224 protein-coding genes and 6 tRNA genes (1 of these 230 only partly in view) are annotated in these 225,663 nt (G+C 71.3%); 137 read left to right on the top strand and 93 right to left on the bottom strand.

The genetic code is table 11. The features are described from left to right. From FB382_RS17515 to FB382_RS17505, 3 genes are all read left to right on the top strand, one after another. On the top strand, positions 1-605 hold the 3' portion of the coding sequence (locus tag FB382_RS17515) for an alpha/beta fold hydrolase (protein WP_182540976.1). Its footprint begins 802 nt before the window's first position; 605 of the gene's 1,407 nt are visible here — the last part of the coding sequence; the start codon falls outside the window, past its left edge; its stop codon occupies positions 603-605. A 179-nt stretch (positions 606-784) separates the two neighbouring features. Further along, entirely contained in the window at positions 785-3,367 is a 2,583-nt protein-coding gene (locus tag FB382_RS17510) for an ATP-dependent Clp protease ATP-binding subunit (RefSeq protein ID WP_182540975.1), read from the top strand. 239 nt (positions 3,368-3,606) lie between these two features. After that, positions 3,607-4,653, top strand: a complete 1,047-nt coding sequence (locus tag FB382_RS17505; protein WP_182540974.1) for a glycosyltransferase family 2 protein — start codon at positions 3,607-3,609, stop codon at positions 4,651-4,653. Here FB382_RS17505 and FB382_RS17500 read toward each other — a convergent pair. Beyond that, on the bottom strand, positions 4,619-5,485 hold the full coding sequence (locus FB382_RS17500) for an HhH-GPD family protein (protein WP_182540973.1): 867 nt from the start codon (positions 5,483-5,485) through the stop codon (positions 4,619-4,621). The two genes, FB382_RS17505 and FB382_RS17500, sit on opposite strands and share 35 nt — an antisense overlap. A 111-nt stretch (positions 5,486-5,596) precedes the next feature. On the opposite strand from FB382_RS17500, the gene FB382_RS17495 reads away from it, so the two are divergent. Then, complete coding sequence (locus FB382_RS17495; RefSeq protein ID WP_182540972.1) at positions 5,597-6,343, top strand: hypothetical protein; 747 nt, start codon at positions 5,597-5,599, stop codon at positions 6,341-6,343. Positions 6,344-6,401: 58 nt separating this feature from the next. On the opposite strand, the gene disA is transcribed toward FB382_RS17495, so the two are convergent. Together disA and radA are read right to left on the bottom strand one after the other, a co-directional pair. Further along, positions 6,402-7,484, bottom strand: coding sequence for a DNA integrity scanning diadenylate cyclase DisA (gene disA / locus FB382_RS17490; protein ID WP_125036643.1), 1,083 nt, complete (start codon positions 7,482-7,484; stop codon positions 6,402-6,404). A 46-nt stretch (positions 7,485-7,530) separates the two neighbouring features. Next, entirely contained in the window at positions 7,531-8,940 is a 1,410-nt protein-coding gene (gene radA / locus FB382_RS17485) for a DNA repair protein RadA (protein WP_182540971.1), read from the bottom strand. 143 nt (positions 8,941-9,083) lie between these two features. On the opposite strand from radA, the gene FB382_RS17480 reads away from it, so the two are divergent. Next, positions 9,084-10,115 carry a substrate-binding domain-containing protein gene (locus FB382_RS17480; RefSeq protein ID WP_182540970.1) on the top strand — a complete coding sequence of 344 codons (1,032 nt, stop codon included), beginning with the start codon at positions 9,084-9,086 and terminating at the stop codon, positions 10,113-10,115. A 7-nt stretch (positions 10,116-10,122) separates the two neighbouring features. On the opposite strand, the gene FB382_RS17475 is transcribed toward FB382_RS17480, so the two are convergent. The 3 genes from FB382_RS17475 to FB382_RS17465 all read right to left on the bottom strand — a co-directional run bounded on the left by FB382_RS17475 (position 10,123) and on the right by FB382_RS17465 (position 12,288). Beyond that, on the bottom strand, positions 10,123-10,710 hold the full coding sequence (locus FB382_RS17475; protein WP_246377237.1) for a class I SAM-dependent methyltransferase: 588 nt from the start codon (positions 10,708-10,710) through the stop codon (positions 10,123-10,125). A 104-nt stretch (positions 10,711-10,814) separates the two neighbouring features. After that, positions 10,815-11,453, bottom strand: a complete 639-nt coding sequence (locus FB382_RS17470) for a VOC family protein (protein ID WP_182540969.1) — start codon at positions 11,451-11,453, stop codon at positions 10,815-10,817. A 70-nt stretch (positions 11,454-11,523) separates the two neighbouring features. Next, positions 11,524-12,288, bottom strand: coding sequence for a DUF3109 family protein (locus FB382_RS17465; RefSeq protein ID WP_182540968.1), 765 nt, complete (start codon positions 12,286-12,288; stop codon positions 11,524-11,526). Between the two features lie 33 nt (positions 12,289-12,321). Here FB382_RS17465 and FB382_RS17460 point away from each other — a divergent pair, with 33 nt between their 5' ends. The 7 genes from FB382_RS17460 (at position 12,322) to FB382_RS17430 (ending at position 18,191) form a co-directional block, all read left to right on the top strand. Further along, complete coding sequence (locus tag FB382_RS17460; protein WP_125036638.1) at positions 12,322-13,257, top strand: Ppx/GppA family phosphatase; 936 nt, start codon at positions 12,322-12,324, stop codon at positions 13,255-13,257. Between the two features lie 5 nt (positions 13,258-13,262). Next, positions 13,263-14,066, top strand: coding sequence for a sugar phosphate isomerase/epimerase family protein (locus FB382_RS17455; RefSeq protein ID WP_125036637.1), 804 nt, complete (start codon positions 13,263-13,265; stop codon positions 14,064-14,066). 56 nt (positions 14,067-14,122) lie between these two features. Then, positions 14,123-14,836, top strand: coding sequence for an ABC transporter ATP-binding protein (locus tag FB382_RS17450; RefSeq protein ID WP_182540967.1), 714 nt, complete (start codon positions 14,123-14,125; stop codon positions 14,834-14,836). Then, on the top strand, positions 14,833-15,570 hold the full coding sequence (locus FB382_RS17445) for an ABC transporter permease (protein WP_182540966.1): 738 nt from the start codon (positions 14,833-14,835) through the stop codon (positions 15,568-15,570). The genes FB382_RS17450 and FB382_RS17445 overlap by 4 nt, the downstream gene beginning before the upstream one ends. Before the next feature lie 62 nt (positions 15,571-15,632). Continuing rightward, on the top strand, positions 15,633-16,568 hold the full coding sequence (locus tag FB382_RS17440) for a proline dehydrogenase family protein (protein ID WP_220481406.1): 936 nt from the start codon (positions 15,633-15,635) through the stop codon (positions 16,566-16,568). 19 nt (positions 16,569-16,587) lie between these two features. Beyond that, positions 16,588-17,394 carry a pyrroline-5-carboxylate reductase gene (gene proC, locus FB382_RS17435; protein ID WP_182540965.1) on the top strand — a complete coding sequence of 269 codons (807 nt, stop codon included), beginning with the start codon at positions 16,588-16,590 and terminating at the stop codon, positions 17,392-17,394. 50 nt (positions 17,395-17,444) lie between these two features. Next, a complete protein-coding gene (locus FB382_RS17430) occupies positions 17,445-18,191 on the top strand; it encodes an alpha/beta fold hydrolase (protein WP_182540964.1) in 747 nt (248 codons plus the stop codon). A 4-nt stretch (positions 18,192-18,195) separates the two neighbouring features. Here FB382_RS17430 and trpS read toward each other — a convergent pair whose 3' ends face one another. After that, positions 18,196-19,149, bottom strand: a complete 954-nt coding sequence (gene trpS / locus FB382_RS17425; RefSeq protein WP_182540963.1) for a tryptophan--tRNA ligase — start codon at positions 19,147-19,149, stop codon at positions 18,196-18,198. A gap of 180 nt (positions 19,150-19,329) precedes the next feature. On the opposite strand from trpS, the gene FB382_RS17420 reads away from it, so the two are divergent. The 5 genes from FB382_RS17420 to FB382_RS17400 all read left to right on the top strand — a co-directional run bounded on the left by FB382_RS17420 (position 19,330) and on the right by FB382_RS17400 (position 23,476). Next, entirely contained in the window at positions 19,330-20,517 is a 1,188-nt protein-coding gene (locus tag FB382_RS17420) for an acetoin utilization protein AcuC (protein WP_182540962.1), read from the top strand. A gap of 285 nt (positions 20,518-20,802) precedes the next feature. Then, on the top strand, positions 20,803-21,009 hold the full coding sequence (locus tag FB382_RS17415) for a helix-turn-helix domain-containing protein (RefSeq protein ID WP_125036630.1): 207 nt from the start codon (positions 20,803-20,805) through the stop codon (positions 21,007-21,009). 138 nt (positions 21,010-21,147) lie between these two features. After that, positions 21,148-21,249: a 30S ribosomal protein bS22 gene (locus FB382_RS17410; RefSeq protein WP_008356322.1), complete on the top strand. Its 102-nt coding sequence runs from the start codon at positions 21,148-21,150 to the stop codon at positions 21,247-21,249. A gap of 18 nt (positions 21,250-21,267) precedes the next feature. Next, positions 21,268-22,341 (top strand): NAD-dependent epimerase/dehydratase family protein, encoded by a 1,074-nt coding sequence (locus FB382_RS17405; RefSeq protein WP_182540961.1) that lies wholly within the window; start codon positions 21,268-21,270, stop codon positions 22,339-22,341. After that, positions 22,334-23,476 (top strand): lysophospholipid acyltransferase family protein, encoded by a 1,143-nt coding sequence (locus FB382_RS17400; RefSeq protein WP_182540960.1) that lies wholly within the window; start codon positions 22,334-22,336, stop codon positions 23,474-23,476. The genes FB382_RS17405 and FB382_RS17400 overlap by 8 nt, the downstream gene beginning before the upstream one ends. Positions 23,477-23,488: 12 nt before the next feature. Here the strand turns inward: FB382_RS17400 and FB382_RS17395 are convergent, their stop codons facing one another. The 3 genes from FB382_RS17395 to FB382_RS17385 form a co-directional block, all read right to left on the bottom strand. After that, entirely contained in the window at positions 23,489-24,643 is a 1,155-nt protein-coding gene (locus FB382_RS17395) for a DUF5667 domain-containing protein (RefSeq protein ID WP_182540959.1), read from the bottom strand. Between the two features lie 130 nt (positions 24,644-24,773). Next, positions 24,774-25,514: a sigma-70 family RNA polymerase sigma factor gene (locus FB382_RS17390; RefSeq protein WP_246377235.1), complete on the bottom strand. Its 741-nt coding sequence runs from the start codon at positions 25,512-25,514 to the stop codon at positions 24,774-24,776. Positions 25,515-25,696: 182 nt separating this feature from the next. Continuing rightward, complete coding sequence (locus FB382_RS17385) at positions 25,697-26,584, bottom strand: HAD-IB family hydrolase (protein WP_182540957.1); 888 nt, start codon at positions 26,582-26,584, stop codon at positions 25,697-25,699. 65 nt (positions 26,585-26,649) lie between these two features. Here FB382_RS17385 and FB382_RS17380 point away from each other — a divergent pair, with 65 nt between their 5' ends. The 7 genes from FB382_RS17380 to hemB all read left to right on the top strand — a co-directional run bounded on the left by FB382_RS17380 (position 26,650) and on the right by hemB (position 34,419). After that, on the top strand, positions 26,650-28,275 hold the full coding sequence (locus FB382_RS17380) for a class I adenylate-forming enzyme family protein (RefSeq protein WP_182540956.1): 1,626 nt from the start codon (positions 26,650-26,652) through the stop codon (positions 28,273-28,275). 3 nt (positions 28,276-28,278) lie between these two features. After that, positions 28,279-28,521: a glutaredoxin family protein gene (locus FB382_RS17375; protein ID WP_182540955.1), complete on the top strand. Its 243-nt coding sequence runs from the start codon at positions 28,279-28,281 to the stop codon at positions 28,519-28,521. Positions 28,522-28,724: 203 nt separating this feature from the next. Continuing rightward, the gene (locus FB382_RS17370; RefSeq protein WP_182540954.1) at positions 28,725-29,429 is read left to right on the top strand and encodes a redox-sensing transcriptional repressor Rex; all 705 of its coding nucleotides are present in this window, start codon (positions 28,725-28,727) and stop codon (positions 29,427-29,429) included. A gap of 55 nt (positions 29,430-29,484) precedes the next feature. Beyond that, on the top strand, positions 29,485-30,777 hold the full coding sequence (locus tag FB382_RS17365) for a glutamyl-tRNA reductase (protein WP_182540953.1): 1,293 nt from the start codon (positions 29,485-29,487) through the stop codon (positions 30,775-30,777). Beyond that, a complete protein-coding gene (gene hemC / locus FB382_RS17360) occupies positions 30,774-31,745 on the top strand; it encodes a hydroxymethylbilane synthase (RefSeq protein ID WP_182540952.1) in 972 nt (323 codons plus the stop codon). The genes FB382_RS17365 and hemC overlap by 4 nt, the downstream gene beginning before the upstream one ends. Then, positions 31,742-33,418: a bifunctional uroporphyrinogen-III C-methyltransferase/uroporphyrinogen-III synthase gene (locus FB382_RS17355; protein ID WP_182540951.1), complete on the top strand. Its 1,677-nt coding sequence runs from the start codon at positions 31,742-31,744 to the stop codon at positions 33,416-33,418. The genes hemC and FB382_RS17355 overlap by 4 nt, the downstream gene beginning before the upstream one ends. Then, positions 33,415-34,419, top strand: coding sequence for a porphobilinogen synthase (gene hemB / locus FB382_RS17350; RefSeq protein ID WP_220481405.1), 1,005 nt, complete (start codon positions 33,415-33,417; stop codon positions 34,417-34,419). Before FB382_RS17355 ends, hemB begins: the two co-directional genes overlap by 4 nt. A gap of 71 nt (positions 34,420-34,490) precedes the next feature. On the opposite strand, the gene FB382_RS17345 is transcribed toward hemB, so the two are convergent. Next, a complete protein-coding gene (locus FB382_RS17345) occupies positions 34,491-35,642 on the bottom strand; it encodes a lytic transglycosylase domain-containing protein (RefSeq protein ID WP_246377233.1) in 1,152 nt (383 codons plus the stop codon). A 294-nt stretch (positions 35,643-35,936) separates the two neighbouring features. On the opposite strand from FB382_RS17345, the gene hemL reads away from it, so the two are divergent. The 6 genes from hemL (at position 35,937) to ccsB (ending at position 41,909) form a co-directional block, all read left to right on the top strand. Continuing rightward, complete coding sequence (hemL, locus tag FB382_RS17340; RefSeq protein ID WP_182540949.1) at positions 35,937-37,277, top strand: glutamate-1-semialdehyde 2,1-aminomutase; 1,341 nt, start codon at positions 35,937-35,939, stop codon at positions 37,275-37,277. After that, positions 37,274-37,954: a histidine phosphatase family protein gene (locus FB382_RS17335; protein ID WP_182540948.1), complete on the top strand. Its 681-nt coding sequence runs from the start codon at positions 37,274-37,276 to the stop codon at positions 37,952-37,954. The genes hemL and FB382_RS17335 overlap by 4 nt, the downstream gene beginning before the upstream one ends. A 95-nt stretch (positions 37,955-38,049) precedes the next feature. After that, the gene (locus FB382_RS17330) at positions 38,050-38,541 is read left to right on the top strand and encodes a TlpA family protein disulfide reductase (protein ID WP_343055655.1); all 492 of its coding nucleotides are present in this window, start codon (positions 38,050-38,052) and stop codon (positions 38,539-38,541) included. Next, the gene (locus tag FB382_RS17325; RefSeq protein ID WP_182540947.1) at positions 38,534-39,295 is read left to right on the top strand and encodes a cytochrome c biogenesis CcdA family protein; all 762 of its coding nucleotides are present in this window, start codon (positions 38,534-38,536) and stop codon (positions 39,293-39,295) included. Before FB382_RS17330 ends, FB382_RS17325 begins: the two co-directional genes overlap by 8 nt. Then, positions 39,292-40,935, top strand: coding sequence for a cytochrome c biogenesis ResB family protein (gene resB / locus FB382_RS17320; protein ID WP_182540946.1), 1,644 nt, complete (start codon positions 39,292-39,294; stop codon positions 40,933-40,935). The genes FB382_RS17325 and resB overlap by 4 nt, the downstream gene beginning before the upstream one ends. Then, a complete protein-coding gene (gene ccsB, locus FB382_RS17315; protein WP_182540945.1) occupies positions 40,932-41,909 on the top strand; it encodes a c-type cytochrome biogenesis protein CcsB in 978 nt (325 codons plus the stop codon). The genes resB and ccsB overlap by 4 nt, the downstream gene beginning before the upstream one ends. Positions 41,910-42,072: 163 nt before the next feature. On the opposite strand, the gene FB382_RS17310 is transcribed toward ccsB, so the two are convergent. Beyond that, positions 42,073-42,273: a hypothetical protein gene (locus FB382_RS17310; RefSeq protein ID WP_182541639.1), complete on the bottom strand. Its 201-nt coding sequence runs from the start codon at positions 42,271-42,273 to the stop codon at positions 42,073-42,075. Between the two features lie 44 nt (positions 42,274-42,317). Here FB382_RS17310 and FB382_RS17305 point away from each other — a divergent pair, with 44 nt between their 5' ends. Beyond that, complete coding sequence (locus tag FB382_RS17305; protein WP_182540944.1) at positions 42,318-42,587, top strand: DUF4229 domain-containing protein; 270 nt, start codon at positions 42,318-42,320, stop codon at positions 42,585-42,587. A gap of 19 nt (positions 42,588-42,606) precedes the next feature. On the opposite strand, the gene FB382_RS22625 is transcribed toward FB382_RS17305, so the two are convergent. The 3 genes from FB382_RS22625 to FB382_RS17295 are packed head-to-tail and all read right to left on the bottom strand — an operon-like array spanning position 42,607 to position 44,903. Further along, positions 42,607-42,738 carry a hypothetical protein gene (locus FB382_RS22625; RefSeq protein WP_260430708.1) on the bottom strand — a complete coding sequence of 44 codons (132 nt, stop codon included), beginning with the start codon at positions 42,736-42,738 and terminating at the stop codon, positions 42,607-42,609. Positions 42,739-42,774: 36 nt separating this feature from the next. Then, positions 42,775-43,650: a 1,4-dihydroxy-2-naphthoate polyprenyltransferase gene (locus FB382_RS17300; protein WP_182540943.1), complete on the bottom strand. Its 876-nt coding sequence runs from the start codon at positions 43,648-43,650 to the stop codon at positions 42,775-42,777. An 8-nt stretch (positions 43,651-43,658) separates the two neighbouring features. Beyond that, positions 43,659-44,903: an MFS transporter gene (locus FB382_RS17295; RefSeq protein ID WP_182540942.1), complete on the bottom strand. Its 1,245-nt coding sequence runs from the start codon at positions 44,901-44,903 to the stop codon at positions 43,659-43,661. Between the two features lie 38 nt (positions 44,904-44,941). Between FB382_RS17295 and FB382_RS17290 the strand changes: the two genes are divergently transcribed. The 6 genes from FB382_RS17290 to FB382_RS17265 all read left to right on the top strand — a co-directional run bounded on the left by FB382_RS17290 (position 44,942) and on the right by FB382_RS17265 (position 52,666). Further along, the gene (locus FB382_RS17290; protein WP_182540941.1) at positions 44,942-45,964 is read left to right on the top strand and encodes an AMP-binding protein; all 1,023 of its coding nucleotides are present in this window, start codon (positions 44,942-44,944) and stop codon (positions 45,962-45,964) included. Next, positions 45,961-46,923: an o-succinylbenzoate synthase gene (locus FB382_RS17285; protein WP_182540940.1), complete on the top strand. Its 963-nt coding sequence runs from the start codon at positions 45,961-45,963 to the stop codon at positions 46,921-46,923. The genes FB382_RS17290 and FB382_RS17285 overlap by 4 nt, the downstream gene beginning before the upstream one ends. Further along, positions 46,920-48,515 carry a 2-succinyl-5-enolpyruvyl-6-hydroxy-3-cyclohexene-1-carboxylic-acid synthase gene (menD, locus tag FB382_RS17280; RefSeq protein ID WP_182540939.1) on the top strand — a complete coding sequence of 532 codons (1,596 nt, stop codon included), beginning with the start codon at positions 46,920-46,922 and terminating at the stop codon, positions 48,513-48,515. The genes FB382_RS17285 and menD overlap by 4 nt, the downstream gene beginning before the upstream one ends. A gap of 63 nt (positions 48,516-48,578) precedes the next feature. Beyond that, positions 48,579-49,511 (top strand): helix-turn-helix domain-containing protein, encoded by a 933-nt coding sequence (locus FB382_RS17275; RefSeq protein WP_182540938.1) that lies wholly within the window; start codon positions 48,579-48,581, stop codon positions 49,509-49,511. A 46-nt stretch (positions 49,512-49,557) separates the two neighbouring features. Then, a complete protein-coding gene (locus FB382_RS17270) occupies positions 49,558-51,426 on the top strand; it encodes a Na+/H+ antiporter (protein ID WP_182540937.1) in 1,869 nt (622 codons plus the stop codon). Positions 51,427-51,496: 70 nt separating this feature from the next. Continuing rightward, positions 51,497-52,666, top strand: coding sequence for a glycoside hydrolase family 3 N-terminal domain-containing protein (locus FB382_RS17265; protein ID WP_182540936.1), 1,170 nt, complete (start codon positions 51,497-51,499; stop codon positions 52,664-52,666). Here FB382_RS17265 and FB382_RS17260 read toward each other — a convergent pair. The 3 genes from FB382_RS17260 to FB382_RS17250 are packed head-to-tail and all read right to left on the bottom strand — an operon-like array spanning position 52,663 to position 54,616. Then, positions 52,663-53,481 carry an NAD(P)H-binding protein gene (locus FB382_RS17260; RefSeq protein WP_246377231.1) on the bottom strand — a complete coding sequence of 273 codons (819 nt, stop codon included), beginning with the start codon at positions 53,479-53,481 and terminating at the stop codon, positions 52,663-52,665. The genes FB382_RS17265 and FB382_RS17260 overlap by 4 nt on opposite strands. A gap of 14 nt (positions 53,482-53,495) precedes the next feature. After that, the gene (locus tag FB382_RS17255; protein WP_182540934.1) at positions 53,496-54,011 is read right to left on the bottom strand and encodes a GNAT family N-acetyltransferase; all 516 of its coding nucleotides are present in this window, start codon (positions 54,009-54,011) and stop codon (positions 53,496-53,498) included. Next, a complete protein-coding gene (locus FB382_RS17250) occupies positions 54,008-54,616 on the bottom strand; it encodes a LysE family transporter (RefSeq protein WP_182540933.1) in 609 nt (202 codons plus the stop codon). The genes FB382_RS17255 and FB382_RS17250 overlap by 4 nt, the downstream gene beginning before the upstream one ends. Positions 54,617-54,671: 55 nt before the next feature. On the opposite strand from FB382_RS17250, the gene FB382_RS17245 reads away from it, so the two are divergent. Then, positions 54,672-55,307, top strand: coding sequence for an MBL fold metallo-hydrolase (locus FB382_RS17245; protein ID WP_182540932.1), 636 nt, complete (start codon positions 54,672-54,674; stop codon positions 55,305-55,307). Positions 55,308-55,324: 17 nt separating this feature from the next. Here FB382_RS17245 and FB382_RS17240 read toward each other — a convergent pair whose 3' ends face one another. Beyond that, complete coding sequence (locus FB382_RS17240; protein ID WP_182540931.1) at positions 55,325-56,800, bottom strand: flavin-containing monooxygenase; 1,476 nt, start codon at positions 56,798-56,800, stop codon at positions 55,325-55,327. Positions 56,801-56,971: 171 nt separating this feature from the next. On the opposite strand from FB382_RS17240, the gene FB382_RS17235 reads away from it, so the two are divergent. Beyond that, positions 56,972-58,471, top strand: coding sequence for an alkaline phosphatase (locus tag FB382_RS17235; RefSeq protein WP_220481402.1), 1,500 nt, complete (start codon positions 56,972-56,974; stop codon positions 58,469-58,471). A gap of 47 nt (positions 58,472-58,518) precedes the next feature. Continuing rightward, the gene (locus FB382_RS17230; RefSeq protein WP_220481401.1) at positions 58,519-59,022 is read left to right on the top strand and encodes a hypothetical protein; all 504 of its coding nucleotides are present in this window, start codon (positions 58,519-58,521) and stop codon (positions 59,020-59,022) included. A 15-nt stretch (positions 59,023-59,037) separates the two neighbouring features. Here FB382_RS17230 and FB382_RS17225 read toward each other — a convergent pair whose 3' ends face one another. Both FB382_RS17225 and FB382_RS17220 read right to left on the bottom strand, forming a co-directional pair. Further along, positions 59,038-60,303, bottom strand: a complete 1,266-nt coding sequence (locus FB382_RS17225; protein WP_182541601.1) for an isochorismate synthase — start codon at positions 60,301-60,303, stop codon at positions 59,038-59,040. 80 nt (positions 60,304-60,383) lie between these two features. Then, the gene (locus FB382_RS17220; RefSeq protein WP_182540930.1) at positions 60,384-61,256 is read right to left on the bottom strand and encodes a peptidoglycan-binding protein; all 873 of its coding nucleotides are present in this window, start codon (positions 61,254-61,256) and stop codon (positions 60,384-60,386) included. A 104-nt stretch (positions 61,257-61,360) separates the two neighbouring features. Between FB382_RS17220 and FB382_RS17215 the strand changes: the two genes are divergently transcribed. The 16 genes from FB382_RS17215 to FB382_RS17140 all read left to right on the top strand — a co-directional run bounded on the left by FB382_RS17215 (position 61,361) and on the right by FB382_RS17140 (position 78,758). Next, entirely contained in the window at positions 61,361-62,050 is a 690-nt protein-coding gene (locus FB382_RS17215; protein WP_182540929.1) for a demethylmenaquinone methyltransferase, read from the top strand. Between the two features lie 137 nt (positions 62,051-62,187). Continuing rightward, positions 62,188-62,547: an NADH-quinone oxidoreductase subunit A gene (locus FB382_RS17210; protein WP_182540928.1), complete on the top strand. Its 360-nt coding sequence runs from the start codon at positions 62,188-62,190 to the stop codon at positions 62,545-62,547. Positions 62,548-62,695: 148 nt separating this feature from the next. Next, positions 62,696-63,250 (top strand): NuoB/complex I 20 kDa subunit family protein, encoded by a 555-nt coding sequence (locus FB382_RS17205; RefSeq protein ID WP_182540927.1) that lies wholly within the window; start codon positions 62,696-62,698, stop codon positions 63,248-63,250. Beyond that, entirely contained in the window at positions 63,247-63,954 is a 708-nt protein-coding gene (locus FB382_RS17200; RefSeq protein WP_182540926.1) for an NADH-quinone oxidoreductase subunit C, read from the top strand. Before FB382_RS17205 ends, FB382_RS17200 begins: the two co-directional genes overlap by 4 nt. Further along, positions 63,954-65,300, top strand: coding sequence for an NADH-quinone oxidoreductase subunit D (locus FB382_RS17195; protein ID WP_125036592.1), 1,347 nt, complete (start codon positions 63,954-63,956; stop codon positions 65,298-65,300). Before FB382_RS17200 ends, FB382_RS17195 begins: the two co-directional genes overlap by 1 nt. Then, positions 65,297-65,980, top strand: a complete 684-nt coding sequence (gene nuoE, locus FB382_RS17190) for an NADH-quinone oxidoreductase subunit NuoE (protein ID WP_182540925.1) — start codon at positions 65,297-65,299, stop codon at positions 65,978-65,980. Before FB382_RS17195 ends, nuoE begins: the two co-directional genes overlap by 4 nt. Continuing rightward, positions 65,977-67,281, top strand: a complete 1,305-nt coding sequence (gene nuoF / locus FB382_RS17185) for an NADH-quinone oxidoreductase subunit NuoF (RefSeq protein ID WP_182540924.1) — start codon at positions 65,977-65,979, stop codon at positions 67,279-67,281. The genes nuoE and nuoF overlap by 4 nt, the downstream gene beginning before the upstream one ends. Beyond that, the gene (locus tag FB382_RS17180; protein WP_182540923.1) at positions 67,278-69,695 is read left to right on the top strand and encodes an NADH-quinone oxidoreductase subunit G; all 2,418 of its coding nucleotides are present in this window, start codon (positions 67,278-67,280) and stop codon (positions 69,693-69,695) included. Before nuoF ends, FB382_RS17180 begins: the two co-directional genes overlap by 4 nt. Next, positions 69,692-71,008 (top strand): NADH-quinone oxidoreductase subunit NuoH, encoded by a 1,317-nt coding sequence (gene nuoH, locus FB382_RS17175; RefSeq protein WP_343055654.1) that lies wholly within the window; start codon positions 69,692-69,694, stop codon positions 71,006-71,008. Before FB382_RS17180 ends, nuoH begins: the two co-directional genes overlap by 4 nt. Next, positions 71,008-71,562, top strand: a complete 555-nt coding sequence (gene nuoI, locus FB382_RS17170; protein WP_125036588.1) for an NADH-quinone oxidoreductase subunit NuoI — start codon at positions 71,008-71,010, stop codon at positions 71,560-71,562. Before nuoH ends, nuoI begins: the two co-directional genes overlap by 1 nt. Then, positions 71,559-72,335 (top strand): NADH-quinone oxidoreductase subunit J, encoded by a 777-nt coding sequence (locus FB382_RS17165; RefSeq protein ID WP_182540922.1) that lies wholly within the window; start codon positions 71,559-71,561, stop codon positions 72,333-72,335. The genes nuoI and FB382_RS17165 overlap by 4 nt, the downstream gene beginning before the upstream one ends. Continuing rightward, positions 72,332-72,631, top strand: coding sequence for an NADH-quinone oxidoreductase subunit NuoK (nuoK, locus tag FB382_RS17160; RefSeq protein ID WP_125036586.1), 300 nt, complete (start codon positions 72,332-72,334; stop codon positions 72,629-72,631). Before FB382_RS17165 ends, nuoK begins: the two co-directional genes overlap by 4 nt. Before the next feature lie 13 nt (positions 72,632-72,644). Next, positions 72,645-74,588, top strand: coding sequence for an NADH-quinone oxidoreductase subunit L (nuoL, locus tag FB382_RS17155; protein WP_182540921.1), 1,944 nt, complete (start codon positions 72,645-72,647; stop codon positions 74,586-74,588). Next, positions 74,585-76,135, top strand: a complete 1,551-nt coding sequence (locus FB382_RS17150; RefSeq protein WP_182540920.1) for an NADH-quinone oxidoreductase subunit M — start codon at positions 74,585-74,587, stop codon at positions 76,133-76,135. The genes nuoL and FB382_RS17150 overlap by 4 nt, the downstream gene beginning before the upstream one ends. Before the next feature lie 83 nt (positions 76,136-76,218). Continuing rightward, the gene (gene nuoN / locus FB382_RS17145; protein ID WP_220481859.1) at positions 76,219-77,763 is read left to right on the top strand and encodes an NADH-quinone oxidoreductase subunit NuoN; all 1,545 of its coding nucleotides are present in this window, start codon (positions 76,219-76,221) and stop codon (positions 77,761-77,763) included. Next, entirely contained in the window at positions 77,760-78,758 is a 999-nt protein-coding gene (locus FB382_RS17140) for a polyprenyl synthetase family protein (RefSeq protein WP_343055653.1), read from the top strand. Before nuoN ends, FB382_RS17140 begins: the two co-directional genes overlap by 4 nt. A gap of 22 nt (positions 78,759-78,780) precedes the next feature. Here FB382_RS17140 and rarD read toward each other — a convergent pair whose 3' ends face one another. Next, a complete protein-coding gene (rarD, locus tag FB382_RS17135) occupies positions 78,781-79,689 on the bottom strand; it encodes an EamA family transporter RarD (RefSeq protein ID WP_343055652.1) in 909 nt (302 codons plus the stop codon). Positions 79,690-79,811: 122 nt separating this feature from the next. Between rarD and FB382_RS17130 the strand changes: the two genes are divergently transcribed. Next, complete coding sequence (locus FB382_RS17130) at positions 79,812-80,201, top strand: hypothetical protein (protein ID WP_182540918.1); 390 nt, start codon at positions 79,812-79,814, stop codon at positions 80,199-80,201. Between the two features lie 70 nt (positions 80,202-80,271). On the opposite strand, the gene FB382_RS17125 is transcribed toward FB382_RS17130, so the two are convergent. Next, positions 80,272-81,372 carry a thiamine pyrophosphate-dependent enzyme gene (locus FB382_RS17125; protein ID WP_182540917.1) on the bottom strand — a complete coding sequence of 367 codons (1,101 nt, stop codon included), beginning with the start codon at positions 81,370-81,372 and terminating at the stop codon, positions 80,272-80,274. Then, positions 81,369-83,306 (bottom strand): 2-oxoacid:acceptor oxidoreductase subunit alpha, encoded by a 1,938-nt coding sequence (locus FB382_RS17120; protein ID WP_182540916.1) that lies wholly within the window; start codon positions 83,304-83,306, stop codon positions 81,369-81,371. The genes FB382_RS17125 and FB382_RS17120 overlap by 4 nt, the downstream gene beginning before the upstream one ends. Before the next feature lie 273 nt (positions 83,307-83,579). Here FB382_RS17120 and FB382_RS17115 point away from each other — a divergent pair, with 273 nt between their 5' ends. From FB382_RS17115 to FB382_RS17100, 4 genes are all read left to right on the top strand, one after another. Beyond that, positions 83,580-84,590 carry a sulfate ABC transporter substrate-binding protein gene (locus FB382_RS17115; RefSeq protein WP_182540915.1) on the top strand — a complete coding sequence of 337 codons (1,011 nt, stop codon included), beginning with the start codon at positions 83,580-83,582 and terminating at the stop codon, positions 84,588-84,590. 89 nt (positions 84,591-84,679) lie between these two features. After that, complete coding sequence (gene cysT / locus FB382_RS17110; RefSeq protein WP_343055651.1) at positions 84,680-85,450, top strand: sulfate ABC transporter permease subunit CysT; 771 nt, start codon at positions 84,680-84,682, stop codon at positions 85,448-85,450. Further along, entirely contained in the window at positions 85,443-86,270 is an 828-nt protein-coding gene (locus tag FB382_RS17105; protein ID WP_343055650.1) for a sulfate ABC transporter permease subunit, read from the top strand. The genes cysT and FB382_RS17105 overlap by 8 nt, the downstream gene beginning before the upstream one ends. Next, complete coding sequence (locus FB382_RS17100) at positions 86,267-87,271, top strand: sulfate/molybdate ABC transporter ATP-binding protein (RefSeq protein ID WP_182540913.1); 1,005 nt, start codon at positions 86,267-86,269, stop codon at positions 87,269-87,271. Before FB382_RS17105 ends, FB382_RS17100 begins: the two co-directional genes overlap by 4 nt. A 111-nt stretch (positions 87,272-87,382) precedes the next feature. Here the strand turns inward: FB382_RS17100 and FB382_RS17095 are convergent, their stop codons facing one another. After that, complete coding sequence (locus tag FB382_RS17095) at positions 87,383-87,874, bottom strand: YajQ family cyclic di-GMP-binding protein (RefSeq protein ID WP_125036576.1); 492 nt, start codon at positions 87,872-87,874, stop codon at positions 87,383-87,385. 119 nt (positions 87,875-87,993) lie between these two features. Between FB382_RS17095 and FB382_RS17090 the strand changes: the two genes are divergently transcribed. Continuing rightward, positions 87,994-88,075: transfer RNA gene (locus FB382_RS17090), tRNA-Tyr, on the top strand. Positions 88,076-88,169: 94 nt separating this feature from the next. Here the strand turns inward: FB382_RS17090 and FB382_RS17085 are convergent. The 4 genes from FB382_RS17085 to FB382_RS17070 all read right to left on the bottom strand — a co-directional run bounded on the left by FB382_RS17085 (position 88,170) and on the right by FB382_RS17070 (position 90,406). Further along, on the bottom strand, positions 88,170-88,316 hold the full coding sequence (locus tag FB382_RS17085) for a hypothetical protein (protein WP_182540912.1): 147 nt from the start codon (positions 88,314-88,316) through the stop codon (positions 88,170-88,172). Continuing rightward, on the bottom strand, positions 88,313-88,591 hold the full coding sequence (locus tag FB382_RS17080; protein WP_182540911.1) for a hypothetical protein: 279 nt from the start codon (positions 88,589-88,591) through the stop codon (positions 88,313-88,315). Before FB382_RS17080 ends, FB382_RS17085 begins: the two co-directional genes overlap by 4 nt. A gap of 174 nt (positions 88,592-88,765) precedes the next feature. Beyond that, positions 88,766-88,984 carry a hypothetical protein gene (locus FB382_RS17075; protein ID WP_182540910.1) on the bottom strand — a complete coding sequence of 73 codons (219 nt, stop codon included), beginning with the start codon at positions 88,982-88,984 and terminating at the stop codon, positions 88,766-88,768. 228 nt (positions 88,985-89,212) lie between these two features. Beyond that, positions 89,213-90,406 carry a hypothetical protein gene (locus tag FB382_RS17070; RefSeq protein ID WP_182540909.1) on the bottom strand — a complete coding sequence of 398 codons (1,194 nt, stop codon included), beginning with the start codon at positions 90,404-90,406 and terminating at the stop codon, positions 89,213-89,215. Between the two features lie 304 nt (positions 90,407-90,710). Here FB382_RS17070 and FB382_RS17065 point away from each other — a divergent pair, with 304 nt between their 5' ends. Further along, entirely contained in the window at positions 90,711-92,414 is a 1,704-nt protein-coding gene (locus FB382_RS17065; protein ID WP_182540908.1) for a glycoside hydrolase family 13 protein, read from the top strand. On the opposite strand, the gene FB382_RS17060 is transcribed toward FB382_RS17065, so the two are convergent. Genes FB382_RS17060 through FB382_RS17040 form a run of 5 tightly spaced genes read right to left on the bottom strand, consistent with a single transcriptional unit; the run spans position 92,398 to position 96,670 of the window. Beyond that, positions 92,398-93,129 carry a ZIP family metal transporter gene (locus FB382_RS17060; RefSeq protein ID WP_182540907.1) on the bottom strand — a complete coding sequence of 244 codons (732 nt, stop codon included), beginning with the start codon at positions 93,127-93,129 and terminating at the stop codon, positions 92,398-92,400. The two genes, FB382_RS17065 and FB382_RS17060, sit on opposite strands and share 17 nt — an antisense overlap. Positions 93,130-93,131: 2 nt before the next feature. Continuing rightward, a complete protein-coding gene (locus FB382_RS17055; protein ID WP_182540906.1) occupies positions 93,132-94,076 on the bottom strand; it encodes a metallophosphoesterase in 945 nt (314 codons plus the stop codon). A gap of 19 nt (positions 94,077-94,095) precedes the next feature. Next, positions 94,096-94,563, bottom strand: a complete 468-nt coding sequence (locus FB382_RS17050; RefSeq protein ID WP_182540905.1) for a nitroreductase family deazaflavin-dependent oxidoreductase — start codon at positions 94,561-94,563, stop codon at positions 94,096-94,098. 32 nt (positions 94,564-94,595) lie between these two features. After that, a complete protein-coding gene (gene fahA, locus FB382_RS17045) occupies positions 94,596-95,798 on the bottom strand; it encodes a fumarylacetoacetase (RefSeq protein WP_182540904.1) in 1,203 nt (400 codons plus the stop codon). After that, the gene (locus tag FB382_RS17040) at positions 95,795-96,670 is read right to left on the bottom strand and encodes a hypothetical protein (protein WP_343055649.1); all 876 of its coding nucleotides are present in this window, start codon (positions 96,668-96,670) and stop codon (positions 95,795-95,797) included. The genes fahA and FB382_RS17040 overlap by 4 nt, the downstream gene beginning before the upstream one ends. Positions 96,671-96,749: 79 nt before the next feature. Between FB382_RS17040 and FB382_RS17035 the strand changes: the two genes are divergently transcribed. The 3 genes from FB382_RS17035 to FB382_RS17025 are packed head-to-tail and all read left to right on the top strand — an operon-like array spanning position 96,750 to position 101,419. Further along, positions 96,750-97,970 (top strand): homogentisate 1,2-dioxygenase, encoded by a 1,221-nt coding sequence (locus FB382_RS17035; protein ID WP_182540903.1) that lies wholly within the window; start codon positions 96,750-96,752, stop codon positions 97,968-97,970. A 49-nt stretch (positions 97,971-98,019) separates the two neighbouring features. After that, positions 98,020-100,404, top strand: coding sequence for an FdhF/YdeP family oxidoreductase (locus tag FB382_RS17030; RefSeq protein ID WP_182540902.1), 2,385 nt, complete (start codon positions 98,020-98,022; stop codon positions 100,402-100,404). A gap of 19 nt (positions 100,405-100,423) precedes the next feature. Then, positions 100,424-101,419, top strand: a complete 996-nt coding sequence (locus FB382_RS17025) for a pirin family protein (protein WP_182540901.1) — start codon at positions 100,424-100,426, stop codon at positions 101,417-101,419. Positions 101,420-101,426: 7 nt separating this feature from the next. On the opposite strand, the gene FB382_RS17020 is transcribed toward FB382_RS17025, so the two are convergent. Beyond that, a complete protein-coding gene (locus tag FB382_RS17020) occupies positions 101,427-101,789 on the bottom strand; it encodes a TfoX/Sxy family protein (protein WP_182540900.1) in 363 nt (120 codons plus the stop codon). A 130-nt stretch (positions 101,790-101,919) separates the two neighbouring features. On the opposite strand from FB382_RS17020, the gene FB382_RS17015 reads away from it, so the two are divergent. Next, the gene (locus FB382_RS17015; protein ID WP_182540899.1) at positions 101,920-102,636 is read left to right on the top strand and encodes a flavodoxin family protein; all 717 of its coding nucleotides are present in this window, start codon (positions 101,920-101,922) and stop codon (positions 102,634-102,636) included. Between the two features lie 16 nt (positions 102,637-102,652). Here FB382_RS17015 and FB382_RS17010 read toward each other — a convergent pair whose 3' ends face one another. Continuing rightward, the gene (locus tag FB382_RS17010) at positions 102,653-103,636 is read right to left on the bottom strand and encodes a TIGR03086 family metal-binding protein (RefSeq protein WP_182540898.1); all 984 of its coding nucleotides are present in this window, start codon (positions 103,634-103,636) and stop codon (positions 102,653-102,655) included. Continuing rightward, the gene (locus tag FB382_RS17005) at positions 103,633-103,953 is read right to left on the bottom strand and encodes a metalloregulator ArsR/SmtB family transcription factor (RefSeq protein ID WP_182540897.1); all 321 of its coding nucleotides are present in this window, start codon (positions 103,951-103,953) and stop codon (positions 103,633-103,635) included. The genes FB382_RS17010 and FB382_RS17005 overlap by 4 nt, the downstream gene beginning before the upstream one ends. Before the next feature lie 72 nt (positions 103,954-104,025). Here FB382_RS17005 and FB382_RS17000 point away from each other — a divergent pair, with 72 nt between their 5' ends. Both FB382_RS17000 and FB382_RS16995 read left to right on the top strand, forming a co-directional pair. Next, a complete protein-coding gene (locus FB382_RS17000) occupies positions 104,026-104,613 on the top strand; it encodes a DNA-3-methyladenine glycosylase I (RefSeq protein WP_182540896.1) in 588 nt (195 codons plus the stop codon). Further along, positions 104,610-104,963 (top strand): hypothetical protein, encoded by a 354-nt coding sequence (locus tag FB382_RS16995; protein ID WP_343055648.1) that lies wholly within the window; start codon positions 104,610-104,612, stop codon positions 104,961-104,963. Before FB382_RS17000 ends, FB382_RS16995 begins: the two co-directional genes overlap by 4 nt. 60 nt (positions 104,964-105,023) lie before the next feature. On the opposite strand, the gene eda is transcribed toward FB382_RS16995, so the two are convergent. The 3 genes from eda to zwf are packed head-to-tail and all read right to left on the bottom strand — an operon-like array spanning position 105,024 to position 109,016. Then, positions 105,024-105,662, bottom strand: a complete 639-nt coding sequence (eda, locus tag FB382_RS16990; protein ID WP_182540895.1) for a bifunctional 4-hydroxy-2-oxoglutarate aldolase/2-dehydro-3-deoxy-phosphogluconate aldolase — start codon at positions 105,660-105,662, stop codon at positions 105,024-105,026. Then, on the bottom strand, positions 105,646-107,514 hold the full coding sequence (gene edd / locus FB382_RS16985) for a phosphogluconate dehydratase (RefSeq protein ID WP_182540894.1): 1,869 nt from the start codon (positions 107,512-107,514) through the stop codon (positions 105,646-105,648). The genes eda and edd overlap by 17 nt, the downstream gene beginning before the upstream one ends. Next, positions 107,511-109,016 (bottom strand): glucose-6-phosphate dehydrogenase, encoded by a 1,506-nt coding sequence (gene zwf / locus FB382_RS16980; protein ID WP_182540893.1) that lies wholly within the window; start codon positions 109,014-109,016, stop codon positions 107,511-107,513. The genes edd and zwf overlap by 4 nt, the downstream gene beginning before the upstream one ends. A gap of 86 nt (positions 109,017-109,102) precedes the next feature. Between zwf and FB382_RS16975 the strand changes: the two genes are divergently transcribed. The 4 genes from FB382_RS16975 to FB382_RS16960 are packed head-to-tail and all read left to right on the top strand — an operon-like array spanning position 109,103 to position 112,785. Further along, a complete protein-coding gene (locus FB382_RS16975) occupies positions 109,103-110,290 on the top strand; it encodes an ROK family protein (RefSeq protein WP_182540892.1) in 1,188 nt (395 codons plus the stop codon). Between the two features lie 29 nt (positions 110,291-110,319). Then, positions 110,320-110,670, top strand: a complete 351-nt coding sequence (locus tag FB382_RS16970) for a CidA/LrgA family protein (protein ID WP_182540891.1) — start codon at positions 110,320-110,322, stop codon at positions 110,668-110,670. Continuing rightward, a complete protein-coding gene (locus tag FB382_RS16965) occupies positions 110,667-111,374 on the top strand; it encodes an LrgB family protein (protein ID WP_182540890.1) in 708 nt (235 codons plus the stop codon). Before FB382_RS16970 ends, FB382_RS16965 begins: the two co-directional genes overlap by 4 nt. Before the next feature lie 10 nt (positions 111,375-111,384). Continuing rightward, entirely contained in the window at positions 111,385-112,785 is a 1,401-nt protein-coding gene (locus FB382_RS16960; RefSeq protein ID WP_182540889.1) for an amidase, read from the top strand. A gap of 10 nt (positions 112,786-112,795) precedes the next feature. On the opposite strand, the gene FB382_RS16955 is transcribed toward FB382_RS16960, so the two are convergent. Next, a complete protein-coding gene (locus FB382_RS16955) occupies positions 112,796-113,599 on the bottom strand; it encodes an acyl-CoA thioesterase domain-containing protein (RefSeq protein ID WP_182540888.1) in 804 nt (267 codons plus the stop codon). Between the two features lie 30 nt (positions 113,600-113,629). Between FB382_RS16955 and FB382_RS16950 the strand changes: the two genes are divergently transcribed. From FB382_RS16950 to FB382_RS16925, 6 genes are all read left to right on the top strand, one after another. Continuing rightward, positions 113,630-113,702, top strand: a tRNA-Thr gene (locus FB382_RS16950). Between the two features lie 54 nt (positions 113,703-113,756). Further along, positions 113,757-113,830 (top strand) — tRNA-Met (locus tag FB382_RS16945). A 37-nt stretch (positions 113,831-113,867) separates the two neighbouring features. After that, positions 113,868-114,038, top strand: coding sequence for a 50S ribosomal protein L33 (rpmG, locus tag FB382_RS16940; protein ID WP_121804265.1), 171 nt, complete (start codon positions 113,868-113,870; stop codon positions 114,036-114,038). 110 nt (positions 114,039-114,148) lie between these two features. Then, positions 114,149-114,550 (top strand): FAS1-like dehydratase domain-containing protein, encoded by a 402-nt coding sequence (locus tag FB382_RS16935; protein WP_182540887.1) that lies wholly within the window; start codon positions 114,149-114,151, stop codon positions 114,548-114,550. Then, the gene (locus FB382_RS16930) at positions 114,547-114,921 is read left to right on the top strand and encodes a MaoC/PaaZ C-terminal domain-containing protein (RefSeq protein WP_182540886.1); all 375 of its coding nucleotides are present in this window, start codon (positions 114,547-114,549) and stop codon (positions 114,919-114,921) included. Before FB382_RS16935 ends, FB382_RS16930 begins: the two co-directional genes overlap by 4 nt. Further along, positions 114,914-115,960, top strand: coding sequence for a UDP-N-acetylmuramate dehydrogenase (locus FB382_RS16925; RefSeq protein ID WP_182540885.1), 1,047 nt, complete (start codon positions 114,914-114,916; stop codon positions 115,958-115,960). The genes FB382_RS16930 and FB382_RS16925 overlap by 8 nt, the downstream gene beginning before the upstream one ends. Position 115,961: 1 nt before the next feature. On the opposite strand, the gene FB382_RS16920 is transcribed toward FB382_RS16925, so the two are convergent. From FB382_RS16920 to FB382_RS16910, 3 genes are read right to left on the bottom strand one after another with little or no spacing between them, the layout of a single operon-like run. Continuing rightward, on the bottom strand, positions 115,962-116,570 hold the full coding sequence (locus FB382_RS16920) for a hypothetical protein (RefSeq protein WP_182540884.1): 609 nt from the start codon (positions 116,568-116,570) through the stop codon (positions 115,962-115,964). Positions 116,571-116,582: 12 nt separating this feature from the next. Beyond that, positions 116,583-117,608 carry an adenosine deaminase gene (locus FB382_RS16915; RefSeq protein WP_182540883.1) on the bottom strand — a complete coding sequence of 342 codons (1,026 nt, stop codon included), beginning with the start codon at positions 117,606-117,608 and terminating at the stop codon, positions 116,583-116,585. A gap of 14 nt (positions 117,609-117,622) precedes the next feature. After that, on the bottom strand, positions 117,623-118,843 hold the full coding sequence (locus FB382_RS16910; RefSeq protein WP_182540882.1) for a pyridoxal phosphate-dependent aminotransferase: 1,221 nt from the start codon (positions 118,841-118,843) through the stop codon (positions 117,623-117,625). Positions 118,844-119,063: 220 nt separating this feature from the next. Between FB382_RS16910 and FB382_RS16905 the strand changes: the two genes are divergently transcribed. From FB382_RS16905 to FB382_RS16765, 29 genes are all read left to right on the top strand, one after another. Then, a tRNA-Trp gene (locus FB382_RS16905) sits at positions 119,064-119,136 on the top strand. 79 nt (positions 119,137-119,215) lie between these two features. After that, complete coding sequence (gene secE / locus FB382_RS16900) at positions 119,216-119,464, top strand: preprotein translocase subunit SecE (RefSeq protein ID WP_182540881.1); 249 nt, start codon at positions 119,216-119,218, stop codon at positions 119,462-119,464. A gap of 94 nt (positions 119,465-119,558) precedes the next feature. Beyond that, a complete protein-coding gene (nusG, locus tag FB382_RS16895; protein ID WP_343055647.1) occupies positions 119,559-120,389 on the top strand; it encodes a transcription termination/antitermination protein NusG in 831 nt (276 codons plus the stop codon). Between the two features lie 105 nt (positions 120,390-120,494). Then, positions 120,495-120,923 (top strand): 50S ribosomal protein L11, encoded by a 429-nt coding sequence (gene rplK, locus FB382_RS16890; protein WP_125036546.1) that lies wholly within the window; start codon positions 120,495-120,497, stop codon positions 120,921-120,923. A gap of 79 nt (positions 120,924-121,002) precedes the next feature. Continuing rightward, positions 121,003-121,725: a 50S ribosomal protein L1 gene (gene rplA / locus FB382_RS16885; protein WP_182540879.1), complete on the top strand. Its 723-nt coding sequence runs from the start codon at positions 121,003-121,005 to the stop codon at positions 121,723-121,725. Between the two features lie 74 nt (positions 121,726-121,799). Further along, the gene (locus tag FB382_RS16880; protein WP_343055646.1) at positions 121,800-122,744 is read left to right on the top strand and encodes a D-2-hydroxyacid dehydrogenase family protein; all 945 of its coding nucleotides are present in this window, start codon (positions 121,800-121,802) and stop codon (positions 122,742-122,744) included. Positions 122,745-123,008: 264 nt separating this feature from the next. Further along, complete coding sequence (gene rplJ, locus FB382_RS16875) at positions 123,009-123,662, top strand: 50S ribosomal protein L10 (RefSeq protein ID WP_125036543.1); 654 nt, start codon at positions 123,009-123,011, stop codon at positions 123,660-123,662. An 89-nt stretch (positions 123,663-123,751) separates the two neighbouring features. Further along, entirely contained in the window at positions 123,752-124,144 is a 393-nt protein-coding gene (gene rplL, locus FB382_RS16870; RefSeq protein WP_182540878.1) for a 50S ribosomal protein L7/L12, read from the top strand. A gap of 314 nt (positions 124,145-124,458) precedes the next feature. Then, positions 124,459-125,412: an ABC transporter ATP-binding protein gene (locus tag FB382_RS16865; protein ID WP_125036541.1), complete on the top strand. Its 954-nt coding sequence runs from the start codon at positions 124,459-124,461 to the stop codon at positions 125,410-125,412. A gap of 4 nt (positions 125,413-125,416) precedes the next feature. Beyond that, a complete protein-coding gene (locus tag FB382_RS16860) occupies positions 125,417-126,202 on the top strand; it encodes an MlaE family ABC transporter permease (RefSeq protein WP_125036540.1) in 786 nt (261 codons plus the stop codon). A gap of 3 nt (positions 126,203-126,205) precedes the next feature. Next, positions 126,206-127,033: an MlaE family ABC transporter permease gene (locus tag FB382_RS16855; protein ID WP_182540877.1), complete on the top strand. Its 828-nt coding sequence runs from the start codon at positions 126,206-126,208 to the stop codon at positions 127,031-127,033. A gap of 7 nt (positions 127,034-127,040) precedes the next feature. Next, entirely contained in the window at positions 127,041-128,324 is a 1,284-nt protein-coding gene (locus FB382_RS16850) for an MCE family protein (protein WP_182540876.1), read from the top strand. Then, positions 128,321-129,355 (top strand): MCE family protein, encoded by a 1,035-nt coding sequence (locus FB382_RS16845; RefSeq protein ID WP_182540875.1) that lies wholly within the window; start codon positions 128,321-128,323, stop codon positions 129,353-129,355. The genes FB382_RS16850 and FB382_RS16845 overlap by 4 nt, the downstream gene beginning before the upstream one ends. Next, on the top strand, positions 129,352-130,332 hold the full coding sequence (locus FB382_RS16840; RefSeq protein ID WP_182540874.1) for an MCE family protein: 981 nt from the start codon (positions 129,352-129,354) through the stop codon (positions 130,330-130,332). The genes FB382_RS16845 and FB382_RS16840 overlap by 4 nt, the downstream gene beginning before the upstream one ends. Next, the gene (locus tag FB382_RS16835; protein ID WP_182540873.1) at positions 130,329-131,480 is read left to right on the top strand and encodes an MCE family protein; all 1,152 of its coding nucleotides are present in this window, start codon (positions 130,329-130,331) and stop codon (positions 131,478-131,480) included. The genes FB382_RS16840 and FB382_RS16835 overlap by 4 nt, the downstream gene beginning before the upstream one ends. Continuing rightward, complete coding sequence (locus FB382_RS16830) at positions 131,477-132,874, top strand: MCE family protein (protein WP_182540872.1); 1,398 nt, start codon at positions 131,477-131,479, stop codon at positions 132,872-132,874. The genes FB382_RS16835 and FB382_RS16830 overlap by 4 nt, the downstream gene beginning before the upstream one ends. After that, the gene (locus FB382_RS16825; protein WP_182540871.1) at positions 132,871-134,166 is read left to right on the top strand and encodes an MCE family protein; all 1,296 of its coding nucleotides are present in this window, start codon (positions 132,871-132,873) and stop codon (positions 134,164-134,166) included. The genes FB382_RS16830 and FB382_RS16825 overlap by 4 nt, the downstream gene beginning before the upstream one ends. Next, a complete protein-coding gene (locus FB382_RS16820; RefSeq protein WP_182540870.1) occupies positions 134,163-134,750 on the top strand; it encodes a hypothetical protein in 588 nt (195 codons plus the stop codon). Before FB382_RS16825 ends, FB382_RS16820 begins: the two co-directional genes overlap by 4 nt. Next, entirely contained in the window at positions 134,747-135,538 is a 792-nt protein-coding gene (locus FB382_RS16815) for a DnaJ domain-containing protein (RefSeq protein WP_182540869.1), read from the top strand. The genes FB382_RS16820 and FB382_RS16815 overlap by 4 nt, the downstream gene beginning before the upstream one ends. A 239-nt stretch (positions 135,539-135,777) precedes the next feature. Then, positions 135,778-139,242, top strand: coding sequence for a DNA-directed RNA polymerase subunit beta (gene rpoB / locus FB382_RS16810; RefSeq protein WP_125036530.1), 3,465 nt, complete (start codon positions 135,778-135,780; stop codon positions 139,240-139,242). 136 nt (positions 139,243-139,378) lie between these two features. Further along, positions 139,379-143,260: a DNA-directed RNA polymerase subunit beta' gene (locus tag FB382_RS16805; RefSeq protein ID WP_182540868.1), complete on the top strand. Its 3,882-nt coding sequence runs from the start codon at positions 139,379-139,381 to the stop codon at positions 143,258-143,260. A 98-nt stretch (positions 143,261-143,358) separates the two neighbouring features. After that, positions 143,359-144,618, top strand: a complete 1,260-nt coding sequence (locus tag FB382_RS16800; RefSeq protein WP_182541593.1) for a geranylgeranyl reductase family protein — start codon at positions 143,359-143,361, stop codon at positions 144,616-144,618. A gap of 12 nt (positions 144,619-144,630) precedes the next feature. Next, entirely contained in the window at positions 144,631-145,434 is an 804-nt protein-coding gene (locus FB382_RS16795) for a lysophospholipid acyltransferase family protein (protein WP_182540867.1), read from the top strand. A 4-nt stretch (positions 145,435-145,438) separates the two neighbouring features. After that, complete coding sequence (locus tag FB382_RS22975; protein WP_182540866.1) at positions 145,439-146,338, top strand: NUDIX domain-containing protein; 900 nt, start codon at positions 145,439-145,441, stop codon at positions 146,336-146,338. A gap of 62 nt (positions 146,339-146,400) precedes the next feature. Next, a complete protein-coding gene (locus FB382_RS16785) occupies positions 146,401-147,675 on the top strand; it encodes a hydroxyacid-oxoacid transhydrogenase (protein ID WP_182540865.1) in 1,275 nt (424 codons plus the stop codon). Continuing rightward, entirely contained in the window at positions 147,672-150,467 is a 2,796-nt protein-coding gene (locus FB382_RS16780) for an FAD-binding and (Fe-S)-binding domain-containing protein (RefSeq protein WP_425490103.1), read from the top strand. The genes FB382_RS16785 and FB382_RS16780 overlap by 4 nt, the downstream gene beginning before the upstream one ends. A 141-nt stretch (positions 150,468-150,608) precedes the next feature. Beyond that, entirely contained in the window at positions 150,609-151,832 is a 1,224-nt protein-coding gene (locus FB382_RS16775; RefSeq protein WP_343055645.1) for a class I SAM-dependent methyltransferase, read from the top strand. Beyond that, complete coding sequence (locus FB382_RS16770; RefSeq protein ID WP_182540864.1) at positions 151,825-152,790, top strand: SdiA-regulated/phytase-like domain-containing protein; 966 nt, start codon at positions 151,825-151,827, stop codon at positions 152,788-152,790. Before FB382_RS16775 ends, FB382_RS16770 begins: the two co-directional genes overlap by 8 nt. A gap of 51 nt (positions 152,791-152,841) precedes the next feature. Further along, complete coding sequence (locus FB382_RS16765) at positions 152,842-153,846, top strand: DNA topoisomerase IB (RefSeq protein ID WP_182540863.1); 1,005 nt, start codon at positions 152,842-152,844, stop codon at positions 153,844-153,846. A 4-nt stretch (positions 153,847-153,850) separates the two neighbouring features. Here the strand turns inward: FB382_RS16765 and FB382_RS22610 are convergent, their stop codons facing one another. After that, complete coding sequence (locus FB382_RS22610; RefSeq protein WP_220481398.1) at positions 153,851-155,164, bottom strand: SpoIIE family protein phosphatase; 1,314 nt, start codon at positions 155,162-155,164, stop codon at positions 153,851-153,853. 42 nt (positions 155,165-155,206) lie between these two features. Here FB382_RS22610 and FB382_RS16755 point away from each other — a divergent pair, with 42 nt between their 5' ends. Beyond that, positions 155,207-155,704 carry a macro domain-containing protein gene (locus FB382_RS16755; RefSeq protein ID WP_182540861.1) on the top strand — a complete coding sequence of 166 codons (498 nt, stop codon included), beginning with the start codon at positions 155,207-155,209 and terminating at the stop codon, positions 155,702-155,704. A gap of 64 nt (positions 155,705-155,768) precedes the next feature. Here FB382_RS16755 and serC read toward each other — a convergent pair whose 3' ends face one another. Continuing rightward, complete coding sequence (serC, locus tag FB382_RS16750; protein ID WP_220481846.1) at positions 155,769-156,881, bottom strand: phosphoserine transaminase; 1,113 nt, start codon at positions 156,879-156,881, stop codon at positions 155,769-155,771. Between the two features lie 50 nt (positions 156,882-156,931). Here serC and FB382_RS16745 point away from each other — a divergent pair, with 50 nt between their 5' ends. Further along, positions 156,932-157,450: a GNAT family N-acetyltransferase gene (locus FB382_RS16745; RefSeq protein WP_182540859.1), complete on the top strand. Its 519-nt coding sequence runs from the start codon at positions 156,932-156,934 to the stop codon at positions 157,448-157,450. On the opposite strand, the gene FB382_RS16740 is transcribed toward FB382_RS16745, so the two are convergent. Next, complete coding sequence (locus FB382_RS16740) at positions 157,447-158,595, bottom strand: hypothetical protein (protein WP_182540858.1); 1,149 nt, start codon at positions 158,593-158,595, stop codon at positions 157,447-157,449. The genes FB382_RS16745 and FB382_RS16740 overlap by 4 nt on opposite strands. Before the next feature lie 109 nt (positions 158,596-158,704). Further along, on the bottom strand, positions 158,705-159,322 hold the full coding sequence (locus FB382_RS16735) for a methyltransferase domain-containing protein (RefSeq protein ID WP_182540857.1): 618 nt from the start codon (positions 159,320-159,322) through the stop codon (positions 158,705-158,707). A gap of 92 nt (positions 159,323-159,414) precedes the next feature. Here FB382_RS16735 and FB382_RS16730 point away from each other — a divergent pair, with 92 nt between their 5' ends. After that, complete coding sequence (locus tag FB382_RS16730) at positions 159,415-159,993, top strand: VldE C-terminal domain-containing protein (RefSeq protein ID WP_182540856.1); 579 nt, start codon at positions 159,415-159,417, stop codon at positions 159,991-159,993. Here the strand turns inward: FB382_RS16730 and FB382_RS16725 are convergent. Continuing rightward, positions 159,984-160,595: a GNAT family N-acetyltransferase gene (locus tag FB382_RS16725; RefSeq protein ID WP_220481397.1), complete on the bottom strand. Its 612-nt coding sequence runs from the start codon at positions 160,593-160,595 to the stop codon at positions 159,984-159,986. The two genes, FB382_RS16730 and FB382_RS16725, sit on opposite strands and share 10 nt — an antisense overlap. Further along, complete coding sequence (locus FB382_RS16720) at positions 160,571-161,674, bottom strand: citrate synthase 2 (RefSeq protein ID WP_125036518.1); 1,104 nt, start codon at positions 161,672-161,674, stop codon at positions 160,571-160,573. Before FB382_RS16720 ends, FB382_RS16725 begins: the two co-directional genes overlap by 25 nt. A gap of 122 nt (positions 161,675-161,796) precedes the next feature. Between FB382_RS16720 and pdxH the strand changes: the two genes are divergently transcribed. The 4 genes from pdxH to FB382_RS16700 are packed head-to-tail and all read left to right on the top strand — an operon-like array spanning position 161,797 to position 166,808. Beyond that, on the top strand, positions 161,797-162,435 hold the full coding sequence (pdxH, locus tag FB382_RS16715) for a pyridoxamine 5'-phosphate oxidase (RefSeq protein WP_182540855.1): 639 nt from the start codon (positions 161,797-161,799) through the stop codon (positions 162,433-162,435). A 52-nt stretch (positions 162,436-162,487) separates the two neighbouring features. Further along, positions 162,488-163,120, top strand: a complete 633-nt coding sequence (locus FB382_RS16710) for a TetR/AcrR family transcriptional regulator (RefSeq protein WP_220481396.1) — start codon at positions 162,488-162,490, stop codon at positions 163,118-163,120. After that, complete coding sequence (locus tag FB382_RS16705; protein ID WP_182540854.1) at positions 163,120-164,853, top strand: ABC transporter ATP-binding protein; 1,734 nt, start codon at positions 163,120-163,122, stop codon at positions 164,851-164,853. Before FB382_RS16710 ends, FB382_RS16705 begins: the two co-directional genes overlap by 1 nt. Further along, positions 164,850-166,808 carry an ABC transporter ATP-binding protein gene (locus FB382_RS16700; RefSeq protein WP_281379867.1) on the top strand — a complete coding sequence of 653 codons (1,959 nt, stop codon included), beginning with the start codon at positions 164,850-164,852 and terminating at the stop codon, positions 166,806-166,808. The genes FB382_RS16705 and FB382_RS16700 overlap by 4 nt, the downstream gene beginning before the upstream one ends. Before the next feature lie 345 nt (positions 166,809-167,153). On the opposite strand, the gene FB382_RS16695 is transcribed toward FB382_RS16700, so the two are convergent. The 30 genes from FB382_RS16695 to FB382_RS16550 form a co-directional block, all read right to left on the bottom strand. Then, positions 167,154-167,393, bottom strand: a complete 240-nt coding sequence (locus FB382_RS16695; RefSeq protein WP_182540853.1) for a hypothetical protein — start codon at positions 167,391-167,393, stop codon at positions 167,154-167,156. Then, positions 167,390-169,435: a flagellar biosynthesis protein FlhA gene (gene flhA, locus FB382_RS16690; RefSeq protein ID WP_182540852.1), complete on the bottom strand. Its 2,046-nt coding sequence runs from the start codon at positions 169,433-169,435 to the stop codon at positions 167,390-167,392. Before flhA ends, FB382_RS16695 begins: the two co-directional genes overlap by 4 nt. A gap of 74 nt (positions 169,436-169,509) precedes the next feature. Continuing rightward, the gene (locus tag FB382_RS16685) at positions 169,510-170,679 is read right to left on the bottom strand and encodes an EscU/YscU/HrcU family type III secretion system export apparatus switch protein (protein ID WP_182540851.1); all 1,170 of its coding nucleotides are present in this window, start codon (positions 170,677-170,679) and stop codon (positions 169,510-169,512) included. Between the two features lie 7 nt (positions 170,680-170,686). Then, positions 170,687-171,448: a flagellar biosynthetic protein FliR gene (locus tag FB382_RS16680; protein ID WP_182540850.1), complete on the bottom strand. Its 762-nt coding sequence runs from the start codon at positions 171,446-171,448 to the stop codon at positions 170,687-170,689. An 18-nt stretch (positions 171,449-171,466) separates the two neighbouring features. Then, a complete protein-coding gene (locus FB382_RS16675) occupies positions 171,467-171,736 on the bottom strand; it encodes a flagellar biosynthetic protein FliQ (RefSeq protein ID WP_125036510.1) in 270 nt (89 codons plus the stop codon). A gap of 7 nt (positions 171,737-171,743) precedes the next feature. Next, on the bottom strand, positions 171,744-172,532 hold the full coding sequence (gene fliP, locus FB382_RS16670; protein WP_182540849.1) for a flagellar type III secretion system pore protein FliP: 789 nt from the start codon (positions 172,530-172,532) through the stop codon (positions 171,744-171,746). Continuing rightward, positions 172,529-172,960 carry a flagellar biosynthetic protein FliO gene (locus FB382_RS16665; RefSeq protein WP_182540848.1) on the bottom strand — a complete coding sequence of 144 codons (432 nt, stop codon included), beginning with the start codon at positions 172,958-172,960 and terminating at the stop codon, positions 172,529-172,531. Before FB382_RS16665 ends, fliP begins: the two co-directional genes overlap by 4 nt. A 3-nt stretch (positions 172,961-172,963) precedes the next feature. Then, positions 172,964-173,803, bottom strand: a complete 840-nt coding sequence (gene fliN / locus FB382_RS22605; RefSeq protein ID WP_182540847.1) for a flagellar motor switch protein FliN — start codon at positions 173,801-173,803, stop codon at positions 172,964-172,966. Continuing rightward, the gene (locus FB382_RS16655; protein WP_182540846.1) at positions 173,800-174,771 is read right to left on the bottom strand and encodes a FliM/FliN family flagellar motor switch protein; all 972 of its coding nucleotides are present in this window, start codon (positions 174,769-174,771) and stop codon (positions 173,800-173,802) included. Before FB382_RS16655 ends, fliN begins: the two co-directional genes overlap by 4 nt. Before the next feature lie 81 nt (positions 174,772-174,852). Continuing rightward, positions 174,853-175,311 carry a flagellar basal body-associated FliL family protein gene (locus FB382_RS22970; RefSeq protein ID WP_182540845.1) on the bottom strand — a complete coding sequence of 153 codons (459 nt, stop codon included), beginning with the start codon at positions 175,309-175,311 and terminating at the stop codon, positions 174,853-174,855. Then, positions 175,308-176,204 (bottom strand): OmpA/MotB family protein, encoded by an 897-nt coding sequence (locus FB382_RS16645; RefSeq protein WP_182540844.1) that lies wholly within the window; start codon positions 176,202-176,204, stop codon positions 175,308-175,310. Before FB382_RS16645 ends, FB382_RS22970 begins: the two co-directional genes overlap by 4 nt. Further along, positions 176,204-176,971: a flagellar motor protein gene (locus FB382_RS16640; RefSeq protein WP_125036503.1), complete on the bottom strand. Its 768-nt coding sequence runs from the start codon at positions 176,969-176,971 to the stop codon at positions 176,204-176,206. The genes FB382_RS16645 and FB382_RS16640 overlap by 1 nt, the downstream gene beginning before the upstream one ends. After that, positions 176,971-177,300, bottom strand: coding sequence for a flagellar FlbD family protein (locus tag FB382_RS16635; protein WP_182540843.1), 330 nt, complete (start codon positions 177,298-177,300; stop codon positions 176,971-176,973). Before FB382_RS16635 ends, FB382_RS16640 begins: the two co-directional genes overlap by 1 nt. Positions 177,301-177,462: 162 nt before the next feature. Beyond that, the gene (locus FB382_RS16630; protein WP_182540842.1) at positions 177,463-178,320 is read right to left on the bottom strand and encodes a flagellar hook protein FlgE; all 858 of its coding nucleotides are present in this window, start codon (positions 178,318-178,320) and stop codon (positions 177,463-177,465) included. Positions 178,321-178,369: 49 nt separating this feature from the next. Further along, the gene (locus FB382_RS16625) at positions 178,370-178,834 is read right to left on the bottom strand and encodes a flagellar hook capping FlgD N-terminal domain-containing protein (protein ID WP_220481395.1); all 465 of its coding nucleotides are present in this window, start codon (positions 178,832-178,834) and stop codon (positions 178,370-178,372) included. Positions 178,835-178,844: 10 nt separating this feature from the next. Continuing rightward, positions 178,845-180,002, bottom strand: coding sequence for a flagellar hook-length control protein FliK (locus FB382_RS16620; protein ID WP_182540841.1), 1,158 nt, complete (start codon positions 180,000-180,002; stop codon positions 178,845-178,847). Then, positions 179,999-180,952, bottom strand: a complete 954-nt coding sequence (locus FB382_RS16615) for a transglycosylase SLT domain-containing protein (protein ID WP_182540840.1) — start codon at positions 180,950-180,952, stop codon at positions 179,999-180,001. Before FB382_RS16615 ends, FB382_RS16620 begins: the two co-directional genes overlap by 4 nt. Further along, positions 180,949-181,413, bottom strand: a complete 465-nt coding sequence (locus FB382_RS16610; protein WP_182540839.1) for a flagellar FliJ family protein — start codon at positions 181,411-181,413, stop codon at positions 180,949-180,951. The genes FB382_RS16615 and FB382_RS16610 overlap by 4 nt, the downstream gene beginning before the upstream one ends. After that, entirely contained in the window at positions 181,413-182,723 is a 1,311-nt protein-coding gene (locus FB382_RS16605) for a FliI/YscN family ATPase (RefSeq protein ID WP_182540838.1), read from the bottom strand. Before FB382_RS16605 ends, FB382_RS16610 begins: the two co-directional genes overlap by 1 nt. Continuing rightward, positions 182,720-183,418, bottom strand: a complete 699-nt coding sequence (locus FB382_RS16600; RefSeq protein ID WP_182540837.1) for a FliH/SctL family protein — start codon at positions 183,416-183,418, stop codon at positions 182,720-182,722. The genes FB382_RS16605 and FB382_RS16600 overlap by 4 nt, the downstream gene beginning before the upstream one ends. After that, the gene (gene fliG / locus FB382_RS16595) at positions 183,402-184,403 is read right to left on the bottom strand and encodes a flagellar motor switch protein FliG (RefSeq protein WP_246377227.1); all 1,002 of its coding nucleotides are present in this window, start codon (positions 184,401-184,403) and stop codon (positions 183,402-183,404) included. Before fliG ends, FB382_RS16600 begins: the two co-directional genes overlap by 17 nt. An 11-nt stretch (positions 184,404-184,414) precedes the next feature. Next, positions 184,415-186,019, bottom strand: a complete 1,605-nt coding sequence (fliF, locus tag FB382_RS16590; RefSeq protein ID WP_182540835.1) for a flagellar basal-body MS-ring/collar protein FliF — start codon at positions 186,017-186,019, stop codon at positions 184,415-184,417. Beyond that, positions 186,016-186,354, bottom strand: coding sequence for a flagellar hook-basal body complex protein FliE (fliE, locus tag FB382_RS16585; protein WP_246377224.1), 339 nt, complete (start codon positions 186,352-186,354; stop codon positions 186,016-186,018). Before fliE ends, fliF begins: the two co-directional genes overlap by 4 nt. Positions 186,355-186,359: 5 nt before the next feature. Next, positions 186,360-186,752 carry a flagellar basal body rod protein FlgC gene (locus FB382_RS16580; RefSeq protein WP_182540833.1) on the bottom strand — a complete coding sequence of 131 codons (393 nt, stop codon included), beginning with the start codon at positions 186,750-186,752 and terminating at the stop codon, positions 186,360-186,362. Then, positions 186,752-187,108: a flagellar basal body protein gene (locus tag FB382_RS16575; RefSeq protein WP_182540832.1), complete on the bottom strand. Its 357-nt coding sequence runs from the start codon at positions 187,106-187,108 to the stop codon at positions 186,752-186,754. Before FB382_RS16575 ends, FB382_RS16580 begins: the two co-directional genes overlap by 1 nt. 144 nt (positions 187,109-187,252) lie before the next feature. Beyond that, a complete protein-coding gene (locus FB382_RS16570; RefSeq protein ID WP_182540831.1) occupies positions 187,253-187,582 on the bottom strand; it encodes a hypothetical protein in 330 nt (109 codons plus the stop codon). Further along, complete coding sequence (gene fliS, locus FB382_RS16565; protein WP_182540830.1) at positions 187,579-187,977, bottom strand: flagellar export chaperone FliS; 399 nt, start codon at positions 187,975-187,977, stop codon at positions 187,579-187,581. Before fliS ends, FB382_RS16570 begins: the two co-directional genes overlap by 4 nt. 19 nt (positions 187,978-187,996) lie before the next feature. Continuing rightward, positions 187,997-189,355 (bottom strand): flagellar filament capping protein FliD, encoded by a 1,359-nt coding sequence (fliD, locus tag FB382_RS16560; RefSeq protein WP_182540829.1) that lies wholly within the window; start codon positions 189,353-189,355, stop codon positions 187,997-187,999. Between the two features lie 121 nt (positions 189,356-189,476). Next, positions 189,477-190,664, bottom strand: a complete 1,188-nt coding sequence (locus FB382_RS22600) for a flagellin N-terminal helical domain-containing protein (RefSeq protein WP_182540828.1) — start codon at positions 190,662-190,664, stop codon at positions 189,477-189,479. Between the two features lie 106 nt (positions 190,665-190,770). Continuing rightward, complete coding sequence (locus tag FB382_RS16550) at positions 190,771-191,616, bottom strand: sigma-70 family RNA polymerase sigma factor (protein ID WP_343055644.1); 846 nt, start codon at positions 191,614-191,616, stop codon at positions 190,771-190,773. Between the two features lie 344 nt (positions 191,617-191,960). On the opposite strand from FB382_RS16550, the gene FB382_RS16545 reads away from it, so the two are divergent. The 7 genes from FB382_RS16545 to FB382_RS16515 all read left to right on the top strand — a co-directional run bounded on the left by FB382_RS16545 (position 191,961) and on the right by FB382_RS16515 (position 197,608). Further along, positions 191,961-192,437, top strand: coding sequence for a flagellar export chaperone FlgN (locus tag FB382_RS16545; RefSeq protein ID WP_182540826.1), 477 nt, complete (start codon positions 191,961-191,963; stop codon positions 192,435-192,437). Between the two features lies 1 nt (position 192,438). Then, complete coding sequence (gene flgK / locus FB382_RS16540) at positions 192,439-193,800, top strand: flagellar hook-associated protein FlgK (RefSeq protein WP_182540825.1); 1,362 nt, start codon at positions 192,439-192,441, stop codon at positions 193,798-193,800. After that, positions 193,797-194,687 carry a flagellar hook-associated protein FlgL gene (gene flgL, locus FB382_RS16535; RefSeq protein ID WP_182540824.1) on the top strand — a complete coding sequence of 297 codons (891 nt, stop codon included), beginning with the start codon at positions 193,797-193,799 and terminating at the stop codon, positions 194,685-194,687. Before flgK ends, flgL begins: the two co-directional genes overlap by 4 nt. Positions 194,688-194,716: 29 nt before the next feature. Next, positions 194,717-195,106, top strand: coding sequence for a flagellar assembly protein FliW (gene fliW, locus FB382_RS16530; RefSeq protein ID WP_182540823.1), 390 nt, complete (start codon positions 194,717-194,719; stop codon positions 195,104-195,106). A gap of 37 nt (positions 195,107-195,143) precedes the next feature. Next, complete coding sequence (gene csrA, locus FB382_RS16525) at positions 195,144-195,374, top strand: carbon storage regulator CsrA (RefSeq protein WP_182540822.1); 231 nt, start codon at positions 195,144-195,146, stop codon at positions 195,372-195,374. 144 nt (positions 195,375-195,518) lie between these two features. Next, on the top strand, positions 195,519-197,126 hold the full coding sequence (locus FB382_RS16520) for an MDR family MFS transporter (protein ID WP_343055643.1): 1,608 nt from the start codon (positions 195,519-195,521) through the stop codon (positions 197,124-197,126). A 41-nt stretch (positions 197,127-197,167) separates the two neighbouring features. Continuing rightward, positions 197,168-197,608 carry a MarR family transcriptional regulator gene (locus FB382_RS16515; protein WP_182540821.1) on the top strand — a complete coding sequence of 147 codons (441 nt, stop codon included), beginning with the start codon at positions 197,168-197,170 and terminating at the stop codon, positions 197,606-197,608. Positions 197,609-197,627: 19 nt separating this feature from the next. On the opposite strand, the gene FB382_RS16510 is transcribed toward FB382_RS16515, so the two are convergent. The 3 genes from FB382_RS16510 to FB382_RS16500 form a co-directional block, all read right to left on the bottom strand. Then, positions 197,628-199,253, bottom strand: coding sequence for a glycoside hydrolase family 13 protein (locus FB382_RS16510; protein WP_182540820.1), 1,626 nt, complete (start codon positions 199,251-199,253; stop codon positions 197,628-197,630). A gap of 78 nt (positions 199,254-199,331) precedes the next feature. Beyond that, positions 199,332-200,096 carry a hotdog family protein gene (locus tag FB382_RS16505; RefSeq protein ID WP_182540819.1) on the bottom strand — a complete coding sequence of 255 codons (765 nt, stop codon included), beginning with the start codon at positions 200,094-200,096 and terminating at the stop codon, positions 199,332-199,334. After that, entirely contained in the window at positions 200,093-201,433 is a 1,341-nt protein-coding gene (locus FB382_RS16500) for a cryptochrome/photolyase family protein (protein WP_182540818.1), read from the bottom strand. The genes FB382_RS16505 and FB382_RS16500 overlap by 4 nt, the downstream gene beginning before the upstream one ends. Positions 201,434-201,523: 90 nt before the next feature. On the opposite strand from FB382_RS16500, the gene FB382_RS16495 reads away from it, so the two are divergent. After that, complete coding sequence (locus FB382_RS16495) at positions 201,524-202,210, top strand: iron-dependent transcriptional repressor DtxR (RefSeq protein ID WP_125036476.1); 687 nt, start codon at positions 201,524-201,526, stop codon at positions 202,208-202,210. Between the two features lie 223 nt (positions 202,211-202,433). Continuing rightward, on the top strand, positions 202,434-202,805 hold the full coding sequence (locus FB382_RS16490) for a hypothetical protein (protein ID WP_182540817.1): 372 nt from the start codon (positions 202,434-202,436) through the stop codon (positions 202,803-202,805). 9 nt (positions 202,806-202,814) lie between these two features. On the opposite strand, the gene FB382_RS16485 is transcribed toward FB382_RS16490, so the two are convergent. Together FB382_RS16485 and FB382_RS16480 are read right to left on the bottom strand one after the other, a co-directional pair. Further along, positions 202,815-203,645 carry an NAD-dependent protein deacetylase gene (locus FB382_RS16485; protein WP_182540816.1) on the bottom strand — a complete coding sequence of 277 codons (831 nt, stop codon included), beginning with the start codon at positions 203,643-203,645 and terminating at the stop codon, positions 202,815-202,817. Further along, positions 203,642-203,911 carry a DUF2277 domain-containing protein gene (locus FB382_RS16480; RefSeq protein WP_125036473.1) on the bottom strand — a complete coding sequence of 90 codons (270 nt, stop codon included), beginning with the start codon at positions 203,909-203,911 and terminating at the stop codon, positions 203,642-203,644. The genes FB382_RS16485 and FB382_RS16480 overlap by 4 nt, the downstream gene beginning before the upstream one ends. Positions 203,912-203,983: 72 nt before the next feature. Here FB382_RS16480 and FB382_RS16475 point away from each other — a divergent pair, with 72 nt between their 5' ends. After that, the gene (locus FB382_RS16475; RefSeq protein ID WP_125036472.1) at positions 203,984-205,168 is read left to right on the top strand and encodes a saccharopine dehydrogenase family protein; all 1,185 of its coding nucleotides are present in this window, start codon (positions 203,984-203,986) and stop codon (positions 205,166-205,168) included. Positions 205,169-205,201: 33 nt separating this feature from the next. Here FB382_RS16475 and FB382_RS16470 read toward each other — a convergent pair. Then, positions 205,202-205,277 (bottom strand) — tRNA-Arg (locus FB382_RS16470). A gap of 147 nt (positions 205,278-205,424) precedes the next feature. On the opposite strand from FB382_RS16470, the gene FB382_RS16465 reads away from it, so the two are divergent. Beyond that, the gene (locus FB382_RS16465) at positions 205,425-206,111 is read left to right on the top strand and encodes a hypothetical protein (protein ID WP_182540815.1); all 687 of its coding nucleotides are present in this window, start codon (positions 205,425-205,427) and stop codon (positions 206,109-206,111) included. Between the two features lie 7 nt (positions 206,112-206,118). On the opposite strand, the gene argS is transcribed toward FB382_RS16465, so the two are convergent. Continuing rightward, positions 206,119-207,888 carry an arginine--tRNA ligase gene (argS, locus tag FB382_RS16460; RefSeq protein ID WP_182540814.1) on the bottom strand — a complete coding sequence of 590 codons (1,770 nt, stop codon included), beginning with the start codon at positions 207,886-207,888 and terminating at the stop codon, positions 206,119-206,121. 167 nt (positions 207,889-208,055) lie between these two features. Here argS and FB382_RS16455 point away from each other — a divergent pair, with 167 nt between their 5' ends. Together FB382_RS16455 and FB382_RS16450 are read left to right on the top strand one after the other, a co-directional pair. Beyond that, positions 208,056-209,270, top strand: coding sequence for an LCP family protein (locus tag FB382_RS16455; RefSeq protein WP_182540813.1), 1,215 nt, complete (start codon positions 208,056-208,058; stop codon positions 209,268-209,270). Between the two features lie 7 nt (positions 209,271-209,277). Further along, entirely contained in the window at positions 209,278-209,475 is a 198-nt protein-coding gene (locus tag FB382_RS16450; RefSeq protein ID WP_182541585.1) for a hypothetical protein, read from the top strand. A 1-nt stretch (position 209,476) separates the two neighbouring features. On the opposite strand, the gene FB382_RS16445 is transcribed toward FB382_RS16450, so the two are convergent. Genes FB382_RS16445 through FB382_RS16435 form a run of 3 tightly spaced genes read right to left on the bottom strand, consistent with a single transcriptional unit; the run spans position 209,477 to position 210,897 of the window. Further along, positions 209,477-209,845: an MscL family protein gene (locus FB382_RS16445; RefSeq protein WP_182540812.1), complete on the bottom strand. Its 369-nt coding sequence runs from the start codon at positions 209,843-209,845 to the stop codon at positions 209,477-209,479. A gap of 53 nt (positions 209,846-209,898) precedes the next feature. Continuing rightward, positions 209,899-210,519, bottom strand: a complete 621-nt coding sequence (locus FB382_RS16440) for an SAF domain-containing protein (RefSeq protein ID WP_182540811.1) — start codon at positions 210,517-210,519, stop codon at positions 209,899-209,901. 54 nt (positions 210,520-210,573) lie between these two features. After that, positions 210,574-210,897, bottom strand: a complete 324-nt coding sequence (locus tag FB382_RS16435; protein WP_182540810.1) for an FmdB family zinc ribbon protein — start codon at positions 210,895-210,897, stop codon at positions 210,574-210,576. A gap of 71 nt (positions 210,898-210,968) precedes the next feature. On the opposite strand from FB382_RS16435, the gene FB382_RS16430 reads away from it, so the two are divergent. Continuing rightward, positions 210,969-213,608 (top strand): penicillin acylase family protein, encoded by a 2,640-nt coding sequence (locus FB382_RS16430; protein ID WP_182540809.1) that lies wholly within the window; start codon positions 210,969-210,971, stop codon positions 213,606-213,608. A gap of 103 nt (positions 213,609-213,711) precedes the next feature. On the opposite strand, the gene FB382_RS16425 is transcribed toward FB382_RS16430, so the two are convergent. Next, positions 213,712-214,341, bottom strand: coding sequence for a 5-formyltetrahydrofolate cyclo-ligase (locus FB382_RS16425; protein ID WP_343055642.1), 630 nt, complete (start codon positions 214,339-214,341; stop codon positions 213,712-213,714). 23 nt (positions 214,342-214,364) lie between these two features. Between FB382_RS16425 and FB382_RS16420 the strand changes: the two genes are divergently transcribed. The 8 genes from FB382_RS16420 to FB382_RS16385 all read left to right on the top strand — a co-directional run bounded on the left by FB382_RS16420 (position 214,365) and on the right by FB382_RS16385 (position 220,217). Further along, positions 214,365-215,759 (top strand): UTP--glucose-1-phosphate uridylyltransferase, encoded by a 1,395-nt coding sequence (locus FB382_RS16420; RefSeq protein ID WP_182540808.1) that lies wholly within the window; start codon positions 214,365-214,367, stop codon positions 215,757-215,759. Beyond that, complete coding sequence (glp, locus tag FB382_RS16415) at positions 215,752-216,984, top strand: molybdotransferase-like divisome protein Glp (protein ID WP_182540807.1); 1,233 nt, start codon at positions 215,752-215,754, stop codon at positions 216,982-216,984. Before FB382_RS16420 ends, glp begins: the two co-directional genes overlap by 8 nt. Continuing rightward, entirely contained in the window at positions 216,984-217,466 is a 483-nt protein-coding gene (moaC, locus tag FB382_RS16410; RefSeq protein ID WP_182540806.1) for a cyclic pyranopterin monophosphate synthase MoaC, read from the top strand. Before glp ends, moaC begins: the two co-directional genes overlap by 1 nt. Beyond that, a complete protein-coding gene (locus FB382_RS16405) occupies positions 217,463-217,939 on the top strand; it encodes a MogA/MoaB family molybdenum cofactor biosynthesis protein (protein ID WP_182540805.1) in 477 nt (158 codons plus the stop codon). Before moaC ends, FB382_RS16405 begins: the two co-directional genes overlap by 4 nt. A gap of 50 nt (positions 217,940-217,989) precedes the next feature. After that, positions 217,990-218,547: a GNAT family N-acetyltransferase gene (locus FB382_RS16400; protein WP_343055641.1), complete on the top strand. Its 558-nt coding sequence runs from the start codon at positions 217,990-217,992 to the stop codon at positions 218,545-218,547. An 85-nt stretch (positions 218,548-218,632) separates the two neighbouring features. Beyond that, a complete protein-coding gene (gene sepX / locus FB382_RS16395; RefSeq protein WP_182540804.1) occupies positions 218,633-219,499 on the top strand; it encodes a divisome protein SepX/GlpR in 867 nt (288 codons plus the stop codon). A 106-nt stretch (positions 219,500-219,605) separates the two neighbouring features. Further along, a complete protein-coding gene (locus FB382_RS16390; RefSeq protein ID WP_182540803.1) occupies positions 219,606-220,070 on the top strand; it encodes an SRPBCC family protein in 465 nt (154 codons plus the stop codon). Between the two features lie 74 nt (positions 220,071-220,144). Beyond that, positions 220,145-220,217 (top strand) — tRNA-Ala (locus tag FB382_RS16385). Positions 220,218-220,327: 110 nt separating this feature from the next. On the opposite strand, the gene FB382_RS16380 is transcribed toward FB382_RS16385, so the two are convergent. Both FB382_RS16380 and FB382_RS22965 read right to left on the bottom strand, forming a co-directional pair. Further along, entirely contained in the window at positions 220,328-221,413 is a 1,086-nt protein-coding gene (locus FB382_RS16380; RefSeq protein WP_182540802.1) for a tyrosine-type recombinase/integrase, read from the bottom strand. 3,444 nt (positions 221,414-224,857) lie between these two features. Then, on the bottom strand, positions 224,858-225,472 hold the full coding sequence (locus FB382_RS22965) for a LuxR C-terminal-related transcriptional regulator (protein WP_220481394.1): 615 nt from the start codon (positions 225,470-225,472) through the stop codon (positions 224,858-224,860). Positions 225,473-225,663 lie beyond the last annotated feature (191 nt).

The raw sequence follows: 225,663 nt of genomic DNA, 5'->3' as shown, positions 1-225,663 counted from the left end.
TCGTCGACCTGCCGGGCACGGACCACTTCATGGACGAGCACGCCATTCGCAACATGGGGTCCAACATGAACCTCATCGCCGGCGACGACACGGCGTACGCCGAGGCGATCCAGCAGGCCATGCAGGCCGCCGGCGTGAGCCCGGGCGACCCGGTGATGCTCGTGGGGCACTCGCAGGGAGGGATGCAGGCGGCGGCGCTCGCCGCCGACCCCGACTTCCCCTACCACGTGACCCATGTCGTGACCGCCGGTGCGCCGATCGCGACCTCGGGGATCCCCGACCACGTGCAGGTGCTGTCGCTGGAGAACTCCGCCGACCTCGTCCCGCACACCGACGGCGAGCCCAACCCGGCGACCGCCCACCACACCACCGTGACGGCGGACCTGCCGCACGGCTCGTTCGCGGGTGACCACGACCTCGACACCTACGCCCAGATCGGCGCGGCGATCGACGGCAGTGACGACCCGTCGGTCCAGGCGTCGCTGGGGAGCATGCACGACTTCCTCACCGGCCAGCCCGGCCAGCTCGGGACCCAGACCTTCCAGACCGAGCAGGGCGACCAGGTCCGACCGGCCGACCTGCCGCTGCTCGACCTGATGCCGTGACCTGATCTCGGAGGACAACGGGGCCGCTCCTGTGCCGTGATCCGGACGCGTGTTCGCTGAGAGCGGAGCGCGGATGTGTGCGCTCCGGGAACGCGTAGGCTGGTCCCGGGGTTAGTCCTGGTGTCCCGTCCCGTGGGACACACGCACGGGGCGGCCCCGGATCTTGAGGAGAGATGCGCATGTTCGAGCGGTTCACTGACCGAGCTCGTCGGGTGGTCGTGCTGGCCCAGGAAGAGGCCCGCATGCTCTCCCACAACTACATCGGGACCGAGCACATCCTGCTCGGCCTCATCCACGAGGGCGAGGGCGTCGCCGCCAAGGCCCTCGAGAGCCTCGACATCTCGCTCGAGGCCGTGCGTGCGCAGGTCGAGGAGATCATCGGCCAGGGCCAGCAGGCCCCGAGCGGACACATCCCCTTCACCCCTCGCGCCAAGAAGGTGCTCGAGCTGTCCCTGCGCGAGGCGCTGCAGCTCGGCCACTCCTACATCGGGACCGAGCACATCCTGCTCGGCCTGATCCGTGAGGGCGAGGGCGTCGCAGCCCAGGTGCTGCAGAAGCTCGGCGCCGACCTCAACCGCGTGCGCCAGCAGGTCATCCAGCTGCTGTCGGGCTTCCAGGGCAAGGAGTCGTCCGCCTCGGGCGCCGCGGCGAGCGGGTCCGCGAGCGACGCGCCGTCCTCCTCGCTGGTGCTCGACCAGTTCGGCCGCAACCTCACCCAGGACGCCCGCGAGGGCAAGCTGGACCCGGTCATCGGCCGGGAGCAGGAGATCGAGCGGGTCATGCAGATCCTCTCGCGGCGCACCAAGAACAACCCCGTCCTCATCGGCGAGCCCGGCGTCGGCAAGACGACGATCGTCGAGGGCCTGGCCCAGGACATCGTCAAGGGCAACGTCCCCGAGACGCTCAAGGACAAGCAGATCTACACCCTCGACCTGGGTGCCCTGGTCGCCGGCTCGCGCTACCGCGGTGACTTCGAGGAGCGCCTGAAGAAGGTGCTCAAGGAGATCCGGACCCGCGGCGACATCGTGCTGTTCATCGACGAGATCCACACCCTCGTCGGCGCCGGCGCCGCCGAGGGCGCGATCGACGCCGCCAGCATCCTCAAGCCGATGCTGGCCCGTGGTGAGCTGCAGACCATCGGCGCGACCACCCTCGACGAGTACCGCAAGTACCTCGAGAAGGACGCCGCGCTCGAGCGCCGCTTCCAGCCCATCCAGGTCGCGGAGCCCTCGATCGCCCACACGATCGAGATGCTCAAGGGCCTGCGCGACCGCTACGAGGCGCACCACCGCGTCACCATCACCGACGAGGCCCTGGTCTCGGCGGCGACGCTGGCCGACCGCTACATCTCCGACCGGTTCCTGCCGGACAAGGCCATCGACCTCATCGACGAGGCCGGCTCCCGTCTGCGCATCCGCCGGATGACCGCACCCGCCGACCTGCGCGAGTACGACGAGAAGATCGGCGACGTCCGCCAGCGCAAGGAGGCGGCGATCGACGGGCAGGACTTCGAGGCCGCGGCCCGCCTGCGCGACGAGGAGAAGCAGCTCATCCTGAAGAAGTCCGAGCGCGAGAAGCAGTGGCGCGCGGGCGACATGGACGAGGTCGCGGAGGTCGACGAGGAGCTGATCGCCGAGGTGCTCGCCGTGGCGACCGGTATCCCGATCGTCAAGCTGTCGGAGGAGGAGTCGACCCGCCTGCTCAACATGGAGGACGAGCTCCACAAGCGCGTCATCGGCCAGGAGGAGGCCGTCAAGGCGATCTCCCGTGCCATCCGGCGTACCCGCGCCGGCATGAAGGACCCCAAGCGGCCCGGTGGGTCGTTCATCTTCGCCGGCCCCTCGGGCGTCGGAAAGACGTGGCTGTCCAAGTCGCTCGCCGAGTTCCTCTTCGGCGACGAGGACGCGCTGATCCAGCTCGACATGAGCGAGTTCGGCGAGAAGCACACGGTCTCGCGGCTCTTCGGGTCCCCTCCCGGCTACGTCGGCTACGAGGAGGGCGGCCAGCTCACCGAGAAGGTCCGCCGCAAGCCGTTCTCCGTCGTCCTGTTCGACGAGGTCGAGAAGGCCCACCCGGACATCTTCAACAGCCTGCTGCAGATCCTGGAGGAAGGTCGCCTGACCGACTCCCAGGGCCGGGTGGTGGACTTCAAGAACACCGTCATCATCATGACCACCAACCTCGGCACCCGCGACATCTCCAAGGGCGTCAACCTCGGCTTCCAGCAGGGTGACGGCGCGGGCTCCTACGAGCGGATGAAGGGCAAGGTGTCGGAGGAGCTCAAGCAGCACTTCCGTCCCGAGTTCCTCAACCGTGTCGACGAGATCATCGTGTTCCCGCCGCTGACGCAGGAGCAGATCGTCGCCATGGTGGACAACATGATCGCCGGCCTCGAGCTGCGCCTGAAGGACCGCGACATGTCTCTCGAGCTCACCCAGGTCGCCAAGAACCTCCTGGCCGAGCGCGGGTTCGACCCGGTGCTGGGTGCGAGGCCGCTGCGTCGCACCATCCAGCGGGAGATCGAGGACGTGCTCGCCGAGAAGATGCTCTTCGGCGAGGTCGGCCCCGGCCAGATCGTGCTGGTCGACGTGGAGGGCGAGGGCCCGACGGCGAGCTTCACGTTCAAGGGCCAGAAGATCGGGGTGCTCCCGGACCTGCCGCCGTTCGAGACCGCGGGCGTCGAGCTCGGCGACGCGCTGGTCGAGGGCCCGGACGACTCCGAGGGCCCGATCGACGTGCCGAAGTCCGGCGACACCGACTGACCCGACACTGATCGGCAACCGCAAGCCCGGACTCCCTGGAGTCCGGGCTTGCGGCCGTGGGGGCCGCGTCCACGGCTGCTGCGCGACGCCCATCACGCACGTCGGCTGCGTTGCCAGCGCTCGTCGGGCCACGGCCCGCCGTCGCGCCGGCGCCTTGCCGACGCCTTGCCGACGCACGCGCTGGACGCCGCTCGCGACGCCGCTGACGCGGCCCCCACGGCCTGCGGCATGATCGGGGCATGCTCGTCACCGCCAGCACGGTCAAGGACACGCTGCCCAACATCCAGCGGTTCGTCACCGGCAACCTCGCCGGCGGCGTGGACCACCTCTTCGTCTTCCTCGACGCGGGCGACCCGGAGGTGCGCGCCTGGCTCGACGAGCACCCCCACGTCACGTGCGTGCGTACCGACAGCGCGTGGTGGCAGGGCGACCGTCCCGACCAGCTCAACGTCCGGCAGCGGGTCAACGCCAACACCGTCCGGGCGCTGCTGAGCGCGGTGGACGGGGTCGACTGGGTGTTCCACATCGACGCCGACGAGATCATCCAGGTCGACCGCTCGGTGCTCGACACCGTGCCGGCCGACACCCGGGTCGTGAAGCTGGCCCCGCTGGAGGCGGTCAGCCGCAAGAGCTGGGACGGCGACCCGACGTGGTTCAAGCGCCTCCTCGACAAGGACGACCTGACGCTGCTCCAGACCCTCGGCGTCCTGGACCGGCCCTCCAACGGCGCCTACTTCCACGGCCACGTGGACGGCAAGTCCGGCGTGCGGCCGGCCCTCGACGTCTGGCTGACCCTGCACCACGGCGTCGACGCGGCCAAGGAGGAGCTGCCGTCCTTCCAGGACGACTCGCTCCGGCTGCTGCACTACGAGTCGTTCTCGGGCGAGGACTTCGTGCGCAAGTGGACCTCGATCCTGGCGGCCGGACCGATGGCCAACTTCCGCCCGGCCCGCGAGCCCACCGCGATCGCCCTGCGGACCCTGATCGGCAAGGGGCTGACCGAGGAGCAGGCGGCGCCGTACCTCATGCGCATCTTCGAGCGCACCACCGAGGACGACTTCGACACCCTGCGCGACCTCGGGCTGCTCGTCGAGGTCGACCCGCGGCAGGGCACGCACCAGCCGGCGGACTTCCCGGCGCTCGACGAGGTGCGCGGCATGCTCGAGCGGGTCGCCGCGGAGTCGAAGCGGGCCTTCCACCCGGGCGAGCCTGTGGCCTCCGCCCAGAAGGTCCTCGACGCCGTGACCGGGGTCAGGGCAGGGCGTAGCTTCCTGCGTCGGTCCTGACCAGGAGGCCGTCCGCGAGCAGGCTGGCCAGGCAGCGGGTGCGCTGGGCCTCGTCGGCCCAGGCCGCGTCCAGCCGGGCCCGTGGCACGGACCCCTCGGCGTCGCGGAGCACGGCGAGCAGCCGGCCGCGGCACTGGCGGTCGGTGCCGGCCCAGGTCTGCACCTTCCGCGGCGGACCGTCGTACGCCGGCTTGCCGGCCGCCCGCCAGGCGCAGAGCCCGGCGACGGGGCAGTCGCCGCACCGCGGGTTGGCCGCCGTGCACACCAGCGCCCCGAGCTCCATCACCGCGACCGACCAGCTCGCGGCCGTGGGCTCGTCCTCGGGGAGCAGGTCCTGGGCGACGTCGCGCTCGGCGCGGGTCACCGAGGCGGCGGGGAACTCCACGCCCGACACGGCACGGGCGAAGACGCGGCGGACGTTGGTGTCGAGCACGACGTGGCGCCGCCCGTGGGCGAAGGTGGCGATCGCGGCGGCGGTGTAGTCGCCGATGCCGGGCAGCGCCCGGAGGTCGTCGTACGACGCGGGCACCTCGCCGCCGTGCTCGGCGACGATGGCCGTCGCGGCCGCGTGGAGCCGCAGGGCGCGTCGCGGGTAGCCGAGCCGGCCCCAGGCGCGCACCGCCTCGCCGGACGACTCGGCGGCGAGGTCGGCGGGCGTGGGCCACCGGGTGAGCCACTGCTCGTGCACGGGCAGCACCCGCGCCACCGGCGTCTGCTGGAGCATGAACTCCGAGACCATGACCGACCAGGCCGACGCCTGCACGCCACGCCACGGCAGCTCGCGGGCGTGGTCGTCGTACCACGCGAGGACGGGGTCGTGGAGGGCGCTCATCGCGTTCCATTCTGGGCAACGCCCGTCCCGACAGGGAATCCGGGCCCGATCTCGTGCGGACCGTCGGTGTGGCAGCGCCGGACAGGGCCCGGCCTTGACTAGCGTTGCGCCATGACCGCCCTGACTCGTGGCCCGCTGCCGGCCCGCGTGTACTGGACGCGGCGGCTCCTCGTGCTCGGGACCGCGCTGGCCCTGGTGGTCGTGATCGCCCGCGTGCTCACCGGCGGCAGCGACGCCTCGTCGGCGGACGCCCGCGCGACGCCCGTGGCCGCCGCGCCGACCGTGACGGTCACGCCGAGCGGCACCCCCGCGGCCACCACCAAGAAGCCGGGCAAGCACCACAGCCACGCGCCCGTCCTGGCGGCCCCCTCCGGCCCGTGCGACGACGAGGACATCGCGGTCGAGCCCGACGTCAAGCAGCCGGTCGCCGGGTCGGACGTGCGCATCGTGCTGAAGCTGCGCACCCTCACCGAGGAGGCCTGCACCTGGCGGGTCTCGAAGGACACGCTGACGGTCAAGGTCACCTCCGGCAAGGACGAGATCTGGTCCAGCCGCGAGTGCCCGAAGGTGGTCCCCACCGAGGACGTCGTGGTCCGCAGGGCGGTCACCGAGACGGTCGGCCTCACCTGGAACGCCAAGCGCTCCGACGACACCTGCTCGCGCTTCACCGACTGGGCGCTGCCCGGCTACTACCACGTGGTGGCGGCCGCGCTGGCCGGCGAGCCCGCCGACCTGCAGTTCAAGCTGGACGCCCCGTCCGGCCCGGTGATCACCCGGTCGCCGTCGCCGACCCAGTCGCCCCACCAGTCCAAGCACGGCGGGCGGCCGCAGGCGCCGTCGCCCAGCAGCTCGCGCTGAGTCGAGCTGGCGCAACTGCCGGCGTCAGGGACGTCGAGTCGGCGCAACTGCCGACGGGTCAGACGTAGCGCTCGAGGATCGTCGACTCGGCGAGGCGGGACAGGCCCTCGCGGACGCTGCGGGCGCGGAGCTCGCCCACGCCGTCGACGGCCTGCAGGTCGTCGACGCCCGCGGAGAGCAGCTTCTGGAGCGTGCCGAAGTGGTCGACCAGCCGGTCGACCACGGACGTGGGCAGGCGCGGGACCTTGGCCAGGAGACGGTAGCCGCGCGGGGCGACCGCGCCGTCGAGGTGCTCGCCGGTGCCCAGGCCCAACGCGCGGGCCGCGGCGGCGGGGTCGACGAGCTCGGTGGGGGAGAGCGACTCGAGTCGCTCGAGCAGCGCCTCCGGGCTCTTCTTGCTCCGGCCGGCGGGGAGGTAGTCGCGGATCACGAGCTCGCGCTCGGCGTCGACGCCGGTGATCAGCTCCTCCAGCTGCAGCGAGAGCAGCCGGCCGTCGGTGCCGAGCTCGAGGACGTAGTCCTCGATCTCGCGGGCGATCCGGGTGACCATCTCGAGCCGCTGGGCGACGACCGCGACGTCGCGGACCGTGACGAGGTCCTCGATCTCCAGGGCCGAGAGCGTGCTGGCGACCTCGTCGAGGCGCAGCTTGTAGCGCTCGAGGGTGGCCAGGGCCTGGTTGGCGCGGGAGAGGATCTGGCCGGAGTCCTCGAGGACGTGGCGGGTCTCCCCGACGTACGCCGCGATGATCTGCATCGACTGCGACACCGAGATGACGGGATAGCCGGTCTGCTTGGCGACCCGGTCGGCCGTGCGGTGACGGGTGCCGGTCTCCTCGGAGGGGATCATGTGGTCGGGCATCAGGTGCACCGCGGCCCGGTGGATCCGCGTGACGTCCTTGTCGAGGATGATCGCGCCGTCCATCTTGGCCAGCTCGCGCAGGCCCGTGGCGGTGAAGGGGACGTCGAGGGTGAAGCCCCCGGTGGCGATCGACTCCACGGTGCGGTCGATGCCCAGCACGATCAGCGCACCGGTGCGGCCGCGGAGGATCCGCTCCAGCCCGTCGCGCAGGGCCGTGCCGGGGGCGATGGACGCCAGCGTCGCGCGTAGGCGCAGCGTGTCGTCCGAGCGATCCGTGGCCACCACGCCGTCCTCCGTTTCGGCTTGCGGCGTCGAACTGGCCGCGGGGTCAGTCTAGGTCACGCGCGCTGGGTTGATCGCGCTTGGTGAAGTGCAGCAGTCGCAATGCGGACACGATGTCCGGGACGTCGAGCACCTTCATGCCCTCCACGACCCACGACTCGGGCTGGCGGGTGGAGCGCCGGCCCGGCTCCTCGGGCACGATCGCGACCTGGAAGCCGAGGCGCGCGGCCTCGGCGATGCGCTGGGGGAGGTCCCGCACCCGGCGCAGCTCGCCGGCCAGGCCGATCTCGCCCATGGCGACGACGCCGCGGGGTGCGGGCACCCCGGTCGTGGCGCTCGCGATGGCGATGGCCACCGCGAGGTCGCTGGCCGGCTCGCTGAGCCGGGCGCCGCCGACGGTGGAGGTGAAGACGTCGTTGTTGTGGAGCCGGATCCCGCAGTGCTGCTGGAGGATCGCCAGCACCATCGCGACGCGGGAGGAGTCCAGGCCCGAGGTGGTGCGGCGCGGCTTGTCCGACGGTGTCGGCGTGACGAGGGCCTGGACCTCGGCCAGCAGGGGCCGCCGTCCCTCCATCGTCACCGCCACGCACGTGCCGGGGACGTTGGCGTGGTGCCGCTCGACGAACAGCCCGGTCGGGTCGGTGACGGCGGTGATGCCCTCCGCGGACAGGTCGAAGCAGCCGACCTCGTCGACCGGGCCGAAGCGGTTCTTCATGGCGCGCACCATGCGGAAGCGGGAGTTGCGGTCGCCCTCGAAGTGCAGGACCACGTCGACGACGTGCTCGAGGACCCGCGGCCCGGCGATCGAGCCGTCCTTGGTCACGTGCCCGACGATCACGGTGGTGATGTTGCGGGTCTTGGCGACGCGGATGAGCGCGGCGGCGACCTCCTTGACCTGGGTCACGCCACCGGGGACGCCCTCGATCCCCGACGCCCCGATGGTCTGGATCGAGTCGACCACCAGCAGCGTCGGGCGGACCTGCTCGATGTGGGTCAGGACGGCGCCGAGGTCGGTCTCGGCGGCGAGGTAGAGCTCGTCGTGGACGCCACCGGTGCGGTCGGCGCGCAGCCGCACCTGCGAGGCCGACTCCTCGCCGGTGACGTAGAGCGTGCGGTGCTGGTAGCGGGCGGTCTGGGCGGCCACCTCGAGGAGCAGGGTGCTCTTGCCGACCCCGGGCTCGCCCGCCAGCAGGATGGCGGCGCCGGGGACCAGGCCGCCCCCGAGCACCCGGTCGAGCTCGGGCACCCCGCTGCTGCGGAACTTGGAGTCCTCCACGGAGACCTGGCCGATCGGCACGGCGGCCCGCGTGACGGGCGCGGCGACGGCCCGCAGCACCGGCGCCGCGGCCTCCGCGACCGAGCCCCAGGCCTGGCACTCCCCGCAGCGGCCGACCCACTTGCCGGTCTCCCAGCCGCACTCGGTGCACCGGAACGCGGGACGGGGTGACTTCGACATGACGGGAACGCTAGGCGATGGCACCGACAGGACCGGGACGCGATAGCCGTGGCGCCGCGACCGGCCTCGCCTATGCTGTCGTTGGAACGATCAAGTGAGCCGGACCGCGGGGGCGGGGCCGGCCTCGGGAAGGGGGCGTCACGGTGTCATCGACTGCCGGACGTACGTCGGCCACCCCGCCGACCCTCGCGGACGTCGCCGAGCTCGCGGGCGTCTCGCGCCAGACGGTCTCCAACGCCGTCAACAATCCCGACCTGCTCCGCGAGGACACCCTCGCGCGCGTGCAGGAGGCCATCGACGAGCTCGGCTACTCGCCCAACCGGGCCGCCCGCAACCTGCGCACCCGCGCCTCCCACCTGATCGGCATGCGGATGAACCCCGCCCAGGAGGGCACCGCCAACGCCACGATGGACCGCTTCGTCCACTCCTTGGTGGAGACCTCCCGCGAGGCGGGCTACCACGTCCTGCTCTTCGGTGGGGACCACGACGACCCGCTCGCCGGCTACGACGACCTCCTCCGGTCCACGGCGGTGGACGCGTTCGTCGTCACCGACACCTACCTCGGCAACCCGCAGGCATCGTGGCTCGGCGCCCGGCGCGCCCCGTTCGTCGCGTTCGGGCGGCCCTGGGACCACCCCGACGCCACCCACCCCTGGGTCGACGTCGACGGCGCCGCCGGCACCGACCTCGCGACCACCCACCTGCTCGACAGGGGCCACGAGCGGATCGCCTGGATCGGCTGGCGCAAGGACTCCCGCATCGGCGAGGACCGGCGCTCGGGCTGGTCGCGGACGCTGCGCTCGCGGGGCCTGGCCACGACCGGGCTGGCCTCCCGCGTCGAGGACACCGTCGCCTCCGGACGCGAGGCGAGCGCGGTGCTCCTCGACGAGGCGCAGCCCTCGGCGTTCGTGTGCGCGTCGGACACCCTGGCCATGGGAGTGCTCCACACGCTGGCCGAGCGCGGGCTCGCGCCCGGCAGGGACGTGGCGGTGGTCGGCTTCGACGACAGCCAGGTGGCCCAGGTCGTGCCGCCCGGCCTCACGTCGGTCCGGCAGCCGCTCGAGGACGTGGCCGCCGAGATCGTGAAGGCCCTCGAGGGCCTGCTCGGCCACCCGCCGTACGTCGGTCCGGGCGTGCTCCTCGAGCCCACGCTGGCCGTGCGCGGCAGCAGCTGAGCCCCGCTCAGAAGCCCTTCGACCAGAGGTTGACCGCGTAGTCCACCTCGGTGCCGGTGTGGCCGGCGAGGATCTCATCGGACAGCTCGCGGGTGAACTCGATCCGCACCACCGCCTCCAGGTCGGCCCGCGACGCGAAGGACCACCGCATGTCGACCGGGGTCCGCGTCCAGCCGCGCCTCGACCAGAAGCGCTCCACCGTGTCGGGGTCCACGGTCGGGTAGCCGCGCCGGAACCAGCCGCCGAAGGTCGAGCGACTCGCGTCGTTGTCGATGACGAACGCGGTCCCGCCCCGGCGTACGACGCGGTCCAGCTCGGCCAGCCCGGGCTCGCAGCCGGGGCCGAAGAAGTAGGCCCACCGCGCGTGCACCACGTCCACGGACGCGTCGGGCAGCGGCACCGCCTGGGCGGTGCCGGCCAGGACGGTCACGTGAGACAGGGCCCGGGTGCGGCGGCGGGCGATCGCGACCAGGTCCGGATGCGGCTCGACGCCGGTGACCGAGGCCGCGGTCGTGGCGAACCGGGGCAGGTGGAAGCCGGTGCCGCAGCCGAGGTCGATCACGTGCCGCCCGGACCAGTCCGCGATGTCGCGCATCGCGGCCTCGAGGTGGCCGTCGGGGTCGACGGCGCGGTTCTCGATCTCGTACGTCGCCGCGTGGTGCCAGATGTTGGGGCTCGGGATCGCCCCGGGCGGGACGGTCAGATCCGGACCAGCCCGTTGGGGGTCTGGACCTGCGCGGCGATGATGCCGGGGGTGCCGTGCGGGGCGACCCACTCGACCTTGACGTCCTCCAGGGGAGCCTCGACGGTCTCACCGAGCCACTCGCTGACCCGCTGCGGGTCGCCGGCGATCTCCAGGCACGCGAGCGAGAACGCCGTGTCGGCGCCGGCGCTGGGGTGCAGCTCGGCGGGCGACTCCCACTGGATGAAGAACGGCAGCTGCGGGTCGGCGATCAGCCCGTTGATGCCGATCTGCTTCCACAGCAGCTCGGTGCCGTCGGGACGGTGCCGGTAGCCGGAGGCGGCCTCACGGCCGAGCCGCGACTCCACGACGGTGATGTCGTCGACCGCGACGACCCAGCCGAGCCAGCCGCCGCCGAGCGCCGACCGGGCCCGCACGGCCTGGCCGAAGGGGGCCTTGTCCGAGGCCGGGTGGTCGAGCACCTCGACGATCTCGAGGTAGGTGTTGTCGGCCAACGGCATGATCATGTTGCGGGTGCCGAAGCGTGGGTGCACGCCTCCGTCCACGAAGTCCCGGCCGAGCAGTCCCCCGAGGCGCTGGGCAGTGCTGGCGAGGCCATCCGGTCCTGCGGCGTAAGAAAGATGGTCCAGGCGCATGCCAAGCATTCTCGGACAGTGCCTGTCAACACCCGTACGCCGGGGTCCGGTTGTCTTGATGTCGAGATGTCTAGTGCGGGTCGGCGGGATGCAGCGCCAGCGCCGAGCGGGACCGCACGTGCGCCTCGCAGTGCCGGACCAGCTCGTCGTACGCCGGCTTGCCCATCAGCTCGGTGAGCTCGGGCTCGTGGGTGACGTAGACCGGCTCGAGGGCGACGTGCGCCTCGGTGTTGCCCGAGCAGTACCAGTCCAGGTCGTGGCCGCCCGAGCCCCAGCCGCGTCGGTCGTACTCGCCGATCGAGACCTCGGTGTAGGTCGTGCCGTCCTGGCGCTCGACGTTGCGGAAGGTCCGCCGGATCGGCAGCTGCCAGCACACGTCGGGCTTGGTCTCGAGCGGGTTGCGTCCCTGCTGCAGCGCCAGCCCGTGCAGCGCGCAGCCGGCTCCCGAGTGGAAGTCGGCGCGGTTGTGGAACACGCACGCCTGCTGCCCGTCGACCACGATCGTGAGCGTCTTGCGGTCGCCCTCGTCGTCGGTCTCGATCCAGTCCTTCTTGCGGACCGCGCGACCCCGCGGCCTGAACTGCCACTGCGTCTCGTCGAGCTGCTCGACGTACGACGCCACCCGCTTCTCGTCGTCCTTGTCGGCGAAGTGCGCGCCGAGGGTGCAGCAGCCGGTGTCGGGGGCGGTCTCGTAGATGCCCTGGCAGCCCTGGCCGAAGATGCACATGAACGACGAGGTGAGCCAGGTCAGGTCGCAGCGCATCACCTCGGACTCGTCGCCGGGGTTGACGAACTCGACGTAGGCGCGGGGAAAGACGAGGTCCACTTCGGGCACGCCCCCAACCTACCCGCCGGGTAGCCTCGGACCATGCGTCTGGGCGTCCTCGACATCGGCTCCAACACCGGGCACCTGCTCGTCGTCGACGCGCACGGTGGTGCGGCCCCGTTGCCGGCGTTCTCCTACAAGGAGCCGCTGCGGCTGGCCGAGCACCTCGACGACGCGGGAGCCGTCTCCCAGACAGGCATCGACGCCCTCACCGCCTTCACTGCGCAGGCCCTCGTGGTCGCCGAGGACAAGGGTTGCGAGGACATGCTCGGCTTCGCGACGTCCGCCGTCCGCGACGCGGTCAACAGCGAGGCCGTGCTCGACCACGTGCACGAACGCACCGGCGTGCGCATCGAGGTGCTCTCCGGGGAGGACGAGGCCCGGCTGACGTTCCTCGCCGTACGCCGCTGGTTCGGCTGGTCGGCCGGCCGCCTGGCGGTCTTCGACATCGGCGGCGGCTCGCTGGAGATCGCCGGCGGCAAGGACGAGGCGCCCGACGTGGCCTGGTCGCTGCCGCTGGGCGCGGCGAGGCTGGCGCGGCAGTTCTTCGGCGGCGCGCGCCCCGACGACGAGGCGATCCGCCAGCTCCGCAAGGAGATCCGGGCCGAGATCGCCCGCGACGCCGGCAACCTGCTGCGTGCCGGGTCCCCCGACCGGGCGGCCGCCACGTCCAAGACGTTCCGCTCGCTGGCCCGGATCTGCGGTGCCGCCCCGTCCGGTGACGGACCCCTCGTGCCGCGGTCGCTGCCGCTGCAGCAGCTGCGCGAGTGGATCCCCAAGCTGATCGCGATCCCGCCCGACGAGCTGGCCGACCTGCCCGGTGTCTCGCCGAGCCGGACCCACCAGATCGTGCCCGGCGCGCTGGTCGCCGAGGCCTGCATGGACATCTTCGACCTCACCGAGCTCGAGATCTGCCCGTGGGCGCTGCGCGAGGGCGTCATCCTGGAGCGCCTCGACCAGATCAGCGTCCTGGGCTGAGTCCCGTGACTTCCCGGACCTCTCCCCGCATCGGCCTCTCGACGGCCTCGGTCTACCCCGAGTCGTCGGCGCACGCGTTCGGCTACGCCGCCACGCTGGGGTACGACGCCGTCGAGGTCATGGTCGGCATCGACGCCCTGTCCCAGCAGACCTCCGCGGTCAAGCAGCTCTCCGAGCACCACGGCATCCCGATCTGCGCCATCCACGCGCCCTGCCTGCTGTTCACCCAGCGGGTCTGGGGGACCGAGCCGTGGGGCAAGCTCGAGCGATCGGCCGAGATGGCGGCCGAGGTCGGCGCCGAGGTGGTCGTCGTACACCCGCCTTTCCGGTGGCAGAAGGAGTACGCCCGGGACTTCGTCAACGGGATCGCCGCCATCGAGTCGTCGACCGGCATCGCGTTCGCGGTGGAGAACATGTACCCGTGGCGGGCCTCCTCGCGGCGGGGCATGGAGATGTACCTCCCCGGCTGGGACCCCTCCGAGGAGTCCTACGCCAACACCACGATCGACCTCTCACACGCCGCGATCGCCCAGTCCGACCCGATCCTGATGGCGCGCCGGCTCGGCGACCGGCTGCGGCACGTGCACCTCACCGACGGCACCGGATCGGCCAAGGACGAGCACCTCGTGCCCGGGCGCGGGTCGATGGGGGCCGCCGCCTTCGTGCAGCACCTCGCGCGCTCCGGCTTCGCCGGCGAGATCGTTCTCGAGATCAACACCCGCAAGGCGAGCGGTCGCGAGGAGCGCGAGGCCGACCTGCGGGAGTCGCTCGACTTCGCCCGCGAGCACCTGGCCGTGCCCACCCCCTGACCCGACTCGGCTGCGGCAACCCACCAGCAGCCCTCCGCAGGCGCACAATGCAACGCATGACGACCAACGCGGTGGAGGTGCGTGACCTGGACGTCGTGCGCGGCGGGCACGACGTGCTGCGCCACCTCGACCTCACGATCGGCGGCGGCGTGACCGGTCTGCTCGGCCCGTCCGGCTGCGGCAAGTCCACCCTCATGCGCGCCCTGGTCGGGGTGCAGCGCCTCGCCGGCGGCACCGTCACCGTCTTCGGCGAGCCCGCCGGCTCGCCACCGCTGCGCGACCGGATCGGCTACGTCACCCAGGCCGCCAGCGTCTACGACGACCTCACCGTCGCCGAGAACCTCGCCTTCTTCGCCCGCGTCCTCGGCGTGGGGAGGAGCGAGGTCGACCGGGCCGTGGAGCAGGTCGACCTGGGCCGGCACCGCGACCAGGTCGTGGGGCAGATGAGCGGCGGCCAGCGCTCGCGCGCCAGCCTCGCCGTCGCGCTGCTCAAGACCCCCGACCTGCTCGTGCTGGACGAGCCGACGGTCGGCCTCGACCCGGTCCTGCGCCGGGACCTGTGGGCGCTGTTCCACCGCCTCGCCGACGACGGGGCCGCGGTCTTCGTCTCCAGCCACGTCATGGACGAGGCCGACCGCTGTGACCGGCTGCTCCTGATGCGCGAGGGGCGGATCATCGGCGACGGCAGCCCCCAGGAGATCCGGCAGCAGACCGGCGCGGCCGACATCGAGGCCGCGTTCCTCGCCATCGTGGAAGCGGACGCCGCATGACCCCGCGCATCACCCTGGCGGTGGCCGCCCGCGTCCTGACCCAGCTCCGCCGGGACCACCGCACCCTGGCGATGCTGCTGGTCCTGCCCTGCCTGCTGATCACCCTGCTCTGGTGGATGTACGACGCCACCGGGGGCACGCTGTTCGACCGGGTAGGCCCGGCCCTGCTGGCGATGTTCCCGTTCATCGTGATGTTCCTGGTGACCAGCGTGACGACCCTCCGCGAGCGCTCCAGCGGCACGCTCGAGCGGCTGCTGGCCATGCCGATGGGCAAGCTCGACTTCCTGCTCGGCTACGCCCTCGCCTTCGGGGTCGTCGCGGCCGTCCAGTCGGTGCTCGCGGTGAGCATCGCGGTGGGGCTGCTCGGGCTCGAGGTGCAGGGCCCGGTCTGGCTGCTCACCCTCGTCGCGGTCGCCGACGCCGTCCTCGGCACGGCCCTGGGCCTGTTCGTCTCGGCCTTTGCGCGCACCGAGTTCCAGGCGGTGCAGTTCATGCCGGCGCTGGTCATCCCGCAGATCCTGCTGTGCGGGCTGTTCGTGCCCCGCGACCTGCTCCCGGACGTCCTGTCGGCCGTGAGCGACGTGTTGCCGCTGTCCTACGCCGTCAACGCGATGCAGACCCTCACCCGCACCTCCGCCACCGGCGACGTGTGGCGCGACCTCGCGGTCGTCGCGGGTTTCGCGGTCACGATGCTGTGCCTGGGGGCGGCCACCCTGCGCCGTCGTACGCCGTAGCCGGCCCCCGGTCGACTCCGCCGCTTGGGACCTGCCCGGCCTCTCGGCGTAACCTCTGCCGCATGTCCCTGCTCCGTCAGCCGATCCTGCTGCTCGCCCGCAGCGAGCAGATCAAGAAGCTCGTCAGCACCATGCCCGTCTCGGCCGGCATCGTCACGAGCTACGTCCCCGGTGAGACCACCGACGCCGCGGTGGATGCCACCGCCGGCCTGGTCGGTGACGGTCTCAAGGTGACCCTGGACTTCCTCGGCGAGGACACCCTCGACGTGGAGCAGGCCGACGCGACCGTCGCGGCCTACCTCGATCTCCTCCAGGCCCTCGCGGCGCACGGGCTGACCCGCGGCGCCGAGGTGTCGGTCAAGCTCTCGGCCGTCGGCCAGGCGATCCCGGACAACGGCGACAAGATCGCCCTCGAGAACGCCCGCACGATCTGCCGGGCCGCCCGCAACGCCGGCACCACGGTGACCCTCGACATGGAGGACCACACCACCACCGACCGCACCCTCGCCACGCTGCGCGAGCTGCGCAAGGACTTCCCCGAGACCGGCGCCGTGCTGCAGGCCTACCTGCACCGCACCGAGGCCGACTGCCGCGCGCTGGCCTACGAGGGGTCGCGCGTCCGGCTGTGCAAGGGCGCCTACAAGGAGCCCGAGAGCGTCGCGTTCCAGGACCGCCTCGACGTCGACCGGTCCTACGTGCGCTGCCTCAAGGTGCTGCTCGCCGGCCAGGGCTACCCGATGATCGCCACCCACGACCCGCGGATGGTCGAGATCGCCAGCTCGCTGGCGAGCCGTTACGGCCGCGCGCAGGGGTCCTACGAGTTCCAGATGCTCTACGGCATCCGGCCCGAGGAGCAGAAGCGCCTCGCCTCCAGTGGCGAGACCATGCGCGTCTACATCCCCTACGGCCAGGAGTGGTACGGCTACCTGATGAGAAGGCTCGCTGAGCGTCCGCAGAACCTGTCATTCTTCGCGAAGTCCCTGATCTCGAAGAAGTAGCAGCACGGGAGGCAGACCCATGGCGCAGCAGACCGCGATCCTCGGGGCGGGCGTGATGGGCGAGACCCTCCTGTCCGGTCTCGTCCGCGCCGGCCGTCGGGTGGACAACCTGCTCGTCGGCGAGAAGCGCGCCGAGCGCGCCAAGGAGCTCGAGGACCGCTACGGCGTCGCCGTCGTCTCCAACCTCGAGGCGGCCACGAAGGCCGACACGCTCGCGCTCGTCGTCAAGCCCCAGGACATGGCCGACCTCCTGCGGGAGATCGCGCCTGCCCTCCGGCCCGGCCAGCTCGTGGTGTCGCTCGCGGCCGGCATCACCACGGCGTTCATCGAGTCGCACGTCCCCGACGGCGTCGCGGTCGTCCGGGTCATGCCCAACACCCCGGCGCTCGTCGACGAGGGCATGGCCGCGATCTCGCCGGGCTCCCACTGCGACGAGCACCACCTCGCCGAGGCCGAGGCGCTGATGGCCTCGGTCGGCAAGGTGCTGCGCATCCCCGAGCGCCAGCAGGACGCCGTCACTGCCATCTCCGGCTCCGGTCCGGCCTACATCTTCTTCGTCGTCGAGTCGATGATCGAGGCGGGCGTCCACCTCGGCCTGCCCCGGGCCACGGCCACCGACCTCGTCGTCCAGACCCTCGTCGGCTCGGCCAAGATGCTGCGCGAGACCGGCACGCACCCGACCGTCCTGCGCGAGCAGGTCACCTCGCCGGCCGGCACCACCGCGGCCGCGCTCCGCGAGCTGGAGATCCACCGGGTGCGCGCGGCGTTCCTGGCCGCCATGGAGGCCGCCCGCGACCGCTCCCGGGCGCTCGCCGAGGGCAGCTGACCCCCGCAAAGAGGATGCGCCCGGACCGCGCCGCCTGACACGATCGGGCGATGTCGATCCTCCACCACCGTGACGAGGGCTCCGGCCCCGTCGTCGTCCTGATCCACGCCGGAGTCGCCGACCTGCGGATGTGGCAGACCCAGGTCGAGGAGCTCGTCCCGGGCCACCGCGTCGTCCGCCCCGACCTCCGCGGCTACGGCCACACCCCGCTGGAGCCCGGCGACCCCTACACCGACGCCGAGGACGTCCTCGCCCTGCTCGACCACCTCGGCGCCGAGGAGTTCGCGCTGGTCGGGGCGTCCTACGGCGCGTACGTCGCCCTCCAGCTCGCGACCGCCGTCCCCGAGCGGGTCGAGCGCCTCGTGCTGCTCGCGCCGCTGGCCGAGGTCGCTGAGCCCGACGACCGGCTGCGCGACTTCTGGCGGCGCGAGGGCGAGCTGGTGGAGGCCGGCGACCTCGACACCGCCACCGACCTCAACGTCGCGACCTTCGTCGGGCCCGACGCGGCCGAGGACGCCCGCGAGCTCGTCTGGAAGATGCAGCGCGGCATCTTCGAGCACCAGGTCACGACCGACCACGCCGAGGGTGGCGAGCTGCCGGTCGATCTGGCGCGCCTGACCATGCACACGACCGTCGTCGTCGGCGGGCACGACCTGCCGTTCTTCGTGCAGACCGCACACGAGCTGGTGCGGGCACTGCCGGACGCCGAGCTCGTCGAGCTCCCGTGGGCGGGCCACCTCCCCTCGCTCGAGCGCCCGCTCGAGACCGCGCACCTGGTCCGGATCGGCGTCGGCTGACGGCTCACGCGAGACCGATCGCGGCCTCGGCCGCGGCGAGCACCGGCGCGGTCACCTCGCGGCACCGTGCCGCGCCGGCCGCGAAGACGTCCGTCACGTGCGCCGGGTCGGCCGCGAGGTCGTCGTAGCGCTTCCGGATCGGCTCGAGCTCGGCCACGACCGCGTCGGTGACCGCCTTCTTCAGCGCGCCGTAGGTCGTGATGCCCTCCGCCTCTCCGCCGCACGCCCCGAGGATGTCGAGCAGGTTGGTCACCCCCGGCTTCGCGGCCCGGTCGGCACGCACCGCCGCCGGCCCCGTCTCGGAGTCGGTGACCGCGCGCGCGACCTTGCGGCGTACGACGTCGGGGGAGTCGAGCAGGAAGATCGACCCCGCCGCGTCCGCCGACTTGCTCATCTTGCGGGTCGGGTCTGCCAGGTCCATCACCCGCGCGCCGGCCGCGGGGGTGGCGATGGACGGCACCGTGAACACCTCGCCGTACGCCGCGTTGAACCGGATCGCCAGGTCCCGGGTCAGCTCGACGTGCTGGCGCTGGTCGTCGCCGACCGGCACGACGCTCGGCCGGTAGAGCAGGATGTCGGCGGCCATCAGCACCGGATAGGTGTAGAGCGAAACTCGCGTCGACGCCACGCCCCGCCCCTTCTCCTTGAACTGGATCATCCGGTTGAGCTCACCGGTGTGGGCGGTGCACTCGAGCAGGTAGGCCAGCTGCGCGTGCGTGCGCACGCGGCTCTGCCGGAACAGCGTGGCCCGGTCCAACCCCACCGCCAGGAGCAGGGTGGCCATCTCGGAGGTGCGGTCGCGCAGCAGTGCCGGATCGTGGGCCGTCGTCATCGCGTGCAGGTCGGACAGTCCGTAGAAGGCGTCCTCCTGCCGGGCCGCCATCGGGCGCAGGGCGCCGAGCAGGTTGCCGAGGGTCAGTCGACCGGAGGGAGTGATCAGGGAAAGGGTGCGGGTCATGGGTGTCTCCTGGTGTGAAGAGCCCACGGGACGCCCGGAAATGACGAACGGCCGCCCATGGGCGGCCGGGTGAAGTGCGTGCTTCAGGTCGTGGTCCGCCGTCAGGCGGGCCACCACTGGGTGGAGCGGTTCGTCAGCACACGACGATCATAGGGCGATCGACGGGGTAGCGTCCGGCTCATGGACTGCTCCGGACCCGCCTCGGTCGTCTTCGACCCGTCGCTGACGGAGTACAACTTCGGCGCCTCCCACCCGATGAGCCCGATCCGGGTCGACCTGACGATGCGGCTCGCCGAGGAGCTCGGCGTCCTCGACAGCGGCCTGACCGTGGTGCCGGCGCCCATGGCCGACGACGACCTGATCGCCACGGTCCACGACCGCGGGCTGATCGAGGCGGTCACGCGCTGCGGCACCGTCCCGGGAGCGTACGACGAGGAGCGCGGCCTCGGCAGCGACGACAACCCGGTCTTCGAGGGCATGCACCGGGCCGCGGCCCACGTGGTCGGCGCCAGCGTCGAGGCGTTCCGGCAGGTCTGGTCCGGCGAGAGCCTGCACTCCGCCAACATCACCGGCGGCCTGCACCACGCGATGCGCGACCGGGCGGCCGGCTTCTGCATCTACAACGACATCGCGGTCGGGATCCAGTCGCTCCTCGACCAGGGCGCCGAGCGGGTGGCCTACGTCGACGTCGACGTCCACCACGGCGACGGGGTGGAGAAGATCTTCTGGAACGACCCGCGCGTGCTGACGATCAGCCTGCACGAGACCGGCCAGATGCTCTTCCCCGGCACGGGCTTCCCCAACGACTCCGGCGGCCCCGACGCCCCGGGGAGCGCGGTGAACGTCGCGCTCCCGCCCGGCACCGGCGACGGCGGCTGGCTGCGCGCCTTCCACGCCGTCGTGCCGCCCCTGCTGCGCGAGTTCAAGCCGGAGGTGCTGGTGACCCAGCACGGCTGCGACTCCCACATCGAGGACCCGCTGGCCCACCTGATGCTGACCGTCGACGGCCAGCGCGCGACGTACCTCGCCCTGCACGACCTGGCCCACGAGGTCAGCAACGGCCGCTGGGTGGTCCTGGGTGGCGGTGGCTACGCGCTGGTCGAGGTGGTCCCGCGCGCCTGGACCCACCTGCTGGCCATCGTCGCCGGCCACCCGCTCGACCCGGCGACCGAGACCCCGCCGGGCTGGCGCGAGCACGTCCGCACCGCGCTGGGGCGGCAGGCGCCGTTCCGGCTCACCGACGGCCGGGTGCCGGCCTACCGCGACTGGGCCGAGGGCTACGACCCCGACACCTGGCTGGACCGCGCCATCCACGCGACCCGCACCGAGGTGTTCCCGCTGCACGGCCTCGACCCCCTGCCGTACTGACCGGGTGCGGGGCGGTCCGTGGGCTGCGGGGGAGGGGTCGAGCCGGGCCGCCGAGGGGCTCCGGACGAGTCGTGCTGGCCGCTGCGCCACCGAGAGTGAGACGACTCCGACGGCAACCAAAGTAAAGGTGGGGGGTGAAATGCAACCCGACACGCCGCGCCGAACGGTGTCTCTTGCGTCAACCCCTTCCCCACGAGTCACATCAGGCTCTATTCTCACCCTGCGCGATGCGTGCATGCACTGGTGGGGAAGCCAGTGGCGCCTCGCAAAGAAAGTCGGTGCACGATGGCTACCAACTCGTCCGGGGACATCTCCGAAGCGAAGTTCCTGACCGTTGCCGAGGTGGCCGCGATGATGCGCGTCTCCAAGATGACCGTCTACCGCCTGGTCCACAACGGCGACCTCGCCGCGGTGCGGGTCGGGCGTTCCTTCCGCGTCCGCGAGGAGGACGCCAACGACTACATCCGGAAGAGCTTCTACAACGCCGGCTGATCCCGGCCGCTCCCTGAAACAGCACCCACGTGGTCCACTTCGGAGACTCGGATTCTGCGGGCCGCACAACGACGGATAGGCTGTCCGGGTCTGCCGGGCGACTCCCGGCGTGACTCATCAGCATGTGAGAGGTTTCCCGTGGGTTCTGTCATCAAGAAGCGGCGCAAGCGCATGGCCAAGAAGAAGCACCGCAAGCTGCTGAAGAAGACGCGCGTCCAGCGTCGCAAGCTCGGCAAGTAGCCACCCCATCGGACCGTCATGGGCTCGGTAGGCAGGGTCGGCAAGGTCGTTCTCGTCACCGGGGTCTCACGTGACCTCGGTCGGCGGTTCGCGCGTGCCGTGGCCTCCGACCCGGCGGTCTCCCGGGTCATCGGCGTCGATGTCGTCCCCCCTCGCGGGGACGTCGGAGACGTCTCGTTCGTGCGGGCCGACATCCGCAACCCCGTCATCGCGAAGATCATCGCCAAGGAGGACGTCGACACCGTCGTCCACATGAGCGTGATCGCGACCCCCGGATCTGCCGGGGGGCGCAACACGATGAAGGAGCTCAACGTCATCGGGACGATGCAGCTCCTCGCGGCCTGCCAGAAGGCACCCAGCCTCCAGCACCTGGTCGTGAAGTCGACGACCACGGTCTACGGCGCCAGCAGCCGCGACCCGGCGATGTTCACCGAGGACATGGAGCCGCGGCGCGCACCCCGGGCGGGCTACGCCAAGGACGTCGCGGAGATCGAGGGCTACGTGCGCGGGTTCGCCCGACGCCGGCCCGACGTGCGCGTGACGATGCTCCGCGCGGCCAACGTGATCGGCCCCAACGTCACCAGCCCGATCACCTCCTACTTCCGGCTGCCCGTCATCCCCACGGTCCTGGGGCACGACGCCCGGATGCAGTTCCTGCACGAGCAGGACCTCATGGATGTGCTCGCCCACGCCGTGCGCAACGACGTCCCCGGCACCTTCAACGTCGCCGGCGACGGCGTGCTGATGCTCTCCCAGGCCGTACGCCGGATGCAGCGGCCCTCCGTGCCGATGCCGGCCTTCGCCGTGGGCAAGGTCGGGTCCACCCTGCGCCAGGCACGCGTCGCGGAGTTCTCTCCCGAGCAGCTCAGCTTCCTCACCTACGGACGCGGGGTCGACACCACCCGGATGCGCCGGGTGCTCGGCTTCGACCCCAAGTACTCCACCGCCGAGGCGTTCGCCGACTTCGTCTCGCTGCTCCCGCCGACCGGCGGCCGCTCCGAGCGGGTGCTCGCCGGCCTGGCCCGCCAGCTGCCGCCGCCCGGCCCGACCCTCCCGCCGCCCCCCGAGCCCGTAGGAGCCGACCATGGGTGACGCCGAGATCATCCCGATCGGCACGCGCGGCCGACCCGGTCGCGGCACCGGCAAGGCGCCGAGCACCGCCGCCCGGAGTCTCGCTCCCGCGGCGCGTCCGGCCGCCGCCGCCCAGCGCAAGGCAGCGCCCAAGGCCCCCGCCGACCCGGTGCTCGAGCACGACGACGAGCAGGTGATCGAGGTCCCCGTGGCCGACGAGGCGCGGGTGCCGGTCACGACCGCCGAGCGGTCGCCCCTGGGAGGCATTCCCGCCGGCGACTGGCTGGGTGCGTTCCAGCACGCCGCGCGCGAGGTGTTCGGCGACCAGTGGGAGCCGCAGCTCGCGCGCTTCCTGGCCTTCCTGCGCCGCCGGGTCACCGGCGACTACGTCGTCGACGAGTACGGTTTCGACGCCGAGATCACCCAGCGCTTCTTCATGGCCGCCCTGCGGCCGATCGCGGACAAGTGGTTCCGCATCGAGGTCCGCGGTGCCGAGAACATCCCCACCGACGGCGGCGCCCTGGTGGTCTCCAACCACTCGGGCACCATCCCGGTCGACGGCCTGATGACGATGGTCTCCATCCACGACACGACCGGGCGCTACCTCCGCCCGCTCGGGGCCGACCTGGTCTTCAAGCTGCCGGTCGTGAGCACCCTGGCCCGCAAGGGCGGCGCGACCCTGGCCTGCACCGAGGACGCCGAGCGCATGCTCAGCGGGGGCGAGCTGGTCGGCGTGTGGCCCGAGGGCTTCAAGGGCATCGGCAAGCCCTACTCCGACCGCTACAAGCTCCAGCGCTTCGGTCGCGGCGGCTTCGTCGCGGCGGCGATCCGCACCGGCGTGCCGATCGTGCCGCTCTCGGTCGTGGGTGCCGAGGAGATCTACCCCCTGGTCGGCAACGTGCCGTCCCTGGCGCGGCTCCTGGGGCTGCCCTACATCCCGATCACGCCGTTCTTCCCGCTGCTCGGCCCGCTCGGCCTGGTGCCGCTGCCGTCCAAGTGGCTGCTGGAGTTCGGCGAGCCGATCCGCACCGACGAGTACGAACCCGGCGCCGCCGACGACCCGATGCTCGTCTTCAACGTCACCGACCAGGTGCGCGAGACCATCCAGCAGACGCTCTACTCGCTGCTGATGAAGCGGCAGTCCGTCTTCCGCTGAGGCGGCAGCCGGTCAGGGAGTGGTCAGGCCGCCGGTGACGTCGCCGACGGAGTCGCCCGCGTCCTGCAGGATCTGACCGACGTCGGGCAGCGACGGGCTGGAGGTCGGCGAGGTCGTGCCGCCGCCGGTGAGGCCCTGCGTCAGCGTCCCGATGGGGTCGTTGGCGTTGGCGCCGGTGCCCTGCTGGGTGGTGGTGCCGCCGGCCTCGGTGGTCTCGTCGGGAGGCGTGAGGACGCTGCCGGGGGGCAGGCTGGCGTCGACGCCCGGGACCTGCGGGTGGTTCTTCTTGCCGCCGGGGTTGCTGCCCGGACGGATCGGCGAGCCGGCGGTGTGCACGGCCCCGGCGGCGTCGGTGCCGGAGGCGACGGGGGCGAGGATCGCCGGGATCTGGGTGATGCCGCCCGCGCACGTGGGGCAGGCCTGGTGGGCCGCCGCGTCGATGGTGATCAGGACCTGGGCGGCGTGCATGAGCTCGTCGCGGGCCTCGGCCGGCACGACCGGCTCGAGGGCGACCAGCTCGTCGAGGCTGGATGCGGCGAAGTCGCGCAGCTCGGTGATCGAGGCCTGGTCGCCGCTGTCGGCGTAGTCGGACAGCAGCAGGTCGGAGGCCTCCGCGGCCTGGTCGGTGAAGGTGTTGAGGGTGTCGGCGATGGCCAGGTTGTCCTGGAGGTCGCCGCCCCGGCTGAGCTGGGTGACCTCGTCGAGGCGGCCCGAGGCGTTGGCCAGGAGGGTGGCGCCCTTCTCGCCCTGGCCCATCGCCACGCCCGTCTCGGCGTTCTCGATGGCCCGCTTGATCGGGTAGAGCACGTCGCCGGGCAGCGCGCTCTGTGCGGCCATCGCCATCGAGGTCGTGGCACCGACCAGCGCGAGACCACCGACGGCGGCGGCGATGCGGCGGTCGCGGGCGGTCTTGCGGGCGGGGAGCGTGAGGCGGGCGGCCTGTTCGTCGATCTCGGCGGGGACGAGGGCGGTGACGGCCTCGGCCAGGAGCTGCTCGCGCAGCGAGGCGACGAAGGCGGGACGGGCGGACACCGGGGGCGTGTCACGGAGGGCGCCGACGAGCTCGAGGAGGTCGGCGTACCGCGCGTCGGACCCGGAGGTCGAGGGAGCCTCGACCTGGGCTGCGAACTCCTCGGCGCGCCGTCGCGCCGCGAACACGGGTGTCATCTCGTCCGTCCTGTCACGTCATCGGCGAGGTCCCGGTGGAGGGGCCCCGACGTGGACATCAACGACGTGTGGGCTGGCGAGGTTACGGCGCAGATCACATCGGTAGTGGGGATTTCAACGAGGGTGTTCATCAGTCCCGGATCCCCTCGGGCATCAGCTTGGCGAGGTTGCGGACCCCGCGAAGCTGGAGCTGCTTCACGGCGCCGTCGCTGCGGCCCAGGACCGCGGCGGTCTCGGCGATCGACATGCCCTGCAGGAAGCGCATGATCAGGCAGTCGCGCTGCTCGTGCGGGAGCTCCTTGAGGGCCTTGAGCAGGACCTCGTTGGTGAGCCCGGCCAGCACCGAGGACTCCGGGCCCTCGGTGGCGTCGTCGTGCAGGCCCATGTCCTCGGTGGTCAGCTCGAGGCGGGTGCGGCCGGCCTTGAAGTGGTCGGTGGCGAGGTTGCGGGCGATGGTCATCAGCCAGGCGCCGAAGTCCTTGCCCTGCCAGCGGAAGTTGGTCATGCTCCGCAGCGCCCGGAAGAACGTCTCCGAGGTGAGGTCCTCGGCCAGCGTCGTGGAGCGGGTGCGGTAGAAGAGGAAGCGGTAGACCGACGTCTGGTAGTGGTCGTAGAGCAGGCCGAACGCCTCGGAGTCGCCTGTGCGGGCCAGCTCGACGAGGGCGATCAGGCGGGTGCGGTCGGCCTCGGACTCCTCCGAGGACGTCGCCAGGTCTGCGTCGCCGAAGCCGTCGGGACCCGACGGGGCGCCCGGGTCGCCGAGCGAGGTGTTGACCTCGTCGTCGGCGACCGCGGACATGAGGAGGAAGCGTGCGTCGCCGGGTGCGGCTGCGGCACCGCCGGCGAGGGCCGGGCCGGGGCCGAGGAGCATCTGGGCAACGGCAGCACGGAGCGCGTCCAACCCGCGCTCGAAATCATGGCCGCCCCACGACATGGTGAATGCCCTCCCGATAGCTTCCCCCGAAGCCTTCGTCATGGTACGGCTGTGCACCGAGGCATGTGAACCCTTCGGTAACAAAACGTGGGCCATGCCACGTTGGTAAAGAAGCCGGGTCAGCGACGACGTCCGCGCAGGGCCACCCCGGCCGCGACGGCGCCGCTGGTGGCGCCGGCGAGGGCCCCCACCAGCAGTCCGGCCCGGGCCGCCTTGCGCCCCGTCCGGTAGTCGCGGATCCGCCACCCCTCGTGACGCGCGTGGGCGCGCAGGCGCGCGTCCGGGTTGATGGCGCAGGGGTCGCCGACCATGGCCAGCATCGGCAGGTCGTTGTAGCTGTCGGAGTAGGCCGAGCAGGCCGAGAGGTCGAGGTTCTCCCGCGCGGCGAGCGCCTTCACGGCCTCGCCCTTGGCGGGCCCGTGCAGGAGGTCGCCGACCAGGCGGCCGGTGTAGACCCCGTCCACGTGCTCCGCGACGGTGCCCATCGCACCGGTCAGCCCGAGGCGCCGGGCGATGATCGAGGCGATCTCGATGGGGGCGGCGGTGACCAGCCAGACCCGCTGGCCCTGGTCGAGGTGGAGCTGGGCCAGCGCACGGGTGCCGGGCCAGATGCGGTGGGCCATGGCCTCGTCGAAGATCTCCTCGCCGAGCTCCTCCAGCTCCTGCACGGTGTGGCCGGCGATGAAGCTGAGCGCGGAGTTGCGGGCGTCGGCGACGTGGGCGGGGTCCTCGACGCCCACGATCCGGAAGTAGGCCTGCTTCCAGGCGGCCCCGGCGATCTCGCGGGTGGTGAAGAACTTGCGCCGGTGCAGCCCGCGCGCCAGGTGGAAGATGCTGGCGCCCTGCATGACGGTGTTGTCGACGTCGAAGAACGCGGCCGACGTCGGGTCCGCCGGGGTGTCCAGCGCGGTCTCGACCTCGGCGGCGGCAGCGGCTGCCTCGCCGGCCAGGGTCGAGCGCTGCTTGAGGTTCAGCGGCCGGCGGCTCTTCTCGGGCGGCGGGGTCACACGCGCAGCGTAGACCCCATCCGGACGGCTCCGCGGGCCCTGCCCGCGTGTGGAATCATCCCCCCATGCCTGACAAGCCCTCCGGGCACACGGACCTGGCCGACCTCGTCGCGGACGCCGCCGCCGAGAGCCCCGACCGGCTGGCGCTCGTCGAGGCAGGGGGCCGCAGCCTCACCTGGGGCGAGCTCGACGACGAGGTCGGGCGGATCGCCACCGGCCTCGGTGCTGCGGGCGTCGTCGCCGGGCACCGGGTGCTGATCGCCGTCGGCAACCGCATCGAGTTCGTGACGTCGTACCTCGGGGTGCTGCGCGCCCAGGTCGTCGCCGTCCCGGTCAACCCCCGGGCCACCGCGGGCGAGATCGCCCGGATGATCGCCGACTCGGGGTCCCGAATGGTCGTGACGGACACCGACACGGTCCCGACGGTGCGCGAGGCCGTCGGCCATGTCGTCGCGGCCCTGGACGGGGACACCGCCGGGCTCGGTGACTTCGACCAGGACCTGCTGTCGCGCGCGGTGAAGCCGCGGATCGTCGTGGTCGGGGGCACCCTGCTGCCGGGGGAGCGTTCCTACGACCACTTGCGGGCCGACAGTGCGCGGCCGGTGCCGCCGCTGCAGGACCCCGAGAAGCTGGCCGCGCTCCTCTACACCTCCGGCACGTCCGGCCGGCCGCGCGCCGCGATGCTGACCCACCGTGCCCTGCTGGCCAACATCGAGCAGGTCGCCCAGGTCGAGCCCAAGATGATCCACGGAGACGACGTGGTGCTGGGCGTGCTGCCGCTCTTCCACGTCTACGGCCTCAACGCCGTGCTCGGCGGGGTGCTCCGGCACCGGGCCAAGCTCGTGCTGGTCGACCGCTTCGACCCGCAGGGGACCCTCGACCTCATCGAGGACGAGGCCTGCAGCGTCGTCCCGGTCGCGCCGCCCGTCTTCGCCTACTGGCAGCCGGTCGACGGCCTCGAGGAGCGGCTCGGCCCGGTCCGGCTGATGCTGTCCGGCTCGGCGCCGCTGTCGCCCGAGCTGGTCACGGCGTTCACCGCGCGCACCGGCATCCCGGTCCACCAGGGCTACGGGCTGACCGAGGCCTCGCCGGTCGTGACCAGCACGCTGTGCAGCCGGGAGCTCCAGGCCGGGTCGGTCGGCGCCGCCCTGCCCGGCATCGACATCCGCCTCGTCGACGACTCCGGACGCACGCCCGAGGGGGAGGACCCGGGCGAGATCCAGATCCGCGGCACCAACCTCTTCAGCGGCTACTGGCCCGACGGTGCCGGCGGCCCCGACGCCGACGGCTGGTGGTCGACCGGCGACGTGGGATTCCTCGACGCCACCGGCGACCTCTTCCTGGTCGACCGGCTCAAGGAGCTCGTCATCGTCTCGGGCTTCAACGTCTACCCGGTCGAGGTCGAGGAGGTCATCCGCGAGGTCGAGGGCGTGACCGAGGCGGCCGTGATCGGCGTCGACGACCCCGTCACCGGCGAGGCCGTGATCGCCTACGTGCGCTCCGCCGACGGCGACCCGGCGACGGTCGAGGCCGCGGTGCGGGCCCACTGCGAGGAGCGGCTGGCCCGCTTCAAGCAGCCCAGCCGGATCGAGGTCGTCGACCAGCTGCCCCTCACGGTGACCGGCAAGGTCCAGAAGGGCCGGCTGCGGACCATGGAGCGCCGCCGCGCCCTCGGGCTGCTCGAGGGCTGACTGGTGGCTGCTCGCGTCACCCTCTACTCCCGGCCCGGGTGCCACCTGTGCGACGACGCCCGCATCCGCATCGCCGCCGTCTGCGAGGAGCTGGGGGAGGAGTACGTCGAGGTCTCCATCGACGACGACCCGGACCTGCAGGCGCGCTTCGGCGAGGAGATCCCGGTGACCTTCGTCGACGGTCGCCAGCACGACTTCTGGCGGGTCGACCCGGCCCGCCTGCGCGCCGCCCTGACCCGGCCCTGACCCCGCCGTGACCCGCCGGTAGCACCCCGGAGCGCGTGGGTCATCTCACATGTGCTAGCCGACCCCGTGTGCGGCCCGGCCGGTGGCCCGGACCAGCCTCCCGTCTCGGTTTGTTCTCACGTTCACAAACTCCTACAGTGATCGAGCCGCATGGACGAGAACGGGCTGTTCCCCGCCCGGATCCCGCGGCCGAATCCATAGGCATGGAGACGAGAGCCTTGACCGCACGGACATCCCCCGAGAGCGCCCGGGACATCCCCGAGGCCACCGTCGCTCGGCTGCCCGTCTACCTCCGCGCCCTGACCACCCTCTCCGAGCAGGGCACCGGCACCTGCTCGTCCGAGGACCTCGCCGCCGCAGCGGGCGTCAACAGCGCCAAGCTCCGCAAGGACCTCTCCTACCTCGGCAGCTACGGCACCCGCGGCGTCGGTTACGACGTCGACTACCTGCGCTACCAGATCGCCCGCGAGATCGGCGTGACCCAGGACTGGCCCGTGGTCATCGTCGGCATCGGCAACCTCGGCCACGCGCTCGCCAACTTCTCCGGGTTCCGCAGCCGCGGCTTCCGCGTCGTCGCGCTGCTCGACGCCGACCCGCAGCGCCACCGCGAGGTGGTCGCCGGGATCGACGTACGCCCCTTCGACGACCTCGAGCAGATCGTCCGCGACCACGGCGTGGCCATCGGCGTGATCGCGACGCCGGCGCTCGCCGCCCAGGACGTCGCGGACCGGATGGTCGGCTGCGGGATCAGCTCGATCCTGAACTTCGCACCGGTGGTGCTCTCGGTGCCCGACGGGGTGGACGTCCGCAAGGTCGACCTCTCCATCGAGCTGCAGATCCTCGCCTACCACGAGCAGCGCAAGGCGCACGGCGAGGCGATCGCCGACGCAGGGGAGGCAACGGCATGAGCCACTACACCCCACGAAACTGCTCGCTTCGCTCACACTTCCGCGGGGACCCCGAATGAGCGTCCTGGTGGTGGGCATCTCCCACAACTCCGCACCCGTCTCCCTGCTCGAGCGGGTGGCACTCGACGCCGACGGCGTGCACAAGCTGGTCCACGACGCGGCCTCGTGCGAGCACGTCACCGAGGCCACCGTCATCTCGACGTGCAACCGGCTGGAGATCTACGCCGACGTCGACCGCTTCCACGGCTCCGTCGAGGAGGTCTCGCGGCTGCTGGTGCAGCGGGCCGGCGAGACCGCCGAGGCGATGCTGCCGCACCTCTACGTGCACTACGACGACGGCGCGGTCTCCCACCTCTTCCAGGTGGCGGCCGGGCTCGACTCGATGGCCGTGGGCGAGGGGCAGATCCTCGGGCAGACCCGCGAGGCACTGCGGCTGGGCCAGGAGCTCGGCACCGTCGGCTCGGGCCTGAACACCCTCTTCCAGCAGGCCCTCCGGGTCGGCAAGCGCTCGCGCGCCGAGACCGACATCGACCGGGCCGCCCCCTCCCTGGTGACCGCGGCGCTCGAGCGCTCCGGTGCCGCCGTCGGCGAGGTCGCCGGCAAGCGGGTCGTCGTCGTCGGGGCAGGTGCCATGGCCGGGCTGTCGACCGCCACGGTGTCCCGGCTGGGCGCCGCCCACGTCACCGTCGTCAACCGGACGGCCGGCAACGCCGACCGCCTCGCCGGACAGTACGGCGCCCGCCCGGCGCCGCTGGCCCAGCTCCCCGCCGAGCTCGCGCAGGCCGACATCGTGATCACCTGCACCGGCGCCACCGGCGTGCTGGTCACCACCGACATGGTCCGCGAGGCCCGGCCCGACGGCCGGCCGCTGGCCCTCATCGACCTCGCGCTCCCGCACGACGTCGACCCCGGCGTGGCGGACCTGCCCGGCGTCACCCTGATCAACCTCGCCGAGCTGGCCGAGGAGCTGCGCACGTCCGTGACCGGCCAGGAGGTCGGCAACGTCCGCCGGATCGTGGCGCAGGAGGTCGCGGCCTTCCTGTCCGCGCGCCGCCAGGCGAGCGTCACCCCGACCGTGGTCGCCCTCCGCTCGATGGCCACCTCCGTGGTCGACGCCGAGATGGAGCGGCTCGCCGGCCGGCTGCCGGACCTGGACGAGGACTCCCGTGCCGAGGTCCTCCAGGCCGTCCGCCGCGTGGCCGACAAGCTGCTCCACCAGCCGACCGTGCGGGTCCGGGAGCTGGCCAACGAGACCGGCGCCGTCTCCTACGCCGCCGCGCTCGCCGAGCTGTTCGCGCTCGACCCCGAGGCCGTCGACGCCGTCACCCGACCGGAGGGACTTGAATGACCAAGCCCGTCCGCATCGGCACCCGCCGCTCCCTCCTCGCCACCACCCAGGCCGGCCACGTCGCCGAGATGGTCCGCGAACGTCTCGGCCGCGAGGCAGTGCTCGTCGAGGTCACCACCGAGGGCGACCTCAGCCAGGCCTCGGGCGTCCCCCTGGCCGGCTCGTCGAACACCGGTGTCTTCGTCGGGGCGCTCCGGGATGCGCTGCTGCGCGGCGACGTGGACGTCGCGGTGCACTCGCTCAAGGACCTCCCCACCTACCCGCACGACGGCATCGCGCTCGCCGCCGTACCCCTCCGCGAGGACCCGCGCGACGTGGTCGTCGCCCGCGACGGGCTCACCCTCGGGGAGCTCCCGGTCGGCAGCCGCGTCGGCACCGGCTCGCCGCGACGCGTGGCCCAGCTGCACGCGCTCGGCCTCGGTTTGGAGATCGACGGGATCCGCGGGAACGTGGACACCAGGATCGGCAAGGTCCGCTCCGGCGAGTACGACGCCGTGGTCCTGGCCCGTGCGGGCCTGGCCCGGATCGGCCGGCTCGACGAGGCCACCGAGGTGCTCGACCCGCTGCAGATGCTCCCCGCCCCCGGGCAGGGTGCGCTGGGCATCGAGTGCCGGGCGGACGACGCCGATCTGCTGGGACAGCTGGCACTGCTCGACGACGGGCCCACGCACGCGGCGGTCACCGCCGAGCGCGCGGTGCTCGCCACCCTCGAGGGCGGCTGCTCGGCGCCGATCGGGGCGCTGGCGGAGGTCGTCGAGGGAGAAGACGGGGACGAGATCTGGGTCAGGGCGATCGCCCTGTCCCTCGATGGGGGCCTGGCGGTGCGGATGTCCGCATCGGGAGGCCCGACCGACGCCGTCGGCGTCGGGACCCGCCTGGCGAGCGAGATGCTCGCCGACGGGGCTGCACGGCTGGCAGACCGCCTGGAAGACCGCCTGGAAGACACAGACAAGAGGCAGAACGCATGACGCGAGGCAAGACCACCACCACCTCGACCACGGGAGCCACCCGGGGCTGGGTGTCGTTCGTCGGCAGTGGCCCGGGTGACCCGGGTCTGCTCACGGTCCGTGCCGTCGACCTGCTCAAGCAGGCCGACGTCGTCGTCACCGAGGTGCCCGAGCACGCGGGCCTGGTGCGCAGGCTGCTCGGCCTCCCCACACCCGTGGTCGCCGAGGACGGCGAGGAGCAGGCGCCGGTCGCCGGCCCCGAGATCGTCGACGGCGGCTTCGGCGAGGACGGCCAGCCGCTGACCCACGCGGCCCGGGCCAAGGTCGTCGTCAAGCACGCCAAGAAGGGCGCCCGCGTCGTGCGCCTGATGGCCGGCGACCCGTTCCTCTATGCCTCCGGTCCCGAGGAGGCCCAGTCCTGCGTGAAGGCCGGGCTCGGCTTCGAGATCGTCCCGGGCGTCTCCTCGGTCAGCGCGGTCCCGGCCTACGCCGGCATCCCGCTCACCACCAAGGACAACCGCGAGATGGCCGTGGTCACGTGCGGTGACAAGGTCGACTGGTCGCAGTACGCCGACAAGCGCACGCTCGTGCTGCTCTCGGCCGTCGGCATGATCGGCGACATCGCCAAGGCGCTCGTCGATGCCGGCCGCTCCCCGCAGACCCCGGTCGCCATGACCCGCGTCGGCACCACCACCGAGCAGGCCACGGTCGTCTCCGACCTCGAGCACGTCGCGGCCGACGCCCGCGCCGCCCGGATGGCCCCGCCGGCCATCACGGTGATCGGCGATGTCGTCGACCTCCGCGAGACGCTGTCGTGGTTCGAGACCAAGCCGCTGTTCGGCTGGCGCGTGCTGGTGCCCCGCACCAAGGAGCAGGCCGGCTCGCTCTCGGAGCGCCTCCGCGGCTACGGCGCGGTGCCGGAGGAGGTCCCGACCATCTCCGTCGAGCCGCCCCGCAACCCGCTGCAGATGGACAAGGCCGTGCGCGGCCTCGTCGAGGGCCGCTACGAGTGGATCGCCTTCACCTCGGTCAACGCCGTCAAGGCGGTCCGGGAGAAGTTCGAGGAGTACGGCCTGGACGCACGTGCCTTCTCCGGCCTGAAGATCGCCGCCGTCGGGGACAAGACCGCCCAGGCCATCGCCGCCTGGGGCCTGCGCGCCGACCTGGTCCCGTCCGGTGAGCAGTCCGCCGCCGGCCTGCTCGAGGACTGGCCCGAGTACGACGAGCTGCTGGACCCGATCAACCGGGTCTTCCTGCCGCGCGCCGACATCGCCACCGAGAACCTCGTGGCCGGCCTGATCGACCTCGGCTGGGAGTGCGACGACGTCACGGCCTACCGCACGGTGCGGGCCACCCCGCCGCCGGCGCCGACCCGTGACGCGATCAAGACCGGCAAGTTCGACGCGGTCGTGTTCACCTCGTCCTCGACCGTGCGCAACCTCGTCGGCATCGCCGGCAAGCCGCACCCCTCGACGATCATCGCCGTCATCGGCCCCGCCACGGCCAAGACCGCCGAGGAGCACGGGCTCCGGGTCGACGTGCTGTCGCCCAAGCCCGACGTGGACGCGCTCACCGACGCGCTCGCCGACTTCGGTGCCGCCCGCCGCGACGCCATGGTCGAGGCCGGCCAGCCGGTCACCAAGCCGTCCGAGCGCAAGCCCTCCGCCCGCCGGAAGGCCTCCACCTCGCGATGACCGAGCCCGTCGTGCCCCCGGTGTCCGGACCGACCGTCCGGCCCCGTCGCCTGCGCACCACCCCGGCCCTGCGCCGGATGGTCGCGGAGACGTCGCTCGAGGCCCGGCAGCTGGTGCTGCCGGTCTTCGTGCGGGAGGGGCTCGACGCGCCCCGCCCGATCGGCTCGATGCCCGGGGTCGTCCAGCACACCCGCGGGTCGCTGCTCAAGGCCGTCACCGAGGCGGCCGAGCTGGGCCTCGGCGGCGTGATGCTCTTCGGCATCCCGTCGACGAAGGACGCCGTCGGCTCCGGGGCGATCGATCCCGCGGGGATCCTGAACGTCGCGATCGCCGACGTCGTCGCCGAGGTCGGTGACGCGATCACGGTGATGAGCGACCTGTGCCTCGACGAGTTCACCGACCACGGCCACTGCGGCGTCCTGACCGCGGACGGGAAGGTCGACAACGACCGGACCCTCGCGGCGTACGCCGAGATGGGGCTCGCCCACGCCGCCGCCGGCGTCGACATGGTCGGGCCCAGCGGCATGATGGACGGCCAGGTGCGGGTGATCCGCGAGGCGCTCGACGCCGCACAGCACACCGACGTCTCGATCCTGGCCTACTCCGCGAAGTACGCCTCCGCGTTCTTCGGCCCCTTCCGCGAGGCCGTCGACTCCTCGCTGGTCGGCGATCGACGTACCTACCAGCAGGACCCCGGCAACGCCGTCGAGGGCGTCCGGGAGACGCTGCTCGACGTCGCCGAGGGCGCCGACATCGTGATGGTGAAGCCGGCCCTGGCCTACCTCGACGTGATCCGCCGGGTGCGCGACGCCGTCGACGTCCCGGTCGCGGCGTACAACGTCTCCGGTGAGTTCGCCATGCTCGAGGCCGCCGCCGCGAACGGCTGGATCGACCGGGAGCCGGCCATCCTGGAGACCCTCACCTCGATCCGCCGCGCCGGCGCCGACATCGTGCTGACCTACTGGGCGGCCGAGGCGGCCCGGCTGCTCCCCCGTCGCTGACCGACGGACCCGCACACGCAGAACGGCCCGGACCGATGGTCCGGGGCCGTTCGCTTGCGTCTGGCTGGTGCTCAGTTGCCCGTCAGGTCGGCCACGCACTGGTCGAAGGCGTCGTTGGCGTCGAGCGGGTTGTCCACCAGGCCCTGGGCGAGGCACTCGGCGGTCGCCTGGGCGACGGTGAGGACCTCGTCGACCGGCGGCACGGACGGCGTCGGGAGCGGGGGCAGGGTCGGCGTCGGGACCGGGAGGCCGCCACCGCCGCCACCGCCACCGGGCGTGGCCGGGGTCGTGTCGGGCGGGGTGGTGGGAGTGCCGGGGTCCTGGGTGGGCTCGTTGCCGGGGCCCGGGTTGCCGCCGGTCGTGTGGTGCGGGTGCCTGACCGGGTGGTGGTTGCGGACCGGGCCGCTGTTGACGCCCGTCTCGGGGACGAGGTAGCCGGCGGCCGTCGTGGAGGTCGGCACCGAGGTGAAGTCGCCGTCCATGTAGGCCTGCATGATCGACAGGACCAGGTCGACGTAGCTGCTGGAGTGGTTGTAGCGGTAGACCGAGGCGTGCTGGCCCTTGACCGTCGACAGGTCGTCGTTGCCCGAGCAGAGGTAGACCGCGGTCGCCAGCGAGGCGTCGTCGATGTCCTGCGGGTTGCGCTGCGCGTCGCCGTCGGCGTCCACGCCCACGACCGACCAGGTCGAGGGGATGAACTGCATCGGGCCGACCGCGCGGTCGAAACGGGTGTCGGCGTCGTACTGGCCGGCGTCGGTGTCGCGGATCAGCGAGGTGTTGCGCTTGCCGTTGAGCGCGATGCCGTAGATGCCGGGGTGGGCCACGCCGTTGGCGTCCAGGTGGTTGCCGTTGGTGCGTCCGTGGTCGGACTCGACCCGGCCGATCGCGGCGACCAGCTGCCAGGGCAGGTTGCAGGTCTTGTCGGCGGAGTTGATGACCGTCTCCGCGCGCTGGTAGGCGGCCAGGGCGGCCGACGGGATGCCGGAGGTGGAGGCGGTGGTGACGGCCTGGTGGGCGTTGCCCACGCCGGGGGCGACGGTGCCGGGCACCGAGACGCTGGCCGGGGCCTCGATGGCCTCGGTCGGGACGCTCGTGCCGTCGGGCAGGATCTGGGACGGGTTCTCGTCGGCGGAGGCGGCCTCCGTGGCTCCGACGCCGGCGATGCTGGCCGTCCAGGCAGCCGACAGGAGCGCCAGTGGCACGAGTGCCGAGGCCTTCTGCATGCGACCGAATCGCGGTGTTGACATCGCGTTGCTCTCCCTGTTGTTTCACGCTACCTGTCGTGCTCCCTCAAGCACCACGTGTGACGTGATAACGAATGCTGTCACAGCGAGTTACGGGCGGCCCCTGTGTGACCACGGTCGCACACGCTCGGGGGAAGCACTTCTGAAACGACCCTTCCCACCGCTCGTGACGGCGAAACAACGGGCCTTGTCGAGTGGTCCAGCCCACCCGCACGCGGGGGCCGGGGTGACCTCGACGGGGACCGGTTGATCGCGTCGAGGACAATCGCAGGTGTGACCCCCGTCGAGACTGCCCAGACCGCGACGTCCGCAGCGCTGTTCGAGCGCGCCCGCGCGGTCACCCCCGGCGGCGTGAACTCCCCGGTCCGCGCCTTCAACGCGGTCGGCGGCACCCCCCGCTTCATCCGGTCGGCCCGCGGCGCCTGGCTCACCGACGTCGACGGCAACGACTACGTCGACCTGATCTGCTCGTGGGGGCCGATGCTGCTGGGCCACGCCCACCCCGAGGTGCAGGCGGCCGTCACCGACGCCGTCTCCCGCGGTACGTCGTACGGCACGCCCACCCAGCCGGAGGTCGAGCTGGCCGAGGAGATCGTGGCGCGGGCCCCGGTCGAGAAGGTCCGCTTCGTCTCGTCGGGGACCGAGGCGACCATGTCCGCCATCCGGCTCGCGCGCGGCTTCACCGGCCGGGACGTCGTGGTGAAGTTCGCCGGCTGCTACCACGGTCACGTCGACTCGCTGCTGGCCTCGGCCGGCTCCGGGCTGGCGACCTTCGCGGTGCCCGGGACGCCTGGCGTGCCCGAGTCGTCGACCGCCCTGACGCTGGTCCTGCCCTACAACGACCGGGCCGCGGTGGAGCGGGCTTTCGCCGAGCACGGCGACCGGATCGCGTGCCTGATCACCGAGGCGGCGCCGGGCAACATGGGCGTCGTCCCGCCCGAGCCCGGCTTCAACGCGTTCCTCGCCGAGACCTGCGCCCGCCACGGTGCGCTCTTCGTCAGCGACGAGGTGATGACCGGCTTCCGCGCCAGCCGCACCGGCCAGTGGGGCCTGGACGGCGCCGTCGAGGGGTGGCGCCCCGACCTGGTGACCTTCGGCAAGGTGATGGGCGGTGGCTTCCCCGCGGCCGCCTTCGGCGGTCGCGCCGACGTGATGTCGCGGCTCTCGCCCGAGGGGCCCGTCTACCAGGCCGGCACGCTCTCGGGGAACCCGATCGCCACCACGGCCGGCCTGACCACGCTGCGGCTGGCCACCGACGAGGTCTACGCCCACATCACGGCCGCCGGCGAGACCATCAAGGCCGCGGCCGCGGCCGCGCTGGCGGAGGCCGGCGTGCCCCACGTCGTGCAGGCCACCGGCACGATGTTCTCGGTCTTCTTCACCGACCCCGCCGACGGCCCGGTCCGCGACTTCGCCGACGCCTCGCGCACCGACTCCGCGGCGTACGCCGCCTTCTTCCACGCCATGCTCGACCGGCAGGTCTACCTCCCGCCGTCGGCGTACGAGGCGTGGTTCCTGTCCTCCGCCCACGACGACCGCGCGGTGCAGACCGTGCTGGACGCACTGCCCGCGGCCGCCCGTGCCGCGGCCGCCGCCTCCGAGGGACCCCGATGAGCCAGACGCCCGACACGATCGTCCACCTGCTGCGCCACGGGGAGGTCCACAACCCCGAGGGCGTGCTCTACGGCCAGCGCGACGGTTTCCACCTCTCCGACCTCGGCCGCCGGATGGCCGAGAAGGTCGCCGACGCGATCAAGGAGCGCGACATCGTGCACCTGGTGTCCTCGCCGCTCGAGCGCGCGCAGGAGACCGGGCAGCCGCTGGCCGACGCCCGCGGTCTGCAGATCGTCACCGACCCGCGGGTGATCGAGTCGACCAACGTCTTCGAGGGCAAGCGCTTCGGCAAGGGCGACAACGCCCTCAAGAGCCCTGCCACGTGGCGGCACCTGTGGAACCCGTTCAAGCCGTCGTGGGGCGAGCCCTACAAGGACATCGCCGCGCGGATGATGTCCGCGGTGCACGACGCCCGCGAGGCCGCGACCGGCCACGAGGCCGTCATCGTGTCCCACCAGCTGCCGATCTGGACGACCCGGCTGCACGTCGAGCAGCGCTCGTTCCTCCACGACCCCCGCAAGCGCCAGTGCACGCTGTGCTCGCTCACCTCCTTCCACTTCGTGGGCGACCGGCTGACCCAGGTCTCCTACTCCGAGCCGGCGGGCGACCTGATCCCGACCGGCGACAAGAAGGCGCCCTTCTCGGCCGGCGGCGCGACCGAGGAGAAGCGGCCCTGACCACCCGACTCCGCGCCGCGACCGGCGCCGCGCTTGCCTGCCTGCTCCTGCTGACGGGCTGCAACGGCCTGTCCGGGACCGGTGACAAGGGCTTCGTGACCGGCGACGGCTCGGTCACCGAGGTCGCCCCGTCCGACCGCGGCGACGTCGTCGGGCTCACGGGCAGTGACCTCGACGGCCAGGACGTCGACATCGCGGCCTTCCACGGCAAGCCCGTCGTCGTCGTGGTCTGGGGCTCGTGGTGCACCCCGTGCCGGGCCGAGGCCCCGGACGTGGTGGCCGCCGCCAACGAGCTCGGCGACAAGGCGCAGTTCCTCGGCATCAACATCCGCGACGCCTCGACCGACCAGGCCAAGGGCTTCGTACGCACCTTCGACGTGCCCTACCCCTCGGTGTTCTCGCCCAAGGGCGACGCCCTGCTGGCCTTCCGGGGCACCTTGACGCCCAACTCGATCCCGAGCTTCGTCGTGCTCGACGGCGAGGGCCGGGTGGCCGCGAGCATCATCGGCGAGCTGCCCTCGACCCAGACGCTGGTCGACCTCGTGGGCGACGTCGACACGTCCGGCAAGGTGTCCGCGGATGGGTGACTGGTTCCGCGACACCGCGGCCTCCGGGTCGCTGGTGCTGGCCGTCCCGGTCGCGCTCATCGCGGGGCTGGTGTCCTTCTTCTCCCCGTGCGTGATCCCGCTGCTGCCGGGCTACCTCTCCTACGCCACCGGGCTCTCCGGCGCCGACCTCGCCTCCGGGGCCGCCGACGTGCGCCGCGGCCGGATGCTGGCCGGGTCGCTGCTGTTCGTGCTCGGCTTCTCCTTCGTCTTCGTCGCGATCGGCACCGCCTCCGGCGCCGTCGGTGACTGGCTCTTCGCCTGGCGCGACACGCTCACCCTCGTGCTCGGCGTCTTCACGATCGTGCTCGGGGTCGCCTTCGCCGGCTTCATCCCGCTGCTCCAGCGCGACTGGCGGGTGCACAAGGTGCCCGCCGTCGGGCTCGCGGCGGCACCGCTGCTCGGTGTGCTGTTCGGCCTCGGCTGGACTCCCTGCATCGGCCCGACGCTCGCCGCGATCACCACGCTGTCGCTCAACGAGGCGACCGCGGGCCGCGGCGCGTTCCTCTCTGCCGTCTACTGCGTCGGCCTCGGCCTGCCCTTCGTGGTCGCCGGCCTGGCCTACCGCCGCGCACTGGGTGCCTTCTCCTTCGTACGCCGCCACGAGGCCTGGGTGACCCGGCTCGGCGGCCTGATGCTGGTCGTCGTCGGCATCCTGCTCGTCACCGGGCTGTGGGACCACGCGGTCACCTGGATCCAGCTGCACCTCGTCAACACCTCGCAGGTGAGCGTGTGAGCGCCCCGACCGACCGGCCGACCGGCCAGCGCCCCGAGGGGCACGTCGAGAACCTCGACGAGGACGGCCAGGCTCCCGTCCGCCGCCCCGGCGAGCTCAACGTCCGCGAGCTGCTGCGCTGGACGTGGCGCCAGCTCACCTCCATGCGGACCGCGCTGGTGCTGCTGCTCCTGCTCGCCCTCGCGGCAATCCCGGGCTCGCTGATCCCGCAGACGGGTGTCGACTCGCTCAAGACGTCGCGCTGGCAGGACGCCCACCCGCAGCTCACGCCGGTCTACGAGAAGCTCGGGCTCTTCTCGGTCTACGACTCCGCCTGGTTCTCCGCGATCTACCTGCTGCTGATGGTCTCGCTGGTCGGCTGCATCGTGCCCCGCACGTTCGTCTACTGGCGCGCCCTGCGGTCCCAGCCCCCGCGGGCGCCCCGCAACCTGACCCGCCTCGCCGACCACGCGTCGTACACCACGGACGTGGCGGAGGACGAGGTCCTCGCCGGTGCCGCGGCGGTGCTCCGCAAGCGGCGCTACCGGGTCCGCATCGAGGGCGACGCCGTCTCCGCCGAGCGCGGCTACCTGCGCGAGGCCGGCAACCTGCTCTTCCACCTGTCGGTGCTGGTCGTGCTCGTCGGCTTCGCTCTCGGTGGCCTGTTCGGCTACAAGGGCGGCGTGATCCTGGTGGTCGGCAACGGCTTCTCCAACAACCTCACGCAGTACGACGACTTCGTGCCCGGCAGCCTGTTCAAGTCCTCGGACATGGAGCCGTTCTCGTTCGACATCAAGGACTTCTCGGTCGACTGGCTGACATCCGGGCCGCGGGCCGGCATGGCGCGCGCGTTCGACACCCAGCTGACCTACCGCGAGTCGCCGACGTCGCCGGAGAAGAGCTACGACCTCAAGGTCAACCACCCGCTGACGGTCGGCAACACCGAGGTGTTCCTCATCGGCCACGGCTACGCGCCGGTCATCACGATCCGCGACGGCAAGGGGCACAAGGTCTACAGCGGCCCGACGGTCTTCCTGCCGACCGACCAGAGCTTCGCGTCGTTCGGCGTCGTGAAGGCCCCCGACGCCGAGCCGACCCAGATCGGGCTGGAGGGCGAGTTCTACCCGACGGTGGCGTTCTCCAAGCAGACCGGCTCCTACTTCTCGGCGTTCGGCGACACCCTCGACCCGCTCGTCTCGATGCTCGTCTACACCGGCGACCTCGGGATGGACGACGGGACGCCGCAGTCGATCTACGCGCTCAACAAGGCCGGCACGACGATGCTGACCAAGAAGAACGGCGCGCCCTACCGGATCGACCTGCGCCAGGGCGACACCGTGACGCTGCCCCAGCACCTCGGGACGGTCAGCTTCGACGGCATCCAGCGCTGGAACAAGATCCAGATCAGCCAGACCCCCGGCAAGCGGATCGCGCTCGCCGGCGTGATCCTGGCCCTCGCCGGCCTCCTGGGGTCGTTGTTCATCCGTCCGCGTCGCGTCTGGGTTCGTGTCCGGCGCGAGGGGGACGGCACACTGGTCGAGGCGGCCGCGCTCGACCGCTCGGGCGGCGGTGACGTCGCCGTCGTGCTGGACGAGATCGTGGCGGCGCTGCCGGGGGCCCCGGAGCGCGCCGACAAGAATTCCGAGAAGGAGCAGTCGTGACCGACGCCGCATGGGAGACCCTCAGCAACCAGGCCGTGGCGGCCTGCGGGGTGGTCTACTTCCTCGCGCTGCTCGCGCACCTCGTCGAGTGGTCCTCGCTGCGCAAGGTGCCGGCCGACACGATCGAGGCAGGCTCGGGCGCTTCCTCGCGCGGCGGGGTCGCCGTGGCCACGGGCGGGGCGCCGGACGCCGACGCCAACCGACGTACGGCCCTGTTCGGCCAGCTCGGACTCATGCTCACGGGCCTGGCGGTCGCGCTGCACTTCGTGGGGCTGGTCGGTCGCGGGATGGCCGCGGACCCCAACCGGGTGCCGTGGGGCAACATGTACGAGTTCACGCTCAGCGGCACCTTCGTCGTCGGCATGCTCTACCTGGTGCTGAACCGCCGGCTCGGGCTCTCGTGGATGGCGCCGATCGTGGTCGGCTTCATCCTCACGCTGCTGATGGTCGCCGTGCTGTGGCTCTACGAGCCCGTCGCGCCGCTGACCGAGGCCCTCGACTCCTACTGGCTCGTGATCCACGTCGTGTCCGCGATCCTCGCGACCGGCGCCTTCACGCTCGGTGGCATCACGTCGGCGATCTACCTCGCCAAGGCCAAGTGGGGCGGGGCGGAGACGGGGCCGCTCGCGCGCGTGCCGTCGCTGGCCGTGCTGGACCGGGTCTCCTACCGGATCCACGCCTTCGGCTTCCCGGTGTGGACCTTCGCCGTGCTGATCACGGGCCCGATCTGGGCGCACCAGGCGTGGTCGTCCTACTGGAACTGGGACCCCAAGGAGGTCTGGGCGTTCATCACCTGGGTCGTCTACGCGGCCTACCTGCACGCCCGGTCGACCGCCGGCTGGAAGGGGCGCAACGCCGCCCTCCTCGCGCTGCTCGGCCTGGCCACCCTGTGGTTCAACTTCATCGGGATCAACTACTTCTCGAGCACCAGCCAGCACTCCTACGCGGCGCCGGAGATCTCCCAGCTGAAGTGAGCCGGGGTGGTCGTGTGGGGCTGGCCGTCACAGCTTCACCATGAGAAGTGGGTGAGCCGTCACTTCACCCGGCGAGCTCACCATGAGAAGTGACGCTTCGACACCTTCACATGGTGAAGCGGCGGGGGCTCCGGGCGCCCGGTGAGGCACCCGGTGGAGCCGCTCAGGCGTCGGGGTCCTCGGGGTGCTTGCGCCGCCGGTCGAGGTCGCGGAGGAAGTCCGGGTCGTCGTCGGGCCCGAACGGCCGGGGCGGGGTGCGCGGGGCGCGGGGTGCGGGCGGCATGATCCCGCGGCGCTGGATCACGCGGGTCGTCATGTAGACGGCGATCGCGATCAGGATCACGACGATCAGGAACTTCAGCACCCCTCCAATGTAGGCGCCACCTGGTCACCGCCTACTCTGAACGGGTGAAGGAGTTCGTGGTTTACACCGGTTTGAGGATCGCCCTGTTCGTTGCGTGCTCGGCGCTCGTCACCGGCATCTGGCTGCTCGCGTTCCACCAGGTCGACATCTGGGCGATCGTCATCTCGTTCGTGCTGAGCGGGGTGGCGTCGTACTTCCTGCTCAACCGGCAGCGAGAGGCGTTCGCCCGCCGGGTCGACGAGCGGGCGCGCCGCGCGACGTCCCGCTTCGAGGAGATGCGGGCGCGCGAGGACGCCGACGAGCCCCAGGTCTGAGGCAGGGCCAGCAGCAGCCTCAGCGGCGGCGGTTGAGCTGCCGGTTGATGCGACCCTCGGACTGGCCGAGGATCTTCGCGAGGAGCGGGACACGCATCCGCCACGCGACCACGACGGCCACCACGAGGGCGACGACGATCAGGAACCACATGCCTGAAGCGTACGTCGATCCCGCCCCTGCGGCCCGTCAGCGGCAGGCGACGAGCGCCACCGCCACGAGCGCGGCCCACAGCAGCTCGGCGAGGCCGGTCTGCTGCAGCACCGGGATCAGCCCCGGGCCGGTCGCCCCGCCGAGCACGGTCCGCAGCGCCCGGACCGTGACGGCCAGGAACAGCAGCCCGACCAGTGCGCACCACGTCGTGGTCGAGGCGACCGCGACCACCGCGACGGCGGCCGCGAGGACCAGCAACGCGTAGAGCCCACGGGTGCGGGCGTCGCCCAGCAGCACGGCCAGGGTGCGCTTGCCGGCCACGGTGTCGGTGGGGATGTCGCGCAGGTTGTTGACCACCAGGATCGCGCAGGCGAGCGCGCCGATGCCGACCGCCGCCCACAACGCCGCCCACTCCCACGTCTCCGTCTGCACGTAGGTGGTGCCGATGACCGCGACCAGGCCGAAGAAGACGAACACCATCACCTCGCCGAGGCCGAGGTAGCCGTAGGGCTTCGAGCCGCCGGTGTAGTACCAGGCGGCGACCACACTCACCAGGCCGACGGCGACCAGCCACCAGGCGGTCGTGGCGGCGAGCACGAGGCCGGCCGCGCCGGCCGCGCCGAACGCTAGGAAGGCCGCGGTCTTCACGGCCCGCGGGGAGGCGGCACCCGAGCCGACCAGCCGCATCGGGCCGACCCGCTCGTCGTCGGTGCCGCGGATCCCGTCGGAGTAGTCGTTGGCGTAGTTGACCGCCACCTGCAGCGCCAGGCTCACCACGAGGGCGAGCAGGGCCTTCCACCAGACCGCGCCGTCGGCGCACGCCGCGACGCCGGTGCCGGCCAGGACGGGGGAGACGGCGGCCGGGAGGGTGCGGGGCCGCGCGCCGGCGAGCCACTGCTTCGGTGTTGCCACCGGAGGATTCAAGCAGCCGGGACCGCGGAGTGCCGCTCCAGGTAGCGCTCGGCCGCGCGCGCGGCCGGGTGGATGCCGATGACCGCGACCACCACGATGGCGCCGATGAGCAGCCAGCCGGGCGTGCCCCACTCGATGGCGAGGAACGTGTACGCCGCGGGCGCCCACACCGAGCCGAGGGTGCCGCCGAGCCGCGCCGCGCCCTGGTACTCGCCGCGGCGGTCGGGGTCGGACAGCTCGGCCACCAGGCCCCAGTGGGCCGCGGACTGGAAGAGCTCCGCGCCCGTGACCGTCACGTGGCCGGCCCAGACGAGCACGATGGTGACCCAGCCGATCGTGTCGTGGGTGACCAGCACGACCAGGCAGGACAGCACGAAGAAGGCGCCGCTGATCCGGGCCGCCCGCAGCGCGCCGGGCACCGTCTCGGCGCCCCGCGAGGCCGAGACCTGCAGCAGGACGGCGAGGACCGTGTTGGTGCCGAAGAGCCAGGCGAGCAGCACCCGCGGGGCGTCGGTCTCCTGGACCAGCCAGAGCGGGATGACCACGTTGAGCAGCACCTGGTTGGTGCCGAGCACGCCGTCGCAGACGTTGAGCGCGAGGAACGCACGGTTGCGCAGGGCGCCCGGCGTGATCAGCTGCTTCTTGGGCGCCACCGCGGTCTCGTCGTGGGACGCGGAGGGGAGCCGCGAGATGAGCAGGGCGTTGAGGCCGAGGATCGCGCCCGCGGCGAGCGGCACCAGCCGGATCACCGTGTCGCTGTTGGTCGCCAGCGCCAGGCCGCCCATCAGTGCGCCCAGCGTGAAGCCGATGTTGAGCGCCGACCGCATGAACGCCAGCGACCGGACCCGCTCCTCGCGGGTGAAGATGTCGAGCGTGTAGGCACCCCGGCCCGCGCCGCCGGCGCCGCCGACCAGCTCGAGCACGATCATCATCGCGACGTACGTCGGGAAGCCGTGGATCCACGGCCACGCGAGGTAGAGCAGCGCCTCGGCAAGTGCCCCGAGCGCCCACATCCTCTTGGGGCCGACCCGGTCGGCGAGGCGGCCGAGCGGCACTGCGAAGAAGAAGGAGACGACCCCGGCGATGGTCAGGCCGAGGCCGACCTGGGCGGCCGAGAGGCCCACGACGTGGGTGAAGAACACCGCGCTGCCGGTGAGGAAGAAGCCCTCGCCCACCGCGAACAGGATCGACTGGGCGGACAGCCGCCGCGCCAGCGGAGTGGGTGGCAGGTAGCGGTCGACCAGGGTGGGCACGGCACGGGATTCAACCACCGTGGACTAGCGTCCGTCGCATGGAATACCTGCGGCCGGTGGGCGGGCCGAGCGCCGCGGTCGTGGCCGCGCTCGACGCCTGGCTGGGCGCGACGACCGAGCCCGAGCCGCTGGTCGTCGAGACCTCCGGGTCGACCGGCCGCCCCAAGCGGGTCGTGCTGTCGCGGCGCGCCGTGCTCGCCTCGGTGCGGGCCACCGAGCGCCGGCTGGGGGCGTCGGGTCGCTGGCTGCTGACCCTGCCTCCGTCCTACGTCGCGGGGCTGCAGGTGGTCTGTCGCTCGCTCGTCGCCGGGGAGGAGCCGGTGCTGCTGGAGGCGCACGGCTCGTTCGCCGAGGCCGCTGCGCGGGTCGGGGGTGGTGGCTTCGTGTCGCTGGTGCCCACCCAGCTGCACCGGATGCTCGACGACGACACCGACACGGCGGCCCTGCGGTCGTTCCACACGGTGCTGCTCGGCGGCGGCCCGATCGAGGAGTCGCTGCGCGCCCGCGCGGCCGCGGCCGGCGTGCGGGTCGTCGGGACCTACGGGTCGTCCGAGACCGCCGGAGGCTGCGTGTACGACGGCTACGCACTGGACGGCGTCGCCCTCGCGATCGGCCCCGACGGCCGCATCCGGATCGGCGGGCCCACCCTCTTCGACGGGTACGACGGCGACCCGGAGCTGACCGCCGAGACCCTGGTCGACGGGTGGTTCCTCACCTCCGACGCCGGCCGGCTCGACGACGACGGTCGCCTGCACGTGCTGGGCCGGCTCGACGACGTCGTGATCAGCGGGGGCGTCAACGTGCCGACCCCGGCGGTCGCCGTACGCCTCCGGGCGCACCCGTCCGTGCGGGCCGTCGAGGTGCTGGGCGTGCCGGACGCGGAGTGGGGCCATCGTGTGGTCGCTTTCGTGGTCGGTGACCTCTCGCTGCAGGAGGCCCGCGACTGGGTGGCCGAGATGCACCCGCGCTCGTGGGCGCCGCGCTCGCTCGTGCTCGTGGAGGAGCTGCCGCTGCTGGCCAACGGCAAGACCGACCGGCTGCGGCTGCGGGAGCTGGCATGAGGGTCTTCTCGATCCCGATGCGGACGCGCTTCCGTGGCATCACGGTGCGTGAGGGGGCCTTGCTGCAGGGAGACGCTGGCTGGGGCGAGTGGAGCCCCTTCCTGGAGTACCCGCCCGACGTCGCCGAGCCCTGGCTGCGCTGTGCGGAGGAGGCGGCCGCGGGCGACTGGCCGGAGCCGCTGCGCTCGTGGGTGCCGGTGAACGTGACCGTGCCCGCAGTCGGGCCGGAGCGCGCCGACGCGATCGTGCGGGCCGGAGGCTGCACGACTGCGAAGGTCAAGGTGGCCGAGCCCGGGCAGACGCTGGGCGACGACCTCGCGCGACTCGAGGCGGTCCGGTCCGCGCTGGGTCCGGCCGGGAAGGTCCGGGTCGACGCCAACGGCGGCTGGTCGGTCGAGGAGGCGGTGGCCGCGATCCGGCTGCTGGACCGGGCGGCGGGCGGCCTGGAGTACGTCGAGCAGCCCTGCGCCACGGTCGAGGAGCTCGCGACGGTGCGGCGCGCGGTCGACGTACCCATCGCGGCCGACGAGTCGATCCGCCGCGCCGCCGACCCCTACCGGGTGCGCGACCTCGAGGCGGCCGACATCGCGGTGCTCAAGGTGCAGCCGCTCGGCGGGGTGCGCGCGTGCCTGCGGATCGCCGAGGACATCGGGCTGCCGGTCGTCGTGTCGTCCGCCCTGGAGTCGTCGGTGGGGATCGCCGCCGGGGTGGCGCTGGCGGCCGCACTGCCGACGCTGCCGTTTGCCTGTGGGCTCGCCACCGTCCAACTGCTGACGTCCGACGTCGTGGACTCCTCCCTGCTGCCGGTCGACGGGGCGCTGCGGGTGGGGGTGCCGTCGGTGTCGCTCCCGTCCCTGGACGCGCTCGCGGCGACGCCGGACCGGGCTGCCCACTGGGAGGCGCGGCTGGCCGAGGTGCGCGCCTGGCGGGCCGCGCTCGGGCAGGATGGCGCCTCGTGAACCCCTCGACCGAGCTCGCCCGCGCCGTCGTCACGGCCCTCGTCGAGGCGGGCGTCCGCGAGGTCGTGGTCGCGCCGGGCTCGCGCAACGCCCCGCTGTCCTTCGCCTGCTTCGACGCCGCCGACGCCGGCCTCCTCCGGCTGCACACGCGCATCGACGAGCGGTCGGCCGGCTTCCTGGCCCTGGGCCTGACCCGGGGCGGCTCGCGCGCCGCCGTCATGTGCACGTCCGGCACCGGCGTCGCCAACCTGCACCCCGCCGTCCTCGAGGCGGCGCATGCCGGGGTCGGGCTGGTCGTGGTGACCGCCGACCGGCCCGAGCGGCTGCGCGGCACCAACGCCAACCAGACCACCGACCAGATCGGGATCTTCGGGCCGCTGGTGCCGACGGTCGCGGTGTCGGCGGGGACTGCCGTGCCCGCCGTCGGTGACGGGCTGGTCCACCTCAACGTGCACCTCGACGAGCCGCTCGTGCCCGACGACCGGGCGTCCTTTTCCCCGCAATTGCTGGGAAAGACACCGTCGCGGCGCGGATTCGGGTCGTTTTCCCAGCAATTGAACGGTGACGCGCGCCTGCCGATCGGCCCCCGCACCGTCGTGGTGGCCGGTGACGACGCCGGTCCGCCGGCGCGGGTGCTGGCCGAGCGCGCCAACTGGCCCCTTCTGGCCGAGCCGACGAGCGGCTCGCGCACCGGCGACAACGCGCTGCGGTGCTACCGGCTGCTGCTGGCCACCGACCTGGCGGCGCAGGTGGAGCGGGTGGTGGTGCTCGGGCATCCGACCCTGTCCCGCCCGGTCTCCCGGCTGCTGGCCCGCGAGGACGTCGAGGTGGTCGCGGCGCCGGCCCTCGGGGTGTGGGCCGAGCGGCCGTTCCGCGTCGACGCCGTCCTGGAGTCGATCGAGGTCGACGAGGCCGACGACCCAGCCTGGCTGGACGCCTGGCGCGAGGCCGACAGGTCGGTGGCCCGGCAGCTGGACGCGTTGCTCGCGGGCGAGGCCGACCTGACGCCGTACGAGGTCGCCGGCGCGGTCGCCCGTGCCCTCCCCGCCGGCGGCCAGCTCGTCGTGGGTGCCTCGAGCCCGATCCGCGACCTCGACCTCATGGTGCCGCGCTACGACGTCGGCGCACGCCGCAAGGTGATCGCCAACCGCGGCCTGTCCGGCATCGACGGTGTCGTCTCGACCGCGATCGGCGCGGCGCTCGGCCGCGAGAGGAGCAGCCGCACGATCGCGCTGATGGGCGACGTGACGTTCCTCCACGACGCCAACGGCCTGGTGCTCGGGCCGCACGAGCCGCGCCCGGACCTCATGGTCGTGGTCGTCAACGACGACGGCGGCTCGATCTTCGCGATGCTGGAGCAGGGCGACGAGCAGTACGCCGACCGGTTCGACACCCTCTTCGGCACCCCGCACGGCGTGGACCTGGCCGGCCTCTGCGCCGCCACCCGCACGCCGCACTGGAGGGTCGAGTCGCTGCCCGAGCTCGAGCACGCCCTGGCCCAGCCGAACGGTGGCATCGAGGTCGTCGAGGTGCGGGTCCGCCGCGACAACCGTCGGGAGCTCGACGCCCGGATCCGCGCGCTCCGCCCCTGACCCGCCGGCAGCCTGCGCAAGAAGCATCAAGACAGCGGGCCCGGTCTCACCCATGATCGGTGCATGAGCACCGCCACGAAGACGCAGGTCGACACGTTCGCCGACTTCGTCGACCACCTCGCCGAGGCGCTGGACGACCCCGACGGCGGGCCGGCGTCGGGCGCGGAGTGGGCGGCGCGGCTGCACTTCTCGCGGTTCCACTTCGACCGGATGATCCGGTCGGTGGCGGGCGAGCCGCCGGCGTCGTTCCGCCGGCGGATCCTGCTGGAGCGGGCGGCCTACCGGATGATCACGACCGGGGCGCCGCTGCTCGACATCGCGGTGGAGGCGGGCTACGGCTCGCACGAGGCGTTCACCCGTGCTTTCACCAAGGCCTACGGCGTGGCGCCGGCGACGTGGCGGCGCAAGCCCGGCCACATCCAGATCGCCGCGCCCAGCGACGTGCACTTCCACCCACCCGGCAGCCTCCGGCTGCCGGCACGAGACAAGGTGACTTCCATGGACCTCCTGACGAAGATGGTCGAACACCACGTCTGGCTCACCGGCGAGATGGTGCGGCTGGCCGAGCGACTCACCGACGAGCAGCTCGACGAGCGCATCGAGCTCAACGTCGACGAGGACGAGCAGACGATCCGCTCCCTGCTGTCCCGCCTGATCGGCCAGATGGGCATGTGGAACGCCGCGATGGCCACCCGCGACTACGACTGGTCGGTCGAGGAGCACGAGTCGCTGTCCTCGATGCGCGAACGCCTCGCGACCGAGGGGGCGACGTACCTCTCCCACGTCCGCGGCGTCGTCGAGGCCAACCGCCTCGACGACACCTTCGTCGACGTGCTGTGCGAGCCGGCGGAGGTCTTCACGTACGGCGGGATGATCGCCCACGTGCTGACCTTCGCCGCCCACCGCCGCACCCTGGTCGTGCTGGCGTTCGGCCGGCACGGCATCGAGGAGCTCGGGTGGGGCGACCCGATGCTGTGGGTGGCCCAACCCGCCTGACGAGCCGGCCCGGCCCACCCGACCGTCCGTCCGTGACAATGGCCGGGTGGAGATCGCCTTCTTGCTGGTGGCGCTCGCGGTCGGCGTCCTCACCGTCACCGCGCTGGCCGACCGGATCGATGTGCCCGCACCGCTGCTGCTCATCGTGGCGGGGGTCGCGGCGTCGTACGTCCCGGGCGTGCCCGAGGTCCACCTCGAGCCCGAGGTGGTGCTGCTCGGCCTGCTGCCGCCGCTGCTCTACGCGACCGCCATCCAGACCAGCCTCGTCGACTTCAACGCCAACCGGCGCGCGATCCTGCTGCTGTCGGTCGGCCTCGTCGTCTTCACCACGCTCGGCATCGGCGGCCTCGTCCACGTCACCCTCACCGGCGTCACGTGGCCGGTCGCCTTCGCGATCGGCGCGGTCGTGGCGCCGCCCGACGCCGTCGCCGCCACGGCCATCGCCCGCCGGATCGGGCTGCCCCGCCGGATCGTGACGATCCTCGAGGGCGAGTCGCTGCTCAACGACGCCACCGCCCTCGTCGCCCTCCGTACGGCGATCGCCGCGACGGGCAGCGGGGTCGTGATGTGGCGGGTGGGTGCGGACTTCGCGCTGGCCGCCGGGGGCGGGGCCGCGATCGGCTTCGGTTCGTTCGTGCTGGTCGCCTGGCTGCGCAAGCGGATCACCGACCCGCTGCTGGACACCGCGATCTCGTTCGTGGTCCCGTTCGCGTCCTACATCCTGGCCGAGGAGGCGCACGCCTCCGGCGTCATCGCCGTCGTCGTCGCCGGCCTGCTGTTGGGGCACAAGGCGCCGATCATCCAGACCGCGCAGTCGCGGATCGCGGAGCGGATGAACTGGCGCACGATCGCCTACGTCCTGGAAAACACCGTCTTCCTGCTCATCGGGCTCCAGGCCCAGTGGCTCTTCCGCGACGTCGGCGACAGCAGCCTGTCGACCGGGCGCATCGTCGGCGTCTGCGCAGCGACGCTGGCCGGGGTGGTCGTGCTGCGGATGGTGTGGGTGTTCCTGGCCCGCTACCTGCTGGTCCGGCCGGGGCCCGACCCGGACACCGGCCACCGCCCGCCGTGGCAGTTCACCTTCATCCTCGGCTGGGCCGGGATGCGCGGCGTGGTGACGCTGGCCGCGGCGTTCGTCATCCCCGACACCACCCCGCACCGCGAGATCCTGCTGCTGGTCGCCTTCACCGTCGTGGCCGGCACCCTCTTCGTCCAGGGCCTGACCCTGCCCGTCATCGCGCGGCGGCTCGCGGTGCCCTCCCCGGACCCGATGGACGACGCCCTGGCCCGGGCCACCCTGCTCCAGCAGGCGTCCAAGGCGGGCTACGAGGAGCTCGAGCGGATGGAGTACGAGGACCCGCACGGCATCTGCGACCTGATCCGCCAGCGCATCGACCAGCGCAACTATGCGGCCTGGGAGCGACTCGGCACCACCGCCGACGAGGAGGCGCCGAGCGACCTCTACGCCCGGATCCGGCTGGCGATGATCGACGCGGAGCGCAAGCGGGTGCTGGAGATCCGCAGCTCCGGGCGGGTCGCCTCCGAGGTTGTCTCGGAGGTGCTCACGATGCTCGACGTCGAGGAGTCGATGCTGGACGTGGCGACCCAGGAACGCGAGGAGCTGCGTGCGAGCACCGCCACGACCCGGGCCCGCCGGGGCGAGCAGTGCGCCGACCTCGAGCACCACCCGGCCGTCGAGACGTCGGACGTCGGCGTGTGCCAGGCCTGTGTCGAGGACGGCACCCGCTGGGTCGCCCTGCGCCAGTGCCTCGACTGCGGCAACGTCGCCTGCTGCGACTCCTCGCCGCGCCAGCACGCGAGCGCCCACTTCCGCGAGTCCACGCACGCCGTCATGCAGTCCGCCGAGCCGGGCGAGGACTGGCGCTGGTGCTACGTGCACCACCTGACGGCCTGACCGCAGCGTCGAACGGGCCCTCCGTTAGGGTCGTGCGGCCCCCCGCCGTATCCCCCAGGAGCCACCGGTCTTGCTGACGACCTCCTCCCGCCCTGCTCTCGTTCGCCTCCTCACCGCCTTCCTCCTCGCCGCCGCAGTCCTCACCGCACCTCCCGCCGACGCCGGCCAGCAGCCCTCGGCCCCCGAGCGCACCCGCGCCGAGCGAGTCCTGCACCGGATGACGCTACCGCAGCGGGTCGGCCAGCTCTTCATGGTCGGCAGCCCGGCCACCTCGGTCGACGCCGCTACCCGCCGCCAGATCGGGCGGCTGCACGTCGGCAGCGTGATGCTGACCGGACGCAGCTACGCCGGCACCCGGGGTACGGCGCGCGTCGTCCACGCCCTCGAGTCGCGGGCCACCTGGGCGGCCACCTCCGGCGCCCGGCTGCTCGTGGCCACCGACCAGGAGGGCGGCCAGGTGCAGGTGCTGCACGGGCCCGGGCTGGACGAGATGCCGACCGCCCTGGGTCAGGGCGGCTGGGGCCTGGCCCACCTGCGCGACGCGGCCGGCCGCTGGGGGCGCCAGTTGCGCACCAGCGGCGTGAACATGAACCTCGCGCCCGTCCTCGACACCGTCCCCGGCCCGCGCGCGGCCGCACTCAACGAGCCGATCGGGCGCTTCGACCGGGAGTTCGGCTACACGCCTGTCCGGGTGTCGCGGCACGGGCTGGCGTTCGCGCGCGGCATGGCCACCCACGGGATCGCCCCGACGGTCAAGCACTTCCCCGGCCTGGGCCGGGTCCGCGGCAACACCGACACGACCGCCCGCGTGGTCGACCGGGTGACGCGCCGGCACGACCCCTACCTCGAGCCCTTCCAGCACGCCGTCACTGCCGGGGTGCCCTTCGTGATGATGTCCTCGGCCGTCTACGCCCGCCTCGACCGGCACCACCCGGCCGCGTTCTCCGGCTTCGTGATCCGCACGATGCTCCGCTCGGACCTCGGCTTCGACGGCGTCGTGGTCTCCGACGACCTCGCCAACGCCCGGCAGGTCGCGCGCTGGTCACCCGGGGCCAGGGCCGTGAAGTTCCTGCACGCCGGCGGCGACCTCGTCCTCACCGTCAGCCCGCGCGTCGTCCCGGCGATGGTGCACGCCGTGCTCGAGCGGGCGCGCACCAGCAAGCGCTTCCGCACCCGCGTGGACAGCGCTGCGCTGCGCGTCCTGGAGGCCAAGGACGACCAGGGCCTCCTGGGTCGCTAACCCCGGAGCGCGTCCTCCAGCGACCGGGCGGAGTGACCCGTCAGCCGGCGTACGTCGTCGGTCACCTCGGCGACCGAGCCGTCCCGGATCGCGGTGTAGGTGCTCACCCAGGCGTCGAGCTGCCAGTCCTCGGCGTCGTACGCCGCCCGTCGCGACGCGTAGGCCTCCTCGACCGTCTCGTCCTCGAACCGCAGGTCGCGGCCGAGCACGGCACCCGCGCGGGTGGCGACCTCGGCCAGGGTCAGGGCCTCCGGCCCCGTCAGCGTGTACGTCGCTCCCGCGTGGGCGGCCGGGTCGCGCAGCACCGCCACCACGGCGTCCGCCACGTCGGCCCGGGCGACCGCGGCCACCCGGCCCTCACCGGCCGGGCCGCGGATGGCGCCGCTCCGGTCGGCGAAGAAGGGCAGCACGTCGGCGTAGAAGTTGTCGCGGAGGAACGTCCAGCGCATGCCGCTCTCGCGCAGCGCCTGCTCGGCGTCGTGGTGATCGCGGCCGAGGGTGAAGGTCGCGTCGGCGGCCGCGCCGGCGAACGACGTGTAGACGACGTGGCCCACCCCGGCCGTCGCGGCCGCGCGGATGAACCGGCGGTGCTGGTCGCGGCGGTCCTGCGCCTCGGCGCCGGAGACCATGAGGAGCAGGTCGACACCCTGCAGTGCCGCCACGGCCGAGGCCTCGTCGGCGTAGTCGGCGACGCGGACCTCCAGCCCGAGGGCGGGGGCGCGGGACGCGTCGCGGACGAGCAGGAGGGGGTCGAGGTCGACGAGCGCGGGGGCGACGAGGCCACCCAGGGCTCCGGTGGATCCGGTGAGGGCCAAGCTTGAACCAGCGGTCATGCGGGGTCAACGGCGGACGGCGCGACCTGATTCCGCACCATCCGGGCGTGCAGGCCCTCGCGCTCGAGCTCGGTGTGCCCGTCGCGGCGGAAGCCCTGGCGCTCGTAGAAACCGATCGCGCGGTCATTCCCCTCCAGCACCCACAGGCTCGCGGGGGCGTCGCCGATCGAGGCCACCAGCAGGGCGTGCCCGACGCCGGTGCCCCACACCTCGGCCCGGGCGTAGAGCGCCCACAGCTCGAGGCCGGTGCGATCCTCGTCGCGGACCGGCCCCGAGGAGACGAAGCCGACCAGCCCCTCGGTCGTCTCCGCGACCATGGTGTTGGTGCTCTGCCCGAGGATGCCGCGCCACTTGTCGACCCGCTGGGCGACGTTCGCGCGGCGCTCGTCGAGCACCCCCTGCGGGATCAGCCCGGTGTAGGCGTCGTCCCAGCAGTCCAGGTGCAGGTGGGTCAGTGCCTCGGCGTCGTCGGGGACCGCGAGGCGGATCGTCAGGGTGTCGGGCGTGCTCATGGCAGCATCGTATGAACGGCCAGTCCGGCGATGACCACCGCGGAGACCAGTCCGGTGACGAGGTGCCCGCGCTGCCCGGTCGCGACGCGTCCGAGGGCCGCACCGCCGCCCGCGAGGGCGAGCTGCCAGGAGGCGGAGGCCACGAAGGCCGCGAGCACGAAGACGCAGCCTTCGAGAGCCGAGGAGACGAGGTGTCGGTTGCCGAGCACGACCGCGGCGAAGTAGACGACGGTGGCCGGGTTGACCGCGGTGATGCCGACGAACATCGCGTAGGCGCGCAGCGCCCCCACCGGGGAGGCCGCCCGCGGACGGCCCTGGGTCGCGATCGCGTGGGCCGCGGTGAGGGCCGCGATGACCAGCAGTACGACGCCCGAGACGATCCGGAGCGGCGTGGCCACGGGCTCCAGCAGCGTCGACAGGGCGGCGCCGGCCACGACGGCCAGGGCGGCGTACACCCCGTCGACGGTGGCGATCCCGAGGGCCGCGCAGGCGCCGACCCGGAACGACGTCCTGGCCGTGAGCGCCACGAGGAACGCCCCGACCGCGCCGATCGGGATCGCGATCGCCCAGCCGGTGACGAGACCGGAGACGACCACCTCGAGCACCCCCGGATTCTGGCGGGGGCACGTCCCTCACGGCCAGCGGATTAGCGTGGGGCCCATGAGGATCACGAAGTTCGGTCACGCGTGCGTCCGGATCGAGCACGACGGGCGCACCGTCGTCCTGGACCCCGGGGTCTTCACCGACCCGGAGGCCGTCGACGGTGCCGACGCGGTGCTGATCACCCACGAGCACCCGGACCACTACCTGCCCGACCACCTCCGCCGCACCGACGCGCCCGTCTTCACGATCGACGCCGTGGCCGCGCGGATCCGCGAGGACGCCCCCGACGTCTTCGAGCGCACCACCGTGGTCGCGCCGGGGGAGTCCTTCTACCCCGGCATCCCGGCCCGGGCGGTCGGCGAGCTGCACGCCGTGATCCACCCGGAGTTCCCCCGCTTCCACAACTCCGGCTACGTCCTGACCGCCGGTGAGGAGAAGGTCTTCCACCCCGGCGACGCGCTCACGCCGCCCGGCGAGGCGGTCGACGTGCTCCTCGTGCCGGTCTCGGCGCCGTGGATGCGGGCGTCGGAGGCGATCGAGTTCGCCCGCGCCGTGAAGGCACCGCGGAACCTCGCGATCCACGACCGGGTCTACAGCGAGGCCGGCCTCGGCATCGTCGACGGCCACATGAACGTGTTCCTGCCGAAGGAGGGGCTGTCCTACGTGCGCCTCGCCGACGGCGCCGACCTGTGACCCCCGACCCGAAGGGGTCAGGCGTACTCGTAGTCGTCGACCGGGAAGCTCGCCGCCTCGCGGTGCGTGTTGATGGTCGAGCTCGGCCGCAGCAGCGCGGCCTCGCCGTGCTGGTTGAAGTAGTAGCTGCGCGCGGTCGCGCACTGGCCGAGTGAGAAGACCGAGTCCTCCAGCCGCTCGGTGACCCAGCCGAGGAACTCCTCGTTGGCCGGGTCGCGGACCTCGAAGCTGCTCGCCCCGCGCCGCGCCACCTCCGAGAGCAGCCGGTCCATGTGCTTCATCTGGCCCTCGATGGTCGTGAAGTAGGAGAGACCCGAGTAGGAGTAGGGCGAGGCGAGGCTCAGGAAGTTGGGGAAGCCCGGCACGGCGATCCCCTGGTAGGCCTGGAAGCGGGTCGCGCGCCACCAGGCGCCGAGGTCCTTGCCGCCCCGCCCGACGACGCTGATCGCGGGGAAGTTGGCGTCCCACATGTCGAAGCCCGTCGCCAGGACGAGTACGTCGACCTCCGTCTCCCGGCCGTCCGCGGTGACGATCCCGGTCGGCGTGATCCGCTGGATCGAGCTCGTCTCGAGGTCGACGTGCGGCTCGGTGAACGCCGGGTAGTAGTCGTTGGAGAACGTCGGCCGCTTGCAGCCGAAGGAGTAGTCGGGCGTGAGCCTCGCGCGGAGCTCGGGGTCGGCCACCTGCCTGGCCAGGTGCCGCTTCGCGATCGCGGCGGCCCCGCGGTTGAGCAGGTTCCACTGCCGGTAGTGCAGGACGGCGGCGACCATGACGAGCTCGAGCACGCTGGTGTTGACCTTGCGGGCGGCGCGCTGGGTGGCGGGGACCCGGGCGAAGAGCCGCTGCACGGCCCGCGGCATCTCCCGGTCCATCTTGGGCGTGACCCAGATCGGGGTGCGCTGGAAGACGGTCAGGTGGGCGGCCCTCCGGGCCAGCTCGGGGATCAGCTGGACGGCGGTGGCGCCGGTGCCGATGACCGCGACCCGCTTGCCGTCGAGGTCGGCGGCCTCGTCCCACCTCGCCGTGTGCAGGACCGTCCCGGCGAAGTCGTGGACGCCCTTGATGTCGGGCATCCGGGGCTGGGAGAGGAAGCCGGTGGCCGTGATCAGGTAGCGGCCCCGGACCGGCTCGGCGCCGGCAACCCGGACCTCCCACTCCTGGGCGGCCTCGTCCCAGGTTGCGCCCTCGACGACCTGCCCGAAGCGCATGTGCCGGCGCAGGTCGTAGCGGTCGGCGACGTGCACGGCGTACTGCTTGAGCTCGGGGCCGCGGGCGTACCAGTGCGACCACCAGGGGTTGGGCTCGAAGGAGTAGGAGTAGGTGACGCTCGCGATGTCGACGGCCAGGCCGGGGTAGCGGTTGACGTGCCACGTCCCGCCGAGGTCGTCCTCGCGCTCGAGGACCACGAAGTCGTCGATGCCCAGGCGCTTGAGCTGGATGGCCGCGCCCATGCCGCCGAAGCCGGCGCCGACGATGACTGCCTGATGGGTCATTGCTAATGAATATCGTTCAATAGGCGCGTTGGCAAGGGGTCGGAACCTGCTGTTCACCTGACAGACGGTGCCGCGACGGCTGGGACGAGGTGACGCTTCGGCCACCGCCCCTAGCGTCGCGCTCGCGGCGCAGACGGGCGCCGCTCCACCTCCCCCCGAAAGGGCCCCCTCATGCGCACCCGCACCCGCGGCACCGCCGCGCTCGCCGGCCTGATGCTCGTGTCCGGCATCGCCGGCTCGGTCGCCGTGTCCGGCGCCACCTCCGCCACCGCGGCGGCCCAGCCGCCCCGCGAGATCAGGAACGTCATCTACCTCCTCGGCGACGGCATGGGCCGCACCCACGTCACCGCCGCCCGCGAGCGTTACTACGGCGCCTCCGGTCGCCTCAACATGGAGCGCTTCCCCGCCGTCGGCCAGGTCTCGACGTACGCCGTCGAGCCCAACTCGGGCCAGAAGGGGGACGCCGACTTCGCGCCCAACCTCGTCACCGACTCGGCCGCGTCGGCGACCGCCTGGTCCTCGGGCGTGAAGAGCTACAACGGCGCGCTGGGCGTCGACGCCAAGGGCAACGTCGTCCCCACCGTCATGGAGCTGGCCCACCAGGCAGGCCTGCGGACCGGCAACGTGTCCACCGCCGAGATCACCGACGCGACCCCGGCCGGCCAGTTCAGCCACGCGCTGATGCGGGGCTGCCAGGGCCCGTCGTACTCCGCGGCGGCCTGCCAGAACACCGCCGTCACCGGCGGCGCCGAGCTGCCGACCACCGACGTGCGGGTCACGCCGATCGCCGACCAGATCGCGCGCAACAACACCGCCGACGTGATCCTCGGCGGCGGCCTCTCGCGCTTCGACGCGGCCGACGAGGACGCACTCAAGGCCCACGGCTACTCGGTCCTCGGCTCGCCCGCGAGCCAGACCGTCGCGACCGGCGACGACCTCGCCGGGGCGTCCGGCCGCAAGGTCTTCGGCCTGTTCAACAAGGGCAACCTGACGATCGAGAAGTACAAGCGCGAGAACCCCACCTCGGTCCAGGCCGAGGAGCCCTCGCTGGCCGAGATGACCACCAAGGCCATCAGCCTGCTCAAGAGCGGCAAGAAGGGCTTCTACCTGCAGGTCGAGGGTGCGCTCATCGACAAGCGCTCGCACGCCAACGACGCCGCGCAGACGCTCGAGGAGACCAAGGCGTTCGACGACGCGGTCAAGGTGGCCCGGGACTTCGCCGCCGCCGACGGCCACACCCTGGTGATCGTGACCGCCGACCACGAGTGCGCGGGCTTCAACATCATCGAGAAGGGCAGCTACACCAACGCCGAGGCCGTCGCCCCGCCGGCGAACACCGACTCGGGCAACACCGCGAACAACTCCACGCCGTCGCGCAGCTCCAGCGGCGCGAAGGACGCGACGCGGTCGACGGGCATCATCAACGGCGCGGGATCGGCCGACCCGAAGAACTTCGCGCCGGCGACGTTCCGCACCCCCGACGACGCGGCGGGTGTCCAGGACGGGTCGCCGGAGGCCAGCCTGTGGCTGACCTACCTGTCGGGCAACCACACGGGCGCCGACGTGCCGCTCTTCGCCTTCGGCCCCGGCTCCCAGAAGCTCGGTGGCAAGAGCATCGACAACACCCGCCTGTTCACCATCGTGGGTCGCGCGCTGGGACTGACGTCCTGAGCGCAACGTCTCGACGTACGGCGACCACCGCGGCGCTCTGTGCCGCGGTGGTCGGCGTCGTCGCGGGTGGCGTCGTCACCTGGACCCGGTCCGACAGTGACGCGGGGGCCTCGGCGGCCGCGACCCGGCCGCCCGACCCGGCATCGGCCGCCCGGACGTCGTTCCCCGGGCTGGTCGCCGCCAGCGGCGAGCCGCAGCTCGCCGGGCTCCGCTCGGCCGACCCCCGACCCGGGACGGTCGGCACCGTGGCCGGTCCGTTCGACGACCGCTTCGACCTCGGCCCGCTGCGCGTGCGCGGCGGGGTGGTCAGCGGGTCGCTGCACATCACCAGCGACGTGAGCGACCTGCTCGAGCTGCAGGTGCTGGCGGGCTTCTACGACGCCCGCGGCCACTTCCTGGGCACCGGGCGCTTCGTGCACCACCAGACCGAGGAGAAGCAGCACACCGGGCCGCCGTCGGAGGTGGAGTCCTTCGTGATCACCGCGCCGGCGCGCTTCCGCGACCGGGTCTCCGCCGCCGTGGTCGGCGTGCCCGTCCTGGTCAACGAGTAGCCGGACTCGCAGCCCTCAGGGAGCCGACAGCGCGTCCCGCACGGGGACGAACTTCGCCTGCGACTCGGCCAGCTCGGCCTCGGGGTCGGAGTCGGCGACGATGCCGCAGCCGGCGTAGAGCCGCACGGCCGAGCCCTCGAGACGGGCCGAGCGCAGCGCGATGCCCCACTCGCCGTCACCGCTGGCGTCCATCCAGCCGACCGGCCCGGCGTAGCGGCCGCGGTCCATGCCCTCGATCTCGGCGATCAGCGCGGTCGCGACCGGGGTGGGGGTGCCGCCGACGGCCGCCGAGGGGTGCAGCGCCTCCGCGAGCTGGAGCGAGGAGACCGTCGCCGCGTCGTGCACCACGCCGGCCACGTCGGTGGCCAGGTGCATGACGTTGGGCAGGTGCAGGACGAAGGGCGACTCCGGCACGTTCATCGACTGGCAGTGCGGGTCGAGCGCGTCGGCGACCGACCGGACGGCGTACTCGTGCTCCTCGAGGTCCTTCGACGAGCGGGCCAGGGTCGCGGCCAGCGCGAGGTCGCGGGAGTCGTCGCCGGTGCGGCGGATGGTGCCGGCCAGCACCCGTGACGTCACCAGCCCGCGCTCGCGGCGCACCAGCATCTCCGGGGTCGCGCCGAACATGTCGTCGACGTGGAAGGTCCAGCACATGCCGTAGGTCTCGGCCAGCCGCCGCAGGGGCCAGCGCACGTCGATCGGCGCCTCGGCGGTCGCGACCAGGTCGCGGGCCAGGACGACCTTCTCCAGGTCGCCGGCGTTGATCCGGGCGACGGCGTCGGCGACGACCGACATCCAGCGCTCGCCGTCGAGCGCGCCGTCGGCGAAGGACACCTCGACGGGCGCCACCGGCTGGTCGGCCACCGTGAGGACCTCGGGGCGGTCCAGGCCGCCGCGCGAGATGGTCGTCAGCCAGGTCGTGTCACCGCGCCGGCCGACCACGACCTCGGGGACCACGAGGACGGAGTCGCCCGGCTCGTCGGCGAAGGCGAAGGTGCCGAAGCAGACCAGGCCGGTGCCCGGCTCGCCGACCTCGTCGCGCACCACCGCGCGGGCGGTCGTCTCGGCCCACCACTTCACGGCGTCGGCGAAGCGGGTCGCGCCCTGCGTCCGGATCTCGGCGGCGACGCCCCAGCCGACCAGGCCCTCGTCGCGACGCAGCCACGTCACGGGGCGGTCGGTGGGCAGCAGGTCGAGCAGCGAGCCGTCATGGCCGTCCAGCCGGACCGTGCGCACGACGAGAGGGGAGGCCTGCTCGCCGGGGGTCGCGCTGGTCGTCACGAGGGTGAAGCGTACGCCGGTGACCGAGGCCACCCCCGCGACACCCGGGCGGTCGGGGTCGGGGCCGGGTCGGGGCCGGGTCACGACCAGTAGACGACCACGGCGTCGCCGACCCGGACCTGGGCGAAGAGCCTCGCCAGGCCGTCGTGGTCACGGACGTTCACGCAGCCGTGCGACGCCCCGGCGTAGCCCCGCGCGGCGAAGTCGCTCGAGTAGTGCACGGCCTGGCCACGCGAGAAGAACATCGAGTACGGCATCTCGGAACCGTAGAGGTGCGAGACGTGGTCGGCGTCCTTGACGTAGACGTGGAAGAGGCCCTCGCGGGTGGGCGAGTACGACGCCCCGAAGCGCACGTCCAGCGTCTGCAGGACCGTGCCGTCCACCACCCAGCGGAGCGTCTGGCTGGTCTTGTCGATGCACAGCACCCGACCGACCTTGCAGCGGGCGTCCAGGGCGCCGGGCTGGTTGCCCAGGTTGTACATCGCGGCGTGGGTCGGGGTCAGCGTCATCTCGTGGAGCCGGTCGAGGGTGCGCCGGTCCACGTCGCCGGTCGCCGGGAAGCCGCGCTTGTCCTGGAAGCCGCGCACCGCCTCGAAGGTTGCCGCGTCGTAGGTGCCGGTGACGTCGCCGTAGAGCCAGTAGATCGCCACGAGCCGGGCCTGCAGGTCGCGGACCTCGTCACCCGTTGCACCAGGGCCGAGCAGCGTGGGGCCCGGCGTGAGGGTCGGCGTCGGCTCCGGTGCCAGCGTCGGGGTGGGCGCCACCGACGGGGTGGGCCGGGCCGAGGGGAGGGGGCTCGCCGGCGGTGTCGCCACGGCCGCGGGGTGGCCGACCGGTGCGGCCCCGGCGCGGCCGGCGTCGTACTGCTTCACGGCCAGGCCGGCGCCGTAGGCGGCGCCGCACAGCAGGGCGGAGACCAGCACGGTCAGGAACAGTGCGCGCAGTGCTCTCATCACGAACTCCCGGGGAAGAGGAAGCCATTCCGAGCTTCCAGTGTCAGCAGGAAGACGCCCGATCCGGGGATTTGGTTGCGCGGGTCGGGTCGTAGTCTTCGCGCGTGGCCCGTGCAGAGCTCGACAAGCAGCCGTCCGACGTCCGACGCATGTTCGACGCGGTCGCGCGCCGCTACGACGTGACCAACGACGTGCTCTCCCTCGGCCAGGACCGGCGGTGGCGGCACGACGTCATCGAGGCCGTCGACCCGCAGTACGGCGAGCGCGTGCTCGACCTCGCCGCCGGCACCGGCACCTCGAGCCAGCCCTTCGCCGACCGCGGTGCCGTCGTGGTCCCGTGCGACTTCTCGCTCGGCATGCTCCAGGTCGGCAAGCAGGCCAAGCCGCACCTGCCCTTCACCGCCGGCGACGGCACGCAGCTGCCGTTCGCCGACGACACCTTCGACGCGGTCACCATCAGCTTCGGGCTGCGCAACATCGTCGACCCGCTCCAGGGCCTGCGCGAGCTGCGCCGCGTCACCCGGCCCGGCGGCCGGCTCGTGGTGTGCGAGTTCAGCCACCCCACCTTCGCGCCGTTCCGCACGGTCTACATGGAGTACCTCATGAAGGCCCTCCCCGCCGTGGCCCGCGCGGTCTCGTCCTCCCCGGACGCCTACGTCTACCTCGCGGAGTCGATCCGGGCCTGGCCGGACCAGCAGGGCCTGGCCGACCTGGTCGCCGAGGCCGGCTGGCAGAAGCCCGAGTGGCGCAACCTCTCGGGCGGCATCGTCGCCCTCCACCGCGCCACGCGGTAGCCCGACCCCGGGGTGCGACGTCCCGGGGCGAGTGGCAGACTGTGTCCTGCGCCACTTAGTGATTCAGTTCACAAAGTCACAATCCGATCGCGACGGCGGTCGGGCGAGGCGCCGGGACAGAGAGGAAACGCTGCGGCATGGAGCTCTACACGCCGGTGCTGGCGCTGGCCCTCCTCGCTGCGCTCTTCGCGGGTGGGTCCGTGTTGATGAGCGCGGCCGTGGGCCCCAAGCGCTACAACCGGGCCAAGCTCGACTCCTACGAGTGCGGCATCGAGCCGACCCCGCAGCCGGTCGGCGGCGGGCGGTTCCCGGTGAAGTACTACATCACCGCGATGCTCTTCATCGTCTTCGACATCGAGATCATCTTCCTCTACCCCTGGGCCGTCTTCTTCGACTCCCTGAAGTTCTTCGGGCTGGTCGAGATGGTCCTGTTCATCGCCACCGTCTTCGTCGCCTACGCCTACGTGTGGCGTCGCGGCGGCCTCGAATGGGACTGAGAGCTGCGATGCACTGCACCTGCCTGCGTTCTCCTCGGTCGACGACCGCTCCGCTGCGCTCCGCACAAAGGTCGCCTTCCCTCGTCGGCCTTGGCATGCACAGCACCTCGCAACTCTCAGTACGGGTAGACCCGGAAGGGGCTTTTTGATGGGTCTTGAAGAGAAGCTGCCGTCCGGCGTCCTGCTGACGACCGTCGAGGGCGTGGCGGGCTACATGCGCAAGGCCTCGTTCTGGCCGGCGACGTTCGGCCTGGCCTGCTGCGCCATCGAGATGATGACCAGCGGCGGCCCCAAGTACGACCTCGCGCGCTTCGGCATGGAGGTCTTCCGGGCCAGCCCGCGCCAGGCCGACCTGATGATCGTGGCCGGCCGGGTGAGCCAGAAGATGGCCCCGGTCCTGCGCCAGATCTACGACCAGATGCCCGAGCCCAAGTGGGTGCTCGCGATGGGCGTCTGCGCCAGCAGCGGCGGCATGTTCAACAACTACGCCGTCGTCCAGGGCGTCGACCACGTCGTCCCCGTCGACATGTACCTCCCCGGCTGTCCGCCCCGGCCCGAGATGCTGATCGACGCGATCCTCAAGCTGCACGACCAGGTCCAGCACGCCAAGCTCGGCAGCAACCGCCTCGCCGAGATCGAGGAGCAGGAGACCGTCGCACTGCGGGCGCTGCCGACCTCCGAGATGAAGGGCCTGCTCCGGTGAGCGACCAGACCCCCGACACCACCCCGGCCACGCCCGCGCCGCGCGACGAGGTCCGCCCCGTCGGCACCCGCCAGGGCATGTTCGGCGTCCGAGGCAGCGGCGACACCAGCGGCTACGGCGGCCTGAACGCGCCGATCGTCTACCCCGGTGACGCCCAGCGGCCCTACGGCGGCTGGCACGACGAGGTCGCCGACGCCCTCGAGGCCCGGCTCGCCGACGACGGCCTGGCCGGGGCGATCGGCCGCGTGGTCGTGCACCGCGGCGAGATCACCTTCCACGTACGCCGCGAGGACCTGCCCGCCGTCGTCCGCCACCTCCGCGACGACCCCGCGCTGCGCTTCGAGCTGCTCTCCGGCGTCAGCGGCGTGCACTACCCCGATGACGCGGGCCACGAGCTGCACGCGGTCTACCACCTGCTCTCGATGACCCACAACCGCCGGATCCGCCTCGAGGTCAGCGCCCCCGACGCCGACCCGCACATCCCGTCCGTGGTGGCGACGTACCCCACCGCCGACTGGCACGAGCGCGAGACGTTCGACATGTTCGGCATCGTCTTCGACGGCCACCCCGCGCTCACCCGCATCCTGATGCCCGACGACTGGCCGGGCCACCCGCAGCGCAAGGACTACCCCTTGGGCGGCATCCCCGTCGAGTACAAGGGCGGCACCATCCCGCCGCCGGACCAGCGGAGGTCGTACAGCTGATGACTCAGGACATCTACGCAGGGACCAGCGACACGACCGAGGGTCGCGTCTTCACGGTCACCGGCCAGGACTGGGACTCCATCGTCGACGGCATCCGCGCCGGCAGCATGGACGAGGCCGACGAGCGGGTCGTGGTCAACATGGGCCCGCAGCACCCCTCGACCCACGGCGTGCTGCGCCTGATCCTCGAGCTCGAGGGCGAGACGGTGACCGAGGCCCGCTGCGGCATCGGCTACCTCCACACCGGCATCGAGAAGAACATGGAGTACCGCTCCTGGGTCCAGGGCGTCACGTTCTGCACCCGGATGGACTACCTCTCGCCGTTCTTCAACGAGATGACCTACGTGCTGGGCACCGAGCGGCTGCTCGACATCGAGGACCAGATCCCCGAGAAGGCCCAGGTCATGCGGGTCCTGCTCATGGAGCTCAACCGGATCTCCTCCCACCTGGTCTGCATCGCCACCGGCGGCATGGAGATCGGCGCGCTGACCGTCATGACGATCGGCTTCCGCGAGCGAGAGCTGGTCCTCGATCTCTTCGAGCTGATCACCGGCCTGCGCATGAACCACGCGTTCATCCGCCCCGGCGGCGTGGCCCAGGACCTGCCGCCCGGCGCCCTCGACGAGATCCGCGACTTCATCGCCCTGATGAAGAAGCGGCTCCCCGAGTACGCCGCCCTCTGCAACGCCAACCCGATCTTCAAGGCCCGCCTGGTCGACGTCGGCCACCTCGACCTCGAGGGCTGCCTCGCGCTGGGCCTGACCGGTCCGCCGCTGCGCGCCACCGGCTACCCGTGGGACCTGCGCAAGACCCAGCCCTACTCCGGCTACGAGGACTACGACTTCGAGGTGCAGACCTGGGACTCGTGCGACTCCTACGGCCGCTTCCGGGTCCGGCTCGCCGAGATGTGGGAGTCGCTGAAGATCATCGAGCAGGCTGCCGACCGGCTCGCCGGCCTCGAGGGCGCCCCGGTCATGGTCGCGGACAAGAAGATCGCCTGGCCCAGCCAGCTGGCGATCGGCTCCGACGGCATGGGCAACAGCCTCGACCACATCCGCCACATCATGGGTGAGTCGATGGAGGGCCTGATCCACCACTTCAAGCTGGTGACCGAGGGCTTCCGCGTGCCGCCCGGCCAGGCCTACGTGCCGATCGAGTCGCCCCGCGGCGAGCTCGGCGCCCACGTGGTCTCCGACGGTGGCACCCGCCCGTTCCGGGCGCACTTCCGCGACCCGTCCTTCACCAACCTGCAGGCCACGAGCGTGATGAGCGAGGGCGGCATGGTCGCCGACGTCATCGTCGCGATCGCGTCCATCGACCCCGTGATGGGAGGCGTCGACAGGTGACCGCCATCGACGACAAGACCTACGCCGAGCTCGAGGACATCGCCGCTCGCTACCCCGAGAAGCGCTCCGGCCTGCTCCCGATGCTGCACCTCGTGCAGTCCGTCGAGGGCCGGATCACGCCCGAGGGCATCGAGGCCTGCGCCGACATCCTCGGCATCTCGGCCGCCGACGTCAGCGGCGTCGCGACGTTCTACACGATGTACAAGCGCAAGCCGGTCGGCGACTACCACGTCGGCGTCTGCACCAACACGCTGTGCGCGGTGATGGGCGGCGACCTGATCTTCGAGCGGCTCAAGGAGCACCTCGACGTCGGCAACGACGAGACCACGGCCGACGGCAAGATCACCCTCGAGCACGTCGAGTGCAACGCGGCCTGCGACTACGCCCCGGTGATGATGGTCAACTGGGAGTTCATGGACAACATGACCCCGGAGTCCGCCACCCGGCTGGTCGACGACCTCCGCTCCGGTGTCGAGGTCACCTCCACCCGCGGCCCGCGCATCTGCACCTGGCGCGAGGCCGAGCGGGTCCTCGCCGGCTTCCCCGACGACCGGGCCGACGAGGGCCCGGGCGCCGGTCCCGCCTCGCTGGCCGGTCTCAGGATCGCCCGCGAGCGCGGCTGGACCGCCCCGGTCTCGGCAGGCTCGACCACCGATGCGACCACGCAGGAGGGCAAGTGAGCCTGACCCCGGTCCTCACCGACAACTGGGACGCCGAGCGCAGCTGGACGCTCGCGTCGTACGAGGAGCACGGCGGGTACACCGCCCTCGACAAGGCGCTCGGCATGACCCCCGACGCCGTGATCGAGGAGGTCAAGGAGTCCGGCCTGCGCGGCCGCGGCGGCGCCGGCTTCCCGACGGGCATGAAGTGGGGCTTCATCCCGCAGGACAACCCCCGGCCGAAGTACCTCGTCGTCAACGCCGACGAGTCCGAGCCGGGCACCTGCAAGGACATCCCGCTCATGATGGCCACGCCGCACACCCTGGTGGAGGGCGTGATCATCAGCTCCTACGCGATCCGGGCCAACAAGGCGTTCATCTACATTCGCGGCGAGGTGCTCCACGTCGTACGCCGGGTGCAGCGGGCCGTGCAGGAGGCCTACCTCGCCGGCCACCTCGGCAAGGACATCCACGGCTCGGGCTACGACCTCGACGTCGTGGTGCACGCCGGTGCCGGCGCCTACATCTGCGGCGAGGAGACCGCGCTGCTGGAGGGCCTCGAGGGCCGCCGCGGCCAGCCCCGCCTGCGTCCGCCGTTCCCCGCGGTCGCCGGCCTCTACGCCAGCCCGACGGTCATCAACAACGTCGAGTCGATCGCGTCCGTGCCCAGCATCATCGGCAACGGCCACGCGTGGTTCTCCTCGATGGGCACCGAGAAGTCCAAGGGCTACGGCATCTTCTCGCTCTCGGGCCACGTCACGACGCCCGGCCAGTACGAAGCCCCGCTCGGCATCACGCTGCGCGAGCTGATCGACCTCGCCGGCGGCATCCGCGAGGGCCACGAGCTGAAGTTCTGGACCCCCGGTGGCTCCAGCACCCCGCTGCTGACCGCCGAGCACCTCGACGTACCCCTCGACTTCGAGGGCGTGGGCGCGGCCGGCTCCATGCTCGGCACCCGCGCGCTGCAGCTCTTCGACGAGACCACCTGCGTGGTCCGCGCGGTGCTGCGGTGGACGGAGTTCTACAAGCACGAGTCCTGCGGCAAGTGCACGCCCTGCCGCGAGGGCACCTGGTGGCTGGTGCAGACGCTGGCCAAGCTCGAGAAGGGCCAGGGCAGCGAGGCCGACCTCGACCTGCTGCTCGACCAGTGCGACAACATCCTGGGCCGCTCGTTCTGCGCGCTCGGCGACGGCGCGACGAGCCCGATCTCCAGCTCGATCCAGTACTTCCGCGACGAGTACCTCGCCCACCTCAGCCACGGCGGCTGCCCGTTCGACCCGGCGGCCTCGACCGCCTTCGCGCCCGCAGGAGCGAACGTATGACGACCACCCCTGACGTGACGACGGACCTCGTCACGCTCACCATCGACGGCGTCCAGGTCAGCGTCCCCAAGGACACCCTGGTCATCCGCGCGGCCGAGCAGGTGGGCGTGCAGATCCCGCGCTTCTGCGACCACCCGCTCCTCGCGCCCGTGGGTGCCTGCCGCCAGTGCCTGGTGGACATCCCCGACGCCGGCAACGGACGCGGCTTCCCCAAGCCGCAGGCCTCGTGCACGCTGCCGGTCGCCGAGGGCATGGTCGTCAACACCCAGGCCACCAGCGAGGTGGCCGACAAGGCGCAGCAGGGCGTCATGGAGTTCCTGCTGATCAACCACCCGCTCGACTGCCCGGTCTGCGACAAGGGCGGCGAGTGCCCGCTGCAGAACCAGGCCATGACCAACGGCCGCGGCGAGTCCCGCTTCTCCGCCGGTGGCGGCGTCAAGCGCACCTACCCCAAGCCGATCAACATCTCCGCGCAGGTGCTGCTGGACCGTGAGCGCTGCGTGCTCTGCGCGCGCTGCACCCGCTTCTCCGAGGAGATCGCCGGCGACCCCTTCATCGCGCTCATCGAGCGGGGTGCTCTCCAGCAGGTCGGCATCTACGAGAAGGAGCCGCTGGAGTCCTACTTCTCCGGCAACACCATCCAGATCTGCCCGGTCGGTGCGCTGACCTCGGCCGAGTACCGTTTCCGCTCCCGGCCCTTCGACCTCGTCTCGACGCCGAGCGTGGCCGAGCACGACGCCTGCGGCTCCGCGATCCGCGTCGACCACCGCCGCGGCAAGGTGATGCGCCGCCTCGCCGGCAACGACCCCGAGGTCAACGAGGAGTGGATCACCGACAAGGACCGCTTCGCGTTCACCTACGCGACGCAGCCCGACCGGCTCACCCACCCGCTGGTCCGCGACACCGACGGCAGCCTGCGTCCGGCGTCCTGGACCGAGGCCTTCGCCGTCGCGGCCCGCGGCCTGAACGACGCCGGTGCGTCCGCCGTCCTGACCGGCGGCCGGGTCACCGCCGAGGACGCCTTCGCGTACAGCAAGTTCGCGCGCGTCGCCCTCGGCACCAACGACATCGACTTCCGGGCCCGCCCGCACTCCGCGGAGGAGGCGGCGTTCCTGGCCGCCGAGGTCGCGGTGACCGGCCCGGAGGGTGGCGCCGTCACCTACTCCGACCTCGAGAGGGCCACCACCGTCGTGCTGGCCGGCCTCGAGCCGGAGGACGAGGCCGGTGCGATCTTCCTGCGCCTGCGCAAGGCCTCGCGTCGTCACCGCACGCGCGTCGTCGCGATCGCCCCGCTCACCACGCGCGGGCTGACCAAGATGAACGGCCAGCTCGTCCCGACCGCACCGGGGCAGGAGGCCGCCGCGCTGGACGCCCTGGTGTCGCACGGGGACTACGGCCTCGACGCCACCGGCGTCATCCTGGTCGGCGAGCGGCTCGCGACGTCGCCCGGCGCGCTGTCCGCCGCCGCCCGCCTGGCCCGCACCACCGGCGCCCGGCTCGCCTGGGTCCCGCGGCGGGCCGGTGACCGCGGCGCCGTCGAGATGGGCTGCCTGCCCAACCTTCTGCCCGGTGGCCGTCCGGTCGCCGACCCCGCCGCCCGTGTCGACGCCGCCACCTCGTGGGGCGTCGTCGGGCTGCCCGAGGCCGAGGGCCGCGACGGCGACGCGATCGTCGCCGCGCTCACCGCCGGCGAGATCGGCGGCCTGGTCATCGGCGGCGTCGACCCCGACGACACGACCGATCCCGCCGCCACCCGCGCCGCGATCGAGGCCGCCCGCTTCGTGGTCGCTCTCGAGCTGCGCGAGACCGACGTGACCCGCGCGGCCGACGTCGTCTTCCCGGTCGCCCCGGTGACCGACAAGGCCGGCCTGTTCGTCAACTGGGAGGGTCGCGTGCGGCCCTTCGAGGCCGTCCTCGGCACGCCCGGCTCGCTGCCCGACCTGCGGGTGCTGTCCGGCATCGCCGAGGAGCTCGCCCAGCTCGGTCGCGGCAACGCGCTCGGCTTCCGTACCGTCGCCGAGGCCCGCGACCAGATCGAGGACATGGGCCCCTGGGACGGCGAGCGCGCCCCGGCGATCGACGTACCCGCCCCGGCGGCGGCCGCCGCCCCGGCCGGCGCGCTGCGCCTCGCGACCTGGAAGCCGATGCTGGACAACGGCTCGCTCCAGGCCGGTGACAAGCACCTCGCCGCCACCGCCCGCGTGCCCGTGGCCCGGGTCAGCCAGGCGGTGTACGACGCCGTCGGGCCGACCGTCACCGTCAGCGGCGACCGCGGCTCGGTCACGCTGCCCGCCGAGGTGGCCGACGTCGTCGACGGCGTCGTGTGGGTGCCCACCAACTCCGTCGGGTCCGGCGTGCTGGCCGGCCTGGCCTCGCCCGGCTCCACCGTGACCGTGAAGGGAGCGGACCTGTGATCTCGACGATCAACGTGCTGGCCGCCGACGACCTCTCGGCCTTCGGCCACGACCCGTGGTGGGTCATCACCATCAAGACCCTGCTGATCTTCCTGGTCCTGGTGCTGCTCACGCTGTTCAACATCTGGTGGGAGCGCCGGGTCGTGGCCCGGATGCAGCACCGGATCGGCCCCAACGTCAACGGGCCCTTCGGCCTGCTGCAGTCGCTGGCCGACGGCGTGAAGCTGGCGCTGAAGGAGGACATCATCCCCAAGGCCGCCGACAAGGTGGTCTTCCTGCTGGCGCCGGTGATCGCGGCCGTTCCGGCCTTCGTGACGTTCTCCGTCATCCCGTTCGGCCCGACCGTGAAGGTGCCGTTCAGCGACGTCCGCACGCCGCTGCAGCTCACCGACATGCCGGTGGCCGTGCTGTTCGTGATGGCCATCGCCTCGATCGGCATCTACGGCATCGTGCTCGGCGGCTGGTCCTCGGGATCGACGTACTCCCTGCTGGGCGGGCTGCGCTCCAGCGCCCAGATGATCTCCTACGAGGTCGCGATGGGCCTGGCCCTCGTCGCGGTCTTCCTCTACGCCGGCTCCATGTCCACCAGCGAGATCGTGGCCGCCCAGGACAAGTTCTGGTTCGGCCTGATCCTGGTCCCGTCGTTCGTGATCTACACGATCTCGATGGTCGGCGAGACCAACCGCGCGCCGTTCGACCTCCCCGAGGCCGAGGGCGAGCTGGTCGGCGGCTTCCACACGGAGTACTCCTCCCTGAAGTTCGCGCTGTTCTTCCTCGCCGAGTACATCAACATGGCGACCGTCTCCGCGCTCGCGACCACGCTCTTCCTGGGCGGCTGGCACGCGCCGTGGGGGCTCATCAACATCTGGCCCGGCGCCGACACGGGCTACTGGCCGGTGCTGTGGTTCTTCGGCAAGGTGCTGTTCTTCATCTTCGTCTTCATCTGGCTGCGCGGGTCGCTGCCGCGGCTGCGCTACGACCAGTTCATGGCGTTCGGCTGGAAGCGGCTCATCCCGATCTCGCTGGTGTGGATCATCGCCGTCGCCACGATCCGCTCGGTGTCGCTCGACGGCGGCGTCGACCGCCAGTACCTCCTGATCGGCATCGGCGTGCTCGCCGTCCTGTTCCTCGCGCTGTTCTTCATCGGCGAGTCCGAGGAGGAGCCGACGGTCGCCGAGACCGAGGAGACCGGGCGGGCCGCGGGCGGCTTCCCCGTCCCGCCGATGCCTGCCGGAGGCGCCGTCCGCGGCGCAGCCGTCCCGCTCACGTTCGAGTCCCGCACGTCCACTGTCGCCGCTGGGGAGGACCTCTGATGGCTGAGTCCAAGGGCATGAAGGAACAGTTCTGGGACCCCATCGCGGGTTTCGGCGTCACCTTCCGCACCATGTTCAAGAAGGTCGTCACCGAGCAGTACCCCTTCGAGAAGCTGCCCACCGCGCCGCGGTTCCACGGCCGGCACCAGCTCAACCGCTGGCCCGACGGTCTGGAGAAGTGCATCGGCTGCGAGCTGTGCGCCTGGGCCTGCCCCGCCGACGCGATCTACGTCGAGGGTGCCTCCAACACCGAGGACGAGCGGTTCAGCCCCGGTGAGCGCTACGGCCGCGTCTACCAGATCAACTACCTGCGCTGCATCCTCTGCGGCCTGTGTATCGAGGCCTGTCCGACCCGCGCGCTGACGATGACCAACGAGTACGAGCTGGCCGACGACAACCGCGCCGACCTGATCTACGAGAAGTCCGACCTCCTCGCGCCCCTCCTGCCCGGCATGGAGCAGCCGCCGCACCCGATGCGGCTCGGCGACGACGAGGGCGCCTACTACCGGGGCCAGTACGCCGCCCCCGCCCCGACCGAGGAGATCGTGCCGTGATCGCCTTCTGGTGCCTCGCACCGATCATGACGCTGGCGGCGCTGGGCATCCTGTTCGTCCGCAAGGCCGTGCACGCCGCCCTCCTGCTGGCCGTGGTGATGATCAGCCTGGCCATCCTCTATGCCGCCCTCGACGCGCCGTTCCTCTTTGCCGTCCAGATCATCGTCTACACCGGCGCGATCCTGATGCTGTTCCTCTTCGTGCTGATGCTGGTCGGCGTCGACGCCTCCGACTCGGTCGTGGAGACCATCCGCGGCCAGCGGGCGCTGGCCATCGTGCTCGGCCTGCTGCTCGGCCTCGTGCTCGTGGTGGCGCTCAGCCAGATCTCGCTGGGCTCGGCCGTGGGCCTGGACACCGCCAACGCCGGCGGCAACATCCAGGGCCTCGCCGCGGTGCTGTTCTCCCAGTACGTCTTCGCCTTCGAGGTCACCAGCGCCCTGTTGATCACCGCGGCCATGGGCGCCATGGTGCTCGCCCACCGCGAGCGGCTCACGCCCAAGCCCACCCAGGCGATGCTGGCCGCCCAGCGCGTCCGCGACTACGGCGAGAAGGGCCTGCACCTCGGCCCGCTGCCGCCCCCGGGCGTCTTCGCCCGCAACAACGCGGTCGACACCCCGGCCCTGCTGCCCGACGGCACCGCCTCGGAGGCCTCGATCAGCCGGGTGCTCGCCGCGCGCGGCACGGTCCGGTCCGCCCCGGCACTCGCCGAGGACATCGAGGGCGTGCAGCGCTCGCTGGCCGGCACGACGGACGACGAGGAGACCGACAAGTGAGCATCACCCCCTACATCGTGCTCTCCGCGATCCTGTTCACGATCGGCTGCGTGGGCGTCCTGACCCGGCGCAACGCGATCGTGGTGTTCATGTGCGTCGAGCTGATGCTCAACGCCTCGAACCTCGCCCTGGCGGCGTTCTCCCGCCAGCACGGCAACCTCGACGGCCAGATCGCGGCGTTCTTCGTGATGGTTGTCGCCGCGGCCGAGGTCGTGGTCGGGCTCGCGATCATCATGACCATCTTCCGGACCCGTCGCTCGGCCTCGGTCGACGACGCGAGCCTGCTGAAGTACTGAGGAGTCCGCCCAGATGTACGCCCTGCACGAAGCCGTGCCGATCCCTGTCGTGGACCCGAGCCAGGCCGACGGCGTCTACGCGCTGCTGTGGCTGGTCGTGGCACTGCCGCTGGCCGGCGCCGCGATCCTGCTCGTCGGCGGCGCGATCGCGCCGAAGCCCTCCGACCGGTTCGGCCACCTGCTCGGCACCCTGCTGCCGATCGGCTCGTTCGCGCTCAGCCTGGTGATGTTCCTCGGGCTGCTCGGCCGCGACGCGGGCGACCGCCAGGTCAGCCAGCACCTCTACACCTGGTTCGAGGTCGGCCACCTCAACGTCGGCATGGACCTGCTCTACGACCCGCTGTCGGCGCTGTTCCTGCTGCTGATCACCGGGGTGGGCTCGCTGATCCACGTCTACTCCATCGGCTACATGGAGCACGACCCGCGGCGCCGCCGGTTCTTCGGCTACCTCAACCTCTTCGTCGCCGCCATGCTGATGCTGGTGCTCTCGGAGAACTACCTCGGCCTGTTCCTGGGCTGGGAGGGCGTCGGCCTCGCGTCGTACCTCCTCATCGGCTTCTGGCAGCACAAGCCCAGCGCGGCGGCGGCGGCCAAGAAGGCCTTCGTCATCAACCGCGTCGGTGACATCGGCATGTCGCTGGCGATCATGCTCATGTTCGTCCAGTTCGGAACGACGAGCTTCTCGGGCATCTCCGCGGTCTCCTCCGGCGCGAGCGACAACGTCCTCAACGTCCTCGGCGTGCTGCTCCTGCTCGGCGCCTGCGGCAAGTCGGCCCAGGTGCCACTGCAGTCCTGGCTGCTCGACGCGATGGAGGGCCCGACCCCGGTCTCGGCCCTGATCCACGCGGCCACCATGGTGACCGCCGGCGTCTACCTCATCACCCGCTCCAACTTCATCTTCGAGCTCGCGCCGACCGCCCAGACCGTGGTCGTGGTCGTGGCCTGCGTGACGCTGCTGTGGGGTGCGGTCATCGGATGCGCCAAGGACGACATCAAGAAGGCGCTCGCCGGATCGACGATGAGCCAGATCGGCTACATGATGCTCGGCGCCGGACTCGGCGTCGGCGGCTACGCGTTCGCGATCTTCCACCTGCTCACGCACGGCTTCTTCAAGGCCAACATGTTCCTCGGCGCCGGCTCGGTCATGCACGGCATGGACGACGACGTCGACATGCGCCACTACGGTGCGCTGCGCAAGGCCATGCCGGTCACGTTCCTGACCTTCGCGATGGGCTACCTCGCGATCATCGGCTTCCCGGGCTTCTCCGGCTTCTGGTCGAAGGACAAGATCATCGAGGTCGCGCTGGCCGACAACTGGCTGGTCGGGCTGTGCGCCCTGCTCGGCGCCGGCGTCACGGGCTTCTACATGACCCGGCTGATGCTGCTGACCTTCATCACCGACAAGCGCTGGGCCAAGGGCGTCCACCCGCACGAGTCGCCGAAGGTCATGACGATCCCGCTCATGGTGCTCGCGGCCCTGTCCGTGCTCGGCGGCCTGATGCTCGCGGGCGGCTGGATCCAGGACTTCCTGTCGCCGGTCGTCGGCACGCCTCCCGAGGAGGACCTGCCGGTCCCGGCCCTGGTGATCTCGCTGCTCGCCGTCCTCGTCGTGGCCGTCGGTGTCGCCACCGCCTGGTTCCTCGTCGGCAAGCGCGACGTGCCCCGCACCGCCCCGCAGGACGTCTCCTTCGTGACCCGCGCGGCCCGCGCCGACCTCTACGGCGACGCGATCAACGACGGCCTCGTGGTCAACCCCGGTCGCCGCCTCGTCGGTGGCCTGCTCGGGATGGACCGCCACGGCGTCGACGGTGTCCTCACCGGCGGCCCGGTCGCGATCGGTGCCGTGGCGCTCACGCTGCGCAAGGTCCAGAACGGCTTCGTCCGCTCCTACGCCCTCTCCCTGCTCGGCGGCGTCCTGCTCGTCGTCCTGGCCCTCCTGGCGGTGAACCTCGCATGAGTTCCTTCCCCTGGCTCACGATCCTGATCGCCGTGCCGCTCGTCGGCGCGCTGCTGGTCGCGTTCGTCCCCAAGGCCCCCGGCTCGGTGCTGCCCAGGCAGCTCGGGGTCGCGGTCTCGCTGCTGACGCTGGCGGTCGCGGTGGTGATCGCCGCCCAGTACGACACCGGTGGCGGCATGCAGCTGACCGAGGACCATGAGTGGATCCACGCGTTCGGCGTCCACTACGCCCTCGGCGTCGACGGGCTCGGCCTGCTGATGATCCTGCTGACGGTCGTGCTCGTGCCGATCGTGCTCGTCGCCTCCTGGCACGACGCCGACTCCTCGAACCCGTCGGCGTTCTTCGCCTGGGCGCTCGCGCTCGAGGGCCTCTCGCTGGCGGTCTTCGCGGCCACCGACGTGTTTCTCTTCTACGTCGTCTTCGAGGCAACGCTGATCCCGGCCTACTTCCTGATCGGCGGCTTCGGTCGTGAGGGCCGGGCCTTCGCCGCGCTGAAGTTCCTGATGTACCAGCTCGGTGGCGGCCTCGTCATGCTGGCCTCGGTCATCGGCCTGTACGTCGTCTCCGCCCAGGCCGGGCGTCCGACGTACCTCCTCTCCGACCTCGCGAACCTCGACATGTCCACCAGCGCCGAGCGGTGGCTGTTCGCCGGGTTCTTCATCGCCTTCGCGGTGAAGGCGCCGCTGTTCCCGCTGCACACCTGGCTGGCCGACACCACCGAGAAGGCCACGCCCGGCACCAGCGTGCTGCTGGTCTGCGTGCTCGACAAGATCGGCACCTTCGGGATGCTGCGCTTCTGCCTCGGCCTGTTCCCCGAGGCCTCCAAGTGGGCCACGCCGGTCGTCTTCGCGCTCGCGCTGATCTCCATCGTCTACGGCGCGCTCATCGCCATCGGCCAGGACGACGTGCTGCGCCTGATCGGCCTCACCTCGCTCAGCCACTTCGGCTTCATCACCCTGGGCATCTTCGCCTTCAGCTCGCAGGGCGGCTCCGGCGCGATCCTCTACATGGTCAACCACGGCATCGCGACTGCGGCCATGTTCCTCATCGCCGGCTTCCTGATCCAGCGCAAGGGGACGTCCCTGATCAGCCAGATGAGCGGACTGGAGAAGACCGCACCGGTCCTCGCCGGCACCTTCCTCATCGCCGGCTTGGCCACCCTGGGCCTGCCCGGCCTGAGCCAGTTCGTCTCCGAGATCCTGGTGCTGATCTCCGCCTTCGACCGGGCCTGGTGGGCCGGCGCGATCGCGGTCAGCGGCATCGTCCTCGCCGCCGTCTACGTCCTGTGGATGTACCAGCGCACGATGACCGGCCCCGGCTCCCCGGACGACGCTGCCAACGTGGGCGTGCGCGACCTCGACCGCCGCGAGCTGGCGGCCGTCGTGCCGCTGATGATCGGGCTCGTGCTCTTCGGCTTCGTGCCCGGCCCGCTGCTCGACGTCAGCAACCCGACCATCGACACCCTGCTCCAGCACACGGGCGTCAGCGACGACGAACCCGTCGTACCCGCTGCCGGGTCCGGCACGGCTGAGGAAGGCCAGCAGTGAACAGCCTCGTCATCCCCCTCGTGGACCCGCTCGTGGACACGGTCTTCACCAAGCCCCACATCGAGTACGCCCAGCTGTGGCCGATGCTCCTCGTCTTCGGCGTCGCCTGCGCTGGCGTCCTCGTCGAGGCGTTCCTGCCGCGCGAGCGTCGGTACGTCGTCCAGGCCGCCCTCGCGGTGGCCGGGCTCGTGGCCGCCCTCGTCGGCACCGCCTTCGTGGCCTCGGACCTCCCCAACCTCGGCAACGGCGCCGCCCGCGGCCTGATCGCGGCCGAGGGCACGATCGTGGTCGACGGCCCGACCGTCTTCTTCTGGGGCCTGATCCTGCTCTTCGCGACCGGCGGCGTGCTGCTCTTCGCCGAGCGCCGGCTCGAGGGCGGCGTCTCGGCCTTCGCCGGCCAGGCCGCCGCGCTGCCCGGCACCGAGGCCGAGCGCCAGGCCTCCACCCAGGGCCTGGACCACACCGAGGTCTACCCGCTGCTGATGTTCGCGGTCGGCGGCATGCTGCTCTTCCCGGCCGCCAACGACCTGATCACGATGTTCGTCGCGCTCGAGGTCCTCTCGCTCCCGCTCTACCTGCTGTGCGGCCTGGCCCGGCGCCGGCGCCTGCTCAGCCAGGAGGCGGCGCTGAAGTACTTCCTGCTCGGCGCGTTCTCCTCCGGCTTCTTCCTGTACGGCGCCGCGCTGGTCTACGGCTTCGCCGGCTCGATGCAGCTCTCCGACATCAACGAGGCCGTCCGCAACGACACCGACAACTCCGCGCTGTTGCTGATCGGCATGGGCATGCTCGCCGTCGGCCTGCTCTTCAAGGTCGGTGCCGCGCCGTTCCACGCCTGGACCCCCGACGTCTACCAGGGCGCCCCGACCGCGGTGACCGGCTTCATGGCCGCGTGCACCAAGGTCGCCGCCTTCGGCGCGATGCTCCGGCTCTTCTACGTCGCCTTCGGCTCCGACCGCTGGAGCTGGCAGCCGATGCTGTGGGTCATCGCGATCCTGACGATGGTGGTCGGCGCGGTCCTCGCGGTCGTGCAGACCGACGTGAAGCGGATGCTGGCCTACTCCTCGGTCGCCCACACCGGCTTCCTCCTGACCGGCGTCCTCGGCGTCCAGAGCGCCGCTGACCTCGCCGACGGGCAGGTGACGTCGCTGCAGGCCGTGCTGTTCTACCTGACGACGTACGGCTTCGCCATGATCGGCGCCTTCGCCGTGGTCACCCTGGTCCGCGACTCCGGCGGCGAGGCGACGCAGTTCGCGCGCTGGGCCGGCATCGGGCGGCGCTCGCCCCTGCTCGGCGGCCTGTTCGCGTTCTTCCTGCTGTCGATGGCCGGCATCCCGCTGACCGCGGGCTTCGTGGGCAAGTGGGCGGTCTTCACCGTCGCCCTGTCCGCCGGAGCCTGGCCGGTCGTGATCTCCGCGGTGCTGTGCAGCATCGTCGCCGTGTTCTTCTACGTGCGGGTGATCGTGCTGATGTTCTTCGTCGAGGGAGAGGGCGAGGTGGCCGCGGTCGCCAAGCCCTCGCTGCTGACCTCCGGGACCATCCTGGTGGGCGTCGCCGCCACCTTGGTGCTGGGCGTCGTCCCGGGCCCGGTTCTCACGCTCGCGGCGCATGCAGGAGAATTCATCAGGTGAGCACCTCTGACCTCGCGCTTCCCGTCACCGACGTGGCCCTCGAGACCCGCCTGCGTGACCGGATGGCGGAGGTCGAGAAGGCCCTCGCCGGCCACGTGCAGTCCCGCGCCCCGTTCGTGACCGAGGCCGCCAGCCACCTCATGGAGGCCGGCGGCAAGCGGTTCCGCCCGCTGCTGGTCCTGCTCGCCGCCGAGTGCGGCGACCGCGCCGGGTCCGACGAGGTCGTCACGGCGGCGTGCGTGGTCGAGCTGACCCACCTCGCCTCGCTCTACCACGACGACGTCATGGACGAGGCCGACCTCCGCCGCGGCGCCCCGTCGGCCAACTCGCGCTGGGACAACCACGTCGCGATCCTCACCGGCGACTTCCTCTTCTCCAAGTCCTCCGAGCTCACGGCCGAGCTCGGCCCCGACGCCGTCAAGATCCAGGCGCTGACCTTCACCCGGCTCGTCGAGGGCCAGATCATGGAGACGGTGACCCCCGGTCCCGGGGAGGACCCGCTCGCGCACTACCTCGACGTGGTCGCCGGCAAGACCGGCTCCCTGATCGCCACGTCGGCCCGCTACGGCGCACGCTTCGGCGGCGCGTCCCGCGAGGTCGAGGAGGCCCTCACGGCGTACGGCGAGATCGTCGGCAGCGCCTTCCAGCTCTCCGACGACATCCTCGACATCGCCTCCGAGTCCGACGAGTCCGGCAAGACGCCCGGCACCGACCTCCGCGAGGGCGTGCCGACCCTGCCCGTGCTGATGGCCCGCGCGTCCCAGGACCCCGCCGACGCCCGCCTGCTCGAGCTGCTCGACGCCGACCTGACCGACGACCAGGTCCACGCCGAGGTCCTCGACCTGCTCCGCAAGCACCCGGCCATGGACGAGGCCCGCGCCTACGTCATCGCCCGCGCGCAGGAGGCGAAAGCGCTCCTGGCGGTGCTCCCCGACGGTCCGGTCCGGGAGGCCCTCGAGGCGTTCGCCGACATCGTGGCGGTCCGCTCGGCCTGAGCTGGGCGACCGTGTCGACGCGTCAGGCGGTGCTCGCGACGACCGTCAGCCGCAGCTGACGGCGGCGGTGCGTGACGAGCTCGACGGTGAAGATGGCCAGGGCCACCCACACCAGGACGAAGCCCGCCCACCGGCCGGCGGGCATGTCCTCGTGGAAGTAGAGGACGCCCAGCGCGAACTGAAGGATCGGCGCGAGGTACTGCAGCAGCCCCAGCGACACCATCGAGACGCGTGTGGCGGCCGCACCGAAACAGATCAGCGGGATGGCGGTCACGATGCCCGCGCTGGTGATCAGCAGCGCGTGCGGCAGGCCGTGGGTGCCGAAGTTGGAGTCCCCGTGCGCCACCAGCCAGCCGATGTACAGCGCGGCGCAGGGCGCGACCAGGCTCGTCTCCAGGGTGAGGCTCTCCACCGCGCCGACATTGGCGGTCTTCTTGGCCAGGCCGTAGCTGCCGAACGAGAAGGCCAGCACGATCGCGACCCAGGGCAGGTGCCCGTAGTCGAGCGTGAGCACGCCGACCGCCGCGCCGGCGACCCCCATCGCCACCCACTGCAGGGGACGCAGCCGCTCCCCGAGGATGAAGACGCCCATCAGCACGGTCACCAGCGGATTGATGAAGTAGCCCAGCGACGTCTCGACGACCCGCCCGTTGTTGACGCCCCAGATGTAGGTGAACCAGTTGACCGTGATCACGGCCGCGGCGAGTGCCAGCAGGGTGAAGACCCGCCGATCGCGCAGCAGCGCGCGGAACTGCGTCGTACGTCGCAGGGCGACGACGAGCAGCCCCATGGTGACCACCGACCAGAGCAGCCGGTGCGCGAGGATCTCCATCGCGCCGGCCGGCTCGAGCAAGGGCCAGTAGAGGGGGAAGGCGCCCCAGATGCCGTAGGCGGCGACCCCCAGTGCCAGCCCGCGTCGCGATTCTCCCACCGCAGCAGTCTAGGTCGGGGGTGGGGTCCGCCCCGCATCGAGCGGTCCGGGTGGTTTGGCGCTGGCAGGTGATGGGCAGATACGGCTCAGAGAACACACTCACAGCATCCAGGGGGAAACACATGCGGATCCACCGCGTCATCATCGGGCTCGTCGCCCTCGTCATCGCCGTCGCGATGACGCTGGTCGTCGGGACTGGCGCCGAGGCAGCCGACAAGCCGAAGCACGAGGTCATCGCGAAGGGCATCGAGCCCACGCCGAACAAGTTCTTGATCAAGGGGCAGGTCAAGCCGACCTACGCCAACGCGCCGCTGGTGATGGAGAAGAAGGACTGCGGCTCGTGCGACTGGCACGCCTGGAAGAAGTTCTCGACCCACGACGACAGCCACTACAAGCTGCGCGTCTACGGCCCGGGCAAGGGCAGCCAGAAGACCTGCTACCGCGTGAAGGTCCCGCCGACGCAGAAGTTCGCGCTCTCGCGCTCGCAGGTGCTCTGCATCGTCAAGCTCTGACGCACCGGCAACGACGAAGGGCCTCTCCTCTCGGGGGGAGGCCCTTCGTGCTGTCCACGGCGGATCAGCGTCAGACGACGGTCCAGGTGTCGCCGCCGCCGATGAGGGCCGCCAGCCGGTCGGAGGGCTCGCCAGGGGCGGCGTCACGGGCGGTGGCGATCTGGCCGCGGGCTCCGTCGTCGTACGACGGGCGCTCGACCTGGCGGAAGATGCCGATCGGCGACTGGTTGAGGTAGCCGGAGTCGGTGAGCCGCGAGATCGCGAAGGCGGTCGTCGGGTCGGGGTTGTGGGCGTCGTGGACCAGCAGGGCGTCCGCGGCGACCTCGCCGTGCCCGGTGCCGACGGTGACGACCTTGACGCCGCCACCCTCGGCGTCGCGGACCAGGCCCTTGCTGCCCTCCACTCCGAACCGGATCGGCTCGCCGTGGACCAGCGGGATGATCGCGTCTGCCTTGGTGTCGTTGTTCTTGATCGCGTCGAAGGCGCCGTCGTTGAAGATCGGGCAGTTCTGGTAGATCTCGACGAACGAGGTGCCGCGGTGGGCGGCGGCCGCGGACAGCACGTGGGTGAGGTGCTTGCGGTCGGAGTCGATGGTGCGTGCCACGAAGGACCCTTCGGCGCCCAGCGCCAGCGAGACTGGGTTGAAGGGGTGGTCGAGTGAGCCCATGGGGGTGGACTTGGTGATCTTGCCGGCCTCGGAGGTGGGGGAGTACTGGCCCTTGGTGAGTCCGTAGATGCGGTTGTTGAACAGCAGGATCGTCATGTTGACGTTGCGGCGCAGGGCGTGGATGAGGTGGTTGCCGCCGATGGAGAGGGCGTCGCCGTCGCCGGTGACGACCCAGACCGACAGGTCCTCCCGCGCGGTGGCGATGCCGGTGGCGATGGAGGGGGCGCGTCCGTGGATGGAGTGCATGCCGTAGGTGTCGAGGTAGTAGGGGAACCTCGAGGAGCAGCCGATGCCGGAGACGAAGACGATGTTCTCGCGGCGGAGTCCGAGCTGCGGCAGGAACCCCTGGACGGCCTTGAGGACGGCGTAGTCGCCGCAGCCGGGGCACCAGCGGACCTCCTGGTCGGAGGTGTAGTCCTTGCCGGTCTGGGGCTCGTCGTTGGTGGGCACGCCCTCGACGCCGGAGCGGAGTCCGGGGAACGGGAGCTCGGTAGACGTGGTCACTTGCCCACCTCCTGGGTGGTCAGGGTTGCGGAGAGGTCGACGTCCACGCCCTCGGCCTGGGAGACGAGCTCGCCGATGGCCTCGGCGAGCTCGGCCGCCTTGAGGGGCAAGCCGCGCACGTGGTTGTAGCCGATGGCGTCGACGAGGTACTTGCCGCGGATCAGCAGGGACAGCTGGCCGAGGTTCATCTCGGGCACCAGCACCTTGTCGTAGCGCTTGAGGATCTCGCCGAGGTCGTTGGGGAACGGGTTGAGGTGGCGCAGGTGGGCCTGGGCGACGTTGAAGCCGGCCTTGCGGACGCGGCGTACGCCGGCGCCGATCGGGCCATAGGTCGACCCCCACCCGAGGACCAGGACCTTCGCCTCGCCGGAGGGGTCGTCGACCTCCATCGGTGGCAGCGAGTTGGCGATCCGGTCGACCTTGGCCTGGCGGATGCGGACCATGAAGTCGTGGTTGGCCGGGTCGTAGGCGATGTTGCCGTGCCCGTCGCCCTTCTCCAGGCCGCCGATGCGGTGCTCGAGGCCGGGCGTGCCCGGGATCGCCCACGGACGCGCGAGGGTCTCCTCGTCGCGGAGGTAGGGCCAGAACTCGGTGGCCTCGCCGTCCTCGCCGCTGCCGTGGTTGTGGCCGGTGGCGAAGGCGGGGTCGATGACGGGGAGGTCGGCGATCTCGGGGATCCGCCATGGCTCGGAGCCGTTGGCGAGGTAGCCGTCGGAGAGCAGCATGACCGGGGTGCGGTAGGTCACCGCGATCCGGGCGGCCTCCAGGGCGGCGTCGAAGCAGTCGCCGGGTGACTGCGGGGCGACGATCGGGACGGGCGCCTCGCCGTTGCGGCCGAACATCGCCTGGAGCAGGTCTGCCTGCTCGGTCTTGGTCGGCAGGCCGGTCGACGGGCCGCCGCGCTGCACGTCGACGACCAGCAGCGGGAGCTCGGTCATCACGGCCAGGCCGATCGCCTCGGACTTCAGGGCGATGCCCGGGCCCGAGGTGGTGGTGACGCCGAGGGAGCCGGCGAAGGAGGCGCCGATCGCGGCACCGATGCCGGCGATCTCGTCCTCGGCCTGCAGCGTGGTCACGCCGAACGCCTTGTGCTTGGACAGTTCGTGGAGGATGTCGGAGGCCGGGGTGATGGGGTAGGACCCCAGGAAGATCGGCAGCCCGGACTGCACACCGGCCGCGACCAGCCCGTAGGCCAGGGCCAGGTTGCCGGTGATGTTGCGGTAGGTGCCCGCGGCCATGGGGGCGGGCTTGATCTCGTAGGAGACCACGAACGTCTCGGTGGTCTCGCCGAAGTTCCAGCCGGCCTTGAAGGCGGTGATGTTGGCGTCGCGGATGTCGGCGACCTTGGCGAACCGCTTCTCCAGGAACGTGATCGTCGACTCGATCGGGCGGCCGTACATCCAGGACAGCAGGCCCAGGGCGAACATGTTCTTCGCGCGGGCGGCGTCCTTGCGGGACAGGCCGAACTCCTTGACCGCCTCGACGGTCATGCCGGTCAGGTCCACGGGGTGCACGGCGAACTCGCCCAGCAGGCTCCCGGCGTCGCCGATGCTGTCGAGCGGGTTGGCGGTGTAGCCGGCCTTGGTCAGGTTGCGGGCGGTGAAGTCGTGGGTGTCCACGATGATCGTGGCGCCCTTGGGCAGGTCGCCCAGGTTGGCGCGCAGCGCGGCGGGGTTCATCGCGACCAGCACGTCCGGGGCGTCGCCCGCGGTCAGGATGTCGTGGTCGGCGAAGTGCACCTGGAACGACGAGACACCCGGCAGCGTGCCCTGGGGAGCCCGGATCTCCGCGGGGAAGTTGGGCAACGTCACCAGGTCGTTGCCGAAGACCGCCGACTCCTGCGTGAACCGGTCGCCGGTCAGCTGCATCCCGTCACCGGAGTCGCCGGCGAACCTGATGATCACGCGGTCGAGCTGCTTGACCTGCTTTGTCACCGCAGCATCCCTACTTCCTTGACCCAGTCGAAACACGTTCCAGTCCGGGGCGCCCACAGCGGGGGCCCGGCTCCCCACGATACCGGGGAGGCACGGGGTGGCGGACGGTGCTTCCGGGGGTGGGACGAGCCCGGGTCTGCGGCGTGTCGGGACGCGTTCCGCAGCGAGTGATCCATGACACGCGTCCATAAATCTGACTCGAACACTAAAGTCGACTAGCATTCCCGACATTGACGAGAAACGCCCCGACTCGCGGGGCGGGAAAGAGATGGCATGAACAACACGATCAAGGCTGCCGCGGCCATTGCGACCGTCGGGGTGCTGGCCTTGTCGGGGTGCTCCAGTGACTCCTCTGCCAGCGACGCGAACACGCTCAACGTGGTCGGATACTCCGTCCTCGAATCGGCCAACTCCGGCGTCATCGACGCCTTCAACAAGACTGCCGACGGCAAGGACGTCGACATCAAGGGTTCCTACGGCGCCTCCGGCGACCAGGCCCGTGCTGTCATCGCCGGTGCCGACGCTGACGAGGTTCACCTCTCCCTCGAGCCCGACGTGACCAAGCTGGTCGACGAGGGCATCGTGGCCGACGACTGGAAGGACAACGACACCCAGGGCATCTGCACGCAGTCGCTCGTGGTGATGGTCGTGAAGTCGGGCAACCCGAAGCACATCGACAGCTGGGACGACCTGGTCAAGCCCGGCATCGGTATCGTGACCCCCAACCCGGCCTCGTCCGGCTCCGCCAAGTGGAACCTCCTCGCGGCGTACGGCTCGGTCCTCGCCGACGGCGGCTCCGACGCGGACGCCGAGGACTACATGAAGAAGTTCTTCGGCAACATCGCCGCCCTCCCGGACAGCGGCCGTGACGCCACCACCGCGTTCACCAGCGGCACCGGCGACGTGCTGCTCTCCTACGAGAACGAGGCGATCCTCGCCCGCCAGAACGGCACCGACTTCGACTACGTCATCCCGGACTCCTCGCTGCTGATCCAGAACCCCTGCGCGGTCACCAAGGACGCGGCGCCGGCGGCCGAGAAGTTCCTGGAGTTCCAGAAGAGCGACGAGGGCCAGAAGCTGTACGCCGAGACCGGCTACCGCCCGCTCGTCGACGTCCCCGGCCTGAACGTCGAGGGCGCCAACGACCCGGCCGACCCGTTCCCGAACCCGGCCAAGCTGCTCACCATCGACGACAACTTCGGTGGCTGGGACGAGGCCAACACGAAGTTCTTCGACGAGAACGACGGCATCATCACCAAGATCCAGGCGGAAGCGAACCAGTAATGACGACCACTGCTCCTGTCGCAGGAGCTGTGGGGGGCCGGTCGGCGCGCAAGCGCCGATCGGCCTCGTCCGGTTCCTCGCTGTCCGCGGTGTCGGGGCTCGGCCTCGGCGTCGCCATGATCTGGTTCAGCCTCCTGGTCCTCATCCCCCTCGCCGCCGTGGTCGTCAAGGCCTCCGGCGGCGGCTGGGAGACGTTCCAGGACGCCGTGACCAACAAGCAGACCCTGGCCGCGCTGCGGCTGACGGTCTTCACGTCCCTCGGTGTGACCGCGTTGAACATGGTCATGGGAACGATCATCGCCTGGGTGCTGGTTCGTGATCGTTTTCCCGGCAAGGCCATCCTCGACCTGGTCATCGACATCCCGTTCGCGCTGCCGACGATCGTCGCCGGCCTCGTGCTGCTCTCGCTCTACGGCCCGGGCAGCCCGGTCGGCGTGCACGCCAGCAACACGCGGGTGGCGGTGTTCCTCGCCATCGCCTTCGTGACGCTGCCGTTCGTCGTCCGCACGGTGCAGCCGGTGCTGGAGGAGATGGAGACCGACGTCGAGGACGCCGCGGCGTCGCTCGGCGCGAGCCGCTTCACCACCTTCCGCCGGGTCGTGCTCCCGACGCTCGTGCCGGCGATCTTCGCCGGGGCTGCCCTGTCGTTCGCCCGCGGCATCAGCGAGTACGGCTCGCTGGTCCTGCTGAGCGGCAACCTGCCCTACCGCACGGAGGTCACCTCGGTGCGGATGCTGTCCTACCTCGAGGGTGGCGACACGGCCTCCGCGGCCGCCGTCGCGACCATCCTGCTCGTGGTGGCGCTGCTGGCGATCGTCACGCTCGACGTGATCCAGAGGAGGGTGGCGCGCCGTGGCTAGCTCCGCAGTCAAGAACGAGTCCCTGCTGGTGAAGTGGGGCCTGCGCCTGCTCGTGGTCGGCTACCTCTTCTTCCTGGTCGCCTGGCCCACCTCGCTGGTGGCGAAGGAGACCTTCGCCCACGGCACCCAGGGCATCCGCGAGGCGCTGGCCGATCCCGACGTCGTGCACGCGCTGCAGCTCACGGGCCAGGTCGCCGTCGCGGCGGTCCTGATCAACCTGGTGTTCGGCGTGGGCATGTCCCTGCTGCTCGTCCGGTTCAACTTCCCGGGCAAGCGCGTCCTGTCGGCGCTGATCGACGTACCCCTGTCGGTCTCGCCGGTCGTGGTGGGCCTGGCGCTCGTGCTGGTCTACAACGGCCGGTTCGGCTGGTTCGGCCCGACCCTGGAGGCCAACGGCCTGCAGGTGATCTTCGCCAAGCCCGGCATGATCATGGCGACCTGCTTCGTGGCCCTGCCGCTGGTGATCCGCGAGGTCGTGCCCGTGCTCGAGGAGATGGGTGACGACCAGGAACAGGCCGCGCGCAGCCTCGGTGCCGACGCGTGGCAGACGTTCCGCCGGATCACCCTGCCCGGCATCAAGTGGGCGATCGTCTACGGCGTCGTGCTCAGCCTGGCCCGGTCCCTCGGTGAGTTCGGCGCGGTGAAGGTCGTCGCCGGCAACATCGGCGGCGAGACCCAGGTCGCGACCGTCCTCGTCCAGCAGAAGTACCAGAACTTCCAGCAGGAGACGGCCTACTCGATGTCGTTCATGCTCGCCTTCGCGGCGGTGCTGTGCCTCATCGTGGTCGCCCTGCTGCGTCCGAAGGAGGACAAGAAATGAGTATCGACGTCTCCGGCGTCTCGAAGCGCTTCGGCGACTTCGTCGCCCTCGATGACGTGTCGGTGTCCCTGCCGACCGGCCAGCTGACCGCCCTGCTCGGGCCGTCGGGTGGCGGCAAGTCCACCCTGCTCCGGATCATCGCCGGCCTCGACAGCGCCGACGAGGGGTCGGTCAGCATCGAGGGCACCGACGCCACGAAGCTGCCGCCCCAGAAGCGCAACGTGGGCTTCGTGTTCCAGCACTACGCAGTCTTCAAGCACATGACCGTGGCCAAGAACGTCGCGTTCGGCCTCGAGATCCGCAAGCGGCCCAAGGCCGAGATCGCCGCGAAGGTCGACGAGCTGCTCCGGCTCGTCCACCTCCAGCAGTTCGCCCACCGGCTGCCCTCGCAGCTCTCGGGCGGCCAGCGTCAGCGGATGGCGCTCGCGCGCGCCCTCGCCGTGGAGCCGAAGGTGCTGCTCCTCGACGAGCCGTTCGGTGCGCTCGACGCCAAGGTCCGCAAGGAGCTGCGCGACTGGCTGCGCCGCCTGCACGACGAGGTGCACGTGACGACGGTGTTCGTGACCCACGACCAGGAGGAGGCCCTCGAGGTCGCCGACGAGATCGTGGTGATCAACGACGGGCGCGTGGAGCAGGTGGGCACCCCCGACGAGCTGTACGACGCCCCCGCGAGCGACTTCGTCATGTCGTTCCTCGGCGAGGTCACGACGCTCGGCGGCGTACTGCTCCGTCCGCACGACATCACCGTGTCGCTGGCGCCCACCCTCGCGGGTGCCGTGCCCGGCCGGGTGACGCGGGTGCTCCGCGTCGGCTTCGAGGTGCGGGTGACCGTCACCGCCGAGGACGGCTCGGACATCACCGTCGTGATGACCCGGACCCACGCCCGCTCGCTCGGGATCGACGAAGGCGTCCAGGTCTGGCTGACCCCGGAGAACGGCGCCCTCACCGTGCCGGTCATGAAGAAGCGGACCGACGGCTCGCTCCTGGAGTCCGCCGTCTGACCGCGAGAGGGCACTCTCCGGCACCCTGAACGGGGTGAGAGGGCACTTCGAGGCAGTACCACTGCCTCGAAGTGCCCTCTCGCGCGTCTGGGAGTGCCTCCAAGTGCCGCGTCAGCGGTAGTTGGTGAACTGCACCGCGAAGTCGAGGTCCTGGCCCTTGACCAGCGCCTGGACGGCCTGGAGGTCGTCGCGCTTCTTGGAGGAGATCCGGAGCTCGTCGCCCTGGATCTGCGCCTTGACGCCCTTGGGGCCCTCGTCGCGGATCAGCTTGGAGATCTTCTTGGCGTCCTCGGAGGTGATCCCCTCCTTGAGGGTGATCGAGATCTTGCTGACCTGGCCGGACTGGCGCGGCTCGGAGGCGTCGAGGATCTTCAGGCTCTGGTTGCGCTTGATCAGCTTGTCCTTGAAGACGTCGAGGACGGCGGTCGCGCGGTCGTCGGCCGACGCCTCGATCTCGACGCCGGTGTCGCCGGACCACTCGATCTTCGCGCCGGTGCCCTTGAAGTCGAAGCGGGTGGCGACCTCGCGGGCGGTCTGTCCGAGGGCGTTGTCGACCTCCTGGCGGTCGAGCTTGCTGACGATGTCGAACGACGAGTCGGCCATGGTGTCTCCTCCTGCTGCGGGGCCCGCCGGGGGTCCCGGCGGTTTTCGTCTGGCGATGTGGCTGCGCTATTGTTTCGCCTTGCTGCCGACCGGCCAAACGCCGGTGGCGCGGCACCCCAGGCAGGTTGCCCGAGCGGCCAATGGGAGCGGACTGTAAATCCGTCGGCTTTGCCTTCGAAGGTTCGAATCCTTCACCTGCCACGAACGCCCCCGGTCTCCACCGACCGGGGGCGTTCTTCGTCTGAGCTGTGGAGTTGTGTGGTGCGGTGCCGGGGAGGCAGCCCCGCCGCCGTGGCTACTTGCCGTGGGGGCAGCTGACCCAGGTGACGACGTAGCCGTCGGGACAGCGCTTGGTGCTGGTCACGAGGCCGCCGTGGCGGCGGATGTCGACGACGCAGGAGCACAGCTCGCCGGAGGCGACGGTGACGGTGTGCCAGGTCATTGTCCGCTCCGACCCAGCAGCTGGACGCGCTCGCCGTTGAGGAGCTTGCCGCGGAGCGGGTGCTCGTCGCGGGTCTTGGTGACGTTGAACCACCCGTCCCAGTACATCGAGTCGGGACCCGGCATGCCCGGACCGGACGCGAGGCGGACGTAGCCGACCTCCTTGTCCTGGTCGAGCACGCACGCGCCGTCGGTGATCGGGGAGCCGAAGGCGTCGCGCAGGAAGTGCTCGTGCTGGTGGTGGTACTGCTGCTGCGGCTGCTGGTCGATGCTCATCTGGCTCCCCTCCCGGAGTCGTGGTTTCGATGTCGGGATGATGCTCGTCGGGGCCGCCCCCAAACCGGTCTGTCGCCCACGTCACGCGGTGCCCCCGGAGGTGACCGGATGACGGGTGGAACGCCGCGTTCGGGTCCGGCATCCGGCGCGGGGAGCCGGGCCCGGCTCAGTGGCTCAGTGGCCCGGCGCTGGGTCCGGCACGGGGACCGGTGAGGTGCGGTCGGGGTGCAGGCGCCTGTCGATGCCACAGGTTCGGCTCGAGGTGCTCGTGCAGGAGCTCACGAGTCTGACGTCCAGGGGCTCGACCTGGTTGCGCGCGTGCACCACGGCCACGGTGCCGAGCGAGAGCGCAACGGCGAGGGTGCCGATCGTCGTCCGCATGTCGAAGATCATCGGGGCTCCCTCCCGGAGTGTTGCTCAGGACCAGAGCCTGCGCACCACGCGCCCTGCGCAAACCGCCCTGTCGTCGACGTCACGGCGTCCGGCCGGTGGTGTGCGCATGTCGGGGACAGCACTGCGGGCGAGTCCGGGATCCGGCGTCGCTGGGGAAGGTCGGCGCAACGCAACTGCCCGGCACCCCTCGGGGAGAGGAGCGCCGGGCAGTGGTGTGCGCGAGGGTGCCTAGGGTGCGGAGACCGTCTTGCCCGCGTTGGGCCCATCGGCCCACACGTTGCCGCTCCACTGGTTGCCGGCGCCGTTCGGGTTGTACGCCGTCGCCGTTCCGTACGAACCACCGTTCGGCCAGAGCTGCGTGGAGAACCGGTTGTTGGTGACCACGACGTCGTGCGTCGGCCCGAAGTCGTTGGTGCGGTTCCAACCGGCGTAGATCGAGTACCCGCCTCCGGCGACGAGGTTGTTGTCGATCGTCACGTTGTGAATCGGACCGAAGTCCTGGAAGAAGGAGATCGCGTCGGTCTGGTTCTCGTTGTTGAAGATCGTGTTGTGCCGGACGACGAAGGAGTCGTTGGGGCCCATGCCGTTGTTGGTGAAGCCGTTGGTGTGGTCACCGGAGCGGTAGACGGGGTCGTGGATGTAGGAGTCGACCAGGGCGCCGTTGGTGAGCTGGACGGCGGTGGAGTAGTCCCTGATGTTGACGCGCCGGACCGTGACCTGCCCGTCGCCGTAGACGTCCTTGATCCCGCAGTAGACGGTGCCGTCCATCGTGATGTCCTGGATGACGACGCCGGTCGAGTGGCGGACCGGGATCGTGAAGTAGCCGCCGGTCGCGTGGATCAGGGACTTCTCCACCGTCACGTTGTTGGCGGCGATGTCGATGCAACCGGTGACCTCGATGCCGCTGAGGACCGTGCCCGGGTCGGTGACCATGATGCAGCCGTAGTCCGCGCGCCAGTACCAACCGGGGCCGCTCGACACCTGGGCGGGGACCTGGCGGAGCGTGGTCCCGGCAGGGACGCCGGTGCTCGAGGCGTCAGGGTAGGAACCGGTCGTGGGGGTCGGGGTCTGAGTCGGCGCCGGAGATTGTGTCGGGGTGGGGGTCTGGGTCGGGGTCGGCGACTGCGTGGGCGTGGGGCTCTGCGTCGGGGTCGGCGACTGGGTCGGCGTGGGGCTCTGCGTCGGGGTCGGCGTGGGGCTGGACGGGGTCGAGCCGGACTGCGACTGGATCATCGCGGAGAGCTCGTTGAAGCGGCAGTCGCTGTACTCGAGGATCTGCTTGTTGGTGACCGACCCTCCTGTCGGCTTCACGCAGGCCGTCGAGGCACCGGCGCTGGTCGATCCCGTGGCCGCATGCACCACGGCGAAGGTCCCGAGGGTGAACACGGCCGTGCCGGCGATGGTCTTGAGGATCTTGCTCATGCCAGGGCCCCCTGTGACGGGACGCTCGTGCCGACATTGCCGGGCGCCCCCCAGGCGTCCGTGCGCGTGCGTTCGTGGTGGTGGTCGTTGCGCTGCAGCTCGATGTTCATGTGGCTCCCTCCCAGGAGTCTTGACGGAGCCCAGAGCCTGCGCGTGAGGGCACGTGGCCAAACCGCCCTGTAGCCCAGATCACCGTGTCGCGGGCGTTGGGTGCGGATGCCGGGACAGCGACCCCCCGATCAGTCCGACATCCGGCGGTACGGTGGTCCGACGTCGAAGCCGCCGCCGACCGGAAGGCCACGCCATGACCCCGTCAGCAGCCCCGTCAGAGCCCTGGTGGAAGTCCGCCGTGGTCTACCAGATCTATCCGCGCAGCTTCGCCGACAGCAACGGCGACGGCATCGGTGACCTGCCCGGAATCACGGCCCACCTCGACCACCTCACGGCGCTCGGCATCGACGTGGTGTGGCTGTCCCCGGTCTACCCCTCGCCGCAGGACGACAACGGCTACGACATCTCCGACTACGAGGACGTCGACCCGGTGTTCGGCTCGCTGGCCGACCTCGACCACCTGCTGGCCGAGCTGCACGCGCGGGGCATGAAGCTGGTGATGGACCTGGTCGTCAACCACACCTCCGACGAGCACCCGTGGTTCGTCGAGTCCCGCTCGTCGCGGGACGACCCCAAGCGGGACTGGTACTGGTGGCGGCCACCAGCGGCCGACGGCGGCCCGCCCAACAACTGGGGATCGTTCTTCTCCGGCTCCGCCTGGGAGCGCGACGAGGCGACCGGCGACTACTTCCTGCACCTGTTCAGCCGCAAGCAGCCCGACCTCAACTGGGAGAACCCGGAGGTGCGGCAGGCGGTCTACGCGATGATGCGCTGGTGGCTGGACCGCGGGGTCGACGGGTTCCGCATGGACGTCATCAACATGATCTCCAAGGACCCAGCGCTGCCCGACGGCCCGCAAGCCGCGGGGGCGCCGTACGGCGACGGCGGTCAGAGCTTCCTCAACGGGCCGCGCATCCACGAGTTCATCCAGGAGATGCACGCCGAGGTCTTCGAGGGCCGTGACGCCGAGCTGATCACCGTCGGCGAGATGCCGGCGGTCACCGTCGAGCACGCGGTCCTGTTCACCGACCCCGAGCGGCGTGAGCTCGACATGGTCTTCCAGTTCGAGCACGTGGGCCTCGACCACGGACCGGATGGCAAGTGGGACGTGCGCACCCTCGACCTCCGCGACCTCAAGCGGTCGCTCGGGCGCTGGCAGGAGGCGCTGGCCGAGCGCGGGTGGAACAGCCTCTACTGGAACAACCACGACCAGCCGCGCATCGTGTCGCGCTTCGGCGACGACGGCGCGCACCGGACGGCCTCGGCCACGATGCTCGGGACCGTGCTGCACCTGCACCGGGGGACGCCGTACGTCTACCAGGGCGAGGAGCTCGGCATGGCCAACGTCGGCTTCGAGCGCGTGGACCAGCTGCGCGACATCGAGTCGCTCAACCACCACGCGCACGCCGTCGCCGGCGGCGCGGACCCCGTTGCGGTGATGTCCGCCATCGCCGCGATGGGGCGCGACAACGCGCGGACCCCGATGCAGTGGGACGCCGGACCCCACGGTGGCTTCACGACCGGTACGCCGTGGATCGACGTCAACCCGGACCACGAGACCGTCAACGCGGCCGCCCAGGTCGGTGTGGAGGGCTCGGTCTTCGAGCACTACCGGCGGCTGGTCGCGTTGCGGCACGACGAGCCGGTCGTGGCTCTCGGCGACTTCACGATGCTGCTCCCGGACCATCCGACGGTCTATGCGTTCACCCGCCGCCTCGGCGACGACGAGCTGCTGGTGCTGGGCAACTTCTCCGGCATGCAGGTCGAGCTGCCCGAGGAGGTGGTCGAGCCGGACGCCGCGCTGCTGCTGGGCAACCTCACGGGTGACGTCGACCCGGCGGTGCTGCGGCCGTGGGAGGCGCGGGTGCTGCGCCGCGCCGTCACTGGACGACGCTGAGCGCCCCCGCCACCAGGAACCCCGCGACGGTGAACAGGCCGACGGCCCGGCCACCGTGCTGGTGCGCCTCCGGGGTCATCGAGTCGGCGAGCATCATGAGGACGGCGCCGCCGGCGAAGGCCTCGGCCGGGGCGGCGATGCCGGTCAGGTGCCCGGCCAGCGCGTTCCCGAGCAGCGACGCGATCCCGCAGGCGGCGGTGAGCCCCGTCCACATCCAGAAGATCCGTTGCTGCGTGGTGCCGGACGCCTCGAGGCTGGTCGTGCCGGCCAGGCCCTGAGGCACGTTGGAGACGAAGATCGCCGCGAGGAAGGCCAGGCTCAGCGACCCGCCCAGCGCGAGCGTCAGGCCGAGGATGAAGGCCTCGGGGATGCCGTCGAGGAGCGCCCCGAGGAACATCGCCGCGCCGCTGCCCTCGTCGGCCTGCTCGGACGACGGCTTGATGCGCTGCCGGTGCTCGCCCCCGCGGGAGTCGATCAGCAGGTCGCCGAGGTAGTACGCCGCTGCGCCGCCGACGAACCCGAGCACCGGGGCGATCCCGTGCCGCAGGCTCTCCTGCGGGACGAGCTGGTAGGCGACCGCACTCAGCAGCGTGCCCGCGCCGAAGCCCATCAGGAGGCCCACGGCCCGGGTCCGGTGTCCGAGCGGCTTCGCGAGGGCCTGGCCGACATAGAGCGATGCCGACGAGAACGCGCCCCAGAACAGGGCCATCCACATGGTCAGTCCTCCCCGTCGGCACTGCTCGTGTAGAAGCCGGAGCTCTTGCGCGACAGGATCTCGCGCCTCTCCTCGGGGCTGAGCGCCTCGACCTGTGCCACGACGTCGGCGGGGAAGCCGCTCACCTCCGGCGCGTCGGCGAGGGGGACGAGCGTGGTGACCACGCGGTCGTCGTACACGTGGAGCACGTTGACCGACTGGTGCCCGTCGACGCCGGACACGAAGCGGTCCACGGGCGCCGGGTCGGAGGTGTAGCAGGTCGCCGAGGCCACGGAGACCGGGATCCCGGCGAAGGTGGAGTAGGACGAGAAGTGGAAGTGGCCGCCGAGGATGCCCCGTACGTCGGCGCCCTCGAGCACCGCCGCCAGCCGGTCCTGGTCGAGGAGCTCGATGATCTCGGCGGCGCGCAGCATCGGCACCGGGATCGGCGGGTGGTGCAGCGCGAGCAGGGTGCCGTGCGGCGCCGGTGTGCTGAGCACGTCGGCCAGCCAGGTGAGCTGCTCGTCGGTGATCTCGCCGTGGTGGTAGTCGGGGACGCTCGTGTCGAGGGCGACGATCCGCAGCCCGTCGACGTCGTGGACCCGGTCCTGGGGACGCTCGGCGCCGTCGGGGCCGGCATCCTCGTCGAACAGCGCCCGGGCGTAGGGCGCCCGTTCGTCGTGGTTGCCCATCACCCAGACGACCTGCGCCCCCATCGCGGCCGCGGCCGGCTCGACGACCTCACGCAGTCGGGCGTACGCCGCCGGCTCGGCCTTGTCGGCGAGGTCCCCGGTGAACACGAGGGCCTGTGGCGGCGGGTCGACGTGGGACAGCCGGGTCAGGGCCCGCTGCAGGCCGGCGACGGTGTCGATGACGCCGTACTGGAGCCGGTCGGCGAGCAGGTGCGGGTCGCTGAGGTGGGCGACGACGTGGTGCGGCGCGGGGTACTGGCCGAGCTGGACGGGCACGACGCCCAACCTAGCGAGGTCAGGCGCGCTCGAGCAGGAAGACGGGGATCAGGCGGTCGGTGCGGGCCTCGTACTTCGCGTAGTTGGGCCAGGAGCGCAGCATGACCTGCCACATCCGGGCCCGCTCCGCGCCCTCGAGCTCGCGCCAGCGGACGGTGGTGGTGCGGCCGCCGATGGTGATCTCGGCGGTCTCGGTGGCACGCAGGTTGCCCACCCACAGGGGCATCTTCGGACCGCCGAAGTAGGAGCCGGCGATCAGCCACTTGCCGTCGTGGGGGACGCACAGCAGCGGCGTCGAGCGCGGGATGCCGCTCTTGCGCCCGGGCACGGTCAGCGTCAGGTTGGGCAGTCCCGCGACGTCGAGCAGGCTCACCCGCCCCTTCGTGACGCGCTGGAGCGTCGTGTCGACGGTGACCACCTGGGGGAGGAGCTTCGGCATCCAGGAGAGCGCCCCGATGCGGACGGCGAGGGGAGTCAGCAGGCCCATGGGCCAGATCCTACTGACAGCGAGAACGTGTTCTACCGGGCGGGTTCGATCCGCCCGGTGACCTCGCCCAGCGCGATCCGGCCGCCGGACGTGCCGGGGGCGGTGTAGCGGAGCACGACCTCGTCGCCGTCCTCGAGGAACGTGTGGCCTCCGGCGAACGGCTCGGTCCCGCCCCAGCTCAGCTCGAGGAAGGAGCCGCGCTGGTCGCGGTCGGGGCCGCTGATCGTGCCCGAGCCGTAGAGGTCGCCGGTGCGCAGCGAGGCGCCGTTGACCGTGATGTGAGCCAGCATCTGCGCCGGGGACCAGTACATCGAGCGGTACGGCGGGCGGCTGACCACCTCGCCGTTGAGCTCGATCTCGACGTCGATGTCCAGCCCGCGCGCGGTGTCGGGGGACAGGTAGTCCAGCGGCCGCGGGTCCTGGCCGGGCAGGTCGACCCAGGCGGCGTCCAGCGCCTCGACGGGCGTCACCCACTGGCTGATCGAGGTCGCGAAGGACTTGCCCAGGAACGGCCCGAGCGGGACGTACTCCCAGGCCTGGATGTCGCGCGCGGACCAGTCATTGAGCCCGACGACCCCGAAGACGTGGTCGGCGAACGCGTCGACCTCCACCCGGTCGCCCATGGCCGTCGGCGTGCCGACGACGAAGCCGAGCTCGGCCTCGATGTCGAGGCGGCGGCTGGGGCCGTAGGTGGGGGTGTCCTCGGTCGGGGCCTTCCGCTGCCCGCACGGCCGGACCACGGGGGTGCCCGAGGCGACGACGGTGCCGGAGCGCCCGTGGTAGCCGACGGGCAGGTGCCGCCAGTTGGGAAGCAACGGCTCCTGGTCGGGGCGGAAGATCCGGCCGACGTTGGAGGCGTGGTCGAGGGAGGCGTAGAAGTCGACGTAGTCGGCGACCTCGATCGCGAGGTGCATCGTCACGTCCGCGAGCGGCACGAGGTGCGGCTCGACCAGGTCGCGCTCGGTCTCGTCGGTGAGCAGCCCGGTCAGCCAGCGGCGCACCGAGGTGCGGACCGCGCGACCCTCGGCCATCAGGGCGTTGAGCGAGGACTCCTGGAAGACGTGGTGCACGTCGAGCATCTCGGCGGCCGCGACCGGGGCGAGGTCCAGGACCCGGTCGCCGATCCGGACGCCGACGCGCGGGTCCTCGCCGGGTCGCGAGAACACGCCCCACGGCAGGTTGTCGACATCGAAGAGGGAGCCGGCGGCGCCCTCGACCCAGGTGGCGGTGCTCATGACTGGTCCTCCAGGAGTCCGAGGGCGATCAGGTCGTCGAGCGGCTCGGTGACGCTGCACGACCCGAAGGAGGTGAACCAGCGCCGTGCGCCGGCGAGGTCCTCCTCGCGGGCGGCCGCAGCGAGGGTCGCGCCGTCGCGCTCCTCCAGCGTCGCGACGACGTCGTCGAGCCCGGCGCCGTCGAAGGCGCGGCGGGTCGCGAGCAGCACGTTGAGGAAGCCGTGGTGCTCGAAGCCGCCGTCCGCTGCCGGGCCGGTGTGCCGCACCGCGTTGTGCAGCCCGGCGGTGCACTTGAACGGTGTCTCACGGTCCAGCGCGGCGTCGATCCAGCGGGCAAGGGCGTGCGCAGCGGGGAAGAGGTGGGCCTCGAGGCCGCCGGTCCGGAACTTCAGCCGCATTTCGCGCTCGGCTGCCACGTCCGCGGCCGCCAGCCACGTGGCCGTCGACCCTGCGTGCGGCAGCTCCAGGAAGACCGGGGTGTCGTCGTCCATCAGGCCCTCGTCGCGGGCCGCGTCGACCGCGGCCACCACGCGACGGGCGTTGCCGGGCAGGTCGTCGAGGTCCCGCAGCGCGATCTCCAGCCCCACGACCCGGTGGTCGTGCTTGCCGGCAAGCCGCAGGGCGCCCGCGATCGCACCGGCGCCGCCGGTCACCACGACCGACACCGGGATCTCGACGGGCTCGACCACCGAGGCGCCGACCTCGGGGAGCCTCACGTCGGTGACCACGAACGACGCCACGAACGGTGCCGACCAGTGCCCGCGGCGATCGACGTACGCCGCCACGGCGTCGGCGAGGGGTGTCTCGGCGGGCGGGAAGATGGCCGCGTCGTCGACCAGTCCGGCCCAGGCGGGTTCCAGAGTGGAGGTCACGCGGCTACTCTAACCAGCAGGCAGATAGCGGACGAATCGTTCGATTATCGGACAACTGGCGAACAGGCAGACTGGCACCATGGCGCACTACCGGCAGGTCGGCGAGGTCCCCCCCAAGCGGCACACACAGTTCCGCGACCCCGAGGGACGGCTCTACTACGAGGAGCTGATGGGGGAGGAGGGCTTCTCCTCCGACTCCTCGCTGCTCTACCACCGGGGCGTGCCGTCGGCGATCGTCGGCGCGGACGTGTGGGAGCTGCCCGACCAGACCCGCACCCCCAACCATCCCCTCAAGCCGCGCCACCTCACGTTGCACACCCTCGAGACCGAGCCCGACGCGGTGACCGGTCGGCGGCTGGTGCTCGCCAACAACGACGTCCGGATCGCCTACGTCGTGACGGGCACCGACGCCTCCCCGCTCTACCGCAACGCGATCGGCGACGAGTGCGTGTACGTCGAGACCGGCAGCGGCACCGTCGAGACGGTGTTCGGCACGCTGGCCTACCGCCAGGGCGACTACGTCATGGTGCCGCGCGCGACCACCCACCGCTGGGTCCCGGCCGAGCCGAGCAGGCTCTATGCCGTGGAGGCCAACAGCCACATCGCCCCGCCCAAGCGCTACCTCTCCCGCTACGGACAGCTGCTCGAGCACGCGCCCTACTGCGAGCGCGACCTGCACGGGCCCGTGGGGCCGCTGCTCGCCGAGGATCCCGACGCCACCGACGTCGAGGTGCTGGTCAAGCACCGCACCGCGGCGGGCATCGTCGGCACCCGGATGACCTACGCGACCCATCCCTTCGACGTGGTCGGCTGGGACGGCTGCCTCTACCCCTACACGTTCAACATCGACGACTACATGCCGATCACGGGCAAGATCCACCAGCCGCCGCCGGTCCACCAGGTCTTCGAGGGCCACAACTTCGTGATCTGCAACTTCCTGCCCCGCAAGGTCGACTACCACCCGCTGGCGGTGCCGGTGCCCTACTACCACTCCAACGTCGACAGCGACGAGGTCATGTTCTACGTCGGCGGCGACTACGAGGCGCGCAAGGGCTCGGGCATCAACATCGGCTCGATCTCGCTGCACCCGGGCGGCCACGCCCACGGTCCGCAGCCCGCCGCGATCGAGGCGTCGCTGGGCGCCGAGTACTTCGACGAGTCGGCCGTCATGGTCGACACCTTCGCCCCGCTCGACCTCGGTGAGGCCGGCGTCGCGGCCGAGGACCCGGCGTACGCCTGGACGTGGGCGGGCCGTGGCCCGGAGGGTGGCGACAACCCGGCGGTGTTCAGCAACAGCTGAGCTGGCTCCCCGGCGCATCGGTTGTTGACCACGGGGTAAGGATGGGGGCATGAGCCGAAAGCCGCCGAGCCAGGACATCGACGAGTCTGAGCTGGAGGTCGAGGGCTCGGCCCATGCGGCCGCGGGGGTGACCGCGGTCGCGGTCAGCATGAAGAGGGCACTCGAGCAGATGGGCCCCGTCCGCACGGCGCAGACACTGCTGAAGCTCAACCAGGTCGACGGGTTCGACTGCCAGGGCTGCGCCTGGCCCGATCCCGACCCGGAGCACCGGCACACCGCGGAGTTCTGCGAGAACGGCGCCAAGGCGGTCACCGAGGAGGCCACCCTGAGGCGGGTGGACGCGGACTTCTTCCGGGAGCACTCGCTGGAGGAGCTCGCAGGCAAGACCGACTACTGGCTGGGCCAGCAGGGTCGGATCACCGAGCCGATGGTCAAGCGCGTCAACGCCACTCACTACGAGCCCATTACGTGGGACGGCGCCTTCGAGCTGATCGGGCGGCACCTCAACGGCCTGACGAGCCCGGACGAGGCGGTGTTCTACACCTCCGGCAAGACCTCCAACGAGGCCGCCTTCGCCTACCAGCTGTTCGCCCGCGCGTTCGGAACCAACAACCTGCCGGACTGCTCCAACATGTGCCACGAATCGACGTCGGTGGGTCTCGCCGAGGTGATCGGGATCGGCAAGGCGTCCGTGACCCTGGAGGACGTCCACAACGCCGAGCTGATCATCATCGCCGGGCAGAACCCCGGCACCAACCACCCACGGATGCTGACCGCCCTGGAGATCGCAAAGAAGAACGGCGCGAAGATCATCGCCGTGAACCCGCTCAAGGAGGCGGGGCTGGTCCGCTTCAAGAACCCGCAGAAAGCCAAGGGCGTCGTCGGGCACGGCACCGAGATGGCCGACCTGCACCTGCCCGTCCGGATCAACGGAGACCTGGCACTCTTCCAGGCCCTCTCGGCGCTGCTGCTGGAGGGTGGCCACCTCGACCGGGACTTCATCGACCAGCACACCTACGGCTTCGAGGCCTGGGCCGACCACCTGCGCGCCCTGGACTGGGACCTGGTCCTGCGCTCCACCGGCCTGACCCGTGCCGTGATCGAGGAGGCCGCCCGCATGCTGGCCGCCTCCAGCAAGACAGTGATCTGCTGGGCGATGGGGATCACCCAGCACCGCAACGGCGTCGCGACCGTCAAGGAGATCTCCAACCTCGCCTTCCTGCAGGGCAACATCGGCAAGCCCGGTGCCGGCCTGTTCCCGGTGCGCGGCCACTCCAACGTCCAGGGCGACCGCACGATGGGGATCTGGGAACGGCCGCCCGGCCACTTCCTCGACTCGCTGCGCGACGAGTTCGGCTTCGAGCCGCCGCGCGAGCACGGCTTCGACGCCGTGGCCGCCGTCAAGGCGTTCCGCGACGGGAGGGCGAAGGTCTTCTTCGGCATGGGGGGCAACTTCGTCTCGGCCATGTCCGACACCGCCGTCACCGAGGACGCCCTGCGTCAGGCCGACCTCACCGTGCACGTCTCCACGAAGCCCAACCGCTCCCACGTCGTCACTGGGCGCGAGGCGTTGATCCTGCCGGCCCTGGGCCGAAGCGAGAAGGACCTCACCGGCGGTCGGTCGCAACGGGTCACGGTCGAGGACTCGGTGTGCTCGGTGCACGCCTCGCAGGGACCGCTGAAGCCGGCGTCGAAGCAGCTCAAGTCCGAGGTGGACATCATCTGCTCGATGGCGCTGGCCACCCTCGGGGACCGCCATGACCTGCCGTGGCGGTCGTTCCGCGACGACTACACCGAGATCCGGCGCCGGATCGCTCGCGTCGTGCCCGGCTGTGCGGGGTACGACGAGAAGGTCGACCAGCCTGGTGGGTTCGTGCTTCCGCACCCCCCGCGAGACAGCCGCACGTTCCCCACGGAGAAGGACAGGGCGATCTTCACGGTCAGCCCGACCGAGGTGCTGCACGTGCCCGAGGGCCGACTGCTGCTGCAGACGATGCGCTCGCACGACCAGTTCAACACCACGATCTACGGCCTTGACGACCGCTATCGCGGCATCAAGAACGGCCGCCGGGTGGTCTTCGTCAATCCCGACGACATCGTGGCGCTGGGTCTGGAGGACGGCCAGATGGTCGACATCGTCAGCGAGTGGCAGGACGGCACCGAGCGCATGGCGCCGAAGTTCCGGGTGGTCTCCTACGACACCCCGCGCGGCTGCACCGGCGCCTACTACCCCGAGGCGAACGCGTTGGTGCCCCTCGACTCCAAGGCCGAGGGCAGCAACCAGCCGGCGTTCAAGTCCGTGGTCGTGCGGCTCGAGCCGCACGCCGCCGAGCTGCCGGCCGTGGGGCGCGCCGAGGTGGAGGAGCCGGAGGCGTCCGAGGAGGGTCGTGGCGATGAGGAGAAGCGCCATGTCGAGCCGGACCACCTGAGCTGACCCGCGCCACAATGGAGCCGTGAGCAACCTCGAGGACGACCCGGACGAGCTCAGCTGCGCGAGCGGCTCTCCCCATGGCGTCCAGATACTGACGCCGCGCGAGGTGCCGCTGGGCGGTCCCCGTGCCATGCACGTACGCCGGACCCTGCCCCAGCGCGACCGCTCCCTGATCGGCGCGTGGTGCTTCGTGGACCACTACGGTCCCGACGACGTGACCGACCGCGCGGGGATGAGCGTCGCGCCGCACCCGCACACCGGGCTGCAGACCGTGAGCTGGCTGTTCGCCGGCGAGATCGAGCACCGCGACAGCGCCGGCAACCACGCGCTGGTCCGTCCCGGCGAGGTCAACCTGATGACCGCCGGGCGTGGGATCAGCCACTCGGAGGTGTCGACCCCGGACACGACCGAGCTGCACGGCGCCCAGCTGTGGGTGGCCCTCCCCGACGGTGACCGGGACACCGAGCCCGGCTTCGCCCACCACGCACCGGAGCCCGTGTCGGGGGACCGGTGGGAGGCGCGGGTGTTCCTCGGCTCGCTGCTGGGCGACACGTCGCCGGTGCCGACCTACACGCCGTTGCTGGGTGCGGAGATCCTGCTGGAGCCGGGCGGGAGCGTCGACCTCGAGGTCGACGAGGCCTTCGAGCACGGCGTGCTGGTCGACACCGGCGTCGTCGAGGTGGCCGGCGTCGAGGTCAAGCAGCACGACCTGGCCTACGTGCCGCCGGGGCGCACCCGCCTCACCCTCGCCGCCCGCGAGCAGCCCGCCCGGGTCCTGCTCCTCGGCGGGCCACCGTTCGGCGAGTCCATCGTGATGTGGTGGAACTTCGTGGGCCGCACCCACGAGGAGATCGCGGGCTTCCGGCAGGAGTGGCAGGACCAGCTCACCCGCGACGGCCGCGTGGTCCCGGACTCCCAGGAGATGGCCGACGGCCGGTTCGGGATCGTGGTGGGCGACCACCTGCCCCCGATCCCCGCGCCCGAGCTCCCGAACGCGCGGCTGAAGGAACGTCGCTGACCGAGGTTCAGGCCTTCTTGGCGGGCTTGGGCTTCTTCACCTTGGGCGGGAGCGTCGCGACGTGCTCACGCGCACGTTCGACCCATGCGCTCGCCTGCTCGTCGGTGAACGAGGTGGGCAGCGAGAGGTAGCCGCCCATCGGGCGCTCCGCGGGGCCGAAGGGCCCGCTGCCCTCGATGCCGCGGAGTTCCTCGAGCGACTCGGGGTCGAGCTTCACGCCGATGTTCGGGCTGAACAGCCCGGCGAACATGTTGCCGTTGACGAACGCGCCGAGGCTGCCGAACATGGGCTTCACCTCGACGCCCGGGCCCTCGGGCACGAGGTCACGGAAGCGTGCCTTGTCCTCGTCGGTGTGCCTGGGCATCTTCATGTCCGGATCCTTCCACTCCCGGCCGTCCTCGCAAGGCCGGCGCTGTCATCGGTCCTGGTCACCCTCAGTGGTCACCACATGGTCACATTGGTCCGTTGTGCCGGCCGATCACCGGCAGGACAGTGGGTCCATGACCGACGAGCACGACTTCAGCGGCCTCAAGGCCACCTACCTCAACTGCACCCTGAAGAAGAGCCCCGAGCTCAGCCACACCGAGGGCCTGGTCGACGCCAGCGCCGCCATCATGTTCAAGCAGGGCGTCACGGTGGAGGTGATCCGGCCGGTCGACCACGACATCGCGACCGGCGTCTATCCCGACATGCGTGAGCACGGCTGGGCGACGGACGCCTGGCCCGACATCTATCCGCAGATCCTCGACAGCGACATCCTGGTGGTCGCGGGCCCGATCTGGCTGGGGGACAACTCGAGCATCACCAAGAAGGTGATCGAGCGGCTCTACGCGCTGAGCGGGATGCTCAACGACAAGGGCCAGTACCTCTTCTACGGGCGCGTCGCCGGCTGCCTCATCACCGGCAACGAGGACGGCATCAAGCACTGCGCCCAGAACGTCCTCTACAGCCTCCAGCACATCGGCTACACGATCCCGCCGAACGCCGACGCCGGCTGGATCGGCGAGGCCGGCCCGGGACCGTCGTACCTCGACCCCGGCAGCGGCGGGCCCGAGAACGACTTCACCAACCGCAACACAACCTTCATGACGTGGAACCTCATGCACCTGGCCAAGATGCTCAAGGACGCCGGCGGCGTGCCGGGCTACGGGAACCAGCGCTCCGAGTGGAACGCCGGCACCCGCTTCGGCTGGGAGAACCCGGAGTACCGCAGCTGACCGCGGCACGCGTCGCTCAGGCTGCGGCGAGCGGGCGGCGGCCGGTGTAGGCCACGAGGCGCTCCATGGGGGAGGCGTCCGCGGCGGCGTCGACCTCGTCGGCGAAGGCGCCGCCGGCCCGGGCGCCCGGGACGACCTGCTCGGCGAGGCCGAGGACATAGGTCGCCAGCTCGTCCGAGACGGCCAGCTTCTGGCCGGTCGCCTGGGCGAAGTCCCACGCGTGCAGCAGGAACTCCAGCGACAGGATGTTCACGGCCAGGGCGGCCGGGAAGTCGTTGCCGCCCGGGCCGGGTACGACGCCCTCGAGGCCGCGGGCGCGCCACGCGCTGATCGCCTGCTCCGCCATCACCGCGACCCGGTTCTCCAGCGAGCCCTCGTCGGGGTTCACGACCTCGGCGCCGACCATCCGGCCGAGGCCGGTGAGCGAGCCGAAGAGGTGCTCGGCCAGCGCATGGCAGTCGTACTCGGAGCACGGCGTGGCCTTGGTGCGGTCCTCGTTGGTGAGGTTGCGCAGCACCGGCTGGAGCACGGCCAGCGTGGCCTCGGCGGCGACGAGCTGGTCGAGGTTCGCGGGGGCGGCGGCCCACTCGTCGGCACCGGCGTCGCCGGTGGCGGCGGCCTGCTCGAGGCGGCCGAGGAAGTGGTTCCAGCCCTCGGCGTGGCCCACCTCCTGCTCGGCGGTGAGGCCCTCGTGGACCAGCGTCACCGACGTGCCGCCCTCGCTCGGCTCGAGGGTGATCGTCACGGTCGAGGAGTCGCCGGGGAGGTCGGCGCTGCCGTCCCAGCCCCAGCCGAACACGACCCGCTTGCCGGGCTCGAGCTCGCGGTAGGTGCCGGTCGCGATGTGGCCGGGGGTCACGGTCCAGCGGTAGTCGCCGCCGACCCGGAGGTCGACGACGGCCGACACGGTCTGCCAGCGGCGCAGGCGCTCGGGCTGGGTGACCAGGGCGAAGGCCTCGTCGATGTCGACGGGCAGCTGGACGGTCTTGGCGAACGTCATCGTTCGTTCCTTTGCGGGTTGGGGTGCACGGCGTGGGCGTCGGCGACGAGCAGGTCGAGCTCGTCGGTCCAGAAGCGGTCGATCTCGGCCTGGAGCTGACGCAGTCCGGACGGGCGGACGCGGTAGATCCGCTGCCGCCCGACCTTCTCCGCGTCCACCAGCCCCACCTCGGCCAGCAGCAGCAGGTGCTGGCTGATGGCCGACCGGGTGACGGTGAACTCTGCGGCGATCTCGCTCACGGTGAGCGGGTGCGACGCCAGGATCTGCAGGATGCGTCGCCGGGTCGGCTCGGCGGCTGCGGAGAGGGCGTCGGTCACGCGTAATACGTTAGTCGCGACTAACGCATTGTGCAAACGAGCGGCGTCGGAGGGGTTTGCTTGGATGAGGACATGAGCAGCGGACCCGTGACGGGCGAGGACGGCATCGCCCGCTGTCCCTGGGGCGCGACGCCCGGGGTCATGCAGGACTACCACGACACCGAGTGGGGGATGCCCGTCAGCGGCGACACCGCGATCTTCGAGCGGCTGACCCTCGAGGCGTTCCAGTCGGGGCTCTCGTGGTCCACGATCCTCAACAAGCGCGACAACTTCCGGGCCGCCTTCGACGGGTTCGACCCCGAGATCGTGGCGGCCTACGGCGCCGACAAGGTCGCCGCGCTGATGGCCGACGCCGGCATCGTGCGCAACCGGCTCAAGGTGGACGCGACCATCGTCAACGCCCGGGCCCTCCTGGCGCTGGACGGCTCCCTGGAGGAGCTCGTCCGCGCGTTCGCGCCCGCGGTGCAGCCCGCCCCACGCACCACCGGCGAGCTGCCGGGCAGGTCGCCGGAGTCCCTGGCCCTGTCGAAGGCCCTCAAGAAGCAGGGCTTCACGTTCGTCGGCCCGACGACGATGTACGCGCTCATGGAGGCCATCGGCATCGTCGACACCCACCTGGTGGGCTGCCACCGCCGGGGAGCGGGGACAATGGCGGGGTGAGCGACCCCGCGGCCCCGCAGCCGCCACGCCGGCGGCACCTGATGGACCCCAACGCGCCGCGTCCGGCCCCCCGCCCCTCCTCGGGGATGAGCATGGGGCAGGTCCAGCGCTGGGTGATGTCCGTGCTGGCGGTCACCACGATCGGCCACCTCTCGGCAGGCCTGGTCGTCGCGGCGATCTACCTCGACACCACGCGCCCCGGTGCGCAGGTCGGCGTGGACGTGATCGCCGGGATCATCGGCGTGCTCGGCGTCGCGGCCGGCTTCCTGATCCACCAGAAGAGCCCGCTCCGGCCGTGGCTGCTGCTCGGGCTGATCCCCGCGCTGGTCGGGCTCTTCTTCATCCTCTGACCCGGGTCGTGCTGCCCAGGGAGCGCTCCGGCGCACCCTCAGCAGCACGACCCAGCGAGGTCAGGCGAGGGCGGCGGCTTCCGCTGCGAGCCGCTCGATCCGCGCCCAGTCCTCGGCGGCCACGGCGTCCGCCGGGGTCAGCCAGGAGCCGCCGACGCAGCCCACGTTGGGCAGCGCGAGGTACGACGGTGCCGTCGCGGCCGTGATCCCGCCGGTCGGGCAGAAGCGGGCGGCCGGCACCGGCGACGCGATCGACTTCAGGAACGCCGCACCCCCCGATGCCTCCGCGGGGAAGAACTTCAGCTCCGTGAGGCCCGCCTCGAGCGCGCCGAGCACCTCCGAGACGGTGGCCGTGCCGGGCAGGAACGGCAGCCCCGTCTCGAGCATCGCGCCCAGCAGGGCCGGGGTCGTCCCGGGCGAGACGAGGAACTGTGCGCCCGCGTCGAGCGCCTCCTTGGCCTGGCCCGGCGTGACGATCGTGCCCGCGCCGACCAGGATCTCCGGCACCTCGTCGGCGATCGCACGGATCGCCTCCAGGGCGACGGGGGTCCGCAGGGTCAGCTCGATGACGGGCAGCCCGCCCGCGACGAGGGCGCGAGCGATCGGGACGGCGTCGGCGAGCCGGTCCACGACGACGACCGGCACCACCGGCACGACGTCGAGCAGCGAGCGCACAGTGTTCTCAGGCGTGCTGGACAAGGGGCACCTCCTGCTGCGGCACGGCCACGCCGGGGAAGACGCTGGCGCCGGTGTCGGCGGTGCCGACCGTGGCCCGGAACGCCGCGAAGAGCTCGCGACCGGTGCCGGCCCAGTCGGCTCCCTGCGGAGCGCCACCCGTCGCCTCCCGCGCGGCGAGCTCGGCCCGCTCCACGTGGACGTCGAGCAGACCGGTCTCGGCGTCGACCGTGACCAGGTCGCCGTCGTGGATGCGGGCGAGCGCGCCGCCGAGGGCGGCCTCGGGTGTGACGTGGATGGCGGCCGGAACCTTGCCCGAGGCGCCGGACATCCGGCCGTCGGTCACCAGGGCGACGTGCTGCCCGCGGTCCTGGAGTACGCCGAGGGCCGGGGTCAGCTTGTGCAGCTCGGGCATGCCGTTGGCGGCCGGGCCCTGGTAGCGGATCACGGCCACGAAGTCGCGGCCGTCGAGCGCTCCGTCGCCGAAGGCGGCCAGGAAGTCGTCCTGGTGGTCGAAGACCACGGCCGGGGCGGTGACCGAGCGGTGCTCCGGCTTGACCGCCGAGGTCTTGATGACCGCCCGGCCCAGCGGACCGGACAGCATCCGCAGCCCGCCGTCGGGGGCGAACGGGTCGTCGGCGGGGCGCAGCACGTCGAGGTCGAGGGACGCCTTGGGCCCCTCCTCCCACGTGAGCTCGCTGCCGCGCAGCCGCGGCTCGGTCGTGTATCGCCAGAGGCCGTGCCCGGCGATGGTCCGGACGTCCTCGTGCAGGAGCCCGGCGCGCAGGAGCGTGTGCACCAGGAAGCCGATCCCGCCCGCCGCCTGGAAGTGGTTCACGTCGGCCTGGCCGTTGGGGTAGATCCGGCACAGCGACGGGACCACGGCCGACAGGTCGGACAGGTCGTCCCAGGTCAGCACGATGCCGGCGGCGCGGGCGATCGCGACCAGGTGCATCGTGTGGTTGGTCGAGCCACCGCTCGCGAGCAGCGCCACGCAGGCGTTGACGATCGCCTTCTCGTCGACGATCTCGCCGATCGGCGTCGACTCGCCGCCCTGCGGCGTGATCGCGGTGACGCGCTCACCGGCCGCCCTCGTCAGCGCCTCGCGCAGTGGGGTGCCGGGGTTCACGAACGAGGAGCCGGGCAGGTGCAGCCCCAGCACCTCCATGATCAGCTGGTTGGAGTTGGCCGTGCCGTAGAACGTGCACGTGCCGGCCGAGTGGTACGACGCCGCCTCGGCCTCGAGCAGCTCGTCGCGGCCGACCTTGCCCTCGGCGTACAGCTGGCGGATCCGGGCCTTCTCGCCGTTGGGCAGGCCGGAGGTCATCGGTCCCGCCGGGACGAAGACGGTGGGCAGGTGGCCGAAGGACAGGGCGCCGATCAGCAGCCCGGGCACGATCTTGTCGCAGACGCCGAGCATCAGGGCGCCGTCGAACATGTCGTGGCTGAGGGCGATCGCCGTCGACATCGCGATCACGTCGCGGCTGTAGAGCGAGAGCTGCATGCCGTCGCGGCCCTGGGTGATGCCGTCGCACATGGCGGGCACGCCGCCGGCGAACTGCGCGATGCCGCCGGCGCGGATCACCGACTTCTTCAGCACCGCGGGGAAGGCCTCGAACGGCTGGTGCGCCGAGAGCATGTCGTTGTAGGCGGACACGATCGCGACGTTGGGCTTGGTGCGGCCGCGCAGCGCCTGCTTCGCCGGGGCGTCGGAGGCTGCGAAGCCGTGCGCGAGGTTGGCGCAGGCCAGACGGCCGCGGGCGGGACCGCGGTCCGCGGCCTGCCGGATCCGGTCGAGGTAGGCGGTCCGGGTCGGCGCGCTGCGCTCGACGATCCGGGTGGTCACCTCGGCGAGGGTGGGGTGGAGCTGGCTCATTGGTCGGACTCCTGCCAGGAACGGCCGTCGCGCTCGAGGAGAGTCGCGGCGGCGGTGGGCCCGCTCGTGCCGGCGGGGTAGCGCTTGGGCCGGTCGGGCGAGGTCGCCCAGCGGGTGAGGATCGGTTGGACCCACGTCCACGCGGCCTCGACCTCGTCGCGGCGCATGAACAGGGTGGGGTTGCCCTTGATGACGTCCATGAGCAGCCGCTCGTAGGCGTCGGGGCTGCGCTGCTCGAAGGTCGTGGCGTAGCTCAGGTCGAGCGAGACCGGCCGCAGCCGGATCCCGCCCGGGCCGGGCTCCTTGGCCGTCAGGTGCAGGCGCATGCCCTCGTCGGGCTGGATGTGGATGTGCAGCCGGTTGGGCTCGGTGGTGCCCTCGCTGTGGGGGAACATCGCGTGCGGCGGCGGCTTGAAGACGACCACGATCTCCGAGGCCCGGCGGTCCATCCGCTTGCCGGTGCGCAGGTAGAACGGCACGCCGGCCCAGCGCCAGTTCTGCACCTCGGTGCGGAGCGCGACGAAGGTCTCGGTGCGGCTGCCCGGCGCGCCCTCGGGGCCGAGGTCGTCGGCGTACGACGGCACCGCGACCCCGTCGACGAGCCCGGCGGTGTAGCGGCCGCGGACGGTGTCGTGGTCGACGCCCTCGGCGGTCATCGGCTTGAGGGCCTGGAGGACCTTGAGCTTCTCGTCGCGGACCGTCTCGCGGCCGATGTGCGACGGGGGCTCCATGGCGACCAGGCAGAGCAGCTGCAGGAGGTGGTTCTGGACCATGTCGCGCAGGGCGCCGGCGTGGTCGTAGTAGCCCCCGCGCTCCCCGACACCGAGCTCCTCGGCAACGGTGATCTGCACGTGGTCGACCCAGTGGGAGTTCCACATGGGCTCGAGGAAGGTGTTGGCGAAGCGGGTGACGAGGAGGTTCTGGACGCTCTCCTTGCCGAGGTAGTGGTCGATCCGGAAGATCTGCGACTCGGCGAAGACGCGGCCGACGGCGTCGTTGACGGCACGCGCGGAGGCGACGTCGTGGCCGATCGGCTTCTCGAGCACCACGCGCGCGGCGTCGTTGACGGCCCCGATCGCCTCGAGGTTGTCGCAGATGGCGCCGAAGAGGGACGGGGCCACCGCGAGGTAGAAGACACGGGCGGCGGTCTCGTGGTCGGGACGGTCCTTGAGCAGCGCGTGCAGCCGGTGCCACTCGTCGGGCTCGTGGGCGTCGAGGGTCAGGTGGTGGAGCCGCGCCAGGAGGCGGTCCACCGCGGGGTCGGTGAGGTCCTCGGGGGCGACGTGCGTCGTCAGGGCGGCGCGCACCTCGGCGCGGTAGCCGTCGTCGTCGAGCTCGGCGCGGGACACGCCGACGATCCGGGTGTCCGCGGGCAGCTGGCCCTCGAGGTCGCGCAGGTAGAGGGCCGGCAGCAGCTTGCGCAGCGCGAGGTCTCCGGTCCCGCCGAACACGGTGAAGTCGCACGCGGAGGGGATCGCGTGCGGGGTGGCGGTCTGGTCCATGCGTCCACCGTCTCAGGAAGTTTGGATCGTTACAAGCACTACTAAGGTTTTTTTGAGATCAAAGAGGGCGAACTATGATCCGGTTCATGACGACCGCCACCCCGGCCAGCGCCGGCGAGCTCCTCGAGCTCGTCCGCACCGGTCGCGCCGAGACCCGCTCGGGCCTGCGCTCGATCACCGGGCTCTCGCGCACCGCGGTCGTCTCCCGCGTCCAGGCGCTGGCGCAGGCCGGCCTGCTGCTCGCGGGGGAGGAGCTGGCCTCGACCGGCGGTCGTCCCCCTGGTGCGCTGCTGTTCAACAAGGACGCCGGCGTGGTCCTCGCCGTGGCGATCGGCCGCTCCCGCAGCCAGCTCGCCGTCTTCGACCTCGACGGCACCGAGATCGCGGCCGACTCCCGCGACCACGAGGTCGGCGTCGGACCCGACCAGCTCATGACCGAGGTGGCCGCGCGGCTCACGACGCTGCTCGAGGGGGTCCGCCCCCCTGTCGCCGCGATCGGGCTCTCGCTGCCCGGCACCGTCGACACGGAGCGGGGGGTGAGCCTCGACTCCCCGGTGATGGCCGGCTGGGACGGCGTCGAGCTGGCGCCGTACCTGGCGGGTGTCACCGCCCCCGCCGCCGTTCCCCTGTACGTCGCCAACGACGCGGACGTCCTCGCCCGGGCCGAGCTCCTCGGCCGCCGTGACGACCTGCGCGACGACCTGCGCGACGTGCTCGTCGTGAAGGCCTCCACCGGTCTCGGGCTCGGCATCGTCGCCGACGGGCGCGTGCTGTCCGGGCACCTCGGCGCGGCCGGCGAGATCGGCCACACCAAGCTGGCGGTCGCCGACGGACTGCCCTGCCGATGCGGGTCCACGGGCTGCCTCGAGACGGTGGCCGGCGGCTGGGCGCTGTGCGCCCAGATGGCCGCCAATGGCCGCCCGGTCGGGCACGTCCGCGAGCTCGTGGCGCTGGCCCTCCAGGGCGACGCCGAGGCGCGCCACCTGGTCCGCGAGTCCGGCCGGCACGTCGGGGAGCTGCTCGCGATCGCGATCAACCTGCTCAACCCGCAGGCGGTCGTCGTCGGCGGCGACATGGCCGGCGCGTTCGACACCTTCGCCGCGGGCCTCCGCGAGAGCGTCTATGCCCGGGCCGGGGCGCTCGCGACCCGCGACCTGCAGTTCCTGCCCGCCATGCACGGCGACCGCGCGGGTCTGGTCGGCTGTGCCGCCCTCGCGCTCGACCACGTGCTGGCGCCGTCCGCGGTCGACGCCCGGCTGGCCGCCCACGCCTGACCGCGCCGCTCGGCTGCCATGATGCGCGGGTGATCAACGGGTTGACCTGGCTGCTCGGCTGCCAGCTGGTGGGCGAGGTGCTGGTCCGCCTGACCGACGCCCCGGTCCCCGGGCCGGTGGTCGGGATGGTCGTGCTCTTCGTCCTCCTCCGCGTACGTCGCTCCGGCGACGACGCGACGGTGGTGCGGGCCGCCGCCGGACTGCTGCGCCACCTGCAGCTGCTGTTCGTGCCCGCCGGTGTCGGCGTCATCGTCTACCTCGGCACGATCCGCGACCATGCCCTGCCCCTGGTCGCCGGGTTGGTGGTCTCGTGGGCCCTGGGGCTCGCCGTCGTGGGCTGGACGACGGTCGCGCTCGAGCGGGTGGGGGCCCGCCGGTGAGCGAGACCTGGGCCTGGGCGAGCCACTCGCCGGTGTTCTTCCTGCTGCTGACGCTGGTCGCCTACCGCATCGGCCGCGAGGTCCGGGACCGCACCGGTGGCCATGCGCTCGCCCAGCCGGTCCTCGTCGCCATCGTGCTCGTGGGCGTGACCCTGTCGGTGCTGGACGTCGACTACGCCGACTACGCCGACGGCACCACCCTGATCTCGTTCCTGCTGGGCCCGGCCACGGTCGCGCTGGCCGTCCCCCTGCACCGGCAGGCGCACCGCCTCCAGGGCTTCGTGGTCCCGCTGCTGGTCGCGATCCCGCTCGGCGCGGTCGTGTCCGTGTCGACGGCCGTGGTGCTGGTCGAGACCCTCGGTGGTGGCGACCTCCTCGCCCGCACGATCGCCCCGAAGGCGGCCACGACCCCGGTCTCGATCGCCCTGTCGGAGACGGCAGGCGGGATCCCGTCGCTGACCGCGGTCCTGACGATCCTGGCCGGCATCCTGGGCGCCGTCGCCGGGCCGGCCGTGCTCACCCTGCTCCGGGTCCGCGACCGTCGCGCCCGCGGGCTGGCGCTTGGCGCCGTCTCGCACGGCATCGGCACCTCCCGCGCCTTGGTGGAGGACGAGACCGAGGGAGCGTTCGCCGGCCTGTCCATGGGCCTGACGGCGCTCGCCACCAGCCTGGTGGTGCCGATCCTGGTGGCCGTCCTGCTCTAGTTTTGTCGGCATGACGCGCGTGCACGCCTTCGGAGACGACGCCCTCGGGGACCTCGACGCGGTCGGCCTGGTCGACCGCATCCAGCGCCGGGAGGTGAGTGTCCCCGAGGTGGTCGAGGCGGCGATCCTCCGCGTGGAGAAGGTCGACCCGCAGCTCAACGCGGTCGCGTACGAGGCCTTCGACCGGGCCCGCGCCGAGGCGGCCGACCCGCGTGGCGGCTTCTTCGCCGGCGTCCCGACCTTCGTCAAGGACAACGTCGACGTCGCCGGCATGCCCACCCGCCAGGGCAACGACGCCTACGACGCGCCCCCGGCCCGGCGCGACGGGGACTTCGCGCGCATGTTCCTCGCGACCGGCCTGGTGCCGCTCGGCAAGACCCAGCTCAGCGAGTTCGGCTTCAGCCCGTCGGCCGAGCACCCGCGGCTCGGTGCCGTCCGCACGCCGTGGAACCCCGACCACAGTGCCGGAGCCTCGTCCGCCGGCTCCGCGGCGCTGGTCGCGGCGGGCGCCGTGCCCCTCGCCCACGCCAACGACGGCGGCGGCTCGATCCGGATCCCGGCCGCGGTCAACGGGCTCGTCGGCCTCAAGCCCACCCGCGAGCGGCTGGCGCAGGACAAGCTGATGCGGGACATGCCGGTCCGGATCATCAATGACGGCGTCGTCACCCGCTCGGTCCGCGACACCGCGGCCTTCCTGCGCGAGTCGGAGAAGGTCTACCGCGCCCTGCACCTGCCGCCGATCGGCGACATCACCCGGCCGGGCAAGCGCCGGCTCCGGGTCGCGCTGGTGACCGAGGGGGTGGGTGTCGGGGTCGCGCCCGAGGTGCACGACCTCACCCTCAAGACGGCCCGGCTGCTCGAGGAGCTCGGGCACACCGTCGAGCCGGTCCCGGTGCCCGTGGACGACCAGTTCAAGGACGACTTCCTGCTCTACTGGTCGCTGCTCGCCTTCGGTCTGGTCCGCGGCGGCCGCCGCGCCAACGGCCCCACCTGGGACCCCGCCCGACTCGACAACCTCACCCTCGGACTGGCCCGGCACGCCGGCCGCAACCTGCACCGGGTGCCGGGCGCGATCCTCCGGCTGCGTCGCTCGGCCAAGGTCTCCGCTGCCTTCTTCGGGCAGTACGACGTCATCCTCAGCCCCACGCTCGCCACCGAGACCCCGCGGGTCGGCCACCTCGACCCGACCCGGGACTACGAGGACGTGATCGGACGGATCCTGGAGTGGGCGGCGTTCACCCCGCTGCAGAACGCCACCGGAGACCCGGCGATCTCGCTGCCGCTCGCCACCACCGCGGCGGGGCTCCCGCAGGGCATGCACTTCACCGCGCCGGCCGGTCGCGAGGCCCGGCTCCTCGAGCTCGCCTACGAGCTCGAGGAGGCGCACCCCTGGGCGCGCATCCAGGACTGAGCCGGACGGGTCAGCGCGGCACCACCAGGAGCGCCTGGGCGGACCGGGCGACCAGCCCCAGGCCGTCGTACGCCGCGGACGTGGCCACGCCGACCGAGCCCGTCGACAGCGTCGTCTCGGCGTCGAGGCAGACCCACTCGCCGACGGGCGGGCGCAGCAGGTGCACGCTCAGCTCGGTGTTGAGGAACCCCCACTCGCGCACGTCGAGCGCCGCCGAGGCACCGGAGGCCGAGTCGACGCAGGCCAGCAGGCGCTGCACGGGCGAGGTCTCCTCGCCCTCGACGAGCCGCGGCGGCCGCATCCAGACGATGCCCGGGCCGGCCTCCTCGACCGAGCCCTTGATCCAGCGCCACTCGACCGCGTCGAGGTAGCCGCCGTGCCAGCCCTCGGGTCGCGGCCGGGTCTCGCCGTCCTCGGGGGAGTGGGCGAGGGGGGTCGGCTGCCCGGGGCCCGACGTCGACACCGGGAACACCCAGGCGTGGGCCCGGGCGACCGTGCGGCCGGCCTCGACGTCGTGCAGCTCGGCGCCCACGAGCTGCACCGAGCGACCCGGCCGCAGCACCGACGCGGACAGCGTCAGGGTCGCGACGGGGACCGGTCCGAGCAGCTCCATGGTGAAGCGGCCGATCGTCCACGAGGCCCCCGCGAGGCGCTCGATCCCCCGTGCCAGGAGGGCCGCCGGAGGGCCGCCGTGCTGGGCGTCCGTCGACCACGGACCGGCCGTCGAGGGCGTCGGTTCGACCCATTCGCGACCGTCCGGAGAGGCCTCGAGAAGCCGGTAGAAACAGGGGTGTGGGGCCGATTTTTCGTTCACGTGTCCCTCTGTGTATTGTTCTCGGTCGTTGCCCCTTTAGCTCAGTCGGCAGAGCGTCTCCATGGTAAGGAGAAGGTCTACGGTTCGATTCCGTAAAGGGGCTCTGGGTGTGGGATTGCGTCGGCCAGTATTCTGGCCGGCGTGCCCCTGTCCCGGTGGCGGGGTAGCTCAGGTGGTTAGAGCACACGGCTCATAATCGTGGTGTCGCGGGTTCGAGTCCCGCCCCCGCTACTCAGTTTCGACCAAGACGCAACAGCAAGGACTTCCCGTGGCCAGCAAGAGCTCCGACGTTCGCCCCAAGATCACGCTCGCGTGCGTGGACTGCAAGGAGCGCAACTACATCACCAAGAAGAACCGCCGCAACGACCCCGATCGTCTCGAGCTGGCGAAGTTCTGCCCGCGCTGCCGCAAGCACACCGCGCACCGCGAGACCCGCTGACGCCTCGTCGTCACCCCAGCTTTTCCACCGACCCGCCCGGTCCTCCGGGCGGGTCGGCTGCATTTCGGGCCAGCCGATCGGCCGTGGTCGCGGTTGGTTAGGTTGGGGGCATGCCCGTGGACCAGTCGCTCGTCGGCAAGACGTTCCCGCCGAGCCGCCCCTACGCCGTGTCGGAGGACAACATCCGGGAGTTCGTGGCCGCCACCGGCGGCACCTACGCCGGTGGTCCGGCCCCGGCGACCTTCCCGATCGTGCTCGCCTTCGACGCCATGAACGCCTTCCTCGAGGCCGAGGCGATCGACCTGTTCCGGATCGTGCACGGCGCCCAGGACTTCGCCTACGAGCGACCGGTCGTGCCCGGTGACGTCCTCACCGCGACGCTGACCGTCGCGACGCTGCGCCAGATCGCCGGCAACGACATCATCGGCACCACCAGCGCGATCACCGACGAGTCCGGTGCCCTGGTCTGCTCGACCTCGGCGACCCTCGTCCACCGAGGAGCCGAAGCATGAGCCTCCCGACCCAGACCTTCTCGATCACCCGCGCCGACCTCGTCGCGTACGCCGGCGCCAGCGGCGACCACAACCCGATCCACCAGGACGAGTCGGTCGCGCTCAGCGTCGGGCTGCCCGGCGTGATCGCCCACGGCATGTTCACCATGGCCCTGGCCGCCCGCGCCGTCGAGGCGTGGTTCCCGGGTGCCGAGGTCGTCTCCTTCGGCTGCAAGTTCACCAACCCGGTCGTCGTCCCCGCCGAGGGCGGCGTCGACATCGAGGTGGCCGGGGCCGTCAAGGAGGCCGACGGGCTCACCACGGTGTCGCTGACCGTCACCTGCGACGGGCAGAAGGTCCTCGGCATGCCCAAGGCCGTCCTCCGTGGCTGAGCTGCTCGGCGCCCACACCACCCTCCGCATCGGGGGTCCGGCCCGGCGCTGGGTCACGGCCCGCACCGAGGCCGAGCTGATCGCGGCGGTCTCCGAGGCCGACGCCGCCGGTGAGCCGTTGCTCGTCCTCGGCGGCGGGAGCAACCTCGTCGTGGCCGACGAGGGCTTCCCCGGCACGGTCGTCCAGGTCGCCACCCGCGGGGTCGCGGTCGACCTCGACCCGGGCGATGACCCGACGTGCGGCGGGGTCCTGGTCACGGTCGCGGCCGGCGAGCCCTGGGACGAGCTCGTCAGCGAGGCCGTCGAGCGCGGCTGGGTGGGGGTCGAGGCCCTCTCCGGCATCCCCGGCCTGGTCGGCGCCACCCCGATCCAGAACGTCGGCGCCTACGGCCAGGAGGTCTCCCAGACCATCGCGTCGGTCCGGGTCTGGGACCGCACGCTCCGGGGCGTGCGCACCTTCGCCAACGCCGACTGCGGGTTCGGCTACCGGCACAGCCGCTTCAAGGCCGACCGGCTGGACGCCTGGGGCGGCCGGCACGTCGTGCTGTCGGTGACCTTCCAGTTCCGCAAGGGCAGCCTCGGCGCCCCGGTGGCCTACGCCGAGCTCGCCCGGACCCTCGGCGTGGATCAGGGCGGGCGCGCCCCGGCGGGCGACGTACGCCGCGCGGTGCTGGGGCTTCGCCGCGGCAAGGGCATGGTGCTCGACCCCGACGACCACGACACGTGGAGCGCCGGCTCGTTCTTCACCAACCCCGTCGTGCCTGCCGGGCAGGTCCCCGAGGGCGCGCCCGCCTGGCCTCAGGCCGACGGCCTCGTGAAGACCAGCGCGGCCTGGCTGATCGAGCACGCGGGGTTCACCAAGGGCCACGGGTCCGACCGCGCCGCCCTGTCGGGCAAGCACACGCTCGCGCTCACCAACCGCGGCGGCGCGGGCTCCGCCGACGTGATCGACCTCGCGCGCGAGGTGCGCGACGGGGTCGAGGCACGCTTCGGGATCCGGCTCGTCAACGAGCCGGTCCTGGTCGGCTGCGAGCTGTGAGCTACCGGTAGGTCGTGGTGCTGCTGGTCGTGCTGCTCACCGCGAGCAGCGCGATCACGCCGACGACGAACAGCAGCCCGATCACCAGCAGCACCGTGCCGATGATGCCCATGATCCGGCCCGCGTTGGCCTGGTCACGGCCGCCGTACTGACCGGGGCTGGCGTCGATCTCGCGCACCGCACGCGCGCCGATCCGCCACGCGAAGGGTGAGAGCACCAGTGTGATGCCGCCGCAGAAGACGATGCCGGCGAGGGCGACCAGGCTGAGCACGAACGCGGTCGTCGACGACGGGTGGTTGGGCAGTGCCGGCTGCGCGTAGCCGTAGGGCGCCTGCGGGGCGGGGTAGCCCGGCTGCGGCTGGCCGTAGGGGTTCTGCTGCGCGTAGGGCTGGGTGTACGGCGCCGCCGGCGGCTGGCCGTAGGGGTTGGTCTGCGGCGCGGGGTACTGCGGCGGGACCTGGCCGTAGGGCGGCTGCGGCGCGCCATAGGGCGGCTGTGCCTGCGGGTCCTGCGGTGCCGCCGGGGGCAGCTGGCCGTAGGGCGTGTGCGTCGGCGGCAGGGACTCACCCTGGCCGGCGTCGCCGGTGTTCTCGGAGTCAGAGGTGCTCACGGGGCCATCTTGTCAGGGCCGGGCGGGTTCCGCGGCCAACCACTCGTCGACCTCGGCGAGGAGTTCCTTCTTGGTCTGGTCGGGCGCCCGGGAGGCCCGGATCGACATCCGCCCGAGCTCGGCGAGCTGCTCGTCGTCGAGGTCGTGGGCCGCGCGCATGGTGGCGTACTGCCCGGCGAGGCGCGAGCCGAACAGCAGCGGGTCGTCGGCGCCGAGCGCCACGGTCGCGCCGGCGGCGAGCAGCGCCGGCAGCGGCACCGAGGTGAGGTCGGAGTAGACGCCCAGCGCCACGTTGGACACGGGGCACACCTCGAGCGCCACGCCCGCCTCGACGATCCGGTCCAGCAGGGCGGGGTCCTCGGCCGAGCGCACCCCGTGGCCGAGCCGGCCGGCGTGCAGCTCGTCGAGGCAGGTCCGGACGTGCTCGGCCCCGCGCAGCTCGCCGCCGTGGGGGACCAGCAGGAGGCCGGCCCGCTCCGCGATGGCGAAGGCCGGCGCGAACTCCGCCGTCGTGCCCCGGCGCTCGTCGTTGCTGAGCCCGAAGCCGACCACGCCGCGGTCGGCGTACTGCGCCGCGAGCCGCGCCAGGGTCCGGGCGTCGAGCGGGTGCCGGGTCCGGTTGGCCGCCACGACCACCGCCATCCCGAGGCCGGTCTCCCGCGTCGCCTCCCGGACGGCGTCCAGCACCAGGTCGAGGAAGGCCGTGATGCCGCCGAAGCGGGCGGCGTAGCCGCTCGGGTCGACCTGGATCTCCAGCCAGCGTCCGCCGTCGCGGACGTCGTCCTCGGCCGCCTCCCGCACCAGGCGGCGTACGTCGCCCTCCGTGCGCAGCACGGACCGCGCGACGTCGTAGAGCCGCTGGAACCGGAACCAGCCCTTCTCGTCGGCCGCCGACAGCTGCGGCGGCCACTCCGAGACGAGCGAGTCGGGCAGCACGATGCCGTCCCGCTCGGCCAGCTCGAGCAGCGTCTCGTGACGCATCGAGCCGGTGAAGTGGAGGTGCAGGTGGGCCTTGGGCAGCGCCGTCAGGTCGCGCATCCGGGGGTCGAGGCTCAGGCGAAGAGCTTCTGGAGGCGGGTGATGCCCTCGACGATGTCGTCGTCGCCCAGCGCGTAGGAGAAGCGCAGGTAGCCCGGCGACCCGAACGCCTCGCCCGGGACGGCGGCCACCTCGGCCTTGTCGAGGATGTACTCGGCCAGCTCGGCGGAGGTCTCGATGCGGGTGCCGTCGTACTCCTTGCCGAGCAGGCCCTTGACCGAGGGGTAGGCGTAGAACGCGCCGGTCGGGGTCGGGCAGAGGACGCCGTCGATCTCGTTGAGCATCGTGACGATCATCTTGCGGCGGCGGTCGAAGGCCACCTTCATCTCGTCCACGGCGGTCAGGTCGCCCGACACCGCCGCGAGGGCGGCCCGCTGCGCGACGTTGGAGACGTTGGAGGTCGCGTGCGACTGCAGGTTGGTGGCGGCCTTGACCAGGTCGGCGGGGCCGATCATCCAGCCGACCCGCCAGCCGGTCATGGCGTAGGTCTTGGCGACGCCGTTGACGACGACGCAGTTGTCCTGGAGGAAGGGGCACAGCACCGGCATCGAGCCGGTCTCGACACCGTCGTAGACGAGGTGCTCGTAGATCTCGTCGGTCAGCACCCACAGGCCGTTGTCCTCGACCCACTGGCCGATCGCGCGGATCTCGTCGGCGGTGTAGACCGAACCCGTCGGGTTGGAGGGGGAGACGAAGAGCAGCACCTTGGTGTGCTCGGTGCGGGCGGCCTCGAGCTGCTCGACGGTGACCTTGTAGTCCTGGGTCTCGTCGGCCAGCACCTCGACGGCGGTGCCGCCGGCGAGCTGGATCGCCTCGGGGTACGTCGTCCAGAACGGCGCCGGCACGATGACCTCGTCGCCGGGGTCGATCATGGCGGCGAACGCCGCGTAGATGGCCTGCTTGCCGCCGTTGGTGACCAGCACGTTGGCCGGCTCGATGGCCAGGCCGCTGTCGCGCAGGGTCTTCTCGACGATCGCCTTCTTCAGCTCCGGCAGGCCGCCGGCGGGGGTGTAGCGGTGGTTCTTGGGGTCCCGGCAGGCCTCGACCGCGGCCTCGACCACGTAGTCCGGCGTCGGGAAGTCGGGCTCGCCGGCGCCGAAGCCGATCACGGGACGTCCCTCGGCCTTGAGCGCCTTGGCCTTCGCGTCGACCTTCAGCGTCGCGGACTCGGCGATGGCGCCGATCCGCTTCGAGACGCGTCGGGCGCGGGGCTGGCTGGCGTTCTGGGAGCTCATGGCACCATCGTAGGGGCGGGTCGTCTCGGGGCCACGCGGGGTTTCACGGCAAGGTCCACGGCAAGGTCCACGGCCGGTCCGGGCGGGGAGCGCGTCGAGCACTCCCCGGTTTGGACTCCGCGTTGCTCTTCCCCGTAGACTCCCCGTTTGTGGTTTTCCCACATGCTTCGGCGTGCCCTCACCAGGGCGCCTCGGGCGCCGCTTCACCGGGAAATCGCGGAGGGCACTAGCTCAACTGGCAGAGCATCGGTCTCCAAAACCGAAGGTTGGGGGTTCAAGTCCCTCGTGCCCTGCAGGAAATGTGATGCAGGATCAACTGTGTGACGGCCGGTCGACCACGACCAGCCGGTCGATCGAGGAGAGGTGACGAACGTGTCGGACAGCAAGGCCGTCCGCGGTTCGCGTGAGAGCAGGACCGAGAAGCGCACCAGCCTCCCGGTGTTCTACCGGCAGGTCGTCGCCGAGCTCCGCAAGGTCGTCTACCCGACTCAGGAGCAGCTGGTCACCTACTTCCTGGTCGTCATGGTCTTCGTCATCTTCATGATGGCGCTGGTCGCGGCACTGGACCTGGGCTTCGGCAAGCTGATCTTCGCGGTCTTTGCCGGCAACTCCACCCAGTGACCGGACACCCGGACGACTGACCCAGCGGGACCGCCCGCCCCGTCCGGCCCCGGCCGGACACCAGATTGGACATCCAGTAGTGACGGAGCAGCACGTGTCGGAGCAGTACGACTCGGTCGAGACCGAGGAGACGGTGACGTCCCCCGAGGGTGACGCGCCCGTCGAGGAGACCGCCGAGGTCGAGCAGGCCGAGGCCACCGACGAGACCGCCGACGACGCCGCCGAGGTCGACGAGACGACCGGCGAGATCGTCGACGCTGACGAGACCGCCGAGACCGCCGACGACGCCGTGGACGAGAACGACCCGCTCGAGGTCTTCCGCCGCGAGCTGTGGGCCAAGCCCGGTGACTGGTTCGTCGTGCACACCTACTCCGGCATGGAGAACCGGGTGAAGTCGAACCTCGAGAACCGCATCATCTCCTTGAACATGGAGGACTACATCCACGAGATCGTGGTCCCCACCGAGGAGGTCGCGGAGATCAAGAACGGCCAGCGCAAGATGGTCCGCCGGACCGTCCTGCCCGGCTACGTCCTGGTCCGCATGGACCTGACCGACGAGTCGTGGGCCGCGGTCCGCCACACCCCCTCGGTGACCGGCTTCGTCGGCCACAGCCACCAGCCCGTGCCGCTGAGCATGACCGAGGTCGAGAACATGCTCGCCCCCGCCGTCGTCGCTCGCGCCGAGGCCGAGGCTGTCGCCGCCGGCGCCCCGTCGCCCTCGGGTGGCACCGCCGCCAAGAAGCCCGTCGAGGTCGCCGACTTCGACGTGTCCGACTCGGTCATGGTGGTCGACGGCCCGTTCGCCACGCTCCACGCGACGATCACCGAGATCAACGCCGAGTCGCAGAGGGTCAAGGCCCTCGTCGAGATCTTCGGCCGGGAGACCCCGGTCGAGCTGAGCTTCTCCCAGATCCAGAAGGTCTGAGCAGCAAGCCCAGCGAAGCAACACCCAGGTGGCAGAGCAAGGGTCGGCGTACCGGCCTCGAGCTCGACAAGACCACGACGTACAACACAAAGGATCCTGAGAAGAATGCCTCCCAAGAAGAAGATCGCTGCCCTGGTCAAGGTGCAGCTGCAGGCTGGTGCCGCGACGCCGGCCCCGCCGGTCGGTACCGCCCTCGGTCCGCACGGCGTGAACATCATGGAGTTCTGCAAGGCGTACAACGCGCAGACCGAGTCCATGCGCGGCAACGTGATCCCGGTCGAGATCACCATCTACGAGGACCGCTCGTTCACGTTCGTCACGAAGACCCCGCCGGCCGCCGAGCTGATCAAGAAGGCCGCCGGTCTCAAGAAGGGTTCGGGCGTCCCGCACAAGGAGAAGGTCGGCAAGCTGACCAAGGACCAGATCCGCGAGATCGCCACCACGAAGCTCCCCGACCTCAACGCGAACGACATCGACGCCGCGATGAAGATCGTCGAGGGCACCGCCCGCTCCATGGGCGTCACCACCGACTGACCTCCGGCGCACAGCCAACACCCCGTGGCAGGGCCGCGCTGGCCCACCGAAGACCACACTTCGTAGAAACGAGAACACCATGCAGCGCAGCAAGACCTACCGCGCGGCGGCGGACACGTTCGACAAGGACGAGCTCTACGCCCCGCTGGCCGCGATCAAGATCGCGAAGACGAGCAGCAAGAAGAAGTTCGACGAGACCGTGGACGTCGTCATGCGCCTCGGCGTCGACCCCCGCAAGGCCGACCAGATGGTCCGCGGCACGGTCAACCTCCCGCACGGCACCGGCAAGACCGCCAAGGTCCTGGTGTTCGCGAACGCCGACAAGGCCGAGGCTGCCCGCGAGGCCGGCGCCGACGTCGTCGGTGGCGACGAGCTGATCGAGAAGGTCGCCGGCGGCTGGCTCGACTTCGACGCCGTCGTCGCGACCCCGGACATGATGGGCAAGGTCGGTCGCCTCGGCCGCGTCCTCGGTCCCCGCGGCCTCATGCCGAACCCGAAGACCGGCACCGTGACGCCGGACGTGGCCAAGGCCGTGTCCGACATCAAGGGCGGCAAGATCGAGTTCCGCGTCGACCGCCACGCCAACCTGCACTTCATCATCGGCAAGGCCTCCTTCGACGAGGTCCAGCTCGCGGAGAACTACGCCGCGGCGCTCGACGAGGTGCTGCGTCTCAAGCCGGCCAGCTCCAAGGGCCGCTACATCAAGAAGGTCACGTTCTCCACGACCATGGGCCCCGGCGTCCAGGTCGACCCCAACCGCACCAAGCACATCGCGGTCGAGGACGAGGCCGCCCAGGCCTGACGCACCTCGCGCACACCACGCGCACCCGACGCCCCGGTCACCTCCTGGTGACCGGGGCGTCGTACGTTCTGGGGGTGCGCTGCGTGATCCTCGACGACTACCAGGGTGTGGCCCGCGGCCTGGCCGACTGGTCCTCGCTGGCGGCGGACGTCGACGCCGTGACCGAGCACCTCGACGGGGACGCGCTGGTCGAGCGCCTGGCAGGTGCCGAGGTCGTGGTGGTGATGCGCGAGCGGACCCCCGTGACGCGGGAGCTGCTCGAGCGGCTGCCCGACCTGCGGCTCGTGGTGACCAGCGGGATGCGCAACGCCTCGATCGACCTCGCGGCCTGCGCCGAGCGGGGGATCACGGTCTGCGGCACCGGTTCCTCCTCGACCCCGCCGGTCGAGCTCACCTGGGCGCTGGTCCTCGGGCTCGTGCGCCGCGTGGTGCCGGAGGCGACCGCGCTCCGGGAGGGCGGCCCGTGGCAGTCCACGCTCGGCGGCGACCTGGCCGGGGCCACGCTCGGCGTGGTGGGGCTCGGCAAGATCGGCAGCCGGGTCGCCGCGATCGGTCGTGCCTTCGGGATGGAGGTCGTGGCGTGGAGCCCGCACCTCACCGACGAGCGGGCCGGGGCGGCCGGGGTGCCGCGCGCGCGGTCGCTGACCGAGCTGCTCGCGGCCAGCGACGTGGTCACGCTCCACCTCGTGCTGTCCGGGAGCACCCGCGGCCTGATCGGCGCGGCGGAGCTGGGGGAGATGCGGCGGTCGGCGTACCTCGTCAACACCTCGCGCGCCGGCCTGGTCGACACCGACGCCCTGGTCGAGGCGCTGCGCGCGGGGCGGATCGCCGGCGCCGGCCTCGACGTGTACGACGTGGAGCCGCTGCCCGCCGACCACCCCCTGCGCTCCCTTTCGACCGTGCTCGGCACGCCCCACCTGGGCTACGTCACCGAGGGCAACTACCGCACCTACTTCGCCGAGGCCGTCGAGGACATCGCGGCCTGGCGAGCGGGGGAGCCGGTCCGGGTGCTGGGCTGACCACGCCCGAGCAGGCGGAGGTGGACCTCGATTTGGCCGGCGTGCCCGGCACCCGTAGTCTTTCCGACTGAAACCAGAGACCGCCGGTGGTCATGCCGCATCAGCAGCACGACCGAAGGTTCCGCGAAGAGCGGACGGCCTGCGCAGGTGTCAGAGCACGACCCGGATCCATGCGGTCCGATGTCCACGCCCTGAGCGCCCGCGCTCAGGGCGTTCGTTGTTCTCCGGGCCTCCGCGGTGGTCTCCCAGTCCGGAAGGAGACCCATGGCGCGGGCAGACAGGCAAGCAGCCGTAGCGGAGATCGTTGAGTCCTTCAACGGTTCCGCCGGTGCTGTGCTGACCGAGTACCGCGGTCTCACCGTGAAGCAGCTGCAGGACCTGCGGCGCTCTCTCGGTGCGAACGCCAACTACGCCGTGGTCAAGAACACGCTGGCCAAGATCGCCGCCACCGAGGTGGGCATCGAAGGCTTCGACGACCTGCTCACCGGCCCGACCGCCATCGCCTTCATCAACGGCGACGTGGTCGAGGCGGCGAAGGGTCTGCGTGACTTTGCCAAGGCCAACCCCACCCTGGTCATCAAGGGTGGCGTCCTGGACGGCAAGCCTCTCGACGCGAAGGAGGTCGCCAAGCTGGCCGACCTCGAGTCGCGCGAGGTGCTCCTGGGCAAGATGGCGGGCGCGATGCTCGCCTCCCTGTCCCAGGCCGTCTACCTGCTCAACGCCCCCATCGCCCAGGCTGCCCGGCTCGCCGGTGCGCTGCAGGCGAAGGCCGAGCAGGACCCCTCGATCCTCGCAGGTGGTGCCGGCACGCCGGCCGCCGCCGAGGAGGCCCCGGCCGCGTCCGACGACGCTGCCGAGGTCCCCGCTGACGAGGCCCCCGCTGCGGAGGCCTCCGAGGGCGAAGCCACCGAGGCCTGAGCAGCAGCTCGGACCCCGGTTACCCACCACCTGAAACCCGGCCCGGTTCCCCACGAGGGGCGGGCCACCGAATGGAAGGAAACGCCACCATGGCGAAGCTCACCACCGACGAGCTGCTCGACGCGTTCAAGGAAATGACCCTCATCGAGCTCTCCGAGTTCGTGAAGCAGTTCGAGGACACCTTCGGCGTCACCGCTGCCGCTCCGGTCGCCGTTGCCGCTGCCCCCGCCGCCGGCGGTGCCGCTGGCGGTGCCGAGGCCGCTGACGAGCAGGACGAGTTCGACGTCGTCCTCGAGTCCGCTGGCGACAAGAAGATCAACGTCATCAAGGAGGTGCGCGCTCTCACCTCCCTCGGTCTCAAGGAGGCCAAGGACCTGGTGGAGTCCGCCCCCAAGGCGATCCTCGAGAAGGTCGACAAGGCTGCTGCCGAGAAGGCCAAGGAGGCCCTCGAGGGCGCCGGCGCCACCGTCACCGTCAAGTGACGACTCGCTAGTCGCTGACAGGGGCGGCCACCCGATCCGGGTGGCCGCCCCTGTTGCCATTTCGGCCCGAGTGTGTGTGTCCGAGCCCGGGCCTGTGGGGCTCGGAACGGTCTGGACCAGCGTGTGATCACCCACACGGTCCCGCCGGTGACGCGGGGGGAATATCCGCGTAACCTCGCCGCGGGACATCCGTTGTTACTCACCAGTGGGGTTTTGCCCACGGGGGTTTGTGTGCCCACTTCTCGGGGGAGATACGAGCAGGACGCAGGACGCGCGCTGGGTGCCAGCGCGACCGACGGAGAGGGAGAGTCGCCGTGGGCGTGGAGATCAAGGTCGACGACCTGAGCAAGTCGTTCGGCAAGCAGCTCATCTGGGGCGACGTGACCCTGACCGTCCCGGCGGGTGAGATCTGCGTGATGCTCGGCCCGTCCGGCACCGGCAAGTCGGTCTTCCTCAAGACCCTGATCGGTCTGCTCAAGCCCGACAAGGGCTCGATCATCATCGAGGGCACCGACATCGCGAGCTGCTCGGAGAAGGACCTCTACGAGATCCGCAAGCTCTTCGGCGTGCTGTTCCAGGACGGCGCGATGTTCGGCTCCATGAACCTCTACGACAACGTCGCCTTCCCGCTGCGCGAGCACACCAAGAAGTCCGAGTCCCAGATCCGCGACATCGTCATGGAGAAGATGGACCTCGTCGGACTCATCGGCGCCGAGACCAAGCTCCCGGGCGAGATCTCCGGCGGCATGCGCAAGCGCGCCGGCCTGGCCCGCGCCCTGGTGCTCGACCCCGAGATCGTGCTCTTCGACGAGCCGGACTCCGGCCTCGACCCGGTCCGCACGTCGTTCCTGAACCAGCTGATCATCGACCTGAACGCGCAGATCGACGCGACGTTCCTGATCGTCACCCACGACATCAACACCGCCCGCACGGTGCCCGACAACATCGGCCTGCTCTACCACAAGCACCTGGCCATGTTCGGCCCGCGCGAGATGCTGCTCTCCTCGGAGGAGCCGGTCGTGCGCCAGTTCCTCAACGCCCAGCGCGTCGGCCCCATCGGCATGTCCGAGGAGAAGGACGCCGACGAGCTCGAGGCCGAGAAGGACCAGGAGCTGCCCCCGCTGCCGCCGATCCCGCTGCAGCAGGAGCCGTCCAACGGCATCCCGCGCCGCAGCCAGCGCGAGCCGGGTGCCTGGTGCCGCGAGAACGGCGTGACGCCGCCCCCGGGCTCGTTCGCGCAGAACATGAACATGACGATCGGCGGCTGACCGCGTGGCCACCCTCACCGCCTCTCGGGCACTCGCGCCGATCGGCACCGCAGGCAAGCTCTTCGCCTTCGGTCTCGACGTCGGCCGCGGGCTGTTCCGACGACCGTTCCAGATGCGGGAGTTCCTCCAGCAGGCCTGGTTCATCGCGTCGGTCACCATCGTGCCGACCGCCCTGGTCGCGATCCCGTTCGGCGCGGTCATCGCGCTCCAGGTCGGTGGCCTGATCAAGCAGTTCGGCGCGCAGTCGTTCACGGGCTCGGCGGCGGTGCTCGCCGTGGTCCGCGAGGCGGGCCCGATCGCGACCTCGCTGCTGATCGCCGGGGCCGGTGGCTCCGCGATCGCGGCGGACCTCGGTGCCCGCAAGATCCGCGAGGAGCTCGACGCCATGATGGTGCTGGGCATCGACCCGATCCAGCGCCTCGTCGTGCCTCGTGTCCTGGCCTGCATGCTCGTCGCGGTCTTCCTCAACGGCCTCGTCAGCGTCGTCGGCGTGGCCGGAGGCTACGTCTTCAACGTCGTCCTCCAGGACGGCACACCAGGCGCCTATCTAGCGAGCTTCACAGCGCTCGCCCAGCTACCGGACCTCTGGCAAGGCATGGCCAAGGCCCTGGTCTTCGGACTGATCGCCGCGATCGTCGCCTCCTACAAGGGGATGAACGCCAACGGCGGTCCGAAGGGCGTCGGTGACGCGGTGAACGAGTCCGTCGTCATCACCTTCATGCTCCTGTTCGTCGTCAACTTCGTGATGAGCGCGATCTACTTCCAGCTCGTCCCACCGAAGACGGGTTAGCCGATGGCCAACATCAAGGCGGTCTACGTCAAGCCGCTCAAGACCCTCGACAGCCTCGGCGAGGAGCTCGCGTTCTACGTGCGGGCCCTCAGCTGGACCCCGCGCACGATCCGCCGCTACAAGAAGGAGATCCTGCGCATCCTGGCCGAGGTCACCCTCGGCTCCGGCGCGCTCGCGGTCATCGGCGGCACGGTCGGCGTCATCACGGCCATGTGCTTCTTCACCGGCACCGAGGTCGGTCTTCAGGGCTACGCCGCCCTCAACCAGATCGGCACCGCTGCCTTCTCGGGCTTCGTCTCGGCCTACTTCAACACCCGCGAGATCGCGCCGCTGGTCGCGGCGATCGCACTGGCCGCCACCGTGGGCTGCGGCTTCACGGCCCAGCTCGGCGCCATGCGGATCTCCGAGGAGGTCGACGCGCTCGAGGTCATGGCGATCCCGTCGCTGCCGTTCCTGGTCACCACCCGGATCATCGGCGGCCTGATCGCGATCATCCCGCTGTACGTCGTGGGCCTGCTGTCGTCGTACTTCGCGACGCGCCTGACCGTCACCAAGTTCTTCGGGCAGTCGACCGGCACCTACGACCACTACTTCAACCAGTTCCTGCCTCCGGGCGACGTGCTCTGGTCCTTCGGAAAGGTCTTGGTGTTCGCGGTCGTCGTGATCCTCATCCACTGCTACCACGGCTACACCGCCTCGGGCGGCCCTGCTGGTGTGGGGGTGGCCGTCGGCCGTGCCGTCCGCACGAGCATCGTCGCGATCAACGTCATCGACCTCTTCCTGTCGATGGCCATCTGGGGCACCACCACGACCGTCCGGCTGGCGGGGTGATCGGCCGATGAAGCTCGCCTCCAGCCACAAGGTGCTCGGCATCGTCTTCCTGGTGCTGCTCCTCGGCGGCGTCTACCTGACCTACGGCATCTTCAGCAAGAAGTTCGTCAAGTACGACGAGGTCACGCTGCAGACGTCCTCGATCGGCCTGCAGCTGCCGGCGCGCGCGGACGTGAAGATCCGCGGCGTCATCGTCGGCGAGGTCCTCAAGTTCGACACCGACGCGCAGGGCGCCGTGCTGACCCTGGGGATCTACCCCAGCCAGCTCGACACCATCCCCGCCAACGTGACCGGCTCGATCGTCCCCAAGACGCTGTTCGGCGAGAAGTACGTCTCCCTCGTCGTCCCCGACCAGCCGGCGGCCGACCACATCGCCGAGGGCGCCAACATCGCCCGCACCCAGGTCTCCATCGAGGTCGAGAAGGTCCTCTCCGACCTCTACCCGCTGCTGCGCACGGTCCAGCCGGCCGACCTCAACATGACCCTGAACGCGATGGCCACGGCTCTCGAGGGTCGCGGCGAGACCATCGGCAAGAACCTCGAGACGGTCGACAGCTACCTCAAGCGGGTCAACCCGCAGATCCCCGACATCGTCGACGACCTGAAGCTGACCTCGCAGGTCTCCGACACCTACGCGCAGGCGATGCCCCAGATCGCGGACATCCTGCGCAACACGATCAAGACGACCACCACGCTGGAGGACCGGCAGGTCAAGCTCAAGGCGCTGTTCACCGACGTGGCGGCCTTCTCCGACACGGCCAAGAGCTTCCTCGACGACAACGGCGACAACCTGATCCGCTTGAGCAAGGTCAGCTCCGAGCAGCTGCGCGTGTTCGCGAAGTACGCCCCGGAGTTCTCCTGCCTGACCAGCGGCATCGTCAACGCCGGCAAGCTGCAGGCCGAGGCCTTCCGCAACTTCACGCTGCACATCGTGCTCGAGCCGCTGCCCAACCAGCCGCGTGGCTACAACGCCAACGACGTGCCGCGCAACGGCGAGAACCGCGGGCCCAACTGCCTGCACCTGCCCTCGCCGCCGTGGTCGCAGAGCAACCCGGTCCGGCACCAGCCCGACTTCAACGACGGCGTGGACGAGCCGACCGGCAAGGGCACCTCGCGTGTCGCCCCCAGCTACTACCGCAACGGAGCAGGCCTCGTCGGCAGCTCCCAGGAGTCTGACTTGCTGAAGTCCCTGCTCGGACCGGCCCTCGGCCTCACCGCGGACGACGTGCCGGACCTCGGCGTCCTGCTCATCGGCCCGATGGCGCGCGGAGCGGAGGTGTCGCTGCGATGAAGATGCTCGACAAGCGCACTGCCGGTGACCTCACCAAGCTGCTGATCTTCATCGTCGTCACGACGCTGGCGACCGGCATCCTGGTGGTCACGATCGGCAACATCACCTTCGGCGGGAGCAAGGAGTACAAGGCCGAGTTCGTCGACGCCACCGGTGTCGTCAAGGGCGACGACATCCGCATCGCGGGCGTCAAGGTCGGCGTGGTCAAGAACGTCGAGATCGTCGACCGGACCCGCGCCATGGTGACCTTCACCGTCCAGGACGAGACGCCGCTCAGCAAGGCGACCCACGCCGCGATCCGCTACCGCAACCTGGTCGGCCAGCGCTACATCTCGCTGGACAACCAGATCGGCGACACCGCGACCCTGGGCGAGGGCGACACCATCCCGGTCTCGCAGACCTCGCCGGCCCTGGACCTGACCGTGCTGTTCAACGGCTTCAAGCCGCTGTTCCAGGCGCTCTCGCCCGAGGACATCAACAAGCTCTCCTACGAGATCGTCCAGGTCTTCCAGGGCGAGGGCGGCACCCTCGAGGGACTGCTGGCCCACACCGCCTCGGTGACCGGGACCCTCGCCGACCGCGACCAGCTCATCGGCAGCCTCGTCGACAACCTCAACGAGGTCCTCGACCACATCGGTGACCGGGACGACCAGCTGAGCGAGCTGATCACGACCTTCCGCACCTTCGTGGCAGGACTCAAGGGCGACCGCCAGGCGATCCTCGGCTCGCTCGACCAGATCTCCCAGCTCTCGGTGCAGACCGCCGACCTGGTCTCCGGCATCCGCGACCCGTTCGTCGAGGACGTCAAGCAGCTCAACGCGCTGGCCGGCAACCTCGACCGCGGCAAGGGCGAGCTCGACCGGGCCCTGCAGGTGCTGCCCATCAAGCTCAACAAGGTCGGACGCACCGCGGCGTACGGCTCCTGGTTCAACTTCTACCTCTGCGAGTTCCACGCGAAGGTCCGGCTCACCGCCGGCCAGAGCATCCCCGTGGACTACAAGACCGGTTCCTCAAGGTGTGATCTGGGATGAGCCTCCCCTTCCGCGAACGCAACCCCGTGATCATCGGGGCCGTCAGCCTCGCCGTGATCGCGGTGATGATCCTGGCCGCCTTCCGGGCCCAGGACCTCCCGCTGATCGGCGGTGGCGACACCTACTACGCCGCCTTCTCCGAGTCCGGCGGGCTCAAGGCCAACGACGAGGTCCGCATCGCCGGTGTCCGCGTCGGCAAGGTCGAGAAGGTCGAGCTCGAGGGCGACCACGTGCGGGTCACCTTCCGGGTCGACAGCGGTGCCGACTTCGGGACCGACTCGCACGCCGCGATCAAGGTCAAGACGCTGCTCGGCGCGATGTACCTCTCGCTCCAGCCGGCCGGCTCCGGCCAGCTGAAGGAGGGCAGCGAGATCCCGGTCGAGCGGACCAGCTCGCCCTACGACGTGGTCGACGCGTTCTCGGGACTGGCGCAGACCTCGGAGCAGATCGACACCGACCAGCTCGCCAAGTCGCTGTCCACGCTCGCCGACCTCACCCGCAACACCCCGGAGGAGTTCAAGGGCGCGCTCGACGGCGTCTCCCGGCTCTCCACCTCGATCGCCTCGCGCGACACCCAGATCAACTCCCTGTTGAAGAACCTCAACCGGGTCTCGACCGTCCTCAACGCCCGCGACGACGACATCATCGGGCTGATGAAGGACTCCGACGTCCTCTTCCAGGCGCTGGTCAAGCGGCGCCAGGCGGTCCACAACCTGCTGGTGTCGACCTCGACCCTCTCGAAGGAGCTGACCGCCCTGGTCCAGCAGAGCCGTGCCGACCTCAAGCCCGCGCTGAGCCACCTCGAGAACGTCGTCGCCGTGCTGAACAAGAACGAGGACAACCTCGACAACAGCCTGCGGCTGATGGCTCCGTTCTACCGGGTGTTCGCCAACACGCTCGGCAACGGCCCGTGGTTCGACACCTACATCCAGAACCTCCCGCCCGTCCCGGCCGCGCAGGGTGGGGGTGTCGGATGAGCATCCTCAAGCGGGCGATCGTCCCGGCGGTGATCGTGGCCCTCGTGGTCGCAGCCGCGCTGACCATGTTCCGCGGGGGTGACCAGAAGACCCTGGTCGCGCACTTCCCGCGCACGATCTCGATCTACGAGGGCAGCGACGTCCGGATCCTCGGCGTCCCGGTCGGCAAGGTCACCAAGGTGACGCCGTCCGGCACCGACGTGGTCGTCGAGATGGCCTACGACCCCAAGATCCAGGTGCCGGCCGACGCGAAGGCCGTCATCATCGCCCCCTCGATCGTGGGTGACCGCTACGTGCAGCTCACCCCGACCTACAAGGAGGGTGACCAGGTCATCGCCGACGGCGAGGTGCTCGACACCGACCGCACCGCGGTCCCGCTCGAGCTCGACCAGATCTACTCCAGCATCGACCAGCTCACGGTCGCCCTGGGCCCGACGGGTGCCAACAAGACCGGTGCCCTGTCCGACCTGCTCGAGACCACCGCCAAGAACTTCGGCGGCGAGGGCGCGCAGTTCCACCAGACGATCGAGAACTTCAGCAAGCTCAGCCAGACCCTGGACGACAACAAGGACGAGCTGTTCGGGTCCGCGCGCCAGCTGGAGGGCTTCATCAACACCCTCGCCAAGAACGACACGACCGTGCGCAGCTTCAACCAGTCGCTCGCCAACGTCTCGACGATGCTGTCGGGGGAGCGCAACGAGCTCGCCGCGTCGCTGAAGAACCTCGCCACGGCGATGACCCAGGTGTCGTCGTTCGTGAAGGAGAACCGCGACGCGCTCGGACGCAACATCAAGGGGCTGAACCGCGTGGCCAAGGTGCTCGTGCACCAGCGCAACAACCTCGACGAGGTCCTGACCGACGCCCCGCTGGCGCTCAACAACCTCGCACTGACCTACAACCCCGAGGCCGGCACGCTGGACACCCGCTCCAACCAGGGCGAGCTCGGCCAGCAGCTCACCTCGGACCCGGCGGCGTTCCTGTGCTCGATCCTGGAGCAGGGCGACTCCGGCGGCTCGACCTGCGACCTGCTCCAGCAGGCCCTGCCCCGGACCGGCACGTTCGGTCAGGGCGCCGTGCCCGCCTCGCTCACCAAGCCGCACGACCGGTTCGACCTGTCGCTCGGCGGACTCGTGGAGGTGCGGCGATGAAGGCCCTCAAGCTGCTGCTCGTCCTCGTGGCCGGCAGCCTGGCGCTCACCGGGTGCAAGTTCGACGTCTACCAGCTGCCCCTGCCGGGCGGCACCGACGTCGGCAGCAACCCGATGACGGTCAAGGTCGACTTCGCCGACGTCCTGGACCTCGTGCCCAAGTCGACGGTCAAGGTCAACGACGTGAGCGTCGGGCAGGTGACCGACGTGAAGCTGGTCGGCTACCACGCCGAGGTCACGCTCCAGATGCGCAACGACATCGACCTCCCCGACAACGCGATCGCCGAGATCCGCCAGACCAGCCTGCTGGGCGAGAAGTTCGTGTCCCTCAGCCCGCCGCCCGAGGGCGCGAGCAGCAACCCGCTGCAGTCCGGCGACGTGATCCCGCTCGACCACACCGGTCGCAACCCCGAGGTCGAGGAGGTGCTCGGCGCGCTCAGCCTGGTCCTCAACGGCGGCGGCGTCGCCCAGCTCAAGACCATCGCGTCCGAGCTCAACAAGGCCCTCGAGGGTCGCGAGGACTCCGCGCGGTCGGTGCTGGACCAGATCAAGGTCCTGATGACCCAGCTCGACGACAACAAGGAGTCGATCGTCAAGGCGATCGACTCGCTGAACAACCTCGCCGTCTCCGTGCACAAGCAGGAGGGCTCGATCGACGCGGCCCTCGAGCAGCTGCCGAGCGCCCTCACCTCGCTCGACCAGCAGCGCGGTGACCTCGTCAAGATGCTGAAGGCCCTCGACCGCCTCAGCGGCGTCGGCGTGCGCGTCATCCAGGCCTCGAAGGACTCCACGATCGCGACGTTCCGCCAGCTCCAGCCGGTGCTGACCGAGCTCGCCGCGTCGGGTGACGACTTCGTGAAGTCGTTCAACGTGTTCCTGACCTACCCGTTCGTCGACGAGGTCGTGGGTCGTGACCCGCAGGTCGCCCGCAACCTCCACATGGGTGACTACACCAACCTGTCGATCGAGATGGACATCTCCCAGGACGGCGGCGACGGCTCGGGCACCCCGACCCTGCCGACCAACCTGCCGACGATCATCGACCCGACGGTCATCCTCGACAACGTGACCAAGTGCCTGCAGAGCGGGGACATCACCAGCAAGGCCTGCCAGAAGGTCCTGGCCTCGCCGGAGCAGCTGGCCCAGCTGCAGGCCGAGTGCAAGAAGAAGAAGAACGAGAAGAAGGACGTGTGCAAGCAGCTCAACGCGCTGCCGGGTCTCCCGGGGCCCACCAGCAGCGGCGGGCTGCCCACCTCCCTGCCCTCGCTCCCGGGCGTCGGCCGGACGGCCATGTTCTCCTCGTGGGGCCCTGACGGTCCGACGCTCGGCCAGCTGATGAAGCTCTACAACCCCGCGCTCGTCAGCCTGCTCGTCCCCGGGATGGTGACCCAGTGATCACACGTCGTACCAAGATCCAGCTCCTGGTGTTCGTCCTGATCACCCTGCTCGGCGTGAGCTACGTCGGTGGCCGCTACGCGCGGCTGGACCGTCTCGTCTTCGACGACTCCTACACCGTGATCGGGCACTTCCAGGACTCCGGCGGCATCTTCGCCGGCGGCGAGGTCTCCTACCGCGGCGTGCGCGTCGGGCAGGTGCAGAAGCTGCAGCTGACCGACGACGGTGTCGACGTCTACATGGACGTCGACAAGTCCTACGACACGATCCCCGCGGACACCCTGGCCGTCGTCGGCAACCGGTCGGCGGTCGGTGAGCAGTACGTCGAGCTCCAGCCGCAGGTGGACACCAAGCCCTACCTCGTCAACGACTCCGAGATCGCCCAGGACGACACCCGCACCCCGATCCAGACCAACACGATCCTCACCGACCTCTCCAACACCGTGGAGTCGGTCGACAAGCCGTCGCTGAAGACCACGGTCACCGAGCTCGGCAAGGCCTTCGGGGGCACGGGCAAGGACCTCCAGCGGATGATCGACACGGGCAACTCCTTCATCCAGGCGGCCAACGACAACTTCGACGTCACCACCGCCCTGATCAAGGACAGCAACACCGTCCTGCACGGCCAGGTCGACTCGACGACGGCGATCAAGACGTTCGCGCGCGAGCTCTCGCTGTTCAGCGGCACCCTGGCGGGGTCCAACCCCGACCTGATCAAGCTGATCGACAACGGGTCGGTCACTGCCAACCAGCTGCGCACGTTCCTCGAGGACAACCGCGTCGACCTCGGCGAGCTCGTCAGCGAGCTCGTGACCACCGGCGACGTCATCGTCAAGCACCTGCCCGGCATCGAGCAGGTCCTGGTGATCTACCCCTACGTGGTGGAGGGCGGCTTCACCGTCGTCGCCAAGTCTCCCGACACCGGGCTCTACGACGCCCACTTCGGCCTGATCCTGACCCAGGACCCGAAGGTCTGCGAGCACGGCTACGAGGGCACCAACATCCGCCCGCCCCAGGACGGCAGCAACGCGCCGATGAACGAGAACGCGCGCTGCACCGACCCGCCGTCCCAGACCGACCCGCGCGGCGCGCAGAACGCTGCCCCGCACCGTGCCCCGGCCAACTACCGGGCGCCCGTGATCGCCTCCTACGACCCCGCCAGCGGCAAGCTTGCGTGGGGTGACAAGGTGGACCCCACCCTGACCTCGCCGGGCACCCCGGCGCCCGCAACCCTTGGAGAGGAGTCGTGGAAGTGGCTGTTCCTCCAGCCCCTGATGAAGACGCAGGAGTGACGAGCAGCAGTCCCACCGACTTCTCGGCCGGGTCCTCCACGGGGGAGCGTTCCGGAGCCGCGACCTTCCGGGTCGTGCTCGCCGGTGTGCTCGTCCTCGTCCTCCTGGCGTCCGCCGGCACCCTCGTGTGGCTCCTCGCGAGCCGCCGCGGGGAGGCCGACGACGTCCAGGCGCAGCGCGAGAAGGTCATGGCCGTCTCCGAGCAGTTCATGCTGCGCGTCAACACCTACGGCCCCGACCTGCTCGACTCGCACGGGCAGATGCCGAAGTACCGCGAGCTGGTCGAGGGCGTGATCACCCCGAAGTTCAAGACCTCCTTCGACCAGGGCGTGACCGCCGCCGAGCAGACCGTGGCCAAGGTCGGCGTCGCGCGCACCGCCAAGGTCTTCGCCGTGGGCGTCTCCGCGATCGACGCCGACTCCGCCACCGCGCTGGTCGCCGGCCAGTTCGTCAACTCCTACCCCAAGGGCGACTCCCGGGTGAACGACGAGCCCGCGCCGTTCCGCGTCGAGGTGACGCTGGTGAAGACCGACGGCACCTGGCTGGTCGACAACTTCACCCCCGTGACGGGAGAGGCCCAGTGAGCGCCCCCAGCTGGTACGACGTCCTCGACGTCGAGCCCGACGCGTCCCCCGAGGAGATCCGGGCGGCCTGGAAGGCCCGGATCGCCGACCTGGAGCCCACCGACCGCAAGTTCCGCGTGTGCAACGAGGCGGCCGAGGTGCTGCTCGACCCGGCCCGCCGGGCGGCGTACGACCGGGAGCGCGCAGCGGAGATCGCCGCCGAGGAGCCCGCTGAGACCGCGGGCGAGACCGCGGACGTCGAGCCCGTGACCACGGGAGCCCCGGCGACACCGGCGCTGCGGACCACCACGAGCCGTCGCCTGGTCCCCGGGTGGGCCCTGCTGGTGCTCGCGGTCCTCACCGTCGCGGTGATGGGCGTGGCGGCCTGGGTCGCGGTCACGCAGCCCTCGGACGCCTCGGTCGAGGACTCCACCCGCGCCGCGCAGAGCGCTGCCGAGCGGGCCGTGGGTCCGATCCTCAGCTACAACGCCCTGCACCTCGACGAGGACCAGCGTGCCGCGCAGTCCTACATGACCTCCAAGTACCGCGAGGACTACGACAAGCTCTTCGAGGTGATCAAGCAGAACGCCCCGCAGACCAAGACGATCGTCAAGGCGCAGGTCGTGGCCTCGGGGATCGTCCGGTCGGGGGAGGACCGGGTCGACGTGCTCCTGTTCGTCAACCGGCCGACCACCAACAAGGACCACTCGACACCGGTCGTGTTCAAGGACCAGGTGACGGTCACGATGCAGAAGGTCGACGGGGAGTGGCTGGTCGACGACATGGCGACCTCTCCCGTGAGCCAGTAGGACCCCGCCGGAGTCGACCGACGCGCCGTCGGCCACGTCGCTTGACCGACGGGCCGGCGGCGTTCATCATCTTTCGCAACGTGTCGTCACGGGTGACGAAAGCCGGTATTGTGTCGCGCCCTTGATTCGGGTACTGTTGCGCGTTGCGCCTGCCCTCAAATGCGAATCCGCCTGCCCGGTGGCTGATTTAGTGGTCGGTAGGCGATCTCCCCCAGAGCGAACCCGTCGAAGGACACCTCTTGGCCGCGCGCAGCACCACTGGTAACTCCCGCCGCATCTCTTTCGCAAAGATCAAGGAACCGCTCGAGGTTCCGCAGCTCCTCGCCCTCCAGACCAACAGCTTCGACTGGCTGATCGGCAACGACGCCTGGAACGAAGCGGTCGAGCGCCGCCGCGCCGACGGCGAGGACGTCTCCAGCAAGTCCGGTCTCCAGGAGATCTTCGAGGAGATCTCCCCGATCGAGGACTTCTCCGAGACGATGTCCCTCTCGTTCGAGAACCCGGTCTTCTACGACCCCAAGTACACCGTCGACGAGTGCAAGGAGAAGGACTTCACCTACTCCGCTCCGCTCTACGTCTCGGCGGAGTTCACCAACAACGACACCGGTGAGATCAAGGGCCAGACCGTGTTCATGGGCGACTTCCCGCTCATGACGCCCAAGGGCACCTTCGTCATCAACGGCACCGAGCGTGTCGTGGTGTCCCAGCTCGTCCGCTCTCCCGGTGTCTACTTCGAGCGCACGGCTGACAAGACCTCCGACAAGGACATCTACACCGCGAAGCTCATCCCCTCGCGTGGTGCCTGGCTGGAGTTCGAGATCGACAAGCGCGACATGGTCGGCGTGCGCCTCGACCGCAAGCGCAAGCAGAACGTCACGGTGCTGCTCAAGGCCCTCGGCTGGACCAACGAGCAGATCCGCGAGGAGTTCGGCCAGTACGAGTCGATGATGCTGACCCTGGAGAAGGACCACACCCAGGGCCAGGACGACGCGCTGCTCGACATCTACCGCAAGCTGCGTCCCGGCGAACCGCCCACGCGCGAGGCCGCCCAGACGCTGCTGAACAACTACTACTTCAACCCCAAGCGTTACGACCTGGCCAAGGTCGGTCGCTACAAGATCAACAAGAAGCTCGGTCTCCTCGAGGCGTTCGACCAGCAGACGCTGACCATCGACGACGTCGTCGCGGCGATCAAGTACATCGTGGCGCTGCACGACGGCCAGGAGCAGCTCGAGACGCCCCAGGGCACCCTCGACATCGCGGCCGACGACATCGACCACTTCGGCAACCGCCGCATGCGCACGGTCGGCGAGCTGATCCAGAACCAGCTCCGCACCGGTCTGGCCCGCATGGAGCGCGTGGTCCGCGAGCGGATGACGACCCAGGACGTCGAGGCCATCACGCCGCAGTCCCTGATCAACATCCGTCCCGTGGTCGCGGCGCTGAAGGAGTTCTTCGGCACCTCGCAGCTCTCGCAGTTCATGGACCAGACCAACCCGATCGCCGGCCTGACGCACAAGCGTCGCCTCTCGGCGCTGGGTCCCGGTGGTCTGTCCCGTGACCGCGCCGGCATGGAGGTCCGCGACGTCCACCCGTCGCACTACGGCCGCATGTGCCCCATCGAGACGCCCGAAGGCCCGAACATCGGTCTGATCGGCTCGCTGGCCTCCTACGGACGGATCAACCCGTTCGGCTTCGTGGAGACGCCCTACCGCAAGGTCGAGAACGGCAAGGTCACCGACAAGATCGACTACCTCACCGCCGACGACGAGGACCGCTACGTCATCGCGCAGGCCAACGCGCCGCTCGACGACAAGAACCGCTTCGTCGAGGAGCGCGTCCTGGTCCGCCAGAAGCGCGGCGAGGTCGACGCGATCCTGCGTGAAGAGGTCGACTACATGGACGTCTCGCCGCGCCAGATGGTGTCGGTCGCGACGGCCCTGATCCCCTTCCTCGAGCACGACGACGCCAACCGTGCCCTCATGGGTGCCAACATGCAGCGCCAGGCCGTGCCGCTCATCACGAGCGACTCGCCGCTGGTCGGCACCGGCATGGAGTACCGCGCCGCCGTCGACGCCGGTGACGTCGTCGTCGCCACGAAGGCCGGTGTGGTCAAGGAGGTCTCGGCCGACCTCGTCGAGACCATGAACGACGACGGCACGTACTCGACGTACAAGCTGGCGAAGTTCCGTCGCTCCAACCAGGGCACCTGCATCAACCAGCGTCCGCTGGTCAGCGAGGGTGACCGCCTCGAGGTCGGCTCGCCGATCGCCGACGGCCCCTGCACCGACGACGCCGAGATGGCGCTGGGCACCAACCTCCTCGTGGCCTTCATGCCGTGGCAGGGCCACAACTACGAGGACGCCATCATCCTGAGCCAGCGCCTGGTCCAGGAGGACGTCCTCACCTCGATCCACATCGAGGAGCACGAGGTCGACGCCCGCGACACCAAGCTCGGCCCCGAGGAGATCACCCGGGACATCCCGAACGTCTCCGAGGAGATGCTGGCCGACCTCGACGAGCGCGGCATCATCCGCATCGGCGCCGAGGTCACCACCGGTGACATCCTCGTCGGCAAGGTCACGCCCAAGGGTGAGACCGAGCTGACCCCGGAGGAGCGCCTGCTCCGCGCGATCTTCGGTGAGAAGGCGCGCGAGGTCCGCGACACCTCGATGAAGGTGCCGCACGGTGAGTCCGGCACGGTCATCGGCGTCCGCGTCTTCGACCGCGAGGACGGCGACGAGCTGCCCCCGGGCGTCAACCAGCTGGTCCGCGTCTACGTCGCGCAGAAGCGCAAGATCTCCGTGGGTGACAAGCTCGCCGGCCGTCACGGCAACAAGGGCGTCATCGCGAAGATCCTGCCGATCGAGGACATGCCGTTCATGGAGGACGGCACCCCGGTCGACGTCGTGCTGAACCCGCTCGGTGTGCCGCGTCGTATGAACATCGGCCAGATCCTCGAGCTCCACCTCGGCTGGCTCGCCAAGCAGGGCTGGGACCTCAACCTCTCCGACGACAAGAACGACGCGGAGTGGAAGCAGCGCCTGATCAAGATCCACGCGGACAAGGCAGAGCCGAACACCAAGGTGGCGACGCCGGTGTTCGATGGTGCCCGTGAGGACGAGATCACCGGCCTGCTCGGCTCGACGATCCCCAACCGCGACGGCGTGCGGATGATCGACGAGACCGGCAAGGCGCACCTGTTCGACGGCCGTTCCGGCGAGCCGTTCCCGCAGCCCGTCTCGGTCGGCTACATGTACATCCTCAAGCTGCACCACCTCGTGGACGACAAGATCCACGCGCGCAGCACCGGCCCCTACTCGATGATCACGCAGCAGCCCCTGGGCGGTAAGGCCCAGTTCGGTGGCCAGCGGTTCGGCGAGATGGAGGTCTGGGCGATGGAGGCCTACGGCGCCGCCTACGCCCTGCAGGAGCTGCTGACGATCAAGTCCGACGACGTGCCCGGTCGCGTCAAGGTCTACGAGGCCATCGTCAAGGGTGAGAACATCCCCGACTCCGGTATCCCGGAGTCGTTCAAGGTGCTCATCAAGGAGATGCAGTCGCTCTGCCTCAACGTGGAGGTGCTGTCGCAGGACGGCACGGCCATCGAGATGCGCGACGCGGAGGAGGACGTCTTCCGTGCCGCCGAGGAGCTCGGCATCGACCTGTCCCGCCGCGAGCCCAGCTCCGTCGAAGAAGTCTGAGCAGTCACCCCACGAAGTTTTCATCGCTTCGCTCGAAAACTTCGCGGGGACCCCGACCTTGTGGTCAACGCCGCAAGGTCGGGGGACCTCAGTCCTCAGCCACACACAGAATTTCTAACGAAGGATTGCAGCCATCGTGCTCGACGTGAACTTCTTCGACCAGCTTCAGATCGGCCTGGCCACCGCGGACGACATCCGCACCTGGAGCCACGGTGAGGTCAAGAAGCCGGAGACCATCAACTACCGCACGCTCAAGCCGGAGCGTGACGGCCTCTTCTGCGAGAAGATCTTCGGTCCCACCCGGGACTGGGAGTGCTACTGCGGAAAGTACAAGCGAGTCCGCTTCAAGGGCATCATCTGCGAGCGCTGCGGCGTCGAGGTGACCCGGTCCAAGGTGCGCCGTGAGCGCATGGGCCACATCGAGCTCGCCGCGCCGGTCACCCACATCTGGTACTTCAAGGGTGTCCCCAGCCGCCTCGGCTACCTGCTCGACCTCGCCCCGAAGGACCTCGAGAAGGTCATCTACTTCGCGGCGTACATGATCACCTCCGTCGACGAGGACGCCCGTCACCGCGACCTGTCCTCGCTCGAGGGCAAGGTCGGCCTGGAGCGGGAGCGCCTCGAGAAGCGTCGCGACCAGTCCATCGAGGACCGCGCCCGCAAGCTCGAGGAGGACCTCGCCGCCCTCGAGGCCGAGGGTGCCAAGGCCGACCAGCGCCGCAAGGTCAAGGACGGCGCCGAGCGCGAGATGAAGCAGCTGCGCGACCGCGCCCAGCGCGAGATCGACCGCCTCGACGAGGTGTGGAACACCTTCAAGTCCCTCAAGGTCCAGGACCTGATGGGCGACGAGATGCTCTACCGCGAGATGAAGAACTGGTTCGGCAAGTACTTCGAGGGCCACATGGGCGCCACGGCGATCCAGAAGCGCCTCCAGGACTTCGACATCGAGGCCGAGGTGGAGTCGCTGCGCGACACCATCGCCAACGGCAAGGGCCAGAAGAAGGTCCGCGCCCTCAAGCGCCTCAAGGTCGTCGACGCGTTCCGCAAGACCGGCAACAAGCCGCAGGGCATGGTCCTCGACGCCGTCCCGGTCATCCCGCCGGACCTGCGCCCGATGGTGCAGCTCGACGGTGGCCGCTTCGCGACCTCGGACCTCAACGACCTGTACCGCCGCGTGATCAACCGGAACAACCGCCTCAAGCGCCTGCTCGACCTCGGTGCGCCGGAGATCATCGTCAACAACGAGAAGCGGATGCTCCAGGAGGCCGTCGACTCGCTGTTCGACAACGGCCGTCGTGGTCGCCCCGTCACCGGCCCGGGCAACCGGCCGCTGAAGTCGCTCTCCGACATGCTCAAGGGCAAGCAGGGTCGCTTCCGCCAGAACCTCCTCGGCAAGCGCGTGGACTACTCGGGCCGTTCGGTCATCGTGTCGGGTCCGCAGCTGAAGCTGCACCAGTGCGGTCTGCCCAAGCAGATGGCGCTGGAGCTCTTCAAGCCCTTCGTCATGAAGCGCCTCGTCGACCTCTCGCACGCGCAGAACATCAAGTCCGCCAAGCGGATGGTCGAGCGCGCGCGCCCGGTCGTGTGGGACGTCCTCGAAGAGGTCATCACCGAGCACCCGGTGCTGCTCAACCGTGCACCCACCCTGCACCGCCTCGGCATCCAGGCCTTCGAGCCGCAGCTGATCGAGGGCAAGGCCATCCAGATCCACCCGCTCGTGTGCTCGGCGTTCAACGCCGACTTCGACGGTGACCAGATGGCCGTCCACCTGCCGCTCTCCGCGGAGGCGCAGGCCGAGGCCCGCATCCTGATGCTGTCGACGAACAACATCCTGAAGCCGTCGGACGGTCGCCCCGTGACCATGCCGACCCAGGACATGATCATCGGCCTGTTCTTCCTCACCACCGACCGCGACGGCGAGCCGGGCGAGGGGCGTCACTTCTCCTCGCAGGCCGAGGCGATCATGGCGCTCGACAAGGGCGAGATCTCGCTGCAGAGCCAGATCAAGCTGCGCGTCGAGGGCGTCGTCCCGCCGCTCGAGCTCGAGCTCGGCGCGGACTGGGAGGAGGGCCAGTCGCTGACCCTCGACACCACCCTGGGCCGCTCGATCTTCAACGACACCCTGCCGGCCGACTACCCCTACGTGAACTACGAAGTGGGCAAGAAGGCCCTCGGCGCGATCGTCAACGACCTCGCCGAGCGCTACACCAAGGTCGAGGTCGCGGCGTCCCTGGACGCCCTGAAGGACGCCGGCTTCCACTGGGCCACCCGCTCGGGTGTCACGGTCTCGATCGACGACGTCACGACGCCGGAGAACAAGATCGAGATCCTCTCGGGCTACGAGAAGCAGGCCGAGAAGGTCCAGAAGCAGTTCGAGCGCGGTCTCGTCACCGACGAGGAGCGCCGCCAGGAGCTCATCGAGATCTGGACGCAGGCGTCGAACGACGTGGCCCAGGCCATGGAGAAGAACTTCGACCGCAAGAACCCGATCTACATGATGGTCGACTCGGGTGCCTCCGGAAACATGATGCAGATCCGTCAGGTCGCGGCCATGCGTGGTCTGGTGGCCAACCCGAAGGGCGACATCATCCCGCGCCCGATCAAGGCGAACTTCCGTGAGGGCCTCTCGGTCCTGGAGTACTTCATCTCCACCCACGGTGCTCGCAAGGGTCTGGCCGACACCGCGCTGCGGACCGCCGACTCGGGTTACCTGACCCGTCGTCTGGTGGACGTCTCGCAGGACGTCATCATCCGTGAGGACGACTGCGGCACCGAGCGCGGCCTGCCCAAGCGGATCGGCGAGCGTCGTGAGGACGGCACCGTCGTCAAGCACGAGAACGCCGAGACCGCGGCGTACGCCCGTTCGGCGGCCACCGAGGTCACCCACCCCGAGACCGGCGACGTGCTGGTCGAGGCGGGCGGCGACCTGGGCGACGTCAAGATCGGCGAGCTCGTCGCGGCCGGCATCGAGGAGGTCAAGGTCCGCTCCGTGCTGACCTGTGACGCCAAGACCGGCACCTGCGCGAAGTGCTACGGCCGTTCGCTGGCGACCGGCAAGCTCGTCGACATCGGCGAGGCGGTCGGCATCATCGCCGCCCAGTCGATCGGTGAGCCCGGCACGCAGCTGACCATGCGTACCTTCCACACCGGTGGTGTGGCCTCCGCGGACGACATCACGCAGGGTCTGCCCCGTGTGGTCGAGCTCTTCGAGGCCCGCTCGCCCAAGGGTCGCTCGCCGATCTCCGAGGCCGCCGGCCGTGTGGAGATCGAGGAGACCGACAAGACCCGGAAGATCCTCATCACGCCCGACGACGGCTCCGAGGTGCAGGAGTACCCCGTCAGCAAGCGCTCGCGCCTGCTGGTCGCCGACGGCGAGCACATCGAGGTCGGCCAGATGCTGACGGTCGGTACCCCCGACCCGCAGGACGTCCTGCGCATCCTGGGTGTCCGCAAGGCGCAGGAGCACCTCGTCGACGAGGTGCAGAACGTCTACCGGTCGCAGGGTGTGTCCATCCACGACAAGCACATCGAGATCATCGTGCGGCAGATGCTGCGCCGGATCACGGTCATCGAGTCCGGCGAGACGAACCTGCTCCCGTCCGACCTCGTCGACCGGGTGCTGTTCGAGAAGGAGAACCGTCGCGTGGTCTCCGAGGGCGGCAAGCCGGCCTCGGGTCGCCCGGTCCTCATGGGCATCACCAAGGCCTCGCTCGCGACCGAGTCGTGGCTGTCGGCGGCCTCCTTCCAGGAGACCACCCGCGTCCTCACCGACGCGGCGATCCACGGCCGTTCGGACTCGCTGCGCGGTCTGAAGGAGAACGTCATCATCGGCAAGCTGATCCCGGCTGGTACTGGCCTCGAGCGGTACCGCAACATCCGGGTGGAGCCCACCGAGGAGGCTCGCGCCGCGGCGTACTCCGTGACCGGCTACGACTCCTACGACTACGAGTTCGGCAACGCCGGCTCGGGTCAGGCCGTCGCGCTGGACGACTTCGACTTCGGTTCCTACCAGAACTGAGCGCGAAGCACTGATCCACGCGAGACCCCCGTCGCCCGAAAGGGTGGCGGGGGTCTCGTCATGTCCGGGGTGCTGAGAGGATGGCGACCGTGAGTGGGATGCCTGCGGGGACCGATGTCCTGGTGGTGGGGGCCGGCCCGGCGGGGTCGGCGGCCGCGGCCTGGGCTGCGAAGGCCGGGCTGGACGTGGTGCTGGCCGACGCGCAGGTCTTCCCGCGCGACAAGACGTGCGGTGACGGCCTGACGCCGCGGGCGATCGGGGAGCTGCAGCGGCTGGGCCTGGAGGACTGGCTGCGCGCGCACACGGTCAACCGGGGACTGCGCGCCCACGGGTTCGGGCAGACGCTCCTGCTGCCCTGGCCGGGCGGCACCCTGCCCGACTGGGGCTCCGCGGTGGCCCGCACCGAGCTGGACGACCACCTGCGCACGACGGCGATCAAGGCCGGCGCGCAGGCGGTCGACGGCGCCCGGGCGATCGACGTACGCCTCGAGGGCGGCCGGGTGGCCGCCGTGGTGTTCGAGCGGTCGGGCACGGGCGGCAAGACGATGTTCGAGGTGACCTGCAAGCGGCTGGTCGTGGCCGACGGGGTCCGCTCGCCGCTGGGCAAGCTGCTCGGGCGGGAGTGGCACCGCGAGACGGTGTACGGCGTGGCCGGGCGCTCCTACGTGCGCTCGGGCATGAGCGACGACCCGTGGATCAGCTCCCACCTCGAGCTGCGCGGCCCCTCGGCGGGCTCGGGGACCAAGGGCGAGATCCTGTCGGGCTACGGCTGGATCTTCCCGCTGGGCGACGGCGAGGTGAACCTCGGCGTCGGCACCCTGGCCACCGCCAAGCGACCGGCGAACGTCGCGATCAAGCCGCTGATGAGCTACTACGCCCAGGAGCGCCGCGAGGAGTTCGAGCTCGAGGGTGACCTGCGGGCGCCGACGTCGGCGCTGCTGCCGATGGGGGGTGCGGTCTCGAACGTCGCGGGGCCCAACTGGGCGCTGATCGGCGACGCCGCGGCGTGCGTGAACCCGCTCAACGGGGAGGGCATCGACTACGGGCTCGAGACCGGGCGGCTGGTGGCCGAGATGCTGTCCGAGGGGCGCGAGCTGGGCGCCGCCTGGCCGGCCCTGCTGCGCGACCACTACGGCGAGTCGTTCTCGATCGCGCGCCGGCTCGCCGGGCTGGTCACGGTGCCGCGGCTGCTGCCCGCGCTGGGGCCGGCCGGCATGCGCTCGGACTGGCTGATGACGCTGGCGCTGCGGTGGATGGGCAACCTGGTCACCGACGAGGACCGGGACCGCTCGGCGCGGGTCTGGCGCTGGGCCGGCAAGCGCTCCCTGGCCCGGGACGCGCGCCCGCCCTTTGCCTAGGCTTCGGGCACGATGGCGAGCTGGTACGGAGTCACGATCGCGCTGGGCCGGGCCGCCATGTACGGGCTCGACATCACGACGCGCTGGCGGGGCGAGGAGCACCTTCCGGCCAGCGGCCCGGTGCTGCTGGCCAGCAACCACGTCTCCTACCCCGACTTCCTGTTCATCGGCAGGGCCGCGCTGAGCCGGGACCGCTACGTGCGCTTCATGTGCCGCCACGACATCTGGAACGTGCCGGTCGTGCGCGACGCGATGACGTCGATGCGGCACATCCCCGTCGACAGGGAGGCCGCCGCGGCGGCGTACCTCCGGGCCCGCTCGCTGCTCGCCGAGGGCGAGGCGGTGTGCGGCTTCCCGGAGGCCGGGATCTCCTACAGCTACGCAGTGCGCTCGATGATGCCCGGCGTGGCCGCGCTGGCCCGCGAGACCGGTGTGCCGATCGTGCCCGTGGTCGTCTGGGGCAGCCAGCGGCTCGCGAGCGTGGGCCGGCGCGTCGACGGCAGGGAGCCGCGCCCCGACCTGCGGCGCGGGCGCACCGTCGACGTCCGCTTCGGGGAGCCGATCGCCGTGCCGCGCGACGCGGACCTGGTCGCCACGACCCGGGACCTGGGCGAGCGGCTCACCGGGATGCTGGAGTCGGTGCAGCGGCTGCCGGTGCACCGTCCCCGGGCGGGGGAGTACGCCCCCTGGTATCCCGCGCACCTCGGTGGGCACGCGCCGGACCGACGCGAGGCGCTGCTCTACGACGACGTGCCCCGCAGCGCGGTCAGCCCGACCTGGGGGCCGCCGCTGCCGGATCCGGCCCGGATAGGTTGAGCCCGTGGGCACCTATCCGAAGCGGCAGCGGGTCGCGGCGTACGCCGTCATCCTCCGCGAGGACCGGATCCTGCTCAGCCGGCTCGCGGAGCGGGTGACCAGTGAGGAGCTGTGGACACTGCCCGGCGGCGGGCTGGACCACGGCGAGGACCCGCGCGAGGCGGTGGTCCGCGAGATCCACGAGGAGACCGGCCTCGACGCGCAGGTCGGCGAGACCGCGCACGTCTACTCCTTCCACCAGCCCCGGACCCGTCGGGACGGCCGCGGCGTCGACGCCCACTCGCTGCGCATCGTGTACGACGGGTGGGTGCCCGTGGACGCCCCCGAACCGCACGTGGTGGAGGTCGACGGCTCGACGTCGGAGGCGGCCTGGGTGAAGGTCGCGGACGTGCTCGACGGGACCGTGCCGGTCGTCGGGCTGGTCACCGAGGCACTGGCCGACCACCGGCCGCACCGCAAGCAGCGGATCGCGGCGTACGCCCTGGTCACCCGCGAGGACACCGTGCTCCTCACCCGGATCTCGCCGCAGGGCTTCCACACCGGTGCCTGGACGTTGCCGGGCGGCGGCATCGACCACGGCGAGGCGCCCCGCGCCGCGCTCGAGCGCGAGGTGCTCGAGGAGTGCGGGGTTGCCTGCGCGGTCGGGGAGCTGCTCGACGTCCACGACCTGCACTTCGGCGGCACCGCTCCCTCGGGACGGGACGAGGACTTCCACGGCGTCCACCTGCTCTTCGAGGGCGCCGTCGCCGCCGACGCTGAGCCGCGCGTGGTCGAGGTCGGCGGGACGACCGACGCGGTCGCGTGGGTGCCGCTCGCCGACGTCGAGTCGGGCGCCGTCGAGGTGCTGGACCTGGTCCGGCACGCCCTCGAGGTCCGCGCATCGCGCCGGCCGGGTCCCGGCTGACCGTCCTGTCCGGACCTCGTCGGGCGTCCCGGGGCGGCCGCACGGCCCGTTAGGTTGGGTGCATGAGCGAGACGGTGTTCACCTACGCGGCTCCCGCGCTCAAGTTCGGGATCGGGGCCTCCGCCGAGATCGGCCACGACCTCGTCCAGTACGGCGCCCGCCGGGTCCTGCTCGTCACGGACGCCGGCGTGGCCGCCACGGGCCACCCCGCGCGGATCGCCGAGCAGGTGGCGGCGCGCGGTGTGGAGGTCGTGACCTTCGACGGGGTGCGGGTCGAGCCGACCGACGACTCGATGCGGCTGGCCATCGACTTCGCCCGCGCGGAGGGCCCCTTCGACGCGATCCTCGCGGTCGGGGGCGGGTCGTCGATCGACACCGCCAAGGCCGTCAACCTGCTCACCACCAATCCCGGTGAGCTCATGGACTACATCAACGCACCGGTCGGCAGGGCGCTCGCGCCGACGAAGCCGCTTCTGCCCCTCGTGGCCGTGCCGACGACCACCGGCACCGGCGCCGAGAGCACCACGATCTGCGTGCTGGACGTGCTCGCGCTCAAGGTCAAGACCGGTATCAGCCACGCGCGCCTGCGTCCGACCCTGGCCGTGGTCGACCCGGCGCTCACCGTCAGCCAGCCCGCCCTGGTCACCGCGGCCTCCGGCATGGACATCCTGTGCCACGCGCTCGAGAGCTACACCGCCCGCTGGTTCGCCGACTTCGACGCCAAGCAGCCCGAGCAGCGGGTGCCCTACTGCGGCGCCAACCCGATCGCGGACATGTGGTCGGAGAAGGCCCTGTCGCTGCTCGCCGGAGCGTTCCGCAGCGCGGTCCGGGAGGGCGGCGACCTGACGGCGGTGAGCGGGGCCCGGGAGCAGATGGCGATGGCCGCGACGTTCGCCGGGCTCGGCTTCGGCAACGCCGGCGTCCACATCCCGCACGCCAACGCCTACCCGATCGCGGGCCGGGTCCGCGACTACCGTCCGGCCGGCTACCCCGACGACGAGGCGATCGTGCCGCACGGCATGGCCGTCTCGTTGACCGCGCCCGAGGCCTTCCGCTTCACCTTCGAGGCCGCGCCCGAGCGGCACCTGCACGCCGCCCGGCTGCTCGACCCGGCCGCCGAGGGCGACGGCCCGGACGTGCTCCCGCGCGTCCTCAGCACCCTGATGCGCGACATCGGGATCCCCAACGGGCTGGCCGAGGTGGGCTTCGGCGACGCCGACGTGGACGACCTCGTCGAGGGGTCGCTCAAGCAGCAGCGGCTGCTCGCCACGGCACCCCGACCCGTGACCGACGACGACCTGGCCGCGGTCTTCCGCGGCTCGATGGAGCACTGGTGAACCACGCGCAGGACCTGGTCGGCGAGCTGCGCCGCCGCGGCGTCGACGACGTCTCCGACTCCACGCTCACCCGCGCGCTCTACTCCTCGGACGCCTCGCTCTACCGCGTCGTCCCGCAGGCGGTGGCCCGGCCGCGGCACGCCGACGAGCTGCTCGCGATCCTCGACGCCGCCCGCACCCTGCGGGTGCCGGTCACCATGCGTGGAGCCGGTACGTCGATCGCCGGCAACGCCGTCGGCCCCGGCATCGTGGTGGACACCCTCAAGCACCTCAACCAGGTCCTCGCCGTCGACCCGGAGACCCGCACCGCGCGCGTCCAGCCCGGGGTCGTGCACGCCGACCTCCAGCGGGCGGCCGCTCCGCACGGGCTGCGCTTCGGCCCCGACCCCTCGACCCACACCCGCTGCACGATCGGCGGGATGATCGGCAACAACGCGTGCGGCTCGCGGGCCCTGGGCTACGGCCGGACCGTCGACAACGTGGCGGGCATGCGCGTCGCCTTCGGGACCGGCGAGGTCGCCGTCACCGGTCCCTTCACGGACGGGCCGGGCGACGTCGGCATCGGCCTCAACGACCTCGTCGACGGCCACCTCGGCCACGTCCGCACCGAGTTCGGCCGCTTCTCGCGGCAGGTCAGCGGCTACTCCCTCGAGCACCTGCTGCCCGAGCGGGGCCGTCGTCTCGACCGCTTCCTCGTCGGCTCCGAGGGCACCCTGGCGCTGGTCCTCGAGGCGACCGTCGACCTCGTCGTCGACGAGCCCGACCGGCTGCTCGTCGTGCTCGGCTACCCGTCGATGGCGGAGGCGGCGGACGCCGTACCCGCCCTGTTGGCCGGCGCCGGTACCCGGCTGATCGCCTGCGAGGGCCTCGACGCGCGCATCGTCGACCTCGTCCGGGCCAAGGGCAACGCCGTCCCCGACCTGCCGCGCGGCGCCGGTTGGCTCTTCGCCGAGGTCGCGGGGGAGGGTGCCGATGCGATCGCGGCCCAGCTCGTGGCCGCCGCCGGTGCCCTGGAGAGCCGGGTCGTCTCCGACGCGGGCGAGTCCGCGGCGCTGTGGCGGATCCGGGAGGACGGCGCCGGCCTGGCCGCCCGCAGCCTGGCGAGCCCGGCCTACTCCGGCTGGGAGGACGCCGCGGTGCCCCCGGCGCACCTGGGTGCGTGGCTCCGCGACTTCGACGAGCTGCTCGCCGCGCACGACCTCGACGGGGTGCCCTACGGCCACTTCGGCGACGGCTGCGTGCACGTCCGCATCGACTTCCCCTTCGAGCACGGGGGCGACGAGGACCGCGGCCGCCGGGTCTTCCGTGACTTCCTGACCGCCTGCGCCCACAAGCTCCGCGACTACGGCGGCTCGCTGTCCGGCGAGCACGGCGACGGCCGCGCCCGGTCCGAGCTGCTCCCGCTGATGTACGACGCGGAGTCGCTGCGGCTGTTCGCCGCAGCCAAGGCCATCTGCGACCCGGACAACCTGCTCAACCCCGGCAACATCGTCGACCCGGCGCCACTGGACGCCGACCTGCGCCCGGTCCGGCCGCGGCAGCGGGTCACGCCCGGCCTGCAGTTCGTGCACGACGGTGGTGCGATGGGCAACGCCGTGCACCGCTGCACGGGCGTCGGCAAGTGCGTCGCGCCCAAGACGACCGGCGTCATGTGCCCCTCCTACCTCGCGACCCGCGACGAGAAGGACTCCACCCGCGGCCGCTCGCGGGTGCTGCAGGAGGCCCTCGACGGCGAGCTCGTCGGCGGCCTGGCCGACCCGGCCGTGGGCGAGGCGCTGGACCTCTGCCTGGCCTGCAAGGGCTGCGCGTCGGACTGCCCCACGGGTGTCGACATGGCGACCTACAAGGCCGAGGCCCTGCACCAGCAGTACGCCGGCCGTCGCCGCCCCCGCAGCCACTACACGCTCGGCCGGCTGCCGCAGTGGGCGGCGCTGACCGCGCCCGTGGCGCCGCTGGCCAACCGGATGCTCAAGGTGAAGCCTTTCGCGGCCCTGGCCCGCGCCGCCGGGGGCATCGACCAGCGGCGCTCGATCCCGGCGTTCGCGCCGACCACGCTGCGCAAGGGTCTCGACAAGCTCGACCACCGGGGGACCCCGGACGTGTGGATCTGGGCCGACTCGTTTACCGACCACTTCCTGCCCCAGTCCGGCCACGCCGCGATCCGGGTCCTGGAGGCGGCCGGCCTGACCGTGCGGGTCATCTCCGAGGACGCCTGCTGCGGCCTGACCTGGGTGACGACCGGCCAGCTCGACAAGGCCCGCGCCATCATGGAGCGGACCCTGGCCACGCTCGCGCCGTACGTCGCCAGCGGCGTGCCGGTCGTCGGCCTCGAGCCGTCCTGCCTGGCCACGCTGCGCAGCGACGCGGTCGAGCTGACCGCGGACCCGAGGGCCGCCGAGGTGGCCGGAGGGGTGCTGACCTTCGCCGAGCTCCTCGCCCGGCTCGACTGGACGCCGCCGGACCTGACCGGCGTCGAGGTCGTGGCCCAGCCGCACTGCCACCAGAGCTCGATCCTGGGCTGGGCGGCCGACGAGGCGCTGTTGAAGCGGGCCGGTGCCACGGTCACGCGCGTGGCCGGCTGCTGCGGGCTCGCGGGCAACTTCGGCATGGAGAAGGGGCACTACGAGGTGTCGGTGGCGGTCGCCGAGACCCACCTGTTGCCGGCGGTCCGCGCCCACCCCGACGCGGTGGTCCTCGCCGACGGGATGTCGTGCCGCGTCCAGCTCGACGACCTCGCGGGCGTGCCCGCGATGCACCTCGCCGAGCTGCTGGCTTCTAGACTCGACGCGTGAATCGCACCCCACGAGATCGCTCCGCTGGCGCTCCACGATCCCGCAGGGACCCCGCGTGAATCCCCGCCATCGCCGCCTCGTCATCCCGGTGGCCCTGGTGGCGCTGCTCCTGCTCGTCGTCATTGCCTCGGTGGTCAACAAGTGAGCGCCGAACCCCTCCTGCGGGTCCTCGCGAAGATGCGCGGCCACCTGCTCGACCCCGAGACGCTGGTCAAGGCCGTCGCGTCCGGGCGCCAGAAGGGCCAGCAGACCCGCTGGAAGCGCGTCGAGCTGCGCTACGTCGACCTCAAGGCCGGCCGCCACCTGCAGGTCACGGCGTACGACGAGACCCAGGCGCACACCTCCAACCACGCCGTGGGGGACGAGGCGCGCGACGCGGTCGACGGGCTGCTCGACGAGCCGTTCGCCAACTGGCACGTCGAGACCACGACCCAGAGCCACCAGGTCCGGGTGACCAAGAAGCTCGAGGCGATGCTGCACACCACCGAGCGCACCGAGGAGGTCGAGGTCGACCGCGGCCACGACCGCGACAAGGAGCGGCTGCTCGCCGAGGACGACCCGGTCTTCCGGGCGATCGGGCTCACCGACGCGCAGGGCCGGCTGAAGCCGAGCCGGCAGGCGAAGTACCGCCAGGTCGAGGAGTTCCTGCGGCTGCTCGACGCCTCGGTCACCGAGGCGATGGCCAAGGGCCAGCTCCGCACCCCGACCGCCGACGAGCCGCTCCGGATCGTCGACCTCGGCTGCGGCAACGCCTACCTGACCTTCGCCGCCCAGCGCTTCCTGACCTCCGTCCGCGGGCTGCCCGTCGTCGTCACCGGCGTCGACGTCAAGGAGCAGTCGCGCGAGCACAACAGCAAGGTCGCCTCCGACCTCGGCGTGGACGCGCAGTTCGTGGTCGGCTCGATCTCCGGCGCCCAGCTCGACCGGGCGCCCGAGGTGGTGCTGGCCCTGCACGCCTGCGACACCGCCACCGACGAGGCGCTCGCCCGCGCCGTCGGGTGGGAGGCCCAGCTGGTCCTGGCCGCGCCGTGCTGCCACCACGACATCGCGGCGCAGCTGCGCAAGGCGCCGACCCCCGCGCCCTACGCCATGCTCACCCGCCACGGCATCCTCCGCGAGCGCCTCGCGGACACCCTCACCGACGGGCTGCGGGCCTCGCTGCTGCGGATCGAGGGCTACCGCGTCGACGTGGTGCAGTTCGTCGAGAGCCAGCACACCCCGCGCAACACCATGCTCCGGGCCGTCCGGACGGGGGCGCCGGTCAAGGGCGGCGGCGTGCGCAAGGAGTACGACGACCTCGTCGCCACCTGGGGGATCCGGCCGCGGCTGGCCGAGCTGCTCGCCGAGCTCCCGGGCCATGGCTGACCGGATCCTCGGCGTCCTGGCGGCCGTGCCGTTCCTGCTCGGGACGGTCTCCTCGTCCGGCACCCAGGGCACGACGGCCTTCACGTTCGCCGACCCCGAGATCATCGAGTCCAGCGCGCTGGTCGTGCAGGACGGTCTGTTCCTGACCACCAACGACTCGGGTGACTCCGGGCGCGTGTTCGCGGTCGACCCGGCCACCGGGCGCACCGTCGGGGTGACGCACTGGTCGGAGGACCCCGTCGACGTCGAGGCGCTCGCGCCGGCCGGGCCCGGCCACGTCTGGGTGGGCGACATCGGCGACAACGGCGAGGGTCGCGACTCGGTCCGCATCACCCGGGTCCCGGTCGGGGCCGCCGACGCGACGGTCCACGAGCCGGCGTACGAGCTGGTCTACCCGGACCGCGCCCACAACGCCGAGACGCTGCTGTCCGACCCGCGCACCGGCCGGGTCTACGTCGCGACCAAGGATGTCTTCGGCGGTCGGCTGTACGCCGTGCCGAGACACCTCTCCGCCACCTCGCCCAACCGGCTGAGGGCCGTGGGGGACGTGCTGCCCATCGCCACCGACGGGGCGTTCTTCCCCGACGGGCGGCACCTCGTGCTGCGCGACTACTCGATGGCCGTCGTCTATGCCTTCCCCTCGATGGAGAAGGTCGGGGAGTTCCGGCTCCCGGTGCAGGACCAGGGCGAGGGGATCGCGGTCGACGCCCGCGGCACGCTCTTCGTCAGCTCCGAGGGCCAGCACGAGCCGGTCCTGCGGGTCTCGCTGCCGGCCGAGGTGCGCGACGCCCTCACGCCGCCGTCCGCGGCCACCCCACCGCCGTCACCCTCACCGGGGGTGCCCGACCGGTCCATCGGGATCCAGGTCGATGACCGGCCGGTGTGGCCCTGGCTGCTCACCGGCGGCATCGGCGTCGCCGCCCTCGTCGTGCTGCTGCGCTCGCTGCGGCCGCGCTGACCCTCCTGCGGGTGAGCCGCGACCTTTGTCGCGCTGGCTAGGCTCCCGGCCATGCCGCGGACCCGTCGCTCCTCGCCCGACCAGCCCGGCTGGACCCGTCGCCGTGCCGGCCGGGGGTTCGTCTACCTCGACGAGGACGGCGCCCGGCTCCCCGAGGAGCACGCCCAACGCGTGCGCGACCTCGTGATCCCGCCCGCGTGGGAGGACGTCTGGGTGTGTCCGTGGCCCAACGGCCACCTCCAGGCCGTCGGCACCGACGACGCCGGCCGGCGCCAGTACCTCTACCACCCGGACTTCCGGGCCCGGCGGGACGCGGAGAAGTTCGACCGGATGCTGGAGTTCGGCAAGGCGCTGACCCGGGCGCGCGAGCTCGTCCTGACCGACCTCGGGCGCGAGGGCATGCCGCTCGAGCGGGCCTGCGCGGCCGCCGTACGCCTGCTGGACCTCGGCTACTTCCGGATCGGCAACGACGTCTACGCCGACACCAACGGCAGCTTCGGCCTGACCACGCTCGAGCGGCGCCACGTGCGACGCCGGCAGGACCGGCTGGTCTTCACGTTCACCGGCAAGTCCGGCGTCGACCACCGCATCGAGATCGACGACGCCGTCGTGATCGAGGCGATCGACATCATGCGGCGCCGGCGCGGTCAGGACCTGCGGCTGCTGTCCTACAAGGACGGGCGCTCCTGGCGGTCGATGCTGCCGGCGCTGGTCAACGAGTACGTCCGCGCGAGCACCGGTCTCGAGGCCACCGCGAAGGACTTCCGGACCTGGCACGCGACCGTGCTGGCGGCCGCCGCGCTCGCGGAGACCGAGGAGCCGGGGGAGAGCCAGGCGTCCCGCAAGCGTGCGGTCTCGGGCGCGATGAAGGAGGTCGCGTCGTTCCTCGGCAACACGCCCACGCTGGCCCGCTCGTCGTACGTCGACCCCCGCGTGATCGAGGCCTACGAGCAGGGCCGCACGATCCGGGGCACCACCCGGCGGAGCCACGACAGTCCCGACGCCCGGCAGGCGGCCCTCGAGCGCGCCACGCTGCGGCTGCTGACGACGGCCTAGTCCTTCACCCGCCGCTGGCGCGCACCCGGTCTGCTCCGTGGAGGCTGTCGCGGTCCCGCCCGTGGTGGCCGTGCCAGTCCAGGCACAGGACGGTGGCGTCGTCGCTCAACGCCTGCCCGGTGGCCTCGAGCACCCGGTCGGCGAGCGCCCGGACCGCCTCGCGCGGGTGAAGCCCGCGGGTCTGCGCGATCTCGCGGGGAAGGTCGACGTCGACGGCGTTGCGCTCCAGCATGCCGTCGGTGACGAAGACGATGCGGTCGCCCGGCAGCAGGGTCAGCTGGTTGCCGGTGTAGGTGGTGCCGGGAAACAGGCCGAGGGGGAGGTCCACGGTCAGGTCGAGGGTGCGCACGTGCGGTCCGCGTGCGAGGTAGGGCGCGACGTGGGCCGCGTTGACCAGCTCCATCGACCCCGTGCGCAGGTCGACGCGGCCGATCAGTCCGGTGACGAAGTCCTCGAGCCCGATCTGCTCGGCGTGCTCGGTGAGTGCGGCGTTGGTCGTGGTGACCTGCTCGAGCAGGGAGGCGCCCTCGTTGCGCGCGTTGCGCAGGCTCCCCACGCACAGGGTGGCGGTGAGGGCGGCCCCGACGCCGTGTCCCATCGCGTCGGTGAGGGACAGGTGCAGCTGGTCGCGCGCCAGGCTGAAGTCGAAGGTGTCCCCGGCGATGCCCGCCGCCGGCTCCAGCCACCCCGCGAGCGTGAAGGACCCTGCCTCACACGTCTGGGGGCCGGGAAGCAGTCGGTGCTGGATCTCGGCGGACAGGCTCAAGGGGCGGGTGCGCTGTCCCCACTCGTAGAGGTCGGTGTGGCGACGGTTGGCGATCACCACGAAGGCCAGCAGGTGGGCCAGCCTCGAGATCTCACCCACGTGTTCTTGTGATGGCTCCGCGGGCAGCACGATCTCCAGGAGTCCGATGACCTCACCGCGCTCGGTCACCGGGGCCAGCACGCGCCACAGGCTCAGGTCCTCGGCCTCGGCCCCCGGCTGGCCGGGCGCCACCACCCGCACCTGCTGGGAGCGCACCGCCTGCTCGGCCGGCCCCCCGTCGAAGGGAAGGACCGTTGCCGACTCCTCGAGGGACCGGCGCTCGTTGCGCCCGAGCGGGTCGGGGGTCTCGGCGCCGTCGTCGGCTCCCAGCCGGATGTGGGCCAGCCGCACGAGAGCCCGGCCGGAGAGGTCGGCGATGAGGAAGGAGATCCTGGCCGCACCGAGGGCCTTTCCGAACTCACGCGTGACGGCCTCGACGGCCTCGACCGGGGACGCGGCTTCAGCCGCGTCGAGCACGCCCGCCACGATTCCCAGCCCTCCTGTCGGCCCCACCTTTCGGAGCATAGGGCCCGGGGTCGGGCTAGCGTCTGGTTCATGGAGATCACGGTGGTCCACGGCGACATCACCCGCCAGCAGGTCGACGCGGTTGTCAACGCCGCCAACAACCGGATGCGCGGCGGGAGCGGCGTCGACGGCGCCATCCACCGCGCCGGAGGCCCGGCCGTGCTGGCCGACTGCGTCGCCCGTTTCCCGCACGGTCTGGCCACCGGCGACGCCGGCTGGACGACGGCGGGGGAGATGGCCGCCCGGTGGGTGATCCACGTCGTCGGCCCCAACCGCACCGCCGGTCAGACCGACCGCGGCCTGCTCACGTCCTGCTACCGCCGGGCGCTGGAGGTCGCCGACGAGCTGGGCGCCGGCGCCGTGGCGTTCCCGCTGGTCAGCGCCGGGGTCTACGGCTGGCCCAAGGACGACGCGATCGCCGCCGCCCTCGAGATGTTCCGCGCGGTCGACACCGATGTCGCGGAGGCCCGGCTGGTGGCGTTCGACGGGGCGACGTACGAGCTGATGAGGGCGGCGCTGTCGGGGTAGTCCCCACCGCTGTTGTCGTCATCTGAGCGTTCGGACGACAAGAACGTTGGGGACTATCGCTCCGTCAGGCGTGCTCCACCACGTAGTCGATGCAGGCGGTGAGGGCCTCGACGTCGGCGGGGTCGACGGCGGGGTACATCGAGATCCGCAGCTGGTTGCGCCCGAGCTTGCGGTAGGGCTCGGTGTCGACGACGCCGTTGGCGCGCAGCGTGGCCGCGACGGCGTCGGCCGAGATCGCCTCGTCGAAGTCGATGGTGCCGATGACGAGCGAGCGGTGGTCGGGGTCCGCGACGTACGGCGTGGTGTAGGCCGTCTTCTCGGCCCAGCCGTAGAGCGCGTCGGACGAGGCGGTGGTCCGCTCGACCATGCCGGGCAGGCCGCCGGAGGCGTTCATCCAGTCGAGCTGCTCGGCCATCAGGAAGAGGGTCGCGACCGACGGGGTGTTGTAGGTCTGGTTCTTGCGCGAGTTGTCGATGGCGGTCGGCAGGTCGAAGAAGGCGGGGATGTGCCGCCCGCTGGCCGCGATCTCGTCGGCCCGGGCCAGGGCGGCCGGCGACATGATGGCGATCCAGATCCCGCCGTCGGAGGCGAAGCACTTCTGCGGGGCGAAGTAGTAGACGTCCGACTCGGCGAGGTCGACGGGCAGCCCGCCCGCACCGGACGTCGCGTCGATCAGCACCAGCGCCTCGTCGGCGGAGGTGCCGGCGGGACGGCGCACGGGCGCCATCACCGCGGTCGAGGTCTCGTTGTGGGCCCAGGCGTAGGCGTCCACGCCCTCCTCGGCCACGGCCACGGACCGCGAGCCGGGCTCGGCCTTGAGCACCGAGGGCGCGGCCAGCCACGGGGCGTCGGCGGCGGCCTTGGCGAACTTCGAGGTGAACTCGCCGAAGGACAGGTGCTGGCTCTTCTCCCGGATCAGGCCGAAGGTCGCCACGTCCCAGAACGCCGTCGCGCCGCCGTTGCCGAGCACGACCTCGTAGCCCTCGGGCAGGTCGAAGAGCGACGCGAGCCCGTCTCGCACCCGGCCCACGAGGTCGCGGACCGGGGCCTGCCGGTGGGAGGTGCCCATCAGGGACGCGCCGGTCGCGGCGAGCGCGTCGAGGTGGCCGGTCTGGATCTTCGAGGGACCCGCGCCGAAACGACCGTCGGCGGGGAGCAGGTCGGCGGGGATCGTCAGCACCCCCCTATTCTGGCACCCCGATTCGGGCCACCCCGGGAGGAGTCCAGATGCCCGTCACCCCGGCGCTGCTCGAGATCCGTCGCGTGGCCTACGGCCAGCCGGACGCGATGCGGCTGATCGACGAGGTCCAGGCGGAGTACGTCCAGCGCTACGGCGGCCCCGACGACACCCCCCTCGACCACGCGATGTTCGAGCCCCCGCTGGGCAGCTTCTACGTCGCCTACGACGACGGCGAGCCGGTCGCGACGGGTGCGTGGCGACGTACCTCCGTGCGCGCGCTGGGCGCCACTGATGCCGCCGAGATCAAGCGGATGTACGTCGTGCCGTCGGCCCGCGGGGCGGGCGTGGCGCGCGCGGTGCTCGCCCACCTCGAGGCGACCGCGATCGCGGCCGGCATCGACGTGCTGGTCCTCGAGACCGGCATGAAGCAGCCCGAGGCGATCGCGCTCTACACCTCGTCGGCCTACGTCCCCGTGCCCGGCTTCGGCTACTACAAGGACCAGCCGCTGTCCCGGTGCTTCGGGAAGCGGCTGGCCCTTGGTGTCCTGGAGCGTGGCGAGGTCTAGCTGCAGACCTGGCCGCCGTTCTCGGGGTTCTGGTCGTCGATGTCCGCCTGGGTCTCCAGGACCTCGTTGCCCGAGCGGTGCCAGCCGTCGGTGGGCTGGCCGCGGGTGAACCAGACGCCCCACTGGCCGACGCAACCGAACAGGCGCTTGCTGAACACGTTGTCGACGAAGCGCACGTCGGTGACGCTGAAGCCACCCGACGGGTTGCTGTCGGAGGGGCTGTAGTCGTGGGCGTAGACGGAGAAGCCGCCACCGGCGATCAGGTTGTGCTTGACCAGGATGTCGCTGCTGCTCTTCTGGCCGTCCCAGATCGCGATCGCGCTGTCGGAGGAGTTGTTGTCGTCCGAGGTCATCAGCAGCGTGTTGTGCCGGATCAGGCCGTGCGAGGCGCCCTCGGTCTGGTAGCCGTCGATGTGTCCGTTGGCCGTGCGGGTCGTGAAGCTGTGCAGGTAGCTGTTGAGGACCGTGAAGTGGTCACCCTCGCTGGAGTCGCCGGACGAGGCCCAGCTGAAGACGCCGTCGTTGACGTGCTTGCAGTCCAGCCGGTTGACCTCGAGCGCGGTGCCCATGTGCCACACGCAGGCGTGGACGCCGCGCAGTCCGTCGGTGGCCGTGCGGACGATCTTGGCGCTCGCACCGTGCGTGACGCTGATGACGGCGGTGCCGTTGGCGTCCTCGCCGGTGCGGCCGCTGGTGCACTGCACGGCCACGTCACGGATGACGACGTTGGGCGCCTCGACGCTCAGGCAGCCCTTGATCTGCTGGCAGCTGACCAGGGCGCCGGCGGTGCGCAGGTGGATCACGGACTGGTTGTTGTCGCCGCGGGGCGTGAGCGTGCCCCCGGGGCAGTTCTTCGCCTGCGGGCCGGTGGTCCCGCCGCTGGGCCAGCCGCACGCGTGCAGGTGGGACCAGACGTAGGTGCCGGACGTCGCGCACTCGGACGGCGCGGAAGCGGTGGGGCCGGTGGTGGGGCTGGCGGTGGAGGCGGTGGTGCTGGTGGTCCGGGCCGTTGCGGGGCCCGGGGCGATGCCGACCAGGGCGGCGAGCACGCCGACCAGCAGGACGAGCGGGAGGGTCAGGGCGCCGGCGCGGGACCGGCGGGTCGTCAGGGCAGGCCTGTGGGGTGTGTCGAGCGTGTGGTGCACGTCTCTCCTCGAGTTCGGTGAGTTGTCCCCATGGCGCGTGTGAAGAATCCCCGAGCGACGGTCCCCGAAACGCCGGGGTGGCGCAAAATCGGCGCGAGCGTGAGCCATGTCACGCGAGTGCGGCCGATCGGCTCACCACGAGGTAGCGCTCGTCGGTGATCTCCCGGCCCCAGTACGCCGGCTCCGGCAGCAGGGTCAGGTCCGCCTGCCGCCCGACGGAGGCGAGCAGCTCGACGGTTTCGCGCGCGGCCAGCCCGGCCCCGTTGAACCAGCGACCCTCGACCAGGACCAGGCGGCCGCCCGGGGCGAGCAGCGCCTCCCAGCGCCGCAGCGTGTCGACGGGGTCGGGCAGCGCCCACAGCACGTGGCGGCACAGGACGACGTCGTAGGCGCCGGCCTCGAACGGCGGCGCCGACGCGTCGCCCTCGACGTAGGAGACGTCGGTGCGCGAGCCGGCCTTGGCGCGGGCGAGGCGGACCATTTCGGGGGAGAGGTCGAGGCCGTCGACGCGCCACCCGGCGTCGGCGAGGAGCAGCGAGAGGGTGCCGGTGCCGCAGCCGAGGTCGGCGGCCCGGCCGGGGGCGTCGGGCAGGTTGTGCAGCAGCAGCTCGCGCCAGACCTGCCGCACGGCGGGGTCGCGCAGGCCGTGGTCGGGGGCCTCGTCGAAGGCCGCGGCCTCGGCGTCCCAGATGTCCCGCTGCTCGTCGAGGTCGTACTCGTCGGTCACATCACCATCCGATCACGGGCCGTGCGGTTCCCCGGACAGACGCGCGCGACCGACCTAGCCTCGATGGCTGTTCGTCTCACTCGGGAGCCCTCATGACCACACTGCTCGGCCGCACCGTCCGCGTGCTGCTCGTCGTCCTCACCCTCGTCCTGGCCGCGCCGGCCGTCGCCGGCGCCTCCCCGATCGAGGACTACCCGCACTACCAGCCGCAGACGAAGTGCTCGCCCAAGGCGAAGCCTGGCACCGTCTACCTCGGCCACTGGCTGGTGCGGAAGTACGGCGGGGCGTTCGGCGGGATCTCCCGGCCGTGCGGCTCGGGCGGCACGTCGGAGCACAAGGAGGGCCGGGCCTTCGACTGGTCGCTCAACGCCGGCAACGACCACGACCGCGCCGTCGCGAAGGCGTTCATGGAGCGGGTGCGCCGTACCGACTCCCACGGCAACACCGACGCGTGGGCGCGGCGGATGGGGATCATGTACTGGATCTGGTCGGACCACATGTACTCCGCGTGGGACGGCTACCGCGCCGAGCCCTACCTGAGCAGCAGCTGCAAGACCAAGACGAAATGTTCCAAGACGCTGCGGCACCGCAACCACCTGCACATCTCGCTGACCCGCAAGGGCGGCAAGGGCCTGACCAGCTGGTTCGCGGGCCGGCTCGATCAGGGCTGAGCAGTCTGGGCGGGGTGAGCCGCGGCCCACTCCGCGCGGCTGATCTCGTAGAGCACCTCGCCCTGCTCCCAGCCGGGGACCGGGTCCTCCCACTCCTGGACCCACGAGTCGGTGTGCCGCAGGCCGACGCGGGCGAGCACGGCACGGGAGGCGGTGTTGACCGCCATCGTCGAGGCGAGGACCCGATCGACGCCCGGAACCCCGAACGCCTGGCCCACCGTCGCCCGGGCGCCCTCGGTGGCGAGGCCGCGGCCCCAGGCCGCGCGGCGCAGGCGGTAGCCCAGGCCCGCAACGGCGGGGTCGGCGGCGAACGACGAGGCCGACCACCAGCCGACGAACTCCCCGGCGGACCCGTCGCCGGTGAAGCCGACCCAGTAGCCCAGCCCGCGGGCGATGTCGCTCTGCGGGCCGCGCCGCTGGTCCCACTCGACGAGCGTCTCCTCGGGCGTGGCCGCCCGCCCGCGGATGAACGCCATCACCTCCGGGTCGGCGTTCAGCGCGACCAGGAGCGCGAGGTGCTCGTCCGCGACCGGGACCAGCGTCAGGCGGTCGGTGTGCAGCGTGGGGAGGTCGGGGCTCAGCCCGCCCACTCGGCCTTCCACCCGGTGACCTCGTCAGCCTTGCGCGCCGCCGGCCCGGTGTAGATGGCCGACGGGCGGATCAGCCGGCCGGTCTTCTTCTGCTCCAGGATGTGGGCCGACCAGCCGCCCGTGCGGGCGCAGGTGAACATCGAGGTGAACATGTTGGCCGGCACCTCGGCGAAGTCCAGGACGATCGCCGCCCAGAACTCCACGTTGGTCTCCAGCACGCGGTCGGGACGGCGCTCGCGCAGCTCGGCCAGGGCGGCCTGCTCGAGCGCCTCGGCGACCTCGTAGCGCGGGGCGTTGAGCTCGCGCGCCGTACGGCGGAGCACGCGGGCGCGCGGGTCCTCGGCGCGGTAGACGCGGTGGCCGAAGCCCATCAGCCGCTCGCCCTTGTCGAGCAGCCCCTTGACGTAGGCCGTGGCGTCGCCGGTCTCCTCGACGTCGGCGATCATGCCGAGCACGCGCGAGGGGGCGCCGCCGTGGAGCGGACCGCTCATCGCGCCGATGGCGCCGGAGAAGGCCGCGGCGACGTCGGCGCCGGTGCTGGTGATGACGCGGGCGGTGAACGTCGAGGCGTTCATGCCGTGCTCGGCCGCGGAGGACCAGTAGGCGTCGATCGCCTGGACGTGGAGGGGGTTGGCCTCGCCCTTCCAGCGGATCATGAAGCGCTCCGCGAGCGTGTGGCCCTGGTCGACCTCGCTCTGGGGGACGATCGGCTGGCCGAGGCCGCGGGCCGCCTGGGCGGCGTACGAGAGGACCATGACCGCGACCCGGCTGAGGTCGAGGCGGGCCTGCTCGTCGGAGATGTCGTAGGTCTGCTTCATGCCCAGCATCGGCGCGAGCATGGCCACGCCGGCCTGGACGTCGGCGCGGACGTCGCCGGTGTGGATCGGGATGTTGTAGGGCTCGGCGGGCGGCAGACCGGGCTGGTACTCGCCGTCGATGAGGAGGCCCCAGACGTTCTCGAACGGCACGCGGCCGACGATGTCCTCGATGTCGACGCCGCGGTAGCGGAGGGCGGAGCCCTCCTTGTCGGGCTCGGCGATCTCCGTCTCGAACGCAACGACACCTTCGAGTCCGTGGTGTACCTCAGTCATGCGCGCGCGACTCCTTGATCTCGGGGCGTCGAGCGGAGGGTTACCGCTCGGGAACATGTGCCGCAGGCATTCTGCACCCGGAGGCGCCCGAGCGACAGGATCGGGTGGGTAGCGTCCTCCTCATGGACCTGGCTTCGCTCCGCAACGAGTACTCCCGGGCCGGGCTGGTCGAGTCCGACCTGGCACCCGACCCGTTCACGATGTTCGACCGGTGGATGCGCGAGGTGGTCGAGGCCGGGGTGTACGACGCCAACGCGATGGTCGTCGCCACCGTCTCCGCGTCCGGGGCGCCGTCGTCGCGGATGGTGCTGCTCAAGGGCATCTCGCCCGCCGGCTTCGTCTTCTTCACCAACACCGGGTCACGCAAGGGCCAGGAGCTCGCGGCCAACCCGGCCTGCTCGCTGCTCTTCCCCTGGCACCCGCTGGAGCGCCAGGTCCGCGTCGACGGGGTCGCCTCGCTGCTGCCGCGGTCGGACGTCGAGGCCTACTTCGCCTCCCGCCCGCGTGGCTCCCGGCTCGGCGCCTGGGCGTCCCACCAGTCGAGCGTCGTGGCCGGCCGCGAGGAGCTCTCCACGGCGTACGACGAGGCCGCCGCCCGCTTCCCCGAGCCCGACGCCGTGCCGGTCCCCGACGAGTGGGGCGGCTACCTCGTCCGCCCCGAGGCGGTGGAGTTCTGGCAGGGGAGGCCGGGGCGCATGCACGACCGGCTGGTCTACCGGCGTACGCCCGAGGGGTGGCGGACCGAGCGGTTGGCGCCGTAGTCGTCCCGCAATCCGCTTGTGAGTGAGTACTCACTCACTTACGATGCGGGGCATGACTCCCCGAGGTGAGCGGGCGCGGCCGATGTCGCCCGACGAGCGGCGCGACGCGATCGTGGCGGCGACCGTGCCACTGCTGGCCCAGCAGGGCGGCACGGTGACGACCAAGGAGATCGCCGAGGCCGCCGGCATCGCGGAGGGCACGATCTTCCGGGTCTTCAAGGACAAGCGCGAGCTGTTCATGACCGTGGCGGAGCGAGTGATGAACCCGCCCGGCGGCCGCGAGGAGATGGCGGCCTACCTCGCGGGCACCGCCGACCTGCGGGCCCAGATGGTGCTGGTCGTGGAGCGACTGGTGGCCCGGATGGAGCAGGGCATGCTCGTGATGATGGCGCTGCGGTCGGTCTTCATGGCCGAGGGCCCCGACAAGCAGGCCAAGCACGAGAAGCCCGGCCCGCCCGCGTTCATCGTGGAGTCCAACCGCCAGCTGATGCTCAACCTCACCGAGGTGCTCTTCGCGCCGCACGCCGCCGAGCTGCGGGTCGCGCCCGCCACGGCAGCCCTGGTCCTGCGCAGCCTCGTCTTCGGCGCATGGCACCCGGGCATGCCGTTCTCCGAACACCCCTTCACCCCCGACGAGGTCGCCGACGTCGTCCTCCGGGGCATCGCCGAGCCAGGGAACCACTGATGCTGATCCGCCTCGTCCGCACCTACCTCCAGCCCTACAAGGGCCTGCTCGCGCTGGTCGTGCTGCTGCAGTTCACCGGCACGGTGGCCGCGCTCTACCTGCCCAGCCTCAACGCCGACATCATCGACAAGGGCGTCACCCAGGGCGACGTCCACTACATCCTGCGCACCGGCGGCGTGATGCTCGCCGTCGCGATGCTGCAGATCGGCTGCTCGGTCGCCGCCGTCTGGTTCTCCGCCCGGACGGCGATGGGCTTCGGCCGCGACGTGCGGTCCGAGATCTTCCAGCGGGTCGGGTCGTTCTCGCAGCGCGAGGTGCAGCACTTCGGCGCCCCGAGCCTGATCACCCGCGAGACCAACGACGTCCAGCAGGTGCAGATGCTGGTGCTGATGTCGTGCACGCTCATGGTGGCCGCGCCGATCATGATGGTCGGCGGTGTCGTGATGGCGATGCGCGAGGACCTCGGCCTGTCCTGGCTGCTCGCGCTGGCCATCCCGGCCCTGCTCGGGTCGGTGGCCTTCATCGTGACCCGGATGGTGCCGAGCTTCCGCGTCATGCAGGAGCGCATCGACGAGGTCAACCGGCTGCTCCGCGAGCAGATCACCGGCGTCCGGGTGGTCCGCGCGTTCGTCCGCGAGCCGCACGAGACCGAGCGCTTCGCCGCCGCCAACCAGGACCTCACCGTCGTCGCGGTGCGGGCCGGGCGCTGGCTGGCCACGATGTTCCCCGCCGTGATGCTGATCCTCAACGTCTCCTCGGTGGCGGTGCTGTGGTTCGGCGGCCACCGGGTGGCCAACGGCGACATGCAGGTCGGCGCGCTGACGGCGTTCCTGGCCTACCTCGTGCAGATCCTGATGTCGGTGATGATGGCGACCTTCATGCTGATGATGGTGCCGCGCTCGGCCGTCTGCGCCGACCGGATCATGGAGGTGCTCGACACCGAGACCTCCGTCGTGCCGCCGGCCGCCCCGGTCCAGCACGTCGTCGAGCACGGCACGCTGCGGTTCGAGGACGTCGAGTTCACCTACCCGGGCGCCGACGTCCCCGTCGTACGACGGGTGTCGTTCGAGGCGCAGCCGGGCCAGACGGTGGCCGTCATCGGGTCGACCGGCGCCGGCAAGAGCACGATGGTGAACCTCGTGGCGCGGCTCTTCGACGTGACCGGTGGCCGGGTGCTGGTCGACGGCGAGGACGTCCGCGACCTCGACCCCGACCTGCTCTGGTCGGTGCTCGGACTGGTGCCGCAGAAGGCCTACCTCTTCTCCGGGACGGTCGCGTCCAACCTGCGCCACGGCAACCCCGACGCGACCGACGAGGAGCTGTGGGCGGCGTTGGAGATCGCGCAGGGCCGCGACTTCGTCGCGGCGATGCCGGAGGGGCTCGACAGCCCCATCGCCCAGGGCGGCACCAACGTCAGCGGCGGCCAGCGCCAGCGGCTCGCGATCGCGCGGGCCTTGGTGCGCAAGCCCGAGATCTACCTCTTCGACGACTCCTTCTCCGCCCTCGACCTCGCCACCGACGCCCGGCTGCGGGGCGCGCTCAAGCCGGTGACCCGCGACGCGACGGTGCTGATCGTGGCCCAGCGGGTCTCGACCATCCGCGACGCCGACCTGATCCTCGTCGTCGAGGACGGCCAGGTCGTCGGCCGCGGCACGCACGACGAGCTGCTCGAGACGTGCGAGACCTACCGGGAGATCGTCCGCTCCCAGCTGAGCGCGGAGGAGGCAGCATGAGCGGCACGCTCAAGGAGACCGAGCGGATCCAGGCCGGACCGGGTCCGGGCCGCGGTCCGTTCGGCGGCGGCATGGTCGGCCAGAAGGCCTCCCACTTCAAGCCGTCGGCCAAGCGGCTCGTCGCGCGGATGGCCCCCGACAAGCCCAAGGCGATCGCCGTGGTCGCGCTGGCCGTGGTCAGCGTGTTCCTGTCCGCGATCGGCCCGCGCATCCTCGGCAAGGCGACCGACCTGATCTTCGCCGGCCTGATCGGCCAGCAGCTGCCGGCCGGGGTCACCAAGGCGCAGGCCGTCGAGGCGCTGCGCCAGCGGGGCGACGACCGGTTCGCCTCGATGGTGTCCTCGATGGACCTGACGCCGGGCCAGGGGGTCGACTTCGGTGCGGTGGCCGACGTGCTCCTCCTCGTGCTCGGGGTGTACGTCGCCGCCTCGTTGCTGGCGTGGCTGCAGGGCTACCTGCTCAACGACGTCGTGCAGGGCACCGTCCTGCGGATGCGGGCCGAGGTCGAGGACAAGGTCAACGCGCTGCCGTTGTCCTACTTCGACCGGCAGCCGCGCGGCGAGCTGCTGAGCCGGGTCACCAACGACATCGACAACATCAGCCAGACCCTGCAGCAGACGATGAGCCAGCTGCTCACCTCGCTGCTGACCGTGCTCGCGGTGCTGTCGATGATGTTCTGGATCTCGCCGGTGCTGGCGCTGGTCGCGCTGGTCTCGGTGCCGATCTCGATGCTGGTCACCCGCGCGGTGATGAAACGCTCGCAGGGCATGTTCGTCGAGCAGTGGCGCCGTACGGGCACGCTCAACGCGCACGTCGAGGAGACCTTCTCGGGCCACGCGCTGGTCAAGGTGTTCGGCCGGCAGCGCGAGGTCGAGGCGACCTTCGACGCCGAGAACGAGCGGCTCTACGAGGCGTCCTTCGGGGCGCAGTTCGTCAGCGGGCTGATCATGCCGGTGATGATGTTCGTCGGGAACCTCAACTACGTCGTCATCGCCGTCCTCGGCGGGCTCCGGGTCGCCAACGGGTCGATGTCGCTGGGCGACGTGCAGGCGTTCATCCAGTACTCCCGCCAGTTCACCCAGCCGCTCACGCAGGTCGCCTCGATGGCCAACCTGCTGCAGTCGGGTGTCGCGTCGGCCGAGCGGGTCTTCGAGCTGCTGGATGCCGAGGAGCAGAGCGTCGAGCTGTCCGGGGCTGCCGCTGTGCCCGGGGCGCGGCACGGCGAGGTGCGCTTCGAGCACGTGTCGTTCTCCTACGACGAGGCGACGCCGCTGATCGAGGACCTGTCGCTGGTGGCCGCGCCGGGGCAGACCGTCGCGATCGTCGGGCCGACCGGTGCGGGCAAGACGACGCTGGTCAACCTGGTCATGCGGTTCTACGAGGTGACCGGCGGCCGGATCACCCTCGACGGCGTCGACATCGCCTCGATGCCGCGCTCGGCGCTGCGCTCCCAGATCGGCATGGTCCTGCAGGACACCTGGCTGTTCGCCGGGACGATCCGCGACAACATCGCCTACGGACGGCCGGGCGCGACCGAGGAGCAGATCCTCGAGGCCGCGCGGGCGACGTTCGTCGACCGCTTCGTGCACTCGCTGCCCGACGGCTACGACACCCACATCGACGAGGACGGCTCCAACCTGTCCGCCGGCGAGCGGCAGCTGGTCACGATCGCCCGGGCTTTCCTGGCCTCGCCGGAGCTGCTGATCCTCGACGAGGCGACCTCGTCGGTCGACACCCGCACCGAGCTGCTGCTGCAGCACGCCATGGCGGCCCTGCGCACCGACCGCACGTCGTTCGTCATCGCGCACCGGCTCTCGACCATCCGCGACGCCGACCTGATCCTGGTGATGGAGGACGGCGCGATCGTCGAGCAGGGCACCCACGAGTCGCTGCTCGCCGACGACGGTGCCTACGCGCGGCTGTACAACGCGCAGTTCGCGGCGGCGGTGGCGTGAGCGTGGGGGGATAGTCCCCACCGCAGATGTCGTCGAACGGACCCGATCGCGACAACTACGTTGGGGACTACCCCCGCAGGACCCCCCTCAGGAAGCGCCGCGGACAAATGCCTTGATGCGGCGACCGGGGGCACCTACCGTGGTGGGACACGGGAAAGGAGGTGGTCCGAAGAATGAATTCTTATGGGACGCGTGAGGTGGCTGCGCGCTAGCAGCAACCGTCAGCGAAGTACTGCTGGCAAATCCAACGCAGACACCCGACCCGCAGGTGATCCGGTCATCACGTCCACCGGAGCGGGCCTCATCCCGAGGTCCACACCTGCGGGTCGTTGCATTTCCCGGCCCTCAGACGGTCGGCATCTCCTCGGTCGCCGCATCGTCGGCCCGCTCCCGGCGCGTCGCGGCGAGCGCATCGGTGGTGAGCGAGGCGGCGAGGGACAGCACGATCCAGATCCCGACGGCGCACAGGCCGAGCCGGACCAGCGCCACGTCGAGCGACACGGTCCCGGAGACGAGGGCGCCGTACAGCGCGGGGGAAGTGATGATCAGCGCGCCGCAGACGACGGGCCAGGACAACGGGTTCATGCAACAGCTCCTGCCGGCAGCTCGGCGCCGATGACGCCCTCGGACCTGATCTGCTCGGCACCCGTGAGCTCCTGGTAGGACAGCACCGCGAGGCGCGGCACGATCGGGTGCACGAGACGACGTACGGCGGCGCGCACCTGCGGGGCACACACCAGCACGGGCCGGATGTTCCGGTTCTCGACGTCGGTCGCGAGCTGCGCGAGCCGGGTGATCAGCGCGTGGCTGGTCTCCGGGTCGAGCGCGATCGTCGCGCCGTGGTCGGTGGGTCGCAGCGACTCCAGGATCCGCTGCTCGAGCTGCGGCTCGAAGGTGAGGACGTGCAGCGCCTTGTCGACGAGGTACGGCGCGGCGACCGCCGGGCCGAGCGCCATCCGGGCGGCCTCGACGAGCGGGTCGAGCTCCTTGGTGCGCGCGGCGCGCAGCGAGAGGGCCTCGAAGATCCGGACCAGGTCGCGGATCGAGACGCCCTCCTCGAGCAGCGACTGGAGGACCCGCTGGATCTCGCCGAGGCTGAGCTGGGCGGGGGTGAGCTCCTCGACCACGACGGGGTGGCTGCGCTTCACGACGTCGGTGAGCATCCGGACGTCCTCACGCCCGAGGAGGCGCGCGGCGTGCTGGGTGACGACCTCGGCGAGGTGGGTGGTGACGACCGAGGCGCGGTCCACGACGGTGGCGCCGGACAGCTCGGCCTGGCTGCGCAGCTCGGCCGGGATCCACTTGGCCTCGAGGCCGAACACCGGCTCCTGGGTGGGTTCACCCGGCAGCGAGCCGAGGAAGTCGCCGATGGCGAGGACGCAGCCGGGGGGCGCCTCGCCGCGGGCGACCTCGATGCCGAACAGCAGGATCGCGTAGGTGCGCGAGGGCAGCTCGAGGTTGTCGCGGGTGCGCACCGGCGGCGCCACGATGCCCAGGTCGACGGCGATCTTCCGGCGCAGCGACTTGACCCGCTCGAGCAGGTCGCCGCCGGCGTTGGTGTCGACGAGGTCGATCAGGTCCGCGGAGAGCTCGAGGCCGAGCGGGTCGACCTGGATCTCGGCCGCCAGCAGCTCGGGGGTGTCGGCGGACGCGAGGGCCGGCGCGGCCGCCTCGGGGGCCGGGGCGTCGGCGGCCTCCTGCACCCGCGACGACGCGATCAGCATCAGCCCGCCGGCGAGCACGAAGGGGATCTTGGGCAGCCCCGGGATCAGGCAGAGCGAGAACGCCGCGAAGCCGGCCACCCGCAGCGGCATCCGGTTGGCGGTGATCTGCCGGACGATGTCGGAGCCCATGTCGTCCTCGCCGGTCGCCCGGGTGACGATCAGGCCGGTGGCGACCGAGAGCAGCAGCGCGGGGATCTGGGAGACGAGGCCGTCACCGACGGAGAGCAGCGAGTAGGTGTTGATCGCGTCGCCGAAGGCCATGCCGTTCTGCCCGACGCCGACCGCGAAGCCGCCGATGAGGTTGACCAGCGTGATGATGATGGCCGCGACCGCGTCGCCCTTCACGAACTTCGAGGCGCCGTCCATCGCGCCGTAGAAGTCCGCCTCCGCGTGCACCTCGGCCCGCCGCTTGCGGGCCTGGTCCTCGTCGATGAGGCCGGAGTTGAGGTCGGCGTCGATGGCCATCTGCTTGCCGGGCATCGCGTCGAGGGTGAAGCGGGCGCCGACCTCGGCGACCCGACCGGCACCGTTGGTGATGACGGTGAACTGGATGACGAGCAGGATCGCGAACACGATCAGGCCGACGATCAGCGAGCCGCCGACCACGAAGTGGCCGAACGTGTCGATCACCTTGCCGGCGTACCCGTCGAGCAGGACGAGCCGGGTGGCGCTGACGTTGAGTGCCAGCCGGAACAGGGTCATCACCAGGATGACGGCGGGGAACGCCGCGAAGTCGAGCGGCCGTGCCACGAACATCGCGGTCATCAGCACCAGCAGCGCGCCGGTGATGTTGAGCGCGATGAGCAGGTCCAGGACGATCGCCGGCAGCGGCACGACCAGCATCACGACGATCATCACGATGCCGACCGGCACACCCAGCTGGGTCAGCCGTTTGAGGGCCATGGACTCGTCCTTCGGGGTCGATCGGTGCGGCGCCGTCCCTGGCACTTCGCGACTCCGTCCTGGCGTCCCCGGTCCTATCGGCCGGTCGGGGGCCCTGCTGAGGTGTTCGGGGGCACCGGCTCCTCCGTCGTACGGCGCCGCCGGCCGAGGGCCGGGACCGCCGGCAGGTCCTCCTCGACACGCGGGCTGCGGTGCTCGCCTCCGGACGCGCCGCGCGAGCGGCGGCTGATCACGAACGCCAGGACCTGGGCGACCGCGGCGAACAGCTCGGGCGGGATCTCGTGGCCGACCTGGGTGGAGGTGTAGAGCGCCCGCGCGAGCGGGACGTCGCGGACCAGGGGCACGCGGTGCTCCCCGGCCCGCTCGCGGATCGCGGCGGCGATGGCGCCGGCGCCGCGGGCCACGACGCGCGGGGCGCCCCGCTCGGGCTCGTAGCGGAGCGCGATGGCCACGTGGGTCGGGTTGACCAGCACCACGTCGGCGGTGGGGACGTCGGCCATCATCCGGTTGCGCGCGGCGGCGAGCTGGCGGGCCCGCATGGCGCCCTTGACGAGCGGGTCGCCCTCGGACTGCTTGTGCTCCCGCTTGACCTCGTCCTTGGTCATCCGGGTCTTCTTGCCGACCCGGCGGCGCTGCACGAGGTAGTCGAGGACGGCCATCAGCAGGCCGGCCACGGCCACCGATCGGATCATCGAGCCGGCGTGGTCGGAGACCCCGGCGAGCACCACCGGGATCGGGATCAGCCCGCCGAGGTAGGGCATCATCCCGCGCACCGCCGACCAGACGAGCAGGCCGACGACGGCGCTCTTCATCAGCATCTTGGCGCCCTCCCACAACGCCTGCGGGCCGAAGAGCCGCTTGGCGCCGGAGATCGGGTTGAGCTTGGAGAGCTTGGGCTTGACCGACTTGGTGGCGAGGAAGAAGCCGCCCTGAGCAAGCGCCCCCGCGACGCCGATCAGCATGATCCCCGAGCCGAGGATGATCACGGCCTTGAAGGCATGCAGGAGCCCCTCGTGCAGGATCCGGAACGCCATGCCGGTGCTGGCCTCCCCACCGGTCGACAGCGAGGTGGCCATCAGGTCGCGCAACGTGCCCAGCTCGTGGCCGAGCAGGCTCGGCAGCGCGGCACCGACCAGCAGCACCGCGGCCCACCCGCCGAGCTCCTGGGTGCGCGGGACCTGTCCCTCCTTGCGGTTCTCCTTCCGCTTCTTCGCGGTCGGCTTCTCGGTCTTCTCCTCGCTCACGGCCTCGTCACCCCGCTCCGCAGAGGGCGGCCATCGCCTGGGTGGCGAGCTCCGCGAGCCGCGGCACCGCGGGCGGAAGGACCGGGAAGGACAGGCCGAGCAGGAGGAGCGTGAGCCCGATCTTGGCCGGGAACATCACGTTGATGGCGTTGAGCTGCGGCGCGATCTTGGTGAGCAGCGCGAGGCCCAGGTCGGCCAGGAACAGCACGGCGATCATCGGCAGCGCGATCTGCACGGCGGTCACGAAGAACATCCCGAAGGCCCGGACCAGGACGTCGTCGGCGCCGGACCAGTCGGGTGTGGTGCCGAGCGGCAGGAAGTGGAAGGTCCGGAGCAGGCCGCCGAGCACGAGCAGGTGGCCGCCGGTCACGAAGAGCAGGACGGTGGCGAGCAGCTGGTGGAACTTCCCGAAGACGGTGTTGGAGTTCATCGACAGCGGGTCGAAGCCCTGGGCCAGCGCGAAGCCGCCGAACACGTCGATCATCGAGCCGGCCGCAGCCACGGCGGACAGCAGCAGGTGGGTCACGAAGCCCATCGCGACCCCGACCAGCACCTGGGTGCCGACGTTGAAGAGCAGCCCCACCGTGTCGAGCGGGATCGCCTCGCCCGCGGGGGCGACCGCGAAGGCGAGGCCCAGCGCGAGGACGAGCTTGGCCATCGCGGGGATGCTGCGCCCGGCGAACGGCGGCACGACGGCCAGCCACGCCAGGATCCGGATCGAGGCGAGCAGGAACGCGACGAGCGGCTCGCCCCCGACGGTGAGGGTCATCGGACGGTCACGGTGACCTCAGCCGAGCATGGAGGGGAGCGCCTCGAAGAGGTCGGTGGTGAACGTGATCAGCGTGTGCAGCATCCAGTTGCCGCAGACCAGCAGGGCCAGGCCGACGCCGAGCAGCTTCGGCACGAACGCCAGCGTGACCTCCTGGATCTGGGTCATCGACTGGAAGAGCGAGACGGTGAAGCCGATGACCAGCGAGGTCATCAGGATCGGCGCGGAGAGCTTCAGCGCGACGACCATGGTGCGCAGGGCGATCTCGATGATGGCGGTGTCGGTCATGGGTGTCCTACTGGTAGCTCGCGACGAGTGACTTGATGACGAGTGCCCAGCCGTCCACCAGGACGAAGAGCAGCAGCTTGAAGGGCAGCGACACCATCACCGGCGGCATCATCATCATGCCGAGCGCCATCAGCGCCCCGCTCACGACGATGTCGATGACGAGGAACGGGATGAAGACGATGAAGCCGATGATGAAGGCCTGCTTGAGCTCGCTCAGCACGAACGCCGGCACCAGCGTCGTCGTCGCGACGTCGCCCCGGTCCTTCGGCATGTCCTTGCCGGCGACGCTGGTCAGCAGCTCGAGCTCGTTGTCGTCGGTGTTGTCGAGCATGAAGCCGCGCAGCGGCTGGATGCCGTCCTCGAAGGCGACCGACGCGGTCTTGTCGCCGTTGAGGTAGGGCTGCACGCCGGCATCGTTGATGGCCGAGAGCACCGGCCCCATGATGAACAGGCTGAGGAAGAGCGCCAGGCCGGCCAGCACCTGGTTGGGCGGCGTCTGCTGCAGGCCGAGCGCGTTCCGGGTCAGGCCGAGGACGACCAGGATCTTGGTGAACGCCGTGCAGGTGAGCAGGATCGCCGGCAGCAGCGAGATCAGGGTCAGCCCGATCAGCACGGTCACGGACGTGGACGGCTTGTCGGTCAGGCCGCCGAGGTCGATGGTGACGCCGTCGCCGGCGGCCGGTCCGCCCGGACCCCTCGGGCCGGTGGGATCGGCGTACGCCGCCGTGGTGCCGAGGACGAGCCAGGTGACGATGCCGAGCGCGGAGCCGAACGACCAGAGGAGGAGGCGCCTCACGACGCGCGCCCGGTCGCGGCCGCGAGGGCCTGCTTCCAGGTGTCGGGGCTGAGCACGGACCCGGCCAGCGGGCCGGGCGCGGTGGCACTGCCCTTTGCGGGCACCAGCGTCGGCTTCTCGACGACGTCCGCGCGGCGCTTGCCGGCGACGGGCACGACGACCTCCGGGACGGCCGGCTGGGCGACCTCGGAGGGGTCCAGCTCGGCGAGGACTCGGACCTGCTGCTCGGTGGTGCCGAGGACGAGGACGCGGGAGCCGACGGTCACGACGGAGACCGACGTGGTGCGGGTCAGGGGCTGGCGGTGCAGGACCCGGACCAGCGCGCCGTGGTGGCCGCGCATCCGCTTCGACCCGAAGCGGGCGATGAGCAGCAACAGGCCGACGACGACGGCCAGCGAGAAGACCAGGCGGACGGTGAGCTCGAGCACCCGTCAGCCCACCGCAGCGTCGGTGACGATCTCGGTGATCCGCAGGCCGAAGTCCTCGTCGACGACGACGACCTCGCCGCGGGCGATCAGGCGGCCGTTGACCAGCAGGTCGGCGGGGCTGCCGGCGGCGCGGTCCAGCTCGAGCACGGCACCGGGCGAGAGGTCGAGGAGCTCGCGGACGGTCATCCGGGCGCGGCCGATCTCGACGGTGACCTCCATGTCCACGCCGTGCAGCAGCTCGATGCCGCGGCTGCGGACCGGGCCACGCGTGCCGATCAGCTGCTGGCCGTCTCCGGCGGAGGCGGCCGCGGAAGCGGCGGAGGCGGCCGGGGCGGCGGCGGGAAAGGCCGGGGCGGCGGCGGGGGACTGCTCGACCTCGGCGGCCAGTGCGGGGGCGTAGAGCGCCGAGCGCAGTGTGTAGTCGGGGACGAGGACCGCGGCCGACGTGGTCCGGCCGACCAGCGCGGAGGCGGAGAAGGAAGAGCCCAGGTCGGCGGTGACCAGGGACAGGTCGACGGCGCGGGCGGCGCCGACCCGGGCGTGCAGCGCCTCGCCGATGGCGTCGAGGGTCGGCTGCAGCGCGGAGGCCAGGTCGAGGCCGCCGAGCGGGCTCGACTCCAGCGCCTGCACGAGCTCGTCGCCGACGAGCACGGCGACCCGGCCCGAGAGCTGGCCCTCGAGCTCGGCGATGACCGCGCCGGCATACCCGCGGACAACGTCGGGCGTGCCCGGCTGCGCGGCGGCCGGGGTGAGCGGCTCGGGCGACGGCAGCACCTGCGCGGCGGCGGTCGCGACGCTCAGGGCGAGCCGGGCCTCGTCGGTCGGGAGCGGGACGGTGGTCATGCGGTCTCCTTCGGGGTGCCCACGATCAGGGCGGCGAGCCGGGGGCCGCGGGCACCCGCGGTGGCGTGGGCGAACGTGGTCCCGTCGACGACGACCTCGAGGGGTGCGGCGGCGGGGTGCCCGAGGCGTACGACGTCGCCCGGGGCCAGGTCGGTGAGGTCACCGGGGCCGAGCACGGTCGGCCGGACCCGGACGGCCACCTCGACGGGGACGCCCTCGAAGCGGTGCCGCAGCTCGGCGGCGGACAGCGCCCGCTGGGAGCGCTCCCGCTCCGAGACCGGCACCGGGGCGGCGGCCTTGACCAGGTGGGGGAGCAGGCCGGCGAACGGCAGGCAGATGGTCATCCGGTAGCCGCGCTCGTTGATCCGCAGCTCGAACGCCGCGACGACCATGACGTCCGAGGCACCGGCGACCTGCGCGAACTGCGGGCTGTACTCCACTCCGGTGACCATCGGGTCCAGCGGCACGATGCCGGCCATGGAGTAGCGCATCTCGCCGAGGAGCCGCTCGATCATGCCGCCGGCGATGCCGGACTCGATCTCGCTGAGCGGCCGCTGCGGCTGCTTGGTGCTGCCCGGGCCGCCGAGCATGTGGTCGATGCAGGTCATGGTCGCCTGCAGCGGGATCTCGAGGACGCCGAGGGTGTGCATGGGCTCGGCGGAGAACATCGTGAGGTACGTCGAGGCGTCCAGGCTGTCGACGTACTCCGCGTAGGTGCGCTGGTCGACCGAGGTCAGCGTGACCTGGCAGACGGTGCGCAGCGAGGAGGTGAAGACCGTGGTCGCCTGCCGGGCGAAGCCGTCGAAGGCGACCTGCAGCATCCGGCCGTGCTCGCGGGAGAGCTGGATCGGGCGCCGGAAGTCGTAGGAGACCGGCTCCGCCAGGGCGCGCCGACGCGACCGGCCGGCCGGGAGGTCGGCGCCGGGCTGCCCGGGGGCAGGCGTGGAGGGGACGGCGGAGCGGAGCACGTCTGGACCATTCGGCGTGCTCGCGGCCGTCCTGAGGGGAAATCGGCTCCCCGAATTGCTACCCGGTGTGTCGGGCCCGGGTCACTGGGTGACGAACTCGGTGAAGTACACCCCCATCACGTCCCCGTCGTAGCTCTCGCTGAGGGCCTTGACCAGCTTCTTCTTCAGCGCGTGGCGCGACGCCGGCCGGGAGACCTGCGCGACCGGGAGGCCGCTGAACAGCTCGATCGTGTCGTCGAGCGCCTTGCTGCCGTCGAGCTCCCCGGCGCCCTCGGTCAGCTGGAGCGCGAGCCCGATCTTGAGGTAGTGCCCCGAGGCGAGGTTGATCTGGGTGGACTCCAGCGACATGATCTCGCCGGGCTTCGGCTCCTCGGAGCCGCCCGGCTTGAGCACGAACCAGTAGCCGACGCCGCCGACCAGGGCCAGCACGATGATCAGGATGCCGAGCAGCTTCTTCTTGCTGCGGCCGCCCTTGGCGGGGGCCTCGGCGGCCTCGGGCTCGTCCGGGGCCGTCGGCTTGAGTGCGGTCACGGTGTTCACGATTCTCCTTCGGTCCCGGAACGGCTCCGGGCGACGTCGTCCAGCAGCTCCCGCGACTCCGACGGGATCCCCGACAGCACGACGATGTCGACGCGCTTGTTCACCTGCTGCGAGCCCGGTCGGGACGGGTCCTCCAGGGGTCGTTCGTGGCCGAAGGCCGACATCGAGAGCCGGTCCTGCGGGATGTGCCCGACCTCGTTCATCCGGCGCAGCACCGTGACGGCCCGTGCGGCGGAGAGGTCCCAGTCGGTGGCGTAGTACTTCGGGTGCACCTTGACCTGGTTGGTGTGGCCGTCGATGCGCAGCGGGTCGGGGACGTCGCGGAGCACCGGGGCCAGGGTGTCGACGACCAGCTGGCCGCGGGGGCTGAGCACGGCGACGTCGGCGCGGAAGACCACGTGCTTGCTGACCAGGCTGACGACCAGGCCGCGGTCGTCGATCGTCGTGCGCACGTCGTCCTGGAGGCCGTGCTTGGCCAGCGCCGACTCGAGGCGGGCCCGGATCTTCTCCAGCCGCTTCACCTCGGTCTCGGCCTCGGTGTACTTCGCGCGTTGCAGGACCCGCTCCTGGCCCTGGACGGCTGCGACCACCTGGGCCTTCTGGTCGGCCGGCAGGCCCTGGAAGGCCTTGTCGGAGACGAGCTCCTCGGCCACCGTCTCGCCCTCGCCGTCGAGCAGCGCGTCGCTGCCCTTCATGAACGACGACTGCTGGCCGAAGCCGTCGGCCAGGCCGGAGCGGAGCGCGTTGTACTTCTTCTCGTCGACCGAGCTCATCGCGAACATCACGATGAACAGCACCATCAACAGGGTGAGCATGTCGGCGTAGGTGACCAGCCAGCGCTCGTGGTTCTCGTGCTCCTCCTCGTGACCGCGGCGGCGTCGACGGGAGGCCATCAGGCGGCCTCGGTCTCGCGCTGCTCGGCGGGGAGCAGCGAGCGCAGCCGCTGCGCGACGATCCGCGGGTTGGAGCCCGCCTGGATCGCGGCGACGCCCTCGATGACCAGCTCCATGCGCTGGGTGTCGAGCTCGCCGAGCCGCTTGAGGCGGGCCGCGATCGGCAGGAAGATCGCGTTGGCCGAGAGCACGCCCCACAGGGTGGCGATGAAGGCGCCCGCGATGAGGTGGCCGAGCTCCTCGGGCTGGGCGAGGTTCTCCAGCACGTGCACCAGGCCCATGACCGTGCCGACGATGCCGATGGTGGGGGCGTAGCCGCCGGCCGCGGCCCAGAACTTCGCGGCCTGCTTGGCCTCCGACTCCTGGGCGCTGATCTCGGACTCGAGGATGTCGCGCAGCTCGTCGGGGTCGGTGCCGTCGATCGCGAACGTCACCGAGCGCACCAGGAAGTCGTCGTCGATGTCCTTGAGCTCGTCCTCCAGCGACAGCAGCCCCTCGCGGCGGGCCTTCTCGGCCAGCGACACGATCTGGGTGACCAGCTCGCCGGCCTGCGGGGCGGGGGCGGTGAAGGCGCGCTTGAGCCCGCCGAACGCCAGCTTGGCGTCGCCCATGGTGCCGCCGGCCAGCGAGATCAGCAGGGTCGCGCCGAAGACGAGCAGCATCGGCGGGAATGTCACCAGGCTCATCGGGTTGCCACCCTCGAGCACGTTGGACACGATCACGACGACCAGCGCCACGACGACGCCGATCAGGGTTGCCGGATCCATCAGGACTCCGAGCTCGTGCGCCGGGCCGCCGCGACCTCGGTCAGCTCGGTGACGGTGCCGAGGCGGCGCGGCTCGTCGGTGCGGTGGCTGGAGGGCCCGCCGTGACCCGCGTGGTGGCCCGGCTGCTCGAACGCCAGGACGTTGCTCATCGCGATGATCTCGCCGCGGTGGCGTCGTACGGCGGAGACGATCTGGTCGACCGAGTCGGTCACGACGTACTTCTTGCCGTCGACGAGCGTGACCACCGTGTCGGGGGTCGCGTCGACGCGTTCGATCAGGTCCGCGTTCAGGGCGAACATCGAACCGGAGAGTCGCGTGAGCGTGATCATGGGCGCACCATCCTTGTGCCGTACACGAGGAGCCATCCGTGGCTCCTCGACGTATCCCTTCGGCAGCGGCGCGGCCGACCTGAGGCCTTCCGCCGGAAGGGACGACAGGAGCCCGCCCTCCCGATGGGAAGGCGGGCCCCGTGCCGGATCCGCGGGCGGCGGTCAGCGCTTGATGTTGACGAGGTCTTCGAGCACCTGGTCGGAGGTGGTGATGACGCGCGAGGACGCCTGGAAGCCACGCTGCGCGAGGATCAGGTTGGTGAACTCGGCGGCCAGGTCGACGTTGGACATCTCCAGCGCGCCGCCCATGAGCGACCCGCGGCGGCCCTCGCCGGAGACTCCGTACGACGCCTGTCCGGAGCTGGCCGTGGCGGCGAACGAGGTGTCCCCGACCTTGGCGAGGCCCATCGGGTTGTCGAAGTCGGCGATCTCGATCTGGGCGATGTCGCGCTGGGTGCCGTCGGAGTAGGTGCCGACGACCTTGCCGTCGGCGCCGATGGTGTACGCCGTCAGGTCGGCGTTGCCGGGGCCGGGCTGGGCAGCGACGGTCTTGGCCAGCACGATGTCGCCGGCGGTGCCGGTGTGCTGGCCGTTCGCGTCGAACGACGTGTAGCCCTGGACGCGGCCGCCGTCGGAGGCCACCAGCATCCCGGTCTCGTCGAAGGTGAACGCCCCGGCGCGGGTGTAGACCTCCTGGTTGCCCTTGGCCAGCACGAACATGCCGTCGCCTTGGAGCATCAGGTCCGTGGAGCGGCCGGTCATCTGCGCCGAGCCCTGGCCGAAGTTGGTGCTGGTCGCCGCGACCTGCACGCCCAGGCCGACCTGGATGGGGTTGCGGCCGCCGAGGCCGTTGCTGCCGGCGGACGCACCGGTGAGCATCTGGCTCAGGGTGTCCTGGAAGACGGTGGTGCTGGCCTTGAAGCCGATGGTGTTCGCGTTGGCGATGTTGTTGCCGGTGACGTCGAGCATGACCTGGTTGACGCGCAGGCCGCTGATGCCGGCGAAGAGCGAGCGGAGCATGGGGTTCCCTCCCTGGGAATGAGCTGTCTGGGGTGGAGCAGGAGGTGGATCAGGGGGTGGACGGCGTGTCCGGGGTCGTGTCGTCCGCGGTGGGCGGCGTGTAGGGCGCCCCGACCGTCTGGATCTGGCCGAGCGAGACCTGGGTGCCGTCGACGACGAGCATCGGACCGTTGGCGTCGTAGGTCACCGACTGCACCGTCCCCGACACCGACCCTCCATCGGCGTCGAGGTAGGTCACCGGCTTGCCCACCAGGTTGCTGGCCCCGAAGGAGACCTGGGCAGCGAGCAGGGCGGAGGTCTGGTCCGCGACGTCCTGCATCTTCTCCAGCGACGTGAACTGCGCCGACTGCGAGAGGAATTGGCTGGAGTCGGCGGGGTTCATGGGGTCCTGGTAGCGCAGCTGGGCGACCAGCAGCTGCAGGAACATCTCCTTGTCGGGACCCGACGTACCCGGCGCCTGGGTCGTCGGCTGGTACATCCCGGTCGAGACGGGCTCGACGGACGGAATGGACACGTTCACCTCCTCACACGGTCACGTCGAGACCCGCACGGGCTCGCGTGACCGACTCGGTTCGGCGCAACGGGCTCGTCGCGTCGGGGGTGCCGTCCATGGCGGTGCTGCTTCCACGTGGGGGGGACTGGCCGGGCCGGCCGTCCTGCTGGCCGCCCTGGGCCGCGGCCTGGCGGTTGCCGGCGCCCGCGCCGCCGGCGAGGTCGCCGCGAAGGTCGGTGCCGGTGGTGGTCGGGGTCGTCGCCGCGACGGGGGTCGCGGTGCCGGACGGCAGGTCGCGTACGACGACCCGCGCGTCCGTGCTGCCCACGGCGTCGAGCAGCCGGCGCAGCTCGGGCGTGCCCTCGACGAGCGCGCGATGGGCCTCGCCGCCGCTGGCGGACAGGCTGACCTGGAGCTCACCGCGGCGGCTGGTCAGCACGACGCGGACCTCGCCGAGGTTCTCCGGCTGGAGGCGGACCGTGACCCGCTTCGGGCCGTCGCCGAGCCCGGCCACCCGGAGCACCTCCGGGAACACCTGGTGGGTGACCCGGACCGCGGGCGACGAGGTCGTCGCGGGCGGGGTTGCCGTCATCGCGGTCGGGGCGACGAGGGCGGCCGGCGCGGCCACCGGGGTGAGCACCGGGGTGGGCGCGGGTTGCTGGGTCGGCTGGGCCTGCTCGGTGGCGGGGGCCGGCGCCGGTGCGGTCCCGGGCGCGCTCGCGGGGAGCGGTTGGTGGGCTGCCGTCTCGGGCCCGGCAGCGGTCGCGGCCGGCTCGCTCGCGTCGCCGGCGGGCGCCGTGGCAGGCCGGGCCGTCGCGGCGGCCACGACGGCGCGGAGGAGGGCGGGCGGCAGGACCAGGCCGGGCACGGCGGTGGTGACGACGTAGTCAGCGGGCTCGCCGTCGTCGGTGTCGTTCGGGTCGTCGGCGTCGTCACCACCCGGGAGCGGTGAGTCCTCAACCTTCCCGGCGGCGGGAACGGTTGACACCTCACCGCCCACCGGGACCAGCGGTGCGCCATCAACCGTCGGGACGGGCGATTCGGTTGAGGACTCACCGCCCGACTGGCCGAGCAGGTCCTGCACGAGGGCGAGGAAGTCGGCGCCTGCGTTGGGCGTCGCGGCACCGGGGGCTGCGGGTGCGCCGGGCACGCCGATCAGGGCGCCGAGCGCGAGGGTGGCGTCGGTCATGCGTGCTCCAGCTTCGCGAGGATCGAGCGGACGTACTGCTGGGTCTCGGGGTAGGGCGGGACGCCGCCGTAGCGCAGCACCGCGCCGGGCCCCGCGTTGTAGCCGGCCAGCGCCAGGTCGGTGCCGCCGAAGCGGTCGAGCAGGCTGCGCAGCAGCTTCGCCGCGCCGTCGACGGCCTGGCTCGGGTCGAAGCTGTCGGTGACGCCGAGTCCCCGAGCGGTCGCGGGCATCAGCTGCATCAGGCCCTGGGCGCCGGCGGGGCTGACCGCGCCGGCGTCGTACCCCGACTCCTGGCCGGCGACGGCGGCGAGCAGGGCCGGGCTGACGCCGTACTTCTGGCCGGCGGCCGCGAAGAGCCCGGAGTACGGCGTCCCGGCGGCGACCTTGTCACCCACGGGCAGCGCCACCGAGGGAGCGGCGTCGTCGACGACCCGGCGGATCGCGGACGGCGTCTCGTAGACCGGCCCCACGCGGACGTCGAGCCCGGGGCGGGGCGCCTCGATCATCTGGCCGTCGCCGATGTAGATGCCGACGTGGTGCACGGGCGACCCGAAGGCGAGGATGTCGCCGGGCTGCGCGTCGGCGAGGCTCGCGATCGGCCGGCCGGCCCTTGCCTGGTCGCCGGAGACGCGCGGCAGGTCGTAACCGAGGTTGGCGTAGACGTGCTGCACGAGCCCCGAGCAGTCGAGGCCGGTGTCGGGGTCGGTGCCGCCCCAGACGTAGGGCACGCCGAGGTACTTCCGGGCCTCGGCGACGACGGCGTCCCCGGAGCGGGCGCCGTACGTCGGGGCGGCGGACGTGGTCGGAAGTGCCCCGGACGTGGGCGCGAGCGCGCCGGTCGAGGTCATGGCCGCCGCGAAGGCGGCGCCGCCGTTGGCGCCGACCGGGGCGAGCAGGGCGAGCTGGGCCTGGATCTGGGAGATCCGGGAGGTCACGTCGCTGACACTCATGCCACACCCCCGCGGTCAGGGGCTTCGTGTGCCCCGGCGTTGCGGCGCCACAGGTCCTCGGCGACGCCGTCGAGCTCCTTGACCTCGCGGCGACGGCGCTCCTCGGCGCGGGCCTGCTCGCGGCGATCGATGAGCGACTCGACGGCGGCCAGCCGGGTGCGGTCGACGTGCCACTGCTCGCGGGCGGCGAGGCTGACGAGCGAGGCGGACTCCTGCGTGCCGCGGGCGGTGCCGAGCGCGTGGCCGATGGCGGCGACGGCGTACTGGCGGGCCGCGAAGTCCGTGAGGTCGCCGACGGTGTGCGCGGGCAGGGTGGCGAGCTGCTCCTGGAGCTCGGCCACCCGACGTGCGGCGGCCTGCTCCTCGCTGAGCGCCGTCACCAGGCCGAGCCGGCTGTCGCGCTCGCGGACGCCGCGCACGCGGGCGACCACGTGCAGGTGGGAGTCGGGGGAGCGTGTCATCAGGCGACCAGCTCGTGCAGCGCGGACCAGGTGTCGGCCGAGGAGGTGACGTCGTCCATGTCCTGGCGCAGGAACGCCTCGATGCGCGGCATCAGGGCGAGCGCGTCGTCGGCGTCGCGGTCGGTGCCGGGGACGTAGGCGCCGATCTCGACGAGCTCGCGCACGTTGCGGTGGGCGGCCAGCAGGCGACGCAGGCGTACGGCGTCCTGTCGGGCACCCGGTCCGGTCACGGCGTTCGCGACGCGGGAGATCGACTCGAGCACGTCGATGGAGGGGAAGTGCCCGGACGTGGCGAGCTCGCGGGACAGCACGACGTGGCCGTCGAGGATCGAGCGCGCCGAGTCGCCGACCGGGTCCTGGAGGTCGTCGCCCTCGACCAGGACGGTGTAGAGCCCGGTGATGCTGCCCGCGGGGGAGGTGCCGGCCCGCTCGAGCAGCTGGGGGAGGAGCGCGAAGACGCTGGGCGGGAAGCCGCGCGTCGCGGGCGGTTCGCCGGCGGACAGGCCGATCTCGCGCTGGGCCAGGGCGACCCGGGTGAGGCTGTCCATCATCAGCACGACGTGGCGCCCGCTGTCGCGGAACCACTCGGCGATCCGGGTCGCCACGAAGGCCGCGCGGAGCCGGACGACGGCCGGCTCGTCGGAGGTCGCGACGACCACGACGGAGCGGGCCAGGCCCTCGGGGCCGAGGTCGTTCTCGAGGAACTCGCGCACCTCGCGGCCACGCTCGCCGATCAGCGCGATCACGGACAGCTCGGCGTCGGTGCCGCGGGCGACCATCGACAGCAGGCTGGACTTGCCGACGCCCGAGCCGGCCATGATGCCGAGCCGCTGGCCACGGCCACAGGGGGTGAGGGCGTCCAGCGCGCGCACGCCGAGCCCGAGCTGGTGCTCGATCCGGGGACGGGACAGGGCGGCGGGGGCGGGGTGCTCGACGGCGACGTGGTCGAGGTCGAGGTCGGACCCGAGCGGCAGGCCGTCGAGCGGTCGCCCGAGCCCGTCCAGGACGCGGCCGCGCAGGGACTCGCCGACCCGGATCCGCAGGCCGCCACCGGTGGACCGGACGGCATCGCCCGAGCGCAGGCCGGTGGTCGAACCGAGCGGCAGGCAGGTCAGGACGCCCCGGGCGCTCGCGACGACCTCGACCGGCACGGGGCCGGCCGGGCCGGACACCTCGAGCAGGTCGCCCACGGCAGCGGGTACGCCGGTGACGGTCAGGTGCAGGCCCTGCAGGTCGGCGATGCGGCCGAGCTGGACGGGCCGGACCGCGGCGAGCGCGCGCCCGAGGTGGGCCGGGGTCAGGGTGCTCATCCGAGCACCTCGCGCAGCCGCTCCAGGGCGCTGGTGATGCGCAGGTCGACCACGGTGTCGTCGGTCTCGACGACCGCGTCCCCGAGCTCGAGGCCGGCGTCGGGCAGCACCCGGACGCCGTAGGGCGCGAGGTCCGCGGCGGCGGCCGGGGCGATGCCGGGGTGCAGGCGGACCCGCGCGACGGCGTCCGCGGGCAGGGCGGCGACCACGCGTCGTACGACGTCGCTGCCGGGGTCGTGGCTGGCGTCGAGCTCGCGGGCGAGCAGCGCCCGGGTCACCTCGAAGGCGAGGTCGGTGGCCTGGTCGCCGATCCGGTCGCAGATCTCCTTGGTGGCGGCGTGCAGGTGCTCGGCGGCGCGGACCAGGGCGTCCATGGCGGCGGCGTGCTCGTCCTCGCGGCGCTCCTCGGCGCGGCGCAGCCGCTCCTCGGTCTCCCGGGCGGTCTCGGCTGCCGCGGCCTCGGCCTCGCGGCGGCCCTCGCCCCAGCCGGTGGCGTAGCCCTGTGCCTGCGCGGCACTCCGGGCCCGTTCGGCCAGGCCGCCCAGGGCGGCCTCGGTGATCTCGTCGCCGAGCACGGACTCGTCGCCGAGCCGGGTCCACACGCCGGCGCGCAGCTCGGGCCGGTCGGCGGCACGGAGCTCGACCGCGGCGTACGGCGCGTCGGCGCGGAGCACGGCCTCAGACGACGAGCTCATCGTCGCTCCCGCGGCGGACCATGATCTGGCCCTGCTCCTCGAGCTGGCGGATGGTGCGGATGACGCCCTGCTGGGCCTCCTCCACCTGGGTCAGCCGGACGGCGCCGAGCAGCTCGACCTCCTCGAGCAGCGCCTGGCCGGCCCGCTCGGAGAGGTTGCCGACGATCTTGGCGCGGACCGCGTCGCTGACCCCCTTGAGCGCCAGCGCGAGCTCGGCGTTGTCGACCTGCCGGACGACCATCTGCACCGAGCGGTCCTCGAGGTTGACGATGTCCTCGAACATGAACATCCGGCTGCGCACGTCGTCGGCCAGCGCCGCGTCGAGTGCCTCGAGGCCCTCCACGATCTGGCGCTCGGTGACCCGGTCGGACCGGTTGATGATGTTGACGAGGGGGTCGACGCCGCCGACGCGCGACATGTCCGCGGGGTGCAGCACCGACGACAGCTTGCGCTCGAGGCTGGCCTCGACCGAGCGGATGATCTCCGGGGACGTGCGGTCCATGACCGCGATCCGGTGCGCCACCTCGGCCTGGAGGGCGGGGGAGAGCCCGGACAGCACGAGCGAGGCCTTCTCGGGGGTCATGTGCGCCAGCACCAGCGCGATGACCTGCGGGTGCTCGTCGGCGATGAAGGTGCGCAGCTGCGCCGGGTCGGCCCGGAGCAGGAACTGGAAGGGCATCTGCACCGCCGCGGCCTGCAGCCGCGCGATGATCTCGGCGGCCTTCTCGTGGCCGAGCGACGACTCGAGCATGCCCTGCGCGAAGCTCAGCCCGCCCTGGGCGAGGTGGGCGCGGGCCGTGGCCAGCATGTTGAACTCCGACATCACCGAGTCGATCTCGGCGCCGCCGATGTCGTCGAGCCGGGCGATCTCGGCCGAGATCGCCTCGACCTCGGTGTCGTTGAGGTGCTTGAGCACGGAGGCCGCCTTCTCGCGGCCGAGCTGGATCAGCACGATCGCGGTCTTGCGGATGCCCTCGGAGGTCATCGCGGGAGCCATCACGGGCGTTCCACCAGCCAGCCACGGAGCAGGGCGGCGACGTCCTCGGGCTGGCGCTCGACGAGGTCGGCCAGCTCCCGACGCATCTCGTCGGCCGCGTTGTTCTCCGAGCGCTCGAGGGCCGCGAGGGCGGGCGAGGTCTCGACGGCAGCCGTGGTCGTCGTACGGCGGGCGGCGTCCTGGCGCAGCTGCTCCACGAGGTAGGTGGTGGCGTCCTCGCGCTGCTTGGCCCTGCGGCGCCCGCGCAGCCAGGCCAGCAGGACGGCCAGGGCGATGGCGACCGCGATGCCGATGTTGCGGAACATCGCCATGTCGTTGGCCTTCTTCTCGGCGGCCTTGGCGGCGGCGAGCTCGGCGGCTGCGGCGTTGTCGGCGGTGCGGTCGAAGGCCATCGTCGACACGTCGAGGGTGTCGCCCCGCTTCTTGTCGATGCCCATCGCCGCGGCCACCATCTTCTCCACGTCGGACGGGTTGATCATCCGGGCGGCCGCGGTGTCGAGCACGACGGCGGCGTGGAGCGAGTTGATGCTGCCCGGGGCGGTCTCGCGGTGCTCGACGACGGTGCCGACGGCGTTGTCCTCGGTCACCGACTCCTTCTTGTACGACGAGGAGCCGCTGCCGCCGGTCGCGCCGACCCCCGGGCCCATCTGCCCGTCCGGTCCGACGACGCCGGTGGAGCCACTGCCACCGCCGGGTCCGGCGTAGGTCTCGGTCTGCGAGGAGGAGGAGAGCGGGACCGCCGTGGGGTCGGTCGTGTACGTCGTGGTGTCCTGCACGGCCTTGTCGAAGTCGAGGTCGGCGGTCACCTGCACCGTGGAGTTGCCCGGCCCGAGCACCCGGTCGAGCACGCTCTGGACCTTGGCGCTCATCTGGTTCTGGAAGTCGGTCAGCTGCTGGTCTCGGCTGCTCGCGCCGAGGCCGGCGGCGTCACTGCTGGAGAGCATGCGGCCCTGGGCGTCGGCGACGGTCACGTTCTCCGGGGTGAGCCCGTCGATGCTGGAGGCGACCAGGTGCACGACCGACTGGACCTGCTCGGGAGTGAACGTGGTGCCGGCGGAGGTGTCGAGCATCACCGATGCAGTGGGCGGGTCCTGCTGGTCCGCGAAGACCTTGGCGGGCGGCAGCGCGAGGTGCACGATCGCGGCGTCGACGCCGTCCATCGCCTCGATGGTCTTGGCGAGCTCGCCCTCCATCGCGCGCTTGAAGTCGGTCTGCTCCTGGAACTGCGAGGTCGAGATGCTCTGGTTGTCCAGCAGCGAGTAGCCGCCGCCGCTGTCGCCGCTGTTGCCGGGCAGACCCTTGCCGCTGAGCGCGATCCGGGTTGCATAGACCTGGTCCTTGGGCACCATGACCGTGCTGCCGTTGTTGGCCAGCTCGTAGGGGACGCCCTCGGCGTCGAGCTCGTCGATCACGGCCGAGGCGTCGCTGGAGGCGAGGTTGCTGAAGAGCGGCGCGTAGTTGGGGGTCGCCGCCCAGCGGAAGACCATGAGGGCCGCGAGCAGCACCGCGGCGCCGCCGATGATCGCCACGACCTTCTGGCCGGTCGTGAACGCGAGGAAGGAGTCACGCACGCGGGCCAGCGAGCGCGAGAGGTTCTGCTTCATCCGACCTGCATCCGCATGATCTCGTTGAACGCCTCGAGGGCCCGGTTGCGCACGGCCACGGTGAGCTGCGTGGTGACCGACGCCTCGGTCGCGGCGATCGTGTAGTCGTGGATGTTGTCGAGGTCGCCGGTCGCGGCCTTGACGGCCAGCTGGTCACTGCGGTCCTGGACCTGCTCGAGCCGGTCGATGCCGTCGAGCACCATCGAGCCGAAGGCGTGGCCCGAGGCCGACTGCACGCCGGAGCCGGCGGTCGCAGCGGTGGCCGGGTTCGTGGGGAGCGTGGGGGCGACGTACGGCGTGAAGCCGCTCATCTGCACGCCCTCGATGCCGGACATGCTCATCAGCCACGACCGATCTGCAGCGCGCTGCTGTAGGTGTCCTGGGCGTCCTTGGTGACCTGGACGGAGGCCTGGAAGCCGCGCTGGGCCATGACGAGCTGGGTCATCTGGCTGGCGAGGTCGGTGTCGGGGGCGCGGACGTAGCCGTCGGCGTCGGCCAGCGGGTTCGACGGGTCGTTGACGAGCCGCCCGGTCGCGTCGCCGAGCGCGAAGCCGGTGACCTCCACGCCGCCACCCGCGGCCGAGGCGAGGACCGGCATCTGGGCCTGGAAGGCGCCCTGGCTGGTCGGCGTGACCGTGTTGACGTTGGCGATGTTGTTGGCCAGGGCGTCCAGCCACGTCTGGTGCGCGCCGAGCGAGGAGCCGGCGATCCGGAGCAGGTCGAAGGCCCCCATCACTGGCCGCCCGCGACGGTCTTGATCAGGTCGAAGCGGTCGCTCGTGGCGCGCGTGAGGACCTGGTACTGGAACTGCGACTGCACCGCCGCCAGCGTCTCCTTGCGGAGGTCGACGTTGTTGCCGTTGGCGCCGACCGGGGTGTCGGTGGGCGTCTCGGTCGGCACGACCGCAGCGTTCAGGTCGCCGGAGGAGATGGCGGCCCGCAGGCTGGTCTCGAAGTCCACGCTCGTGGCGCGGTAGCCGGGGGTGTCGACGTTCGCGATGTTGTCAGCGATGACCCGCTGGCGCAGGGCGATGCCGTCGAGGGCCGAGTTGAGCACGGCTCCGACGGCGTCGGGGAATGCGAAGGACACGCCTGCCTCCGAGAAGCGACGAGGGCGATGCCGATCCTTCGGCGGGGTCGAGCGATCCGTGCTCAGGGGTCCATTCGGCTCCCCGGCGCGGCACCTGAGCGGAAACGTCCGCCCATTTCGCCGACTCGGCGCAGCTGCCGGGCGTCAGGCGTCGACGTCGACGTACACGGGGCGTCCGGCGCGACCGGTCGCGCGGTCCACGCGGTCGGCGAACTCGTGCTGGCGGCGCAGGTCACCGAGCCGCGCGGCCAGGGCTCGCTGGACGCGCTCCTGCCGGGCCCTGATCTCCAGGGCCCGCGCCACGAGGTCGGCCGGGATGGGGCCGGCGAGCTGCGGCTCGTCCCACGACTCCATGTCCGCCGCGGCTGGGTCGTCCAGCATCCGCTCGGCGTGGATCACGTCGAGCTCGAGGCGGTCGAGCGCGGTCTCCCAGTGCAGGTGCTGGCGGAACTCGGTCGGGAGTGCCGTCCTCATGCGCTGACGGACAGCAGGCCGAGCGCGGCTTCGCGCCAGGTGTCACGCAGCACCACGACGATGTCGAGGCAGAAGTCGGTGATCCGCTGGTCCTTGGCGATGTTGGCCCGGACGAGCTCCCCGTGCAGGTAGTCGTAGAGCGACGCCAACCCCGGTCCGCCTTCCCAGACGTCCTTGTCCAGGCTGGCGTTGAGCTCGAGCAGGATCTCCTGCGCGTGCAGGAGCGGCTCGTGCGCCTGGCTCGGCTGGCCACTGCGCAGCGCCGCGGAGGCCCGCTGCAGGTCGAGCACGAGACGCTCGCAGAGCATCACGAGCAGCTGTGCCGGGCTGGCGGTCTGCACCGAGGCGGCGAGGTAGGTCTCACGTCCGGCGGCGGCCGTCTTGGAGGGGTACATCATCGATTTCCTTCCGTGGTCACGATGAGGTGGGGAGGTGGGCGATCTGTCCGGCGAGCCAGTTCCCTTGGCTCTGCAGGGAGGACAGTGCGGTTTCCAGTGCGGTGAACTGGCGGGTCAGGGTCGTCCTGCGCAGCTCGAGACGGCCGTCCCAGGCGTCGATGTCGTCGCCGAGGCGGTCGATGGTTGCCTGACGTCCCGTCACGGCCGAGGTGAGCGTGCCGGTGCGGGAGTCGCTGTACGTCGTGGCGACGGTCTTGAGGCGCGCGGCCCAGCCATCGTTCGCAGGCGTCGTCGCCTTGGTGAACTGGGCGGCGACCCCGGCCGGGTCCGCGGCGTACGCCACGTCGAAGGCGGCGTCGTCGAAGACGAGCTTGCCGTAGCGGTCGGTCTGGATGCCGACGCCCTTCATCGACGTCAGGCCGGTGCTGCCGAAGACCGTGTCCAGCAGGGCACTGCGCAGGCTCCGGGCCGTGCCGTCACCCACGAGCGCGCCGGCGGACGTGGTGCCGCTCTTGCCGGAGGTCTGGCTGTCGATCTTGCTCAGCAGCGCGTTGACCTGGTCGACGAGGCCCTTGACTCCTGCTTTGACGCTGGCCGTGTCGCGGGCGATGGTGACGGTGCTCGTGGACCCGACGGTGGCGGTGCTTTGGAGCGTGACGGTCACGCCGGGCACCAGGTCGGTGAAGGTGTTGGTGGTCGAGGTGGCCGCGATGCCGCCCACGGTGACCTGGGCGTCCGCGCCCCGGCGCAACGACGCGGCGTCGACGCCACCGAGCAGTGCACTGCCGTCGGTGTTGGTGAGCGTGAAGTCCGAGGCCTGGCCGGTCTTCGTCGCGGAGACGAGGAGCCGGTAGCTCCCGTCCGCGACCTTGACCGCGGTCGCCGTGACCCCGGTGTCGGCGGTGGCGCCGTTGATCGCGGTGACGACCTCCTGGAGCGTGCCGCCGCCCGTCGGGACGTCGCGGAAGGTCCCGTCGTGCGAGGTGAGGCGGACGGCCGAGGCGCCACCGGAGACGACCACGTCGCTCAGGGCGCCTGCGTCGGTGAGGGCGAACTGGTGCGCCGCGGCGAGGCCGACGACCTTGACGGCGAGGGAGCCCGGCGTCGCGGTGGCGGCGGCGGTCGCCGTGATGTCGGTGCTGCTCGAGGTGGCCTTGAGGGTCTGCCACGTCTCGGTCTTGCCCAGCGTCTCGGCCTTGCTGCCGAGGAGGGCGACGTCGGTGTTCAGCGACTGGAGCGCCGAGAGGACGGTCTTCTCACTGCTCTGCCGGGTCTTGAGCCGGTTCTGCGAGGTCGCCTCGAGCTGCATCAGCTGGTCGATGATCGAGGCGGTGTCCAGCCCGCTCGCGAGACCGCTGATGCTGCTGGTGGCCATCGGTCCTCCTCGAGTCGGGTCGCGGGGCGCCCCGGCCCCTGGTGGTGTTCCCCGGGGAGGACGCGTGAGGCGCCCTCCCCGGGGAAGCTGGTGTCACCCGAGGACCGGGTGACGGGATCTATCAGCCGCGCAGCAGCGAGAGCACGCCCTGCGAGGCCTGGTTGGCCTGGGCGAGCATCGCGGTGCCGGCCTGCGACAGGATCTGCGAGCGGGTGAACTGCATCATCTCGCTGGCCATGTCCGTGTCACGGATCCGGCTCTCGGAGGCCGACAGGTTCTCGACGGCCACGTTGAGGTTGTTGATGGTGTGCTCGAACCGGTTCTGGTAGGCACCGAGCTGGGCGCGAGCGGTCGAGATCGAGTTGATCTGCGCGTCGATCATCTTGATCGAGGCCTGCGAGTTGCTCGTGGTCGAGTAGTTCAGACCACCGCTGACCGGAGCGCCAGCCACACCGCTGGCCAAGCCCGCACCGCCGATCTTCGCCGCGGTGTTGTCGGCCGCGAGCAGCGTGCCGCCGTCGTTCGCCGAGATCACGAGGCCGTTGCCGGCACCGTTGGCGTCCTTCTGCACCGTGACGGTGAAGTTGGAGGCGAAGTTGGCGTCCTTGCGCAGTGCGTCGGCCAGACCCTCCACGCTGTTGAAGCTGCCGGCGGCACCCAGGTTGCCGGTCGTGACGGCCGTCGCCACCCCGTTGTTGGTCGAGGTGAACGTGAACGCGCCACCAGCGGTGCTCACGTTGGCGATTGCGAACGAGGTGCCGGCGGTGGTCAGGTCCCCACCATTGAGGGTGTTGGCGATCGCCTTGACGTTGGCGCCCGCGAGGTTGATCGAGATCTTCGAGTTCGCGTCGCCGTCGGCGCCGACCTGGAAGTTGAGCTGGCCGGTGGTGCCGTCGAGCAGCTTCGTGCCGTTGAAGTTGGTCGACTTGCCGATCCGGTCCAGCTCGGAGACCAGGCTGTCCGACTCCGTCTTGATGTTGTTGCGGGCGTCGGAGTTGTTGCTGTCGTTGCCGCCCTGGACGGCGAGGTCGCGCAGGCGCTGCAGGATCGAGTGCACCTCGGTGAGGGCACCTTCCGTGGTCTGCACGACCGAGATGCCGTCCTGCGCGTTGCGGGAGGCGACCTTGAGGCCACCCACCTGCGAGCGCAGGCCCTCGGAGATGGCGAGACCGGCAGCGTCGTCCGCGGCGCGGTTGATGCGGAAACCGCTCGACAGCTTCTCGAGCGACTTGCTCATCTGGCCCTGGGTGACCGACAGGTTGCGGTACGAGTTCAGGGCGTCGATGTTCTGGTTGATGCGAAGACCCATGATGAGATCCCTCCTGGATTCGAGTCAGAGCTGGAGCCCGTCCGTGGGCTCCGTGCCTGTTCCTTCGGCCAGCAGGGCAGGGGGTTGAGGAACTTCTGCGAAGTTTCTAGGCCGTCGCGTTGACCGGCGTGCCGCCGGCCATGCGGCGTACGCCGGCCGCGTGGCGGGTCGCCACGGCGGCGAAGTAGGCCTCGCGGCGCTGGGCGGCGCAGCCCTGCGGCCGGGCGTGCGGCACGACGAGCTCGGGCTCGAGCTCGTGGTTGAGCGCGTCGCGCAGGAGGATCAGTGCCTCGGCGCGGATCTGGGAGATGCGGGACTCCGAGACGCCGAGGGTCTCGGCGATCTCGGCCATCGGCCGCTCGTTGAGGAAGTACTGCTCCACGACGATCCGCATCCGCTCGGGAAGCTCGGCCACGGCCTCGGAGAGGTAGGTGAGCCGCTCGGCGTGCTCGGCCTGGACCTCCGGGCTCGGGGTGGTGCTGACCAGGGTCTCGGCGAAGGAGTTGTCCTCCGAGGCGTGGAGGGAGAGGACCTGGGCGCGGGCCACGTCGTCACCGTTGGCCACGACGTCCTCGACCGACAGGCCGGCGGAGCTGGCGACCTCGGCGTCCGTCGCGGGACGGCCCAGGCTGTTGGCCAGGGTGGTGCGGGTGGCGTCGAGCTCGCGGGCGCGACGGCGGACCGAGCGCGAGGCCCAGTCGATGCTGCGCAGCTCGTCGACGATGGCGCCGCGCACGCGGGTGGCGGCGTACCGGCTGAAGGGGACGCCACGCGACTCGTCGAAGGCGTGCGCAGCCTGCACGAGGGCGGCGAGTCCGGCCGAGGTGAGGTCGTCGCGGTCCACGTGGGACGGCACCCTGGCGATGGTCTCGCGGACGATGTGTCCGACCAGTGCCATGTGCTTGACGATCAACGCCTCGGAGCCCGGCGGGACGTTGTGGTGGGGGGTCACGATCGGCGATTGTTCAGTCCACCGGGCGACGTTGTCCGGGTTTTTGCGAAGGAAAGTAAAGAGAATTTCAAATGAGCGGGCTTCGGCTGCCGAAAGGGACCGAATGGCCCTCGGCGTCATCCCCCGAACGGCCATCCGGCATGGCCCGTCTGGGCCAAACCCGTCGGTAACCTGCCGTTGACCTGCGATCGCGAGGGCGTCGCGGTGCCCACGACGATAGCCCGCGGCGGCCCCCGCGTGGGCCGCTTCGACACTCTTCGGCCAAACCCCTCAGTAACCGCGCTCCCTGCCGATGGTGGGTGGTGACACCGAAAACCACCGCGCACGAGTGAGGGGGCCGCATCGTGGAGAAGTTGTCACTGATCCTCTGGCGTGAGCGCGAGCTGCTGGAGACCTTGCACTACCGGCTCGAGGTCGAGCAGCTGGTCATGGCCCACGGGCAGACCCGCTGGCTGGCGGCCGCCGCCCGCGACGTCGAGACCGTGCTCGACCAGGTCCGCGACGTCGAGCTGATGCGTGCGATCGCGGCCGACGAGGCCGCGGGCGTCCTGGGCCTCGCGCCCAACCCCAGCCTGTCGGGGCTCATCGCCGCCGTCGACGAGCCCTGGTCCTCGATCCTGGCCGACCACCGCGACGCGTTCGCGGCCACCAGCGAGGCCATCACCCGCGTCGCCGAGGCCAACCGGGGCCTGATCTCCGCCGGCCTCCGCGCCGCGCACGAGACGCTCCTCGGCCTGAGCGGGTCCGCCCAGACCTACACGCCCTCCGGCACCACGGTCGGCGAGGCCGCCCGCAGCGTGCAGCTGGACCGGAGCCTGTGACGTGAGTGGGACCTTCTCGTCTCTCAACACGGCCCTGAGCGGGCTGCGCTACCAGCAGATCGCCCTGGACGTGGCGGGCACGAACGTCGCGAACGCGACGACCGAGGGCTACGTACGTCGTCGCGTGGCCGGCGAGACCCTCGCCCCAGGAGTGACTCCGGCGCTGTGGTCGCGCTCGCAGGACTACGGCAACGGCGTCCGTGCGACGGGCATCACCCGGCTGGTCGACCCGTTCCTCGACGCCCGGTCGCGGGTCGAGCACGGCAACCAGTCCTACCTCGACACCCAGGCGGCCGTGCTGGCCCGCGTGGAGACCGGCTTCGCCGAGCCCGGCGACCAGGGGGTCTCCGCCGCGGTCACGGACTTCCGCAAGGCGCTTCACGACCTGGTCAACAACCCGGGCAGCGAGGCGTCGCGCAGCCAGATGCTGGGCAAGGCGAGCACCCTTGCCGACGCGGTGCGACTTCAGTCGCACAACATCGCCACCGAGAGCGCCGACCAGCGCGGCCGCCTCGACGTCACGCTGACCGAGGTCAACACGGTCGCCGCCGACCTCGCGGACACCAACCGGTCGCTGGCCTCGGCCAAGCTGACCGGGTCCGACGCGACGACGCTCGAGGACACCCGGGACCGGCTCGCGCTGCGCCTCTCCGAGCTCACCGGCGCGGCCGCGACGATCCGTGACGACGGCACGATGGACGTCGCGCTCAACGGGGTGTCCCTGGTCAGCGGCCAGGCTGCCGGGACGATCGGCGCTTCGGCCGGCAGTCCGACGACGTTCACCGTGAGTCCGGCCGGCACCACCGTGCCCGGCGCCCTCGGCGGCACCATCGGCGCGATCGCCGAGCTCGTCGACCACACGCTCCCGGACTACGCATCCGGGCTGGACGCGATCGCCAAGGATTTCGCCGACGCGCTCAACACCCAGCACGGCAAGGGATTCGACGCGAACGGCGCTCCCGGCACTCCACTCTTCTCGTACGACGCCGCGGACCCGGCCGGCAGCCTGCGGGTCTCCATCGCCGACCCGGCGCTCGTCGCGGCGTCGTCGGTGCCCGGTGGCGGTCTCGACGCCGGCAACGCCGACGCCCTGATCGGCGCCATCGCGATCGAAGACCCCTACCAGCGCCTCGTCAACGGCTTCGGCACCCAGGTCGCCTCCGTCCGTCGCCGCGCCGACACCCAGCAGACCCTGACCAGCCAGGTCGACACCAGCCGCGAGCAGCTCGCGGGCGTCAACCTCGACGAGGAGACCGTCAACATGCTCACGGCCCAGCGGTCCTACGAGGCCGCCGCCCGGTTGATGACGACCCTCGACTCCGTCCTCGACACCCTCATCAACCGCACCGGAATGACCCGATGACCGTCACCCGCGTCACCCAGACCATGCTCAGCCACCGAGCCCTCGACGGCCTGCAGGTCGGCCTGGGCCGCGTCTCGCGCATCCAGGAGCAGCTCTCCACCGGCCGGATCATCAACCGGCCGTCGGACGACCCGACCGGCGCCACCGCCGCCATGCGGCTGCGCTCGTCGGTGGCGGACCATCAGCAGTACGCCCGCAATGCCGACGACGGCGTCGGCTGGCTCGATCAGGTCGACACCACCCTCTCCAGCATGACCAGCCAGGTCCGCCGCGCCCGCGAGGTCGCCATCAACGGAGCCAACACCGGCGCCAACGGGCCGGACGCGCTGCGCGGGATGGCGGCCGAGGTCGACCAGATCCGGGCGGGCCTGATCAGCGAGGCCAACGCCACCTACCTCGGCCGGCCGGTGTTCGGCGGCATCACGTCCGGCGCCGCGGCGTACGACGCCACCGGGGCCTACATCGGCAAGCCGGGCGAGGTGGTGCGCACCGTCGCCGACGGCGTCAAGATCCGCGTCGACCAGGACGGACCGGCCGCGTTCGGCATCGACGGCGACTCGGTCTTCGACCACCTGACCGCCCTGTCGACGGCACTGAAGGCCGGTGACGCAACCGGCATCACCCAGGCCATCGACGTCCTCGGGAAGGACGGCACGCGGATCACCAACGCGCAGACGGATGTCGGCACCCGGACCGTCCGCATCGAGCAGGCCCGGCAGAAGGCCGGGGACGCCGAGCTGTCGCTGACCTCGGCGCTCTCCGAGATCGAGAACACCGACCTGCCGAAGGCGACCGTCGACCTCCAGCTGCAGCAGGTCGCCTACCAGGCCGCGCTCGCCGCCACGGCGAAGGTCATCCAGCCGAGCCTGCTGGACTTCTTGCGATGATGGCCCCGTCCCCAGCGGTTGGAGAACCCATGACCGACGTGCCCGTCATCGAGATGGTGCGGCCGATGCCCGGATTCCCCGAGCGCCGGCGCTTCGCGCTGGTGCAGCTCGACGACGACGGCGTGCTGTGCAGCATGACGTCGCTGGACGAGCCGGACCTGCGCTTCCTGGTGGCCCCGCCGGGCCGCTTCTTCCCCGACTACGCCCCCGAGGTCGAGGACGACGTGCTGTCCGACCTCGCCATCGAGTCGTCGGACGACGTACTGCTCCTCGTGGTCCTCAACGCGGCCGGCGGCTCGCTGGCGACGACCACGGCCAACCTCGCCGCCCCGGTCCTGGTCAATCCGGCCACCCGACGTGGCGGGCAGATCGTCCTGGACGCCCCCGGCCTGCCCGTCGCGGCACCCCTGCTCGGGTGAATCGGATGCGCTCGGGCGCTACCGGTAGCGTGGCGGCATGCTGGTTCTGAGTCGTCGTGCGGGGGAGAGCGTCGTCCTCGGCGAGGACATCACCATCACGATCCTCGAGGTGCGCGGCGACGTCGTCCGCGTCGGCATCGACGCTCCGCGCTCCCTGAAGGTCCACCGCGCCGAGCTGCTCGCCCAGCTCGAGGAGAGCAACCGCCAGTCGGCGTCCCCGAGCGAGGACGTCGTCGCCAGCCTCACCCGCGCCCTGCACCACGACTGACGCCGACCCGTCGTTCGTTGACGGCGTACGGCGCCCACCCGTCGCGTGTTGACGAGTGGCGGTCGTCTCATTGGTTGCCGGATGCAACCTTTTCGGAATATAGTTGCCATCAGCAACCTTATCTCTTCCGTGAAGCGAGCATCCGTGAGCAGCCAGACCGTCCCCCCGTCCACCCCCACATCGGGCCCCGCCTCGTCCGAGGCCGGCGTCCCGATGACGCACCGCGAGGTGATGGAGGCGCTCAGCGGCCTCCTGCTCGCGATGTTCGTCGCGATGCTGTCGAGCACGGTCGTGAGCAACGCGCTGCCGCGGATCGTCTCGGACCTGCACGGCAGCCAGTCCGGCTACACGTGGGTGGTCGTCTCGACGCTGCTGGCGATGACCGCGACCACCCCGATCTGGGGCAAGCTCGCCGACCTGTTCAGCAAGAAGCTGCTGGTGCAGAGCGCTCTGGTCATCTACTCCGTCGGCTCGCTGGTCGCGGCCGTCGCCCCCAACATGGCCGTCCTGATCGGCGCCCGCGTCGTCCAGGGCCTCGGCGTCGGCGGCCTGACCGCCCTCGTCCAGGTCGTGATCGCGACGATGGTGTCCCCGCGTGAGCGCGGCCGCTACTCCGGCTACCTCGGCGCGGTCTTCGCGCTCGCCACCGTCAGCGGCCCGCTCATCGGCGGCGTGATCGTGGACAGCGCCCTCGGCTGGCGCGGCTGCTTCTTCGTCGGCCTGCCCGTCGCCCTCGCGGCGTTCGTCCTGCTCCAGAAGACCCTGCACCTGCCGGTCGTGAAGCGCGACGTCAGGATCGACTACCTCGGAGCCACGCTCATCGTCTCCGGCGTCTCGATCCTGCTCGTGTGGGTCTCCCTCGCCGGCAACCAGTTCGCCTGGGGCTCGGCCACCAGCGCGCTGCTCGTCGTCGCCGGCCTGCTCGTCGTCGCCGCCGCGGTGTACGTCGAGGCGAGGGTCGCGGCCGAGCCGATCATCCCGTTGCGCCTGTTCAAGGACCGCACCACGGCGCTCGCCACCGCCGCCTCGGTGTTCATCGGCGTCGCGATGTTCGGCTCCACGGTCTACCTCAGCCAGTACTTCCAGCTCGCCCGCGGCATGAGCCCCACCCGCGCCGGCCTGATGTCGATCGCGATGGTCGGCGGCCTGCTCGTCTCCAGCATCATCACCGGCCGCATCATCAGCGACACCGGCCGCTGGAAGCGCTGGCTGGTCGGCGGCATGGTCCTCGTGATCGCCGGGCTCGGCCTGCTCGGCCAGGTCGACGACACCACCAACCTCGCGGTGGTCGGCCTGTTCATGGCGATCCTCGGCCTCGGCCTCGGCGCCACCATGCAGAACCTCGTCCTCGCCGTGCAGAACAACGCCACCCAGTCGGACATGGGGGCGGCCAGCTCGGTCGTCGCGTTCTTCCGCTCGATGGGCGGCTCGATCGGCGTCTCGGCCCTCGGCGCGCTGCTCAGCCACCAGGTCGCCGACAAGGTCGCGTCCGGCCTGGCCGCGATCGGCGTGAGCACCGACGGCGCCGAGAGCCACTCCATCCCGGACCTGGCCGCCCTGCCCGCTCCGGTGCGAGTCGTCTTCGAGCACGCCTTCGGCGCCTCGATCGGCGAGCTCTTCCTCGTCGCGATGCCCTTCGCGGTGCTGGCGCTGGTCTGCGTCGCGTTCATCCGCGAGGTGCCGCTGCGCACCAGCAACCTGACCGACGCCGACCTCGCCCCCGAGGCGACGTCCGAGCTCGCGGCCCGGTGACCGCGGTGAGCAGCACGACCTCCGGCCCTACGATCACCCGTGTGAGCGCGTCCCGTCCCGAGTCGCTGCGGCAGCTCGAGCACGAGGTCGGCGTGCTGATCCGGCGGATCAGGCGCGTCATCGGCGAGCGTTCGCGTGCGGTCCACCCGGACCTGCAGCCCGCGTCGTACCTCCTGCTGGCCTACCTCGCCGAGAGTGGGCCGATGCGGTCCTCGGCGATCGCCGGGACCTTCGACGTCGACAAGGGCGCCATCAGCCGGCAGGTGCAGCACCTGGTCGACCTCGGCCTGGTCGACCGGCAGCCGGACCCCGACGACGGCCGGGCGACGCTGGTCTCGGCGAGCGAGAGCGCCGTACGCCGCCTGGCCGAGGTCTCCTCCGAGCGCCGGCGTTGGCTCGACGAACGGCTCTCGGACTGGTCCGACGACGACCTGCGCGGGCTGGTGGAGTCGCTCGGTCGCTACAACGGCGCCCTCGACTGAGGACGGCAACCCCCGAGGATCAGCCCAGCCAGACCGCAGTGTCGGCGGGGAGCTTGCCGTCCTCGACCGCTCCGCTCGCGAGCAGTACGTCGCCCGCCGGGAGCGCGACGGCTGCGGTGCCGCAGTTCAGCACGACGGTGACCGGCCCGCGGCGGAACGCGAGGACGTCCTCGCCCAGGTCGATCATCTCGACGTGGTCGTCGATGCCGGTCGCGTGGGCGCGCCGGGCCGCCAGCGCCTCGCGGTAGAACGAGAGCGTGGAGGTCGGGTCGTCCTGCTGCGCCTCGACCGAGAGGCCGGCGTAGGACGAGGGCTGCGGCAGCCAGGGCTGGCCGGTGCCGGGGCCGAAGCCGAACGGCGCGGCCGAGCCGCTCCATGGGATCGGCACGCGGCAGCCGTCCCGGCCCTCCTCGCCGGTGCGGAACCACGACGGGTCCTGCCGGAAGTCCGGATGCACCTCGTCCTGCTCCAGGCCGAGCTCCTCGCCCTGGTAGAGGTAGGCCGAGCCGGGCAGCGACAGCATCGTCATGGTCGCGGCCTTCGCGCGCGCCAGGCCGACCGGGCCGCCGCCGTAGCGGGTCACGTGGCGGATCACGTCGTGATTGCTCAGCACCCACGTGGGTGAGGCCCCGACGGGAGCCAGTGCGTCGAGCGTCCCGGTGATCACGTCCGCGAACGCCGAGGCCGACCACGGCGCGAGCAGCCAGCTGAAGTTGAAGCTCTGGCTCATCTCGTCGGGTCGCACGAAGCGCGCCATCGACTCGGGGGTCTGGGTCCAGGCCTCGGCGACGGTCATCCGGTCGCCGTCGTACTTCTCCAGGATCCGGTGCCAGCGGCGGTAGACGTCGTGCACCTCGGGCTGGTCCCACATGGGCTCGTCGCGCAGGGTGCGCTCCACCATGCTCGAGGGCGGCGCGGCGGAGGCAGCGGAGGCCTCGGGGACCTCGTCCTCGGCGATCTCCTGGTCGCGCAGGCTCTCGACCTTGAAGAGCCCGTGCGCCACGTCGACACGGAACCCGTCGACGCCGCGGTCGAGCCAGAACGTCAGCACGTCCTCGAACAGGTCGCCGACCTCGGGGTTGCGCCAGTCGAAGTCGGGCTGCGTGCTGTCGAAGAGGTGGAGGTACCACTGGCCGCGTTGTCCTGAGCCTGTCGAAGGGTCCTCGACGCGCGTCCACGCGGGACCGCCGAAGACCGACTCCCAGTTGTTGGGCGGCAGCTCGCCGGCCTTGCCGCGGCCATCGCGGAAGAGGTAGCGCGCCCGCTCGGGGCTGCCGGGGCCGGCGGCCAGGGCGGCCCGGAACCACTCGTGCTGGTCGGAGGAGTGGTTGGGGACCAGGTCGACGATCACCTTCAGGCCGAGCTCGTGGGCGCGGTCGAGCAGCGCGTCCGCGTCACCGATGCTGCCGAAGAGCGGGTCGACGTCGGTGTAGTCCGCGACGTCGTAGCCGTGGTCGTTCTGGGGCGAGGTGTAGAAGGGCGTGATCCACAGCGCGTCGACGCCGAGGTCGCGCAGGTAGGGCAGTCGCGAGGTGATCCCCGGCAGGTCGCCGATGCCGTCACCGTCGAGATCGGCGAAGCTGCGGACGTAGACCTGGTAGGTGACCGCGTGCCGCCACCACTCGTTTTGATCGTTCAAACCCATGGGAAGGATCCTTCCCAAGACGCCCGGCCACGGTCAACCCGGCGTGGCCGGACTCACGGGCCACCGTCGGGGATGGCCTCAGGTGAACGCCGCGGGGTCCACGGCCACCCACACGTGCTCGGCGGTCGCGACCACGCGCCCGTCGGCGTCGTACAGCGTGGCGGCGGTGAAGGTCTTGCGCCCCTCCTGCCCGCGGGCCAGTCCGACGACCACGTGCTCCTCGCCGATCACCGGCAGTGCGTCGACGCGGGCGGTCATGCCGGCCAGCACCATGAGGCGCTCGGTCAGGTCGCCGGCCCAGCCGCCGATGCAGTCGAGCGCCGCCCAGGTCACCGGCAGCGACGCGCGCGGCAGCTCGTCGCGGGTCTGCTGGAAGTCGTCGCCGGTGCTGGGGTGCGGCCGCCAGACGGCCGCGATCCGGGTCGCGCCGTCCTGCTCGGTGACCGGCCCCGCGAAGATCCGCAGCCCGTCGCCCTCGGCGCGGTCGGTGCCGCACGCGAAGCAGGTGGGGAAGGGGTGCGAGACGAGGCCGGGGTAGGACGCCATCGCGGCCCGCGCCTCGGCCGGCGGGACCGGCTCCACCACCGCCGGCTCGTCGTCCACGACGCTGGCCCGGGCCACCACGGCACCGCCGAACGTCGCGACGGTCGCGCCGTCCTCCTCGGCCACCGTCATGGGGGTGTCGAGCGGGGGCGGCTGCCGCAGCGCGACCCGGACCGTCGGCCAGGACCGGGCCCGCGGGTCGGGGTCGACCAGGGCCGCCAGGGCGCCGGAGGTCCAGCCGCCGTTGCCCGACGACGGCGGCCCGCAGAACCGGCGCGGCACGATCAGCTCCCGGGTCATCGTCTGATGCTCTCCCACCGGTTCAGGGCCTCCTTGCGTTCGGTTGCGTGGTCGACGACCGGGAGCGGGTAGCCCACCTCGCGCCGGGTCGCCTCGTCGGGGTCGTGCGGGTCGGACACCCCGGCCAGCTCGGGCACCCACTGCCGGACGTAGGCGCCGGCCGGGTCGAACGTGCGACCCTGGCTGGTCGGGTTGAAGACGCGGAAGTACGGCGCGGCGTCGGTGCCGCACCCGGCCGTCCACTGCCAGCCGTGCTGGTTGGAGGCGAGGTCACCGTCGACGAGCCAGCGCATGAAGTGGCGGGCGCCGTGCTGCCACTCGTGGTGCAGGTCCTTGACCAGGAAGCTGGCCACGATCATCCGCACCCGGTTGTGCATCCAGCCGGTCGCGCGCAGCTGGCGCATCCCGGCGTCGACCACCGGGAAGCCCGTGCGCCCCTCCCGCCAGGCGTCGTAGGCCGCGCCCGGCTCGTCGTGGGGCATCGCCGCGAACTCCGGCCGGAGGTAGTCGCGTGCCGTCTCGGGCCGGGCGGCCAGCACGTCGGCGTAGAACTCCCGCCAGGCCAGCTCCTTGCGGTAGGTCGCCGCCCCCTCGCTGCGCAGCCGCGCGAGGTCGGCGAGGAGGGTGCGCGGGTGGATCTCGCCCCACTTGAGGTGCACCGACATGTGGGAGGTGCCCGCCACGCCCGGCTTGTCGCGGTCGTCGGCGTAGTCCGCCACGCGGTCGAGGAAGTCGCTCCACCGGCGCCGCGCCTCGGCCTCGCCGGCCGCCGGCAGCTCCAGCCCGTCGGGGAGGGTCGGCTCGGGGAGGTCGACGGTGTCGTCCAGCGCCAGCCAGGACCCGTGCGTCGGGGCGTCGACGGGTCCACGCCAGCCGTGGTCGGCCCACGCCTTCGAGAACGGCGTGAACACCTTGTAGGGGTCGCCGGACCCGTTGGTCACCCGCCCCGGCGCCACGGCGTACGGCGAGCCGGTGCGGACCAGGTCGATCCCCGCATCGCCCAGGGCGGCCGAGACCCGCTCGTCCCGGGCGCGGCCGTAGGGGCCGAAGTCGGCGGCCACGTGGACCCGGCTCGCGCCGACCTCACGGGCCGCGGCCGGCACCCGCTCCACCGGGTCGCCCTCGACGACGGACAGCGAGGCACCCAGCTCGCGCAGCGACTCGTCGAGGGCACGCAGCGAGACGGCGAGGTAGGCGCGGCGCACGTCGCCGGAGGGTCCCCACAGCGCCGGGTCGAGCACGAAGAGGGGGAGCACGTCCCCGTCGGCGCAGGCCTCGAGCAGGGCGGGGTTGTCCCCGAGGCGGAGGTCGCGGCGGAACCACATGACGGCTGGCATCGACCCCCATGCTGCCACCCGCCCCCGACACCCCCCGACGACACCGACCGGGCCGGCCCCGCGCGCGGGGCCGTAGGACAGAATGGTCCGGTGAGCGATCTGATCGACACCACCGAGATGTACCTCCGGACCATCTACGAGCTGGTCGAGGAGGGCATCGTCCCGTTGCGTGCCCGGATCGCCGAGCGCCTGCACCAGAGCGGCCCGACGGTCTCCCAGACCGTGGCGCGCATGGAGCGCGACGGCCTGCTGACCGTCGAGGGCGACCGCCACCTCCAGCTCACCGATGAGGGGCTCCGGCTCGCCACGCGCGTGATGCGCAAGCACCGCCTCGCCGAGCGGCTGCTCACCGACGTGATCGGCCTCGACTGGGAGCTGGTGCACGAGGAGGCGTGCCGCTGGGAGCACGTCATGTCCGAGACCGTCGAACGGCGCCTCGTCGAGCTGCTCGGCCATCCCACGGAGTCGCCCTACGGCAACCCGATCCCGGGCCTCGACGAGCTGGGCGAGAGCTCGGTCAGCGAGGACTTCATGGACGGCGTCGAGTCGCTGTCCCGCGCCGCGACCAGCGGTGAGGGCCGGGTCCTGGTGCGCCGCATCTCCGAGGAGATGCAGAAGGACGAGTCGCTGATGAGCGCGCTGCGCCGGGTCGGGGCCCTGCCGGACAAGACGGTCACGGTCATCGCCACCGAGGAGGGCGTGCTGGTCGGGTCGGGCGGCGAGACCGCCGAGATCGTGCCCGAGGCGGCCGACCACATCTTCGTGCGCAAGCTCTGACTCCTCCGGGATTCCGGACCTTCCGGGTCCGCAATCGACCGGTCTGGACGTCTCGTCCCACAGGTCGAATCTTTACCTTCTTGTGGATCTCCCGTGGATCTTTGCCGGGTACCTTCTGCGCAACCCGTGGCCGTCGGACCCAGGGTGTCGTCGGGGGACGACGCCGTCCGACGAGGTGGTCGCGGCACTCGGTCGGGGGACCGGCACAAGGGGGACACGCAGCATGGAGCTCATCGAGGTCATCGAGCTGGCACCGGGACGCGAGGACGACACGGTCGTCGTCGCCCACTCCGCGACGAGCCTGACGCGGGGGCTGGAGTTCGGCGAGGCCGTGGTCCTGCGCACCGCCGAGGGTGAGCACTGGACCGCCAAGGTCCGCGACATCGGCTTCGAGGTCGACGACACCGTCTACACCCTCGACCTGGGCGCGCGGCTGCCCGACGACCTGGCCGCGGACCGGCTCGAGGGCCTCGACCCGCTGCGCCACGACCTGGAGCTGCACGAGGTCGTCGACCTGCTCGGCGACCTGCGCCGCCGCGGCGACCACGAGGCCGGCCCGACCGACCTGGCCGAGCTCCCGCTCGCGACCGTCTGACCCGCGGGCTCAGGCGGCCAGCGCCGTCAGGAACTCACTGCACCCCACCTCGAGCTTGTACGACGCGAGCTCGTCGCCGCGGGTCGTCCCGCGGTTGACGATCACCACCGGCGTCCCCGCCCGGGCCGCCCGGCGCACGAACCGGAAGCCGCTCATCACCGTCAGCGACGAGCCCGCCACCAGCAGCGCGCCGTCCTGCTCCGGCAGCGCGTCGACCGCGGCGTAGCAGCGCTCGACCCGCGGCGCCGGGACGTTCTCGCCGAAGAACACGACGTCGGGCTTGAGCACCCCGCCGCACTGCTCGCACCCGGGCACCACGAAGCCGGCGGTCTCCTCGAGGTCGACGTCGCCGTCGGGCCGGGTCGCGACCGCGGCGTGCCGCGCGGCGAAGTCCGGGTTGAGCTCGCCCAGTCGCGCCTGCAGCGCCGCCCGCGGCGACGTGGTCCGGCAGCCCAGGCAGATGACGTCGGCGATCCGGCCGTGCAGGGCCACCAGGCTCCGGGACCCGGCCCGCTCGTGCAGGCCGTCGACGTTCTGGGTGATCAGCAGCCCGGGGTCGAGCCGGGCCAGCGCGCGGTGCCCCTCGTTGGGGTCCGCACCCTTCATCCGCCCCCAGCCGAGGTGACTGCGCGCCCAGTAGCGCTGCTGCGCCTCCGGCCCGCTCACGAACTCCTGGTAGGTCATCGGCATCCGCGCCGGGCTGTCCGGTCCGCGGTAGTCCGGGATCCCCGAGTCGGTCGACAGCCCCGCCCCGGTCAGCACCACGAGCGGCCGGCCGCGCAGCAGCGCCAGCGCGTCGGCGTACGTCGCCTCGCTCGTCGGAGAGGCCGAGACCGTCATCGGGCGTAGCGCAGCTGGGCCCGCGCGCGGGCCTTGTCGGCCTCCACCTCGCGGTTCTTCGGCGGCGCGGTCGTGACGAGGTCGTCGATCAGGTGCTGCGTCAGGTGCGCGATCTCGCGGACCGCCTGGTCGAACACCGCCTGGTTGGCGGCCGACGGCTTGGTCGTCCCGCTGACCTTGCGGACGTACTGCAGCGCCGCCGCGGTGACCTCGTCACGGGTCGCGGGCGGCTCGAAGTTGTTGAGGGGGCGGATGTTGCGGCACATGCGACCACGGTACGACGGTCCGGAGGGCGGCACCCCCTCGTCGCGGCGACGTCCGGGTGCAAAACTGGCGGTATGTCCGCTCCCCGCAACGCTGACCGCGAGTTCGACGTCGTCCTGTTCGGAGCCACCGGGTTCACCGGTCAGCTCACCGCCGAGTACCTCGCCCGGCACGCCCCCGACGGCCTGCGCTGGGCGCTGGCCGGCCGGAGTCCCGAGAAGCTCGAGCGGGTCCGCGACCGCCTCGCCGACATCGACCCCGAGCTGAAGCTGCTCGAGCTGCTGCACGCCGACGTCGCCGATCCGGCCTCGCTCGCCGACGTCGCCGGCCGCGCCCGCGTCGTGATCACCACCGTCGGGCCCTACATCACCTTCGGCGAGCCGCTCGTCGCCGCGTGCGCCGAGGCCGGCACCGACTACGTCGACCTCACGGGCGAGCCGGAGTTCGTCGACCTGATGTACGTCGCCCACCACGCCACCGCGGAGCGCACCGGCGCCCGGATCGTGCACGCGTGCGGCTTCGACTCGATCCCGCACGACCTGGGGGCCTGGTTCACCGTGCAGGAGCTCCAGGCGGCCGGCCCGGTCACGGTGCGCGGTGTCGTCCGCGCCAGCGGCATGGCCTCCGGCGGCACCTTCCACTCGGCGATGACCGCGCTCTCGCGCACCAAGCTGGTCAAGCAGGCCGCCGTCGCCCGCCGCCGGGCCGAGACCCGGCCCGAGGGTCGCTCGTCGAAGGCCGTCGCCGCCCGGCCGCACCGCGACAAGCTGCTCGGCTACTGGCTGCTCCCGCTGCCGACGATCGACCCGAGCATCGTGGCCCGCAGCGGCGCCGCGCTGGCGTCGTACGGCCCGAAGTTCCGCTACTCCCACTTCGCCGGCACCAAGACCCTCCGGTACGCCGCCGGCGGGGCCGGGGCCGTCACCGCCCTCGGCCTGGCGGCGCAGGTCAAGCCGCTGCGCAACGCCCTGCTCGGCCGGATCAAGCAGGGCGAGGGCCCGGGGGAGGCCAAGCGCGAGAAGTCCTGGTTCACCGTCGACTTCGTCGGCGAGGGCGACGGCCGGGTCGTCCACACGCGTGTCTCGGGCGGCGACCCGGGCTACGGCGAGACGTCCAAGATGCTCGCCGAGTCGGCCCTGTGCCTGGCCTTCGACGACAACCCGGACGTGGCCGGCCAGGTCACCACCGCCCAGGCGATGGCCGAGAACCTCAAGGCCCGCCTCGTCGCCGCCGGCATCCGGTTCGAGGTCATCGACTGAACGACCCCGTCCGGCGGCCGACCGGCCGCCGGATGGTGCCCCAGGCAAGAGTCGAACTTGCGACCTTTCGCTTAGGAGGCGGCTGCTCTATCCACTGAGCTACTGGGGCGGGTGACGTGATGTCGACGCACATCTTGTCATTCGGTCGGTCGGCGTAACGAACCGCACTCGCCGCGACAAGTAGTGGACAGACGGGCGCACTGTGCGCCACGTCACACTGCCCGGCACGCCGGGCCCCGTTCACGGGAGGACCCCCATGGCGCTGCTCAGCCACTCCGCGTTCAAGCTCGTCTCGGCCACGTCGGCGATGGCCGTCGCCGGCCTGCTCACGCTCTCGGCCCCCTACGCCAGCGCCGCCAGCGGCGACTCCGACCACGACGGCATGCCCAACCGCTGGGAGCTGCGCCACGGCCTCAACCCCGACAAGGCCAACGCCCGGGGCGACAAGGACCGCGACGGACTTCGCAACATCCAGGAGTTCCGCCACCACACCGACCCCAGCGACCAGGACAGCGACAACGACGGCGACGACGACGGCGACGAGGTCGGCGACGACTCCTCGACCACCGACCCGACCGACTCCGACACCGACGACGACGGCACCCTCGACGGCGATGAGGACGCCGACCAGGACGGCGTCGACAACGAGGACGAGGACGACGCCGAGGAGTCCTGCCAGGCCGACGACGGCGACGCCGACCAGGACGGTATCGACAACGAGGACGAGAACGACTTCGGCACCAACGCCCACGACGCCGACTCCGACGACGACGGCACCGAGGACGGTGACGAGGACTCCGACGGCGACGGCACCGACAACCAGACCGAGGACGACGCCCAGGACGACGCCGACGACCAGGGCGAGGACGAGACCGACCAGTGCCAGGACGGCGACCAGGGCGAGGACGCCAAGGCCGGCACCACCTGGTACGTCGTGCGCTGAACGGCGGCTACATCCGCTCGGGAGCCGCGATCCCGAGCAGGCCGAGACCCTGGTCGAGCACGGCCAGGGTCACTCGGCACAACGTGAGGCGCGAGGCCCGCACGTCGAGGTCGTCGCCCTTGAGGACCGGGCAGTTGTCGTAGAACGTCGTGAACGTCTGCGCGAGCTCGAAGAGATAGGTGCACAGTCGGTGCGGCTCCAGGGCCTCGCCCACCTGCACGACGACCGGCGCGAAGCCGAGCAGCGCCAGCATCAGCGCGCGCTCCGCCTCCTCGCCGACGCGGACGTCGCCGGCCACGGCCTCGGCTTCCTCGGCGCGGCGCAGGATCGACCGGATCCGGGCCGCGGCGTACTGCAGGTAGGGGCCGGTGTTGCCCATGAGCGAGACCATGCGGTCCAGGTCGAAGGTGTACTCGCTGTCGTGGGCCACCGACAGGTCGGCGTACTTCACCGCGCCGATGCCGACCTGGCGCGCGATCACCGCCCGCTCCTCCTCGTCGAGGTCCGGCCGCGACTCCGCCAGGCCGGCGGCCGCTCGGGCGACGGCCTCGTCGAGCAGCGCGCGCAGCCGGATGGGTGCCCCGGAGCGGGTCTTGAGGATCTTGCCGTCCGGGCCGAGCACGTTGCCGATCTGGACGTGCACGACCTCGACGTCGTCGGGCAGCCAGCCGGCCTCGCGCGCGGCCGCGAAGACCATCCGCAGGTGCAGGTCCTGCGGCGCGCCGATGACGTAGAGCACCCGGTCGGCGTGCAGGTCGGTGACCCGGTGCCGGATCGTGGCGAGGTCGGTGGTGGCGTAGCCGTAGCCGCCGTCGCTCTTGCGGATGATCAGCGGCTGCGGCTTGCCCTCGCGGCCGGTGAAGCCGTCGAGGAAGACGCACAGCGCGCCGTCGCTCATCGTCGCGATGCCCTTGCGCTCCAGCTCGTCGCAGATGCCGGGCAGGTCGTCGTTGTAGCTGCTCTCGCCGGCCAGGTCGTCGTCGGTCAGGGTCACGTCGAGCAGCGAGTAGATCGAGTTGAAGTACGTCGTGGACAGCTCGATCAGCTCGTGCCAGAGCCGCAGCGTCTCGGGGTCGCCGGCCTGGAGCGAGACCACGCGGCGCCGGGCCCGCGCGGCGAAGTCCTGCCCGCCGGCGGCCTCGTCGGCGTCGAACTTCGCCCGGGCCGCCTGGTAGAAGGCGTTGGGGTCGCTGACGAGCAGCTCGGACTCGGGGGAGTGCTCGCCGACCTCGAGCAGGTGCTCGATGAGCATGCCGAAGGGGGTGCCCCAGTCGCCGATGTGGTTCTGACGCACGACGCGGTGGCCGAGGTGCTCCAGCGTGCGGGCGAGCGCGTCGCCGACCACGGTGGTGCGCAGGTGCCCCACGTGCATCTCCTTGGCCACGTTGGGCGCGGAGTAGTCGATCGGGACGACCAGCGGCTCCTGCTCCGGTACGGCGAGCCGCGGGTCGGCGGCCAGCGCGGTGACCCGGTCGGCGAGCCACTGGTCGGCCAGCGTCAGGTTGACGAAGCCGGGTCCGCTCACGACCGGCGCCTGGGCGACCCCGGCGACGTCGAGGTGGGTCACGATCGCGTCGGCGACCGCCCGCGGGTTGCTGCCGAGCCGCTTGGCCAGCGCGAGCGCCACGTTGGCCTGGTAGTCGGCGAACTGCGAGGGCCGGATGACCGGGTCGACGTCGGCGTACTCCGGTCCGAAGGCGGCGCCGAGTGCACGCTGGAGTCGGTCGGTGAGCACGTCGCTGGGGAAGCCGGTCACGGCGCCGGGAGGGGCGGTCATGCGGCTCAGGGTATGCGGGTCCGGTCACACTCGCGGACGCGAGGGTTTGGGCGAGGGTTTGTCGGAACAGGCTGGTCAGCGAGACTATTTGGTTCTTGCGCGTAAGTTCGCCCTGCCGTGAGTCACGCGCCGCCCCTGATGCATGCCCCCGATCGTGAAGGTGACCGATGTCTGACGCTGAGCAGACCGATGCCCAGCCCGACAACGGCGCGCCCAAACGCCGGGGCAAGGTGCGCAAGAGGCACACGGTCGCCAAGGTGCTGCTGGTCAGCGTGGTCGTGCTCGGTCTCGTCACCGGCCTGTCGGTCGTCTTCATCTACCGCCACCTCAACGGCAACCTCAACGTCGTCGACCTGACCAACCAGCTCGGCGACCGTCCCGACAAGATCAAGGTCGAGGGCCCCCAGGAGCCGCTCAACATCCTGGTGATGGGCTCCGACAGCCGCGACTGCAGCGGCTGCAACATCGACAACCTCACCGGCGGTGGCCAGCGCTCGGACACCACGATCCTTCTCCACCTGTCCGCGGACCGGTCCCGCGCCTATGGCATCAGCATCCCGCGCGACTCCGCGATCGACCGGCCCACCTGCAAGGCCGAGGACGGCAGCGACATCCCCGGCGGCACCCACGTGATGTGGAACGAGGCCTACTCGGTGGGCGGCCCCGCCTGCACGATCCACCAGTTCGAGCAGCTCACCGGCGTCCTCGTCGACCACTTCGTGGTCGTCGACTTCGAGGGCTTCAAGGGCATGGTCGACGCCGTCGGCGGCGTCGAGGTCTGCATCCCTGAGCCCGGCATCGTCGACCACGCCCACGGCATCGACCTGCCCGCCGGCACCCGCAAGCTCGAGGGCCAGCAGGCGCTCAACTACGTGCGCGAGCGCTACGTCGTCGGCAACGGCTCCGACGTGGGCCGGATGAAGCGCCAGCAGGCGTTCATCGCCTCGATGGTCCACCAGGTGCTCTCGGCCGGCACGCTCGCCAACCCCTACAAGATCGTCCGGTTCCTCGAGGCCGCGACCAAGTCGCTGACGCTCGACAAGGACATCGGCTCGCTGAAGAAGCTCGGTGACCTGGGCTACCAGTTCCGCAACATCGGCCTGGACAAGATCCAGTTCCTGACGATCCCCAACATCCCCGACCCTGCCGACCCCAACCGCCTCGTGTGGACCCCCGCGGCCAAGCAGGTCTGGGACAAGATCGCCAAGGACGAGCCGCTGACCAAGCGCCTTGCCACCGACGTGATCACGCCGGGCAACCTGCCGAGCTCCGGCGGCACCTCGTCCTCGCCCAGCGGGTCCGGCTCGCCGAGCGGCTCGGGCAAGGGCGGCCCCAACGAGGCTGACGCACAGGCGCTCGCCGACGCGGGCCTCTGCACCTGAGGTGACCGTGGTCGAGAAGAACCCCGAGAAGGGGCCAGAGAGCAAGTCCGAGACCGACTGGCAGCGCCGCAGGCGCCTCGCCGCGGTCTTCGGCGACGTGCTGCCGGACACCACCAGCGACGAGCGTGAGCCCGGCTCCCGGGAGTCCGGCGAGGAGCGGGGCGAGGCCTGGCTCAAGGCGCAGGTCCCGCCCCACCACGGGTAGGTCAGAGGCCGCCACCCTGACGGGCCGCCAGCAGGTCGCGGATCTCGGTGAGCAGCGCGACGTCGGCCGGCGTGCCGGTCGGCTCGGTCGGGAAGAACCGCTCCTTGGCATTCGTGTAGGGCAGCACGATCAGGTAGTAGACGACCGCGGCCATGATCAGGAAGGCGATCAGCGCCGTGAGCCAGGCGCCCACGTGGATGCCGTGCGGGGTGTAGTTGGAGAAGTCCGGGGTGCCGCCCACCTTGCCGACGAGGTCCATGATCAGCGCCACGGTGGCGGTCACGACGGCCGCGAACGCGCCGGCCATGATGAAGGCGACGGCGAGCTCGACCAGGTTGCCGCGCAGGATGAAGTTCTTGAATCCGGTCATGGTGTGACTCCTTCGTGCCCCGAGGGGAGCGGCGGTGATGTGACTCCGCGACGCTACTGCGAAAGGGCGAACGTCAGGAAGAAGCGCACCGCGGCATCGGCCAGCCTCTCCACGTCACCATCCGGCACCCCGAGCACCACCAGCCGCCCCTGCGTCCCCTCCGACCGGTCGGCGGCGGGGATCGCCAGCACCGGCGCGTCCGCCGCCACCGTCGTCGCGCCCGCCCCCTGCGGGTCGGCGGCCACCACGTCGACCCGGTCGCCGACGCGCAGCAGCGCGACGGCCCCGGCGTCCGGGAAGCGCACCGGCACGGCGGTCAGGCCGGGATAGCCGTCGGTCAGCGCCGGACCCACCAGGCGTACGTCGGTGACCGGCTCGCCCCGCCGCAGCGGAGCCGCCAGCACCCGCCCGGCCGCGTCCGCGGCGAGCCCGTCCGGCACGGTCCCGGGTGCGTACGACGCCTCCGCCAGGTCGGCGCGCGCCAGCACCGACCCCGCGGGCAGGTCGCGCGCGGCGACCAGCACCGTGATCCGGGGCGGGGGCGGGGCGACGACCGCGTGCACGCCGGAGCCGACCGCGACGGCGGTCAGGGCCGCGGCGAGCAGGCGCCGGCGGCGCAGCACCCCGCGGCGTACGCGGACGAGGAGGCGGCGAGCGCGGTCGGAGCGGGACATGGCCCCGACGCTAGGCAGGAATCCGTCCGCGCGGGACGGCTCTCCACAGGGTCGTCAGTCGGAGGAGCTGCTGGACGAGCTGGACGAGGAGCTCGTGGACGTGGTGCTGGCCTTCTCGGCGGTCTTCGTCGAGGTGGTCGACGAGCCCGACGACGAGCTGGAGGAGTCCGAGGTGCTGGCGGGCGTGCTCGACGACGTTCCGTTGCGGCTGTCGGTGCGGTAGAAGCCGGAGCCCTTGAAGACCACGCCCACGGCGTTGAAGACCTTGCGCAGCTTGCCGTTGCACGACGGGCACTCGGTGAGCGCGTCGTCGGAGAAGCTCTGGAACTGCTCGAAGTCGTGGCCGCACTCGGTGCAGGCGTACTGGTAGGTCGGCACGGTTCTCCTCAGGTTCTGGCACTCGGCCCTGACGACTGCCAATGGTACGTCACGGCAGAATGGCCTTCACCATGACGACCACCACCCCCGGCCGCCCTGACCCCGCCGGATCCGCCCCGTCATCCCCGGGCGCCACCGTGGCCGCCTGGTGGCGAGAGTTCCTCGGGTTGCCCCGGCCCCTGCGGGTGGCGTCGTACGTCGCCCTCGGCCTGGTGCTCGTGCTGCTCGCGGGCCTGGTCACCGGCGTGGTCCTGGTGCGGCGGCCGCTGCCGCAGACCACCGGCACCATCGACGTGCCGGGGCTGAGCGCGGACGTGACCGTGGTCCGCGACGACCACGGCATCCCGCAGCTCTACGGCGACAACCTCGACGACCTGATGCGCGCGCAGGGCTACGTGCACGCGCAGGAGCGGTTCTTCGAGATGGACGTGCGTCGGCACGCCACCGCCGGCCGGCTGGCCGAGATGTTCGGCGAGCCCGCGCTCGAGAGCGACGAGTACGTCCGGACCATGGGCTGGCGCCGCGTCGCCGAGCGCGAGCTGGCGCTGCTCGAGCCGGAGACCCGCGAGGCCCTCGAGGCCTACTCCGACGGCGTCAACGCCTACCTCGACACCCACTCGCCGAGCCGGATCGCCGTCGAGTACACCGTGCTGAACGCCGGCGGCCTGGACTACGAGCCCGAGCACTGGACCCCCGTCGACTCCCTGTCCTGGCTCAAGGCGATGGCCTGGGACCTGCGCGGCAACATGACCGACGAGATCGACCGGGTGCTGGCCCTGGCCGACCACAGCGTGCAGCAGGTCGCCAGCCTCTACCCGCCCTACCCCTACGACGAGAACGCGCCGATCGTCGGCCGGGGCACGGTCGTCGACGGCGTCTTCGAGCAGGACGCCACCACCGGCGGCACCCGCAACCCGCAGCGTCCGGCGTTCACCGCCGGCGCCCGGTCGGCGCTGCGCTCGCTGCGCGACGGGCTGGACCGGATGCCGTCGTTCCTCGGGCGCGGCGAGGGCATCGGCAGCAACAGCTGGGTGGTCGACGGCAAGCACTCGGCGACCGGCGAGCCGCTGCTGGCCAACGACCCGCACCTCTCGACCTCGCTGCCCGGCGTCTGGATGCAGATGGGGCTGCACTGCACGACGCTGTCGCCGAGCTGCCCCCTGGACGTCGCCGGCTTCACGTTCTCCGGGGTGCCCGGCGTGATCATCGGCCACAACCAGGACATCGCCTGGGGCTTCACCAACCTCGGTCCCGACGTCAGCGACCTCTACCTCGAGAAGGTCGAGGGCGACCGCTGGCGCTACGACGGCAAGCTGCTGCCGCTGCGCACGCGCACCGAGACGATCAAGGTGCGCGGCGGCGAGGACGTGACGCTGACCGTCCGCTCGACGCGGCACGGCCCGATCCTCTCCGACGTGTCCGACCAGCTCGCGGACGTGGGCGAGGAGGCCCGGGTCGAGGGCGCGCCCGCGCTGCCCGACGGCACGTCGTACGCCGTGGCGCTGGAGTGGACCGCCCTGCACCCCGCCCCGACGGCCGACGCGATCCTCGAGCTGGACAAGGCCACCGACTGGCGCTCCTTCCGGGCGGCCGCCGCCGACTTCGCCGTGCCGGCCCAGAACCTCGTCTACGCCGACCGCGAGGGCCACATCGGCTACCAGGCGCCGGGCCGCGTGCCGATCCGCAAGTCCGGCAACGACGGGCTGCTGCCGGTGGCCGGCTGGCGGCCGGAGAACGACTGGACCGGCGACTACGTGCCGTTCGACGGGCTGCCGCAGGTCCTCAACCCGGCCGAGGGGTTCATCGTCACGGCCAACCAGGCCGTGATCGGGCCGGACTACCCCTACCACCTCACCGACGACTGGGACCGCGGCTACCGCGCCCAGCGGATCCGCGACCTCATCGACTCCGAGCAGGAGCTCTCGGTCGACGAGATGGCCGCGCTCCAGCTCGACGACCACAACCCGATCGCCCCGACCTTGGTGCCGTTCCTGCTCGACGTGAAGCTGCGGCGCGGTTACCACTCGGCCGGCCAGCAACTGCTGCGGACGTGGGACTTCAGCCAGCCCGCCGACAGCCCCGCCGCGGCGTACTTCAACGTCGTGTGGCGCAACGTCCTCGCCGACACCTTCCACGACGACTTCGACAAGGACCTCTGGCCCGACGGCAACGAGCGCTGGATCGCGGTCATGGAGACGCTGCTGCGCGACCCCTCCAACGCCTGGTGGGACGACCGGACGACCGACACCACCGTCGAGACCCGCGACGACATCCTCACCCGGGCCCTGCTCGAGGCGCGCGACGAGCTCACCCGCCGCGAGTCGGTGAGCCCCGACGACTGGACCTGGGGCCACCTGCACCAGCTCGACCTCCAGAGCCAGTCGCTCGGCCAGTCCGACATCGCGCCGGTGCGCTGGCTGGTCAACCGCGGCCCGTGGGAGGTCGGCGGCAGCAGCTCGGCCGTCGACGCCACCTCGTGGGACGCCGCCGACGGCTACGACGTCACCAGCGCCCCGTCGATGCGGATGGTGGTCTCGCTCGGCGACTTCGACGAGTCCCGCTGGATCAACCTCACCGGCGTCTCCGGCCACCCCTTCAGCGCCCACTACACCGACCAGACCGACCTGTGGGCCGACGGCGAGACGCTGCCGTGGCTGTTCACCCGCTCGGCCGTCGAGGACGCCGCGAAGGCCACCCTTACCCTCCGTTGAATCGGGACTTCTCGTCACTCGAATCGGGACTTTCGACCACTCGAATCGGGAGTTGTGACCACCCGAGGGGTCACGGCGTGACGGGAAGTCCCGATTGAAGTGGTCAGAAGTCCCGATTCAACGACGTGATGCCGTCCGGCGTGGCGGCCGCGAGGACGCGACGGTCGTGGGGCTCGGCCGGCACGGCGAGCCCGACCTCGTCGGGATAGAGCAGCACGCACGTGAACGTCCCGGCCGGCACCCGCCCCAGCGCCCGGTCGTAGGACCCGCCGCCGCGGCCCAGCCGCAGCCCCGACGACGAGACCGCCAGCCCCGGCACCAGCACCACGTCGGCCCAGGCCACCGCGTCGACGCCGTGCCGCTCGCCGGCGGGCTCCAGCAGCCCCCGGCGGGCGGGGACGAGGGAGTCGCGGCCGCGGTAGGTCGCCCAGTCGAGGTCGTCGTCCGGCTGCAGCACCGGCAGCAGCACCCGCTTGCCCGCGTCCAGCAGCGCGTCGAGCAGGGGAGCGGTGCCGGGCTCGGAGCCGAGGGCGACGTACGCCGCGACGGTGCCGGCGCGTCGTACCTCGGTGGTGGCCAGCAGGTGGGCGGCGATCTCGCGGGCCGCCGCCCCCACCTCGAGCAGCGTCATCCGGTTGCGGGCGGTGAGCAGTTGGTCCCGCAGGGCCACCTTGGCGGCGTGCTGTCCGGGGGAGTCCGGGTCCGGGTTCTGGGGCATTTGCCGCGGGGCCACGCAACAAGCCTACGATCGGTGGCATGGGAAGCGCAGGGTTGAACCGGGCACGCGACAAGATGCGCGACGCCGGGGTGGACGAGGTCGCGATCGAGACGTTCGCGCACTACTACCGGCTGCTGGAGCACGGCGAGACGGGGATGATCCCCGAGTCGAGCATCGAGCCGGTCGACATCCCCTCGCTCTCCGACGTGAGCGTGTCCGAGGAGGACGCCGCGGAGGCGATCCGCCGGACCGCCGTCATCAAGCTCAACGGCGGGCTCGGCACCTCCATGGGCATGGACCGCGCCAAGTCGCTGCTGTGCGTGCGCCGCGGGCTGTCGTTCCTCGACATCATCGCCCGGCAGGTGCTGCACCTGCGCAAGGTCCACGACGCCACCCTGCCGCTGATCTTCATGAACAGCTTCCGCACCTCCGCCGACACGATGGCCGCGCTGGCCCGCTACGAGGACCTCGCCGTCGACGGGCTGCCGCTGGAGTTCCTCCAGAACAAGGAGCCCAAGCTGCTGGCGAAGGACCTCTCGCCGGTGTCCTACCCCAAGGACCCCGACCTCGAGTGGTGTCCGCCGGGCCACGGCGACCTCTACACCGCGCTGCGCGGCACCGGCCTGCTCGACCGCCTGATCGAGGCCGGCTACGAGCGCGTCTTCGTCTCCAACTCCGACAACCTCGGCGCCGTCCCGGACCCGCGGGTGGCCGGATGGTTCGCCACGTCGGGGGCGCCGTTCGCGATCGAGGCCGTGCGCCGCACCGCCTCGGACAAGAAGGGCGGCCACTTCGCCCGCCGCAAGAACGACGGACGGCTGGTGCTGCGCGAGACCGCCCAGACGCTTCCGGAGGACCAGGCCGCGCTCGCCGACCTGGACCGCCACCAGTTCTGCTCGACCAACAACCTGTGGTTCGACCTGGTCGCGATGCGCGACGTCCTCGACGCCCGCGACGGCGTCCTGGGCCTGCCCCTGATCCGCAACGTCAAGACCGTCGACCCGGGCGACACGTCGACGCCCGAGGTGATCCAGGTCGAGACCGCGATGGGCGCGGCGATCGAGGTGTTCGAGGGCTCGCAGCTGATCGAGGTCGGGCGCGACCGGTTCGTGCCGGTGAAGACCACCAACGACCTGCTGGTGCTGCGCTCCGACGTCTACGACATCGGCCAGGACTTCGTGCTCGACCAGGTGAGCGTCGAGTTGCCCTACGTCGAGCTCCACGGCGACTTCTACAAGCTGGTCGGCGACTTCGACAAGCGCTTCCCCGACGGTGCGCCGTCGATGCGGAAGGCCTCCGCGCTCAAGGTCGACGGCGACTTCACGTTCGGCCGCGGCGTCCAGGTCGTGGGCGAGGTCGAGCTCGCGGCGAAGTCGGCCCAGCGGGTCGAGGCCGGCACGGTGCTGAGCGAGGCTGAGCCGACGGATGGCTGAGGACGTCACCACCGTCGAGGACCACCTCCGTCGCATCCTCGACGCGGTCGCGCCGCTCCCCGACTACCCGCAGCCGCTCATGGAGTCCCTCGGGCTCGCGGCCGCCGAGGACGTCGTCGCGCCGATCCGGCTCCCCTCCTTCGACAACTCCGGCATGGACGGGTACGCCGTCTGCCAGGCCGACGTCGCCTCGGCCTCCGCGGAGTCGCCGGTGCACCTGCCGGTGGTCGGCGAGATCGGCGCCGGCCAGGCCCGGCTGCTCGCGATGTCGCCCGGCACGGCCGTGAAGATCATGACGGGAGCACCGGTGCCCACCGGTGCCGACAGCGTCGTCCCCTACGAGTGGACCGACCGGGGCGTCGCCAAGGTCCGCATCGACAAGGCCCCGACCCTCGGGCAGCACGTCCGCCGCGCCGGCGAGGACGTCCAGGAGGGCGACGTGCTCATCGAGCACGGCACCGTCCTCGGGCCGCGCCACGTCGGGCTGCTCGCGTCGGTCGGACGCGCGACCGTGCGCTCCCGTCCCCGGCCCCGCGTCGTGATCCTGTCCACGGGCTCCGAGCTGCGCGAGCCCGGGACGCCCCTGGGCCACGACACGATCTACGACGGCAACTCCTACCTCCTCGCCGCCGCCGCGCGACGCGCCGGCGCCATCGCCTATCGGGTCGGGATCGTGCCCGACGAGCCGCGGGCCTTCCTCGACGCGCTCGACGACCAGCTCGTCCGCGCCGACCTCGTCGTCACCAGCGGCGGCGTCTCGCAGGGCGACTTCGACGTCGTCAAGGAGGCGCTGCGGCCGCTCGACACGATGTGGTTCGGCGGCGTGGGCATGCAGCCGGGCAAGCCGCAGGGCTTCGGCACGGTCGGCGACGACGCGACCCCGATCTTCACGCTGCCGGGCAACCCGGTCTCGTCGTACATCTCCTTCGAGGTGTTCGTGTTGCCCGCCATCCGCACGATGATGGGCCTGTCGCCGGTGTCCCGCCCGACCCGTCGCGCGCGGCTGACCCACCCGATCTCCTCGCCCGCGGGGCGCCGGCAGTTCGTGCGGGGCGACTTCGCGGTCGACCGCGGTGGGCCGTTCGTGACTCCGGTGGGCGGGCACGGCTCGCACCTGATCGGTGACCTCGCGTCCTCCAACGCGCTCGTCGTGGTGCCCGAGGACGTGACGTCGGTGCCGGCGGGCGAGCAGGTGCAGGTCCTGTGGCTCGACGAGGAGTTCTGATGAACGACCGGCTCACCCACGTCGACGAGTCCGGCGCCGCCCGGATGGTCGACGTCTCCGGCAAGGACGTCACGGCGCGTACGGCGACGGCCTCCGGCCGGGTGCTCGTCTCCGCGGAGGTCGTCGCGCTGCTGCGCGGCGCCGGCGTCCCCAAGGGCGACACCCTCGCGGTGGCCCGGCTCGCGGGCATCATGGGCGCCAAGCAGACCCCGGCGCTGATCCCGCTGTGCCACCCCCTGGCGATCTCCGGCGTCACCGTCGACCTGGTCGTCTCCGACGACTCCGTCGACATCGCGGCGACGGTCCGGACCACCGACCGCACCGGCGTGGAGATGGAGGCCCTCACCGCGGTCTCGGTCGCCGCGCTGACCGTCGTCGACATGGTCAAGGCCGTCGACAAGGGTGCCGTCATCACCGACGTCCGCGTCGAGACCAAGACCGGCGGCAAGTCGGGGGACTGGGTCCGGAAGACCGACCGATGAGCATGCGCGCGGAGGTCGTGGTGGCCTCCAACCGGGCCGCGGCCGGGGTCTACGCCGACGAGACCGGGCCGCTCATCGTGGCGTTCCTGGCCGAGCTCGGCTTCGCCGTCGACGAGCCCGTGGTGGTGCCGGACGGGGAGCCCGTCGGCGCCGCGATCGCGGCCGCCGCGGCCGGCGGCGCGCGCTGCGTGCTGACCACCGGCGGCACGGGGCTCACCCCGACCGACCGCACTCCCGAGGTGACCCGTGCGCTGCTGGACTTCGAGGTGCCCGGCATCGCGGAGGCCATCCGCGCGTACGGCGTCGCCCACGACGTCCCGTCGGCGGTGCTGTCCCGCGGCCTGGCCGGCGTGGTGGGGTCGTGCCTGGTCGTGAACCTCCCCGGCTCCCGCGGCGGCGTCAAGGACGGGCTGGCGGTGCTGCGGCCGGTCCTCGTCCACGCAGTCGAGCAGGTCGTCGGGAGCGACCACTGAGCGGCGGTCCGCCGAGGAGCGCCTGGCCCGCCTGGCTCTCGTCCGGTGACGTGACGCTCCGACCTCTGGCGGCCCGCGACGCCCGTGCGTGGCGCGACGCCCGCCGGCGCAACGCGGCCTGGCTGGCCCCGTGGGACGCCACGGTCCCGCCCGGCGCCGATGCCCGGCCGACCTCGTTCCGCGCGCTGGTCCGGCGGCTGCGGAGGCTCGCGCGCCAGGGATCGACGTACCCCTTCGCGCTGGTGGTCGGCGGCCGGTTCGCCGGGCAGGTCACCGTCAACAACGTGGTGCGCGGCTCGGCGCAGTTCGCGTCGGTCGGCTACTGGCTGGACCGGGACTTCGCCGGCCGCGGGGTGATGCCGACGGCCGTGGCGCTGGTGATCGACCACTGCTTCACCACCGCCGGGCTGCACCGGGTCGAGATCGCGATCCGGCCGGAGAACTCCAACTCGCTGCGGGTGGTGGAGAAGCTCGGCCTGCGGGAGGTCGGCTACGCGCCGCGGTTCCTGCACATCGACGGGGCCTGGCGCGACCACCGGATCTTCGCGGTGACCGTCGAGGAGTGCCCCGAGGGGATGCTGGCCCGGCTGCAGGGCGCCGGAACCTGAAAATCACATGAGTCCCACGAGTCATTTCGCGACACACGTGTAGACATCCGCACCGTCCTGCGCTAGCGCACCTAACCTCTCACTCGTGGACCTCAGCTCGTGGATCTTCGTCGCCCTCGCCGTCGCGTGGGCCGTGTACCTCGTCCCCAAGGCGCTCCAGCACCACGAGGACGTGGTCCGGAGCCGGTCCGTCGACCGCTTCTCGCACACGATGCGCGTCCTCGCGCGCCGCGAGCCGGTCAGCACCCGCAACGCCCGCCTGGTCGTCCAGCCGGGTCGCAGCACGTCGGCCCCGGTCGTGACGACCAAGGCCACCCACGCTCCCTCCGCCCCCGAACACGCCGCAGCTGCGCCTTCCCCTGCGCAGCTCCGTGCCCGTCGTGAGGCCGCCAACGCCGCGGCCCGCCGTCGCCGTCGCGTGCTCTCCGCGATCCTGGTGGTCAACGCCCTCGTCATCGGCCTCGCCGCCTTCGCGGTCGTCCCGTGGCTCTCGGTGGCCGCGCCGGTCGCCCTGCTCGTGGCGTGGCTCGTCGCCTGCCGCCTGATGGTCAAGCGCGAGCGGGGCGTGGCCTCGCCCTCGCGCCGCCTGCCGCTGGAGCCCGAGGAGGAGGACGAGGAGACCGCGCCGGAGAAGGCTCCGGTCGTTGACCCGATCGCCCGGATGGCCATGCCAGTCACCGTGCCCGTCAACATGGACGACACCTCCGAGATGGCCGCCGCCCGCATCGACCCGACCCTGTGGGACCCGGTGCCGGTCACCCTCCCGACGTACGTCACCAAGCCTGCCGCCACCCGCCGCACCGTCCGCACCATCAACCTCGACGACTCCGGCGTCTGGACCTCCGGCCGCACCGACGCCGACTACGCCATCGCCCGCGAGGCCGAGGAGGCCGACAAGGCCGCCCGGGCCCGTCAGGCCGAGGGCGAGGACCACCGTGCCGTCGGGTCCTGAGTCCTGGCGGGATCACCGGTTCACCGGCGATCCCGGACGTTCTGGAGGGTTGCAACCCTCCAGAACGTCCAGGAGTGCCCGGTAAGTGGTGCGCTAGCGTCGCGCCATGAGCCCCGTCGAGCTGTCCCACTCGCGCACCTTCCCGACGACGGTGGAGGCGGCCTTCGACCTGGTGCTGCCGATGCCGCTCACGCAGCTCTTCGCACGCCGGTACGTCGCCATCCCGCCGATCACGCGCGTCGACCAGGACGGCACCTGGGGCGTGCTCGGCCAGCAGCGCACGATCCGCACCTCCGACGGCGGGTCGATGCGGGAGACCCTCACGACCCTCGAGCGGCCGCACCGGTTCGGCTACGAGATCGACGCGATCACCGGGCCCAACAAGGCGCTGGTCGCCGGTGTCCGGGGGATGTGGACCTTCGCCGAGGCCGGCACCGGCGTCGAGATCACCTGGGCCTGGAGCATCACCCCGACCCGCGTCGGCGCCCTGCTCATGCCGGTCTTCGGGCGACTCTGGCAGGGCTACGCCCGCCAAGGCATGGAGGAGATCGAGAAGGCCGTGAGGGCCTGACGCGCCGGTGCCCAACCGATTGGGAAGCGCCCCGCACCGGGTGCTAACCTTCCCACCGCGTCTTCGGGCGCACTGGGGCTGTGGCGCAGTTGGTAGCGCGTCTCGTTCGCAATGAGAAGGTCAGGGGTTCGAATCCCCTCAGCTCCACCCAATGACAACAGAACCCGCAGGTCGCCCTGGCCTGCGGGTTCTCGCATCCCCTGCCGATCACACCGCTGGACTGACACCGGCGGAGTTCGCCGCGAAAGCCTGTCAGCTTACCCCCCGCGTACCCCCGGCCTCTCCGTCGCCCGCTGAGGGCCACGGTTCGGGTCGTTGAGCCGGTCCAGCCCCGCCTGGTCGGCCGAGGTGCCCAGGAAGTGCAGGTACCGGTTGGTCGTGGCGATCGACTCGTGTCCCATCCAGGCCTGGACCGTGCCCGGGTCCACACCGCGTGCCAGCCACAGGCACGCCGCGGTGTGCCGCAGGTCGTGGACCCGCCGGCCGCCACCCGTCCGGTCCCACTTCACCGTCCGCAGCACTGCGGTGCGGTGCAGCCGGGCGCCACCCGCGGTGGTCAGCAGCAGGTCGGTGGGCTCCTTGGAGACGATGAGTCTCCGGATGATCGGCAGGATCCGGTCGGCCACCGGCACCCGGCGCCCCCGCCGACCCTTGGTCGCCTTCACCGCCCCGCCCTCGGTCTGCGAGCGCCGCACCAGCAGGCCGGCCGTAGGCACCTCGACCACGTCCTCGACCAGTACCGCCCGCGCCTCGCCCCACCGCATCCCGGTCCAGCCAAGCACGAGCAGCACGTCGGCCAGGTGTGGGTCGTGCTCGCGCCACCGCTCGTAGACGGCCTCGAGCTCCCCCTCCGTCCACGGCCGCATCTCGGTCGGCTCCTCCGAAGATCGGGGCACCTTCGTTCCGGTCACCGGGTTCCGCACGATGATCTTCTCCCGCACGCACCAGGCGAAGAAGCTGGACAGGCTCGCGCGGTACCGGACCACCGATCGTTCGCTGAGACCACCGTGGATCAGCGTCTCGAACGAACGGGCGACCTCACGCTCGGAGACGGCCGCCACCTGCATCGCCTGGATGCTCGTGGGGACCAACCGGTGCAGTGCCTGGTCCGTGCGATACGTCTTTGCCGCCACCGTGAACTCGCGGATGGCCAGCCACTCCTCCAACAGTGCCCGCACAAGACGCCGCCCGGTGCGGGGATCAACCCCGCCGACCAAGGCCGCGCGCTCTCGCGCCAGCCAGTCGCTCGCCTCCCTCTTGGTGTCGAACGTGCGGCTGGTGACGAACTGCCGACCGCTCTTGAGTCGCCCTCGGAACCGACCGTTGGGAGTCTTCTCAATCATCTGGGTCGCCCTCCTCGCGGCGCGCCTACGACGCCCTTGCTAGCCACTGCTCGACGTCGAGGCGTCGATACCGCGGACAGGTCGGCGTCATCCAAGTCACCCGCGGACCCATCCCACGCTGCCGCCAGCGGCACAGCGTCGACTCCGACACCCGGATCCACTTGGCCACCTCACTGCTGGTCAGGATCTCCTCCAACGTTTCCATCTGGTCACCTCCGACCACCCGGAGCGGCCGTGCGCCGCCCGCGATTCTCTGACGGTCACCTAAGAACGCGGAGCCCCGCCGAGCGATCAATGTCGCCTGTGAAATTCCTGAGTTGCTTGCGCATCTGAGGATGCAGGCTGCCGCACGGCCGCTCGCGGTCCTTCATCGACGTGGGCCGTGCGGCCGATAGGTCCTTGACGCTGCTTAGCGCCCACTATGACGCTCCGGTCTAGGACGGAGTCGAGGGTGACTCCTCGCACTGCGAAGACCGATGGTGGCGGACGGCGCGGAGCGATGCACCGAATGACTGCGCATAAGCCAACTGCCGGGGCCGAGCGCCGAGAGGGAAAGTGCTTTGAACACCCGGCCGCGGACCCAGGCGCTCCCTTGAGTCCGCGGCCGGATGTTCCCCTTCGCTGTCGCTCTGGGGGGGTCTTGTCAAAACGACAGCGGCGCAACACTAATGGTCGAAGTAAAGCCCGCGCTCGCAAGACTTGGCTTAACTGACAGCGGTCGTCCACAGGCCGAAAGAATGGCGGGCGTGGGGCCTGGATATCGGAAAAAACCTACTGGAAAGTATTCGTGCATAGGTCCCAATTGCCACAAGGTCGTCCCGAAGCGAGCGCTAACATTTCCCCAGCCGAACTTCAGGGGCTCCGGTACTCGTGGGTAGTCAAGCGAGAACCGTCGGCCAAATAGCCTCCCCCGTGTCCACGTGATATTCGTTACACGGACTGCAAAACTTGCTGGTCGGCGGCCCCCACGCATGCTCGTGCACTTCCACTTCCCTCGTATGCCAAGTCCTCCTCCCGTCCCTGTCGGGGCGAAACCGCGGACACGCCCCGGAGAAAGCGCACGAGAACGAACTACCTTCTCGCTCGACCACCGCCTGAACCTCAGCTGCCATCGCCCAACAATTGCTAGCGTCGGCGCGAGCGAACATGCGGGCAGGGCTCCCTGATCCTCCACACGGCTGGGGCGTTCCTCGGTACAGAGATCCTCGTCTACCGCATCTCAGATGACCCGAGACCGATGATTTCCACCAGAGTTCTTCCACCGCGAATCGGCCAGTTCGTAGGTCGCCTTCTAAGCCGACTCGGCCCTGCGCCAGCGGCCGTACTTGACGTTCAAAGGCGGGTCGACGGTTCTGCGCGAGGGAGACCGGTTGCTGCCTCTGCATTGCACAGCTTCACGCTCAGCCGTCGGTGGAACCAGCTTTGCAATTGCTCTGAGTGTGGGACGATGCGAAGGGCAAACTAACCGGAACCGGAGCAGCTCACAAGCAGGCTCAAGAGTTCTGCTCTCGCCGTTCCGTACCCGGCGGAAGCGCTTCGGCGATCAGGCGAAGTGCGTTCCGCACGGGTAGCCACTCGGCGCCGAGAAGGGTGCCGTCGGAGCGGCGACGCTCGAGGTGGGCCAAGAGCTTCCCGACTGCCCCGGGATCGTTTCGTATAGCCCGAAGGGCTTGTTCGGGGGAGCGGTGCTGCGCCCCCCGCGGGTCTGCGTCAGCCTTCGGGGTCGGCTGGCCTGAGGCCGGGGACAGCGGTTCGGACTCGGCACACGTGTCCGCCGGGCGATGGCGGGGAACCTCCACCAGTCGGACCTCGATGGCGCCCTTACGCGCGCCGAGTCGACACAGGGCGGCGTCGTTGCGGCACCGGGTCGAGCACCAGACGGGGCGTCGGCCGACACCGCGGTAGGCGACGGCTTCGCCGCAGTTCGGGCAGGTTCGGACGTCTTCCGGCTGCTGATTGTCATCGGCCATCGAAACTCCCGCTAACTGGGGGACGCGTCCTTATTTCGCACAATCGAAACAGGAGAGAGCTGGAGATGCAAGAGGTGTGTGACACATCGTCGGCCGTGTGAAATTGGGGGGAAGGTTGAGGGTGTCGGTGATGGTTCGGACGTCGTGGTCCGGGCGGGCGTCAGGGGGATGTGGGGGTTTGTGATCGCTCCCGGGCCGGGATGCGTCGTCGGTGACTGTCAGATCCAGGTCAACACGAGTGAGGTCCGGATGAGCCGGCAGACGATCAGGCAGCGGGTGCGGCGTACGGCGCGGGACATGCCGAGAAGCGTCGGCCGGAGCGTGAGAGCGCGAGCCGGAGGCCGTTGACCTCGCCGAGCAGGTCATGGTTGCAATTGGTCAGCGGATGCAGCGGTGGTCGAGGCCGAGAAGCGAGCTGGTGAGGCGCTGCGGGAGTTGACCGAAGGGGAGAGTCTGTCGCTGGGCGAGGCGGTCGGGTGGTGAGGGGGGACGCTGACAGTCCGCGGGGCGACGAAGTTGCGGCGGCTCGAGAGCTCGACCGGGATGAGAGCGTGTACGCGACGACGGCCACAGTAGACAGGGGAGAGCGGGTGTCGGCGCGACTGTCGGATGACCGCCGGCGTCCGAGGCGGTCGCCGGGGGTGATCAACGACCCGAGGGTGCTTGCTCGTGGACGGTCCACGGTAGCGACGGCGCCGGGACTTGAGTGCGGTGGACCGGCCCGGTTATGGGGCGGTCCGAGCATGAGGGCGTGGAGCGCGGCGGGCATGGCCGGCTCCGATACTGCCGGGACAGGTGCTCATCGCGAGCCGGCTCGCGTTCGAGGTCATGAATGGCGTGAACGCGCTCGAGGCGGGCTCGGCTGCTGGGCGTCGACGGCCCCGGTGCTGCCGGCCGGGACGTTGATGCGGTGCCGCCGTTGCTTCTGCGCCCCTTGACCTCGATCGGGGAAGTGCTGAGTTCGTGGCCGTCGAGTGTTGTAGAGCTCGAACCAACTGGCAAGAGGGGCTCGGCACGTGTTCATCGGGCCGTTCTGTCTGCTGGCAGAACGGCGGGATCGGCGGGTCTCAGACACGACCTACAAGCAGCTCGGATCAGCGAAATTCATACGCTGCGCCGGCATCGCGTTCCGTGCAAGGTCCACTCGTCAACGCACGGGAGCGAGTCGTTTGTGCACACGTCAACATTCTCATCACCGCCTTGGTGCTCACGGCCATCTCTGCCAGGCGCACCGCTCGAGATCGATCGGGGTTCGTGATCCACGAGGATGTGCGGCCGAATGATTCCGTACACAGCCGTGCGTCGAACCGCCGCGTGACCCCGGATCTCGACTGCGCGGCTGCACACGAACGAGCCGGCCCTGACTGCCAGAACGCAGCCCACGGGACTCGAAAGGCCGCCGTTCGGGATCCGGAAAATCCTCTGGACCACTCATTCGGTTCAACGTGTCCATACTCCCGCCCAGGACGTCCGGTCAGGTGATCAGGCCTGTTTCACGCGCGGCGGTAATCGCCCGGACCCGGTTGTTGGCCCCGAGCTTGCGCATCGCTGTCTTCAGGTACGAGTTGACGGTGTTGGGCAGAAGCCCGAGCTGCTCCGCCGCCTCCCGGTTGGTCCGACCCAGCGCGACCTGGGTGAGGACGTCGACCTCGCGCGGAGCGAGACCCACTCCAGCCCGGCGCCGTGTTGTGGTGCCGGAGGGAGACAGGCGCGTGCGTAGCAGCTCGATCCGAGCCCGCAGCGTCTCATCGTCGACCTGTTCGGCGACGGCCGCGAGCTCGTCGCTTAGCTCGCGCAGATCCGACTGGGTGAGCCCTTCGTTGCCGGCACGGCATTCCCTCATCTCGTCCAGGCGGCGGCGCACCTCGTCTTCGACCGCGATGTCCCGCTCCAGCCTCCGCACAAGCGGAGCAAGGCTGTCGAACCACCGGTCACCAAGCCCCACCTGGGTCCGGTTGGCGAGGTACACCACGATGCGAGGCACGTCGTCCACGATGATCGGCAGCGCGATCACGGTCTCGAGACCCTCCTGACTCACGGCATGGTCGTAGACGTGCGTGATGCCCTGTGCTGCTGGATAGCTGCTCACCGAGACTGGACGGCCGAGCAATAGAGACTTGCCCCCCAGCCCCGCTCCAGGCCGAACCATGAGTTGGGCGAGCGAGCGAGTCCTCGCACCGCAGAGCTCGGTGATCTGGAGCCGACGAGGCTCAGGGAGCACGCGGCCGCCAAATGCCATGTCCATGCGCCCGGCACGTCGAAACGCCGCTATCACGCGGG

Source organism: Nocardioides ginsengisegetis (assembly GCF_014138045.1).
Lineage (GTDB): Bacteria > Actinomycetota > Actinomycetes > Propionibacteriales > Nocardioidaceae > Nocardioides > Nocardioides ginsengisegetis.
This window is presented reverse-complemented; position numbering and strand designations above follow the sequence as displayed.

Bases quoted from the DNA above. Each gene is read 5' to 3' on its own strand.
- FB382_RS17510 (WP_182540975.1), top strand. From the start codon at position 785: ATGTTCGAGCGGTTCACTGACCGAGCTCGTCGGGTGGTCGTGCTGGCC.
- FB382_RS17505 (WP_182540974.1), top strand. From the start codon at position 3,607: ATGCTCGTCACCGCCAGCACGGTCAAGGACACGCTGCCCAACATCCAG.
- FB382_RS17500 (WP_182540973.1), bottom strand. From the start codon at position 5,485: ATGAGCGCCCTCCACGACCCCGTCCTCGCGTGGTACGACGACCACGCC.
- FB382_RS17495 (WP_182540972.1), top strand. From the start codon at position 5,597: ATGACCGCCCTGACTCGTGGCCCGCTGCCGGCCCGCGTGTACTGGACG.
- radA (WP_182540971.1), bottom strand. From the start codon at position 8,940: ATGTCGAAGTCACCCCGTCCCGCGTTCCGGTGCACCGAGTGCGGCTGG.
- FB382_RS17475 (WP_246377237.1), bottom strand. From the start codon at position 10,710: ATGCGCGACATCGCGGACTGGTCCGGGCGGCACGTGATCGACCTCGGC.
- FB382_RS17470 (WP_182540969.1), bottom strand. From the start codon at position 11,453: ATGCGCCTGGACCATCTTTCTTACGCCGCAGGACCGGATGGCCTCGCC.
- FB382_RS17460 (WP_125036638.1), top strand. From the start codon at position 12,322: ATGCGTCTGGGCGTCCTCGACATCGGCTCCAACACCGGGCACCTGCTC.
- FB382_RS17450 (WP_182540967.1), top strand. From the start codon at position 14,123: ATGACGACCAACGCGGTGGAGGTGCGTGACCTGGACGTCGTGCGCGGC.
- FB382_RS17445 (WP_182540966.1), top strand. From the start codon at position 14,833: ATGACCCCGCGCATCACCCTGGCGGTGGCCGCCCGCGTCCTGACCCAG.
- FB382_RS17440 (WP_220481406.1), top strand. From the start codon at position 15,633: ATGTCCCTGCTCCGTCAGCCGATCCTGCTGCTCGCCCGCAGCGAGCAG.
- proC (WP_182540965.1), top strand. From the start codon at position 16,588: ATGGCGCAGCAGACCGCGATCCTCGGGGCGGGCGTGATGGGCGAGACC.
- FB382_RS17430 (WP_182540964.1), top strand. From the start codon at position 17,445: ATGTCGATCCTCCACCACCGTGACGAGGGCTCCGGCCCCGTCGTCGTC.
- trpS (WP_182540963.1), bottom strand. From the start codon at position 19,149: ATGACCCGCACCCTTTCCCTGATCACTCCCTCCGGTCGACTGACCCTC.
- FB382_RS17420 (WP_182540962.1), top strand. From the start codon at position 19,330: ATGGACTGCTCCGGACCCGCCTCGGTCGTCTTCGACCCGTCGCTGACG.
- FB382_RS17415 (WP_125036630.1), top strand. From the start codon at position 20,803: ATGGCTACCAACTCGTCCGGGGACATCTCCGAAGCGAAGTTCCTGACC.
- FB382_RS17405 (WP_182540961.1), top strand. From the start codon at position 21,268: ATGGGCTCGGTAGGCAGGGTCGGCAAGGTCGTTCTCGTCACCGGGGTC.
- FB382_RS17400 (WP_182540960.1), top strand. From the start codon at position 22,334: ATGGGTGACGCCGAGATCATCCCGATCGGCACGCGCGGCCGACCCGGT.
- FB382_RS17395 (WP_182540959.1), bottom strand. From the start codon at position 24,643: ATGACACCCGTGTTCGCGGCGCGACGGCGCGCCGAGGAGTTCGCAGCC.
- FB382_RS17390 (WP_246377235.1), bottom strand. From the start codon at position 25,514: ATGCTCCTCGGCCCCGGCCCGGCCCTCGCCGGCGGTGCCGCAGCCGCA.
- FB382_RS17380 (WP_182540956.1), top strand. From the start codon at position 26,650: ATGCCTGACAAGCCCTCCGGGCACACGGACCTGGCCGACCTCGTCGCG.
- FB382_RS17370 (WP_182540954.1), top strand. From the start codon at position 28,725: ATGGAGACGAGAGCCTTGACCGCACGGACATCCCCCGAGAGCGCCCGG.
- FB382_RS17365 (WP_182540953.1), top strand. From the start codon at position 29,485: ATGAGCGTCCTGGTGGTGGGCATCTCCCACAACTCCGCACCCGTCTCC.
- hemC (WP_182540952.1), top strand. From the start codon at position 30,774: ATGACCAAGCCCGTCCGCATCGGCACCCGCCGCTCCCTCCTCGCCACC.
- FB382_RS17355 (WP_182540951.1), top strand. From the start codon at position 31,742: ATGACGCGAGGCAAGACCACCACCACCTCGACCACGGGAGCCACCCGG.
- hemB (WP_220481405.1), top strand. From the start codon at position 33,415: ATGACCGAGCCCGTCGTGCCCCCGGTGTCCGGACCGACCGTCCGGCCC.
- FB382_RS17345 (WP_246377233.1), bottom strand. From the start codon at position 35,642: ATGCAGAAGGCCTCGGCACTCGTGCCACTGGCGCTCCTGTCGGCTGCC.
- FB382_RS17335 (WP_182540948.1), top strand. From the start codon at position 37,274: ATGAGCCAGACGCCCGACACGATCGTCCACCTGCTGCGCCACGGGGAG.
- FB382_RS17325 (WP_182540947.1), top strand. From the start codon at position 38,534: ATGGGTGACTGGTTCCGCGACACCGCGGCCTCCGGGTCGCTGGTGCTG.
- FB382_RS22625 (WP_260430708.1), bottom strand. From the start codon at position 42,738: ATGTGGTTCCTGATCGTCGTCGCCCTCGTGGTGGCCGTCGTGGTCGCG.
- FB382_RS17290 (WP_182540941.1), top strand. From the start codon at position 44,942: ATGGAATACCTGCGGCCGGTGGGCGGGCCGAGCGCCGCGGTCGTGGCC.
- FB382_RS17285 (WP_182540940.1), top strand. From the start codon at position 45,961: ATGAGGGTCTTCTCGATCCCGATGCGGACGCGCTTCCGTGGCATCACG.
- FB382_RS17275 (WP_182540938.1), top strand. From the start codon at position 48,579: ATGAGCACCGCCACGAAGACGCAGGTCGACACGTTCGCCGACTTCGTC.
- FB382_RS17255 (WP_182540934.1), bottom strand. From the start codon at position 54,011: ATGAGCACGCCCGACACCCTGACGATCCGCCTCGCGGTCCCCGACGAC.
- FB382_RS17245 (WP_182540932.1), top strand. From the start codon at position 54,672: ATGAGGATCACGAAGTTCGGTCACGCGTGCGTCCGGATCGAGCACGAC.
- FB382_RS17240 (WP_182540931.1), bottom strand. From the start codon at position 56,800: ATGACCCATCAGGCAGTCATCGTCGGCGCCGGCTTCGGCGGCATGGGC.
- FB382_RS17235 (WP_220481402.1), top strand. From the start codon at position 56,972: ATGCGCACCCGCACCCGCGGCACCGCCGCGCTCGCCGGCCTGATGCTC.
- FB382_RS17220 (WP_182540930.1), bottom strand. From the start codon at position 61,256: ATGAGAGCACTGCGCGCACTGTTCCTGACCGTGCTGGTCTCCGCCCTG.
- FB382_RS17210 (WP_182540928.1), top strand. From the start codon at position 62,188: ATGGAGCTCTACACGCCGGTGCTGGCGCTGGCCCTCCTCGCTGCGCTC.
- FB382_RS17205 (WP_182540927.1), top strand. From the start codon at position 62,696: ATGGGTCTTGAAGAGAAGCTGCCGTCCGGCGTCCTGCTGACGACCGTC.
- FB382_RS17195 (WP_125036592.1), top strand. From the start codon at position 63,954: ATGACTCAGGACATCTACGCAGGGACCAGCGACACGACCGAGGGTCGC.
- FB382_RS17180 (WP_182540923.1), top strand. From the start codon at position 67,278: ATGACGACCACCCCTGACGTGACGACGGACCTCGTCACGCTCACCATC.
- nuoI (WP_125036588.1), top strand. From the start codon at position 71,008: ATGGCTGAGTCCAAGGGCATGAAGGAACAGTTCTGGGACCCCATCGCG.
- nuoL (WP_182540921.1), top strand. From the start codon at position 72,645: ATGTACGCCCTGCACGAAGCCGTGCCGATCCCTGTCGTGGACCCGAGC.
- FB382_RS17150 (WP_182540920.1), top strand. From the start codon at position 74,585: ATGAGTTCCTTCCCCTGGCTCACGATCCTGATCGCCGTGCCGCTCGTC.
- nuoN (WP_220481859.1), top strand. From the start codon at position 76,219: ATGCTCCTCGTCTTCGGCGTCGCCTGCGCTGGCGTCCTCGTCGAGGCG.
- FB382_RS17130 (WP_182540918.1), top strand. From the start codon at position 79,812: ATGCGGATCCACCGCGTCATCATCGGGCTCGTCGCCCTCGTCATCGCC.
- FB382_RS17115 (WP_182540915.1), top strand. From the start codon at position 83,580: ATGAACAACACGATCAAGGCTGCCGCGGCCATTGCGACCGTCGGGGTG.
- FB382_RS17100 (WP_182540913.1), top strand. From the start codon at position 86,267: ATGAGTATCGACGTCTCCGGCGTCTCGAAGCGCTTCGGCGACTTCGTC.
- FB382_RS17095 (WP_125036576.1), bottom strand. From the start codon at position 87,874: ATGGCCGACTCGTCGTTCGACATCGTCAGCAAGCTCGACCGCCAGGAG.
- FB382_RS17085 (WP_182540912.1), bottom strand. From the start codon at position 88,316: ATGACCTGGCACACCGTCACCGTCGCCTCCGGCGAGCTGTGCTCCTGC.
- FB382_RS17080 (WP_182540911.1), bottom strand. From the start codon at position 88,591: ATGAGCATCGACCAGCAGCCGCAGCAGCAGTACCACCACCAGCACGAG.
- FB382_RS17075 (WP_182540910.1), bottom strand. From the start codon at position 88,984: ATGATCTTCGACATGCGGACGACGATCGGCACCCTCGCCGTTGCGCTC.
- FB382_RS17070 (WP_182540909.1), bottom strand. From the start codon at position 90,406: ATGAGCAAGATCCTCAAGACCATCGCCGGCACGGCCGTGTTCACCCTC.
- FB382_RS17065 (WP_182540908.1), top strand. From the start codon at position 90,711: ATGACCCCGTCAGCAGCCCCGTCAGAGCCCTGGTGGAAGTCCGCCGTG.
- FB382_RS17060 (WP_182540907.1), bottom strand. From the start codon at position 93,129: ATGTGGATGGCCCTGTTCTGGGGCGCGTTCTCGTCGGCATCGCTCTAT.
- FB382_RS17050 (WP_182540905.1), bottom strand. From the start codon at position 94,563: ATGGGCCTGCTGACTCCCCTCGCCGTCCGCATCGGGGCGCTCTCCTGG.
- fahA (WP_182540904.1), bottom strand. From the start codon at position 95,798: ATGAGCACCGCCACCTGGGTCGAGGGCGCCGCCGGCTCCCTCTTCGAT.
- FB382_RS17035 (WP_182540903.1), top strand. From the start codon at position 96,750: ATGGCGCACTACCGGCAGGTCGGCGAGGTCCCCCCCAAGCGGCACACA.
- FB382_RS17030 (WP_182540902.1), top strand. From the start codon at position 98,020: ATGAGCCGAAAGCCGCCGAGCCAGGACATCGACGAGTCTGAGCTGGAG.
- FB382_RS17020 (WP_182540900.1), bottom strand. From the start codon at position 101,789: ATGAAGATGCCCAGGCACACCGACGAGGACAAGGCACGCTTCCGTGAC.
- FB382_RS17015 (WP_182540899.1), top strand. From the start codon at position 101,920: ATGACCGACGAGCACGACTTCAGCGGCCTCAAGGCCACCTACCTCAAC.
- FB382_RS17010 (WP_182540898.1), bottom strand. From the start codon at position 103,636: ATGACGTTCGCCAAGACCGTCCAGCTGCCCGTCGACATCGACGAGGCC.
- FB382_RS17000 (WP_182540896.1), top strand. From the start codon at position 104,026: ATGAGCAGCGGACCCGTGACGGGCGAGGACGGCATCGCCCGCTGTCCC.
- edd (WP_182540894.1), bottom strand. From the start codon at position 107,514: ATGAGCCAGCTCCACCCCACCCTCGCCGAGGTGACCACCCGGATCGTC.
- zwf (WP_182540893.1), bottom strand. From the start codon at position 109,016: ATGGACCAGACCGCCACCCCGCACGCGATCCCCTCCGCGTGCGACTTC.
- FB382_RS16975 (WP_182540892.1), top strand. From the start codon at position 109,103: ATGACGACCGCCACCCCGGCCAGCGCCGGCGAGCTCCTCGAGCTCGTC.
- FB382_RS16960 (WP_182540889.1), top strand. From the start codon at position 111,385: ATGACGCGCGTGCACGCCTTCGGAGACGACGCCCTCGGGGACCTCGAC.
- FB382_RS16935 (WP_182540887.1), top strand. From the start codon at position 114,149: ATGCCCGTGGACCAGTCGCTCGTCGGCAAGACGTTCCCGCCGAGCCGC.
- FB382_RS16930 (WP_182540886.1), top strand. From the start codon at position 114,547: ATGAGCCTCCCGACCCAGACCTTCTCGATCACCCGCGCCGACCTCGTC.
- FB382_RS16915 (WP_182540883.1), bottom strand. From the start codon at position 117,608: ATGCGCGACCTGACGGCGCTGCCCAAGGCCCACCTGCACCTCCACTTC.
- FB382_RS16910 (WP_182540882.1), bottom strand. From the start codon at position 118,843: ATGAGCTCCCAGAACGCCAGCCAGCCCCGCGCCCGACGCGTCTCGAAG.
- rplK (WP_125036546.1), top strand. From the start codon at position 120,495: ATGCCTCCCAAGAAGAAGATCGCTGCCCTGGTCAAGGTGCAGCTGCAG.
- rplA (WP_182540879.1), top strand. From the start codon at position 121,003: ATGCAGCGCAGCAAGACCTACCGCGCGGCGGCGGACACGTTCGACAAG.
- rplJ (WP_125036543.1), top strand. From the start codon at position 123,009: ATGGCGCGGGCAGACAGGCAAGCAGCCGTAGCGGAGATCGTTGAGTCC.
- rplL (WP_182540878.1), top strand. From the start codon at position 123,752: ATGGCGAAGCTCACCACCGACGAGCTGCTCGACGCGTTCAAGGAAATG.
- FB382_RS16855 (WP_182540877.1), top strand. From the start codon at position 126,206: ATGGCCAACATCAAGGCGGTCTACGTCAAGCCGCTCAAGACCCTCGAC.
- FB382_RS16850 (WP_182540876.1), top strand. From the start codon at position 127,041: ATGAAGCTCGCCTCCAGCCACAAGGTGCTCGGCATCGTCTTCCTGGTG.
- FB382_RS16845 (WP_182540875.1), top strand. From the start codon at position 128,321: ATGAAGATGCTCGACAAGCGCACTGCCGGTGACCTCACCAAGCTGCTG.
- FB382_RS16840 (WP_182540874.1), top strand. From the start codon at position 129,352: ATGAGCCTCCCCTTCCGCGAACGCAACCCCGTGATCATCGGGGCCGTC.
- FB382_RS16835 (WP_182540873.1), top strand. From the start codon at position 130,329: ATGAGCATCCTCAAGCGGGCGATCGTCCCGGCGGTGATCGTGGCCCTC.
- FB382_RS16830 (WP_182540872.1), top strand. From the start codon at position 131,477: ATGAAGGCCCTCAAGCTGCTGCTCGTCCTCGTGGCCGGCAGCCTGGCG.
- FB382_RS16800 (WP_182541593.1), top strand. From the start codon at position 143,359: ATGCCTGCGGGGACCGATGTCCTGGTGGTGGGGGCCGGCCCGGCGGGG.
- FB382_RS16795 (WP_182540867.1), top strand. From the start codon at position 144,631: ATGGCGAGCTGGTACGGAGTCACGATCGCGCTGGGCCGGGCCGCCATG.
- FB382_RS16785 (WP_182540865.1), top strand. From the start codon at position 146,401: ATGAGCGAGACGGTGTTCACCTACGCGGCTCCCGCGCTCAAGTTCGGG.
- FB382_RS16770 (WP_182540864.1), top strand. From the start codon at position 151,825: ATGGCTGACCGGATCCTCGGCGTCCTGGCGGCCGTGCCGTTCCTGCTC.
- FB382_RS16765 (WP_182540863.1), top strand. From the start codon at position 152,842: ATGCCGCGGACCCGTCGCTCCTCGCCCGACCAGCCCGGCTGGACCCGT.
- FB382_RS16755 (WP_182540861.1), top strand. From the start codon at position 155,207: ATGGAGATCACGGTGGTCCACGGCGACATCACCCGCCAGCAGGTCGAC.
- FB382_RS16745 (WP_182540859.1), top strand. From the start codon at position 156,932: ATGCCCGTCACCCCGGCGCTGCTCGAGATCCGTCGCGTGGCCTACGGC.
- FB382_RS16730 (WP_182540856.1), top strand. From the start codon at position 159,415: ATGACCACACTGCTCGGCCGCACCGTCCGCGTGCTGCTCGTCGTCCTC.
- FB382_RS16720 (WP_125036518.1), bottom strand. From the start codon at position 161,674: ATGACTGAGGTACACCACGGACTCGAAGGTGTCGTTGCGTTCGAGACG.
- pdxH (WP_182540855.1), top strand. From the start codon at position 161,797: ATGGACCTGGCTTCGCTCCGCAACGAGTACTCCCGGGCCGGGCTGGTC.
- FB382_RS16710 (WP_220481396.1), top strand. From the start codon at position 162,488: ATGACTCCCCGAGGTGAGCGGGCGCGGCCGATGTCGCCCGACGAGCGG.
- FB382_RS16705 (WP_182540854.1), top strand. From the start codon at position 163,120: ATGCTGATCCGCCTCGTCCGCACCTACCTCCAGCCCTACAAGGGCCTG.
- FB382_RS16700 (WP_281379867.1), top strand. From the start codon at position 164,850: ATGAGCGGCACGCTCAAGGAGACCGAGCGGATCCAGGCCGGACCGGGT.
- FB382_RS16695 (WP_182540853.1), bottom strand. From the start codon at position 167,393: ATGAACCCGTTGTCCTGGCCCGTCGTCTGCGGCGCGCTGATCATCACT.
- flhA (WP_182540852.1), bottom strand. From the start codon at position 169,435: ATGGCCCTCAAACGGCTGACCCAGCTGGGTGTGCCGGTCGGCATCGTG.
- FB382_RS16680 (WP_182540850.1), bottom strand. From the start codon at position 171,448: ATGACCCTCACCGTCGGGGGCGAGCCGCTCGTCGCGTTCCTGCTCGCC.
- FB382_RS16675 (WP_125036510.1), bottom strand. From the start codon at position 171,736: ATGACCGACACCGCCATCATCGAGATCGCCCTGCGCACCATGGTCGTC.
- fliN (WP_182540847.1), bottom strand. From the start codon at position 173,803: ATGACCACCGTCCCGCTCCCGACCGACGAGGCCCGGCTCGCCCTGAGC.
- FB382_RS16645 (WP_182540844.1), bottom strand. From the start codon at position 176,204: ATGGCCTCCCGTCGACGCCGCCGCGGTCACGAGGAGGAGCACGAGAAC.
- FB382_RS16640 (WP_125036503.1), bottom strand. From the start codon at position 176,971: ATGGATCCGGCAACCCTGATCGGCGTCGTCGTGGCGCTGGTCGTCGTG.
- FB382_RS16635 (WP_182540843.1), bottom strand. From the start codon at position 177,300: ATGATCACGCTCACGCGACTCTCCGGTTCGATGTTCGCCCTGAACGCG.
- FB382_RS16630 (WP_182540842.1), bottom strand. From the start codon at position 178,320: ATGCTCCGCTCGCTCTTCGCCGGCATCAGCGGCCTGCGCGTCAACCAG.
- FB382_RS16620 (WP_182540841.1), bottom strand. From the start codon at position 180,002: ATGACCGACGCCACCCTCGCGCTCGGCGCCCTGATCGGCGTGCCCGGC.
- FB382_RS16615 (WP_182540840.1), bottom strand. From the start codon at position 180,952: ATGAGTGTCAGCGACGTGACCTCCCGGATCTCCCAGATCCAGGCCCAG.
- FB382_RS16610 (WP_182540839.1), bottom strand. From the start codon at position 181,413: ATGACACGCTCCCCCGACTCCCACCTGCACGTGGTCGCCCGCGTGCGC.
- FB382_RS16605 (WP_182540838.1), bottom strand. From the start codon at position 182,723: ATGAGCACCCTGACCCCGGCCCACCTCGGGCGCGCGCTCGCCGCGGTC.
- FB382_RS16600 (WP_182540837.1), bottom strand. From the start codon at position 183,418: ATGAGCTCGTCGTCTGAGGCCGTGCTCCGCGCCGACGCGCCGTACGCC.
- fliG (WP_246377227.1), bottom strand. From the start codon at position 184,403: ATGACCTCCGAGGGCATCCGCAAGACCGCGATCGTGCTGATCCAGCTC.
- fliF (WP_182540835.1), bottom strand. From the start codon at position 186,019: ATGAAGCAGAACCTCTCGCGCTCGCTGGCCCGCGTGCGTGACTCCTTC.
- fliE (WP_246377224.1), bottom strand. From the start codon at position 186,354: ATGTCCGGCATCGAGGGCGTGCAGATGAGCGGCTTCACGCCGTACGTC.
- FB382_RS16580 (WP_182540833.1), bottom strand. From the start codon at position 186,752: ATGGGGGCCTTCGACCTGCTCCGGATCGCCGGCTCCTCGCTCGGCGCG.
- FB382_RS16570 (WP_182540831.1), bottom strand. From the start codon at position 187,582: ATGAGGACGGCACTCCCGACCGAGTTCCGCCAGCACCTGCACTGGGAG.
- fliS (WP_182540830.1), bottom strand. From the start codon at position 187,977: ATGTACCCCTCCAAGACGGCCGCCGCCGGACGTGAGACCTACCTCGCC.
- fliD (WP_182540829.1), bottom strand. From the start codon at position 189,355: ATGGCCACCAGCAGCATCAGCGGTCTCGCGAGCGGGCTGGACACCGCC.
- FB382_RS22600 (WP_182540828.1), bottom strand. From the start codon at position 190,664: ATGGGTCTTCGCATCAACCAGAACATCGACGCCCTGAACTCGTACCGC.
- flgL (WP_182540824.1), top strand. From the start codon at position 193,797: ATGACCGTCACCCGCGTCACCCAGACCATGCTCAGCCACCGAGCCCTC.
- fliW (WP_182540823.1), top strand. From the start codon at position 194,717: ATGACCGACGTGCCCGTCATCGAGATGGTGCGGCCGATGCCCGGATTC.
- csrA (WP_182540822.1), top strand. From the start codon at position 195,144: ATGCTGGTTCTGAGTCGTCGTGCGGGGGAGAGCGTCGTCCTCGGCGAG.
- FB382_RS16510 (WP_182540820.1), bottom strand. From the start codon at position 199,253: ATGGGTTTGAACGATCAAAACGAGTGGTGGCGGCACGCGGTCACCTAC.
- FB382_RS16505 (WP_182540819.1), bottom strand. From the start codon at position 200,096: ATGACCCGGGAGCTGATCGTGCCGCGCCGGTTCTGCGGGCCGCCGTCG.
- FB382_RS16500 (WP_182540818.1), bottom strand. From the start codon at position 201,433: ATGCCAGCCGTCATGTGGTTCCGCCGCGACCTCCGCCTCGGGGACAAC.
- FB382_RS16490 (WP_182540817.1), top strand. From the start codon at position 202,434: ATGGAGCTCATCGAGGTCATCGAGCTGGCACCGGGACGCGAGGACGAC.
- FB382_RS16485 (WP_182540816.1), bottom strand. From the start codon at position 203,645: ATGACGGTCTCGGCCTCTCCGACGAGCGAGGCGACGTACGCCGACGCG.
- FB382_RS16480 (WP_125036473.1), bottom strand. From the start codon at position 203,911: ATGTGCCGCAACATCCGCCCCCTCAACAACTTCGAGCCGCCCGCGACC.
- FB382_RS16475 (WP_125036472.1), top strand. From the start codon at position 203,984: ATGTCCGCTCCCCGCAACGCTGACCGCGAGTTCGACGTCGTCCTGTTC.
- FB382_RS16465 (WP_182540815.1), top strand. From the start codon at position 205,425: ATGGCGCTGCTCAGCCACTCCGCGTTCAAGCTCGTCTCGGCCACGTCG.
- argS (WP_182540814.1), bottom strand. From the start codon at position 207,888: ATGACCGCCCCTCCCGGCGCCGTGACCGGCTTCCCCAGCGACGTGCTC.
- FB382_RS16455 (WP_182540813.1), top strand. From the start codon at position 208,056: ATGTCTGACGCTGAGCAGACCGATGCCCAGCCCGACAACGGCGCGCCC.
- FB382_RS16445 (WP_182540812.1), bottom strand. From the start codon at position 209,845: ATGACCGGATTCAAGAACTTCATCCTGCGCGGCAACCTGGTCGAGCTC.
- FB382_RS16440 (WP_182540811.1), bottom strand. From the start codon at position 210,519: ATGTCCCGCTCCGACCGCGCTCGCCGCCTCCTCGTCCGCGTACGCCGC.
- FB382_RS16430 (WP_182540809.1), top strand. From the start codon at position 210,969: ATGACGACCACCACCCCCGGCCGCCCTGACCCCGCCGGATCCGCCCCG.
- FB382_RS16420 (WP_182540808.1), top strand. From the start codon at position 214,365: ATGGGAAGCGCAGGGTTGAACCGGGCACGCGACAAGATGCGCGACGCC.
- glp (WP_182540807.1), top strand. From the start codon at position 215,752: ATGGCTGAGGACGTCACCACCGTCGAGGACCACCTCCGTCGCATCCTC.
- moaC (WP_182540806.1), top strand. From the start codon at position 216,984: ATGAACGACCGGCTCACCCACGTCGACGAGTCCGGCGCCGCCCGGATG.
- FB382_RS16405 (WP_182540805.1), top strand. From the start codon at position 217,463: ATGAGCATGCGCGCGGAGGTCGTGGTGGCCTCCAACCGGGCCGCGGCC.
- FB382_RS16390 (WP_182540803.1), top strand. From the start codon at position 219,606: ATGAGCCCCGTCGAGCTGTCCCACTCGCGCACCTTCCCGACGACGGTG.
- FB382_RS16380 (WP_182540802.1), bottom strand. From the start codon at position 221,413: ATGATTGAGAAGACTCCCAACGGTCGGTTCCGAGGGCGACTCAAGAGC.